Here is a 230,686-nt window from a genome sequence, read left to right as displayed (position 1 = left end):
GGTACGTCCCTCCGGCAGAATCTCGGTGCGGTCGCCGATGACAGCCTCGTACTCAAACCGGTCAGGCATTTGCAGTGCGATGCCGGCGACGAAGTTTTGCCTGATACGGCTTCTGAGTTCGCCGGCGTTGTTCATGGTCAGCACCAGATAGATGCCGTAGCTGGCCGCCTCCCGGGAAAGCTGGGCCAGAGTGTCTTCGTATTGTTCATAGCTTTCAGTAAATGCCACATAGTTGTCGATCAGCAGCAGAATGGCCGGGCAGTCATCATGCTGCGCCACATATTCGCGGAAGGAGCCGATCCCCTGTCCGGAGAATTCGCTTTTGCGCCGGGACAGCGTCTTTTGCAGCAGTTCAAAGGTTTCGGCAATTTTTTCGTCATCTCCCTCAAACATCACGCCGCCCACATGCGGCAGGCTGCCGAACACCGCCATGGTGCGGCTGGAGAAGTCTGCCACATATATATTGATTTCCCGGGGGGAATAACGGGTTATGGCACTGTACATAAGTGTTTGCAGCAGCGTCGTCTTGCCGGAACCGCCTGCGCCGCAAATTAAAAGATGGCCGTCGGTCATGAAATCCACCGCGCACGGGTACTGGTTCTGGCCCTCAGGGTTATCAACAAGGCCGATTGGCAGCAGCACGGAAAAGCCTTCCGGCCGGGCAATCGCGTCCAGTTCCTCCAGATATACGGTTTTCGGCAGCGGCGGCATCCAGATTTGCTTGATAGCGGGAATACCATTTTCCGCCGCAATTTGGGCCGCATGCTTCACCACGGCGTCCAGTTGGGTAACCTTTTGAATGTTATCGGATTTTTTTTGTTTTTTCTGCTTGGGTACGCCGCTTTTACCGATAAGGTTAATCAGTTCCACTTTGGCGTTTTTGTCGTCGGCGAATGGCACCTGCGGCTCATAGGCCGCACCCGACCAGCCGGACTGGAATTCCTCGAAGATTTCGTCGTTGCCTACCTGGAAATAGCCGCGGCCGGTGCCGGTGATAAAGGCGGCGTCAGGACGTTTGAGCATCTCGTTGGAGTCCTGCTTGTCAGCCACGCGCAGGCACAGGCGAAAGCGGGTATTGGACCAGATCTCGTCATCCACCACACCGCTGGGCTTCTGGGTGGCAAGAATCAGGTTGACACCCAGGGAACGGCCGACACGGGCAGCGGAAACCAGCGCCCGCACAAATTCCGGCTGTTCCTTTTTGAGCTCGGCGAACTCGTCTGCAATAATTAACAGATGCGGCATGGGCTCGGCTGCTGCGCCGGAGCGGTACAGCTCGATGTAGGCGTCAATATGCTTGACTTTGTATTCGTTGAAAATGCGCTGGCGGGACTTGATCTCCGCATTGATGGAAAGCAGCGCGCGGTTGGTGGCGTTGCCGCCGAGATTGGTAATGACACCGGAAAGATGGGGCAGCCCCAAAAAGCTCTGGGCCATGCCGCCGCCCTTGTAGTCAATCAGAATGAACGCCACCTCATGCGGATGGTAGTTGACCACCAGGGAAAGTATATAGCTTTGCAGCGTCTCGGATTTACCGGAGCCGGTGGTGCCGGCCACCAGCCCGTGCGGGCCGTGGTATTTCTCATGAATATCCAGATAAAGCGGCTGATTGCCGGATTTGTAGCCGATCATTGAGCGCATGCTCTCATAGGTGCGGTTCTCCAGCCACTTGTGCAGCATGTCCAGTTCCTCCACCCCGGCCGTTTTATACATATCCAGAAAAGACAACACATCGGGAATGGCGGTGGACACGTTAAGCTCCCGCACCTGATAGCCTGAAAGACGGCGGGCAAACTCTTCGGTCAGTTCCAGGGGCATGCTGTCATAGACAATGTTTTCCCGCTGGGGAAACAAACCGGTTGTGGAGTAAAAGCCGCGGTTTTCCGGATCGTCCTGCACAATGGCGGTGCAGCCGCTGGGCAGCTTGTCGATGGCGTCCACCAGATAGATAACCGACAGGCCCAGTTCCGGCTGAGGGTTCATCAGGTATTTGGCAATAGGTTCATCCTCCACCAGCGACCAGTCGGCCACCATCACCACATAATGCGGCAGCACCTTGGTGCCGTCTTCCTCACCGGACTCCCGTTCCAGACGCTCCCGGATGACGGTGGAGAGATAGTACATTACGTCGCCCACGGTATTTTTGTCATTGGCAATCAGGCGCAGCTTGCCGTCAGGTGTCCAGACATGGGGCAGCCAGCGGGTGTAATGCCAGTTGTCGGCTTCCCGCATGGGATAGACATAGCACAGGCGCACATCGGTGTAGGGATGTAGTCCGGCAACCTGCGTACTGATCAGGTTGCCCAGCGCCAAAGCCCGCTCCCGGTCCCGGCTGACAACCCCCACCATCCGGTTTTGGTAAGCGGAAAGCTCTACAGGCACGCCTTTCAGCGTGGACATGGCCTGCCGGATCTCCTCCACCTTGTCATTGAGAGGATCGTGCGCCATCATCATCTGTTCCTTGGGCACCACAATCCGGTTGGGGGAAGGAATATCACCCAATCCGAAACGGATTGCCAGGAAATCCTCATGGTTGCTGCTCTTCTCCCACAGGCGGGGACTGCCTTCCAGCGCAAAGGCGGCTACATCCCCGGCAGACGGGAACATCCTGAGCAGAGCCGCGCGGTTGTATTCAATTTTTTGCAGGATTTGCTGGGCCATCTTGGCAATATAGGCACTGTAGCTATGCACACGGGTGGCTTCGGTTTCCAGTTCCTCTTTGTTTTGGTGGCGGATATTGAGCATGGCCCACATGCCGCCAATCAGCGCCGCGCCGACAGACATCACCAGACCGCCTGTGGCGGAAGCCCCGCTGCCGCTCATCATCATTACGCCGGCAATCATCGGGACCATCATGGTGAGCGACGGACCGATAACAAAAATAACCGGCTGCTTTTTCTGCTGGTTTTTCGGCGGGCATTTCTCGATGGTAAATGTCTCGTCGTCCAGTTTTTCCAGCTTGCGGGGCGTGCGCAGAAAATAGGCCTCGCCGCTTTCCGGCGAGTGTTCCTCCGCCTCCTGTCCGGCAGCCTCGATGCGGATAAGCTTGAGCTTGCGCTCATTAACAGTGCAGGCCTGCTTCGGGTTGTTGACGGCCAGCACATTGCCCAGATAAACAAGTTTGAGGCCAATAATATAAATAATGTCGCCGTATTTGAGGCTATGCTCCCCGGTAAGCATGCGGCCGTTGACAAAGGTGCCGTTGACGCTTCCCAGATCTCTTACCACCGCTTTGCCGTCCGCAAAAACAATCTCCGCGTGGTTGGGCGAGCAAAACCGGTTGCTGTAAATAATAAGGTTGCCCTCTCCGCTGCCAATCCCGGCCTTAAGCGCTACGGCGGGATCATGGAAATACTTGCCGAACCGGGTGTTGCCGTCGTCCACTTCCTCCACGGTGACGGAAAATACCGCTTCACTGCCGCCGAGTTCGCAGTTGAGGAGCAAACCGGGCACCAGCACTACGGTTTGAACTGGCTGTTCATTATGGATAATAGTGAACTGGCGGCTGCCGCTCAGCTGCCAGGTATCGTCCCACACCGCCAGCGGCAGGGTAATGTCCTCCTGCCAGCCGCTGATATGGGGCCGGATATCCACCGGCACCGTTTTATTGTTTACCAGGGGCAGATAAATTTCCTGAAAGCCGTTGGAAAATACAACTGTCAGTAACAGGTGCATGCCGGATTCCCCTTCCTGACCGGATTATTTTACAGTAGTCTTTTCATCCCAGATTCTTTCCACGATCGGCAGGTATTTTACCGCCAGGTCTTCTCTGCATTCAAAGGCGTACTCATACAAATAGGACTGCTTTTGCGATTTTTTGTGCCAGACTCCTGTCCACCAATACAAATACATCGCCTCGCCTTTGTCATTTTTATAAGTAGCGGCGGTCAAATACCGCCAGACATTGGCGCTGGGACTCTGATCCTTCTGACTCAGGATGACAGGTTCGGACACTGTGTTAAGATAAGCCGCGACTTTCGCCTTGTTATTGGCCTCCAGCGTCGGGATGGCTATATCCTTGGTCGCCAGGTACTTCGCCGTGGGCGTGTTGGCTAAGGAAATAATCAGTTGCCCGTGAAGGGGATCCCCGGCGCCCAAAACCAGCTCGTTTTTCGTGGCTGACTGGACGGTAAAGATGCTGGACGGATAATGGAAAACCCGGCCGAAGTCGCTTACCGTCGTTTGGGCGTCAAAGGGCGCATTTGTATTTACGGTGACGCTCCCGGCAACGGCAGGCTTGCCCTGGTCCGCTTCATTGTCTTTGTTGCTGCCCCCGCCGCCCCAGGTCAGAAACACGACAAGCAGCAGCAAGGCAACCGCGCCGCCGATGATCTTCAGCAGCTTGGGATTGCCGGTTATTTTTCCCATGGAGTCCGGCCCGATATTGGGTCTGGGAATACTGATTTTCGGCACCTGCGGCAGACCTGTGCCTTTGCTGTCTTGCTCGGCCGGCGGCGCCCCTAAAATAGCGTCAGGGTTGGCGGCGGCTTCCGCCTTTTTGGCGCGCGCCTCCACGGCAACCCTTTTGGCCTCCTCTTCCGCCTGGCGTTTGCGTTCGGCCACCTCGGCCTCCAAACGGCGCACCTCCTCTTCGGCGGCTTTACGCTTGGCTTCCTCCTCAGCGGCTTTGCGCTGCACCTCCTGCTCGGCAAGCTGTTTCTTACGGGCGCTCACAAACAGAGCCGACGTGTCATCACCGGACGCCGCACCCGGATTTTTGTTTTCCTCATTACTCATTACCGTATTCCTCCTTAGTGCCTGTGCCGCTGCCGGCAAGGCAAAGCTGTCTATGAATGAAAATCACAGGTTACCGGAAAATCCTCTATACAAATTATACCGGGGCTTTTTCGACAATTTCAGTACCCAATGGGTAATTTTCACGAAAAAACACTGCTATCCATTCTGAAAAAATAAACGCGGCTGAGACACTTTTATCAGCCGGCCGCGCTGCTATGCTTCCAGCGCATATAGCCGCCTCTTACCTCGTAGCTGTCAACAGGCCAGATGATGTCCGCATTTCTGATTCTGAACCGGTGATTGGCTTCGCCATAAGGCTCAAGCATTTTTTCAAAGTCCCGGAAGGTTCCCTTTACCGTGCCGGTATAGCCCGAATCGTCAGTAATGGTGGCCGTAAGGTTAAATTCATAGACATAGTTGATATACCGGCCTGTGTTGTTGCGGAAATACCCGTCAATGATCAGTATATTTTCGGGCGTGTTATCCTCAGTCACTTCATAGTACAAATTAGTGGTATGCCACTCAACCGGGGCGGCCTCCGCCTGAACCGGCAGCAGGCACACCAGGCCGAATAGCACCGCGGCGCAAACCAGCAGCCAGCTGTTGCTTTTTTTCATTGTCCGTCCTCCTCATCTTTTTTGCTAACATGCGGTTGGGTTTTCAGATATATGGTATCGACGAAGTCAAGCATCGCCTTAATGTCGCCGGTCACGCGCCGGCGCTGTTCGGAAAGCGTGGCATCGCCGCCGGCGGCTTCAAACGCATCGCCGCAGTTCAGCGCCACATAGAGCTTATCCTCGCGGAAAGAAAGATACAGCGGACAGCCCAGTTTGTCTGAGGCCAGCAAAATGCTTTCCAGAACAGGCGGGGTCAGGATGCGCAAGGCCGCCGTCGGACTGGGGGCGCTGACGTAAAACCGCCGGTTGAAGGCGTCCAGTTCGGTTTGAATCGCCTCGGTGCTCTTCATCCTGCCGCCGTGCCGGTCATAGACAGTAACCGGTTCATTGGAGATGGCGTCATAGTCAAAGATCACCAGCCGTCCGCGAAACACGCTGACATATACTGTCCGTGTCTGTAATTCGCCGTCGTCATCCCGGTAAGTCTCCTCCCGCTCCTCCTGCAAATGAATATCCGATTGAATAAAGTGACGCCCATGGTAGTCTGCCGCCAAATAATCGTTGCCATAGTAAATGTCATAGTGAGGAAACAGTGCCGCCGCTTTGACCAGGGCTTCATCCAGCTTTGCTTCCGGCTGAAAATCCAGATTGTCCAGAACCGATTCCAGCTCTCCGGTCACAATCAGTTCTTTAAACATACGCTTGTAGCGCAGCTTGACAGATGTCTTCGCCAGCCAAAAGCCGAGGAGCACAAGTCCTGCCAGAAGCATGAAGCCGTAGAAGCCCGCCTCGCCGAAATCGCCGTATAAGTCCTCCAGGAAGACAAAGCCCAGGCTAAACAGGATAATCGCCGTAATTGGAAAGAGCAGGTCCAGGGCCTGCGATTTCAGCCGCAGCTTTTCCAGTTCCAGCAGTTGCGGGGAACCGGTGGCGATGGTTTCCCGGAAGCTTTGCCGCTGTTTTACGCTGCTTAGCATCCCGCCGACGAGTAGGCCGATCAGCGAGGCGACCCCCAGCATGATTGCCAGAATCGGGCCAAACGCTACAATAAAGAGGATAAGCGCGAAAATCAGGCCGATGATGCCGTCTTCCATTACCATAGAGGCAAAATTGCCCCAAAAGGCTGTGGCAATGATCAGAGCAACAGCGGCAAAAGCCATCCGCAGCCACTTGACCCAGGAGTGCGGGCTATTAAAGCCTAATATTTTTTTGATCCAATTCATATGGTTCCTCCATCCTCCCGCTAGACCGGCAGCACGGTAATCAGATAACCGCCCAACACCAGGCTCAACAGGTTGGCAATCAAAACGAAAGCCACGCGGCGAAGGCGGCGGTGCTCTTTGATCAGCACCAGCGCACCTGCGGTTTCCGCAACAAACACCCAGAATTCCATAATAATAAGCTTGAACATCAGATAAACAGCCAGTGGCAAGCCTCCGTTAAGAGCGATGTTCAGCAGCCCCTGTGTCAGCAGATTCATCGCCAGGAAAACGCGCCAGCTTCTCTTTTCGCGGAAGCCGAACAGGTAGAAAACCAGGCCTTCGATAACCAGCGTAAATATTACCCGCAGGCCCACCAGCAGGATTGACCGGGAAAGCAGTTTTCCCCCGGCTATGGTTTGCGCGGCAAAATCCAGTGTGATGACTCCAGGGTAGCTGTTCAGATACTGCACTCCCACTGTTTGCTCATACCTGACGCCGTTTCCCGAAACCTGCAGCGTAAATTCGCCGCTTGTGCCAATATCCCGGTGGTAAAACACATAATAGGTTTCCCACGCGACCCGGCTTTTGGACACTTCCGCCAAGCCTGCCGCCGTAACGAGAGAGACTTCAGCATCCGCCGGCGCGTTGGTCATAATGACCACCAGCGCGGGCGGTTCCGCCGCATTGGTACAGGCAATCGCCGGCACCAGGCAAATAACCGCCAATACAAGTACCAGCACTCTGTATCGGTTTTGTTTCAATGACTGTCCCTCCATGTAAACCGCATTCATTTCCCACCTTACGCCCTAACTATACACCTGAAGGCGATAACCAAAATAGACCCGAAAAGTATCCTATTTTTGCAGGAAAATAAAAAAACGCCCCTGGGAGGGACGCTGAAAGATTTAGTATACGGTTGATAAAAAGTTCGCAGTGTATTCCGGTTAGCAAAAAAATCGTTTGACTTCGCTGCGTTTACTGATGTCCAGCCGGTCAAACAGCCTGGATACCACTTTTTTTATATAGGAAGGCGAGTAGTTCAGCAGCCGGCTGATTTCGTCATTGGTATATCCCTGCGCCACCAGCGCGGCAACGGTAAACTCAGTTTTTGTCAGCAATTGTTTCATGGCAAGCATTTTATCGGCCTGCAAACCGCCGCTGCCCAGGTGCTGTTCCTTAAAGAGCTCCAGCTGCCGGCGTTTTTCGGCATTGTCCAGGTGCAGAGCGATACGCGCCAGCAATACTTCCTTCACCACAGGCTTCCTGATGTAGTCGACGGCGCCCAGTTGCAGGCCATAAGCCTCGCTGCCGGCATCGGTAAGGCCGGTCAGATACACGACCGGCACTTCCCGTCCGGCGTTTAAAGCCCGCAGCTTCAGCAAGGTCGCAAAACCATCCATGTCCGGCATATCGATATCCAGCAGAATCAGATCCGGGCTGCCGCCCTTTTCCAGAAAGCGCACAGCCTGGGGTCCCGATTTGGCAAGACTCACTTCGTAATACTCCTTTAACAGTTCCTCCATGACCTTCAGCAGTATAATGTCGTCGTCCACCACGAAGAGCTTACCTTTCTGGTGCATAGCTTGCAGCCTCCCTCTCTCTTGCCTGACAAAATTGCTCAAATAGCATCTCCGCGTCCTCGAAGCTAAGATTTTCCACAGCAGTGAGCGCCTGCTTAAGCAACCTCCTGCAATCCGGATCCTGCTCCAGCGTGAGCAGCAGCGTCAGCGCCTGCCGGCTTTCCGTAAAATGATAGTCGGCAATGCCGGTCTGCGCCAGGACAGTCAGTGCTGCAAAATTCATAGAAGGCAGCAGGAATGAGGGCGACTCACCGGCAGCCACAGCTTTGGTCTGCGCCAGAAACTCAGCAAGTCCCTGGCGGGTCGCGGTCAGTTCATGACAAAACAGCGGCAATGCGGTTCGTACATATCCGGCTTCTCCGGCAGAGCATTTTTGTTCAAGCCGCCGGGCCAGAGCAAAAAGTTCCCCGGCACCAATGAGGCGGGCCAGAGTTTTAAGCGAATGGTACAAATGGGAAAGCGCCGTAAGATCATGCTGCGCGGCAAGCCGGGTCAGCAGTTCTGTAGTCTGCCGGGTATGGTCGAGAAATATCCCGGCAACGGTTATGTACTGGGACAAGCTCTGACTGAGAAACTGGAGCCCGTTTTCCAGCGAGATATCATATTTCCCCAACTGCTGCCGGAATTGCGCCGCCGCATCCGGGCAGGCATTCCCCACGCTTACGGTGGTACGCGTCACCAGTTCTTCCGGCAAATAGGACAGCAGGCTCTGTTCCAGCCGGGTCCAGGAAACGGGTTTGGAGAGATAGTCGGCAAACCCTGCGGTTAAGAGTTTCTGGCGCGTCCCGGCGGTAACATCGGCCGTCAGGGCAATGACAGGAGTGTGACAGTTCATTTGCCGCAGCCTGTGCAGGGTTTCGATACCATCCAGCTCCGGCATCATATAATCCAGCACAATAACATGGTAAGAGCTTTGGCCGGCCTGTTCAAGGCATTGCCGGCCGCTCAGCACGGTGTCGATTTGCAGCAAAGTCCGGGCCAGCAGGGATTTTATCACACCCAAATTCCCTTCATTGTCATCCACAACCAGGATTCGTCCCTGCGGGGCGAAAAAGCTCTGTTCGGCCAGCGGCGCGACCGACCGGTGAGTGCAGTCAGCCAGCCCGTCGGCATAACGCTGGGGAATTTCGGCCGTAAAGGTGCTGCCGCTGCCATATTCGCTTTGCACCAGCAGCCGGCCGCCCATCAGGTTTACCAGATTCCTGACAATGGCGAGCCCCAGCCCGGCACCTTCAATTTTGAGATTCCGGACGGCTTCGCTGCGGGTAAAGGCTTCAAAGACGGAGTCAAGACTTTCCGGCCGGATGCCTATTCCCGTGTCAGACACCGCCACGGAAAGCAGCATGCCGGCCCCGCCGGGCATTTCCCTGGCAGTAAGGGCAAGCCTGACTGAACCGGCTTCAGTATATTTTACGGCATTGCTCAAAAGATTGGTGGCAATCTGACGAATATGCAGGGTATCCCCCCAAAACATAGCCGGCAGCCCCGAAACCTCAGCGGAAAAGGACAGCCCTTTCTTTGCCGATTGTTCCCGGCCAAATTGAATCAGGCGCTGCACCAGATCATCTGTATAGTAAGCCTCCTCCAAGAGTTCCATTTTGCCGGACTCGATTTTGGAAACATCCAGAATATCGTTAATGAGCGACAGGAGCATTTGGCCGGCATCCTGCGAGCGGGCGATATAACCGGCAACCGCCGGAGAAGGTTGTTCCCGCAAAATCATCTCGTTCATGCCCAGCATGATATTGATAGGCGTACGGATCTCGTGGCTCATGCTGGCCAGAAACATATTTTTTGCCTGATTGGCCCGGATAGCCTCCTCCCGGGCCTGCTCCAGCTGCCGCTGCTGGCTGTTATACATGCGGAAGTTCAGGTGCATGGTAATACCCAAAACAATACTGACAGCCAGAAAACATACAATAACATCGGCCAGAATCTTTTCCTCAGTTTCAAACCAGCTAACCTGCTCAGGCACGTAATATCCATAAAGGCACAGCCCGGTATAAAACAACAGTTCCAAAACACTGACGACCAGCATTTGCCGGCCTTCCAGCATAAATACGGTAAATACCGTGGCAAAAATGAAGAACGAAGGAAGACCGCCCCGGTAGCCGCCGCCGGAAAAAAACAAAAAAGCAAAGCCGATAAAAAAAATGAAGACAATGGTGATCAGGTAACACCGCTGGTACTGCCCGCTGGTGTAGGAATAGTAAAGCAGTCCAAAGGAAAGTACGGCAATAAACAAGTTAAGTATGACCATGGGGAAACCGCCGACAACCAGCAGTGAAAATCCGGCCTGCAGCAGGCTGTTGACAGTACCGGCCATGGCCAGCAGATTAAACAGACGGACACGAAACTCCAACTCGGGCCGGAAAAACTGCTTTACTATATTTTGCAGCCAAAGTTTCATACAGGACCTCCAAATGTCACGGCCAAATGCTGACAGTTAAAAGCAAAGCACCAGCTTGACTTACCTGCATATATATTCCCGCTAATCCATTAAATTCCTTTACAGATCATGGAACCGCGGAAACACAGAAAAAAGAGAACGGCAGAGAAGAACCAGGCGTACACCTGGTAAACTGCTGCGAATAAAGAGTTGACTTATTTGATAAATTTGTTTTCTTCTAATTCCCGGAAGGCAAGCTGCAACTCTTCCCGGGTATTCATAACGATTGGGCCGCCCCAGGCAATGGACTCCCGCAGCGGCTCCCCGGCCATCAGGAAAAACCGAATTCCCTGATCAGCGGCTTTTACGAGGAAGGTCCCTGTTTCATCAAATAATACGGCATGCTTTGCCGGGATTACCTGCTCGCTGCCAAAGGTTCCGGCTCCCTGAAAAATATAAATAAACAAAGTCGTATTGCCCGCAATCTCCAGTGACCACTCAGTCCCGGCACACACTGCTACGTCCAGCAGCAGTGGCTTGCGATAGTCCCCGGCCATAGCCCCGGCTTTACCGCCGTACACGCCGGCAAGAATATGGATCCGCCGTTCTCCCTCATCAACTACCGGGATATCCTCTTTGCGTATTCCATTATATTTAGGGGACACCATTTTGTCTTTTGCCGGTAGATTGAGCCAGAGCTGGAGTCCAAACATCCGCTCACTGGGTTTTGGCATTTCCTGATGGAGTATTCCGGAGCCGGCAGTCATCCACTGACATTCTCCTGCTAAAATCCTGCCTGTATTTCCCAGGCTGTCGCCGTGCTCAATATCACCCTGAATGAGATAGGTAATCGTCTCAATCCCGCGGTGCGGATGCCAGGGAAACCCTTTGACATAGTCCTCGGGGTCCACCGAATCAAAAGCATCCAGCATGAGAAAAGGATCAAAATCCTGCGTGTCGTCGCGGCCAATTACCCGCACCAGCTTGACGCCGGCTCCGTCCACCGTATGTTTTCCAGTAACAATTTTACGGATAGTCCTCAGCTTGTTCATCGTCAACCTCCTTATCATTTAAAAGCAATAATCGTCTTTACCTGCAATTCTGCCTGTTCCGGTATTCCTCTTCGCATTTGGGGCAGGAGGCCGTTTCAAATACAAAACAGCTTGTAAATAATTAACTTCTATAAAAACTTTTTTTCTCCTCCAAAGTATGACTGTGGAAGCTATGGGAAGCGGCACCCTATGCACCAAGACAAACTCGGGTGGTGTTGAAGCTGCAAGACTGCAAAAACAGAAAGAAAACAGACAGGGCTGTCGCAATAAGACAGCCCCGTCTGTTTAATACCTGGCAAATAGCTGTACGCCGTAGATTGTTCCATCCGAAGCAGTATATAAGCCCAGTCCGACATGTGTATATTGGGAGTTTAAAATATTGGTGCGATGCCCCGGACTGTTCATCCAGGCCGCCTGCATTGCGGCAATGCTGCTATTGTAGGCTATATTCTCTGCTGCTGACCGGTAAGTAATACCGTCTTCTTTCATTCGGTCAAAGGGAGACTGCCCCTTGCGGTTGGTATGGCTGAAATACTTGTTCTGCGCCATGTCTTTGGCATGTTTTCGCGCTACCTGTGACAACTTGGCATCAGCACTCAGGCGCGGCAGGCCCTGTTTTTCCCTGTCCCGGTTTAAGAGGTCAATGCCTAAGCGTTCATCGCCGGTAATAGCGGCAGGAGCTGCCTGCCATACCAGCCTGACAGTGCCATCGGTGCCAATATTGACCCGTGAAAAAAACTCCTTTCGCCGTTTATCGCCTGGCGGGCACTGTTCGCCGTCATAATATTTGAACTTACTTTTTATTACCATCCGCTCCATTGCGCCCTCACCGCTGCCGCTCCAGGCCGAACTGTAGATATAGGCATGCTTTACCTTTGTCGAATCAAGGAAAGTAAAATTTTTGACCGTCTTTGGCCCTACGTTGTACCAACCGATGCATACCCATTTGTTCAGCTTGTCGTCATGCTTTAAGATCGCAAAAGATTTGGTTGCGTTATACTTATTGTCAATAGTAACCTTGAAGGCCTCTGCCGTAAGCGGAATGGCAGCCAAAAGCAACGCGGCCAGCAGTAAGGCAGCCACCCTTTTATACAACGCAGGTACATCTTTATCCATGCTCTATCCTCCCACCCTTCTCACATTCTCTCAATGTAAGCGGAGCAATTGCCCGCCTGAACGGAGGGAATGCCGGCCTGGCTTCATGTCGCCACTGTATCACGGCTCAATTACCAGCGTATGGTACAGCATTTTGTACAGCAGGATAATGCCGTCACTGATACCCGGCATTTTGACGCAAATTACCTGGAAATGCCTGCCGTAAATATTGGCATAGTACAGTTCGCCGCCGCGTATCGCCTGGCCGTCAATTGTCCCGGTAAAGGGGCGGCGGTAAAACTCGTAGCCGTTCATTCTGATTGTATCGGTTTGATAAGCCCACTCAATTTGACTGTTGCTAAACGGTTCCTGAAGCAGCACCTTGGCTTCCAGGGCTTCGCGAACTGCAGAGTTATCCAAGTCCTGCACCTCCCTGCCCAGCTGATTTACCAGCACAAACCATTTCCTGGCGGTGACCTTAACGCCGTCAGCGGTATCCTTGGCGGCTGCTCCTACCGGCAGGAGCAGGGAAAAGCCCTGCGGTGACTTATAGGGAGTCGCATCCGGGAACGGGAATTCCGACAAATCCTCGTATTCGTTCCTCATAGCCTCTTCTGTCAGCAGCTTCTGCTCCCGCACCAGCTGGCGCTTACCCTGTTCATCCAGACGGTATTCTCTGGCTATCAGCCGATCTTCGTCCGGGTCATAGCTGCGCTCAATGATTTGCACCGGCCAAAGCCTGCCGTCTTTCCACACATAGGTTGCTTCCTCACTGTCGGCGGCACTGATATGGGTAAAGGAATACACTGTCTTTACATCAGGGTTAAATGCCGGTGAAGCAAGCCGGCTCAATTCCTCCTGCAAAACAAAATTCCCGCTTTTTGGGTCCCACAGCCAGCAGCTGTAATAGGCGTTGGCACTGCCCTGTGACGACGCAATTTTTAAATCCAGATAGCCGTCAAAGTTCATATCCTCGGCAACCACCCGCTCACTGTCCGCAAGCTCCGGCAATATTGCGGCATTATACGGGATTTCCTGCAAGAGCGACTGTGTCTTGCCTTCCTGATAAACGGCAATCCTGTCTGCACTGATAACAATACTCACCGTAGGCGCGCCTTTACCGATGGCAACAGGCGGAAAAGCTCCTTCCTCAGAGGCCTGCACAGGCGGCAGGTTTACACCAAACGGCCATACCAGTGTTAACATTAGTATCATGACCAACCTTCGCATAAGAGCCACTCCTTTTTGGGGAAAACTGAAAATATTTTACTGCTCCATTTTCCCTGTTTTCTACTACTATATACCGGAAAAGGCTCAGGCACTAGACTCGAAAAGTTACCTTTTTTGTCTGACAGAAAAAGACTGCTGTATTGCTTTTCCGTGCAACACAGCAGTCTAACTTTCCTTATAGTAATATTAAGTCCGTTTAATGAGCATGGGTTTTTTCTCAAACTTATGAATGGCGTCAACAAACCGTACCGTACCGGTGGAAGCACGCATCACCAGCGAATGCGTACGCGCCCCGCCGCCAAAATAACGCACCCCGTTAAGCAGGTCGCCCTGGGTAATGGCTGTTGCCGCAAAAATGACTTCATCGCCCTTAACCAGGTCGTCAAGGGTAAACACTTTATTGATATCCGTGATGCCCATTTCTTTGGCCCGTACAATATCGTTATCACTTTCCGCCCACAATTTTGCCTGCATATCGCCGCCCAGACATTTAATGGCAGCAGCCGCCAGCACACCTTCCGGCGCCCCGCCGATACCCAGCAGCATATGGATGCCGGTTCCCTCAATTGCAGCGTTAACGGCCGGCGATACATCCCCATCGGTAATCAGCTTAATCCTGGCCCCGGCATCACGCGCTTCCTGAATGATGGCGGCATGGCGCGGGCGGTCAAGAATGACGACAGTCACATCTTCGATCTTACGCGAAAGGGCCGTAGCAACTGCTGCCAGATTGTCCTTAACCGGCGCATTAATATCAATTTTCCCTCTGGCCAGCGGCCCGACAGCAATCTTGTCCATATACATATCAGGCGCGTGCAGGAGACAGCCACGCGGCGCTATGGCCAAAACAGCAATAGCTCCCGGCAGGCCTTTGGCTACCAAAGTGGTGCCTTCCAGCGGATCAACGGCAATATCCACTTCCCGTCCGCCATGTCCTACCTCTTCACCAATAAATAGCATCGGCGCTTCGTCCATTTCACCTTCGCCAATAACCACGCGACCGCTGATGCTTACTGTGTCAAACGCAGCCCGCATAGCATCTACGGCAGCCTGGTCGGCGGCAATTTTATCACCCCGCCCCATCCAGCGGCCGCAGGCAACAGCTGCCGCTTCGGTAACCCGTACAAACTCCAATGCTAATTCACGTTCCATAATACTACATCTCCTTATTTCTTTGCTTGTTCCCAGTCTTCCAGGAAACGCTTAATCCCGGCATCGGTCAACGGGTGGTTTAAGAGCGCCACTAACACCTTGGCGGGTATTGTCGCGATATGCGCCCCGGCCAGCGCGGCTTGCGTGACATGCAGGGGATGCCGGATGCTGGCAGCAATAATTTCGGTCTCAATGTCATGAATGGCAAAAATATCTGCTGTATCCTTTATCAGGGCAATGCCGTCCTGGCTAATATCGTCAAGGCGCCCAACGAACGGGCTGACAAAAGCGGCCCCTGCCCGGGCGGCCAAAAGTGCCTGATTGGCCGAAAAAACCAGGGTAACATTGGTTTTTATCCCCTCGGCTGCCAAAGCACTTACTGTTTTCAAACCATCTACCGTTACCGGAACCTTAATGACCACATTATCACCAAGCTTGGCCAAATCACGCGCTTCCGGCAGCATTTCTGCAAATACTGTGCTGATTACCTCAGCACTTACCGGACCTGGGGTAAGTGAGGCAATTTCTTGAATTACCGCTTTAATGTCCTGTTTTTCTTTGGCAATCAGTGACGGATTGGTAGTTACACCTGCTACAACACCCATGGGCAAAATTTCTTTGATTTCAGCAAGATTCGCTGTATCCAGGAAAAATTTCACAGGTACCTCACTCGCCTTTCCCTCAATATTCTTTATCTGCAACCTGTTAAAGCTGGTTGCAAACGTCGTGTACTTGCAACTCCATTATTTTATCCAACAAATTAAGACTCCCGTCTCTACAGGCGGCGTCAGTTCAGGTGGAGTAGACTCTCTACCTGAGCCCCCGATGTTTCAGCTGTGCTGAAACGAGTTCACTTACGGCTGGTTCGCCGGAGTGGAGCCAGCTCAATAATTTTTAGCGCCGATATGGCTGCCAAATCTTGTTCGTCCTTGGCCGAAATCCGCAATCTTCCCTCACATTGGCCACAGGATATTTCAACGGCATCAACCAGCACATCCACATCAACATCGGTATTGCCACAAGAGCAGTATACCCCTCCCTGCTCGGCAATATCATGAATTCTATTTAAAATCTCCAGTAAAATCTGCGAATTTTCTATCCCTTGTTCCGATTGGCCGTCCAGCTCGCAGGCCAGGCTGGCTACCTCTTGTTTATGTCTGGCAATGGTCGCGGCAATGGCTTCAGGACTGCCGGCAAAACCTAGTTCAAGATTAGCCTGGGCACAATATATTTTGCTTGCTTGCGGCTGCCTGAACAGCTTACTGTCAAGAAAAATCAAGTGGTTGGTTTCGCATACTACACAAGGAATATCTAACAGATACTGACGGCGGCCCGCGCTGGCAATAGACCCTTGTATTTGGCCGCAGCTGCAGACAAGCTGGTACTCAGCATTATTGATAGCAAACCGGGAGACATTATGCAATTCAATTTTGCCGCACCGCGAACAATACAGCGCTAATGTAGAAACAGCGCTAATGACCAATGGATATCCCCCCTTGCTTCATCTATTTCGCCGCCAGTATTAAAAATCCTGCCTGCCATTACCAAGTTGCCGTATCGGTAAGTAACGCACAGTCTAAGTGTCCATTAATCAATAAGGAACCCGGGACAAACCGTCCCGGGCCTTTCTGGATCTTAACCTATGAGCAGACGACGCTCGGTAGTAAAACTGCTGCTGTCAATATTGGCCTCTATGATTTGGCATAGAGACATAATATCAAATGGTTTGGTAATGTAGTCCCGCATGCCCGCTTCCCGGGCTTCATTAACCATATCCAGCTCGCCGTAAGCTGTCATCATAATCACCTGGTCACCCTGCCCCTGGCGCTTAAGCTCTTTCAGCGCCTCGATTCCATCCATACCCGGCATTTTCATATCCATCAAAATAACCGCCGGCTTGACATCGATGGCAACTTGTATCCCCTCATAGCCGTTGGCGGCTGTAAGTACGTTATACCCTTCATCCTGGAGAACCTCAGTAAGCAATCTCCGGATTCCAGGTTGGTCGTCAATCACCAGGATTGTCGCTTGGGAATTGCTCATGTCCTGCACCTTGCTTTCTCCGTAGTATTCGAGAATAACTCCTTTACCTTTTCCTTATATAACCATATTCGCAATTAATTGAAAATTTCCTGCTGATTTCTGGAAGAAAATAGAAATTTAATTAACTTTTTCTATTTGCCGTAAATAATTTTAAATATAACCAAGATTATGCTAAAATTTGTAATAGCAAATAGTTACATCGAGGTATACATTATGGCAGCAAAAATTTCCTTGCGCAATATTTTCAAATTACTGTACAACCATAAGGCGGCTCTATTGTTCACCGCCATACTGGCAGCCTATTTAGCCCCTTTTGTCCTTTTGCGGCAAAATGCTCATTTTACCATTAATGACAATCTTGACTGGATTACCGCTTGGATTGTACTGGCCAAAAGCGGTAAAGTTTTTGACCTGACAGGAACCGTTAATCAAATGCTGGGAGAACTGCCCCGCAGTTGTCTGCCAAGCGGATTTAATGTAATAACCTGGCTGTATATGATTCTGCCCCCCTTTCGCGCTTACCTGATTAATCTTTTACTGGTACATAGCATTGCTTTTTTCGGCATGTATCTGCTGCTGAAACAGTATGTCATCACCGACAAACAGCAGGCTTGGCTGGCCTGGGCAGGCGCCGCAGCATTTGCCACCATCCCCTTTTATACCGTCTATGGCCTGTCGATCGCCGGACAGCCCTTACTATTCTATGCCATGCTAAATGCCTTTTATGCTAAAAAAATGGCAGTTAATGTAATAATCATTACTATCTTTGCCCTGTACTCGTCATTGCCGCTTGCCGGTGTGTTTATTTTGGCAGTCCTTGGCCTGGCGGCTGTTTATGATTATTGGCGCCACCGGATAAAACGCCCGCATTTTTGGGGAGCCATTGCGCTGTTGGCCTGCTCCTATGTCGTAACAGAAATTTGGCTGATTTATAATGCTTTTTTCAGTGAAGGTTTCCTTTCCAGCCGGGAGGAAATTAACCGGATTCTCTTAGGCCAGGCCCGTAATTGGGACGGCGTGCAGGCCCTTATTGTCGAAAATCTGGTCAATGGTCAATATCACGCCGTCAGCCTGCACAAATATATTCTGCTGCTGGCTGTGCCGCTGGCTCTTGTCAGCGGCTGGCGGCAACCGCGCGAATGTAAGCGGCTGTTGTTGCTATTGGCGCTGGCGTTCTCCCTGTCTGTCTTTTATGGGTTGCGGTACTCCGAGTGGTTTATGTCAGCCGTGTCCGGCATCAGCTTTCTTAATACGTTTCAAATCCAGCGTTTCCATTGGCTGCACCCTTTCTTATGGTATACTATTTTTGCCTTATGCCTATCAATCATTGCCAACATCCGCTATATCGGCAGACTGGCTGCCACCCTGCTGATCATCTTGCAGCTGGGGTATTTGTTTGGCAATCATATTGAATACCATTTGGCTCTAAAAAAACAAACAGACGTCTCGGTGCTGGAGAACGCCTGGCTGTACGAAAATATAAGTTATGGCGAGTTTTTTGCCGACAGCCTGTTTAAGCAGGTTGACGACTATATCGGCCGGCCAAAATCAGAGTATCGGATAGCCAGCATCGGCATCTATCCTGCCATTACCCAGTATAACGGCTTCTATACTCTTGACGGTCGTCTTAACATTTACCCGCTGGAATATAAGCATGCCTTCCGCCGGATCATGGCCCAGGAGCTGGCTAAGAACCCGTTTTGGCAACGGTATTTTGACTATTGGGGGATAACCTGTTATATCTTCCCGGCCGAGCTTGAATACTATCAGGTACGCAGAGCCTATAACCTCAAGCTCAACCAGTTGGAACTTGACACCCAGGCTTTCAAAAACTTAGGCGGCGAATATATTTTATCCGCCGCCGAAATAACAAATTATCAGGAAAATGGCCTTGAATTTTTACAACAGTTTAATGACGGTTGGTCAATCTGGGAAGTTTACCTGTACCGGGTACGCTAGGTACACTAAGCAAGCTAGCCCAGCAACGGCAGGTGCATTAAGCTGGAACCGACAAAAATCACCCCGGCCACAACCGCACCGATAATCGCCAGCATGGGCGCCAATAACACCAGTACCGCCCGTGTGCCTGACAAGCCATGGGCGCCGCGAATGGCAGCGACATTCAGCATCAGGGTCCAAAGAACCACCAGCAGGCCAATACTGCCGAACGCCATGCCACGCAGGCCGCTCGGCAGCAGGGCGGCAATCACCCACAGCGGCGTCACCGCCACCCGTGGCAAATGGGAAAATCCCAGCGCAGCAAACAAGCCTACCGCCGTTCCCCGGCCACCTGCCAATTCGGCGACAAAGTTAAGTACTGCGGCGCTCAGCACCCAGCAAAACAAACTGCCGAAAAAATGCAAGACAAACATAATACCTAAAGCCGGCGCGCCTGGCGTGACAGTTATCCCGGCATAGACCGCCCACACCGGAACAAGCATGCCAATGCCAAACATGGCCAGTGCTTGCCCGGTTAATTTTTTTTCGGCAATATATTGCATTGCCACCGTGGGTTTGAACAGCACATCATAAACGGTTTCAAGAAAACTGCTCATTATTCGCCGCCCCCCTTAATAGCCCTGGGGTGTGGCCGCACGATCGGCCGTGGAGAGCATTTCCGTAAAATAGGTAAGCAAAAGCTGCCCGGAGTTAATGGTGCTCTGTGCCCCCAGCAGCATTTCCAGCGCATTCATTTTGCCATATTCAACAATTTCCGGCTTGCCGGCAATCCCCACCATAGCTGCCGTTCCATCGATGGCATCATACATATTGCCCAGTTCGTCGACAAGACCCAGTTCTTTGGCCTGCCGCCCGGTATAGATACGCCCGTCAGCCAATTGGCGCACCCTGTCCGGCTCCAGCCCGCGGCCTTCGGCAATCACCTCAACAAACTGATTGTACATATCGTCGACCATGACTTGAATAATGGCCCGTTCCTCAGCGGTGAGCGGCCGGTCGGGTGATAAGATATCTTTATGCGGGCCGCTCTTAATTTTTTCCTGCCTGACGCCAATTTTTTGGTAGAGTTCTTCCCAATTGGAATAAGGCATGTATACACCAAGACTGCCGGTAATGGTAGCGGGGTTGGCATATATTTTGTCCGTACAGGCGGCCAGCCAGTAACCGCCCGATGCCGCCATGTCACCCATCGAGGTAACCACCGGTTTGCCGGCAGCACGCAGTTTTTTGAGTTCCTCTCCCACTTCCTGCGAAGCCGGCACAGTGCCGCCAGGGCTGTTGATCCTAAGCACTACGGCTTTCACCGCAGCATCATCGCGGGCTGAATGCAGCTGCCGGATGAGAGCATCTGTGCCGCCGCTTTCCGTAAACAGACCGACCTGCCCCCGACCGCCGGCAATCATGCCATCAACATAGATTATGGCAATTTTATCCGCAGCAGTCAGCTTGCTATCCTTGACCTTGGGCGCAATAAACAGCGAGACTACCATCGACAGGCCAATAATAAAAGCCAAAAAGAGGACAACCGAGCGTTTGAACATACGTTTACCTCCTTTAAACGAAAACTGTTGGAAATCTTCCAACAGTTTCTACACATTATTCGACGACTAAGCTTCAGCTGGGGGTAAACCCCGTCTGAAGCAAGTCTTCCTTTATAGTTTACCCTGTTTATACTGCAGCGATGCCTTAACAAAATCTCTAAACAGCGGATGCGGATTTGTCGGGCGGGATTTGAATTCCGGGTGAAACTGCGTGCCGACAAACCACGGATGATCTTTTACTTCAACAATCTCAACAAGGCGTCCGTTGGGTAAAGTACCGGCAATAACCAGTCCGGCTGCTGCCAATTGTTCACGGTAGGCATTGTTAAATTCAAAACGGTGGCGGTGACGCTCATAAACAATTTCATCTTGATAGGCCTGATAAGTCAGAGTGCCTTCCGTAACTTTGCAGGGGTACACCCCCAGGCGCATGGTACCGCCCTTGTCCTCGACGGCTGCCTGCTCGGCCATAAGGTCAATAACCGGGTACGGAGTATCGGCATTAAATTCGGTGCTATGCGCCTCTTTCAGGCCGCAAACATTACGGGCATACTCAATAACAGCCGACTGCATGCCCAGGCACAGACCCAAAAAGGGTATTTTATTCTCACGGGCATAACGAATGGCTTTTATTTTGCCTTCGATACCACGGTCGCCAAAGCCGCCTGGCACCAAAATACCTTCAACATCACCCAGGTAGGCGGCAAGATCGGTTTCATCGGCTTCAATGTCTTCGGCATGAACCCATTTGATTTCAATGGCGGTATTGCTGCTGATGCCGCCGTGGCGCAGGGCTTCCGATACGCTCATATACGCATCCTGCAGGGCGACATATTTACCAACAATAGCAATACGCACACTTTCTGAAGGGTTCATGATCTTGTCCACCATGTGCCGCCACTCAGCCATGTCGGCGCCGTTATCCACAAGATTGAGTTTTTCCATGGCAATACGGTCCAGCCCCTCATTTTCCAGCATGAGCGGGACTTGATAAATACTGGCGGCATTTTTGTTCTGGATGACGGCATCGCCGTCAATATCGCAGAACAGCGCCAGTTTTTCTTTCATTTCCGGCGAAATTTCATGCTCGGTACGGCACACAATAACATCAGGATGGATACCGATACTTCTCAGTTCTTTTACACTATGCTGGGTAGGCTTGGTTTTAAGCTCACCGGCAGCCGAAATATACGGTACCAGCGTAACATGAATATAGAGTACACCGCCCCGGCCTACTTCCTTCTTGACCTGACGGATGGCCTCTAAAAACGGCAGGCTTTCAATATCGCCGACAGTGCCGCCAATTTCGGTAATAACAATATCGGCATTGTCTTCTTTGCCTACCCGGTAGATGCGTTCTTTAATCTCATTGGTAATATGGGGGATTACCTGCACCGTGCTTCCCAGGTAATCGCCTTTGCGTTCCTTATTAATGACAGACCAATAAATTTTTCCTGCGGTAACATTAGAGCTTTTGCTCAGATTAATATCAATAAACCGTTCATAATGACCCAGGTCAAGGTCGGTCTCGCCACCGTCCTCGGTGACAAATACCTCGCCATGCTGATAAGGGCTCATGGTACCGGGGTCAAAGTTGATGTATGGATCAAACTTTTGGATGGTTACTTTAAGACCGCGGCTTTTTAACAGACGCCCCAGCGACGCTGCCGTAATGCCCTTGCCTAGCGAAGATACCACACCGCCGGTAACAAAAATATATTTAGTCATAAAACTATCCTCCTACAAACTATCCCATGGTGGTTATCGAAAAACTATGATCCAGCTCACAGTATGATTGCTAAACTAATTATGCCAACCATTTGCAGCTTTTATCCGATGAGCGGACTGGTCTATCTTATTTATAGTCTTCGCCCTCAAGCTCGTCTTCATCTTCCTCAAGCTCGTCTTCGTCTTCCAGCAAAGCGGCAGGCTCAGTATGAGCAGCGCCATCCTCGGGTTCAAAATCCTGCTGAATGGCTGCCAGCAGCTTTTCCCGCCTTACACCAATATCATTTGTCCTGGCAGTCGCCGATTCCTCAACTTCCCGCAGGCTGATGCGCTGCGGTGACCATTCGTTGAGACCCCACATACTCTTACCGGTGTGAACAAACCGGCTGTCAAGATTAATCCGGGTGTGTATATCGGCAATCACATAGGCCGGTGGCCGGGTGGCTCCGCCCTTGGCAGCCACAACCCGGTCAATTAACTCACGGTAATGTAACGGATGGCCTGTTGTCTTTAGAATCTGATAAGCTAAAACGATTTCGTCAACACTTTTTGATGTATTATTTTCCATAATATTAACCTCCGCACTTAAACAATCCGCGTTTTATATTCAACGTGCAGAAGTAAATTCCTCCCGGCTGTCCAAAAACATTGCGTATACAGCCTTATCACATTTTTTCCGGAGCATCCACTCCCAGGATATTGAGCGCTTGCCGAATGGTTGACCGCACGGCTGTTACCAAAGCCAGGCGGGCAGCCTGCAGTGCAGGGTCGACACCGATAATACGGCACTGATTATAAAACGTATGGAACAAACCGGCCAATTCATGCGCATACCGGGCAATGCGGTGCGGTGCACGCTCGCGGGCGGCAGCTGTCACTTCTGCGGGAAATTGCGCCATTTTTTTGATGAGGTCAATCTCGGCCTGTTCTGTCAACAGTTCCAGTTTAACCTGGCTGAAGTCGCCCGGCACAGACAGGCCGGCTTCAAGCACCTGGCGGAAAATACTGGCAATCCGGGCATGGGCATACTGGATATAATAAACCGGATTTTCGTTAGACTTCGATTTAGCCAAATCAAGATCAAAATCAAGCTGGCTGTCAATGGACCGCATAATAAAGAAAAATCTCGCAGCATCCCGGCCCACTTCTTCGATAAGTTCGCCTAAGGTTACACCCTGGCCTGTCCTCTTGGACATTTTGACCAGTTCACCATTTTGATACAGGCTGACCATTTGCAAAATAAGTACTTCCAGATGGTCAGGATTATATTCCATAGCGGCAATGGCCGCCTTCACCCGGCTAATATAGCCGTGATGATCGGCCCCCCAAATATTGATTACCCGGTTAAAGCCACGGGCAAATTTGTCACGGTGGTAGGCAATATCGGCAGCCAGATAGGTCGGTACACCATTGTCGCGGATAACCACCCGGTCTTTGTCGTCACCATAAACCGTTGATTTAAGCCATAAAGCTCCATCCTTTTCGTAGATACTGCCATTATTCTTCAGCTGCTCACAGGTGGCAGCCACCGAGCCGCTGTTGTGCAAAGTGCGTTCACTGAACCACACATCAAAGGTGACACCGAATTGTTCCAGATCTTCTTTGAGAGCGGCCAGCTTTTCGACAAGGGCGACTTCTTTAAATTCAGCCAGGCGGTCGGCCTCGGACATAGTGAGATATCTATCGCCATGGCGGTCGATAATGCGCCGGGCGGTATCGATAATATCCCGTCCATGATAGCCGTCTTCCGGGAACTGAACCGTTTGACCCAGCAGCTCCAGATATCTGGCATTAACAGAAGCCGCCAGGTTATCAATCTGGTTACCGGCATCATTGATGTAAAACTCGGCTTCTACCTGATAACCGGCTGCCTTAAGCAGATTAACCAGCGCACTGCCGAACGCCGCCCCCCGGCCATGACCCACATGCAAGGGGCCGGTGGGATTGGCACTGACAAATTCTACCTGAATCCGCTCGGCCTGTCCGGCATCGGTTTGGCCGAAGCTGTCTCCGACAGCCAGGATGGCAGCCAGCTCCTGGTAAATCACATCCGACTTTAAGTAAAAGTTAATAAATCCCGGCCCGGCAATTACAGCCTTATCCAGCCACGGCTCATTCAGCCGGTCAACAATGGCCTGGGCAATGCTCCGTGGATTGCTCCTGGCCGCTTTGGCCGATTGCATGGCAAAATTGGTGGCATAATCACCAAATTCTTTTTGCGGCGGCACTTCCAAGGAAATTTCGGGCAGCTCACCGGCAGTAAACACACCATCGGCCATCGCCCTCGCAGCCGCTTGTCCAATTGCGGCAATCAGTTGTTCTTTAATGTCCATTCTTTCTATCCCCCTGTACAGTGACATGCAAAGTATTAGCGCTTTGCCACTGTCCGCTGATTTCAAGCTCGTACTCAATATGCACTCCGGTCACACAGCCGCCGTCATTGGCTCGGGCTACTGTCAGCCGGGTTGTCCGAACAGTTATATTCATGGTTCCGAAAGGTGTCGTATAGCTGGAGGATGAGCGTTCACCGGTGCGGAATTCCTGGCGCTGTTCTACAGAGCCCTGCCGTACCAGGATAACATGATCGCTGTATATTTTTAACAGCGTCGTGGCACCCTCCATCCCGCTGATCTCGGTTTCCTGATAAGTAATGTAGTCAACACCGTTTTTCGCATACCTTTTCCCATGGGTAAACAATTCAATTGTATTCTCTTCCCCTTGCGCGTCCCGCTGTGAACCGATCACAGTAAGCAGCACCTGGTCAACAGCAGTATTACCACATAACGGCTTAATCAGACTCAACCCTTTCATAGAACCTTAACTTTATTATTATAGCGTAGTCGAAAGCGATTGCCAATATTCGTTGCGGAAAAGACGAAAAAATTTTAGACTTGTCAGCTATGGGGAAACTAACAAGTCTAATGGCTTTATTTAAAGGATTCTACCAGCTTATTCGTTGAAGCTTGCACATTTTCAACCATATGGATAATTTCCTGCATAGCCCGGGCCTGTTCGGCCGAAACAGCCGCCGACTGGTTGATGCCCTGGATGACGGCCGAGATGGAGGTTTGAATTTCGCCCAGAATCGTGTTGATGTTTTCTGTGGCCTCAGCACTGGATTGGGCTAATTTCTGCATTTCCTGAGCTACTACCGCAAAGCCCCGCCCGTGAGTTCCGGCACGGGCAGCTTCGATGGAGGCATTCAGGCTTAAAAGTTTGGTTTGCGTGGCAATACTGCGGCTCATGTCAATAATTTTGTTGGTCTCTTTGACCTTGGTTACCGCTTCATCAGAAATTTTGGCTACTTTCTCGGTTGTGGCCGCCATTTCTTCCGCGGAGGCCGACATTTCCTCAATAGCAGCCGCCGCCTGCTGAACATTTTCCGACACGGTGCCGGCTACCAGCCGTACCTGGCCGGCATCTTCCATGGCCTTTAGCCTGGCACTAAACAAAGCGGTTACTACCTTGGCAATAGGCTGGGTATATTCCAGTTTACCGGCAATCCCGAAAGTTCCTAAACGTACACCGTCAACGGCTACCGGATAGTTCTGCCCCTCTTTAAGGTTAGGGTTTTTCGCAACATCCTCCGGTCCGACAAATACGGCGTCCACCTCGCCGCGCAAAATTCTTTGCGCACCGCTATGGGTGATTCCCAGTCTGGTTCCGGCCGAATCCCCGATAATCACGGCATTACTGTCACAGACAATGGTGTGATAACCTGTCTGATTATACACAAACCTGGTTAGTTCGTCTGCCAGCTCTTTGGTAATTTTATAATCTGCCAATTGCGTTCTCCCTCCATTATCAACAAATAATGCTGCCTGTAGTATTCAACGCAACTGCCTATTCCCCCTGCCGCTACGCACTGGAAAATAAATCGCGCCGCCTGTCCGTGCGTACCAGACAAGCGGCGCCGTCCCCGGGAGGTAGCCGCCATACTACCTCGCGTAATTAATGTATGCAGAATAAAAAATTAAATTCATCGTTCTTTGGCAATTCTCATAAAGTTTTTTTTAAAAACGTTATCCTCACTGCCATAATTTTTTTACCTCAGCTCCAGGATAGTAGTGCCTGATAATGTCTTGTGCCTGTTTACCTTCCTTCGCAAAGGTATAAGCCCCCCATTGGCATAAACCGACGCCGTTGCCCCAGCCCAAACCGGTAAAGACGAAATTGCCGCCTTCGTAATTCATCCCGGTAACCAGGGTGGATTTAAGCCGGTCATAGCCGACAGCCCGGCGAAAATCAGAGCCGTACATCTTTTTGTCACCGGCGCCAATGTAGAGAATGCGGCCTGAAGGTCCCTTTTCCAGAATGCGGATATCTGCCGGATTGCCGCGATAGCCAATGGCAGACGCCACTTGGGAAGCCGGAATTTTTACTGTCCAGGATTGTATGTTTTTAGGAGCATATTTGAAGCAATTATCGGCAACAGGTTGAAAATAAGGTGTATCATGGGGAATTTCTTTCGGAAAGCTTTCTTCTCTGGTGGCACTGATCTGTCCATTGCAAGAGCTGTAAATGGCATTGACCAGACCGCCGGCATATAGCAGCACCTCGCCGCGTGTCCGCGCTACGGCCTGCCGTACACTGTCATTAACTTTGTGCGGCGCAAAGGCTTGCAACTCTTCTTTGGAAGTGCTGACATCAGCATTGTGCAGCCTTTTTATGGTACCTGCCTCCATAGCGCTGATGGTCAGTGTCCGCGAGGCAATAGCCTGGGCGGCCAAGGCTTCCATCGGCCAATCGGGCTGCATCTCCTGGGCAATAACCCCTTCGATATACTTTTCCAGTTTCATGGTCTCAATTGTGCCTTTTTCCGCAATATATACCCGGACTGTCGGTTCTTTGGGGTATTTAGAGGCCTCAAAGGGCGGCACACCGGGTATAGGTTTTGGTGCAGCCGGCGCCTTTTCGGCAGGTGCCGGCGGAGTTGGTGCCGGTGCGGGTTTTTGGGCGGGAGGCTTGAGTAGTGTATACGCTCCCGCGACAAATAGTAATAAAACTCCTGCGACTAATGCGGTATTAATTTTTTTGTTTTTCATGCGCTCCCACCTCATTGTTAGTATGTCAGAATAACCACAGCTTATACGTCAGTCAGGCAATGCCAATACATCGACCGTTAGCCGGGAAGCTTCCGTCCCGACAAAGGCGCGGATAATAATTGGCCGGCGGGTAGTGTTGACAAAGCGGAAATCCTTGTCGGTGTAGGTTGTGGCATCCTTACCCGGCGGTACATAATTGACCAGCTGGGAATGCGGGTGCCGTTCAGTGACCTTAAGCTTTGCGGCTAAAACAGCATTATACAGAGTGGAGGATACCTGGCACATGCCGCCGCCCAGGCTCTGCTCCTTCCGGCCGTTGTCAGCAAATACCGTAGCCGGTTGAAATCCCCGTTCGGCAGTAGGCTCCCCGGTTGCCGCATTGAAGGAAAACTCCTCGCCGGCTGCAATGATTTGATTATTAATTAATTTGCCTGTCAGACGAAGATTGACCAAACGGCCGGCACTTTTGTCCAGAACCGGGGTGGTATAAGTACCCAGCTGCTGACTGTTGGCCAGCACCGCTGCCGTGATATCAGGCAAAAACGGCTGATACACCGGCGTAACCTTGCTGCCGGCCGGTGCGGCCAGCAAGGCCTGTAAGGTATCGGCCACATTAAGCCGCTGCCCCGGACGCTCGGGAAAAATTTCGCCACTGACTGCATCAAACCCGGCGTTGACCGCAGGCACATCTTTAGCTTTAGCCAGGGTGGTGAGTACCTTGCCGGCGGCTTCAGCCGACATGCCGCCCACCTGCTGCCCTTCTATCGTCACCTGATCGGCTACCAAAGGGGCCTGTGGCTTAGGCGCCGGGGCATTCAACCCGCAACCGGCGTTAACTGCCAGGCTGCCGGCCAGCAATAGCCAAAGCATAATTTTTTTTTTAATCAGAATTCACCTCCTGCCGGTAATGTGAATACCTTGGAGTAGCATATTTTGCTGATAAGGAGGAAATGGTATGCAAACCTGTGCCGAATGGATCATGCAAGCCACCGGCATTACCTGCCACTCGGATAAGGTACGCCCAGGCTATATTTTTGTGGCAATTGTCGGCCGCATCACCGATGGCAATGCCTTTGCCGCAGCAGCGGCTGCCCGGGGGGCACTGGTTATTGTGAGCGATTCACCCGCCCGGCTGCCGTCACTGACACTTCCCGTAATTACTGTCCCGGATGCCAGATTGGCACTTGCCCGGCTGGCATCCCTTTTTTACGGTAACCCGTCAGATAAATTACACTTGGTAGGCATAACCGGCTCTAACGGCAAAACTACCATCGCCTGTATGCTGGAACATATCTTCACCCAGGCAGGCCTTACCACAGGTCTCATTGGCACTATCCGGGTCAACACCGGGACAAACTCTTTTCCCAGCACGCTGACAACCCCCGACGCAGTCAGTGTTCAGCATTACCTGGCACAAATGCTTAAAAACAAAGTGACCCATGCAGCGATGGAAGTATCGGCCCAGGGGATCGATATGCACCGGGTGGCCAATGTCCGCTTTTCAGCAGGTATATTGACCAACCTGTGTGCTGACCATCTGGACTTTCATGGCAGTTTTGCCAGCTATCTTGAAGCCAAAGCCAAGTTTTTGGACTTGCTTGGCACTGCTACGCCGCTCATCGTCAACATCGCTGATCCTTACTGCCAAGCCATTGCCGGCCGTTTTTCCGGCAAACTAATTACGGCTGCCATCGACAGCCCTGCCGACATTACGGCCAGCATTACCCACCTGACCACTTATGGCAGCGCCTTCACAGTAACGGTAAACAGGCCTCTTGAGGCCGGTAACGGTCAAATGCTCCCTGCCGGCCGTTATCCTATGACCCTGGCTCTGCCTGGACGGCATAATGTCGAAAATGCTTTGCTGGCCGGTATTGCAGCCCTGGTCCACGGCTTAGCACCTGAGACAATTGGGGCAGCGCTGGCTGGTTTCCGGAGTGTTGAACGGCGGATGAATATTTTCCACTTAGAGGGGCTTACGATTGTAGATGATACCGCCCTCAACCCCGGCAGTATTGATGCCGTGTTTGCCGCACTGGCCTCTTTTCGTTATAACCGCCTGATTGTTGTCAATGCCATTCGCGGTCAGCGCGGCACCGCCATTAATGCGGCTAATGCGGCCGCACTAACCGGCCAGCGCCGTAAACTGCCTTTTGAATTAATTATTACAGCCAGTAATGAACAGGTTGGACCGGCAGATAGCGTTACCGCTGAAGAAAAGCTGGCCTTCCTGACAACCCTGAATACCCTTAAGACCGATTATACATACACCGGCTCCCTGTCCGGCGCCATCAGACTGGCACTAAGGCATGCCCTGCCCGGCGACCTGCTGCTGTTAATCGGAGCTCAGGGCATGGATGCCGGGAGGCAGGTATTGTCGTCTTTGGCCAAAACACCGGAAAACCCTTGCCGGGACCAAGGTCATTACCCCCGCCCGGCATGGAGTGCGGCTGCCGAATAAGGCTATTTTCCCTTGGTTTTCGGCTTTGGTTCTTTGTCCGCATAGCCGGAGAACATGGCTTGCAGCCTGGCCGGGTCTTCGGTTAAGGCCAGCATTATATGCAGCGGCATGGTGGCCAAAAAAAACATGGTTATCAGATAGTAAAAAATCCGAATGCCTGTAAGGCCGCCAAACGGTCTGCTGAGCCAGGACTCCTGCCCGGGAAAAAAGAAAGGCAGTGCGGCCAGACCGGCAAGGAGAATCAGCAAACCCCAGACAGTAAATAATGCCTTTTGGCCGGGATTATAACGGCCGTAATTGGGGTGGTTTTCGGTGATAAACAGCGCGTAGCGAAAAAAGCTGCGCAGATTGGGAAAGTCCCGCGGCATAAACAGTACTTCCGTGTACCTGCCGGTAAACAGGTAATAACAGCTTTGTCCAAACAAATTCAGCATAAGAATAATCCCGGCAAGCGTATGGGTCTTGCGCACTACGCCATACTTCAGGCCGGACCAGGGCTCATGCAGGTATAGGCCGGTTATTACCAAATACATTACGGCCAAAACCATAATCCAGTGAAAAATCCGCACAGGCAGCGGCTGCAGCAATAGTTTCATAAAAATAAAATCCCCCAAATGGGGGATTTTCATGTTACATCTTTAAATGAACTTTAGGAATATTTTTTCCGTAAAAAATTTCGGCCATTTCTTTTTTCAGGCGCTGCTTGATTTTCTTTTTCTCGCCGGCCTGCAATTCTTTTTTGGCGGTACCGAATAAATAGTTATCCAAATCAAATTCTTTCAGGAGCATCTTGGTGTGAAAAATGTTTTCCTGATATACATTCACATCAATCATCTGGTACATATCGCGATTGTCGCCGGAAATATAGTTTTGAATCGAGTTGATCTTATGGTCGATAAAAAACTTTTTACCGTTAACATCCCGGGTAAAACCACGCACCCGGTAATCCATAACGGCGATGTCCGGGCGAAAGGTATTAATGAGGAAGTTCAGGGCCTTAAGTGGTGAAATATGACCACAGGTCGATACGTCAATGTCGGCACGAAAAGTACTGATACCTTCGTCCGGATGGCTCTCCGGATAGGTATGAACGGTAATATGGCTTTTGTCCAAATGGCAGACCACCGCATCAGGCATGGGTTCATTGAGCTCGCACTCCCCGCATTCCTCACTGGTAAAAATGGCCCCCGGCTGGTGGACAGCTTCCTCTGAAATCAGCATGGTGACACTGGCCCCTTGCGGGTCATAGTCCTGTTTGGCAATATTTAAGATGTTGGCACCAATCATATTAGCTACTTCGGTGAGAATATTGGTCAAACGCTCGGCACTGTATTCTTCATCAATATACTCGATGTAGGAATGGCGGTGCTGGGGAGTTTTCGCATAGCAGATGTCGTACATATTAAAGCTCAGTGATTTGGTGAGATTATTAAACCCATAGAGTTTTAGTTTTTTAATTGATTTAATTTCCATCTTGCCTGTCCTTCTCCTCACAGCTAAAAAATATAGGCTTTACCTTGAAAGAATTATACCACACCAAGACAAAAAGTATAAGTTTTTAGGCTTTTTTAAAATACTATATTGAATTTCTCAGTCATTTTCACCGGATAATAGGATTCTTTGGCCTTGCGCAAGCCTTCGATGCCCATATCTTCTTCCCGGTTAATAAAGCTAAGGTGCTGCCAGGCAGTTGCACAGAACTTCTGGTTGATAACCGGATAAACACCGCGAATGTCGGGGTTTGCCTTTTCCACATGGATAACCGCAGTATCACTGTTAAGCTGCTCGCCAAAGGTAAAAGCCTCGACTTTACCGCTGATAAGCAGCAGGCCGCCGGTCAGCTTAAGCTCATCCCAATGGGTAAGCACCTCAATAACAGCATCCCGCTCACCGCGCAAATGAGCATCCTCGTCACAGCCTTTTTTCTTACACCATTCCATTTCACTCTCAATACATTTGGGCGCCCATTCTGCAGTCAGAGGAAAGTACTGGTAATTACTGTAATTGCGGTAAAAACTATTGATATGATTTTTCTTGCCATGGTATTTGCGGCCTTTTAATTCAATCAAATCCTTGCTATTATAAACATAGTCAAAATTGTCGCGTTCACTGGTAAGCGTAAACTGGCCGGGCCGCCATTTCTCAATAATGTCGACCATAAACTTTTCGACGCCCCGCAGGACAAAGGGCCGGCTCTCTGCCGCACAGTAGGCAGCCATTTTTTCCAGCACAGCTTCCACGCCCTGGTCAGGACCTATTGGCTGAAGCATAAACCGGTGATTGTCATATTCAGCTTGAAGAATCAGGTACCCGTCCTGCTCTGCCCACCTAATCGAATAGATATTGCGCCACATAAATAAATTAGTAAAATTAAAATGAGCATTCTCATAACGGCGCTGCGTAAAGCATTTATCAAAAAAAGGCTTTTGCGCCAAAGTGATCTTCTGGAAGTTAATACGAATTCCCCCTATTTATGATCAACCTGATCTGTTTTGTCAACATAGGCTGAGTAATTGTTAACGCATTTTATTATATTCCAGTCACTGCTTCCACGCAACATATATAGTATCCACGAAGAAAGCCGTCAACATGCTGCGATATATTCCCCAGGTAAAAAATATAGCAGACACAGGCAAGTACTATACTTAAAAAGAGGTGAAGATATGAGTAAACGCGCGCCCACCTTGCTGTCCGGCGATTGCCCTTATCTGGCGAAACGCCATACCATTATTGCGATTTACCGGGAGACCCGTATTCCCGGCGAGGCGGTACCCCATTATCAGGTGGCTGAAATCGAATGTGATTTCAGCGATGAGTGCGGCCTGGAGAAATGCCCGCTGGGGGAAAACGCCCCCAAGCATCCTCCCGGCATAGGCTTAGGCTAATACGCCGTAAGCCATAGATATAAGGACAGTTCTTACTGCTGCAGCTTGTCTGCCAGTCAAGAACCGTCCTTGTTTTGTTTGCAGCGCGTACTATAGGGTGCCGTCATCCACAAGCCGAGTTTCAGTGCTTTATAACTTTTGGATAAACTCCAGGCGTTCTCCGTCAGGGCCGCTGAAAAACATCAGCTTTTTATTGCCCGATATTTTGGGCTGATCGAGCAGCAGCCTGACCTGCTGCTGCCGCAATTTAGCAAGCTCGGCCTCCAGGTCGTTGACCAGGAAGGCAATATGATCAATAATCCCCGGACCACGGTCACTGACAGCATCCTCTTTGTACTGAATAAGCTCGATGGTCTGCTGGCCTGCCTTAATAAACTCCAGGCGAATACGCTCATCCTGGTAGCTTTCTTCCCGGGTGCAGCCTAATACCGTTGTATAGAATTCCAGTGATTTGTCGGCATCTTTGACGACTACGCCAATATGAGCAATATTATACATAAACCACTACTCCTCCTCTAACCGTTCCGGCCATGTAAAGATAAACTTCGCCCCTTGTCCTGCCACCGATAGTAGCTCAATCCGGCCCCCCTGGTTCTCAACAATCTTTTTAACCAAAGCCAAGCCGATGCCGGTACTTTTCAAAGTAGTGCACGGCTGCAGGGTCTGAAACATTTCAAAAATTTTGCGGTGATATTCCGGAGCAATGCCAGGCCCGTTATCAGCCACACTAAAGGCAAAGCCGCCGTCTGTCCTGGCAACAGTTACCAGTATCTGGCCATCCGGCCGGTTGTGATGATTAACGGCATTACCGATAAGATTGGCAAACACCTGCTTGAGCCGAATCCGTTCGGTCTTGATTACCGGCATATCCGGTCCGATCAAAATGTGAAAGCCGTCAGGCAGCGCTACCTCTTCGATCACTTCGGCCAGCAAGTGCTGAACGTTAACCGGCTTAACCTCTGTCTTCACCCTGCCGATGCGGGAATATTCCAGGATATCTTCGATCAAATTAGCCATGCGCTGTACCCGTCCGCGCAAAAGCTCCAGCTTGTGCCGGATATCGGCATCCAAGGTACCGGCAAGGTCTTCCGCAATCCATTGTGACAAATTGTCGATGGCTCGCAGCGGCGCCTTAAGATCATGGGAAACAACATAGGCAAACTGATCCAATTCCCGGTTGCTCCGTTCCAGCGTCTGCGCATATTTGGTCAATTCAGCTTCGCGCCGGCGCACGGCCTCGGTCATCGCATGAAAATGTTCTGACAGAGCAGTAAACTCGGTATATTCATAAGCCTTAAGCGGCAAATTGTAATTGCCTGAAGCTACCTGCCTGGCTTCGGCAGTGAATTCATTGAGCGGTTTAAAGATTTTTTTCAAATTGGCCATGGCAATAATGCCTGCCAGCACCAGAGCCAAAGCAGCGCCAATGACAAAGATGTTCCGGGTTCTGTGCACCGGTGCAAAGGCAACCTCGGTCTGCTGGATTACAATCAGCGGCCAGCCGGTCGGCTTCACCATTCCTGCCGTAAGGAGGTATTCCTGCTGTCCGTATTTGACATGGATTGTACCGTCCTCACAGGCTAATGCATCATGAATAATCTCCCGGTCACCAATATTGCTGCGCTGGTATACCTGACTCTGGTCAGAGTGTCCAATAAAAGTGCCCTCATGATCAAGAATGGCCGCCCAGCTGCCCTTGGTATTGGTATCATTTTTGGCCACAATTTCATTTAATTTGCTTAGATTGACATAGCCCACAAGCATGCCGTCAGCCATCGGCCTAGTCACCGTCAGAGTCGGCTGGCCTGTATGCTGGGAGATAAAGGTAGCCGACCAATACGTGGAATCAGCTTGCTGGGTAATCTGAAAAAACGGTTGTCTTGACATATCCAGGGTTGCATAACTGGCATGATAAGGTGCAACCATCACAGACTGTCCTTTGGCATTGAGCACATACACAGTCTCAAAATAGCTGTGACTGGCGACCAGGGTATCCAGATAATATTGCCTTTGACGGTTATCAAGCCCGCCTGTCTCCAGCATAAGCGCCGCTTCCTGCATTACCATGCCGGCTGTTGCCAGAAAATCCTCCGTACTGGCAATCAAACTGCGCGCCAAATGGATATTATGCCGGACTACCTGCTCTCCCATACTTCTGGACAGAAGTGTAACGGTAATAATACTAATTACCAGAATAGGCAGAGCAACCGCGATTATGAAGTTAAAGGTCATAACACCTTTGAGACTGCCTGTAATTTTGCTCATATGCCACCGACTCACTTTTTGTCCAATGTGACAAACTGACCATTTGTTACAATTACTAACCGGCAGACACGGCTGGCATCGCCGGCAGCATTAATCAGGTAGTCATCCCATAATCCCGTGAATTGCTGCTGACCGATAATGGCTTGTTTAACAGCAAGCGCCTGATCATTGCCCGCCTTATTTATTCCTGTTAATACCAGCTGCGCCGCTTCATAGCTATGAGCAGCGGCATAGTTGGGCCAGCTGCCAAACCGCTCCCGGTATTTGTGGGCAAACCGGACATAAGCCGGGTTATGATTGTCAGGACTATAGGTACTGCTAAATACAATCCCTTCCACAGCCTGACCGCCATGATGAATAAAATCATTGGTCATAGCCCAGCTGCTGGAAAATATGGGTACGTCAGGCTGCCTTTTTCTCAACCATTGGCTCATTACTGCGGCATCGACCGCACCGGCTACCAGGAGAATCCCCTCCGGCCGGTAGCCTGCCGCCGTTTGCGCTAAACTCTCGTACTCGACACCGCTGCCTGAAGCAAAAGGCAGTGTCGCAACAACCTTACCGCCAAAGCTTTCAAAATAAGCGGTAAACACCTCTGCCCAGTTCCGGGCATATTCGGGATTGGAGCTGTCACCGATGATAACCAGCCGCTTAAGCCCCAGTTCCTGTACGGCATAGGCCGCCTGCACCTGGGCCATAAGCTTAAGGGGTGACATAATGGTAATCAGCATGTCATCATTGCCTCTCAGGCTATCTGCCGTAGCGGTAGGCGTAACAATAAGCGCCTTGCCGCCGGCGCTGACCGGCAGGGAAGCCACTGCCGCAGCACTGGTCATATGCCCGATAAGAATGCGTACACCGGCATCAATCAGCTCTTCATCAACAGCCCGGACAACGGCAGGATCGTTTTTATCATCTCTGACAATAAGCTCAACCGGCCTGCCGTGAATACCGCCGGCCTTGTTAATTTCCTCGATAGCCAAAGTAACCCCATTGCGTCCGGCAACACCAAGATCAGAATACCGGCCGGTCAACCCGCCGACAAAGCCGATCTTATACGTCTGCTGGCCAAAACAGCCTGATACTGCCGGAATGATGAGCAACAACAGTACACAAACAACCAACTGGCAGCGTTTCGCAGTCGACACATTCTCCCTCCGTCCGACAATTATTGTAAATAATAATTAGTCAACAGTAAGAAGTTTTCCTGCTTATTTTCTCTTTATTTAAAATATCGCACACCGGCGTAAAATAATTGCTGGTCTTTATTGCCCGGTATATTGGCCGCAACATGCCGGCCGATACGTTCGGAGTGCCCCATTTTCCCCAGTACCCGCCCATCCGGACTGGTAATGGCTTCGATAGCGTGAAACGAACCGTTAGGATTAAACCGGACATCATAGGTGGGCTGTCCCGCAAAATCGACATACTGGGTGGCAATCTGGCCGCCCCTGGCTAGCTGCTCAATCTCCTCAGCGGTGGCGTAAAAGCGCCCCTCCCCATGGGAAGCCGGAATGGTAAACACTTCACCGGCCTCAACACAGCTCAGCCAGGGTGACAGGGTGGAAACCACCTTGGTATTGACCATACACGAAATATGGCGGCCTATTTTATTAAAAGTCAGGGTCGGACTAGTTTCGGTCAGATTGCGGATTTCGCCATAAGGAACCAGTCCGAGCTTGATTAATGCCTGGAAGCCGTTGCAGATGCCCAGCATCAGGCCGTCACGGTGCTGCAGCAGCTCGGTAACAGCCTCTTTTACCCGGGGATTGCGGAACATGGTGGCAATAAATTTGCCGGAACCGTCAGGCTCGTCGCCGGCGCTGAAGCCGCCTGGCAGCATAACAATCTGCGCAGCGGCAATTTCCCGGGCCAAAGCCGTGATAGATTCTTCAATATGGGCAGAGGTCAAATTGCGGATTACCAGGGTTTGAGCAACCGCTCCGGCTTGTTCAAAGGCCTTGGCGGTATCATATTCGCAGTTTGTGCCGGGAAATACCGGAATAAGCACCCGGGGTCTGGCCACACTGACCGCCGGCCGGCGGCTGTTGCGCCTGGTATAGGCGGTAAAGGCCTGCGGTTGTCCGCCAATCGGACCCGGACAGGTAGGAAAGACGGTTTCCAGCGGTGCCTGCCAAGCCTCCAGGGCTTCTTCCACAGTAAGCTCCAGGTCGTTCCAGCTAATAACCGGCCGCGAGGTTGTCCGGCCAACAAGCTCATAAGGAATACCGCCAAGCGCTTGTTCAAGCTCTGTCTCAGCCGGTAATTCAAGGATGAACGAACCATACTCGGGAGCAAACAGCATGTCTGGTTTGACCGCAGCCATAAGGTCAACACCGATGCGGTTGCCAAAGGACATCTTGGTGACCGCTTCGGCCAGACCGCCGATTTTAACGGTGTGAGCTGCCAAAACCCGGTCTGCCTGGATAAGCTGATGCACCCGGTCATAGGCCAGGGTCAAAGCGGCAAAGTCAGGCAATTCGTCCTGCCCGCGCTGCGAGCGGATAAGTACCACCTGGCTGCCGGCCTGTTTAAACTCCTGGGAGATTACCTTGCCGGTATCAACCGTTGTTACCGCAAAGGCCACCAGGGTTGGCGGCACCGTAAGCTCGTTGAAGGAACCGGACATACTATCCTTGCCGCCAATGGCCGGAATGCCCAGTTGCTGCTGGGCGTAAAAGGCGCCTAATAACGCACTGAAGGGCTTGCCCCATTTCACCTGATCCTTGCCCAGCTTTTCGAAATACTCCTGCAGGGTCAGGCGAATGTTACGGAAATTGCCGCCTACGGCCACCACCTTGGCTGCCGCTTCCACAATTGCGTAAACAGCTCCATGGAAGGGGCTCCAGGTCGACAAGCCGGGATTGAACCCGTAGGTCATAATAGTGCCGGTTGTCGTGTCGCCTGACAGCACCGGCAGTTTGGCAACCATACCTTCACTGGGAGTATCCTGATATTTGCCGCCGAACGGCATCAGCACCGTGCCGGCGCCAATACTGCTGTCAAAGCGTTCGACAAGTCCTTTTTGACTTGCCACATTAATATTCTGCAACATGCTCAGCCAGGCCGCTTTGCCGGCTGCGGCAGCGCCAATCGCCGGCTGGCCGGCAAAATAACTTTCGGGCGCCGGCGCCGTCACCCGTACGGCAGTATGTTGTTTCACACCATTGGTATTCAAGAACTCGCGGCTGAGGCTCACGATCGGCTTGCCGCGCCACAGCATCGTCAGGCGCTGATCGTCAGACACTTTTGCCACAAGCGTAGCTTCCAGATTTTCCCGATCGGCATAATCGATGAACCTTTGGGCATCGGCCGCGGCAACAACTACCGCCATCCGCTCCTGTGATTCGGAAATAGCCAGCTCGGTGCCATCAAGACCTTCGTATTTTTTGGGAACAGCATCTAAGGTAATAATTACACCATCTGTCAATTCGCCAATGGCTACCGAAACGCCGCCGGCGCCAAAATCGTTGCAGCGTTTAATCATGGTGCTGACTGCCGGCTGGCGAAACAGCCGCTGAATTTTCCGTTCTGTCGGCGGATTGCCTTTTTGTACCTCGGCACCGCAATTCTCCAGCGATTCTTCCGTATGGGCCTTAGAGGAGCCTGTCGCACCACCGCAGCCGTCGCGTCCGGTCCGTCCGCCGACCAAAATAACAACATCCCCGGCCGCCGGCACTGTCCTGATGACATTCTCTTTCGGTGCGGCCGCCATAACAGCGCCAATCTCCAGGCGTTTGGCAATATAGCCGGGATCATAGATTTCAGCCACCTGGCCTGTTGCCAGGCCAATTTGGTTGCCGTATGAGCTGTAACCGGCCGCGGCGCCGGTAGTAATCCTGCGCTGCGGTAATTTGCCAGGCAAGGTGGAAGCCAGCGGGACACGGGGGTCACCGCTGCCGGTAACACGCATGGCCTGATACACATAAGAACGGCCTGACAGCGGGTCACGGATGCAGCCGCCCAGACAGGTAGCCGCTCCGCCAAAGGGTTCGATTTCTGTCGGGTGGTTATGGGTTTCATTTTTAAACATCACCAGCCAGTCCTCGGTCCTGCCGTCAACATCGGCTTGTACCACAATGCTGCAGGCGTTAATTTCCTCGGATTCGTCCAAATCGGCAAGCTGCCCCTGCTTCTTTAGCTCTTTCATGGCAGTGGTGGCAATATCCATAAGATTGATATCACGCCCGGCAGCCTTGTCACCATATATATATTGCCGGGCTTGCCGGTACCCCTGCCAGGCGGCAGCCACCGGACGGCTGAACCGCCCGTCTTCAATTTCCACCGCTTCAATCCTGGTGTGGAAGGTGGTATGCCGGCAATGATCAGACCAATAGGTATCAATAACTTTTATTTCCGTAATCGTTGGCTCACGCTTTTCCGTATCGCGGAAATAAGCCTGACAGAAAGCCAAATCCTCCAGACTCATCGCCAGACCCCGCTCTGCTAAAAACCGGACCAGTTCCGCCTGTGACAACCCAATAAACCCGTTGAGTACCGCAACATCGGGCGGAGTCTCGGTTGGCAGCCCCAGGGTTGCCGGTTTCTCCAGCAGCGCTTCCCGGGCTTCGATGGGGTTAATACAGTAATCCTTGATTTTAGCAAGCTCAGCGTCGGAAAGTTCCCCTTCCAATACCAGTATTTTGGCAGTACGAATGTCGGGACGTTCCTTTTGCGTGAGAATTTGCACCGACTGGGCGGCCCAATCGGCACGCTGGTCGTATTGACCTGGCAAATATTCCATAGCCAACACCCTGACCCCGGCAGGAACAGGCATTTCTTCCCGGTAGAGAAAATCCACCGGCGGTTCGGAGAATATGGTATAAAGTGACGACTCAAATTCAGAGTCGCTTATCCCGCTGATATCATAGCGATGCAGAATACGCACTCCGGTCAAACCGGTTATCCCCAGATGGTGTTTCAAATCAGAGTAGACGCCTTCCGCTTCTACGGCAAAACCCGGTTTCTTTTCAACAAATATACGGCGAACGGTGCTCAAAACACATACCTCCTTATTATTACAGTCAGGAGCAGTACCTGCCCCCTGTCCCTGAAATATCATGAAAAACACGGCAAGATATTATTACTATTATAATTGAGTTGATAAATGAATAGCAAGGTGATAAGCAAGAATTGCCGGCTGCGGTCCTTACAACCGTCAGCGCCGCCCTGTACCGGCACCTTTTGTTTTATAAGACCTCAGTGGCTCACAGAACTTATGTGTTCTGTCAGATTAAAAGAAAAGCAGCCCTGTGCTTGCGCCTTGAGCTGCCATCGTAAAAGCCTATATATTCATATTATTGCTACATAAATAGTTTTAGTATTTTATACATCAGAGCACTGGTGACGGCACTAAAAGGAATGGTCAATACCCAGGCAAATAACATTTGCTGAGCCACACCCCAGCGCACAGCGGAAATCCGTTTGGAAGAACCCACACCCATAATTGAGCCTGATACCACATGGGTAGTGCTGACAGGCAGGTGAAGATTGGTAGCCGCAAAAATAACAAGTGATGAATTCAAATCAGCAGCAAAGCCGCTAATAGGCTCAAGCTTAAAAATTTTCCCGCCCATAGTTTTGATGATTTTCCAGCCGCCGGCTGCCGTACCTAAAGCCATTGCCGTGGCACAGGACAGTTTTACCCAAAAGGGCACTTCCAGTGTCGCTATCTGCCCTGAGCTTAACAGCGCCAGGGTAATAATGCCCATAGCCTTTTGCGCATCATTAGAACCATGCGAAAACGACATCATGCTGGCAGACAACAACTGCATCTTCTTAAAGCCTGAATTTAACTTACCCGGCTCCTGTCTGCCAAACATCCACAGCAGGGCAATCATAATGATATAGCCGCCAGCCATGGCAATGAGCGGTGACAGTACCAGGGACAGGAAAATCCTCTCAACCCCGATAAGGTTAATGGCCTCAAAACCTGCGCCGACAACCACGGCTCCCAAAACGCCGCCGACAAGCGCGTGCGAGGAACTGCTGGGAATACCCAGCCACCAGGTAATCAGATTCCAGACAATAGCACCAATCAACGCCGATATGATCACAGGCTGACTGACTAAGGATGCCGATTTAACAAGATCGCCGCCAATGGTCTTCGCCACACCTGTGCTGTAGAGTGCCCCGGCAAAGTTTAGCACCGCCGCCAGCATAACGGCATACTGTGGTTCCAAAGCGCGGGTAGATACCGAAGTGGCAATGGCATTGGCAGTATCATGAAAACCATTGATGTAATCAAATGCCAGCGCAAAAAATACCACAACATAGAGCAACGTCAGATCAGGCATATTTTACGATGACTCCCTTTAGCAAATTCGCAATATCCTCACTGATATCCAAGGTTTCTTCCAAATGCAGCAAAATTTCTTTCCATTTAATAATTTCAATCGGATCCTTGCATTCTCTGAACAATTTGGCCATTTCCTGACGGTACAGCCTGTCACCCATAGCTTCATACTCAATAATCCGGGCACAGCGCTCTTCCAGCTTCTCTTTTTGTTTTTTTATCTCAGGTAAATGGGTAAACGCCTTGTCAATCTGTTTGACACTTTTGCCTACAAGCACAGCAAGTTCCCTGGCTCCATCGGATGCGGTACCGGCATTATATAACTCCATACGTTCAATGGTACCTTGAATACAGTCAATGACATCATCAAGCTTGTGAGCAATACTGTAGATGTCTTCACGGTCAAGCGGCGTAATAAAGGTTTTGTGTAATAAACCGACAATTTTGGCCGTATTGACGTCAGCTTTTTTTTCCAGCTCGTCAATCCGAACCATTAATTCGGATAAGTCACCATCCCGGTTTATCGCTTCTTGTAACACATCGGCCGCATCCCGGATTAGTTGCGTGTTTTCTAATAAATAGCCATAAAACTTTTCTTCACGGGGCTTTAAGCCAAATCCCATAATAGCCTCCTTAAAAATTGTCGAATTCAAACTGATTATAGCACATAACCGCGCCTTTTGTTAACTAACTGTAAAAAAATGTTAAGATTCGGTTAATTTAGCACTTACTGCTATGACTTAGCAACGAGGACAATACCACTGATAATTAATACCAAACCACCCAGCCGGAGAGGACTGATCGATTCCTGAAACAGAAAATAAGAGGCGGCAAACACCAGTACATAGCCCAGGCTAATCAGCGGATAAGCGTAGCTTAGCTCGACAGTGCGCAAGGCATAAATCCAGAACAGGGTACTTAGGCCATAGAGAAACAGACCACCGATAATCGGCCAGGCAGCTATGATTTTTTCCGTAATCGAACCTGTTTCAGGAATATGGGTGGCGCCGTATTTAAAGGCAATCTGCCCAACAGCCCCCAGCAGGACTGAGAATAAGATTATATAGATTTCTTTCATGCGATCGTCTCCTGCCGTCAATAGGCTCTGACCCATATAGGTGGGCCAGAGCCTCCATCTGCTACTATAATTCCCTTTGCCGAAGGGTATTCCTGCTAACAGTATTACTATTATTTATTATATTGTGTCACAAATAGCACAAAAAGTTACCGGATTTGTGAAATTAATATAGTGCTGAAACAGGGTCACTTGACGTAATGCGAATTGTATTTTATTGTTAAAGTAATGACAAAGCATCGCCGGGAAACTCCGTTTCCTGCCATAAGGAGGCCACCCGTCTTGCCCCAGCCAACCGCCCGACTGGCCGAAATAGATTTACTGCGTGGAATCGCTATCCTGCTAATGATCATTTTTCATATCGTGTTTGACCTGGCCTATTTTTACCACTGGCCGGTTGATTATCTGAATGGGTTTTGGTATTACCAGGGCAAAGCTGCGGCAGTACTGTTTATGCTGGTATCGGGAATAAGCTGTACGCTTAGCCGTAATTCACTGCAGCGCGGACTCAAAGTACTGGGCACCGGCCTGATTATTACGGCAGTCACCTACCTTCTCCAGCCGGCAGAATATATCCGGTTTGGCATTTTGCATCTGCTGGGCAGCGCCATGCTGCTGGCCCCCTGGCTGAAACAGTATAGCGCCCTGACACTGGCAGTGGCCGGAACAGTCTGCATCATAGCAGGAAAACTAGCCATTACCCTGACACCGCCGCTGCCCTGGTTTATCCCTTTGGGCATCACGCCTCCCGGCTTTGCCTCGCTTGATTATTACCCCATATTCCCCTGGCTGGGCATAGTCCTCTATGGCCTGGCAGCAGGCAAACTCTTATATCCGGCAAAACAGCCGCTGTGGCCTGGGGCCGCTTTGTACCGCCCGGCCGGCTGGCTAGGCTGGCTCGGGCGCCATTCTTTGCCGGTTTACCTTGTACATCAGCCGCTGATCTTAGCAGGCTTGTATCTCCTGTATAAACTGTGAGTCTAAATATAAAACCGCCCTCTGCCTGCCGGCATGGGGCGGTTCTAGCTATATTGACATGTTATTTCGAAGACATAAGCATTTCATCAATGGCGGCTGCGGCTTTTTTGCCTGCGCCCATGGCCAGAATGACTGTGGCTGCGCCGGTAACGGCATCACCGCCGGCGTAAACACGTTCGCGGCTGGTTAAACCGGTTTCCTCATCGGCGACAATGCATTGCCATTTATTGATTTCCAGTCCCTGGGTAGTCGAGGAAATGAGCGGATTAGGCGAAGTGCCGAGAGACATGATGACCGTATCCACTTCCATAACAAACTCGGAGTCAGCTACAACCACCGGTTTTCTCCGGCCACCGGCATCCGGTTCACCCAGTTCCATTTTAACGCACTTCAGACCGGTCACCCAGCCTTTTTCATCCACCAGAATCTCTGTCGGATTGGTCAGCACATCAAAAATTACCCCTTCTTCTTTGGCATGATGCACTTCCTCAACCCGGGCAGGCAGTTCGGCTTCCGACCGGCGATAAACAATATGAGTTTCCGCACCCAGGCGGGCGGCTGTTCTGGCGGCATCCATAGCTACGTTGCCACCGCCAACTACAGCGACTTTTTTACCCACCTTGATGGGTGTTGAATAGTCTTCTTTAAAAGCCTTCATCAGATTGTTACGGGTTAAAAACTCATTGGCAGAGAATACGCCGTTGGCGTTTTCACCGGCAATTCCCATAAACTTCGGCAAGCCGGCGCCTGACCCAATAAATACGGCATCAAAGCCTTCTTCATTCAATAGTTCATCAATGGTGACTGTTTTACCAATAACCACGTTAGTCTCAATCGCAACACCCAGTTTTTTGAGGTTCTCGATCTCGGCTTTAACCACGGTTTCTTTCGGCAGCCGGAATTCCGGGATACCATAAACCAATACGCCGCCTGGTTCGTGCAGCGCTTCAAAGATGGTGACTTCATAGCCTTTAAGGGCCAAGTCGCCGGCACAGGTCAGTCCGGCAGGACCACTGCCGATTACGGCTACTTTCTTGCCGTTTTTCGGTGCCGCTTCCGCCGCCGTTATCTGATTTTCCCGGGCCCAGTCGGCCACAAACCGCTCCAGTTTGCCAATGGCCACAGCTTCACCCTTAATTCCCAGAATACACTTGCCCTCACACTGGGTTTCCTGCGGACATACGCGGCCGCAGACAGCAGGCAGAGCACTGGCCTGGGCAATCACTTTGGCAGCTTCGGCAATTTCGCCTTTTTTAACATGGCTGACAAATTCCGGAATATTTATTGCTACAGGGCAATCGCCAACACATTTGGCGTTTTTGCAATTCAGGCAGCGGTTGGCTTCCGCAACGGCTTCCTCCAGCGAATAGCCCAGGCATACTTCATCAAAATTGGTAACACGTTGTTTGGGACATTGTTCACGTACTGGTACTCTAGCTGCTTTGCTCATTAGTTATGCCCTCCACAACAACCGCCGGTGTGGCTGCCTTTTTCCATTGCCAGCATCTCCCGGCCTTCTTCAGTTTTGTACATAGCCTGGCGACGCATAGCTTCGTCAAAGTCGACCAAATGGCCGTCAAATTCCGGGCCGTCAACACAGGCAAATTTGATTTCGTCACCTACCGAAACACGGCAGGCGCCACACATACCGGTGCCGTCAACCATAATCGGATTCAAGCTGATAGTTGTCTTGATAGCATACTCCTTGGTCAGCTTGGCTACAAACTTCATCATAATCATTGGACCAATGGCAATAACATGGTCATACCGGGTGCCATTGTCAATAAGCTCTTTTAACACATCGGTAACCAGGCCTTTCCGGCTGTAAGATCCATCATCGGTGGTAACATATACCCTGGCGCTCAGAGCTTTCAGCTCTTCTTCCAAAATGACCATTTCCTTGTTGCGCGCCCCGATGATTACGTCAACCTGAACCCCCTGCTGCTGCAGCCATTTTACCTGCGGATAAACCGGGGCGGTTCCCACACCACCGGCAACAAAAATAATTTTCTGCTGTTTTAAGGCCTCAATTTCCTCAGAAATAAACTCAGAGGCCTCACCCAGCGGTCCGGCAAAATCGGTAAAATAATCACCAGCCTGGTAATCAGCCATTTCCAGGGTTGATTTACCTAATGTCTGGAATACAATTGTAACCGTTCCCTTAACAGTATCATAATCGCAAATGGTAAGCGGAATCCTCTCACCTTTCTCGTCCGTCTTTACAATAATAAACTGGCCTGGTTTGGCTGATTTAGCCACCCGGGGTGCTTCCACATCCATCAAGTAAATCTGTGGTGCCAACTGCCGTTTTTCGACTATTTTATACATCTAATCATCCTCCCCTGCTGCGATATTATGTTGACAATACAAGACAAGATTATAGCATAAGCCGCCAGTTTTGGAAATAGGGAAAAGCCGTAGTTTACATACTACGGCTCTTACAGCCTATATCCTGGTGATTTCGTATCGATTAGCAGTACCGCCTGCCTTGGCGTCAGTCGTTTGCCGAAAGGAAAATCCGGGATTAAGCGTATTGACAAAAGTGGTAAGCCATTCGTTATAAAGTTTTTTCATGGTTTGGCCATCCGCCCCGGCCCGCTTCCAATTGGGTTCCTGCAGGCAAACCGCACTTTCCCACACCATCTTGTCAGCGGCGTTTTCAATAATAGCATCTGCCTGATCGCAAGGCATACCATTTAGATAATAATCATTTATGGCTTTGTAAATACCAGGGGCGGTAGCCGTCTCGTACTTACCCTGGGCGGCGGCGTGCCGGGCGCAATGCGCGCCATGTTCGCCAAACGCCTTGCGCGCTACATCAATGGCCGCGTCACCGCAGTTATCAACCAGCGCCTGGACAAAAGCAGCCTCCCGGCTTTCTGCAATATTAATCTGCCGCTGCAGCCAGCCATGAATATTGCTTTGATCAATATACTCCTGCAGGTCGGCATCTGGCAGTGGTTCCCCATAGCTTTGCCAGGCCTGGGAACGGGCCTCCTCGGCGGTGGCGCCGCACAGGCTGTCGGCTTCGGCAAAAATTCTTTGTTCCCGTTCAATGACATGGCGAATTTTGTTATACAACCAGTAATGGATGGGTGCTAAAAAAGCGCTCATTGTTGTTATCCTCCTTTATTTGTTGGCCGGAACGACTTTATTTAAGGCGGCCAGCAACTCTTTCAGGTTAAGACCGTGAATTTCCGCAGCCTGGGTAACAGGTTCACCGGCTGAAGACGGGCAACCTAAGCATCCCATGCCGAAAGAGCGGAATACCGGGACGGTTTGCGGATAAACCCGGATAATATCGCTGATGACACTGTCGGCGGTAATGGCATCGCCAAATACCAGGCTGCCTTCGGTAAGCCCGCCCGGCAGGGGCACAATCTTTTCTCCTGCCTCGGTTTGTGGTACCTTCGGCTCGACAACCGCACTTTTTTCACCATAGAACTCTGCCAGAATATCGGTCTTGAATTTTTCCCAGCCGATGCGGTCAATAAATTGTCCGATACGCTCAATATCGGCATGTTTTTGATAATAGCGCATAACTATCTCAATAATCCGCAGGGTGTCGTCATAATTGAGTCCTTCAATAAGCTTATCGGCCAGCCGGGGATGCGCCCCGGCGCTGCCGCCGACGTAGATATCCCAGCCTGCATCGGTGCCAATGACACCGACATCCTTGACATAAGACTCCGCACAGGAGTTAGGGCAGGCCGACACCCCCAATTTAATCCGGCTGGGCATTTCTTTTTTGATATACCGTTTATCAAGTTCCAGGCCGAGTTTAATACTGTCTTGTTTACCCCGCTTGCAGAAAGCATTGCCTGGGCAAATCTTAACACTGCGCACGCAGTTGGCAAAACCCAGGGCCGGCTGCATACCAAGATCTTCCCAGATAGCTTCAATATCTTCGGCCTTTAATCCGGTAATCATAATGCGCTGGGCCGAGGTCAACTTCATGATTCCGCCATATTTTTTCGAAACATCCACATACTTTTGCATGACTTCCGGCTTGATAAAACCGCCGGGTAAATGGGGAGTTATCGCATAGGTTCGTTTTCCTTCCCTGATTTTCTGTAAGTTTGCTCCTTTGGGCAGCATGGCTGCCACCTCCTTTATTTTTTCATAATATGTTTCACCAGGGGTGCCGCCCAAACTCCCGCTTATAGAAACTGAGAGTATTAAGCAGGTTAGTCTCAGGAATTAGTGACTGCCCGGTTCACCGTTATGCTGGGCTTTTTCATAGATGGTATCCATAAATTTAATCAATGGGCTAAGTTTGACAATAGTGTGAGCACCTTTCATCCACACTTGCTGCCGAAACACTTCAATAACTTCTTCCCGGGTAGCTCCATGATTCAGGGCTTTTAACAGTTCCAGCTTGGCGCGGACATCATCATCGCCGTAAACGGCGGTAGCCAGTGCCATCAAGTAACGGTACTTCAGGGGAATAACACCCTCGCCCCAAATAATGTGATGGTATTCGCTAATGATTTTTTGCATATCTTCGCCCAAATCGCCTGCACCCATACTGCAGGGAGGCACAAAACCAAATTGTTTTTTAAATTCGGCAATCATTTGTTGTTTATTAAAATCAGCCATGCTTATTATCTCCTTCCGGCTCTATCTCCTGAATCAATTATATTACAGGTTTTCTTTCCATTTCGCTGCCAAATGTCACAGGACGGTGTGATTCTCGTCACAGAACCTGACTAAATCTCTGCACATAGTTTGCCGTTATCAGGCCAAAACTAAACTTCGAAAAAAATCCAAGGAGGACAAAGTCATGAATGTGCTGCAGTTCTGTGAAAACAACCTGAAAAACGAAGGTATGGAAGAGCTTGTGGAAAAATGCCGGGCCGGATTTAAAACGGCTGAGATATCGATAGAACCCTGTTTGGGCGAATGCGGCGATTGTGCCGAAATGTATATTGCCAAGGTCAATGATCATCTGGTCACCGGCGACATTACGCATGATCTCTTTGAAGAAATCAAAAATCTGCTGGGCTGAAAAAGGTAAAAGACCGGACGCTAATCCTGTTAAGGAAATCGTCCGGTCTTTCTGCATAAAACGGCAGTGGTTAGTTGCTTACATCCATGGACTGAGCCGGTTTGGCGGACAATTTTAACAGCCATTTGGCAGACTCAGTAATCAGGAAGGGGATAACAGCCACGGCCAGCAGAAAGCCCCATTCGTGCAGGCCTGGCTCAATGGTTTTAAATATCAGATGCAAGGGGCCGTAAACCGACACTAGCAGCAGGCCAAAGGAAAGCGCAACGCCGCCGTTTAAAAATTTGTTGCTGAAAAAGCCCAGTGAGAATGCGGAATAGTATTCGGAACGGGCCGCATAGGCGCAGGTAATCTGGGTGGTAATTAGGGTAATAAAGGCAAAGGTCCGGGCCACTGTGAGGTCACCGCCATAGCTTGCCAAAGCGTACTGGAAGGACACTAACACCGTGACGGCAATAGCCAGGCTCTGCACCACAATCAGGGTTTTCAGCTTGCCGCCAAGCAGCGGCTCAGCCGGGTCACGCGGCTTAAGGCGCATTACATTGGGTTCTTTCTTTTCAACCCCCAGGGCCAAAGCCGGGAAGGCATCTGTTACCAGGTTAACCCATAACAACTGAATGGGTAACAACGGGAGCGGCCAGCCGAAAAGAATGGCAAAGAAGATGACCAGGACTTCGGAAGCATTGCAGGAGAGCAGGAAGTAGATAAACTTTTTAATATTGGTATAAATAACCCGGCCTTCTTCCACAGCCGCAACAATGGTGGCAAAGTTATCGTCAGATATTACCATATCGGCGGTTTCTTTGGTAACATCGGTGCCGGTTATGCCCATAGCCACCCCGATGTCGGCCTTTTTCAAGGCAGGCGCATCATTCACACCGTCGCCGGTCATGGCGACAATATGTTTGTTCTGGCGGAGCGCTTCGACAATAGCAACCTTATGCTCCGGGGATACCCGGGCAAATACGCCGGTCGTCTCCCCGGCCTGTTTTAAAGCCTCCGGGGACATGGCGTCAAGGTCTTTGCCGGTAAGCACCTGGGCTGAGCCTGTTACAATGCCGAGTTCTTTGGCAATGGCAAAGGCAGTATCGGGATGGTCGCCGGTAATCATCACCGGCCGGATACCGGCGCCTTTGCACAGTTCAACCGCTGCCCTGACTTCCAGCCGGGGTGGATCAATCATGCCCAACAGTCCGATAAATACCAGCTGGGTTTCAATGTCGGCCGGATTAGTCATATCCGGCTTGCTGTCAAAGTCGCGGTAGGCTACAGCCAGTACCCGCAGGGCGCTGGAAGCCATTTCTTTATTAGCCGCCTGGATGACGGCCTTTTCTGCCTCGGTCAAGGGGCGGACCGAACCGCCGGTGGCAATGGCCGTGCAACGGCTTAACAGGACATCGGGAGCGCCTTTGGTAAAGGTGCGCAGTTGTCTGTCAAATCGATGCAGGGTGGTCATCATCTTCCGGCCGGAATCAAAGGGAATTTCCTGCAGCCGGGGAAATTGCCCCGCCAGCTGAGATTGAGTATAGCCGCCCTTGTAGCCGGCCACCACCAAGGCCCCTTCTGTGGGGTCACCGATAATCGACCAGGTTTTATTATCGGCAGCGGCTTTTAACTGGGCGTCATTGCACAGGACAGCACTGCGCAAAAGCAAGTCAAGCTCGGTTTCGGCCGCTGCCTCTACCGGCAGTTCCTGATGGGTAAATTGGCCTGCAGGATTGTAGCCTTCGCCGCTTACCGCATACATCCTGCCAGGAGTGAAAACTTTAACCACCGTCATTTGATTTTGGGTAAGTGTTCCGGTTTTATCAGAACAAATTACCGAGATACTGCCCAAAGTCTCCACGGCGTGAAGCTTTTTCATAATGGAATTTTTTCTGGCCATCCGCTGCATCCCCAGCGCCAGCACAATGGTCACCACTGTGGGCAAGCCTTCGGGAATGGCGGCAACGGCCAGACTGATAGAGGTCATCAGCATCATCTGCACTTCATCAAAGGTTAACGCACCGTCCTGATAACCTTTCCACAGCCCCATGGCAAAAATAATGGCGCAAACGGCCAGACAGATAACGCCAAGTCCCTTGCCAAACTCGGCCAGCTTTTTTTGCAGCGGGGTGCTGTCTTCGGTGACAGTCTGCAGCATGGCGGCAATTTTGCCAATCTCGGTATTCATGGCCGTACCGACGGCGACGGCCTTACCGCGGCCGTAAGTTACGACAGTACTCATGAAACCTAAGTTATGGCGCTCTGCCAGGGGCGCTTCTGCTGCAACCACAGCACATTCCTTCTCAACCGGCACCGATTCACCGGTTAAAGAGGCCTCCTGGGCCTTCAGGTTAAACGACTCCAGTATCCGCACATCAGCGGGAATATAATCGCCGGCATCCAGGAGAATGATGTCGCCGGGGACCAGTTCCCGGGACGGAATGGTACTAATCCCGCCATCGCGAACAACCTTCGAGGTCGGAGCACTCATCTTCTTTAAGGCTTCCAGGGCCTTTTCGGCTTTGGCCTCCTGAAATACCCCCAGGGCGGCATTGAGCACTACGATGGCGATAATAACCAGCGAATCGGCCACTTCGCCAACGGCCAGCGAAATGACGCTGGCCACCAGGAGAATTAACACCAGAAAATCCTTAAACTGATTGAGAAACTTTTTCCACAGGGGCTCCCGGGCTTTTTCCCGCAATTCATTGTAGCCATATTGCGCCAGACGATTGGCCACTTCGGCTGAGGACAGACCGCGCTCCAGGTCTGAATTAAGTGCAGTTAAAACCTCGGTTGAGGTCAACTGGTGCCACTGCTTTTCCATGAAAGTAAGCCTCCTTGTTATTTAAGTGATCATGCAGGCAATCAAAATGGCAAACCACCGTTCATCTTGCTAAGCTTAGTGAAAACCCGGAAAAAATAGATCACGGTCACCGGCATGATCAGCCATTCTACCAGGCATAAAGCGCCAGCCAGCAAGCCCAGACATATTTCGAAAAAATGTCCGTTTTTTTGTTTCAGATAAAATCCGGTCACAATGGTGGCATAAGCCCACAAATAGGTTGCCCAGCGGATAATTGCGTCAGATGGTTGGATACCCAGATAATTCGGAACTGTATTGGCAATTACCTGGGCTAAAATGGCAATCATAATACACAGCAAGCCAAAATAGCCGGTTATTTTTTGCCAGTCCAAGTATATCCCCCCAGATCGCCTTTTGTTCATAGGCTTTTTGATCTGTCCAGATTGCAAACAGCCGGTCCATAAGCCCTCCTTTCCGGTTGTTCTCTACATAAAAATTAAAAAGACCTTACCTTTTAATAAAAAAAGGCAAGGTCTTACCAACAGCAGTATACTGCCAACAAAGCCGGGGCCCACGCACCGCGCACTGACGACTTTGCTGTAAAGGTTACTCCCCTTGAGGCAATATTTAATTATACTTTTATTATAATTAGTGTTCCAATATCTGTCAATAGTTTGCATCATCTGTAATTTTTAGTATTTTTTTACATTTAATTAGAACTGCATGGTTCCGGTCTCCAGGAAACGGCAGTGCCAGGACAGCGCCTCGGCTAACAAGTGCGGCGTATGGGCTCCGCCGGTAGCTTTCTCTGCCCGTTCAAGATAGTCAAGCAACCGGGGACGGTAACGCGGGTGGGCACAATTGCCGATGATTTTCCGGGCCCGCTCTTTGGGGCTGAGACCGCGTATGTCGGCCACCCCCTGTTCGGTAATGAATACATCAACATCGTGCTCAGTGTGGTCAATATGGGAGCACATGGGCACAATACAGGATATTGCCCCGTCCTTGGCTACCGAGCTGCTGAAAAAGCAGGTCAGATAACCGTTGCGGGCAAAGTCACCGGAACCGCCGATGCCGTTCATAATTTTACTGCCCATGACATGAGTGGAGTTGACATGCCCATAGATGTCAAATTCAATAGCGGTATTCATGGCAATAATCCCCAACCGGCGCGCGATTTCCGGATGGTTGGAAATCTCCTGCGGCCGCAAAACCAGCTTGTCTTTGTATCTGTCAAGATTGGCATAAAACCGCTGTAACCCCTGCGGTGACGGGGTAAGCGCCGTACCGGAGGCAAAGGTGAGTTTGCCGGCATCAATTAAATCCAGCATACCGTCCTGGATTACCTCGGTGTACACCGTCAGGTTGGAAAAATCCGAGTCCACCAGTCCGGTGATAACGGCATTGGCAACAGAGCCGACCCCCGATTGCAACGGCAGAAGGTTTGCAGGCATTCTCCCGGCCTTAATTTCCGCCTGCAGAAACTTGATAAGATGCCCGGTCATGGCTTTGGCATCGGCATCAACGGCAGCCAGGGGCCGAACGTCGTCAGGAATGTCACTTACGACAATGCCGGCGATTTTCTCGATTGAGCAGGGAATATACGGCACACCAATCCTATCGGCTACATTAACCAGCGGCAATACGGCCTGTACGGGCGGTAGGCCGGGTGTGACAATATCATGCATTCCTTCCAGTGCCAGCGGCTGCGCCACATTAAGTTCGACAATGACTGTATCGGCCAACTGCACGAAAGCGGCGGCATTGCCCACCGAGGTGGTGGGAACGATATGTCCGGCTTCGGTAATGGCACAGGCTTCCACAATAGCAACATCCACCTTGCCGCCAAGAAAACCGGCACGGGCCATTGGCGCCACATGACTCAAATGCAGGTCGGTATACTGCATGCGCCCGCTATTAATGGCCTGCCTGGTAACAGCATTAGTCTGATAGGGCAGCCTTTTGGCGATTCCGCCTACTTCCGCCAAAGCCGCGTCCAGTTCTTTACCGACCGAGGCGCCGGTCCACAGGTTGACTGTAAATTTTTCCTGCCGGATTCTTTCGGCCAAAGCCAGCGGCACCGCCTTGGGATAGCCGGAAGGGGTAAAACCGCTTGTGCCGATATTCATGCCGGCCTTAATCAAAGACGCGGCCTCCTCTGCAGAAATAATTTTTTCCTGCAATGTTGTATTTCGGATTCTTGCTGATAAATTGTTCATAAGTTAAACCTCCTCTTACTGCACTACCCCCAGCCACTGCCAGTAGGTTACGACCATAACACTCATAAAGGCAGCGGCCAGAATACTCATTACCGCACCGGTCTTAATAATATCGCCTGAGGTCACATGGCCTGTACCAATCGCAATGGCGTTCGGCATGTTGCTTACCGGCAGCAGATACTGATGCTGCATATTCATGCCCAGAATGAGCGCGAACGGCAATGGATTGGCACCGATGGTCGCCGCGTGGGCAATAACAATCGGCGTGAGGGCAGTGGTTTTCGGACCGCCGCCGGTGAAGAATATCTGCAGCGCGGTTGCAATCCAGATCAGGACAATCATTTGCATGGCATGCGCCATCGGAGCGATTGGTCCAAGCATAGTACCTGCCAGCCATTTAGCGGCCCCGGAAGTCACAAGCGCCGTTCCCATAGACAAACCGGCCCCGTAAAGAACAAAAATATTCCAAGGAACTTTCTTTTGCGCTTCTTTCCAGTCCATAATCCCCGAACCGGGCCACAAGAGCAAGACAACCGACACCATTCCCACCAGCACAACATTTATTTTATGAACCGAGTCGGTGGCCCACAAGGCCAGGGTGAGCAAAAATACTACCAGCGTATACTTTTCCTGGGAGGTAAGTGTCCCTAAGGCGGCAAGCTCCCTGCGCACATAATCCTGGCCTTGTCCCAGGCTCTTAATTTCAGGAGCCCACATTTTTTGCAGCAGGAATACTGATACTCCTGCCAGCAGAAAAGCAGGCGGAGCGCCGATTTTAAACCACTCCGCCCAGGAAATGGTTTGTTGGGTAGCGACCTCAATCAAACCAACGGTAATGGGGTTGCCGACATGGGCGGTAAGAATGCCGATACTCATCATAGTACCGCTCATAGCCACAATAAACAGCAGCGCTTTAACAATATTGCTTTCCCCCTGTTTGGCACCGAATGCCTGGCCAATGCCGACAATGATCGGCAGCATTAGCAGTGTCCGGGCGGTGATCGAAGGCACCAGGAAACTTGTGACCAGCATGACCAAGGCTACCGCCCAATACACCTTTACAGCTGATCCCTTGGCAGAATTAACCAGCAACAAGGCAATCCTTTTCGACAGCCCGGATTTTTCCATACACCCGGCCATAATAAAGCCGATGACAATTAACCAGACTGCGGTATTGGCATACCCGCTAAAGGCTTCTCCCAGTTTGGTGGCACCCAGCGCCGCCAGCAAAAATACAATAACAAGCCCGCTAATCGCATCGTCCAGTGCCTGAGAAACCCACACGATAATAGCAAAAACAGCCACACCAATTGACTTTTTCCCTGCCAAGCTAAGCCCCTTTACCTCGGGCGTCAGCCAGACGATCCCGAACAGGCAGGCAAAAGCAGCTAGGAGACACAACCATTTCTGTTTACTCATACTTCCCCTCCGCAATAGTTTAAATATTTTGAAACCTGGCTTAATTCTAAATACTAATAGCCGGGGAAGCTATGTTATCTCGACCAACAACAAAAAATCACTTACCAGCGGACAATAACAAGCACAAAAAAACCGCCTCACAGGCGGTTACAGTTCTATATACTCCCGCAGCCTGGCAGCATACGCCCGGCCTACCGGAACTTCCTGACTTTTGCCTGCCGCATTTTTCTTCAATATCAGAATATATCCTTTATTGAACCAGGTGGCAATTTCTTTAATCTGATTGACGTTCACGATATAATTCCGGTGACAGCGGAAAAAACACTCTGCCGGCAACTTGCCTTCGTATTCCTGCAGTGTCAGCTTGGTTCGATAAATCTCTCCATCCAAAGTTTTAATGTATACAAGCCTATCTTTGGCATAAATCAGCTCAATTTTGTCACTATCGATAATCTCCATCCGGTCTCCCTTTTCGAGTGAAAATTTACGGATACCGCCTGGCTTTGACAAATCTTTATTATCGCTCTCCTTTGGTTTTACGCTGGTTCCGGCCAGCATTTTCTCGAACTTTTCCATGACCCGCCGGATATCTGCCTCATCATATGGTTTAAGAATGTAGTCCATCGCATTTACCGAAAAGGCTTTTAACGCATATTCATCATAGGCAGTGGCAAAAACCACTGCCGGCGGCTCTTCAGCGGCAATAAGCCGTTTCGCTACCGCCAGCCCGGTCATTCCCGGCATCTGAATATCTAAAAAGGCAATATCAGGCTTATGAGTTTTCACTAACTGCAACGCAGTCTCACCATCATGCACCACGCCTACTATCTGCAAATCGGAATATAGCTCCAGCAACAAAGCCCGGAGTTCCTGGGCCATTAATTTTTCATCATCGGCAATAACAACTTTTACGCCCTTCATCCGCGTCATCTGACGCCACCTCCCGCCAGGGCAAACGAATGGACACGCAGGTGCCTTCGTTTTCTCCGCTTTTTATCGAAATACCGAATTCATGGCCAAACAGCCGCTGAATACGGGCATGAACATTATTAATCCCAATCCCGATCCCTGCCGAAATCTGGGACATAGGCTGTGCCTCCAGCAAGTGCGCGGGGGACTTACCCGCAATACCAACGCCGTTGTCCCGCACCGAAATGTAAACAATATTATCCTCCCTGCGTACACGGATTTCAATAATACCGCCCTCTTTTTTAGGCGAAATCCCATGTTTTACGGCATTTTCCACAAGCACTTGCACGGCAAAAACAGGCACTGCCTGATCGTAAGATTCCGGATCAATGACTTTAATAATTTGGATACGGTCACCAAACCGGGCTTGTTCCAGGCGGATATAGCTGTCCACAAAATCCATTTCTTCCGCGATGGTATTCATTTCTCTGCCCGGACGGATATGCCGTCTGATAATGTCGGACAAGTCCTTAATTAATGCCCGGGCTTGCTCCGGGTCTGTCCTTATGATAGCTCTGATCGTGCCTAAGGTGTTGAACATGAAATGGGGGTGAATTTGGGCGCGAAGGGAATTATACTCAGCTTGTGCTAACAGCATAGTTTTGGCTTCCAGTTCACCATGCAACAACTGCAGACTCAAAAAATTGGCAATCCCCTGCACTAATTCAGCCTCATAAGGCAAAATAATGCCGGCACCTGTTTTATATACCTTAATACTCCCCTGGAAACGGTTATTAACAAGCAAGGGGGCATCAATTACCGCCGTAAGGGGACAGGAGCAGACGGGGCAGCCAATACTTGTCCTGTCATTGGTGATAACAGTATGCCGGTGTTGCCTGGCCAGTTTGGTAGCTTGCGTTATAAAAGGCTGTCCAATAATATGGTGATCCGCACCTTCGCCGATAAAAGCCAGCACTTTTTCCGTGTCAGTAACGGCTACCGCATTGGCTTCTATTTCCGAGTGAATGATCTCTGCCACCTGCTGGGCTGACGTTATAGTTAAACCGCTCCACAAAACTCCATTGGCCTTGTGGATGACCTGCATGGCTTGCTGTGCTGCCTTGGCCTGAACTTTTTCCTGCTCCTGGTATACGTCGCGCACAATATATACAAATAGCATGACCCCGAGACAATTAGCAACAGTCGTCGGAATGGCAATAACCCGTTCTAATTCCCACGCAGCTTCAGACGAGCTTGAAAAGGCTAGTATCATGACCTTGAGGATAATTTCAGCGCCAAAGGACACGGCCAAGGCTGTTTTCACCCCGATATTCCGGACACCGTACCGGGCATAAACCAGTCCGCTCAGATAGCCTACGATAACGTTGGTTATAACAGCCGGAATCATGGTAAAGCCCCCCATAAAATACCGGGGGATAGCACCAATAATCCCTGCGCCCAGCCCCACCATCGGGCCACCCAGAAGCCCGCCCGCTACAGCGCCGACAATACGGGTATTGGCTATGGCTCCCAGGACGGGGATGCTAAGATAATTCCCCAGTGCTGAAAAGAAGCCGAAAATGCAAATTAAAACCAGCTTATCCCGCAGCCGGTACTGCGACTGGCTGAGTGCCCGGCGAAAAGGCGGCAGTTGGGTAGTTAAATAGGCAGCTACCCCCAGCACGGCAATATTTTTTATTACGTCCATTAAGCCAATGTCCATGCCATTCACTCCATACGCCAGGCTTTACTGTTATTGTAGCATAATGTATTAATAAATTACCCTAAAATATATGGCAACCTCTGACAAACAATCTTCAGAGGTTGCCATATACTGTTACACAGCCTGATAACCGGTTTGGAGCGCCAGCCTGTTCATTTCCTCAGTTCCTTTGGGCACACGGGCCAGCACGGCCTGTTCCAGAGCGGTCAGGCCGACGGTATCGGTGAGTTTGGCAATGGTCCCGAGGGCAACGATGTTGGCGAACAGTTCACGGCCGCACTTATCTTTTGCCAGTTGGGTAATGGGAACGGCATGCACCTGTTTGTAGTGTGCCGGCACATCCCGGACAAAGGTGCTGTCAATAATGAGCAGGCCGTCTTCCTTGAGGTCCGGACCATATTTATTGAGTGCTTCCTGGGTCATGGCCAGAAGCAGGTCAGGAGTCGCAACTTTAGGATAATGGATGCGTGCATCACTGATAATGACCTCCGATTTGCTGGAGCCGCCGCGGGCTTCCGGCCCGTAGGACTGGGACTGTATGGCCTCTTTGCCGTCGGCAATGGCGGCTTCGGCCAGAATGATGCCGGCCAGGATCAATCCCTGCCCGCCTGAGCCGCTTAATCTGACTTCCATCATGCTAAGAACGCCCTCCCATCGCTTGTTTGATGATTTTGCCGTATTCGGCCGTATATTCAGGCGCAGTTTTCTGATGCAGCAGACCTATGGGAATTTTCCCGGCCAGCTGCTCCGGTGTAAGCTTGCCCATGGCTTCGACCGGCACGGTATTGTCCCGCTGCCAGGCCAGCAGTGCGGCCGGTTTTCCCAGCTTGTTCTGCCTGCCGAACGAGATGGGACAGCCGGTCATGGCTTCCACCACGGCAAAGCCTTCGTGCTGGATGGCTTTGGCTACCAGTTCGGCAAGCTGCTTGGCATGGTAGGTGGTTGACCTGGCAACAAAGGTGGCACCGGCCCCTTTGGCCAGCTCAGCTAAATCAAAAGCGCGGTCAACATTGCCGTAAGGGGCGGTGGTGGCTTTGGCCAGATGGGGCGTCAGCGGCGAGTACTGCCCGCCGGTCATACCATAGATATTGTTGTTAAAGACAATGACAGTAAGATCAATGTTGCGTCTGGCAGCATGAATGAAATGATTGCCGCCAATAGCGGTAGCATCGCCATCACCGGTAATAACCAGCACCTTGTGCCCCGGCTTGGTCAGCTTAATCCCGGTAGCAAACGGCAGCGCCCGGCCATGGGCCGTATGCAGGGTGTCAAAATGCAGATAGCCGGGAGCCCGTGACGAGCAGCCAATTCCCGACACAATGGTGGTTTTATCCTGATCAAGCCCCAGCTTGTCAATAGCCCGGACAATGGCGGCCGTTACAATGCCATTGCCACAGCCGGGACACCACATATGCGGCAGTTTGGGGCGAAAGTATTTTTCCAGTAATTGTTCCATCTTGTTCCCTCCCTATTTGACGTTTGCTTCGGCAATGGCTGCCAGCATTTCGGCAGGTGCAATCGGATCATTATTCCATTTGGCCAGCGATATCACCCGGGCCTGTCCGGCAACAATCCGCTCCACTTCATCGACATACTGCCCGTAGTTGAGTTCGGCCACAATAATGGTTTTGACCTGCTTCGCCAGGGCGGCAAGCTGTTTTTCCGGCGACGGCCAGATGGTAATGGGCCGGAACAAGCCTGCCCTGATTCCCTGTTCACGCGCCATTTCAATGGCGGCATAGGCCGTACGGGCCGTACCGCCGAAGGCAATAACGGCAACCTCGGCATCGTCCAGCTGCTGTTCTTCAAAGGTAACAATATCATCAATATGATCGGTAATTTTGGTATGCAGCCTGGCAATCAATTCATGCGAAGTACTGTTGGCACCGCTGGGAAAGCCGGTATAATCATGGGCCAGCCCGGTTACATGAAACCGGTAGCCGTCACCATAGGCCGGCATGGGGGGAACACCATCTGCTTCCGGCTTATAAGGAAGAAACTCGCCCGGCGGCAAAGCGGGCTTTTTCCGGCTAATAAGCTTCAGGCTGTCCGGCTCGGGCAGCTCGATTTTTTCCCGCATATGACCGATGATTTCGTCCAGCAGCAGCACTACCGGCGTGCGATATTTCTCAGCCAGATTAAAGGCCTCCACCGTCAGGCTGAAACATTCCGGGACACTGGCAGGGCTGAGGGCAATAACTCCCCTGTCGCCATGGGAACCCCAGCGGGCCTGCATGATATCGGCCTGGGCCGGCGAGGTCGGCTGGCCGGTGCTGGGGCCAACCCGCTGTACATTGACGATAACACAGGGTACTTCGGCCATAGAGGCATAGCCAATTAACTCCTGTTTCAGGGAAAAACCGGGACCGCTGGTGGCTGTCAGGGATTTCACACCTGTCAGTGAGGCGCCGATGGTGGCGGCCATGCCGGCAATCTCGTCCTCCATTTGGATAAAGGTACCGCCCACCTGCGGCAGGCGCCTGGCCAACAGCTCGGCCACCTCGGTAGACGGTGTTATCGGATAGCCGGCGAAAAACCTGGCACCGGCGGCAAGCGCGCCTTCTGCACAAGCATGATTTCCCTGCATCAGTACTGCTTTTGCCATAAATACATTCCTCCGTTCGTCATCTTCCTATTTATCCGATGGCTAACTCGCTCTAAGACTCCCGTCTCTTTCGGCGGGAGTAAGCGCGACTAAGCCCCTGGATAATTCCGACTAGGATTCAGTTGGGGTTAACCCCCCACCTGAATCAAGTCTCTATTTATCTGCAGTTACATAAATGGCATAATCCGGGCATCTGAGCTCGCATTGTCCGCAGGCCACACAGTTGTCGGCAGCAGCCACCTCAATCTTGCCCATTTCATCAAGCTGCAGTACTTTTTTCGGGCAGAACTCAACACAGATGCCACAGCCCTTGCAGTACCGGGTCACGATTTTTAGCATTTCTTCTTCCTCCCCATAAAGTAGACTTGGCTTCAGGTGGAGGTTTAACTCCACCTGAAGGTTAACCGCCCAACTTCCAGGGGCTTAGCCGCTCGCCTGTGCCCGCCGGGGTATAACCCCCCATTGGTAGAAGCAGGAGCCTTAGAGCGGGTTAGCCTCAGGATACATTTACTGCCGGCAGGCACTTAGGCATTAAACAATTTACCAGGATTCAGCAGTCCCTGTTCATCCATTACCTGTTTAATCTTCTGCCCGGCGGCGAAACCGGTTTCGCCTGTCTCCCATTTGAGAAACGGCGCTTTCATATAGCCGATGCCATGTTCGCCGGACAGCGTGCCGCCAAGGTCCAACGCAGCTTTAAACAATTCCTCCACCGCTTGCTCGACCCGTTCCATCTCTTCATGGTCGTGCTTATTGCTCAAAATATTGGGATGGAGATTGCCGTCACCGGCATGGCCAAAAATAACCATCTTTAAATTATATTTTTGGGCAATCTCCCGCAGCCGGCGAACCATGGCCGGAATCTGGCTGCGCGGCACGGTGGCGTCTTCGGAGATTTTAGTCGGGTTGATCTTGCCGCAGGCCGGAGAAATAGCGCGGCGGGCCTGCCACAGTTTGTCAATGTCCTCAGGCGTCGAGGCTGCCTGGATCTCGGTGGCGCCGCACTGTTTGCACACCTTCATGACATGTCCGGCCTGTTTGGCAATGGCGGCCGCGCTGCCGTCCACTTCTATCAGGAGAATGGCCTCGGCATTAACCGGCAGGCCAACCTTAAGGTAATCCTCCACCGCCCGGATGGTCAGGTTATCCATAATTTCCAGGGTGGTCGGAATAGTGCCGGAGGCAATCATTTCACTGACCGTGTTGGCAGCATCATCCAGGCTGTTAAAAATAGCCAGCAGGGTTTGTTTGGCGCTGGGTTTATCGACAAGCTTCAGGTAGATTTTAGTAACAATACCCAGCGTCCCCTCCGAGCCGACCAGCAGCATAGTCCAGTCCGGCCCGGCCATATCGCCGTCAAATTTGTTGCCCAGTTCGACAACACTGCCGTCAGGCAGCACGACCTCCAGCCCCAGCACATAATCCCTGGTAATGCCGTATTTGACCCCACGGGGGCCGCCGGCGCATTCGGCGATATTGCCGCCCATGGTGGAGGTCTTGGCGCTGGCCGGATCAGGCGGATAGAACAAGCCGGCCTGGTTTACGGCATTGACAAAGGCTTCGGTAATCACCCCGGTTTCCACCACCGCCACCCGGTTGGCTTTATCAATTTCTATAATCCGGTTAAGCCGGGTAAGCACCAGGGCGATACCGCCCTGCACCGGTACCGAGCCGCCGGACAGACCGGTGGCCGCGCCTCTGGCTGTTACCGGCACATTGTACTGCCTTGCCAGTTTGACGATAGCTACAATCTCCTCCACACTGCCGGGCTTAACCACCACATCGGGGGGGAAATCCCGGAAGGTGGCGTCAAAGGAATAACAGATGCGGTCTTCCAGCTGCTCCATAACATATTGGGCGCCAACCAGCCGTTTTAACTCAGCAAGCATTTGCTGCTCCATGTTTCCTCCCCCTCCTAGTCCAGGCCGTACGCCTGGGCAATAATTTCGGCCGTGTGTAATACCCGCATGCTGCTGCCGCGCTGTCCCAGTCCGTCGGTAATATGCATCCGGCAGGCCGAACAACCGGTGGCCAGAATACCGGCACCCGTCTTTTCCGCATTATCCAGTTTCCAGTCATTGATGGTCCGGGCAATATCATAATAGGCCATGCTGAAGGTGCCGCCGGCACCGCAGCATTTGGCGGCATCCTTCATTTCGGCGTATTCCACGCCGGGAATGGCCTTTAACAGCTGACGCGGCTCTTTGGTAACACCCATGCCGCGGACTAAATGGCAGGGGTCGTGATAGGTAATTTTAGCCTTTACTTCCCGCAAATCCTGTTTGAGCCCCACTTCGGCCACGAACTGGGTAATATCCTTTACTTTGGCGGCCAGCGCTTCCCAGGCTGTTTTCACGGCCGGATCTTCGATAATAGCGCCGTATTCGTGTTTTAAGGCGGCTCCGCACGAAGCGCAGCCGGTGATAATGGCGTCATAGTTGCCGGCTGCCAGCACTTTAACATTTTCCTCAGCCAGATACCGCCCCACCTGATAGTCGCCGGAGGTAAAGGCCGGTGTCCCGCAGCAGCTCTGCCTGGCCGGAATAACCACTTCCACATCGTGGGCTTTGAGGATTTTGACAATGGCTTCCCCTGATTCCGGATAAACATAATTGAGCATGCAGCCGGTATAAAATGCCACTCTGGCCTTGGGGGAAGCTACCTTGCTGGTTTCCGGCAGGCGGCTTCTTAAGGGCGTGGAAGCTAACGGCGGGATGATGCGCCGCTGACTAAGCCCGGCGCCAGGCAGGGGAAAGCGCGCCAGCTTGCCTCTGCCGCCAGGAGCGTCTTTGAAGACAATGCTCTGGAAGGCGGCACCCATTTTGAGCCCCAGATCAAACAGCTTACGATAAGTCAGGCCGGTAAAGGCCAGCTTCTTGGCTATTGGCAGGCCGTTTTTCACGGCCAGGGCGCGTCTGGCACTTAAAAACAGTTCATCGGTTCTGACACCTGAGGGACAGCCGGGAGCACAGGCTTTGCACAGCAAGCACTTGGACATCCTGGCTTGCAGCTCAGGGGTCAGTGCCAGCTTGCCTTCGCTGACAGCTTCCAGCAGCTTTACTTTGCCTCTGGCTGTGGTATTTTCATTGTCGGAGACTTGAAATACCGGGCAAACCGACCGGCAGGTGCCACAGCGAATACATTTGACCAGTTGTTGCTGCCACTTAGCATAATGCTGCTCCATTTATTTCACCTCCTGTAAGGTCGGTCGATTTAAAATCTGTTTGGGGTCAAAAGCGGCTTTGGCCCGCTGCTCAAGCTCTGCCAGGGGGCCGCTCCGGCATTTTCCCGTCAGGCGGTCATACTTGCCGGCAAGAACGCCGCCTGCCCGTATCAGGGCTGCGGCAAGTTCCTCAATAAAGGCGTGCTCCGGCTGCACTCCGGCAAAAACAAGGTTAAGTTTGCCTTCGGCCACCTGGCCGAACAGGCCGGCTTTAACCCCGCGGCGCCCGGCTAATTCGTAAAACAGGCTGATGAATTCCGCCTGGCGGGTAAAAGCCATTTTATATTCATCGGTCAGTACATACTTATCGGCACACCGGTAAAGAGCGCTCCAGCGGCTTGCCGTTTGCCCGCGACCTTCATTGCGCTCCCGGATTGTGCCGCCATGCTTCTGGATGAGAACAGCGGCATTCTGACATTGCTCACCGGACTCTTCCTGCAGACCGTCAAACTCCAGCAAGACAAGCTGGCCCTGCGGCGGCTCCTGAAAAAAGTCTTGCACATTCCTGTCCACCCATAACAGATACGCCGGCACCACACCGTTCTCTTTCAAATCCCGGGCAAAAGCCAGCACCTCATCCACCTCATTAAAGGCGACGGCAAGCCCGGTACGTGTTTCCGGTAAGGGCAGCAGCTTTAACAGAAACTTAACCGTAATACCATAATCGGTATAAGGCGCGTTAAAAAAACGGGTAAAATCATAGCCGGTTACATTCTTAACGGTTTTCCCGCCTGTTGTTAATAGTTCGCCGTCAGGCAGGACAATTTCCGAGCCCATCAGAAAATGCTTGGCACTCCCGTATTTAAGGCTGGACAGGTTGGAACAGCCTTCATAAAACAACCGGCCCATTGTTTTGTCCTGATAAAAGGGAGTGTCGGCCGGGATAAAGCGCAGGCCCTGCTCAGCCAGCCTGGCGGCCAGGATGCCGAGGGTAACGCCGGGACCGACGACGGCGACAAGGTTGGCGGCGTCAATTTCGAAAATTTGATTCAGGTTGGACAAATCAAGCATTACTCCCTCAGACTGGCCTGAGCGGTAAGTATATATCGGACTGCCGGCAGCGGCGGCAGTCCGCACCAGGTGCTGCAACTCCTCGACCGATTGAGGGGACACGGATTGGCTCACGTAAAGACCTCCTTTAAAGGCATTTCTATCACTATACTAGCTGCTGCGTAAACACCACAACAGCAAATTACGACCAAATGCAGGAATTGACTGACGAACCTATGGAATCTGCCCACAAAGTGCGCTTGGAATAGTCGGAAATTTCTTTATTCGTGAGGATGCTAAAAAAACACTCATACTGAGTGTTTTTTTAGCATCCGGATACACCTTCACAATACTTTGCCGGGTTTTCCCAGCCCCAGCAGCCGCTATAGTTTTACAAACCGGACCCGCAGAATGCCTTCGACCCCGCCAAGGAATTCCAAAGTTTCTTTGGAAACTTCCGAATCAACGGTCAGCACCATCATGGCCTGCTGCTCGGTGAACTTACGCCCAAGCTGCATGGTGGCAATATTGACCTTGCCAACCCCCAGTAAGGTTCCCATTTGTCCGACAACACCGGGTTTATCCATGTTTTCCGCGATCAGCATATAAGGAGCAGGATGAACATCAAATTCATAGCCATTAATTTCAACAATCCGCAGCTCCCCTTTGCCAAAGGTAGTGCCGCTGATGGTAAACTCCCGGCCTTTTGATTTAACCTTGACGGTAATCAAGGTCAGGTAATTTTCCACTATAGATTCTTTGCTTTCGGTTACGGTAACACCCCTGCTTTTAGCAATAACATTGGCATTCACATAATTTATCCGCTCTTTAAGAACCGGCTCAAACAAGCCCTTCAATATAGCCAGTGAAATGACCGAGGTTTCCATGGCCGCAACCTCGCCTCTGTAAATAATCTCTACCTTATCTACAGCTTCCTTTTCCAGCTGGTAATACATCTTGCCCAGGGTTTCACCCAGCTTTAGATAGGCTTTGACGGTATCCAGCTCCTGCGCCGGCAGGGTAGGCAGATTGACGGCGTTTGGCACCATTTCTCCCCTTAGCGCGGCAATCACTTCTTGAGCCACGGTTATACCGACATTATCCTGGGCCTCAACCGTATCGGCACCCGCGTGAGGCGTTATAATCACATTGTCTACATCCAACAGCGGCGAAGTAGGCTCAGGTTCCCCTTCCGGCACATCAACCCCGGCCCGTTTGACGATATTGGCTTTCATGGCCTCAATCAGCGCAGCCTCGTTCACAATACCGGCCCGGGCACAATTGATGACAGTCATGCCTTTTTTCGCAGCTTTAAACTGGTCTTTGCCAATCATCCCATAGGTTTCTTCAGTCTTAGGGGTATGCACGGTAAGAATATCGCACTTGCTCATCAAATCTTCCAGCTTTTCTTGTTTCTCCACACCCAGATTCTTGAACCGGCTGTCGCTGATATAGGGATCATAGGCAATAATGTTCATCCCAAATGATTTCAACCGGGTTGCCACCAGCGACCCGATCCGTCCCAAACCCACAATACCTACTGTTTTCCCCTGAAGCTCCATGCCTTTAAGGCCGGAACGATCCCAAACGCGTTCCTGGAGACGGTTATGAAGCTGCGGAATATTGCGGCAGGTAGCAAACAACAGGCCAATACTCAGTTCGGCTGCCGATACGATGTTGGATTCCGGGGTGTTGACAACAATAATCCCGCGTTTGGTGGCACCATTCATTTCAATATTGTCGACACCATTGCCGGCGCGTCCTACCACCTTTAACCGGGTGGCTTTTTGATATAATTCTTCATTGACTTTGGTGTTGCTTCTGACAATCAGTGCATCATACTCACCGATAATTGCCAATAGTTCTTCGCGCGAAAGATTGGTTTTTATATCAACACTCGCGCCTTCTTGCGTAAGTTTTTCAACCCCTTTTTGTGCAATCTGTTCCGAAATAAGTATTTTCATAATTCTACCTCCATTTTATCTTAATCGTTGAGTCAGGAATCCTGCCGCCACAGGCGGCATCAGCTCAGGCAGGGCAGACTTTCCGCCTGAACCGCTGATGTTTGGCTCTGCTGAAATGAGTTCACTGGTATTTATTTAGTCTTTACGGACACCGGCGCGAAGCCTTCGGCAAAAGTGGGAAGCCATGTGCCCTTACCCTGATAGAAAGGTATATGTTCCATCAGGATAAAAAAAAACTCACCCCACTACAATTGGGGCGAGTTTTCACCCGCGTTGCCACCCAGCTTAGACCGAAAATACTACATGTACCGGCAAATAAAAAAGTTCTCCATCCCCTTAGGGACGAGAACTATTCCCGCGTTGCCACCCATGTTGCCTTCCGGCCAACTTTAACCGCTGTATTGGGCGGATCCCATACTGATTCTTCACCAGCCACTCCCAGGCGGAACCTGCCTGTTTGGTGTACCGGCTCGCACCAACCGCCGGTTCTCTGAACACCTTGCATTCGGCTTCCTGTTCATCATGGTAACTATGAACTTATATCGATTATACTGTGTGCACCGGTATAAGTCAAGTGTCTTTTATAAAAGTTGCAGCTTTATATGTCTGCGCATTTATCTGCAAGAAGTTGTGCCAACATTACATTTCCTGATAGCGGCTCAGGCGCTGTTCGTCCAGGATAATAATTTGCTGTTCGGCTAAATCAATAACCTTATCCTTTTTCATCGAGCTGAGAACCCGGCTGACGGTTTCCCGGGTTGTCCCCACCAAATTGGCTAAATCCTGGCGGGTCATATCAATGTCAATCCGAATTCCTCCGGTTACCTCCCGGCCATACTGCTGGGCCAGCCGGCCAAGGATTTGCGCTGTGCGGGCAAACGTATCCGATAACGCGAGGGTCTTAATTTTCATTTGCGCATGCAGCAGCTTTTTATTCATGACTCTGATAATATGCAATGCAATACGTGGGTTGTCGACTACCACGTTTTCCAGTTCCACATTTTTTATAATTCCAATGACCGAGTCTTCCAAGGCCACCGATGTAGCCGGATAGGGTCCACGGTTAAAAAGCAGCACTTCGGCAAACACTTCGCCGGGCCCCAAAATATTGATAATATGCTCTCTACCATCCTGAGCCATTTTAACGATTTTTACTTTACCGCTTTTAACATAATGGAAACCTTCGCCAGGCTCACCCTCCATAAATATAATCATATTTTTTTTGTAACGGCGTTCAACCGTGACATTGTCGATGGCTGCCAGATCAACCGGAGCCAACTCCTCAAAAATAGGTAGGTGTTTTAAATACTCTAATTCCACCATGTACATCGCTCCTCTCCTGGAGACTGTCATACCGGAACGCTGAGACAATCCCGCCCTTTTCTATTTTACCATAAAGTGCAAGACTTACGCCAGCGTATGTGGACATGGTGAGCCCCGGAAACTATTATGTAAGATAAGAAAAATACTTTCAACACGACTGAGGCGCGGGCGACCGTTAGGCATAAGCGGAGGTTAAGCGGTCGCAGCGTTGTCTGACGGGCGCCCGCGCCGGGCCTTGTATGGCACGCCAAACTTATCCAGTTAGGAAAAAAACAAGTGCCGCAAAACGCTTTTTTAAGAAGCATTTTGCGGCACTCTGGTTTTACACTTGCTTAGAATAAACCTACAATCTTACCATCATTATCAATATCCATCTTAACGGCAGAGGGCTCCTTGGGAAGTCCTGGCATAGTCATGATTTCACCGGTTATGGCTACCAGGAAGCCTGCGCCGGCTGCTACCCGCACTTCGCGAACGGTAATGCTAAATCCTGTTGGACGGCCTGCTTTATTCATATCATCGCTGAGAGAATACTGGGTCTTGGCCATACAAATCGGCGTCTTATCAAAACCCAAAGCCGTAAGTTCCTGAATCGTTTTCTCCGCAGCAGGCGTATAGTTTACGCCGTCTGCTCCATAAATTTTAGTGGCAATTGCTGAAATTTTATCTTTAATTGGCGCTGTTTCATCATAGGCAAAGGTAAATTCGTTAGGCCGTTCGCAGGCAGCCAGTACCTTTTCCGCCAACACCTGCCCGCCCAGGCTGCCCTTGGCCCATACTTCGGATAAGGCCACTTCGGCACCCAGCTTATTGCACTGTTCTTCCACAAAACTTAACTCTTGGGCGGTGTCGGTCGGGAACGCGTTGATGGCTACCACAGCCGGCAGGCCAAATTGCTGGATATTCTCAATATGTTTGGTCAGGTTGGCAAGGCCCTTTTCCAGAGCTCCCATATTTTCACCGGCCAGTTCATTCTTAGGAACGCCGCCATGCATTTTCAGGGCACGAACAGTGGCTACGATAACCACAACACTTGGCTTAAAGCCGGCAAAACGGCATTTGATGTCAATAAACTTCTCTGCTCCAAGATCGGCGCCGAAACCGGCTTCGGTTACACAGTAATCTGCCAGCTTGAGGGCATACTTGGTAGCCGACACACTGTTACAACCATGCGCGATATTGGCAAACGGGCCGCCATGAACGAAAGCCGGCGTATTTTCCAGTGTTTGTACAAGGTTGGGTTTGATGGCATCTTTGAACAGCAAGGCTAAGGCTCCGGTTACTTTTAGGTCTTCGGGAGTAACAGGCTTGCCCGCATAGGTATAGGCAACAATAATCCGGCCAATTCTCTCTTTCATATCATCCAGATCTTTGGCTAAGCAAAGAATGGCCATCATTTCCGAGGCAACCGTTATATCAAAGCCGGTTTCTCTTGGCACACCGTTAGCCTTGCCGCCAAGCCCGCATACAACATTGCGCAAAGCCCGCTCATTAAGGTCAAGTACCCGGCGCCAGGTAATACGCCGCGGATCGATGCCAAGGGCGTTTCCATGATGCAGGTGGTTATCAATAATGGCAGCCAGCAGGTTATGGGCTGTAGTAATGGCGTGAAAATCGCCGGTAAAGTGAAGATTGATATCTTCCATTGGCACTACCTGTGAGTAACCACCGCCGGCGGCACCGCCTTTCACCCCGAAACAGGGTCCTAGGGACGGTTCACGCAGAGCGATGACAACCTTTTTGCCTTTTCGCCGCAGGGAGTCGCCAAGTCCAACGGTTGTTGTTGTTTTTCCTTCACCGGCAGGAGTCGGATTTATCGCCGAAACCAGAATCAGTTTGCCATCCGGCCTGTTTTTGATCCGCTCCCAGGTCTTAAGAGCAACTTTTGCTTTGTAGTTACCGTAGAGTTCCAATTCTTCGGCGGGAATCTCTAATTCCCGGGCTACCTCAACAATAGGATTCATTTGTGCGGCTTGCGCAATCTCGACATCACTTTTCATAAATGCTCCCCCTGCCATAATTCATATTTTTTTGTGAAGACTGTAATTCCTGGTTGACTTTGCTTAACCTTAGACAACTCTCTTTTATTGTAGGGCAATACTCATTACGTTCGCATAAAAAATTCCAGCCAGGTATAACAAAAACATTACAAATAATAAAGAAAACACGGCTTGCGCCGAGCCTCTGGCGACAGCGGAAGCCGATGTTGCCCTTATCCTGCCTTTAAGAAAGTTATACTTTCTGTTAGGACAAAAAACACCATCTGTCATCGATGGTGTTCCTCGGCCTCCCTGCTGGCAATCATATATCCCACTCCGGGATAGGTAACAATACATTCTTCGCTGCAGGCACTGTTTCTAATTTTTTGACGTATACGGGCAATGGCCACCCGCAAATATTCTACATCATCACGATATTCGCTTCCCCACACCTCGCAAAGCAATTGTTCATGCGTAAGTACCTTGCCGGCATTGACCATTAATAGCGAAAACAAGTTATATTCCGTTTCCGTCAGTTTCAGCTCCCGGTCTTTTATCCATACCCGGCGCTGAGCCTGTTTTATGATTATATCACCGTTTTTTAGCTCACTGGCTGCGCCCTGGCCGGGTAGTTTGCCGGCAAAACGTCGCAGAACAGCGTTGACTCTGGCGAATAATTCGTCCAGTGAAAACGGCTTGGTAAGATAATCGTCTGCTCCCATATTAAGGCCTTGCACCTTATCATTGGAATTGCCTCGCGCTGTCAGAATAATTACCGGAACGTCGGAAAACTTTCGCAGCCGTTTTAACAGTTCAAACCCATCCATACCGGGCATCATAATGTCCATCAAGACCAGTTCCGGGTCCAAAGCGTCAAAATTAGCCAGAGCCTCAGTTCCGTTTTGAAAGGTGTAAACCTCATACCCTAACGACTTAAGGTTTGCTGCAATAAAGCGCAATATTTTGGGCTCGTCATCAACAATAAATATCCTATATTTTTTCATACTCTGCACCCGCGCTCCTGTATTTAGGAATTGAAATCGTAAAGATGCTGCCGATACCTTCGCTGCTTTGGACCTTAATCATACCATTATGTGCTTCGATAATTCCCTTGCAAATTGTCAAGCCTAAGCCGGTTCCGCCTAAACGCCGCTCCCGCTCGTTATCCACACAATAAAAACGGTCAAAAATTTTCCCCAGATGCCGTTCGTTGATGCCGATCCCATTATCAGCGACACTGATGTGGACATATGCTTCATCACTGTGTGCACTAATTTCAATATGGGGACTGTCATCGTTATAACGAATGGCGTTAGTAAAAAGGTTCAGCAAAACCTGGCCCAGGCGCACTCTGTCACCATAGATAAACGGCAAGCTATCATCTACGATAGATTCAATTTTTGCATTGCTGGCAAAATGCTTGGGAAGCTTTCGGATAGCGCTGGTAATAATAGCATGGGGCTGGACAGGTTCTTTGTCCAAACTGATAGCTTTGGCTTCAATCCTGGAGATGTCAAGCCAGTCATTCACCAGCTCCTGGACATGCTCAATATCTTCATGAATTCCTGTCAGCATCTCCCGTTTAAAGTCTTCCTCCCAGTCGGCGTCCTCGCGTAACAGCGTTTCGACACTTCCCCTGATACTGGTAATGGGTGTTTTAAATTCATGCGAAACCATGGAAATTAAATCATTCTTCAGCTTATCAACCTCATGTTCCTTGGTAATATCCCGCCAGACCATGCCTTTGCCGACTTCATCATTCCCATTGCCTGTAACCGGAAAAACTGTAAGCAGAATATACTGATGGCCGGCACCGTGCTTAAGTTTCAAATTAAAAACACCGTATCCCCGCTTGGCTTGATCAATTACTTCCCAATTAGCATCGATAAGGCGATGGGCAATTATCGCAAACAAATAATCCTCCGACATACCAATGATCTCAGAACAGGGAAGAGCAAGCAGTTCGGACATCCGGCCGTTCGCATACACTACCTGGCGACCGTTAATCAGGGTAATAGCATCATACATACTCTCCAGTACGGCCTTTAAGACAGCATGATTTTGCTCCAGTGTTCGCGACAATATTTCATTCTGAAAAATGATACCTGCCGAACGTGACAAGGTCTCCACAAAATCCCGGTCTTGCTGGCTGAGCTGTGAGTGAGGAATTATGAAGCAACCGAAGATGTTATTGCCTGAGCGTATTGGCTGAATAGTATATCTGTAAGAAATTATGTACCAGGGCTTATCATTAATTTCAATATCATTAATACCGCGAATATCTTCTCCTGACCCGATTAACGATAATACAGGTTTTCTCAGATACAATTTAACATGAACTCCGGATATCTCAGAAAATTGCCTTAGACACTCTTTAATAATACTCGCTCCCCCCGGATGGGGTGAAATCGGAGTGATTAACTGATTGAGAATGGCTAATTCCTGATTGGTTCTTAGCAAACTGTTAGTTCGTTCTGCTATCCGCTGCTCTAACTCGGCATTTAATGCGGACAGTTCTTGCCGGCTTTCACTATGTTTCTTAGCCATTAATTGAAAATGTTCGGCCATCAATTCGAATTCACGCGGGGCAAATCTGGGAAATATGGCAGCCTGCGTCGCATCGTCCTGGCTAATTAATGCTTGAATAAAGGCTAGCAGACTCTTAATTGTTGAATGTATTCGTCTGGCGTGAAAATAACCAAGCAAGGAAGTAAGCAGTAAAGTAATAGCAATATTTAAAACCACTGATTGAAACGGAGTTTCATAAGTCCCCAGTGATTGTAAAATTCCAAGAATCAGAAACGTAATGATTGGAATAACTAAGAAGGCAATCCAAAGATGCGAAGTGATTGATAAATGTTTCATAAAAATTCCCCGCTATTACTTCCTGTTATAATAAATACCTGCATCGTACCAGACAACAGAAATATGATATTATCCGGCTGCCTACTACTACTTTCACAATTACTCACATCCAACTTTATCAACATAATTAAAGTCAGTTTCATAAATTTTACTCTCGTAATCTTTCCTTGTCAACCAGAATTTTCAGATATTATCATTAAAAAAAACTGCTGGCATAATCCCTGCAACCGTCAATGTTACTGAGGCGTGGGCGGCCATTATGCATAAGCGGAGGTTAAGCACCGGCAGCCAGCGTTGTATGATGGCCGCCCGCACCGGGGCCCTTATGGTGACGCGCAAACCTTATATATATGCTGTTAAAAACAAAAAAACCAGCCCGAAAGCTGGTTTTTTCTTACTCATTACTAAACCCTATTCGCCCGGATGGATAGCCTCTACCGGACAGACAGCGGCACAGGCACCGCAATCAATACAAAGACCGGGATCAATATCATACTGAGTATTCCCTTCCGATATTGCCTCTACCGGACATACCGAAGCACAGGCACCGCATTTGATACATTCAGAGTTAATATTATATGCCACGTTTCTTCCCTCCTTTTTCTGGTAAGCCAGCCTTACCATAAATATACTCCTAAATACCCGGCTGCGTCTGTGATAAAAATCATAGTCTTTATCGGAGACTTATAGAATAGTATTTGCACTTTTGCGGCTTTTAGGAGACTGTTATTAAGGAAATTATTGTGATTTGCGATATAATCATAGTACACTTTCATCCATACCTATATAGATAAAGGAGAACAATTATGTACAAGATTTACCGACTAGTATTAACTATACTTCTATCCGCAGTTTTGTCAATACCCGTACATGCATCTACCATTATCAACGGCGAGTATAGCTCATTGCCGCCAGGCCCTGACGATGATGTCAAGGAAATCCACTATGTTGATGACAACTATGAACGCCTGACCGATTATGCCAACGGCTATTCCCTGCTTGTCCCCCATAATCTGACGGTTGACGCCTCACTCTCACCGGTAGTTACGGTGCTGACAAACGACTCTCTGCGCATTGAAATTTTTTATGATAACTTGTCCGGTACGCCGGCTACTGCCAGCGACTATATGAGTTACAGCAACCGGTTTATCAGCAACACCCATAGCCATACCCGGCTGTATGAGGCTACCTACCGGCAAAACGACTTTACTGTTCACCGGTTGCACTGGACGCGCCCCAAGCTCATGCATGCACCTAATGACAAAAACTATTATGCCAGTATCGAGCTGGCGAAAAATAGTAAAGAAGTCTATACTGTTTTTATCAAATCTGCCACACCTATTGAAAATGCCGGGAAAATTGCCGGCAGCTTTACCCTGGTCCCTCGCCAGGGTGCACCGCAGATTGCACTGCCGCTGCGCCGGGCACATACACCACTTAATGCTGAAACCCGCGCCTTTTATGACAAGTATTTTAGTCCGGCAAGCCCGCAGCGTTGGGGGATCTTTGAGCCAGGCGCCCCCCAGACCTTTGAAAAGCTGGATATTTTGGAAGAACAACTTAACTATACCTTCCCCATCCTGGTACGGTACCAGTCACTTGATGAAAATTTGCCCATTCTCGGCCTGAATTCCGCGTACAAGCACGGGAGAACCGTCGAGTTGACACTTCAGACCAGCCATGACTTTGTCGATAGTTCGGACGCGATTTATGACATTCTCGCCGGAAAATATGATGACTATTTCCAGCTGTATGCCCGGCAGTTAACAGCCTTCGGCCACCCGGTCCTGTTCCGGCTCAATAATGAAATGAACGGTGACTGGTGCTCCTATTCGGCCTTTTACTATAGTAAGGACGCCGAGTTGTATAAAGCCATGTGGCGGCACATCCGCCGCATATTTGATGAAAATGGTGTTGACAATGTGCTCTGGGTATGGAATCCGCATGACTTATCCTTCCCCGACTTTAAGTGGAATCATTACCTGATGTATTATCCGGGAGATGAATATGTCGATATTATCGGCCTGACAGGCTACAATACCGGTACTTATTTTGCCGGAGAAAAATGGCGGGAATTTGACCAAATCTACCCGGAAATTTATAACGAATATGACAGGCATTTTGCCAAACCGTTTATGATTACCGAATTTGGGTCCAATTCGGTGGGCGGCGACAAGGCGGCCTGGATGAAAACCATGTTTGCACAAATAGGCCTGTTACCCAAAATCAAGGTGGCAATCTGGTGGAATGGCATTGACTGGGATGCTTCCGGCCAGCCTGGACGCATTTATATTTTGGACGAAACTGAGGAAACAACCGCAGCCTTCCGGCAAGGACTGCAGCAGTTCAAGCCGGATTAGCAGCTATGACCGTCCGCGGTTGCGTTTCATTGACCACATGATGAATCGCCGGGCTTCCACCCGGTTCACGGCTTTATGGCTTTCCATATCGCGTTCGGCTCTCTCCCAGACATTCCGCAGATCTCCATCCGCGTCAGCGGCAGCCGCCCCCAGGGTTATGCTTAACGGAACTTCCGGATTGCGCAGGTTATGAAGATCAACATGGTACTTAACATCTTTTTTGATATCTTCAGCCATATCCGGCGAAGCAGCCGGCAGCAGGACAATAAATTTATCCCCGTCAAAACGGGCTGCCATACACTCCGCCCCCGCCACGGTCTTAACAATATCGGCAGTGGCAGTGATGATCGCATCACCGGCTGCTCTGCCTAAAAAATCATTAATGACTTTCATGCCATTGATGCTTAAAGCCAGCATTATGCTATCCGGCTGCCCTGTACGGGCAGCTATTATTTTTTCAAATTCCTGCCGGGAGTACAAACCGGTCAGCGAATCAACGGCAGGCAGCCTGGGGGTATTCTTTTTGCCGATAAGCGGCTGCAGCCGATGAAGCGGCTGGGAAACGGGTGTCACTGCCGGTTTATTGTCCGGCAGGGTGGTCACCGCCGGGGCTTGCTGCCCGAATGTTTTTGGTTTATAGGCTTTAGCGGCCAGCGCCCGGTCAATTACGGCTGCCGGTGTTATATCTGCTGCAGTTACAGCAGCCGGTTTGCTGCCGGCCGCAGACTCGCTTGCGGTATCTTTTGCCGAACGCTTGCTGGCCAGTGCCAGTTCCTGCTGCAATATGGCTATTAATTCATTTTGTGTAGTCTCAAACTCCTCTGCCGCCGCCTCCTCCGGGCTTTGCATGCCAACCGTCTGCTCACGGCCAGATTCAAACACCTGCCGTTCTATAGCATCTTCCGGGAAAGCGGCAGCGCGTGCCTGCCAGCGGCGCAAAAACCAGCCCAGCAGCAATAGCGGAATTACTCCAATTAGGTATAAGCTGCCCAGCCAGAAAAACCACCGGCTGAGCGGCGCCTTACCGCCAGGTATGTCCGGAACAAGACCGGCCGCCCTTGCCGCTATGGTTTCCTGCCGAATAACACCATATACAATACCAGTTACCTCTCCGTTCACGGTAACAGGCGCCGCCACTATAGTAACATTCCCGTTCTGCAGCCAGTCGGTCCCCGGGACTTCCCCCTGGTATTCCCGTCCGGCAGCCGCTTCGATAAAATAATTGCTGCCGGCGATATCCCTGCCGGTACGGCCGCCGGTATCTACCTGAACTGTACCGCCAGATTCGGCATACCCCAGTGCCAACAAGCCTGTCTCCGCCGTAATAAAAGAAGCAAGCTCGTCAGCGGCATTTGGGGTTCCGGCAGTAACAGCCGGCAATTTGCTTATACCCCGAATATAGGCGGCCTGGTTTGACAGCCAGGCTGTGGCTGCTACTGCCCGCAGCCGGGCAAGCTCTTCCGCCCGTACCCGGACCATGCTGTCCGCCTGCTGACGCTCAACATAGACCACTCCGGCGATAAAAATAAGCGGCAGCAACACTGCTGCAACCACCAAAAAATTCACATACCTGCCAATCTGATGTAAGTTTCTCATACCATCCTCCTGCCTGTTAACCTATGCTTTATCTGGCCGCCAATTGATTTTTGCCGCAGAAAACAACACTGCAACCTTATTTCCTGTAATATTTCACATGTATTGCAAATTTCCTGCCGTTAACCTCCGGCCCTTATCCGGCATAGAATATATAACAGTACTAGGAGGTGAATACATTGGCTCTTTTCCGTGCCTATAAAAAATCACCTAAAAATAAGGTTTTAGCAGAAACTACGACTGCCGAAACTGCCGACACATGTCCCTGTCACCCGGATTTACTACTTTTGCGGGATGCCGCCGCCGATGAGCGGAACGCTATCGCCTTTTATCTTGAGGCTGCGCGAGGTTCTTGTCTATGCCAGCTGTTTCTGGATATCGCTGCAGACGAAATGCAACACTTTGCCGAACTGATGCAAATGGTTTCCTGTCTGGACCCCGTACAGGCTGAAATATTCAGCGACATAGGTCTTGATGCACTGGTAGCGGAACGCCCGCTGTTTAGACCTAAAAACAAGAATAAGAAAGTCGACGATCCCCAAGGTATCCTGCCTGACCGCAAAGATATGGTAACAGTGAACTTTTTGACCAGGGCTGTAGTCGACGAATTACAGGCCATCAATAAGTATCAGCGTTACATGCAGGCCGCCGAAAAACCTTCCGTAGCACGCCTATTCTGTCACATAATGAATGAAGAAAAAGAACATCTTGCCCAGTTTACTGCCGAGTTGTTCAAACTAACCAATGAACCGTTGCCGTCCGAACACGTGTAGTCCAAAGGCAACATGGCAAACAGAGAGGATAGGTCCTGTAAACCTATCCTCTCTGTTTGCCGCCGCGTTGTCCAGGCTGTTTCCCCGGCTGCTCGGCCTTTACCTTGGCAGGAATGGCTGTGAGCAGAACCTGGTTTCCCTGACAAGAAACTTTTACTTGATAATCAACAGTACCTGCCTTATACATAGTAAGCTTGAGTTCCAGCAAAGCCTTCCCCACAGCCTCTTTTAGTTCCGGCGTAAAATAAGCGCTGTTAATATCGTCTGCCGGCTCCTTCCGGGCAGAGGCAACAGGCCGCCGGACAGGCTGCTCTTCCTCTAACTCAGTCTCAAAGGTTGGCTCTTCCTGCCAGCCTTTAAACATTTCAGCATCACTCAGATTTTTTTTGATTTTGCTCAAAATAATTACCTCCTGGAAAACATACCACTAAATTCTGCAACCACCCCGGCTAATACCGCAATGACCTCCGGGCGGTAATGCTCTCTGAGCGTCCGGGCAATTTCTACCTGGAACGCGTTGTAATTTTTCCCATAGCCCGAATACCGCCGTCCTTCGCCCCAACGATGTGCGGCCAGCGACTGATTGCCCACCCAATGTTTATCAAAAACCACTTTCGTTCCCGGCAAAACAGTCTTCATTCTGGCTTTCAGGGTTTCACCAAACCATTTTCTGACCCCCACAGAACAGGTTTTGCCATAGATGGTTCCCACCTCAATACTTAGCGGGCCATGGAGCTGGTCTTTCATCCCGTGAATGCCAACATGCAGATATGGACTTGCCAGGTTTCTGTCGCCCGGTGCCAACAGTCCCGAATGATAAAGAAACTGGCTGATAACATCCCGGTATTCCCACACAGCTTCATCGTTGCCCTGGCCTGGCGGCCGGTTAAGGTCGGCAATAGTACGGGAAACGGTGCCGATAATACCGGCACAGCCTGTTTTTGCCATAATACCGGTCACAATCTCATCAGTAAAGCGGTCGGCTCTCGGCGAAGCGGCATGCACGGCATCAACATGGCAGCAGCGGCTGCCAAAAGCATATTTAATATAATTGCCGTTTTTCAATAATCCTGCCCTCCTGCAAGGTTTCTCCCAGCGCAAGGATATTTTTTGTTATGCGGCAACCGGATATTCTTCTAATTCTTTACCAATAACAGCAAATCCTGCAAAAAAAAAAAGCCGGAATTCCAGCTGCCACTGAATTCCGGCTATGAATTATACCGTACCAGACAAACGCATCAGAGTTTGATCGACATTGGGATCAAGACTGCCTAATTCGTTGAATTCTCCTGGATGCAAGTCTTCCTTGCCGGGTTTAATTTCCACATTTTCACGCTTTTTTTCCACCAGTAACACCACCCTCTTAGTTACATAGTTACACTTTATACTATATACACACGTTTTTAATACATGATACAACTACATTTGTTTAATGTCAAGATATAAATTGAGAAACCGGCGTTAAAAAATTGCCTCAATATATAAAAAACGTTTTGTGCAGTAACACAAAACGTTTTTTATATATTGTTTCCCGTTATTCCTCTCATGAAATTAGATTTCCAGCTTTAATACAGCTTATGTTTATTCACATATTTATCGATCAGCTCTATTCTGCCTTCACTCCCGGTGTTCTTTTCACTGGCAGCCAATATAATCAAATCAGCAATCCACAACGGTGCTATATAGGAATTGCAAAAGCCCATAGTCTGCACGTAAGCTGTCAATACTATGTCGGCATAAAAAGCTACAGGGCATGTTATTTTATCTGTAATAACTATAATCTCAGCTTTTTTTCTCTGGGCAATTTCAACCAGCGAAAGAGCCATCTCTGTGTACCGGGGAAATGTGAATAATACAATACAGTCTTTCTCCGTAATATCTGCAATCCTATGTACCGCAGCAACATCTGCATGGAAAATCCCTTGACAATTAGGCAAAAAACAGCCTAGCTTATTTTCCATAAAATGCGCAACCGATGCCGTCCCGCCAAAACCAACAATATATTTATTCCTGCTCTTAATAAGAACATTTGTAATGGTTTCAATAACACCCATATCTATCTTATCATAGGTCTTATTCAGATTTTCCAGCGTGGTCATCAGCAATTCTCCGGCCATATTACTGATATGCCCTCTTTCAATCGCTTTTTTATGCCGTTGCAACGGCGAACCGGATTCAGATATTTGCTGAACTATATTCTCTTTCATGTGTTTCTGGAAATCAGCATACCCATTAAACCCAAGTGTTCTCACAAACCGTATTATGGATGTGTCGCTTACCCCTATATCAAGCGCTAAATCTGTCGCTGTCTTAAAACAAAATTGATTTTTATGCTCTAAAAAATAACTCGCAATTTTTTCTTCTGTTTTTGTTAATGAGGTTCCTTTGATTTTACTTTCGATGTAATCCACTACCATCCCCCTAACCTATACCAATTTTAGACTATCACAAAGATATCAATTGTGCAACAATTGTACCTCCATAACAAACAAAAGCCTCGCATCCTTTGGCTATGATAACACAGCCAAAAGATACAAGGCTTTGTACTCAATCTTTAAAACACCGTATACCAAAATCCGTTGATCAGCTCAACAGGGCAATAGCGGCTTCAATCCGGTTAAGCCCCTCTGCCAGATTCTCCATTGAATTCGCATAAGAAAACCGCAATTTGTGCTTAGTGTTGAACGCTTCCCCCGGTACTACCGCAATATGAGCTCTCTCCAGCAAAAAGGCTGCAAGCTCCATAGAGCTGTCAATCGTTTTTCCGGCATATGACCGGCCCAGCAGTCCGGAAATATCCGGCAGTAAATAAAAGGCTCCCTTAACCGGGTCACAGGCAAAACCATTTAGTTCATTAAGCCGCTTCTGCATAAAATGCCGTCGTTTATCATATTCCTCCCGCATGTTATACAGGTCGTCCTGCGGCCCGGTTATTGCCGCAAGCGCCGCTTTTTGCGAAACAGAGCAGGCTCCTGAAGTCATCTGGCTTTGAAATGCTTCGATTGCTTTGGCAATCGGTTTGGCAGCGGCAGAATAACCAATCCGCCAACCCGGCATGGCATATGCTTTGGACACCCCGTTGACAATTACACACCGGTCTTGCACCTCAGGCGAGATCGACCCAATACAAAAATGTTTTTCCCCATCAAAAACAAGTTTTTCATAAATCTCATCTGAAATTATATAAAAATCGTGTTTCACTGCCATAGCGGCAAGCTGCCGCAGGCTCTCCTCACTGTATACCGCTCCGGACGGGTTGTTGGGTGTATTGATGATGATCGCCTTAGTGCGTGGCGTTACAGCTGACTCAATGGCCTCAAGATCAAGCGCAAAACCATTTTTTTCATCGACCTTGACTAACACCGATACGGCTCCGGTCAACTTAACCATCTCAGTATAACTTACCCAGCAAGGCACCGGAATAATTACTTCATCCCCCTCGCCGCACAATGCGTACAGGGCATTAACCACTGCCTGCTTTGCCCCGTTGCTCACGCAGATCTGCTTGGGTTCATAGTTTACTCCATTATCAACCTGCAGTTTATATGCCACTGCCTCTTTCAGATCCAAAAAGCCGCTGGCAGGCGGGTATTTGGTAAAATTCTGATTAATGGCGTCAAAAGCCGCTTTTTTTATATAATCCGGTGTGGGAAAATCCGGTTCACCAATGTTAAAGGAAATGATGTCTGTCCCTTGCCGCTTAAGCTCAGCTATTTTTCCGGTTAATGCCACCGTAGGAGAAATTTGAACTTCACGCGCCCGTTTGGAAATCATATTAAACCCTCCCATACTTTTGCGTATTGGTATTCTTGGTTTGCCGCATCCGGCAGGGCAAGCTGCTGCCTTTACCGATAGTAATCATCAATAATCTCGCAGTTCAGCGCTTTTAGAGTTTTATCCACCCAGCTTTTGTCCCGGGGAAGGCCATCCCTGATTCCCTGAAGTATCGCCTGCTCTTTAACCAGCTTTTCCTTAGCCCTTGCCTGTATCGACACAGCATCGGCCGGATTGATGATTACAATACCGTCCGCATCCCCGACCACAATATCCCCGGGGTTGACAACCACCCCGCCAATACATACCGGCACATTGATTTCACCGGGACCGTCCTTGTACGGCCCCCTGGGCGTAACCCCCGCCGCATATACAGGCATATTCAATTCTTGCAATGCCTTGGCATCACGCACCGCCCCATCGACAACCACACCGGCCAGGCCTTTCTTGTCGGCTGTCAGCATCATAATTTCACCGGTTATCGCATTGGCCATATCTCCCTGGGCATCAACCAGGATAACATCTCCAGGCTGGGCCAGTTCTAACGCCTTATGAAGCAGCAAATTGTCGGCAACTCTTACTTTCACGGTAAAGGCCGTCCCCAGCAAAGGGCGGGAGTTAAAAGGCTTAATCCGCGCATCCACACAACTGAAGCGATTCATTTCATCAGCAATATTGGCCACCGGTACACCGCTAAAACCTTCCAGCAGCTCTCTGTCGGGACGGTTAATTTTTAAAAAGATTCTGCAGCCTGCGTTTGACATAATTACCTCCTCTTCGCCTTTGAACTGCCCACAGTTAGGCTTCTTCTTCCCTCATATATTCTTCATTTGACCAAATGCCTTCACTTTTGCCAATCAGAATCGCGCCGGCAATATCGCCAACTACATTCAGCGGGGTATGGGCCATATCAATCATCCGGTATATACCGGCAAGCATACCGGCAATTTCATACGGCAGCCCCATCAGGTTCAACATAATAGCGCTCATCACAATCCCGCCACCGGGAATTCCCGGCGCAGCAACAGACAACATGGTCGAAATCAGCACCGTTACAACCATTTGTTCGATAGACAACGTAAGTCCATAAAAGTCAGCGGCAAAAACAATGAGAATCGCCTTATACATAGCGGCTCCCGTGGAATTGACCGTACCGCCCAGCGGCAGGCAAAAGTCAACAAGCCATTGCGGCAGTTTATACTTTTTCGTAGCGGTTTCCATCGCCAAAGGCAGGGTAGCCGCACTACTGCAGGTTGATGCAGCCATAACGAACACCGCGCCAATATCTTTGAATGCTTTAAAGATATTGATCCGCGCATACAACATCAACGGCAGGATAAAAACCAGGACCGCAATAATCAGCGCCGCAAGATAATCGGCAAGAATATATTTCATCATCGCCCCAAAGACTGAAACCCCGTAAACTGCCACCGCATTAGCCATCAGTGCAAATACACCAATGGGCGAGTACAGCATAATAATGTCGATGATGTAAAAGCTGACTCTTGCGCCTTGCTCTAATAAGTCTTTAACCGCCGAAGCCCTGTTGCCGAGGCCTACGAGAGCAACCCCCACAAAAATGCCCAGTACCAAAACCTGCACAATATCGCCTTTAGCCAGCGCCCCCACAAAATTTGAGGGTATCATCATCATTAAAAAGTCGCCGATACTTGGTGTTTTAACCGCCTGGGTGAAGGCCTCCGTTGTCGCCATCGTAACACCCATTCCCGGACGGACCAGATAGCCTACGCCCAATCCAATAACACAGGCCACAAAAGTCATGCCAACATAAACCACCAGCATCTTAGTGCCTACCCGCTTTAGTTTCTTCATGTCACCCATACCGGCAATACCGGTGGTAATCGTACAAAAAATTACCGGTACAATAATCATTCTGATCAGTGTAATAAAAATATCTCCCAACGGCTTAATGGACTTCGAAAAAGCGGGATACAGCAAGCCGACTACAATACTAAGAATAAAGGCTATAACTATCTGGGCAGGAATCCCCTTTTTCCCCGTCAAAACGATCTTCATGAATACAACCCCTTCCTAAAATTTGTAATAAGACTGATACGCCAAAAGCTTCTGCCTACCGCAACTGCCGTTAACCCGATCCATACCTCCTTGCTGCATCCAATTTTCTGCTTAACCCGATAACTTTCTGCAAATTCATATTATCATTCTATCGGATAATAGTCAACAATTTATATTTTTGTTGAATTAAATTCAACAAAAATATAAATTGTTGACCTTCTTCCTTCCGTATCGCGTTAATACCCTTCACTAAGGCCTGGCTTCCATACGGCCTTCAAGCTTGCTGAACAACAGCAGAGAAACCAGAAAAAAGAGTATTGATGTAAGCCAGAATATGGCTGTTATCCCAAATACCAGTGATAGCAAACCGGCTGAAACAGGGCCAATAACATTTCCCATGAGAGCAACCCCGTTGGTCATCCCAAAGGCAGCCCCCCGTTTGGATTCGGGAATGAGAAAAGCAATAATGGTATTGGAACTTGGCACCATGGCTCCGATGCATAAACCGTTGATACCTCTCAAAACAGCCAACATAATAATATCCTGTGCCGCCAGCTGGCCAATAAACGTAATACCACCCAGCAAAGAGGCGGTTATAAGAATTTGCTTATGAGAAAAATGCTTGCTGAGAAACCCCATACTGGCAGAAGCAATCGCACTGGTTACTCCGACAATCGCAATAATAGAACCGGAAATACTCGCAAGATTGTTTGGGGTTGATAGGATTGTTTGGATAAATAAAGGTAAAATTGGACCAATACTATGTATTGCAAATTGCGTAAGGAATTGCACCAAAAGCATCAGCCTTAAATCACTTACTGACCACACAGAAGCAAAGGTTGCTTTGAGGGAAGGCTTGTCGACAGCCGGAACAGGCGAATGTTTTTCGGTGATTGCCCAATGAGTGACCCCCAGTGCCACTATACAAAGTATGCCAAATGCAATAAACGGCTGGCGATAACCGAAGCGGTCGGCAATGAAGCCGCCAAGCATTGGCCCCATAGCCCCGCCGATGATAAGAGATGTTTGCAGCATTCCCACTGTCGCGGCTATTTTTTCCTTTGGTATCATACTCACCGCTAATGCGGTAGAAGCTGCGACAAACCCGCCGCAAAGCCCCTGTAGTATCCGTAAAAACAGCAGTTGATACACATTAGAGACAAAAGCCATCGCAAAGATAATTAACGCAAACAGGAACAAGACTCTTTCTACCATCAACTGCCGGCCCTTGCGGTCAGCCATCGCACCCCAGTAGGGATTGGAAATAGCAGCGCAAAAAGCGGCAGAACCCACAAGAACCCCAGACCACATTGCCGCTTCCGAAGCTTCCGTTATGCCGAGCTGCGCTACATATAACGGTAAAAAAGAAATAACACCAGTGATCGCACTCATACCAATGAACTGAACCGACCAAAGAACGGAGAGGCCTTTTTTCCATTCATCAAGTACCACTTGCTACCTTCTTTCAACAATTGCCCGGTTGCTTGTTTTAATTGTATTAAATACTATAATATTTAAATAAATTTGTATTAAATACTACAATTGCAATTTTAGAATACTACCTCATTTGCCAAATGTCAAGAATATGACCTGAAAATTCAAAAACATTGCCAATTCATAAATTAAGATACTATAATAGATAACAAAGATATTGGCAGGAGTTAGGATGGTATGATGAAACTAAACATATTGCAAAAAATCCAAAGCAGCACTAATGATTTAACCAAAGCACAGCTTCAGGTTTCTGAATATATTCAAAATAATCTTGTCGAAGCATCTTTTCAAACCCTTGATCAAATAGCCGCAAGTATTGGCACCAGCACCACTACGGTTATGCGTTTTGCTTTCAGTCTAGGCTTTAGCGGCTATTCCGAATTGCAAAAAGAACTGCAAAACTATATCCGGAGAAAGTTATCCCCGGAATCCAGGCTCGAAAAGAACCTGGAAATGGCTAACGAAACTTCTCTGATAACAAAATGTGCTGAAAAACAGATAGATAATATTAAAAATACTCAGGAAATGCTAACCGAAGAAGTAATTCAAGAATCAATACGACTTATTAAAAAAGCTAAAAGTATTTATTTCTTGGGTGCAAGAACTTCCTTTACTATTGCCTTCTTTTTGTACCAATCCTTAGCCCAACAGCTGGATAATTGTGAACTGCTTCCCCCTGCAGGGCAAGACATTGATCAAATTTTAAATATTACCACCGATGATTTGATGATTGTAATTAGCCTGCCACGTTATGCCAACTCCACAATAGAAATGGTAAAGGCCATCCGAAAATTAAGAAAGCCATCAATAATAACAATTACTGATGGCTTTGCCGCACCGTTAGTACCGTACTCGGATATTATATTACCTTGCGAATATGACAGCTTATCCTATCACAATTCGATGACGGCACCGCTATATATTGCCGATCTTTTAATAACAGAATTATCGCAAACAGCAAGGTCAAAGGTGACTAAAAGGTTAGCAGACACCGAAGAGCTTGCAAAATTGCTTAATTACCACTATTAATTCAAAATGGTAAAACGTTTTGTGCAATAACACAAAACGTTTTTTTGCTATAACCACTATATTATTTCCGTAAAACTCCCCAGCTTGACAGCCGGCAAATTGTCGGTAATGGCTTGGAGGAAAGGTCTTATGCCGCCAGGCTGACCGCCTGCGGGCATGGCTGCCAAAAAGGCATCAGGATCAAAATTAAGATTGCGGAGCTGGATCATGTCTACACCGGTTTCTGCCAGGAATTCCAGCCACGCAGCCTGTTCCTCCCGGCGGTCGTTAAGCCCGGGAAACAGCAGCATATTGAGTGAGACATATACGCCCTGCCGTTTGGCGTAGGCAATGGAGCTTTTAACATCATCAAGACTGTACTGTGTTTGATAATAAGCCTGATAGGTAGCCGGCAAAGCGCTGATAATACTTACCCGCATACTATTTAAACCGGCATCTGCAATGGTTTTGATCCCCTGGGTGAAGCCGGCGTTGGTATTAATGTTAATCTGGCCGCGTGCCGTTTTGCTCCGGATACGCGTAATACTGTCGGCAATAGCCTCAGCTGCCAGCGAGGGCTCACCTTCACACCCCTGGCCAAAACTGATAATGGGATCAGGCGCATGGGTCAGGTGGTACAAGCCGATGGCAGCGATTTCTGCCGGCTTGGGAGCAAACGTGATTCTGCTCTGCGGTGCCGGGCAGCATTCTGACGGCTGGAGCGAAATACAGCCCAGACAATTGGCGTTACAGGCCGGTGAAACAGGAATACCGGCTTCCCACCGCCGGTAAAAAAGGTTCTGCGCGGTACAGCAGTGCCAGACCAGCGAACAATTAGCCAAATGCTCTACCAGACGGTTATTGGGCAAATCCCGTTTGACCTGCGCTACCCGTTTCTTTAAGCCGGGGGTGTTATAGCGGTAAGGATGCCATTTGGCGTTATCTGCTGTTTTGTGTGCGGCCACATAAATCTCATCATTAACCAGTGCGGCTGCCGTATAGCCATATAAGGGCAGCTGCGGTGCATTCGGACGGTTTGTATAAGCAGGCAGCAAGGTGCGGGTATAGCCGACAGGCAGCATAGCGGCCACCGCCAGGCGTCCCTTTAGCTTGCGGACAGCGCCGTCTGCCATGCAGAGCGCATCCCGTCCCGGCAGAAACATCATTTGCGCCCCTTCCGGCAGCGGAATCATGTCTTCCGGCCGCAAGGCCAGACAGGTTTCTCCCAGACGCCCCGCCGCCGGACAACCGGGAGCATCAAATATTTCTCCGTTTTTATCCGCGTAAAGTGTTGTAAGCATGATTTTGTTACCCTTTATTAAATGTATTCATGGCCTTGGAAAAGCCTTCTTTGATAATGCATTCGACAGCATCAGCGGTCTGTCCCAGAGCCTCTCTGATAACAGGCGCTTCCTCCGGCGAAAACCGTCCCAGCACATAGTTTGCTGTCTCCCAGCCCTGCGGCGGCCGCCCAATGCCAATTCTCACCCGGGAAAAGTCATCTTTGCCTGACTCATACAGGAGTGATTCTATCCCGCGATGTCCGCCTGAACCGCCCTTCAGTCTGAGGCGCAGCCGTCCGACAGGTAAATCCAGGTCATCATAGATAACAATAATATCTTCATAGGCAACTTTATAGAAAGCAGCCAGCGGTACTATCGCACGGCCGCTTAAATTCATAAAGGTTTGCGGTTTTACTAATAAAACCGTTTCCTCGCCCCGGTATTCGGCCACCTGCGCGTTATAACGCTCACGCCAGGCGGTGACCGTCCACCGCTCTGCCAGTTTATCTACCGCCATGAAGCCGATATTGTGGCGGGTGGCGCTGTATTCCTGTCCGGGATTACCCAGACCTACAACAATTTTCATTTATTCCTCCGACATGTTGAGAATTTCATCAACCGTAACAAACCGGTAGCCCTCGGCCGCCAGCCTGTCAATAATGATCCGGGTCGCCGCTATCGTCTGGGAACGCGGCAGCTTGGCAGCAACCCCGTCACCATCATGCAGCAGGACGACTGAGCCGTTTTTTATCTTGCCTAACGTCCGCTCGGCAATTACCTCAGCTCCCGGATTAACCCAATCGCGGCTGGCAACCGACCATTCGACTACCTTTAGCTTATATTCGGCCATAATGTCCATGACAACAGCATCCCGGAAGCCATGCGGCGGGCGCATGACATGGGGCGCATAACCAATAACATCGGCAATCACCTGATTGGTTTTTTCAATCTCGCTAATGATAGCCTGACGGTCGGCTTTCAGCAAATCAACATGATTATATGTATGGTTGCCTACCTGGTGTCCTTCGGCGACAATCCGCCGCAACAGCTCAGGATGTTTTGCGACATTTTGGCCGACAACAAAGAAGGTGGCCGGTACCTGCTTTTCCTTTAATAAATCAAGCAGCTGACCGGTATAGGGCGGATATGGCCCGTCATCAAAAGTAAGCGCCACCAGCTTTTGGCTTGTCCTGATTTCGGAATATACCGGCCCGTAAAAGTGATTTCTAGGCATTACGGCATTCAAAGTCAAAACAAAACCGATAATAATGCCAAGCACTGCTATACTCAGACCAAGGCGAACCGGTCGTTTGATGATGCGAAAGTAATCCAGTACCAAACCGATGGTCACTACCACGGTCAATAATCCCAGCATGCTGATTAGCCGGACATTGGTGTCAAACATAGCATACTACCCTCGTTTCAGGAAAAATCTTTGAACATGATAAGCCACGGACCCTGAGAGTCATAGGTCGTCCCGCCGGAATAATATCCCAGCTTTTCATAAACTCTGATGGCCGAATGATTGTCCGGTCTTACCTCCAGGCGCACCCTTCTCGCCTGCTGCTGGCGAAAATAGGCATCAGCCTCAACCATAAGAGCGCTGGCAATCCCCCGCCCCCGTGCATCAGCGGCCACCGCAACGGATAAAATGCGGGCATTGGCGGCTTTGCCGGGAGTAGCGGCAGAGCGCAGAAAGGCCAGTTTATTGAGAATAATTATTTTGACCGGATGCAGGCCAAAACCATATTGGCCTGTCAGCCAGCGCCAGGCCCATTTAATCAGATGTCCGCCGGTAATGGCCTGACGCCACAGGCGCTTTAAGCGTACAGGGGCAAAACAATAACCAATAAGCCGTCCGGTCTCATCCTTGGCAATCAGCGCCGCCTCCGGCTCAGCGGCATAAACCAGGCTGAAGACATCTTCCATCGCCTGCGGTTTAGGCAAGCGGCCACCGCAATGGTGCAGCACACTGCTTAAAAAGCTCTCAGTAAATAAGCGGGCAATGGCCGCAATATCAGCCGGCTGAGCCCGGGTAATCCAATAGCTGCTCATATAGATGTTTATTTACAAATAGGGCGCGATATTCGCGCCCTATTGCATTGCCTCCCTTATAGCCTTAGTTGTCAAACAACTTGCTAACCGATAGTTCGCCAAAAATACGAATAATGGCTTCCCCTAACAGCGGCGCAACCGACAATACCTTGATCTTGGGATGCAGTTTGGCTTCCGGCATGGGGATAGTATTAGTAACAATAAGTTCAGTAATATTAGATTTCGCAATACGCTCTACTGCCGGATCGCTTAAGACGGCGTGGGTACAGCAGGCATATACCGTTTTGGCACCCATTCTGGTTAAGGCATTGGCCCCTTCGGTCAGTGAACCGGCTGTATCGACAATATCATCAACAATAACAGCGGTTTTCCCTTCGACATTGCCGATAAGGTTCATCACTTCGGCAACCCCCGGAGCCGGCCGGCGTTTTTCAATAATGGCTATCGGAGCGTGCATCCTGTCGGCAAATTGCCGCGCTCTCGATACACCGCCTAAGTCCGGCGACACTACAACCAAATCTTCCAGGTTCAGGGACATGATATATTCGGCCAGCGTAGGCACACCCGGCAGGTTATCCACCGGAATATCAAAGAAACCCTGAATCTGCCCGGCATGGAGGTCCATGGTGACAACCCGGGTAGCGCCGGCTGTCGTTAAGAGGTTGGCCATAAGCTTCGCTGAAATAGGCTCACGGCCACGCGTTTTCCTATCCTGACGGGCATAAGCATAGTAAGGAATAACTGCCGTAATATTTCTGGCCGAAGCCCGCTTAACGGCATCAATCATAATCAGTAATTCCATCATATTGTCATTTACCGGGTAGTTTGTCGGCTGAACGATGAATACATCGGTGCCGCGCACGCTCTCGTCAATCATAACCTGAATTTCGCCGTTATTAAACCGGCCGACAAAAGCATCTCCCACTGTCAAACCAAGATAAGCGGCAATCTCCTGAGCCAACACCGGATTGGCGTTGCCGCTGAATATCCGCAATCGTTTTTTATCCATTTTTTTAATTACCTCCGCTGTTTTTCCGCCCAACCCTCAATATTATTTTGACGGGCGCGTGCTACTCCCAGAGAACCGGGGGGAACATTTTTGGTAATGGTGGAGCCTGCCGCCACATAGGCACCCTGCCCAACAGTAACCGGTGCCACCAGGTTCGTATTGCAGCCAATAAAGGCGTCATCTTCAATAGTAGTGCGATGTTTGTTTTTGCCATCATAATTGACCGTGATAGTGCCTGAGCCGATATTGACGCCGGCCCCCATATCGGTGTCGCCAATATAACTGAGATGGGGAATCTTGCTGCTTTCACCGACAAGCGTATTTTTCACTTCCACAAAATTTCCGATTTTAACTCCGTCTTTTAGTTCGGTGTGCGGCCTGAGATGGACATAAGGACCGACGGTTACATGATTGCCAACCGTGCAGTCATGCGCATAAGTGAAGTGAAGAATACTGTCATCACCGACAATGGTATCGGCAAGACGGCTGCTTGGTCCGATGACGGAATTGGCACCAATCCGGCTGCAGCCCTCAATCCAGGTAAACGGATAAATAATGGTATCAGGCCCGATTTCTACCTGAGAATCAATAAAAGTGCTGTTCGGGTCCATAATGGTAACACCATTTTCCATCAGTGTTTCCAGCTTGCGCCGCCTGATTATACCTTCGGCTTCTGCCAGGTGAACCCGGGAATTAATCCCCATAGTCTCACGGTGGTCGGCAGCACTCACTGCCCATACTTTCTGCCCCTGGCTGTTTAAAATAGCAATAACATCTGTCAGATAATACTCGCCCTGAGCATTATTGCAGGTCAAACCCTCCAGCGCCTTAAGCAGCAGTTTTGCCTCAAAACAATAGATGCCGGTATTGATTTCTTTCACTGCCAGTTCGGCCGGGCCGGCATCTTTGTGCTCGACAATTTTAACAACCTGTCCGGCAGTATCCCGGATAACCCGTCCATACCCTGCCGGTTCAGGCATGATAGCCGTCAGCACGGTTGCTGCCGCCTGAGCCTGAGTATGCTCTGCATAGAGTGTGCGCAGGAGTTCTCCGGTCAGCAGCGGCGTATCGCCACACAGCACCATAACTGTGCCATTAAAACAGACAAGTTCGTTTCGGGCCTGCATAACGGCATGACCCGTTCCCAGTTGTTCAGACTGGACTGCAAATTCCGCCTGTCCCTGCAGTGCATCCACTACACTTTGCGCGCCAAAACCTACGATAACGACGTTTTTGGTTGCGCCGGCGAAGGTTGCCGCATCCAGCACATGCTGAACCATGGGTTTGCCGCCTACCTGGTGCAAAACCTTGGGCAAGGCCGATTTCATCCGTGTGCCTTTCCCGGCTGCCAGAATGACGGCCAACAGTTGTGACATCCATATACCTCCATTCACGGCCTGGTCTAACAAAAGTAAGCCAGGCCAATTGAAACCAAACAACTATAACGCTTCGACACAAACAGCTAAATTCCTTTAAATAATCTCTACCGTATACCCTTCATGGCGCAGCGAGGCCATAATATGCTCGGTATGGAGAACATCCCGGGTTTCCAGGCCAATTTCCACAACGGCCTGCCCCAAAGGCACATGCCGTTCTACCCGGTCATGGGATACATACAGTACATTAGCCTGCAGCCGGGCAATATTGCTTAAGAGACGCTGCAGGCTGCCCGGCCTGTCGACAACAACGGTCTGCAGCCGCACGCGGCGTCCGGCTTTAACTAAGCCGCGCTCGATAATGCGGGAGATAAAGTTGACGTCAACATTACCACCGGAAATAACACTGACAATTTTTCCTTTAGCCGGAATTTTATCATTCAGGACAGCGGCAAGACTGATGGCTCCCGCTCCTTCGACCATCAGTTTAGCCCGTTCCAACAGCATCAAAATGGTATTGGCAATGGCTTCGTCATCAATGACGACAATATCATCCACATATGTATCTATCAAACCAAAGGTTACATCTCCCGGAATCTTTACCGCAATACCGTCAGCAAACGTTTCGGCATCTTTGGTGGTCTTGATGGCATGCGCCTTTTTCGACATATACATAGCCGGCGCACCTTGCGCCTGTACGCCATATACCTTTACGTGAGGCGCCATTTCTTTTACCGCCACAGCGATACCGGCAATCATGCCGCCGCCGCCGACAGGCACGACAACGGCGTCAACATCTTCCAGGTCCTGCAGGATTTCAAGGCCGATAGTCCCCTGCCCGGCAATAACCGCCGGATCGTTGAAGGCATGAATGAAAGTCTGACCATTTTCGGCCTGCAGTTCAACCGCCCGGCTGTAAGCTTCATCATAAACTCCTCCGGCCAGTACAACTTCGGCCCCATACCCCCGGGTAGCCGTAATTTTGGCTAAAGGCGCAATCTCAGGCATAACAATAGTAGCCTTAATCCCTGCCCGCTTGGCACCATAGGCAACGCCCTGGGCATGGTTGCCGGCCGAGGCGGCAATGACCCCCCGCGCCTTTTCCGCCGGCGTTAAGTTGTTAATTTTATTATAAGCACCCCGGATTTTAAACGACCCGGTCTTTTGCAAATTTTCCAGTTTTAAAAAAATTTCATTGCCAGTCAGTTCACTAAAGGTATTGCTTCTGTCAAGGGTAGTGTGGTGAATAACACCGGCTAACGCCTCCCGGGCTTTCTCAATGTCAGTCAGTGTTACCTTGTTTCTGTTTTCGGACACACGTTCTTCCTCCTTATTGAAATACTGATGAGCCTCAAGCAGTAGGAGGCTTCACCAGTATTAACCGGTTGTTAACACCGGTCTGATATCTGTTACTTTAGTATGTTCATCAATATCATGTAAAATAAGCAGCGCCAGGTAGTCCTCCACCAATTTGTGTTCAGGCTCGGCAGTGGCGACCAGCACACCAATGCCTGTCACTTCAGCCCCCACTTCCTGCGCCAGGTCAACCATGCCCTTGGCAGTGCCGCCGGCCTTCATAAAATCATCAATAACCAGCACTCTGGCACCGGCCGGCAACGCCCGCTTAGGCAGCGACATGGTTTGAATCCGTTTGGATGAACCGGTTACATAGTTAATGCTGACCGACGAGCCTTCCGTCACCCTGCTGCCGCGCCTGACAGTAATAAGCGGCAAATCAAAGGCGCGGGCCACCATAAAAGCAAGCGGAATTCCCTTGGTTTCCACCGTTAAGATATAATCAGGAGACAAGTGAGCCAGCCGTTCCATGAATATTTCTCCCGCTTTGACCATGAGATGCGGCGTAAACAGCAAGTCTGACATATATAAAAATCCACCGGGAATAATCCGGTCAGGTTCAGCCAGCCGGCAGGCCAGCTCATGCAACAGCTTGTCAGCCTCATCTGCCGGCACAGTAGGAACAAACCGGACGCCACCGGCGGCTCCGGCTACCGTCTCAACCGTACCTAAGCCAAAATGCCCCATAGTTTCTTTGATGGTAGTAATATCTTCACAGATGGTGGATTTAGCAAAGCCAAATAGCTCGCTAAAATAACTGAGTGAAAATAAATGCTGCGGTCTGTCTGCCAGAATCTTGGTCAAAGCAGCTACCCGTTCCATTTTCCGTACTTTTTCCATACTAATATCCTCCACAGTCAAGGAAATACCGAATATTTTCTCCTGAATATATTTTTTTATTCCCATTCTCTATAGAGAGTGCAATTCCTGCCATAGACAAAAATTTTGTAACAGGTAAGAAGGCCGCCCGCGCCGGGCCTTGTATTGGCACACAAACTGTCAGGAAAATAAAAAACGCGGAATATCCGCGTTTCTCAGCAGCCTTGGGAAAAGCAATTCCTGACTAACTCTAAGTCACTAGGCTTATCTACATCAATTCCCAGTTCTGCATACTGTGATCTGATAACGGCGCCTTGGATTCCCAAAATTTCACCAGCTCGTTTTTCAACCTGATTAAGCTTCAGTATCCCTAAAACAAACTTCACAACAAAAGTCCAGCCTAACTGGCAGCACAATTTAAACGGATTTTTCCGGTTGGCGAAAATACGCTCGGCAACCTCCATACAATGGGGAACAATCCGGGGATTAACGAGAAAAATATTGCCGCCGGTAAATGTCCCTTCCCGCAGGCGCGCATAGGTTCGCTGATTTCCAGGAAAACGGCGTTCATGATCACTGCGGGCAACGATGGGATAATACAGATCGGCTTGTACACCGGCACACTGGGCTAAGAAATCCTCAATGGCTGCCGGCGTGATGAGTGGAATATCAGCAGTCACAACTAACGTCAGGCGTTCATGTTCTAATGCCTTCATTCCCAAGCTAATCGTATCCATGATTGTACGACCGCCAGCCACAATAACCGTCTGTTCAGGAAACGAACATTTGGCTAATTCCTCTGGCGGGCCGGCGACAAAAATCCGGGAAATCTGTGGACAGGCCGCAAGTGCCCTGGCGACGAATTCCACCATCGGTTTACCGGAAATGTCAATCATGGCTTCATACGGCTGAGAGGTATAGTGGACTAACGGCTCATTGTTTTCGCCACCAGCCAGGATTATGGCATCGTACATTCATTTACACTCCTTTGAGAGGTTACGCGCGACGACGTTCGTTCAAATCTTGCAGCAAGGTTTGTTCAGAATTTTCCATGTGTTCACGGGCAATTTGCTGAGCCAGGTCGGTATTGCGGCTGGCAATAGCCTCCACCAAACGCCGGTGTTCATCCACTGTATTCTGGATACGTCCCGGATATTGCATAGAAATCGAACGGAAACGGGTAATTTGTTCTCTAAGATTATTAATAATACCTACCAAACGGTCGTTACGGCTGGCTCTGTACAAAAGGTCGTGAAACTGGCCATCGGCTTCAACAATTTTATCGGCATCACCTTGCACACTTAAATCGCCGATTTCCACCAGCAGCCGCTCCATCTGTTCCAGTTCCTCCTCGGTGATCCGCTCTACAGCCAGCCCGGCGGCCAGTACATCAAGCGCGGTACGTATCTCAAACACTTCGTTAATATCTTTTATCGTTAAGTCAGCCACATACGTGCCGCGCCGGGGAATCATAACCACAAACCCCTCTAACTCCAGTTTGCGAATGGCTTCCCGGACCGGCGTCCGGCTGACACCCAATTCTTCGGCCAGTTGAATTTCCATCAACCGTTCGCCAGGCTCCAATATGCCGGTGGCGATAGCCTCACGCAATGTTTCAGCCACTACTTCCCGGAGCGGTTTATAACTGTCTAATTTAATAGGTACTAATCGCCTCTCCACTTTCATTCCACCTTTAAACTGTTTCTGCCACAAATACCTCAGGCACCCCTTCATCCCTCAGGCGCCCGGCAATAGCCTCCGCCTGATCCCGGCAGCCGACAATGCCAAATACCGTCGGACCACTGCCGGACATAAGAGCCGCCATAGCCCCGTAAGCAAGCATATGGTCTTTAATCCGGGCAATTTCGGGATATGCCGGGATGGTTACACTTTCCAGCACATTGGCCACATTAGCGGCCACCCCGGCAAGATTACCTTCGGCAAGATACTTGCTCATAGCCGCAATGTCCGGCCTGCGCCCGGCCTGTTCTACTTTAAACTGCCGGTACACCCAGGCAGTAGGCACTTCAATAGCCGGTTTCGCCAGCACAACATAACAAGCTGGCAGCGCCGGCAACGGTGCTAATAGCTCGCCGCGTCCGGTAGCCAGCTTTGTACCATTATATAAGCAAAAAGGCACATCAGACCCGAGCTTTGCCGCTAGCTTGCCAAGCTCGTCAAGACTAAGATCAAGCCCCCATAATTCATTAAGCCCTTTCAGCACGGCAGCCGCATCGGCACTGCCGCCGGCCAAACCCGCAGCCAGCGGAATCTGCTTGTCCAGTTCAATATGGACGCCCTGTCCGGGCTCAGCATATTCCTGCAGCAGAGCGGCGGCCCTATATGCCAGATTACTGGCATCTCCCGGCAAGCCCAGGATATTGACATTGAGCGTAATATCCCCGGTCTGACTGGTCAACGTGACAGTATCGGCAAGATTGACGGCCTGCATAATCATCGCCACTTCATGATAACCATCCGGCCGTTTATAAAGGACATCCAATGCCAAATTAATTTTGGCGTAAGCCTGTACTGTTAGCATACCCAAAACCTTATCCATTAAGCTGCTTTAACACAATGGTTTCTTGCGAAGTCAATATTTGATCAATTTCCAGTAAAATAAGGAGACGCTCCTCCAGCTTGCCAACCCCTTGAATATATTTGGCGTCAAGGATAAATGAAGGGGGAGGGGGTTCTACATTAGCTGCCGGCATGCGCACTACTTCGGCAACGGCATCAACAATAACGCCGACAGTCTGTCCATTTACTTCCACAATAATAATCCGGCTATCATCGTTATAGTCGGACACCTCAAGCCCAAAGCGTTTCCTCAAATCCACTACCGGGATAATCCGTCCGCGTAAGTTAATAATTCCTTCCATAAATACCGGCGTTTGCGGTAATTTCGTGATAGGAACCAGACGGTTTATTTCTTGCACTTTGGTAATTGGCAAACCGTATTCCTCTTTTGCTAAGCGAAAAATTACCAGCTGCAATTCCTGTTCGGCTGTTACATGATTTGTTTCCATCCGGAACACCTCCACAGACAATATATACTACTATATTCTACCTGTTCCGGTTTTTGCCTGCAACCAGCCTTTTTGTTTTTACATTTTTTTCTTAATTATCCTTCCACACTTATACCGGCAACCACCAGTTCCTCACACTTAGCGGTCGGCCTGCCGGCTGTTGGGGTCTCGCGAAACTTGGCGACGGTTTGGATAACACTGTCATAGTCTTCGTAAAACACTGCAATCAAATCCCCGGCCTCGCCTTCAGCCAAAGCGGCAGTTACCGCTGCCACTTCATCGGCAATAATGGTTATCCGCTCCGGTGCAAGGCCTGCTTCCAGCAAACCGCGCCGGACTAAAGCTGCCGTTTCGCCAGGCTGCCGGCCGCGCAAGTCCTTATCTTCCTTGACAAAAACAGTGTCAAATCCCTTTCCGGCCATCCGCCCCAGACTGATAATTACGTCATCCCGCCTGTCACCTGGTGCGGCAATGACGCCAATCAGCCGCCGGGCATTCAGACGGCAGAGCGTATTTACCAGCGCCTGGCAGCCGGCAGGGTTGTGTGCATAATCAACACAAACCTTACAATCTCCGACATCCATCAGCATCAGCCGGCCAGGATTTTCGCGGAAGCTCCGCAAGCTGCTGCTAATCTCAGCCAGCGAAAGTCCTTGTGCCCTGCAGGCAGCCACGGCAATTACCGCATTTTGAATATTGTGATGGGCAAGGCCGCCAAGTGTGAGCGGGACATCCACGACAGCAATGACCGCCTGCTCCCGGTTGCCGTCAGCCAAGTAAATCTTGCCATTTTTGACAAAACACGCTTTGCCGCCTTCCCCTAAATGCCGGCGGACAATAATATTGTCCGACTGGGTGCTAAAATAAATAATCTCCGCCTTTGCCCGTGATTTGAGCGCCGCCACCCGGCAGTCATCGGCATTTAGCAGCACAGCGCCCTCCGGGCGTACTGTTTCAATTACCAGTGATTTTATATAAGCCAAATCCTCCAGGTCTTCAATACCGTCCTGGCCGATATGGTCTTCGGTAATATTGGTAATTATGCCGATATCGGCATAATCGTATCCCAGGCCTCCTCTGATAATACCGCCGCGTGCCACCTCCAGCACGGCCACCTGGACAGCAGGATCGGCTAATACCATGGCCGCACTGGCAGGGCCGCTGGTATCGCCCCGCAAAATACAGTTTTCATCGACATAGATGCCGTCAGAACTGGTCATACCGGTTTTGTAGCCTGCCTGCCGGAAAGTATGGGCAATCAGTCTGGTTACCGTTGTTTTTCCATTTGTCCCGGTAATAGCTATAATGGGTATCCGTCCGTCGGTACCGGCGGGAAACAGATAGTCGACAATGGCCGCACCCACATCACGGGCCATTCCCTGGCTTGGATACAGATGCATACGGAGGCCGGGCGCAGCATTGATTTCGATGATGGCCCCATTGCCGCCGGACAGCGGCTCAGAAATGTCGGGAACAACAAGATCAACACCGGCTATATCCAGCCCTATGAGCCGCACCGCCCGCTCTACCTGCCGCACCGTCTCCGGGTGAATACAATCCGTAACATCGGCAGCAGTTGCCCCTGTGCTTAGATTCGCGTTATCACGGATATAGACAACACGCCCGGCATCAGGTACAGAAGCCGCTGTCAGGTGTTGCCTTGCTAAGGTGAGAATAGCCGCAGCATCCAGTTCCAGCCTGGTCAACGGCCGGCTATGACCAAAGCCGCGGGCCGGATCTAAGTTAACCACATCGATAAGCTCAGCAATGGTATGCTGTCCGTCACCCACAACATGGGCCGGTATACGCTCGGCGCCTGCAACCAGTTTACCATTGATAACACATAACCGGTACTGGCGGCCGGTTATATATTCCTCCACCAATATCCGTTCATCATATTCCGCAGCCAGCCTATAAGCGCGTTTCAACGCAGCGCTGGTAACAATCTGCAAGGTAACCCCCTTGCCATGATTACCACCGACCGGCTTAATAACAACCGGTGTGCCCATAGCCGCAAACGCAGCCAGCGCTTCCTCCAGGCTTAAGGCCAGACAGCCTCGCGGCACCGGAACGGCATGCTGCCGGAGTAAGGTATTGGTAAGAAATTTATCTCCGGCCAAATCAACAGCCACCGAGCTGGTCTTGCTGCTGACAGTGGCCCAAACCCGCTCTTGCCGGCAGCCATAGCCGAGAATAAGCAAATTAGTCTCAGCCTCCGGACGCAAAACAGGAATACCGCGCCGCCGCGCCGCATCATAAATGGCCTGGGTACTGGGCCCAAGCTTAGCCTCTTCACCTACTTTTCTCAGCGAAGCAACCAATGCCTCCACATCAAAAGCCTGTCCGGCAAGCACTGCTGTAAGCAGCCGGTATGCACCCTCGGCGACGGCCAGCCCGACCTGCCCCGATTTGCAGCCAAACACAATATTATAGACGCCCTGGCGCCCGGAGCCCCGGGTCTTGCCAAAGCCGGAGGCATATTCCTCACCTGCCAGCGACTGGATTTCCAGTGCCACATGTTCAAAAATATGCGCTAAGTAAGTGCCTTCCCGTAAACGCTCAGCAAAACCTCCCGGATAGCCCCGCGAACAGGAATGCTGGCACAAGCCTGGCAGCAATGCCAATAAACGGCCAACAAAACCTGTAATCGCATTGCTGGCAATATTTTCATAGATGCCAATATCAAGAATTGCTTTAATAACCGGACGATAACTATAAAGGTTAGGTCCGACGATAAAGCGGGCAGATAATAACTGCATGATAAATCCCCCTAAGTTAATTGCTGGAATCAAGCTGTATCGGCAGCCTTGTCGTTAAATCAAAACCATAGCCTGCAGGCAATATGTGCAGTAAAACATTGGAAATAGCCACAGGTTGATCCCGGTTAGACTCGGAAATATTGGAGTAAATAATATTTTTGCCATCAATTATGGTCACTGTTTGTGAGCCGATTACCCGGCAAAGCCGGTCAGGCCCTACAACCAGAGCGGTATCTTCGTCAATGCCAATTCCTAAGACATGCGGATTTTGCGCTACAGCCGCCAGCAAGCGGTTAATGCGCCCACGCTGGGCAAAGTGCTGATCCACTACCCCTTCACTTAAAAAACCCATACCATGAGCCATGCTTAGTGAAGATTTCTTCGGCGTATCGTTGGAATTACCGCCAACGATCATAGTCTCACTCATTACGGCCGCACCGGCACTTGTCCCGGCAATAACCGCCCCCTGTCTAAAGGCAGCACGAAGAGCGGCGTCTACTGCCGACCCACCTAAAATACTGGTTAGCCGCAGTTGGTCACCGCCTGTAAAAAATATGCCGGTGGCACTTTTGATACTTTCAGCCTGTTCTCTCTGATTTGCCGTTTCCCTGTTGGCAACAGCCATACTGGTAACCGAGACGGCACCCAGGGAAGAAAATAGTTCTTTATACTCATTGCCCACGGCCCGCGGTTCATCAGTTGCGGTGGCAATGATCACAATACGGCTGTCCCGCCCACCGGCCATATCGATAAAGTGCTGCAAAATCAAACACTTGCCTGTTTTATCTTCATGACCGCCGATAATCAGCAGACTACCTGCCGGACTGTTGTTATTCGACTCTGCTTGTTCACTCATATAGTCATAATTCTCCCGTTTTTACCTTTACTCCTATTTTTACCAAAATTGCCTATCCTTTATACAAAATATTGCACTAACCAAATATGCGGCCTCTGAATATAATGTAGCAAGAATTCGGGAGAAAACGGAGGTCTGAAATATATGAATGTCAGAATGATCTATTTGCCCCAATCGCTAAGCAGAATTAAACTTGCCGAAAGCCAGGATTACATTACTTACTGCCAAAATCAGCCTGCCAGCATTACCGATGTAACACCCGCTCCCCGTACAGACAGAGCCAAGCACCTAATCCCCAGGGCTAATATTCTTATAGTGAGATCACAGCGCCAGCTTACTTTGTTTGACGGCAACAGTCCTTTCCGGCAATACCCTGTAGCTATCGGCAAGCCTGCGACCCCCACACCGCTTGGCAATTATGCCGTTGCCACTAAAATCACGAACCCGGGCGGCGTGCTGGGAACCCGCTGGATGGGCCTTAATTACGATGCCTACGGTGTTCATGGAACTAACGCTCCCTGGCTGATTGGCAAAATGGTCTCCAACGGCTGTGTCCGGATGCACAATTCTCATGTCGAGGAACTATTTACCCTGGTAAATATCGGTACCCCTATTTATATCAGGGATTAAATCCACTAGCCGATCAGTCACCCAGCCGACCTTTTCACACCGGGCGGTAATAAACTCAAGCAATGCTTGCCGTTCCACTTTGTCCGGCAGCCACTCCTCCGGAATACTCTCGACAAACTGCGCCAATTCTCCTGGCGAAATCTCCTTGATGGCTTGAGTGTATGCATAAAAGTCCTTTGGTCTAAGATAGTACTTTAACAGCACCCCGTAAGACCGGCGGCGATTGAGGGTTATACCGTCAGTCATCCCCCGGAGCATTTCAATATTCCACTTGCCCCGGCGGAACAAGTGGGAATTATCAATGGCATACAGCTTATACCCGGCCTGTTCTTTCCGGATTAACAGATTTTTGCGATTTTCTGTCCGGTCAGGATTATGAAACAAGTGGTCAAACAGCATGACTCCGGCCATTTGTTCTTTATTTATAGCCCGGTGCAAAGTATATTTGCTTACATACCCGACTCCCTTTAGATACTCACAGCCGAAATGCCGGCCTGCCTGCACACCTGCCGTTACCAGGCGCCTGCTTTTATTAAGAACGTCAGCAGAAATATCAATCATTCCTCCTGCCGGAAAACACAGCTTGAGCCATCGTCCAAACTGAGCAGCCAACAGCTCATTTACCAGTACTTTGGAGCCAAGCCGGTTAGCCGAGAGTTTAACCACACAAATCTTGCTTTCACCATCAATGGTCTCGGCCCGGAACAGTTGGGGCGAAGTAGCTCCCAGCCCAACCGGGCCAAGATATTTTATTGCCCGAAACATCCATCCAACTCCTCTCTGATTACAAAGAAAATACGGCTTGCGCCGAGCCTTGGCGACAGCGCAAACCGCTGTTGCCCTTATCCTGCCTTTAAAAAAGTTATACTTTTTGTTAGGACAAGGAAAACAAGGCCCAGGGATTTGGTTCATCCCTGGGCCATTATTTTAGTTTGTGACCTGAGCCTCCCTACCCGCCCCGGATAAGCCGGAGTTAAACCAGCAGCTTATCCGTCCGGGCAAGGGCGACTAAACTTCAGCTGAGGGTACTCCTCCTCTGAAGCTAAGTCTGCTTTATCAACCTGTCAGAATTAAAAAGAATTGCCGGTTACAAGCCAGCTGGCAATCCAGCCGGTAGTATTACCATCAGGCAGCACCACTCTGTACCAGCCAAAAGCCTGCTCTTTAACGGTTAACATTGCTCCCCGGTTTACTTTAGCCACAATCGGGAAATTGGTGCCGGGACCTGTTCTAATATTGACGGTGTTGCCTGTAACCGTCACAGTACCGCTGGCTGTTGTTGGTGTTCCGGCGGTTGGCGTCATGGGTCCTGTTACAATTACATTCTGTTCGCCAAAGCCTTCTATGTGACCGCCGCCAGTCTCGGAAGCCGACACACTCTCGTCAGAAAACTGGCTGGCACTGACTTTGTCTGAGCTGGAGGTGCTGGCGGTATTGCTTTCGAACACACCGATTTCATCAACAGGGCTTAAAGCAAATACATCCATCTCGGTGGTAGTAACCACCCGGGTCCATATTTTAAGTACAATAGTGATATGCACTTTGCGCCGGTCATGATGGCAGTGGAAGTCATAGTCCACAAATTCTACCGTAACATCGGCCGTAGCCTTCATATCCGGCTCAGCGCCCGCTACTTCAATATCCCGGGTAAACCGGATATGTCTTTTTTCAAAAGCATGGACCGGCTGATCCGGCAGGTCGGCTACATACATTACTTTTACTTCCAGTTCACCGCGTACGACTACCTTATCCGGAATTACATCGATCTTAGTAATTTCCACCTCTTTAACATACACGTCAACCACTTGTTCAATATCAGGCTTTTGCGCCGGAACAAACATATCCAGTTCAACCACACGCTGCGCCATCTCGGCACCCAGGACTTGCTCAACCTCTATGGTTTCCAGACTTGGTTCAGGGCAGCCGCATAATAATTCGGCACTTTCCGTAGTTGTCACGCCAGCAACTTTTTTTGTGTTGCTCGACAAGGTGTCTGTCGAGGCTGAAGCAACTCTTGTGTTGTCGTCCATTATTCCCCCCCCTTTTTTAGCAATCCCTAACCTCTTATCCTTTAGGCTTGGTAGGCAATGTTCCTGTTCCGATATTTACTTCCCGGTCGGTCATAACTTTGGCGGTTACTTTAAGAATTACCGATACATCAAACTCCCGGCAATTGCGGTGGTGGTGATGCCCGTGATGATGATCATCGCAATCATCATGGTCATGGTCGTGACAACCGTGGTCGTGGTCATGGTCGTGGCAATCATCGTCATCATCGTCATCGTCATCATCGCAGTCAATGGGATCGAAATTTTTGTACTTATATGCACGGTGGTGATCATCCACATCATAGTCGACAAATTCTACTACTACGCTGGCTTCTGCGTCCATACCCCTGCGGGCGCCGGGAATATCAATGTCAAGCGTCCATTTATAGTGCTTAATTTCCACCGCGTGTACAGGCTGGTCAGGTAAGGCGGCTACATAAATGGCCTTTATTTCAAATTCACCGCGAACAATAACCTTGTCGGTAATAACGTCGACACTGTTAACTTCCACTTCTTTCACAAACACATCGACAATTTGCTCAATAGCCGGTTTTCTTTCAGGAACGACCACATGAATATCTAAGGCTTTCTGTTTTTCCTTTTCTCCAATGATTTGCCGTACAATAATAGTGCCTGTTTGCACACCTAGGGTACACGCATCATTAATGGCTCTATCGGCTCTATCGTCCATGCAGATTCCCCCCTTTGTATATTCTAGTTATATATATGCCTGCTCTAATTTTTATGTGACAAAAAATCAAAAAATGGCAGATGACAACAACCCTCCCCCAAACTTTTCCCGGCACAGGCAAACCATAAAGCAGACTTAGCTTCAGGTAGGGTTTTAACCCCATCTGAAGCTGAGTCGCCCTTATCCAGGGACTTAGTCGCTCGCCTGTGCCCGTAGGGGTAGACTCCCACCTGGAGAGGCGGGAGTCTTAGAGCGGAGTTAGTCATCGGATAAAGCTGCAGCCAGGATGGACCGCGGCAAAACAGCACCGCAAAATAGGATTTAAAAAACAACATAACATTTTTCGGGTATTCTTCATAGTATATAGCAGATGCGCTTTCCCTTTGCGGGCGGACATCAATCATCTAAAATTAAGGAGGTAATTCTTTTAATGAAGTCTTATAAGAAAAATCCTTATTGGAAGTGCGATGACGATTATCCTAAATACGGCTGTGATAAACCAGACATGGACGACTGCGCAGACATGGATATGTCCTGTTGTGTTCCACCGAAAATGAAATGCCAGCCAGTAAAAGAGTGTGTAAAAACTTTTAAATGCTACTATAAACTATACAGAATCTGTACCTACCGGTTATGCAAAATCTGCCCTTCCTGCGGCCACGAGTTCGACTATCACCAACACCGCGGTGCCTGCCCTAAATGCATGTAGTAAAAAGCAAAAACCCGCGCAATATAGTGCGGGTTTTTGCTTTTTACTCAATATAAAAGACCGGCTTCACGGTAACCAGAGCTGTTTATAATCACCGGGTCAATGAAAAAACAACATGTTTAGAAATTTGCCGCGCGCTAAAACTATAATTTAGGGAACACTATTGTTAGGAGGTGATTTATATGAGCAATATTTATGACAATAACCTTAAATCAAAACATGGCCCCCATGGTCAAATGCAAAGCCATCAGGGTCCGTACGGCGGCAAAGAAACCGACAGCTTATCCAACGCAAACGCGGCTAAAGTTCTACCTCCCACCAACGAGAGTAAAGCGCGACCCAAACAATAGCGATAGTTACCGTAAACCAAAGAGGCCGTCTACTACTGACGGCCTCTTGGTTTTTTCAATTCTTTATACCTTTCCCAATAAGAATCGGTATGTTGTTCAATATATAAAACATCATCAGCCGATAACCCGTATATGTGGTATACAACCTGATTCATCTCATGATAAGCGGCAGTAAAATCAGACAACCAGGTGGGGTTATCCTGTTCCTGCAGCGAACACAGCCGGCTAACCAGCTGTGCCAGCGTTCTCCCCAGCCCGGCCAGCAGACCGGCACGCTCCCGGTCAATGCAGAGTGGCAGTTTTTCTACTGTCTCAATATCGACCTGGGCCATAGACCGCCCTTTTTCTAAAGTCACAATATGATAATAAAAATTCATTAACCTGGAATTGAGAATACATGACAAGTAGTCTAAACAGATGCCCGGGTCCAGCACTGTCAGTGAATGAATATTGTTCAAATGGTATAAACCCGAGTTATCCACAGCAGCAATCAGGCTGTCGCCGGTCTGCCGGAGGAAAATCTTCGGTCCGGCTATCACCGCGGCATCCCAACCGCCTTTATTAAGCTTGGCGGGAGTAACATCAAGCCAGTCCCCCTGATAAACAATGCCAAACGGCAATACCTGTGAAGAGGATATTACCCCCTGCTTCCAGGAGTCACCCTGCCTGTTTTTACTCTTAATTGCCGCCTGAACCGTCAAGGAGCGCATACCTGTCCTGATTTTGGTCAAATCACCGAAGCGGTTTGGCGCTTGCTCAATGGTATCAATAATGCCTTTATCTTTTGCGTTAAAAAACAGCCGGAACCGATTGTACGCCTGATGGTCAAAATAATTCTGGGGATATTGATGTGTCACGGTTACCTTGCCTGAATCGTTTAACTTGTTAACCGCAAGCACATCAGAATGTGCCTGCTGCCGCCTGGGCCCCTTAGACAAGACAGTAATAACCGGAATACCCACCTGAACACCGCTGAACACCTTGCTGCCGGCCAGTGTCAATTCATGTATTCTGCAAGTATCCAGTATATATTGCCGTATTTTTGAATAATAGCGGCCCAAAAGATAACTGTCCGGGGTAATAAACCCCAGATACCCTCCAGGGTTTAACGCTAAGATGCTTCGCTCCAGAAACAACGCGTAATAGCTTAATTTGTACTGGGCCGAACGGGGATAATTAGCCCGCAGGTAATCGGACTGAACAACCGTCATTTTACCTACCCGGTTTAACCCGAAACTTACATATGGAGGATTGCCAACAATGAAATCATAGCCACAAGACCAAAAATCAGCCAACCGGCGCTGCTGCCCGGCATCCATAGGAATATCTGTCGGAATCTTATTGCTGTCTTCCCATTTAATCAGGCTGTCTCCTAGCAGCAGATTGGGTACTGGCTGATATAAAGGCCGCTCCCGGCACTTGTCCAACAACCGGCCGTGCGCAATAGCTATGGCCTGCGCGTCAATATCGGCCCCGTATAAGCAATGCCTGACAAGGTGGTAATGCAGGTTTTCCCGGCACCAGTAGGCTGCCCCGTCAATAGCGACCTCGGTCTGACCGTCATGGACCATATACTTCCGGTCAGCATAATATTGCCGCAGCAGCGGCAGCATTTCGCCAAATTTATGCAGCAGCAAATCATAGGCAGCAATCAAAAAATTGCCTGTGCCGCAAGCCGGATCAAGCACCTTAGGCACCGGATTGGTTACAACATCATGGTTTGCCAGCGTCTGCTGCAAAATATAATCTACAATATACTCAGGTGTATAAAATACTCCGGCAGCCTTGCGGGCCGCCCGGCGGGCGCGACGTTCAGCTTGCGTTGACACCTCAGTTACCTCCGAGTATGAAGTATAAAAATCCCTCTACTGTGTATTTCGCCAAATAGTAATTATTTCCTACCAAAATTCTTCTTTTATATAAGAAAAACCGCTAAAGCCTCCCCCACATCCAAAATTCCCTATGAAATAGAACGTTTTCCTTGTTATATAGGAAGCTTAGGCATACCCACCCGGAATTGCCTCTGGTCTCAAGCCCCCCACCATCCACACCGGTTATCGAAGCCGTAATGGCAGCACATACATCGACAGCCTTGTACCCTCAAAATAGACTTAAAGACGGGGAAAGGTATGCCCAACTTCATTGTAATGTAGTAATTCACTTACGGTAACAAATGTATAACCACGCTCATGAAGACCATCTATTATAGTGCCAAGTGCATGTGGCGTTGGGATTGGATACTGTCCATCATGCATTAAAATAATACTTCCAGGTTTTACTTCATTGAAAACTGCATCTATGATTTTCTTTTCAGGCGGGCATGCCCAGTCTCTTGTATCTATTGACCATAGTATCACCTGATACCCCCGTTGCTTGGCTATCCTAAGCACCCGTTCATTGAAAGCGCCTCCGGGAGGTCTGAATAAAGTCGGCTTCTCAGTGATTGGAAGAATCACTGCTTCTGCTTTTTCAAATTCTTCTTCAATTTTTTTATCGCTTAACTTTGGTAACGACGGATGGTTATAAGCATGAACTCCAATTTCATGACCGTCAGCCACCTCTTGAGCAAGAATTGTCGGACTATTCTCAACGTTTGTTCCTAAAACGAAGAAGGTAGCCTTTACTTTTTTGTCTTTTAATATTGCAAGAATTTCCGGAGTCACCCTTTTATGTGGTCCATCATCTATTGTCAATGCAACTACTTTCTGATTAGTAGGCACTTTAGAAATTGTTTTGCTATCGTTTGCCAACTCTTTATCTATTACCACAAACATTGCAGCCATTATTACCACCGTGCATAGCATTGAGTGGAATTTTCTCACAGGCATCCCCCTTCCAGAATACATTTATCAGAATAGGTATGAACGCGTTTCGTAATTGCCTCACCATAACCGAATACAGACATGACACTACCATTAATATAAAAGCAGCACAATCAGTAAGATATGAAATTTAGCGATGTAAAACGCCTTTATTGTAATCAACTCACTATGCCAAATATATGCAGGATGTATTTAAAAATTCCTCTTCATTTAGCATTTTCCGTATTGTACACAACAAGAGTATTTTTTTGCATAATTGTAGGATCTAGAATTTTGACGTTAATATAAAGATTACTATTTGAGCAGTTCCTTTTTTATGTCGTAAGTCATAAGATATTATGTAGCATCCAAAAAAACCAAGGAGATGATTACTTGAAATGAAAAATGATGGTACTACTGAATCTAAATTAGACGAAAGCTCACGCCATAGTCATTGGCATATTAGTAATCCGTGCGATTCCTGTAATTCCTGTGATCCATGCAACAAACATTGCCCAAGCAAGGTATGTCCATGCCCATGTCCTACCGGTGCTACCGGCGCGACTGGTGCGACTGGTGCTACTGGCGCTACTGGCGCTACTGGCGCTACTGGCGCTACTGGTGCTACTGGTGCTACTGGTGCTACTGGCGCTACTGGCGCTACTGGCGCTACTGGTGCTACTGGTGCTACTGGTGCTACTGGCGCTACTGGCGCTACTGGCGCTACTGGTGCTACCGGTGCTACCGGTGCTACTGGTGCTACTGGCGCTACTGGTGCTACTGGTGCTACTGGTGCTACTGGTGCTACTGGTGCTACCGGTGCTACTGGTGCTACTGGCGCTACCGGTGCTACTGGCGCTACTGGTGCTACTGGCGCTACTGGTGCTACTGGCGCTACTGGTGCTACTGGTGCTACTGGTGCTACTGGCGCTACCGGTGCTACTGGTGCTACTGGTGCTACTGGTGCTACTGGCGCTACTGGTGCTACTGGTGCTACTGGCGCTACTGGCGCTACTGGTGCTACTGGTGCTACTGGCGCTACTGGCGCTACCGGTGCGACTGGCGCTACTGGCGCTACCGGTGCTACTGGTGCTACCGGTGCTACCGGCGCTACCGGTGCTACCGGCGCTACCGGTGCTACCGGTGCTACCGGTGCTACTGGTGCTACTGGTGCTACTGGTGCTACTGGCGCTACTGGCGCGACTGGCGCTACTGGTGCTACTGGTGCGACTGGCGCAACTGGCGCGACCGGCGCGACTGGCGCGACTGGCGCTACCGGCGCTACTGGTGCTACTGGTGCTACTGGTGCTACTGGCGCGACTGGCGCGACTGGTGCGACTGGCACGACTGGTGCTACTGGCGCTACTGGCGCTACTGGCGCTACTGGTGCTACCGGCGCTACCGGCACGACTGGCCCGGGAGGAAGTACAATTTATTTAGGCACAGACCAGTCAGTTGGTGATTTGGATTTTTTAGGCCTGGGAACTTCATCTGCGTCGTTTATCCGCAACACGTTAGTAATACCGCAGGACACAACCATCACTGGCTTAACTTTCAGTATCCGTGATAACGCTCTCGGCACAGGAGTTGTTGCTTTGGCAGAAATATTCCGCAGCGTAGATTGTGGCGATACTTTTGCAGGTACAGGTATAATAGTTGGTGTAACTGGCCCGAATCCACCGAATTGTTGTTCATCAGTATCCGCCAGCCTTGCCGTTGATCAATGCGATCTGATATCAGTAAGAGTTACCACTGGTGGTGGTGCATTTGCCAGTGGCGTAGCCGCCACCATACTTTTCTCTGTTCCTTAAAAAAAGCAGGTCTGGTTTAAGTTAAGTCTTAAAATATCCAACATTGCTTCCCTCTTAGAATAAATAAAAGACCTGGCATAATGGCCAGGCAAAGTGGAGATTGTATCAAAAAGCCAGGTTCTTCGGAATCTGGCTTTTGTATTTTAGGCAAAATTTCAGGGCTGGCTCTACTTTGAGCCAGCCCCTTTTTCTTTATTTTATGGGAGTCTTAGGCATACCCAGCCGGAATTTACCTCTGGTCTCAAGACCGCCCACGCCATCCACGCCGGTCACCGAAGCCGTAATGGCATCACTCACGTCAACGGTTTTATTAATCGGAGTAAAGGCTACCTTTTCGGCAATGAATACCGGATCATAAGCATGAATGAAAATTCGATTAGGCGAGCTGGCAAAATTTGCGCCGGAGGATAAAATAGCCTCAAAATGCGACTGGCAAGCCCCGGCAAATATCACTAAATCATCGCGGGAGGGTTCAAATATCCGGGCCTTTTTTACTGCTGCGACAAAATGTTTGGAATTTCGGTAATTATTAATATCGTTTATATCTTTTTTACCATTCCCGGCCAAGGCATCATGTCCGGTAAGTACAAGAATATCAGGCCGGACTTCCGCTAACAAATCAATGACGGTATCCGCCTGTTTGGTTTCCTCCACCCAGTGTCCCACAGCCTGGATGTTAAGCTGGCTGTATGTTTTTAAACACATCTTGAGATACTCTTCATCACCGTCAAGATGCAGAACTCGTCCGGGTAAATCAAAAAAACTGAACTTTTTGGTAGCCTCCGAACGCCGTAGATCAGCCTGTTCCCGTTCCCGGCTGCGGCGTACCATAACCCGCCGCAATGTATCATTATGCATACTTTCCATACGAACAATTTCATTACGCAAATGCTCAGCTTCAATGCGCTGCAAGTCATCTATCGGCGAGTCAGCCATTAACCTGAGGTGCAGGCCTTTTAGAACACAGTGAGTTTGCGCAGCATCGTCAACAAACATATCTGCGACCTTGAAGACAATGTCGCCGCCATGAGACTTCCTGACAACTAGGTCGCCTACTTGAATGTCCACTCACATTCCCTCCCTTAGCTGGTAGCCCGCCAAGCCCAAATCCACAGTGTTCTTGCTGCGATATTTCCCGCCCAGCTTCGTTGGCCCGCGCGGGCATAAGGGCAACATCGGTTTCTGCTGTCGCTATCGCTCGGCACAAACCGTGTTTACTTTATCGTCGCCTTACATATGTCCGATATGCGCGGCTCCTCCGCCTTGCTGGACGAAAAATCTCGCGCAATTCATCCTATGGCTTTAGACTTGCGGGCTACTTACCTATTCCATCTTATGTATGGCTTAGCTAAAGTGCCACAAAAATACCGGCTGAGGCGGGTGGCAAACGCCTTATCCCCACTATATACTATAGTGAGCCCCATGAGGCCGCTTTCTCTGCAGACCAGTCATACTAAGACTCCAAATTCCGCAGGAGTTTTGGCACGACTAAATCTTTCTTTATCTTCATACCAGCTTACACGCATTCTTACTCCGAGGTGATGGATGTGATTTGCGTGGTCGTTCCGGCCAAAAATGAGGGGGGGCGCATCACTACTGTATTGCAAAATTTGGGAACATTGCCGATTGATCATATCATTCTAGTGGCTAACGGTTCCAAGGACAGCACAATGCGCGAGGCCTTAGCCATGCGTCTCCCCAAACTGCAAATTATCTATTTTCATGAATGTCTGGGAATTGACACTCCCCGCGCCATTGGCGCTAAAGTGGCTTTGTCACTGGGCAGCGACGTCGTCGCTTTTGTTGACGGCGACATGGTAGGCACTTTTAACGAGAATTTGATGGAGCTGATCGACGGTGTATTGCTTAAACACTTAGACATGGCACTCACTAATTGTTATCCTTCCCCGCCGCGTCATATTGAGCGACATAACCCGACTTTTCAGTGGCGGCTTAATCTTAATAAAGAATTAGGGCTTGATAAAAAAATCAACCTGGCCAGCCCGGCCCATGGTCCGCATGCGGTATCCCGCCGCCTGCTGGAAACCATTCCGTTGCGCGAGCTGGCTATTCCTCCAGTTACTATGGCTCTTGCCCGCACGCATAAACTGAAAATAGATGTGGCTACCACCATTCCCCACTACCGTCTGGGTTCATCGGTGAAAAATCAAATTCATACCAACAAAATCATTGATACCATTGTCGGCGACTGCCTTGAAGCCATTGCTGCATTCCATGACCAAAACCGCAACCGCCAATGGCAAACCAAAACCTACTTGGGTTATCATGTTGACCGGCGTTTTGATTTGCTGGACCTGTTTTTGAACGAAAAGCCCTGCTCAAAATGAGCAGGGCTTTCTCTATAACCGACAGAATATATAGTTTCACACGCCGCAAGGCCCGGCGGATACAGCCGTCATACAACGCTGCGCCGCCGGCGCTATCTAATCCAAATAGTAAGGTGACGCAAGGTACTGGTATAACGACCGTCCCCGCCTCAGAGCACCTATATTGCCTGAGCCTCCAACAGGCCTGTCCAGGCATTGGCGATAGCTGCAAATTCATCAAGCGACAGCTGCTCCCCGCGCCGTGTACCGTCAATACCAGCCTGAGCAAGCACCTTTTCCACCGCTGCTTTATCCAGCCCGTTAGCCTTCAGCCCGTTGGCCAGCGTTTTCCGGCGCTGGGCAAAGGCAGCCTTAACTACCCGGAAAAACATCTTCTCACTGGCAACCTGCACCGGCGGCACGGTGCGCACAGTGCACCGGATAACGGCTGATTCCACTGCCGGAGCCGGAATAAAGGCTTTTGGCGGCACAATAAACATAATTTCCGGTTCGGTATAGTACTGAACAGCAACCGACAACGCTCCGTAGTCCTTACCACCAGGCTTTGCCACCATGCGCTGCGCCACTTCTTTTTGCACCATGGTTACCAGCAATTCGACAGGTAACCGTTCTTCCAAAAATTTCATAATAATAGGGGTCGTAATATAATATGGCAGATTGGCGACAAGCTTGTACTTTTCTTTGTTTATTTCCCGGGAAATGTCAATTTTTAAAATATCCCCATGGATGACTTTGACATTATCATACCCCTCCAGGGTCTTGGCAAGCACATCCAGCAAACGCCGGTCCAGTTCCACCGCGGTTACCTCGGCTCCTGCTTCGGCTAACCCCTGGGTTAGGGTGCCAATTCCCGGACCGACTTCCAGCACGGTATCACCGGCTTTAACCTGGGCGGCCGCTACAATGCCGTCAACAACATTCCCGTCAATGAGGAAATTCTGTCCGAGTTTTTTAGACATATGAATGCCAAAAGTCTTCACGATATGTAAGGTTACTTCTTTTTGGGCAATACGCGGCTTAATTGCCATAGTTAGGTTCCTCCACAGCACTGTCTTGCCGAGTCTTTGCAGCCAAGAAGTTCAGTGCTTCATTAAATTCGCTGCGGGTAACGCCATAGTGATTTAAGCGGTATAAAAAGCCTTTGGCATTGGCATACCCGATGCCCAGCTTTTCCCCCGCAACCGCCCGGCGAACGGCAGCATCAGGCACCCCGCTTAAGCCGGAAGTCATAATATCCTGCCAGCTAAATTCATTTGAGGGCTGCCATTCATGCAGCCGTACTTTGCCCAGCGCATCCCGGATAGCTGCCGGCGACGCCTGTTCAATACCAATATCATTGTTGGCGTCAGCCTGCTCCCGTGGCACAAAAGCATGCCTGGCTTCGGGAAACCGTTCGGCCAGATATTTTCGAATCCGTTCGCCGGCACTGTCCGGATCAGTCAAAATGATAATTCCCCGCTTTTTATAGGCATCATCAATCCGGCTAATAGTGCGTGGCAACAGGTTAAAGCCCTCGGTAGCAATGCATTCGGCATCAACAGCCCGCTTAACAGCGGCAATATCCTGTTTACCTTCCACCACAATTACTTCTTTAATCATCTCGCACTCCATTTTTCCTGTAAATAACAATATGAATATATTACCACAGTTTGCGTCTTTTTATCTATAAACAACCTGCCAAAGTTTTGCCCGCATACCCCTGCCAGCATTTATAATCAAAGTATTATGACGTGAAGCGTAAGTCAAACGCCAGTGGTGGAGCGTTGTCAATGCACCACCCGCCTGCCAGCTTCTGTAACGAGGAGTATATAGGCCGTTATAAATTGAGCACACTCCAGTGTCCGGCACCATCGAGAGTTAATTTCTTTTTATGGTAGCTGTTAAGCGTTCCCCGGTGGCCGACGCTGATCATCGCCGTACCCTGCAAGCGTTCCTTAAGCAGAGTATATAATGCCCGTTCGGTGGGCTCGTCAAGAGCCGAGGTCGCCTCATCCATAAACAGCCACTTCGGCTTATGAATCAGTGCCCGCACAAAGGCAATCCGCTGCTGTTCACCCAAAGACAATACATGCGACCAGTCTTCCACCCTGTCCAGCTGCTCTTTCAAAAAGTCCAGCTTACACAGTGACATGGCAGCACAAATATTTTCATCAGTAACCGGCTCTTTAGGCCCAGGGTAAAGTAATACTTCCCGCAGTGTACCAAGCGGCAGGTAGGATTTTTGCGGTAAAAACAGAAAATCTTTTGTTGCCGGCAAAGTGATATTCCCCTTTGCATAGGGCCATAAGCCGGATAATGTCCTGAGCAGCGTGCTTTTACCGCTGCCTGAAGGGCCGGCTACCAATAACGAATCCCCGGCTGACAGTGACAGCTTGAGTCCGGACAGAATTCGCCGCCCATCAGGCAGGTCAATCTGCAGCTCACTCACATCCAGTCCCGGTGCAGATCCTATCCGGATAAAATCGTTGCCATGAGACAAACCACTCACTTCACGCATATTGCCAACAAAACCGGTAAGCCGGTCAACCACGGCCTTCCACTCGGCCATAGTGGCATAACTTGTAACTAAAAAGGATAAAGAATCATGCACTTTGTCAAAAGCCTGCGCGGTCTGCAGTAAACCGCCAAGCGAAATTTCTTTGGCAAAGTAACGTGGCAAAGCCGCCACCAGGGGAAAGATAATGGCAATTTGTCCATAACCGGAGGCAAACCAGGTTAAACTCTTCTGTCGCTGCATAATCTGCCAGTAATTACTAAACACCTTGCTAAATCTTGCAATAAATCCCTGTTCTTCACGCCTTTCACCGCCATAGAAGGCAATGCTTTCACTATTTTCCCTCAGCCGTACCAAACTAAAGCGGAAGTCAGCCTCATAGCGCTGCTGATCAAAATTAAGCCCGATCAGCGGCTTGCCGATTTTATGGGACAGCCAAGTACCTATTACCGCATATACAAGAGCCACCCACACCATATAGCCATAAACAGTAATTGGGTGATTGCCAATCGGAATGACCATTGTACCGGACAGTTGCCAAAGAATAGCGATAAAGGCTGCCAGGGTTGCAACCGCATTAAGCAGACCCACCGATAACTGCAGGGTATAACTAGTGAAAAGCCTTAGGTCTTCACTAATACGCTGGTCCGGATTGTCGGTGTAATTGTCAGTCAGTTGCAGCCGGTAATACATCTGGTCTTTAAGCCACGCAGTAAGGTATTTCTGCGTCAGCCAGCGCCGCCATTTGATCTCAAGCATCTGCCTAAGATAAAGCTTATAGACGGCTACAATAATGTAAAATGCAGCCAACAGGCAAAACTCGCCCATAGCACTAAAAACTTCTGTTTTATCATAATTCTGCAGTGCGCTGTAAAACCGGTTAAACCACTTATTAATCAGCACTAAAATATAAACAAAGGCCAGGTTAAGGGTCACAATTACGGCAAGCAGCCCCCGCGCCTGCCACTTTTCCTCCGAATGCCAGTAGTCCCGGGTCAAATTCCAGGTATCTTGCAGAAATTTACGGTTTACGCCAGGCAAGCGCCTCATTCCCTTCGTCCATTGGATTTTGGTCTTCTAAGAATTCGCTGCACCATAGCCCCACTCCTGCCTGCATCCCCGTCACTCTGAACAAACGTAAAGCAATCTCTCGGTACCAGGCAGCACCACCCCGCCCTGCAGGCAGAATTACAGGGATTTTTTAGCCGCAAAGGACACAACGAAAACAAAGGGTTAATAAGAATTAACCCCCTGTCCCCTTTTACCTTGTTCTCTTTCTATACTTACAGCAAAACAGGGCGCAAGGCCCTGTTTTGTTACTCAGCTAAAATATAGACTTTGACTACCCGGCGGCCAAACTGCCAGGCCTCACTGGAACTTTCCATACATAAGTCGATTTTGTCACCCACGATGGCACCGCCAACATCGGCCGCCAGTCCCATGCCATAGCCGGGAACATATACGCGGGTACCCAGCGGAATAACATCCGGGTCAACAGCAACAATGCCGCGCCGGGCAGCAATCCCGGTGGCGGTCAACCCCTGGGGCGAACCGTCGGTCGGCAGATAGGCAGTGGCTTCCATATGGCGGACATTCCGGAAATGCATAGTGCCGCGGGAAGTGTCTACCGTATCGCGAGTACCTACCCGGATAATTTGCGGTTTTGAACTTACAGCCACAATCTCTGACAGCACATCGGCGGAAACCTTGGCGCCATCTTCAAACCTGACGCGTACAGTGGCTTTCTTGATGCCATTCTCACCAGGCTGTGCGATTTCCTCCACACCTTTTTCCAGTGTGGGATCAGGCTGACGGACAACCTGGTACAGGTCAGGAACTTCCTGTTCTTCGATTTTCTCAGTTAGGACAACCGCCCGGATGTTCATGCCGGCAACCGGCCTGGCATCCTCCCCGGGGGTTAACTTGATTTTGTCCTCAGGTACTCCCACCTGGCTGGCAACCTCACGCACAGTGGGCTTACCGGTAAGTAAAGTAAAGGTTTTTCCCTGAAAGTTAACGGTTACCGGTACTGCACGAAAGACCTCAATTACAGTTCCTGTTTCTACGCCGGTGGTTGAGAGACGGATTTCGTCCTCAGGACCAAGCGCAATTCCAGCTTTCTGTAGAATTTTATGCGGATTTTTGTACATAGTTTTTACAGTATAAAATTGACCATCTGCAAGAATCTGGACTTTTTTTTGTGCCCAAACAAATCCGGTTGCCAGCAATGATGCCAGTAGCAATGCGACAATCAATGCTACTTTTTTCTGTCCGTACTTTGCCAGTACGGCCTTTTCATCACGCATGAATACCCCCCTTTCAATGAGCTCAATAATTATACCACAACATGGTTATTTAGTCAAATTCTTCTTTGCGCTAACCATAATTATCTATTCATTATTGGGAGTATTACCATTTATTGTAAATTTTATACAGAACTAAATAAAATACGGCAAATATTATTTATTGTAAAATATTCGCCGTATTTCCAATTTATTCCTGCTCATATTAATTTTTTATTTCACCATGTTATGCATCAATCCCGAACAAGCGCTTGGTGTTAGCTGTCGCCGCCGCTGCCAATGCTGCCGGTTCCATCCCCCGGACCTGCGCCACCTCTGCCGCAGTAAAGCGGACATGTGCCGGCTCATTGCGGCGGCCGCGGTACGGCTGGGGCGTCAGATAAGGGCAGTCGGTTTCCACCAGCAGCCGTTCCAGCGGAATCCTGGCTGCGACTTCTTTGAGTTTGCCGTCTTTGGCATAGGTTACCGGCCCGGCAAAGGAAACATAAAAACCCAGCTTGATCACTTCTGTCGCCATTTCCAGGCTGCCGGAAAAGCAGTGCAGTACGCCACTCATTCCTTTGGCCTCTTTTTTAATCATTGCCAGCACATCGCCATGCGCATCCCGGTCATGAATGATGATAGGCTTTTTAAGCTGGCGGGCCACATCAATCTGGCGGCGGAAAACCTGCTGCTGAACCTCGCGCGGCGATAAGTCATAATAATAGTCAAGGCCAATCTCACCAATGGCCACTACTTTAGGTGCAAGGCACCAGTCGGCCAGTTGTTCATAGTCACCGGCTTTAGCCTCTTTGGCATCATGGGGGTGGATGCCGACAGCGGCATAAACCAGTTCATGTTTCCCGGCAAGGGCGACTGAGCGGGCCGAAGACTCCATACAGGCACCGGCGTTCAGGATACCGACAAGTCCGGCTGCCGCCGCCCGCTGAATCACTTGCTCACGGTCATCGTCAAACCGTTTATCATCAAGATGGGCATGTGAGTCAAACAACATCTTACTTCACCTTGCTGCCTGGCGGCATGTCGGCGGTAACCAGTTGCAGCTTCTCGTCACAGGATGCCGCGAGCACCATGCCGCGGGATTCTATCCCCCGGATTTTGGCAGGTTTTAGGTTAACTACCATAACAACATTTTGCCCCACCAGCTGCTCGGGTTCATAATGCTTGGCAATACCGGAGATAATAGTACGCTGCTCGGTTCCCAGATCCACTGTCAGCAGCAGCAGCTTATCGGCCTTCTTCACCTTCTCGGCAGCCAATACTTTGGCTACTCTTAAATCCACTTTAGCAAATTCATCAATGGTAATCTCCGGCGTACCCGGCTCGGCTGCCGCTTGCGGCGCAGGCACAGCTGCCGTTTCGGCCGGCTGGCCCGCAGCCTGAACTGCCGGCTGCTCTTCAATCCGCGGAAAGATCGGCTCAGGCTTGGCAACAACGGTGCCCAGCGGCAAACGTCCCCAGCTTTTAGCATCTCCTAAGGTTACGCCGGCAAAATCGCTGGTTAGGCCAAGCTGCCGCCAAATTTTCGGAGCAGTAAGCGGCATAAACGGCGAAATTAAAATAGCAACAATTCTCAGCACCTCTGCCAGATTGTACAGCACGGTATTCAGCCGGCCTTTTTTGGCCGGATCTTTGGCCAAAGCCCACGGCCCGGTTTCATCAATATATTTATTGGTACGCCCAATGAGCGCCCACACTTCCTTCAGTGCGGCATTAATATCCTGTTGTTCCATATGTTTTTCATACTGAGCGGCAGTAGCCCGGGCCAGCGCAATAAGCTCCTGGTCAATAGGCGCCTCTTCTCCCGGCGCTTCCACAATACCGCCGTTAAAACGGCCGATCATGCTCAGACTGCGATGCAGGAGATTGCCCAAATCATTGGCTAAATCCGCGTTAATCCGGTTGATCAGCGCATCGCGCGAGAAATTGCCGTCAAGCCCCAGTGTAATTTCACGCAAAAGGAAATAACGGATGGTATCGGCGCCAAATTCATCAATCAAAGCAAGCGGATCAATTACATTGCCCTTGGACTTCGACATTTTATCCCCTTCTACCACCAGCCAGCCATGGCCATACACCATTTTCGGCAGGGGAGCACCCATGGCCATGAGAATAATCGGCCAGATGATGCTGTGGAACCGGACAATTTCCTTTCCTACCAGATGGATATCGGCAGGCCAGTATTTATCGAACTTTTCCCGGTCATTGAGATAACCGGCGGCAGTTATGTAATTGGTCAGTGCGTCAAACCACACATAGACGACATGCTTGGTATCAAAGGGAACAGGAATGCCCCAGTCAAAGGTTGTCCGGGAAACACACAAATCTTCCAGACCGCCTTTGATGAAGTTAATCATCTCATTGCGGCGGGAGGTCGGCTGAATAAATTCCGGGTTTTCTTCAATATATTGCAGCAGACGTTCCTGATATTTCGCCATCCGGAAAAAATAACTTTCCTCTTTTACAATTTCGACAGCACGGCCACAATCGGGGCATTTGCCGTCACTGAGCTGGCGTTCCATCCAGAAAGTCTCACAAGGCGTGCAATACCAGCCTTCATATTCGGCTTTATAAATATCGCCCTGGTCATAAATCTTTTGAAAAACAGCCTGTACCAACTCGTGATGACGACGCTCGGTGGTGCGAATAAAATCGTCATGAGAAATGTTTAATTTCTCCCACAAATGCTGGAAAGAGGCTACAATATTGTCAACATAAGCCTGGGGTGTAGTATTATTTTCCTCAGCCTTCCGCTGAATCTTCTGGCCATGTTCGTCCGAACCTGTCAGAAAAAATACGTCGAAACCTGCCAACCTTTTGTACCGGGCGATGGCATCAGCAACCGTCGTACAGTAAGCATGGCCAATATGCAGCCGGTCACTGGGATAATATATGGGGGTGGTAATATAAAAGGGTTTTTTCGACATAATGTCCTCCTTCAGACAACGCGTTTGTTGTATTTTACCAATTATAGATAGTAAGAATATAATTGTCAATAGTTGTATTTTTCGACATAAAGTAGTATTATATGACAGGGATAACAATTATATACAAAGTTAGTGCGATATTTTTTCAAAAATTTTATCATTTGTAAAAAATTGGGTTGACATGCTTTGTAATATTTGGTATTATTTAGTTAAGCGAGTTTTGTCGAATCTTGTTGACGGTTTCCAATTGAGTAGCGATTGTTTTAAACACAAAATATTGTAATTTGAAGGGAGAAAATGCAAAATGAAATCAACTGGTATTGTACGTAAAGTGGACGAGCTGGGTAGGGTGGTTATTCCTATCGAATTGCGCCGCACTCTTGATATCGAAGAAAAAGACGCTCTCGAAATTTATGTTGACAGCGACCGTATCATTCTCCGGAAATATGAACCGGCGTGCGTATTCTGCGGCAACGCTGCCGATGTAACCAATTTCAAAAACAAAAATGTCTGCAAAGACTGCCTGGATGCCATGGGCCAGCGGGCTGTATAACAGTCTCCTATAATACATCACTGTCCAGAACAGCCTGGTATACCTGACGTTTCGGTAAGCCTTTTTGCGACGCCACCTCACGGATGGCGTCTTTTTTATTTATCCCCCGTTCAATTAGCATCTGTACGGCTTGTATCACATCAAGACCAGCAAAGCTATCCGCCTCTGCCGCCACCACCTCATCGTCAGAAATCCCCGCCACAATCAATGTAAATTCCCCGCGTGGCTGATGTTCATTAAAATGTAAGCTAATGCTCCCCAGAGTACCCCGGACGAATTCTTCGAATTTCTTAGTCAGTTCTCTGGCGGCAACCGCCTGGCGATCGCCTAAGGCGGACTTAATTTCTTCTAGTGTGGCCTTCAGCCGGTGCGGCGATTCATAAAACACCAAAGTATACGGATGCCTGGCCAGCTTAGCAAGCAGTTCCCGCCGGTGCTTATTGGTCTTAGGCAAAAAGCCGACAAAGGTAAACAACGTAGTATCAAGCCCTGAGGCGATAAGAGCCGTTAACGCCGCGTTGGGCCCGGGCAGCGGTACAACCGGGATATTCTGCTCAATCGCCAAACGCACCAGATCAACGCCGGGATCAGAGATACCCGGCATACCGGCATCGCTGACCAGGGCAATGGTTTCTCCCTGCAGCAGGCGCCTCACAATCTCCGGTCCGCGTTCGGCCTTATTGTGTTCATGATAACTAATGAGCGGCACATGGATATCAAAATGGTTGAGCAGCTTGATCGTGTGCCTGGTATCTTCGGCGGCAACGGCTGCGGCTTCTTTTAATACCCGAACGGCCCGGAAGCTCATATCTTCCAGATTGCCGAGCGGTGTCGGGCATAGGTATAATGTACCTGGCTGATTCACAGCATTCACCTGTCCTGCCTGTTAAAATAGAGCTTCATAATATCTTCACTATAGTTCCCGTCAGCAGCATATACAATCAACGGCGGCAATACATCCAGCCCGGGCTTGGCGCCACGCACACCCTCGATCAGTACCATATTGGGCTTTTTATCCATTGCCGGATATACAAGCTGCAAGCGTTTGGGCTCAATACCGGCCTGGCACATCGCCAGCGAAATCTCGGCCAGCCGCTCAGGCAGATGCACCATGGCAAACCGTCCGCGGTACTTTACAAGATATTTGGCGGCAGCAACTACCTCGGCCAGATTTGCCGTCACTTCATGACGGGCCATGGCTACCCGGTCATTGGGACTTATGTAACCGCCCCCTACAGGACGGTAGGGAGGATTGGAAACAACCAGTTCACAGCCGCCACCGGGAAAAAAGTCCTTAATCCGGCGCAAGTCCCCCTGGATAATAGACAGCCTGTCCTCAAGCTGATTGAGACAGGCTGACCTTTGCGCCATATCGGCCATAACCGGATTTAGTTCCAGGCCGGTAACGGCTGCCGCCCCTCGCGCCAAGAGCAGCAAACCAATAACCCCTGTTCCTGCCCCCAGATCAACCGCCGTCCCGCCAGAGCGCAAGCTGGCAAAATGAGCCAGCAGTACAGCATCCAGGGAAAAACAGAACTGGTCAGGATGTTGAATCAATTTTAGATCATTAATAATAAGCTCATCCACCCGTTCACCGGGTTTCAGTTCAACCTCACTGGCCATTACTCTTTTTCCACTACCTCATCCCAGGGGATGATCAGGGTTTTACCTTCTGCCAGGCTAATCGTTGCTGTCCGTTTTTGTTGATTAATAGTAATTACCTTGCCTTCGCCCTCAACAGTAATCACCTCTTTGCCGACTGTCGGCGGCACAACCTTTTTGACGCAGCAGCCGGTATAGCAGTCATTCTCGTACTTCAGGCAGCACATCAATCGGCCGCAGATACCGGAAATCTTGGTGGGATTGAGCGATAAGTTCTGGTCTTTGGCCATGCGAATGGACACAGGCTCAAAATCTCCCAGAAAAGTGGCGCAGCACAACGAGCGGCCGCAGCAGCCAATACCATTCATTAACTTGGCTTCATCTCTTACGCCGATTTGCCGCAGTTCAATCCGGGTCCTGAACACACTGGCCAAATCCTTTACCAGCTCGCGAAAGTCGATACGCCCTTCAGCGGTAAAATAGAAAATAATCTTATTTACATCAAAAGTGTATTCTACATCAACCAGGTTCATGGGCAACCCATGGGCCTGAATTTTTTGTTCACAAATTTTAAAGGCTTCTTTTTCCTTTTTCCGGTTATCCTTAACCTTTTCCTGATCCTCAGGCGTAGCCTTGCGCAGCACCGGTTTCAGCGGAGCAACAATTTGATCGTCTGCCACTTCACGCGCGCCGATAACCACATCACCAAATTCAAGACCTCTTGCGGTTTCGACAATGGCATGCTCGCCGGCATGAATGTCAATACCGCCCGGATCAAAATAGTATATTTTACCCGCCTTTTTAAAGCGGACCCCAACTACTGTCAACATGATTTTCTCCTTTTTCCGGTAAATCTTTTAATTTTATGAGTAATTCTTCTAATGCCAGGCGGGTATTCGCATTGCTCCCAATGGCACGGATTGTATTCTTAACTACGGTCATAGCCGCTACGCATCGCCCTTCAGGCCAAGCCGCTGCCCAGCCGTCCAGTTGAGGTCTAAGGTCAATATTATACAGCAGCCGCGCGTTATGCCCACCGGCCACCAGCAGTACATCCCGGAGCAGATATAGAAAATATTCCAGTACAGTTATAATAGCCTTTGTTTCCAGACTGTCAAGCTTGGCCGTCTGCTCCCAGACAGCCATCATATCACGACTTTCGAGGCTGGCAAACAGGCCTGCCGCCATATCCCGCTGTGCCAAGCCGTCCGGAGCCAGCAGAGTGAGTGCTTTCCCCATCCGCCCGCCGCTCAGCCGGGCCGCTACCGCAGCCGCCTCCAGGCTGTAACCCTGGTGCACCAGAGCTTGCTCAAGGAGTGCTGCAGGCAACGGATAAAACTTAAGGTTGCGGCAACGGGACAGAATGGTCGGCAAAAGCGGTTTCGCCGTGCCTGCCACCAGGATAAAAACAAAGCCGGCCGGCGGCTCCTCCAGCAGCTTGAGCAAACTATTGGCGGCCTGAACTGTCATAAACTCGGCATCCTCGATCAGACAGAGCCTGCCCGGACTGACAGCCGGAGCCAGGGACGCAAAATGCTGCAATGCCCGGATCTGGTCAATTTTAATTGTCGCCCCCTCAGGCGCAACCAGGGTAAAGTCAGGATGCGCCTCTCTGCCGTACAGCACACAGGAGGAACAGTGCCCACACGGTTTTATGCCGCCGGCATTGCATAAAATTCCGGCAGCCATTATGCGGGCGGTCAACCCCTTACCGATACCTGACGGCCCGGTAAAGAGCAAGGCATGCGGTATCGCACCGCTGACCAGCATGGCTTTGAGTACCTGTACAGCGTCCTGGTGGCCAATGACTGCATCCCAATGCATAACCATCAGGTATACAGGTCAACCAACATACCGCGCACTGCGTCATGCTTGGCCATGATTGATAACTGCCGGTCCTGGCCTGCGCGTACGTCTTCTGCCATTTCCGCCAGTTTTTCATCAATCTGCCTGATGGTTGTAAACATCTTCTGGCGGCCATGACGATCCCAGCCGGTACGGGATTCCAGACTGTACATCCGGGCTACGGCTTCACCGATAAACTTCCGCACATTTTCCCGGTATGACTTAAGTTCACTATATGTTGGCATCTGTGATAACCGGCTGCCGCTTTCATCAATATCGGCCAGTAATGCTTGCAGACGCTCGGTTGACTGCTTTTCCTGCGTTTTTCGCAGGTCGGAGGCAAAATAGCCGCCTGCTTTTTCCGACTTGACGTTCTGCTCGCGGTCGCTCAACACCGGTTGGTTGCTCACACCAAAGGTATTTACTTTCATACTCATCTAATTTAATCCTCCTGCCCCGAAACTATACGGCAGATTACCTTCTTCTTATCCCTTAAATTATATATGGTTTCAATAAAATAATCAAATATTTGCCAAATATCCACCAAAAACAAAAGCAGGGCCTGATTAAGCCCTGCCGATCATCCTGTGAAGTTCCTGATAAATTTCCTCATGAATCTGTTCAATAGTTTTTATTTGGCCGCTATCGGTACAGTCCACCCTGTGCCAGCCAAAGGTTGCGGCAATATCACAGGCATTGGCAAAACAATAGGACAAGTAGTCACTGTCTTGTTCATGAATATCTTTGACATTGCCTGCTTTATTTTCCCGTCCGCGCATAAGTTCCCGGCTGACCGCCGGCGGCATTGCCAGAAAAAAAACCTTATCAGGAACCGGCAAACCGCATTTGGTAAATTCAAAATCCCCTAACCATTCCAGATAACGTTCTTTCTCAGCCTTGTCTTTGATTTTGGCTGCCTGATGAATCATATTGGAAGTAGTATAACGGTCGGCAATAACGATCCCGCCGTTTAGATAAAACTCCTCCCATTCCTTTTTATAAGACGCAATCCGGTCAACCGCGTAAAAGGCCGAGGCCGCATAGGCATTGACATCCTCAGGCCGCTCTCCGAATTCCCCATTCAAATACATTTTGACCAGAGCCGACGACTGGCTTTGGTAATTGGGATAGTCCACCTTACGCACAGTAAAGCCTTCTGCCGCAAGACGGGCAGCCATCTTCCCGGACTGAGTGGCCTTGCCGCTGCCGTCAGTACCTTCAATAACAATTAATTTGCCGCGCATAGTTCCTCCGTCAATCCACCACTTTAATGGTTTTAAGTAAATAGTCTTCCGGCCCTGAGATATGCAGCCCGGCCTGCTGCAGCACATGACAGTAATCAATAATCTCCTGGCTAATCTTTTCCCCCGGACAAAGCAAGGGGATTCCCGGGGGGTAGAAGGTGACTATTTCGGCACAGGTCATGCCTGCCGCATCCCGGAACGGCACCATGCAGGTATTGCCAAACAGCGCATCCCGGGGTGAGATGACTTGTTCCGGTGACGCCGGATGCTTACCTGCGGCATAAATGGAATTAATGGCCGAAAAATCGCGTGTCCCATGGTGAGTAGCCGCCATATCCCGGAGGGCAGCCACCAGTGCCTCCACTTCGCGTTCGGTATCGCCAAGCGTAATGAGAAACAAAATGTTATATACATCAGATAACTCTACCTGAACTTTATATTTATGGCGCAAAATCCGCTCGGCTTCCGCCCCTTTTAAGCCCAGGCCTTTGACGGTGACAGTAACCTTAGTCCAATCCATGCTGTACACACCGGGATTGCCCAGTTTTTCCTCACCAAAGCAATACAGTCCGGGAATTTTGTTTATCTCCTGCCGGGCCTGGTTAGCCAAATCGACAGCCCGTTCAATCAGTTCACGCCCTTGTGTGGCCATCTGCATTCTGGCGACATCCAGGGAGGCCAGCAGAATATAATTAGGACTGGTTGACTGAACTAACTGCAGCATGGCCTTAAGGCGCGGCACCCTGATCCGGCCTTCGCGGCAATGCACTAAAGAGCATTGGGTCAGGGCCCCGATAATTTTATGAGTGCTTTGGGCCACAATATCGGCACCGGCATCAAGGGCCTGAACCGGCAGCCTGTCCGAAAACTTAAGATGCGGTCCATGCGCCTCGTCAACAACCACCGGAATACCATGGCCATGCACAATATCAACTATTTTTTTCAGATCGGTAGCCACACCGTAATAGGTGGGATTAATAATAAGCACACCCTTGGCGTCAGGATGCTCTGCCAATGCCTGAGATACCGCCTCCGGGGTAACCCCCATAGCCAGCCCCAGCTCGTTATCCACCTCAGGCTGCATGAATACCGGAATAGCACCACTTAAAATAATGCCGCCAATGATGGAGCGATGGGAATTGCGCGGTACAATAATCTTGTCACCAGGTCCGGCAATGGTAAGAATCATCGCATAAATCCCGCCGGTAGTGCCATTAACCACAAAGAAGCTATGATCTGCCCCGTAAAGGTCGGCTGCCAAATCCTGTGCCGCCTTGATGGGACCATGCGGCTCATGTAAATCATCGAGTTCAGTCATAAGCGCTAAATCAAGAGCCAGGGTTTTCTGCGGCACCAGGTCAGCCAAAGCCTGATGCATGCCTTTGCCCATTTTGTGTCCCGGTGTATGAAAAGGAATTACTTTATCATTTACATAAGTATTCATAGCTGCCAGCAAAGGCACTTTCCGTTGGTCAAGCACACCGCCACCGCCTTTTCTTTCTTCCTCTATTATACCCTTGCAGGTTGTAAATATTTTAGCATACACCCCTTACCCGGTACAAGCTGCCAAGACAAAGCAGCACTCAAGGCAAAAAAAATTGCCGGGTGCAAACAGGGAAAGCAAAAGCCGCCGGTCAATTGCCGGCGGCCTTGTAACACTAATTAAAGCTATATCTCATTAATACAGCTTAGCAAATTCCTTGCCGAACTGTATAGCGCCCTCGGTAGTTTGCGCATCCGGATTCCACAAGCCTTTGAAACCGTCATTTACAACCGCAAACCCGGCCGAAGCCAGCATCTCATTAATAATCTTAACCGATTCGCCGCTCCAGCCATAGGCGCCAAAAGCAGCGGCTTTCTTATTTTTGAAGGCCAAGCCTTTAATTTCTTCCATAATCCCGGCAATGGAGGACAGAACGCCTTTGTTGACAGTGGGCGACCCTACCAGAATGGCTTTGGATTTGAATACTTCGGTAATGATGTCATTCTTATCCCGGCGGGCGGTATTAAACAGCTTGATGTTTACTGACGGATCGCCGGCTTTTATGCCTGCGGCAATAGCCTCAGCCATTTTGCGGGTACCATCCCACATGGTATCGTACAGAATAGTGATCTGATTTTCTTGATAATCTTTAGCCCATTCGGTATACTTGGTAACAATTTGCAGCGGATTATCGCGCCAAAGCACGCCATGACTTGGACAAATCATAGCCACCGGCAGATTAAAACCGACAACCTCCTGAATTTTGCGGTCAACTAAGCGGCTAAAGGGCGTAAGAATATTGGCATAGTATTTGATACACTCTTTATACAGTTCATCCTGGTCAACAAGGTCGTTAAACATATATTCAGAAGCATAATGCTGACCAAAGGCATCGTTACTGAATAAAATATTGTCGCCTGTAAGATAGCACATCATCGTGTCCGGCCAATGCAGCATCGGCGCTTCGACAAAGATAAATTCCTTGGAACCGATATTGAGCTTGTCCCCGGTTTTGACCACCTGAAAATTCCAATCCTGGTGATACTGGCCTTTTAACGACTTAACGGCGTTGGCAGTACAATAAATCGGGGTATTGGGAATCAATTTCATTAACTGGGGTAATGCGCCGCTATGGTCAACCTCACCATGGTTTACAATAATGTAATCAATCTTATCCAGGTCTATTTCCTGCTGAAGATTTGCCACAAATTCCTGGGCAAAAGGCAGCCATACCGTATCAATGAGGACATTTTTTCCATCGCGAATCAAATAAGAATTATAGGTAGAACCCTTGTGCGTAGAGTATTCCTCGCCATGGAATTTTTTCAATTCCCAATCTACCTTACCAACCCAGGTTACATTATCTGTAATTTTAAAACGCATAGTTACTACCTCCCCTAATATTCTGTGATAATAATATTATACCACTTTTCTCCATAACTGCCGTGACGATAATCACAAAAACGCAATTTTCCGCTTAACCGCCACAACCCACAAATGGCTGAGATGCCTTGTTATAATTGCCCAAGATAAAATAAATATTCCCCAAACCTTCGACAAATACGCCCCCCTAGCCTGCTACAATTCCAAAACAAAGTAAAGAAAAGAAGCACTGCCTTGTTAGCTACAAAGACATGCTTCTTTTTCTTATCAGGCAGGTTATACAGACTTGCTCAAATTATTCTGCACAAGAGAAGGGAACGATGGTAACAGGGCAAGGCGCGGCATTGACCACACCATAGCTGACACTGCCAAGCACTCCGCCAACCAGAGGATTCATTCCCCGTGAACCCATGATGATCATCCGCACACCGGTAAGTGCGCATCCCGGTTCACCACTGGTATCCGGCAAGGCTTCCAGACAAATCTGCTCTTTAGCATCGCCAACTCTTAACTTTAATTCATATTCTACCTGAGCAGCTTCTAATATTTCTTTTGCTGCAGGCACGACCTCCGCAAAAAGCTGCTCCTGATATTCACGAATAGTGTTATTAGAAAAAAACATTTTGGAATGGACGGTCCGAAACGTCGGTTGAACATTTAATACTACAATTTTTTCCTGCAGCAGTTTTCCCAAACTAATCGCCAGTCGCAATGCTTCGATTGAATTCTTTGATCCATCAAACGGAACTAGAATATTTTTTTTCATGGCCATCCCCCTTATGATCGTTTCTAAGATAATTAATTCGCCATAAATTTATTATGTCCTCTATTTTCGTGTCCATAAAATCCAATAAAGCTTTGCTTAAACCGTCCCGGTTAAGGGCCGAGCGGTACGGTAACAAAAACCCGGGTGCCTTTGCCAACCTCTGATTTTATGGTAAGCTCACCACGCAACAGGTTAATACGCTCCCGCATACCCATCAGACCAAAGCTTTCATTGCCCACCGATTCGACGGTATCAAAGCCCCTACCGTCATCTTCGACAACCGCCGAAACCACACTTGGCCGAAAATCAATACGAACCCAGATGTTGGAGGCTTTCGCATGTTTTTCGACATTACTAAGTGCCTCCTGGATAATCCGAAATAAACCTATCTCAATATGAGGTTCCAGTCTTTTCTCAGTGCCAAGCACCTTCACCTCGGAAAAAACAGCACTCCGCTCTTTAATGGTTTCCAACACCTTCCGGATGGTAGGAACCAGTCCCAAATCATCCAGTGTCATGGGCCTAAGGTCAAAAATTATTTTTCTCGTCTCTTTCAAGGCTATCCGCACCTGCTCGCGCAAATCCCCTAATTCATGTTTGGCTCTGGCAACATCAGACTCCATGAGACGTTCACATACCTCGGCCCGGAAGACGATATTGGCCATAGCCTGCGCCGGACCGTCATGAATTTCCCGGGATACGCGCCGCCGTTCTTCTTCCTGGGCTTTAATGATTTTGGCGCCGAAATTCTGTCTGGCCTGCAACGATTCAATCTGGGTTACAACATCACCCATCTGGCTGCCCCAATACCCCAATACGGCTCCCACCTGCGAGGCTAATTCCTCGGCTTTTTCCACCGTGCTCTTCAAGGTCTTCAGCCTAAGCTCCAGCTCATCCCGCTGGCGTCGCAGATTTTGCTCCTGCAGCCTGGCCATAGCCAGTTCAAGCTGAACATTGCTGGTATCCTCATAGGCAGCCTTGATATCGTCTTCCGTGTATTGGCGGAAATTCCGGCTGACCTCCATCAGCCGGTAGCGTGACCTGCGTTCTTTCTTTTCCAGTTCATCCACTCTAAAGATTATGTCTGCCGTTTCCTGTTTAACACGTTCGACATCCAGACGAACCTTTTCCATCTCGACCCGGGCAGCGTCATATATGTCAAATATCTGTGCCTTGCTTCTTTCTACTGCAGCGATGGTGTTTTTTACAATTTTATCAAGGGCCTTTGCGTCAATATTTATCATTCTGTCACCACTCTTGCTTTACAAATACTAGGGGCAAGTCACCATACTCAGTACAATCCCTGCTGAAGCAACATACACCAAAAAAGAGGGCGAAGCTTCCCCCCTCTTTTATTTACTGTATTTGGTCACTATATATGCCTGATAACCGTGTCTGCCATGGTAAACAATCACAGGATTTCTATAATATAATTTTACATTTTTTGCAGCAGGTAAGTCAAGAGTGACTGCCGGCAGCATAATCGCCAGGCCGAAGCGCCGCCGGGTACCACGATTTTAACCCCGCCCCGCTCACAACCAGCGCTTTTTGCGGAAAAAACAAACCATCAGCAAGCCCATTGCCAGCATAACCGATAGAATCAGGAAATAACCGTATTCCCACCGGAGTTCGGGCATATATTCAAAATTCATACCATATACTCCGGCAATAAAGGTAAGCGGAATGAAAATGGTCGAGATAATTGTCAGCATTTTCATGACCTCACTCATTCTGTTGCTAATGGTTGATAAATAAATATCCAGCATGCCTGACAACATATCCCGGTAAATCTCAACCGTCTCAATTACCTGAATTACATGGTCATAGACATCCCGCAAATAAATAAAGGTTGCTTCCTGAATGTGGGAAGCCCGCCCCCGCTCCAGGGCGCTGACTAATTCCCGCACAGGCCATACCGCTTTGCGCATAAACAGCAGGTCATGTTTAAGCGCATGCAGTTCATGTAATAACTCAGGCCGCGGCTGAACGGCAATTTCATCTTCGAGAATTTCAATTTTTTCTCCTAAATGTTCAAGCAGCAAAAAATAATGGTCAACCACACAGTCAAGCAAAGCATAGAACAAATAATCTGCTCCCAGCCGGCAAATCTTACCCCGCTGGTTCTTAATCCGCTCAGAGACGTTGGATAACACATCCTTATCGCCAGGCAGACTTTCCATGAAAGAAATTACATAATTAGGCCCTAAAATAAAACTGACCTGCTCATCCTTATAATCTGCTTCCCAGGCTGTTATTGCCAGCGATTTCACGATTACACACAAATACTCGCCATAATCGCCAAGCTTAGGGCGTTGATTGGTATGCAAAATATCCTCCAGCACCAGCGGATGAATGGCAAACTGGCGGCCAATGCCCTCGACGGCATGAGAGGTAAGACCCTGTACATGGATCCAGGTTACACCGGGCCTTTCCACCAGTTGCGCCAAATCAGCTATCGCAACATCATTTATTTCGGTAACCGCATCACTGTTATAATTCAGCACAGTAATATGCGCTTTATCGGTACGGGTATCACCAAAATACAGTAAGGTCCCTGGCGGTAAGCCAACCTTGGAAGCCAAATTTTTCGCTAGTCTCGCCATAATCCACCCCATACAAAAAAAAATACGGCTTGCGCCGAGCCTTTGGCGACGGCAAAAGTCGCTGCTGGCCCGGTTCTTTAAGAAGATTATACTTTCTATTGGTACAAAAATAAGCCAGAAAACATATTCATCTTCTCTGACTTATTCACTCTTGCTAGCTACAGCCCTGCTGGTAACTATATATATTTTTTATTTTAAGAGATTATACTTCTGCAATTTTTGATAAAACCCTGATCTATGAATGCCAAGCAGCCTTGCCGCCTTACTCTTATTCCCCTCCGCTGCAGTCAGCGCCCTCATTATTGCCTGTTTTTCGGCATCATCTTTTATGTCGGCTAACTCATGGGCCCCATCTCCATCCTCGTCTTTGGCCGTAGTTCTGTTTAGCTTCTTAAGCATAGACGGCAGATGTTCAGGCGCAATCATGGTCTCATCATCCATCAAATTAATGACCCGCTCAAGCACATTTTCCAATTCGCGGACATTTCCCGGCCAGTTATATTGCATTAATAAAGCCATGGCCTCCGGGGTTACGCCTTCCACCCAATGCTCAATCTGGTTGCGAATTTTCTTAAGCAGCATCTGACACAATAAGGGAATATCCTCAGTTCGTTCTCTAAGGGGCGGAATTTGAAGGGTAAATATATTCAAACGGTAATACAGATCCTGACGGAATTGGTTCTGCTCGATCATTGCTTCCAGATCACGGTTGGTGGCAGCAATAACACGAATATCCAATTTTATCGTCTTGGTTGCGCCCAAACGTTCCAATTCCCGTTCCTGCAGCACCCGCAGGAGTTTGACCTGCATAGCCAGCGGCATTTCACCAATTTCGTCCAGGAAGATTGTCCCGCCGTTAGCCAGTTCAAATTTACCGGGTTTTCCGCCTTTACGCGCACCGGTAAAGGCACCTTCTTCATAGCCGAATAATTCGGCCTCCAGTAGATTTTCCGGCAAAGCTGCACAATTGACCTTAATAAACGGCCCTTGCCGCCGCCGGCTCGCGTTATGTACTGCATGAGCAAACAATTCCTTGCCTGTACCGCTTTCTCCTAAGATCAGGACAGTGGATGTACCTTTAGCAGCTTTGCCGGCCACATCCCGCAGCCATTTCATCTGCTGGCTGTTGCCAATAATACTCTCAAACGTAAACTTGCCGCCATACGCCTTAAACAACTCTTCTTTATAATACTCCAGCTCAGATTCCAGTTTATGGAGCTTCCCGGCCAAAGATTTCAGTTCTCTTATATCTTTAAATACCACATTACCGACAGCACCGATAATTTCGCCATCTTTAACAATGGGAATTCTGGTAACAATACAAGTATTATCTTTAATTTTCTGGATATCTGTAACTTCGGCTTTACCTTCCTGAGCCACAAGATGCATTCTGGTATTTTCAATAACATCAGCCACATGCTTGCCCACCACCGCTTTAGGGTCAACAGCCAGAAATTCGCTATAGGCTTTATTCAGCATGGTAATATGCCCCGTCTTATCGACGACCACAATACCTTCATGCATACTTTCCATAATGGATTCCAGAGTACTCTTAAGCCTTTTTATATCTTCAAGCTGAGTCACTACTTCGTTAAATTCGGTAATATCCTGAAAAATCCCAACCGCACCGACAAGCATGCCATCTTTAATAATCGGGGTACGGTTGGTCAGCACTTCACATTTTCCAATAAATTGACGTTGATTGACCTCTGGCAGACCAGTTTCCATGACACGGATGAGACCTGTATTAGGAATTACGTCATCTACCATTTGACCAATGACATTTTTGGCTTCCAGCCCGCTAATCGTCTCGGCGGCAGTATTAAAAAATGTCACAATACCATGGTGATTAACTACGACTACCCCATTGCAGACAGAATCAAGCACAGCCTGCATCTCCGCCATATCGGTCGACAAGAATGCTTTCGGCCGACGACCCTCTTCCTGTTTTTGCATTCCGAGACCTCCTGTTTCTACAATGTGTCTATCAAGGACAATTATAGAGCGCTATCCTGTTAGTGTCTATAGCAAAGTCTCCTCAGCAAGGATTTTGTCAGAAACTAAAGCAGACTTAGCTTCAGGTGTGGTTTTAATCCCAGCTGAAGGTTAGTCGCCCAACTTCCAGGGACTTGGCCGCTCGCCTGTGCCCGCAGGGCATAACTCCCGCTTGCAGAAGCCGGGAGCCTTAGAGCAGGTTAGCCTCAGGATAAATTATGCAAAAGTGATAACGAAGAATGCAGACATTCCTCGTTATCACCTGTTGGGGACAATAGCGGTTGATCACGTGCTACAGCTATCTCACAGTACTACTGTTATAGGGTACAAGCTCCGTCGACACTCAGTACTGTTCCATTGATAAATTTGGCATCATCTGAGGCTAAAAAGGCAAAAGCGGCGGCAATTTCCTCCGGTTCACCCAAGCGTCCGGCAGGCACCTTTACTAATATTTTGTCCTGCAGCACCTGCTCCGGAATCTTCTTGACCATGTCGGTGCCAATAAAGCCTGGTGCCACACAATTAAAACGCAGGCCGTTTTTCGCCATTTCTTTTGCCCACGATTTAGTCATGCCAATAACGCCCCATTTGGTGGCCGCATAGTTCGTTTGGCCCAGGTTACCATATATACCTACAACCGAAGAAGCAGTAAGCACCACTCCCGCTTGCCGCTCAAGCATATATGGCAGTACTGCCGAAGTGCAATTGAACACACCTGTCAAATTTACATCTATTACAGCATCCCATACTTCTTTGGTCATCTTTTTCATCATTGCGTCTTTAGTAATGCCCGCATTGTTAATCAGTATGTCTATTTTACCAAATGCCTCTATGGTTTTGGCTGTCATAGTCCTGACACTTTCCGGATCAGTAACATTAACCTGAACATAGATGGCTTGCGCACCCTTTTCAGTCACTTCTTTAACCGTAGCTGTGCCGTCGGCAAAATCGGCGACAACAACATTTGCACCCTCTTCGGCAAACCGCAGTGCGGTCGCTTTGCCAATCCCGCTGGCAGCTCCGGTAATAATTACAACTTTGTCTTCTAAACCTCTCATTAGAAATACCTCCTTCTAAAAATAGACCCTCCAGGACACAATAGTGTTCGAGCTTCCAGCTACATTGTACTGCATAAAACATGCCAACACTCAGAAGCGGGAAAGCAGAACGAAACCAATCGGCCTGAGCAGCTGTATCAATTCCTCCCACAGCCCAATCTTTTGGTTGAAAATAATTATAGTGGGAATAACTATACTCATACTTGACAAGTCACTGCCGGCAAACGACGACGGCACAAAACTGCGCACTGCCTGTCTTACTTCATATACACATTGTCTATTATTATAAACACCCACTCCTCCCTACAAATAGACACGCACTCCCCTTACCCTGCTAATTTATACAGAAAATACTTACTTTACTCTTAATTTCAACATTTCTTCCTATTGGCACAATACTTGCTTATAAAATAATCGAACACATATCACCAGGAGAGGAGGCTCGCTCGCAGCTTCAACAGCATGAGCATAGAGAAAACACATTCTAAATTTTTTAGGAGGTTAATTAAATGGAAGTAATAGGCATTCTCCTCAGTTTATTTCTCCTTATGTTCTTTGCATACCGTGGTTTTTCCGTAATCTTGTTTGCGCCGGTTTTTGCATTACTGGCAGCTTCACTGTCAGGCCTGGCCCTTATGCCGGCCTATACTGAATTATTTATGGCCAAAGCAGTTACCTACATTAAATCGTTTTTCCCGGTCTTCTTACTTGGGGCCGTTTTTGGGAAACTGATGGAAGACACCGGTTTAGCCAAAGGCATTGCCCACGCTATTATTAAAAGTCTGGGTAAAGAACGCGCCATTCTTTCCATTGTTTTGGCAGGCTGCGTGCTTACCTATGGCGGTGTAAGCCTGTTTGTTGTCGTATTTGCTATCTATCCTTTTGCATCAGCCTTATTTAAGGAAGCCGATATCCCCAAAAGATTGCTGCCTGCCACAATAGCCCTCGGTGCCTTTACTGCAACTATGGACAGTATTCCCGGCACACCCCAAATCCAGAATCTTATTCCTACCAACTTTTTCGGCACCAATATTTATGCCGCTCCCATTCTTGGTCTTATCGGCGGTGTAGCCATCTTAGGGTTTGGTATTGCCTGGCTGGAGTATCGCCGTAAAAAAGCCGCTGCCGCAGGTGAAGGCTACGGTAATCATACCCTGAATGAACCGGAAATTAAAGAAGATACCAAGCTTCCTTCCTGGCAGCTGGCTGTTCTGCCACTGTTAACCGTACTTGTAGTTAACTTTATTATGACCAATATGTTCACCTGGAATCCAGCCATGCTTGAGCCTTTTAAAGCTATGAATCTGCCAATGACTGCTCCTGCTGTTAAAAATGTTATCAGCATCTGGTCTCTAATTATCGCCCTGGTTTCCGGTATTGGCTTGACCATTGTCTTAGGCTACAGAAACCTCGGTTCAAGCAGCATGCTGGCAAAATCGCTCAACGCCGGTGCCATCGGCTCGCTCCTGGCCATCATGAATACAGCTTCTGAAGTAGGCTATGGCAATGTTATTGCCTCGCTCTCAGGCTTCAAATCCATCTCCAGTGCATTGATGAGCATTAAAGTGGGCGGTTCGCCGCTGGTATCGGAAGCCGTGACAGTCAATGTCCTCGCCGGCGTTACCGGCTCTGCCTCTGGTGGTATGTCTATCGCTTTAGACTTAATGGCCAAAGACTGGCTGGCATGGGCAAATTCCATCGGTATGTCACCGGAAATACTGCACCGGGTTGCCTCTATGGCTTCAGGCGGTATGGATACTCTGCCCCATAACGGTGCTGTAATTACCCTGCTTGCCGTATGCGGTCTGACTCATAAGGATTCTTACGGTGATATCTTTGTCCTGACCTGTCTCAAAACCCTGATGGTGTTTGTTGTCATTATGCTGCACTCCATGACCGGACTGCTGTAAGTTTTCCTGCGTTAAACTAAAAACCTGTGTTGTTTCGCAACACAGGTTTTTAATTGACCAGGGCATGTCCCCCTGTTTGCACCACAGCCAACCGGCATCAGAAACAACGAGAGAGGAACCGCTTATGGAAGTTTCGATTATTGAGCAATTTATTAAGCTAACTCCGTATTTGGCGGATTTAGCCACAGGTGATATCGGCATAAGTCTGACCAGCAAAGACAGGTATCTGTTTTATCAGCCTGGTAAAACATTGGATTTGCAAGTGGAAGTCGGCTCAGAGCTAAAGCCGGGCAGTGCGGTGTACCGTGCGGTACATGAACGCCGGCGTGTCATGATCAAGGGTGATAAAGCGTTATTCGGCCAGCCCTATATTGCGATTGCTGTCCCGCTGTTCAATGATAATCATGAAGTGATTGGCGCCGCCTGCTTCCAGGAAACAGTAGTCCGGCAGGAATCGTTGAAAGAAATGGCAGCCCAGCTAGCAACAGCCATCAGCGTTCTTGCCACAACAACCCAGAATATTTCAGCCCAAACGCAGGAACTGTCAGCCGTAAGCCAGACACTGACAAAAGTCTCACTGGAGTCTGCAGCCAGAACAAACGAAAGCGACCAGGTATTGCGCTTAATCCACAACATCGCGGCACAAACAAATTTACTTGGCTTAAATGCGGCGATCGAGGCCGCACGGGTGGGAGAGCAGGGACGGGGCTTCGGAGTTGTGGCTGAGGAAATTCGCAAACTGGCTGCCGGCAGTGCTGATTCTATCAAGAAAATTGATACCATCATAAAAACCATTCAGACAGACAGTCATAATTCCAACTCGCAAATTGAACAGATGCACCAGGTATTATTACAGGTAGCTGAAGCTACCACCAGCATCGCCAGCACAGCGCAGCAACTCAGCAGCATGGCACAGCAACTGGATAACATCGCAGACAGCCTGTTCCTGGACAAATAGCGACCATCCGGACGTAATAGACTGACGTACAGAAAACTAGACATGTGTTTATGCTTGTAAACACATAACTCTGTCGCCGATCTTCCCTTTACCCCGGAAAAGGCATGCCAGTATAAGCTTTATTTAGCTTTAAAGATAAATGGCACGTTTTTTGCATTAATCATAATTGACATACTTTTTAAGAAGGAGAGTGGCATAATGGCCAAAGTAATTAGCGCCCAAGCAGCCGCAAAATTGGTAAAGGACGGAGTTACCGTAGCTACTACCGGTTTTGTCGGCAATGCTCACGCAGAAGCATTGACCGGCGCTCTGGAAGAACGCTTCGTCGAAGAAGGTGCCCCGAAAGCTCTGACACTGATTTACTGCGCCGGACAAGGCGACGGCAAAGACCGTGGATTGAATCACTTCGGCAGGGAAGGTATGGTGAAACGGGCTGTCGGCGGACACTGGAACCTTGCACCCAAACTGGGTAAGCTTGCTGTCGAAAATAAAATAGAAGCCTATAACCTGCCACAAGGCACTCTGACCCATTGGTTCCGTAGCATAGCAGGGCGCAAGCCTGGCGTAATAACCAAGGTGGGCCTAAATACCTTTGTCGACCCCAGGGTTGAAGGCGGCAAGATCAATGATGTTACCACCGAAGACATAGTGGAAGTCATTGAACTTGGCGGCGAAGAATGGCTTTGGTATAAGCCTTTCCCGGTTGATGTTGCCTTAATCCGGGGTACAAGTGCCGATGAACGCGGCAATATTTCCCTTGAGCGCGAAGCCGGCGTTTCGGAGGCATTGGCTGTTGCCCAGGCAACCAAAAGCTCCGGCGGTATTGTTATCGCCCAGGTAGAACGGCTTGTAGCCAATGGCAGCATTCCTCCCATGCAGGTAAAAATACCGGGAATCAGTGTTGACTATATTGTTGTCACCGATAACCTCTCGCAGCATATGCAAACCTTCGCCGAGCAGTATAATCCCGCCTATTCCGGCGAAATCCGCGTGCCGCTGTCAGCCATTGCGCCCCTGCCGCTGAATGAACGCAAGATTATTTCCCGCCGTGCCGCTATGGAGCTAATTCCTGATGCCAAGGTAAACCTCGGTATCGGCATCCCTGAAGGAGTAGCCGTAGTGGCTAATGAGGAAGGTATCGGCGATACCCTGACACTGACGGTAGAAGCAGGTCCGGTAGGCGGCGTTCCGGCCGGCGGGCTGAGCTTTGGCGCCGCCATCAACGCCGAAGCCATTATAAGCCAGCCTGAACAGTTTGACTTCTACGACGGCGGCGGTCTGGACCTTGCATTTTTAGGGCTGGCCGAAACCGACAAGCACGGCAATATCAATGTCAGCAAATTCAAAGGCCGCGTGGCCGGCTGCGGTGGCTTCATCAATATTACCCAAAATGCCAAACGTGTTTTCTTCTGTGGCACCTTTACCGCCGGCGGCCTGAAAATCGAGGTGGCTGACGGCAAACTTGTCATCCGCAATGAAGGCAGCGCCAAAAAATTCCTGGAGCATGTTGAGCAGATTACCTTCAGCGGCCATTATGCCCAGAAAGTAAAGCAACCGGTCATGTTCATCACCGAACGGGCTGTATTTGAACTGACCGCCGATGGAATGATGCTTACCGAAATTGCCCCCGGCGTAGATTTAGAAAAAGACATTCTTGCCCACATGGACTTCAAGCCCATTATCTCTCCTGAATTAAAGACCATGGATGAGCGCATCTTCCGCGCCGAACCCATGGGCCTAAGCAAGTAGTAATTCATACAAACAAAGCATAAGGATGGTGCAATTATGAAAGAAGTAGTTATCGTCAGTGCAGTGCGTACTGCCATAGGTAATTTCAACGGTTCGCTGGCCTCAGTTGCCGCAACAGACCTCGGGGCCCTAACCATTAAAGCGGCTGTCGAAAAAGCCGGTATCAATAAAGAAACCATTGACGAAGTCATTTTTGGCAATGTACTGCAGGCAGGCCTGGGACAAAATCCAGCCCGGCAGGCAGCCATAAAAGCCGGCCTTCCTTATGAAACCCCGTCCTACACTATCAACAAAGTATGCGGCTCCGGGCTAAAAACCGTGAATCTGGCAGCCCAGGCCATTATGACCGATGATGCCGATATTGTTGTGGCCGGCGGTATGGAAAATATGACCCAGGCTCCTTATCTCTTAGACAACAAGGCCCGCTGGGGACTTAGAATGGGAAATGGCAAACTCACCGATGTTATGATTCATGACGGCCTCTGGTGCGCTTTTAATGATTACCATATGGGAATCACTGCCGAAAATGTTGCCGCCAAATTTAACATTACCCGTGAAGAACAAGACCAGTTAGCCTTTGAATCCCAGGCAAAGGCTTTGAAAGCCATTGAAGCAGGCGCTTTTAAAGAAGAAATTTTCCCGGTTGTCATCAAGAGCAAAAAAGGTGATACCACCTTTGATACCGATGAATATCCCAAAGCCGGCACAACCGCGCAGTCGTTATGCGGCTTAAAACCTGCTTTTAAAAAAGACGGCACGATTACTGCAGGCAATGCTTCAGGCATTAATGACGGCGCTGCCGCGCTTGTCATGATGTCTGCTGACAAGGCTAAAGAGCTTGGCCTCAAGCCGCTGGCCCGCATCCGTTCCTTTGCTTCAGGCGGTGTTGATCCTGCCATCATGGGTATGGGCCCGGTACCGGCAGCACGCAAAGCACTGCAAAAAGCCGGCCTGACGATTGCCGACATTGATTTAATTGAAGCCAATGAGGCTTTTGCCGCCCAGTTCCTGGCAGTCGGCAAAGAGCTCGGCTTTGACAAAGAAAAAGTCAATGTCAACGGCGGCGCAATTGCCCTCGGACATCCGATCGGTGCCAGCGGCGCCCGCATCCTGGTTACCTTATTGCATTCCATGCAAGCCAGAAAAGCCAATTTGGGTCTGGCCACCCTGTGCATTGGCGGCGGTCAGGGCGTTGCTACCATTGTAGAACGCCTGTAATAAAGAAAACACGGCTTGCGCCGAGCCTGTAGCGACAGCAAAAGCCGATGTTGCCTTGCCCTAACAGAAAGCTATACTTTCTGTTAGAATTAAAATAGGTTAGCTGCCACCTCCCATTCCACCAGAACGGGAGGTGGTATATTACATATTCTTTAAAAATAAGGAGGTCTAATTATGTTATTTGAACTTACCGAAGACCAGAAAATGACACAAAAACTTGTGCGTGAATTTGCCGAGAAGCAGGTAGCGCCCAGTGTTGCCGAACGGGATGAGCACAGTGAATTTTCCCGCGAGCTGTTTGACGCCATGGGTGAAATGGGTCTCACGGGAATTTGCTTTCCGGAGCAATACGGCGGCGCTGACGGCGATGTATTGAGTTACATCCTGGCGGTAGAAGAACTGTCCAAAGTAGATGACGGCATTGGCATCACCTTATCGGCAACCGTTTCCCTGTGCGCCTGGCCGATTTTTGCCTTTGGCACCGAGGAGCAAAAACAAAAGTACCTGACTCCGCTGCTCGAAGGTTCAAAAATGGGAGCCTTTGGTTTGACTGAACCCAACGCCGGTACTGACGCGGCTTCCCAGCAGACAGTTGCCGTCCTGGAAGGCGACCATTATGTCATTAATGGCAGCAAAATATTTATCACCAATGCCGGTGAAGCCGAAACCTATGTTATCTTTGCCATAACAGACAAAAGCAAAGGGGTAAAAGGCATCTCTGCCTTCATTATCGAAAAAGACATGCCTGGTTTTACCTTTGGTAAAAAAGAGCACAAAATGGGCATCAATACTTCCATTACCATGGAACTGGTGTTCCAGGAGCTTAAAGTGCCTAAAGAAAACCTGTTAGGTAAAGAAGGCGACGGCTTCAAAATTGCGATGGCCACCCTTGACGGCGGCCGTATCGGGGTAGCAGCCCAAGCTCTTGGTATTGCACAAGCGGCTCTTGACCATGCAGTGAAATATTCCAAAGAACGGGTGCAGTTCGGCAAGCCAATTGCCAGCAATCAGGCCATTGCCTTTATGCTGGCCGACATGGCTACCAAAGTGGATGCAGCCCGTCTGTTGGTATACCGTGCCGCCTATTTGAAAGATAAGGGCCTGCCGTATTCCAAAGAAGCTGCCATGGCCAAACTCTATGCCTCCGATGCCGCAATGGCCGTTACCACCGATGCCGTGCAAATTTTCGGCGGCTATGGCTACAGCCGCGAATATCCCGTTGAGCGCCTCATGCGCAATGCCAAGATTACCCAAATATACGAAGGAACAAACCAGGTACAACGCATGGTTATCTCCGGAGCCCTTTTACGCTAAAGATACCTTGAGCGGTATAAATAAGACACGGCTTGTGCCAACATAACGGGCAGCACAAGCCGCTGCCCTTATATACCTGGAATAGCATGTTCATAAAACAGGAGGCAATTTAGTTATGGAAATAGTAGTTTGTGTCAAGCAGGTGCCTGACACTACCGAAGTAAAAATCGACCCTGTGACCAATACCCTGATCCGTCAAGGAGTTCCCAGCATTGTCAATCCTTTTGACAAAAACGCCGTAGAAGCAGCCTTACAGCTTAAAGATACACATGGCGGCAAGGTAACTGTCATTTCCATGGGGCCGCCCCAGGCCAAGGACGCGCTGAAAGAATGTCTGGCCATGGGAGCTGATGAAGCCATTCTCTTAAGCGACCGGGCTTTCGGCGGTGCCGATACCCTGGCTACCAGCCACACCCTGGCTGCCGGCATTAAAAAGCTGGGCAAGGTGGACATTATTCTCTGCGGCAAACAGGCCATCGACGGAGATACCGCGCAGGTTGGCCCGGAAATTGCCGAACACCTTGATATCCCGCAGGTAACCTATGTCTCTAAAATCGAGGCCGAGGGCGGCAAGCTCAAAGTAGAGCGGGAACAGGAAGAAGGTTATGAAATCATTGAGGTCTCTACCCCGGTTATGCTGACTGTGGTAAAATCTATAAACATTCCCCGGAACCCGACAGTCAAAGGCACCATGAAAGCCAACCGCAAAGAGATTCCTGTCTGGACGGTAAACGAGGTTACAGTCGAAGCCGAAAAAATCGGTCTCAAAGGCTCACCTACACAAGTGCGCCGGATCTTTACCCCCACGCAGCGTACCCAGGGTGAGATTATTCAGGCAGACACAGCCCGCGAAGCGGCTGCACTGCTGCTACAAAAATTATCTGATGCCAAGATTGTCTAGGGGGTAGTAAATAATGGCTGTAAAAGTAATTGCTGAACAATGCATCGGCTGCAGTGCCTGTGTGGGTACCTGCCCGTTCGGTGCAATCATAATGGAAAACGACAAGGCGGTAATCACCGAAGCTTGTACTGCCTGCGGCGCCTGCGTGGACGTATGTCCGGTGGGAGCCATTGTACGGGAAGTTGAAGAAAAGACGGTTGCCATTGATAAAAGTAAGTACAAAGGGGTTTGGGTATATATCGAGCAAGTCGACGGACGTATCCGTAACGTAAGTCACGAGCTCTTAGGCGAAGGCCGCAAGCTGGCTAACGCCATGAACCAGGAATTAGCGGCTGTATTGATCGGCCAGGACGTAGCCGGCTTAACCAAAGAAGTCATTGCCAGCGGCGCTGATAAAGTCTATTTGGTGGAAGCACCTGAGCTTAAACACTATTCTACCGATGGCTACACCATCACCCTGACTGATTTAATTAATACCTATCGTCCTTCTGTAATTCTCATGGGTGCAACCAATGACGGCCGTGATCTTGGCCCCCGGGTTGCCTGCCGCGTCGGTACCGGGCTTACGGCAGACTGCACCAATTTGGACATTGACGAAGCCACAGGCTTGGTTGCCTGGACGCGCCCGGCATTTGGCGGTAATATCATGGCCACCATTCTGTGCCCTGACCACCGCCCGCAAATGGGCACTGTCCGCCCCAAAGTCTTTAAACGTCCGGAACAAGACTTTGCCCGCTCCGGAGAAATTATTAAGGTGGCCAGCAAGGTAAAACCGGAAGACATTCGCACCAAGCTGCTTGACGTAGTGCCAGTGGGTACCGCGTGCTGTAATCTGGAAGAAGCTGAATTCATTGTTTCGGGCGGCCGCGGCATGTGCAAACCCGAAAACTTCTCGCTCATCGAAGAACTGGCCAGTGCCCTGGGCGGCGCAGTGGGTGCTTCCCGGGCGGCTGTTGACGCCGGCTGGATACCGGCGCTAAACCAGGTTGGCCAGACAGGCAAAACCGTTGGTCCGAAAGTCTATATTGCCTGCGGCATTTCCGGCGCAATCCAGCATTTAGCAGGTATGTCCTCCTCCGATATCGTAATTGCTATCAACAAAGACCCTGACGCTCCCATCTTCAAAATGGCCGACTATGGTATTGTCGGTGATGTCCTGGAGGTAATTCCGGCACTGATTGCGGAAATTAAAAAGAGCAGAGGCGCGAACTAATAGCGGTCAAAAGTAAACCTTCACCGGAAACAAGTCTTATTTTAACAAAAAGGAGTGTTTTTTATGGTGCAAGACGTAAAATTTGCCGACATCCAGGTCGGTGACAAGGCCAGTATGGCCAAGACAGTCTCTGAGTATGACGTATATACCTTTGCCGGTCTCAGCGGCGACTTTAACCCTGTACACATCAACGCTGAATTTGCTAAAAACACAATGTTCAAAGGACGTATCGCTCACGGCATGTTATCGGCCGGCTTTATCTCGGCCCTGCTTGGCACAACCCTGCCTGGCGCCAATACCATTTACCTTGCCCAGGAACTGGCCTTCAAAGCCCCGGTAAAAATTGGTGATACCGTTACCGCCACAGTAGAGGTTATTGAAAAAATCGAAGCCAAGAACCGGTTAATCTTCAAAACCACAGTCATCAATCAGGAAGGCACTTTAGTTATCGACGGCAAAGCCACCGTAATGAAAAAAGGCTAATTAGCCGGGAATAGGCGTTGTGCATCGACAACGCCTATTCTTATAAGCAGTTAGCAAGAAAAATGGGAGGGTTATATCTCATGGAAATTAATAAAGTATTAATTATCGGTGCCGGTCAAATGGGCAGCGGCATTGCGCAAGTTATGGCCCAGGGCGGTCTTACTGTTATTTTGCAGGATATCAAACCGGAGTTTGTGCAAAAAGGCCTGCAAAGCATTGAAAAAAACCTCACAAAGGCTGTTGAAAAAGGCAAACTTGACGCTGACAGCAAAACAGCCATTATGAGTAGAATTTCCGGTGCAACCCAGCTTGACGCCACAACCTGCCAAGTGGATTTGGTGGTCGAAGCTGCCGTGGAAAATATGAATATCAAGCGGGAGATTTTTCAGACACTGGATACCCTGTGCCCTGCCCATACCATCCTGGCCTCCAACACCTCTTCCCTCCCGCTTACCGAAGTAGCTGCCACCACCAAACGGGCCGACCGGGTAATCGGTATGCACTTTTTTAATCCGGCACCTGTTATGAAGCTGGTAGAGGTAATCCGCGGCCTGGCAACAAGCCAGGAAACCTTTAAGCGTATTGAGGCGCTGAGCGTCAGACTGGGTAAAACGCCGGTCAATGTCGCTGATTTCCCTGGTTTTGTCGGCAACCGGATTATGATTCCGATGATCAATGAAGCCATTTATACCCTGATGGAAGGCGTGGCCAGTGCGGAGGATATTGACACAGTGGCCAAATTAGGCTTCAATCACCCCATGGGGCCGCTGGCGCTGTCTGATCTGATTGGTAATGACACCGTACTATATATCATGCAAGTCTTGTATGACGGCTATGGCGATCCCAAATATCGCCCTTGCCCACTGCTGAAGAAGATGGTTCAAGCCGGGTATCTTGGCCGTAAAAGCGGCAAAGGGTTCTTTGACTATACCAAGTAACTGCGAAAAAATACCGGTCAGGCACTGCCTTGTCCGGTATTGTGCCGCAACGATGTGATATGTAAGCAAAAAGAGGCTATGGACACCTTTGCTAAGGTAATCCACAGCCTCTTTGTTTTAGTACAAACACTACTTACACGGCAGCCGCCAGTTCAAGCTTGGCTTTAATCTCTTCATAGACTTCTTCCCACACAACAATTTGCGTTTTGGCAAAGCCGTTAAAGACGGTCGCCGAAGCCGAAGTATACGCGCCGCAGTTAGGCACCAGAATTAAGTCGCCAATTTCCAGCGGCACAGTGGGTTTGTCCCTAAACATAATATCCAGGGAATCGCAACTCGGTCCGGCAAAGGTTGCCGGAATTTTTTTGCCGGTCTTAAAGGTTTCAAGCTCAAAATCCCAGTGGTCAAAAATAACGCCGGAAAAGGTGCCGTACAAACCGTCATCCAGAAAATACCACTGTTGGTTGTTGCGTTCCTTGGTGCCGATAACCTGGGTAATAAGGTTAACCGCAGTACCGCAAATATAGCGGCCAGGTTCGGACCAAATTTCAGTCTCAGGAAAATACTGTCTGACAGCTTTATAAATTTCCGCAGCCATGACGGCAACATCCGGTTCCTCGGTCAGGGTCGGGATAGGAAAACCGCCGCCAATATCAAGAATTCTAAGATTCATGCCCCGCTCGGCAGCAGCGCTAAACAGCTCCCGGCAAGTTTTGAGCGCCTCAAGGTATGCCGCATTATCTGTTGATTGGCTGCCAACATGAAAGCATAAACCGGCAACATCCAGCCCGGCGGCCTGGGCCTTGGTCAAAAGCGCCAGCGCTTCATCAGCATGGGCACCAAACTTTTTGTTAAGGTCAACAAGCGCATGCGGATTGTCCACCCGTATCCGCAGCAGCACCGTAGCTCCCGGTTCGGCGGCCGCCATCTTGCCAATTTCACTTTCACAATCAAAGGTAAATTTATTCACCCCGACAGCATGCGCTACCTTCAGGCCGCTTGCCGTTTTCATAGGATTGGCATACACCATACGCGCCGAATCAATGCCCATGCGATTGAGCATTTGCATTTCGCCGTCAGAGGCTACATCAAAATAACCGCCAAGCTCATGAATCTTCCGGACAATACGCTCATCCGGATTGGCTTTGACAGCGTAATATATTTTAACACCCGGCATATTCTCTGCCAACAGATTGTAATTAAGTTCAATTTGTTCTAAAGACAGCACCAAAAGCGGTGTGCTGTAGGTATCGGCCAGCGCCTTCACAGCATTCTGGGATAACCTAAAATATTTCACTTATCATCGCTCCTTTACGCGCAAAAATTTTTGAAAATTACTATATGATTGTAACATAACTGACCCAAAGTGCAAGTACATTTTCTAAAAAAAATAAAACCCGCATACCTCTATAGGATATGCGGAAAATTACATAGTAAGCCTGGGATTTATTATGCAGTTTTGCGCCATTTTTCCAGCAGGATATTGCGGGGACTTACACCGCTGTTTAATAGCCTGGCAGCATAGGTTTTACCCTTGTTTATCTTTTCCATAACCGCGAGTGACGGTCTGGGGTCGCCATAAATGCACCACATGCCCCGGCAGCTCAAACATTCCTGTCCTTTCCCCATAAAACCCAGTACATCCTTGAGCGGTATACCCAGCAGAAGCCCGATTTCATGCGGACACCCGCCCTGATACCGTTGCTTTAAGCATTCTATGTTTTCATATAGGGGACAATCGGCTTTGTAGCCAAACTCCTCCAGAAACTGGCAATGTTCAGTTTGTTTTAAACACCCTTCCAAACTTTCCGGGTGATAAAACAATACCGTAAGGCTGTTGCCCTTCTCCCTGACAATCGTCCAGTCGATAGTAGCCTCACGCAGGAAGGCGGCGCCGAATTTACGCCAAAAGGTTTGCCGGGAAAATCTACGACAGTCGACAAAGGTAAGCAGTGTCGCCGGTTTTTCTCCCAAAATGGTGGGTGCTAATTCAATAATCAACCAGCGGAAAAAGTCAGCAGGAGTATTTTGATTCTCCAGCTTTACAAAAGTCTTACCTGTTTTCATCCACATTATATCGCTGCCCCTTCCAGATATTGTTTTCCCTTATAGCATTCCATGCAAATTTAGTTTAAGTATATTGATTATCATTATCATTTACATTGTTAGTATAGCCTTATTTTTCCCTGTTGTCAATTGCCATTCATAAACCTTTATAAAACAGGGGGACAAGGGCGGTGTTGTATGAATAAATAAACACCGTCCCTGTCCCCCTGTTGTTTGTATCCGCCCTTACGTTGTTGGCGGTTTGGCAGTTGCAAATATATTATTAAGCAGCATTTTTATCAGAGTCTGTGGTACAGAAGCTTGCAAAAGTACTGTTTTGCCGTCAACGCTGGTGCTGATGGTAATCGGCGGACTCAGCAGCGTTTCGAACATGCCCGTGCCGTTACCGCTGACTGCATCCACGATTCTACCTGATGATATGGCTACAAGGCTGAGGTTTGTTCCGGTCAGCCGCTCTGTAACTTGGCTGAGCCGCGGATCATTCGCCAGTGTGCGCCGGTTTTCAAGGCTGCGATGGTAAGACCTAAGATCGGCTCTGCCTGGCCTATTCCCAGCACTAGGGTTTGCTGATTATAAGGAAGAAGGTAGAGAGATACGGTTTCCGATCCAAAAAATTGCTTGAGATTGTCCTCAACTTGCACCGACTTGCGTCTGCCATCATGGGTTTTGCTTTTGTCTTTATCACGGAAAGTCAGATCAATCCGGCTGACTTTCAGACCGGCGATATCGACTTTGGCGCTTTTTTCTGCGACCTTCCAGGGAATGTCTTTATCCCGAGCGACAACCATTGCTTTGATGGCACGGCTGAGTTCAAAACTTACCTGCTGCGCATCAGTTGTTTCAAAAATATAGATACCCTGCAGTACTTCGGTAGCCAGCTTAGTCGCCGGGTCAGCAGGTGACTTGGCAGCAGCGGCATACCAAGCAAAACGCTGGTCGCTAAGAAGCAATTTCAACTTGTTAGATTGGGTAATCCATTCATCGCTGCCAGCAGAAAAACGCAGCAGCATAGGAAGATCATGCTGATTTTACGCATCATCATCACTCACAATCATCATAACTCCTATTAACAATCGTGCTTATATCCAGTCCTTGAGACTTTCCCAATTATTATTTATCCTAGAATTTACCTTCGCTGCGACATGTTCCGAAATATCAGAATATGTCTTTGTCTTTTTATAATATCTCATTGCTTCTTCCTTATTCCCCAAAAGTTCGTAACACTGAGCAAGATTAAAGTAGCTTTCAGATAATTTTCCTTTTAATTCTATTTGTTGTTGAAAGTCTTGAATCGCTTCGGTATATTGACCAAGAAGCGCATAGGCATTACCACGTCCAGCGTAAGAATGCGCATCCTTAGGAGCAAGTTCGATTGCCTTATTGGCATCATGTAAGGCTGCTTGTCCGTCTTTTTTCTTTACATATGCATAGAGCCGTTCAGTATAGTAAAAAGCCTCCTTAGGCTTTAACTCTATCGCTTTGGTAATCTCTACTATCGCTTTATCATATTCACCCATCTCTGAATAGGTATAGGCAATATCCGCTAGATATTGAGTTTGCTTGGAATCCAGCTTATTTGCATTATGAAAAGCTTCAATTGCTTTATCATATTCTTTATTTTTCTGTTTAGCCGTTCCTATTTCACCCCAATCATATGCCGTCGGCGGATCAAACCTTAGAGAGTTTAGCATTTCCTGAAAAATTGGTAATGCATCATCATATTCATTCTTCTTCGCCGCGCTAATGACATGGCAAATTTGATTATTATACCAGAATGTAGCCAGCAATGTTCTCGTTTTAGTGCCATCCCTACGAGTAACGGCTAGGGTATTGATTATTGCAGGTTGCCCTGCTACTTTGCTTAGTTTGGCTGGTTCTACAACAGTAGCCCGTGTACCTTGTATCATCGCATCAGCAAACTGCGTTAACCACAGATAATCATCTACTAATGTCCGTGCACCAGGATATGGTGGAAAAAAATAGATGGTGAATACCTTATCTTTCTTCTCGTTATTAAAAAACGCAAACTGTGTTACTTGACTTTCTATTTTCCATTTTTCGGGAACATCAATAGAAAAACCCTGTTTTTTATCCTCGAATACTTGGGCGTTCCCGATAGGAGCAACCAGACATAGGCTGATAGTTAGCAACAATAAAAGCTTCCTTAGCATTGTGCATCCCTCCGTATTTTATATAATCTATGAATGAGCCTCTCGTGCTTCCCACTAGTAAGAACTCTGATAATACCTTAATTCCCGGTCTAGCATCTCTTGATTCCAAAAGACACCTATATCACTGAATTGCGGCGCAATAAGCATTTTTCCGGTAGTATCCATATATCCCCATTTACTCTTCAACTTTACTCCTGCTAACACAGTAAAGTTGATTTCCTATTGCCCTTTTTTACTAAAAAAAGCATATTTTATTAATATATAGTAAATCCTATGCGGATTTTGTCATTATATGTAATACCCGTAACCCAAAAGCAGCTTAACCTTTCTACGGCATACCCTCTATCAGAAAAAAGTATTGAGCTTATGGTAAATGCAGGATAGAATATACTTATACTGCCAAGCTAACACTAACATATGAAAGGAAGTGTAACCTGTATGAAACCAGTATCACTGGCTTATGGAAAAAACGGCTTGAAAATTATGGTACCCGACCGCGCAGTAATAATCGAACCCCGCCATTTACCTGGACTTGCTGATGAAAGAACGGCCGTACAAGAGGCTCTCCGCAAGCCGCTGGGGACACCGCCTCTCAAAGATATGGTTACCGAGAAAGATACTGTTGCCATTGTTATTTCCGATATGACCCGCCCTACCCCGAATGACAAGCTGGTTCCCTGGCTTTTGGACGAACTTGCCCATGTGCCTAAAGAAAACTTTGTCATTATTAACGGTCTTGGCAGCCATCGGGCCAACACGGAAGCCGAGCTTATTCAAATGCTGGGCCAGGAAGTCGTTGATACCGTGCGAATTATCAACCACAATGCTTTTGACCCTGAAGAACTTGTATTGGTAGGTAAAAACAGCTATGGCTCTGATGTTTATCTCAACAAAGTCTATGTAAACTCTACCTTCAAAATTGTAACCGGCTTTATTGAGCCGCATTTCTTTGCCGGATTTTCCGGCGGCCCCAAAGGCATTAACCCCGGGATTGCCGGTATTACAACAATTCAAGGCTTCCATAACGCCCAAATGATCGGCAACCCGCAAAGCACCTGGGGCGTAATTGAAGGCAATGTGGTCCAGGATGCAGCCACCCAAAACTGCCTGATGGCTAAACCGGACTTCATGCTGAATGTCACTCTTAACGGCAACAAAGAAATCACCAGCGCCTTTGCCGGTGATGTAATTACAGCCCATCGCGCCGGCTGCGCCTTTGTTAAGGAACACGCCATGTACCCGGTTGACCAGCCGTTTGACCTGGTTATTACCACCAACTCAGGCTATCCGCTGGACCAAAATCTGTACCAAACAGTCAAAGGTATGAGCGCAGCCGCCCAGATTGTCAAACAAGGCGGAGCTATCCTTTCCTGCTCCGAATGCTCAGACGGCGTACCTGACCATGGTAACTTCGCCAAAATCCTTAAATCAAAAGCTACCCCTGAGGAACTGTTGGCGATGATTAATGACCCCAGCTACTCCGTATTTGATCAGTGGCAGGTGCAGGTGCTGGCAATGATTCTCCTGAAAGCCGAATGCTACCTGTACTCAGAACTTGATGAACAAACAGTGCGTGATGCCAAAATCATTCCGGTAGCCAAACCCTGTGATGCCATCACGACAGTGTTAAATAATAAACCCGGTGCCAGTGTTGCCGTATTGCCACTGGGACCGCTGACCATCCCGTATGTGAAATAGCCGGCTATCCCGGACCGCAAACCAATTTGTTGCCCGAAATACCGTGGAGGAGGAAATATTATGACAAACCTTACCTACGAACAATTCTCAGGCCAAGCCGCCGAGCTTATTCCCAAGAACGCCTTTATGACCACCGCCCATGGCGGCAAAACCAATACTATGACCATCGGCTGGGGCAGTGTCGGCATTATGTGGCGAAAACCGGTATTTACTGCTTTGGTACGCCAATCCCGCTTTACCAAAGAGCTTGTTGAGCAAAGCGGTGAGTTTACCATTACCCTGCCGCTGAGCGAAATGAAAGAAGCTCTGGCACTATGCGGCACCAAATCCGGCCGCGACATGGATAAAATTGCGGCTGCCAAGCTTACTCTGGCTGACAGCCAGGCCATCGCCACTCCGATTATTGCCACTCCCGGCTTGCAGCTGGAGTGCAAGGTAGTCTTCAAACAGACTATGCAGCCGGAAAATCTCGCTGCTGCCGAGCAGGCCTCGTGCTATGCCGATGGCGATTACCATACCCTGTACTTTGCTGAAATAGTGGCGGCTTACAGAACCGAGTAAAAACTTGTTTTTCAGTCTTTTCTTGACTATGCTTAAACGACAGGATTTTGGTCACACATTTTTACAGACAAAAAGGAAGGTCGCAGGCCGTACAGCCTGCGACCTTCCTTTTTGTCTCGCTTCCATGAAAAGGACCGCTGTAAAAACGGCCCCCAACAATTAAAATACCCGCTTAAGCTGCACCGTCCCGGTTACACCTTCCCGTTTCCCCGCATATCCCTGGAGGCCGAGTTCAAGGGTGTTGCTGCTCGCCGGGCGGCTTTTGAAGCTCATGCCAAGCTCAATAATGCCTGTGCCGCCCTTCAAGCTCGGCGCTTCCAGGTCTAAACCATAGACACTGCCCTTAGCTTTGCCGTCAAATTCGTATTCATACGCCAGTCCCACATAGCTGGCTCTTTTGCCGTCAGGCTTTTCCTGGCTCAGCCGCACCCCACCCCGCAGACGACTTGAGTCAACACCGGCGAAGCTGAACGGCTCGCCTGCCACTCTTACATCGCCGGCGTTTTGGTGTGTCCAGAAATATTTAGCGTAGTAATCAAGCGTCTTGTTACCCTCGGTTTTAAGCTTCCCGATGCCGATGTGTGCGCCATAATAGCCGGAGTTAGTGGTGTAAGAGGCGTTGTTTAAGTCGCCGCTGCCAAAAGTCGTCCGGCTTTTTCCGCCCCGCACCGAGCCTTCCAGATAGCGTCCGTCCGGCGCGTCGTGCCGGAGGAGCGCCCCTAAGCCATAGTAGCTGGTATCACCGTCGCCACGGACGCTGGGCATATTGGCAAAGCTGTTGTAGGTATCATAATTGCCCCAGCCTGCCTCCAGAAAAAGTCCTCTGACCAGCGAACCGTTCTCTATATCGCGTTTGGTAACAAAGCCGGCCATGAGGAAGGTGCCGTCCACATCGGCATGCGAACCTGTTTTATAGCGGGATGAACCGCTGGAGACCGCGCCGAAAGAAGCAATATCTCCATTGGCCGCCTTGGCTTTTGCCATAGCATCAGCCATTCCCGTTCCGCCGGCAAGGTCAGCGCCCTGGTTCACAAACGCCATATTGGCGGCATACCCTTCGGCTAGCGCCTTAGTCTGGGGATTCACACCGGCGGATTTTACGGTTGCGGTCAGAGCTGCACCCGCAACCTCAAGGCTGAAGTCATAAAGTATCGAAATACCTGACCGGACATTGGTCGCAGTGTAGCTGTCAGGAGCATTTTGCGTCGAGCTGATCAACGTAATGGTATTGCCGGGAGCCAGGAGAGTGCCGCTTTCCATGCCGGTAATGGCGACATGAGTGCCTGACAAGTCTGTTTGGCTGGTAACGGTGAGAACGGTGCCGCCATTCTGGAGAGAGGCAGGAAGGATGAAGTTGTAGTTTTGGAAGCTGTTCACTTCATGCAGCGTTCCCTGGAAACCATTGAGGTTCAGGATATTGCCGGTAGATGTTGTTCCAGGATTGCCAGTTGTCCAGCCGCCAAAAATCGAAGAAGTGGCTGCCAGTCGTATATTGCCGCCAAGGGTTACCGTATTGTTGTTGGCCGAACCCATAGTACTCATACCGCCATAAACTTCGTAAAGAATTTCACCGCCGGTGATGTTGACTGTATTGCCGGAAGCATTGCCGGTATTCATTGTCTTGCCGCCATAGATGGAACCTGTCTTACCACCGCTAAACAGCACTTCGTTGTTTTCAGCGTTGCCTGTTGAACTAAATCCTCCAACATACTGGTTCGTTTCGCCGCCACTCATGATGCCTTTGTTGCCTGTGGCATTGGCATTAACCGAAACTCCGCCGGTTACGCTGGAAACGCTGCCGCCGCTCATGGTTACGAGGTTATTCTCGGCATTGCCGAAATTACTGTGTGCGCCTACAAGCTGTCCGGTACTGAAATTAACTGTGTCGTCATGGATAATGCCACCAGACATGTGTGCTTCGTTGCCGGAAACTAGACCGGTTTCACTCCAGCCTGCTCTGGCCGTACTACCCATTATCTCGCCACCACTAATAAACAGCTTGTTGCCTGTCACTGGGCCGTTGTCAGATTCCCCCACGTCGATATGATTAACTATAGCGGAACCACTGATGCTTACTGTGTTGCCGGACGAAACACCATCTTTACTATAACCGCCGATAACCCAGCCATTAGATATAGTGCCTAAGCCATCGCCCACCGTGCCGCCGGAAATAATAACACTGTTACCTGTGGCGTCACCGGCAGCATTAGCCGAGCCACCGCGGACTTGTGTTTTAACAGTGCCTCCTGAGATTGTTATTTTGTTATTGGTGGCATTGCCATTAAGGCTTATGCCGCTAATCGCCATTCCCTGAATTGTACCGCCGGAAATAGTTATAGTATTGCCTGCCGCTCCCAAGCCATTCGCGACAGCAGCATCATAACCGCCATAGAAGTTGTTGGTTACATTGCCATTCAAAAAATTCACGGTATTGCCTGTGACTGCCGTGCTGTTTGAGAGACCACCGAAGACCCGGTACGGGTCTGTACCGCTTAAAAAATCTACGGTAACATTGTTGCCGAATGCATTGGCAGGAATCAGACTTGGGTTGCTTGCGCCGCCGATGGGCGCAGTATTTAAGTCCGCCACATCGCCGCTGTATGTAATATCTGCGGCACCGGCGACTGCTGACGTACCAAGCACACATAAGCAGATGGCAAACATGGCTGTGTTTTTGACCACCATGCGCTGTAAAATAACCCGGTACTTGGATACTAACATGCTTATCGCATTATCTGACAGTTTTAACAAAATAATTCCCCCTTTGTTACTTGTCAACCATTCCCGTGAAGTAGTGCGAATAATTCATGCTTTCAGCGTGCCGTACAACCAGTGTTAGCTGTTTTCCGGGATAATCGATTTAACTAGCAACCCTTTATTTACCTAACTATATACCAGGTAAAACTAACAAAAATAGACCCGAAAAGTATCCTATTACTCACATCAGCGTTTTGTATCCGGCAACACCTCCTTGATTTTAGTATAGTGTTTTGCTCTTACCAAACTCTTTCCCTTAATCGCGACTTTCTGAAAGATCAATACTTATTTACAGATTATCTTGATTTTTTATTGATTTTTGAGAAATCCGCTATATAATCAAAGCTGGAGGTGCTTTGCGTGAGATATGAAATCGGTCCAAGAATCCGCAAATATAGAGAAGCCCAAAACCTGAGCCAAAAAGAGCTGGCCAAGCTGATTGGCGTCAGCAACAGCAGGATATCAAATTGGGAACAGGGCATTAATCGCCCTGATGTGGACATACTTGCGTCCATATGTGAAGCGTTGAAGGTTTCTCCATCCGAATTGCTTGATATTCGTCTAAAGCCGGAAGATATGAATGAGCATGAAAGGAAAGTCATCATGGCGTATCGCACCAAGGTTAATTTGCGGCAAGCAGTTGATATTCTGCTTGGTATTGATAACGATGGCGTCAACTGACAATACCCGTGTATTATTGTTGGGGAGGATTAAGAATGAAAGTAATACCCATATATTATGTAGATGCGTTTACCAAGGAATGTTTTACAGGAAATCCGGCGGCAGTATGTGTCTTAACAGAGAGCATTGAAGATAAATACATGCAGCTAATTGCCAAAGAAACAAATTTATCTGAGACAGCCTTTGTTCAACCGCTTGCAGGCCAGGCGGTACATCAGGCAAACAGGTATTCACTACGGTGGTTTACGCCAAAATGTGAAGTGGATCTATGCGGCCATGCAACCATTGCAACATCAAAAATACTGTTTAACCGCCTGGGGATTAACGGGGAACAAATTATTTATGAAACCAAAAGCGGCAGACTCACTGCGCGCAAGACCGATCAGGGAATCAGTCTGGATTTTCCCATAGATGATTTTTCTCCTGTTGCTGTGCCGGCAGCTATTATCGAGGCAATGGGTATCGAAAGCTATGAAAATGCTATAATCGGCAACAACACTAAGAAACTGGTTATCTGTGTAAAGACAAAAAGTGATGTACTAAAACTGACGCCAGACTTTGAAAAAATGAAGAACATAGAATTTGCCATGACGGTAAAAGGCGTTGGTGTTACCTGCAGCGGCGATGAAGACTATGATTGTATATCCAGATACTTTAATCCCTGGGCAGGAATTAATGAAGACCCGGTTACAGGTTCGGTTCATACGGTGCTGGCAGCCTACTGGAGTAAGCTGCTGAAGAAAAGTGAACTCAGGGCCTACCAGGCTTCCGACAGAGGCGGCGAGATGGTACTCAGAATATTGACAGGAAACAGAGTGGAGCTAATTGGCCAGGCCGTAGTTGTATTAAAGGGTGAATTGTACATATAAAGAAGTCCGGCCATTTTACCCCTGACCCATATCAGTGTTTACTTTTTCATGATAATATTAGATAATGAGGAATACTAAAATATAAATGATATGAATACATATAAAGCAATGAAGAAAGGCGTGGATTGTGTGGGATGTGGCTGTGTGCTTCAGGGGAATAAAGTGTGTCTCAGGACAGTATGGGAATCAGACCTGGAGTTAATTTATCGATTAATGACCGATGTATCGGAAAAAGGTGAATACTGGCTGATGGATATTCCGGCTGAACCGGCTTTTCGCCGGGGTTTTGTGGAACGCGGCTTTTGGCATGATAGTTTTGGCCGGATGGTCATTCAAAATAACGCAGGTAATATGGTCGGTGAAATTATTTATTTTAGAAATGCCGATTACCGGGCCGGTTATGAACTCGGTTATCAAATCTTCAAGCGTGAAGACCGGGGCAAAGGGTATATGTCAGAAGCCTTGGCACTGTTCTCGGCTTTCTTGTTTGAATCAAAGCCCATTCCCCGTCTGCAAGTGACTGTGGTAGCCGGCAATGAAGCCAGCCGCAGTGTAGCCGAACGTTGTGGCTACCGTTATGAAGGAACACTGCGCCAGGCAGCTTTTTTGGCAGGTAAGTATGTTGATCTGGAAATACTGGGACTGCTCAGGGAGGATTGCCCGCCCCTGTCGGTGTAGCTGCATACCCGGACGGCAGGTAAAGAGCTGACCGAATAAAATTGCCGCCAGGTGAAATACTACCCGTAAAAGGGGTGGTTTGCATGAATGCGTCACGCGCCGAACAAATTCTCAAGTCGCCGGATACGATTGGCGTAAAGTACCGGAATAACTATGTCTGGATCGAAAATGTTGATAAAGGCCGGAATACGGCTTATGTAACTTATCTTGAGAAACACAATACCGTGCATGTGGATATTGACCAGTTGGAAGAAACCGGACCTATGCCCCAGCACTAAGCAATGCAACAACAAAAGCGGGATTGCCATACCGGCGTTTCGCAATAACCCCAGGAGGGAATTAGAGACCTTCCTGAGGTTATTGCAAGCGCAGCGGGTGGCAATCCTGTTTTATTTTGCACTTTAAAAAACAAGCCCTGTATAATTAGCAGGATTATACAGGGTGTTGTAGTATATATTGCTCAGGACTATAGCGCGGGAAACCCGCCATATGGGCGGATTTTCGCTTTAAAGGCAGGCGAGCTATTTTGATCGACAGGCAGTTAGGCCGGGAAGCAGGAAAAAAGCGCCGCCTGTTAGCCGCAGTAATTGGTTTGGGTGCCGGTGGCGGGCTGCTGGCAATTACTCAGGCCTATTATCTCACCCAGGTGATTGACAGGCTGTTTCTGAGTAAACAGGAACTGGCGTCTGTAGCCGGTCTGTTATGGCTTTTAACCGCCATAATACTGGTGCGCGCCATTGTTACGTATCTGGAAGGTGTGTTGTCCTTTAAGCTGGCGGCAACCATTAAGACCGGCCTGCGGCAGCGGTTGGTGAGCCATTTGCTGGGCCTTGGGCCGGTGACGCTGGCACAGCAGCCGGCCGGCGAACTTATTAATATTGCCGGTGAAGGCGTAGAGCAGCTGGAAGCCTATTTTGCCAAGTATTTGCCCCAGTTGGTTAAAGCCGCGTGTATTCCGGTGTGCATCCTGCTGGTGGTGTGGCCGCTGGATCTGACCTCAGCCCTGCTTTTGCTGGTGACAGCACCCATGATACCTGTATTTATGCTGCTTATTGGCAAGCTGGCAGAAAAGCAGAATCGCAGGCAGTGGGAGACATTAAACAGTTTGAGCGCTCATTTCCTGGATGTTCTGTCCGGCCTGATGACACTCAAGCTGTTTGGCCGCAGCATTGAACAGGCAAGCATCATTGCCCGGGTAAGTAAAGAGTTTCGCGATGCTACCCTGAATGTGCTTAAAGTGGCGTTTTTGTCAGCGCTGGCACTGGAACTGGTGGCTACTATCAGTACAGCACTGGTGGCGGTAACGGTGGGGCTCCGGCTGCTCTACGGTGAGATCGAATTCTCCCAGGCTTTCTTTGTACTGCTGTTAGCACCTGAATATTATCTGCCGCTTCGGCTGCTGGGAACTCAGTTTCACGCCGGAATGGCGGGAAAGGCAGCGGCAGCAGATATTTTCCGGCTGCTGCGCTTAAGCGGCAGCCAGGCGGCAGGCGGGTCGGCTCCTTTGCCAAGACAGCAGCAGATTGCGCTTGCCTTTCGGGATGTATATGCCGAGTATCAACCGGGCGGTCGGCAGGCTTTGCGCGGGATATCGTTTAGCCTGGACGCCGGACAGCATTTGGCGATAGTCGGCCCGAGCGGTGCCGGGAAAAGTACGGTGGCTGCCCTGTTGCTTAATTTTATCACGCCTGCCGCGGGAGACATCGTGGTAAATGGGAAGTTGCTCCAGGGGCTCAGTTCAGACGATTGGCTGCGCCAGGTTGCTTTTGTGCCGCAGCGTCCGCATTTATTTCAGGGATCTGTTGCCGATAATATCCGCCTTGCCCAGCCTGACGCAGCGCTTGCTGAGATTATCAGGGCGGCCAAAGCAGCCGGCGCACATGATTTTATTGAGCGGCTGCCTGCCGGGTATGACACGTTGATCGGCGAAGGCGGTCAAGGCCTCAGCGGCGGCGAATGTCAGCGGCTGGCTATTGCCAGAGCCTTATTGCAGGACGCACCGCTGGTTATTTTGGATGAGGCGGCACGCGGGCTGGATGTTCACTCACAGGCGGTGCTGGATAAGGCCCTGGCAAGGCTGCTGGCAGGACGCACCGCCATAATTATTGCCCACAGGCTAAGTACGGTGCGCCAAGCCGACAAAGTTATTGTGCTGGCAGACGGCCAAATCAGCGAGACCGGTACCCATGCCGAGCTATTAGCCCGACCGGGGCTGTACTGGCAGCTGGTAGGGGCTTCTAAGGGAGGGTATGATGTATAAAATCTTAGCCGGCAGTCATCGTACCTTGTTACTGGCTGCTGCGGCCTGTCTGATCGGCAGTTTTACGGTATATGCCAATGTCGGCTTGCTGGCGGCCTCGGCTTGGCTGATTTCGGCAGCCGCCCTTCACCCGTCGGTGGCAGAATTATCGGTGGCGATTGTCGGGGTGCGCTTTTTTGGCCTGGCCAGAGCTATATGCCGATATGGGGAACGGTATACCAGCCATGACGCTACCTTTCGTCTGCTGGCCGACATCCGGGTGTGGCTCTACACCAGGCTGGAACCGCTGGCACCGGCTAATTTGCCAGGGGTTGCCAAAGGTGATCTTTTTAGCCGCCTGGTAGCCGATGTTGAGACTTTGCAGTTTTTCTATTTGCGGGCGGCATTTCCGGTGGCCATTGCCGTGGTGGTGGCCGTCACGACAGTGGGGTTGTTGGCGTGGCTGGCTCCCTGGCTGGCTTGGCCGGTAGCCGGGGCATTTTTGCTGACAGGCTGTGTTTTGCCAATAGGCATTAGCCGGCTGGGACGTGAGGCCGGCCAAGGGGTTGTAGAGGCCAGAGCCAAACTGAACGGCAGTCTGGCTGACAGCCTGGAAGGACTTACTGAATTAGCGGCTTTGGGCCGGTCGGAGAGACAGGCCGCTTGCATTGCTGCAGCCAATGCAGAGCTGACGGCCTGCCAGGAGCGGGCCAATGTGGTGGCTTCCCTGAGCGATGCCTTAGGAACCCTGGGAATGAACCTGACCGTCATTGCCGTGATCATCCTGGCTGGGCCGCTGGTAGCCGCCGGCCAGTTGGAGGGAGTTTATCTGGCAGTGGTGGCACTGGCGGTACAGGCCAGTTTTGAGGCAATTTTACCCTTGCCGGCGGTTGCCTACTATTTGCAGGAAAGCAACGCGGCTTTTGCCCGAATTGCCGCCATCACCGGCCAACAACCGGCTGTTAACGCTGCGGGAATACCGGCTGTACCTTCAGGACCGCTGGAGTTTTCGGTGAATCGGCTGTCTTTTTCCTACTCGCCTGATTCACCGCCGGTGTTATCCAATATAACCTTCAGCCTGCCTCCGGGTAAACGCCTGGCAATTGTAGGCGCAAGCGGTGCCGGCAAAAGTACGCTGGCCGGACTGCTATTACGGTTCTGGGACTATGACCGGGGATCCCTGCTGCTAAACGGCAGGGATATCAGGGGCTATGAACCGGCAGCCATACGCCGGGCGGTAAGTGTTGTCAGTCAGGATACCTATTTGTTTAACGCTACCATCAGAGATAATATTCTAATAGCCAAACCGGATGCCGCACCGGCCGAATTAAACCAGGCGGTAGCAGGTGCCATGCTGACAGATTTTATTGAACGGCTGCCGCGGGGGCTGGACACCCTGACAGGCCAAAACGGACTGGCGGTCTCCGGCGGGGAACGCCAGCGCATTGCCTTGGCCCGGGCACTGTTAAAACCTGCTCCGGTATGGCTGCTCGATGAACCGACAGCCGGGCTGGACGCCCAGGCCGAAGCGGTTGTCATGAGCCATATTTTGCGCTCTGCAGGCACTCGCTCCCTGGTATTGATAACCCACCGGCTGGTAGGGCTGGAAACCATGGATGAAATCCTGGTCTTAGCTGACGGACAAATTGCGGAACAAGGAGCTTTTGCCGATTTGTTGAAAAAGAAGGGGCTGTTTTACCAGATGTGGGCCCTGCAGGGAGATTTATTAAATATTTCTTGAGAGCCTGGCCCTATTATGGTAAGGTATATATTGGAGGCGATGATATGGCAGAGCCGACCTATTCGGTAGAAAAAAAGTGTCCTGTTTGTGAACAAACATTCAGTGTTACCCGGACGCGCGGCCGGCAGGTAATGGACAAGCAGGATAGTGATTTTTGCGCGCATTTTAAAGATATAAATCCTTATTATTATACGATTTGGGTATGCTCTAACTGCGGCTATGCAGCTGCCGACAGTTACTTTGAGGATTTATTTGTGGCAGCCAAAGACAAGATTGCTAAGTTTTTGGCAACACGCAAAGTCAATGTAAACTATAGCGGGGAACGCACGCGTGACCAGGCGATAGCAACCTATAAGCTGGCGATTTTTTTCGCCGACATGATCGCAGCTCCGGCGAGCCGGCTGGCAGAATTATATCTTCGGCTTGCCTGGTTGTATCGTGAGGGCGAAAACCAGGAAGAAGAAAAAACCGCCCTGCTTAAGGCCTGTGAATATTATGAGCAGGCTTTGATGCGGGAGCGGCTGCCGATCGGCTCCCTGAGCGAGGCGGCGGTTTCCTATTTGATTGGTGAGCTGGCCCGACGGAGCGGGCAAAATGAAAAGGCACTATTATATCTGAGTAAGGTTGTTGGCAATCCTGCAACGAAACTGGAACCGCGGGTTTTAAGCCTGGCCAGAGACGCCTGGCATGAGGCCAGAGACGCCCGGGACCAGGCGGCAGCAGCCGTCACTGATGGCGATTAGCGCCACAGTTTGTTCTAGCAGTAAAAAGGCGTGTCGCTTTTGCGACACGCCTTTTACTGTTCCTCAGCTTTCGGCCACAGGCTGCTTTGCCAGAACAGCAGCAGGTTCCTGAATAAACATGGTAAGGATAAAGCCGGCTATGGGCAGAACCGCCAGCAGATTAAATACCCACGGCAATCCCAAGGTATCGGCAACATGACCAAGCGCCAGAACACCCATAGCCCCTAACCCGATACTGAATCCCAGTGTCAGACCGGAAGCCATAGCAATATTATTGGGCATCATTTTCTGCGCCAGTACCAGACTGCTGGTAAAAGTCATGGCCAGCAAAATACTGACAAGGGCCAGAATAATAAACGCCCCAAAGCCATCCACTACTTTAAAAAGATACAAAAGCGGAGCAACCGGCAAAATAGAATATAGCATAACCCTTTTACTGCCGCAACGGTCACTCAACGGCCCGCCTATTAACGTACCCGCCGCGCCGGCAGCCAGATAAACCGTCAATAAGGATGCGGCATAAGCAGGACTGCCATGCAGGAAGGTGGTGTAATACAATGGTACAAAAGCGCTGAGCCCGGAATTTACAGTGGCCCGCATAAGCACCGTCCCGAGCAGTGCCACCAGCGGCAAATTCATACTGATTGCAATTTTAGCCTTACCAGAGCCGCTCGGTTTACGCTGCGGCAAACTGGCGAACACTTTCATGTTCCAAAGCAGCAAGGCGGCAATTATAATGTTGGGCACCGCGAAAATATAAAGAATATCAGGGCTGCCGACTAGCAAGGTTCCCAAAAATAACGAGCCAAGCGCAAAACCGGCATTGCCACCGACTGAAAATAAACTGGCACCCTTGCCCTTAGCTTCGCCACTCAGCAAATTGATTACTTTTGCTCCGTCCGGATGAAAAATTGCGGCACCTAATCCACTGATGGCTGTACACAACAGGACCAGTGAATAAGTGGGAACCAGTAAAGAAAACAACATCCCGACTCCACTTATAAAACACCCCAAAGGCATCCACCACGGCCGTGATTTTCGATCACTCAGATAACCGAATATCGGCTGGCTGACAGATGATGTCAGGTTTTGCAGTAACACAATGGCTGTTAATTCAGCGTAGCTTAGGCCAAATTTTACTTTAAAATAAGGCAAAGCTACAAACAAGGCGCCTGCCGCCAAGTCAGTCACGGCGTGGGCGCACGTAATCAGCCACAGGGAAGATGGAATACTTTTTACAGACCGCAGCAATATATCACTCCTCATATACTATTTGACAAACTGGATTTACCAGGATAATATTGATTGAACAGCTCTTATTTGTTCATATTATAGTAGATAATCCGGAACATTTCATGGATAATATTAAGCAACTTTAGCACGATATTGATATTATTAGTAAAGGGAGGAATCTTGATGATTATTGCCGGCAACGGTCAGATGATCCATCATAATATAAAAAGCGACTTCCCGATTAACATCGGACGGAGAGAGTCTGTTGAGCCAGGTCCTATGTTAAAAAAGCATTGGCATGAAGAATTAATGATCTTTTATATAGAAAAGGGAAATGCCGTTATTCACTGCAATTCTGAGCCTATCCCTGTAAGTGAGGGAAACCTTGTCATTATCAATTGTAATGACATCCATTATGTAGAAAACTGCTGTGACCATCTTGTCGAAACCTATATTCTCATCGATTTTAACTTCCTCCGCAGTCAGCAGGAGGATATCTGCCAAACCGCATACCTCACCCCATTGATACAAAACCGCATTCGTTTCCAGAATAAAATTGAAAATGACGGCGAGCTGCTCAGCCAGTTCCTTGATGTAATTAACGAATATGAACAGAAACAACCCGGTTATGAGCTATGGATTAAATCCTGCCTTTACCGTATTCTCGCTTTGCTGCTGCGGCGTTATACCATACCGGTTACTGATGAAATCAAAAACCGGCAGCACCACCAGTTACTGCCGGTAATAAAATATGTCGATAAGCATTTTAACCAAAAAATCACCCTTAAGAGTCTTGCCGCTATGGCTAATATTTGCCCCCATCACCTATGCCGTCTGTTTAAAAGCATTACCGGCATGCCGCCCATTGCCTATGTTAATTATTTACGTATCAATGCAGCTATGAAATTACTGCAGCAACATGATTTACCTGTCGGAGAAGTTGCCCTGACCGTCGGCTTTAGTGACAGCAACTATTTCAGCCGCCTGTTCAAAAAATATAAAAATATCTCACCCGCAAAGGTGCCAAAAGAACCGGCCGGCGCAAAAACCGGCTGATTGTGAGCACATCATCCTGGTTCATGCTATCTGTCTCCTTTTATAAAGCAGACTTAGCTTCAGGTGGGGTTTTAACCCCATCTGAAGGTTAGTCGCCCTTATCCAGGGACTTAGTCGCTCTTACTCCCACCTGGAGAGGTGGGAGTCTTAGAGCGAGTTAGTCATCGGATAAATACAAAATGATCCGGCTTTGAATATTCGTCAGAATATGCATAGCCCTGCCGATCAAAGTCTTTGATCTCCTCAGATTCTGTAATCTGACGCTCTGCCAGAAAACGCACCATCTCTCCCCTCGCCATTTTGCACAGGGTACCCTTTTCGATCAGCCTTTCCTCTTTCCATTCGGCAAAGCTGCAGGTCAGAAGGTGAACTTTTTCCGGCAGATAGGAAGAAATAATTTTGCTGTACTCTTTGGAAGCCAGATTAATCAGCAAATCGGTTTCGCCGGCGAGCTGCCGGGCAAGCTTGTCCCCCCAGAACTCATACAGATTGCGGTAACCGTCACCCGCAAGTCCGGCCTGCATTTCCAGGCGGTAAGGCGTCACACCGTCAAAAGGCAGCAGCAATCCATAAAAGCCGGAAAGAATGCGCAAATGCGCCTTAATATAGTCCAAATGCTGGTATTCAAAAATACCGGGAGCCATGTACCGGTACTGGATGCCCTCGTAAGCAAGAAGCGCCGGCGTAAGGCTTTGCCGCAAATCCATGCACTGCAGCCGCTCAAAATTCAGTCTGGCAAGAGAATCACTGCATCCCCAGAGTTTCTTCAACTGCTCATAGGCCATACTCTTCAGACACTTTAGCAGCAGCTCAGCCTCATCGAGAAATTGCGGCAGGCTCTCGTGCGGCAGACTGTCGGTTTCCATATTCATCTTTTTCGCCGGAGATATAATAATTCGCATGTTTTTATCCATTTCAAGCTATTTCATTTGGATTATCATTAGCTTATTAGATAATCCTTATTGTCCAATTCCCAAACCCAAACTGGTACTGAATAAATGCATGAATGATTGAGACCCTCCGAATTATTCGGAGGGTTCTATTTCTTCCATGCCTTCAGGGCCACTTATGATCAGCGCCCAGTTTCTCTTATTGTGTAAAATACGATGGATCTCAATAATCGACCCGCGCCAGACCCATAGGGCTGAATAGTTTGCGTGCACGGAAAACCGTAAGTATCCTTGCTCAGCTAAAAAAGGGTACGCTCTAGGCGGCAAACAGATATTGGGACTATTCGCTAAAACATTGTTTATCCTGGCCTTTACGTCTGCGACAAATTTTCTGGCATTCGCAGAACTGTCTTGCGCTATATACATAGCTGCATCCCGAAGGTCTTTCCGAGCCGTAGGCACGATTTTAACCTGATACTTTCCGCTCTGTTTGCCTGTCGTCATCTTCCCGCTCCCTTAATTCAGCGTCTAATTCGTCCAAGACATCATTAACATCCCGACTTTCGCCTCTGCGGCTCTCGCCTGCCGCTTGAATAAGAGATTTATATAATTCATTTTCTTCTTTAATTTTTTCGAGTTCAGACATTAGAATTTCATAGTTTGTGTGACCAAGGACAACCAGCCTACCAGTGCCTTTTTTCGTGATATATACCGGTAAGCTTTCGGTAATACAAAAATGTTCAATTTCGTCCATCTTTTTTGCCAAATCCGTCATAGGACGAATGATAGCTTTCATATTGTTTCACCTCTTTATGTTAGAACTCTACTTATATCATACCCAAACATCAATATAAAATCAATTTATAATCATTCTATAATCATTAAACTTTGCAAAAACCGATGTGTTTTTGATAGTATCAAAATATCGGTTATAGTGGGCACTGAATCGGAAGTCAGTGTCTCCCGGCTTTATATCAGGGTTTAGGCTGCCAGCTATGCCAATATTAATAACAACATCTGGCGCATACTTCATTAGCATTGACTGGGTACAAATAGCAGCATGTACTTTTCCGACACCACATTTCCCCACTACAATATCGTAGCCATCCAATTTACCTCTATGAAAGGCAGCACCACCGATGATTGTATTACTCACTTCCGTCATATTTTTGGTTAGTTCAACAATTTCAACTTCCATCGCGCCGATAATTCCGATTAACATAGCTTCTCCTTTTTAAACAGGTAATTATCACAGCCTAATAACAGCCGCAAGGACCCCGGTTTTGCCATGTTCGGCCCGGTAAGAATAAAATAGCGGTGTATTGCAGGCTGTACAAACATTACTCAACACAATATTTCGTTTATCTACCCCAATATCCTCAAGCTGCCGGCAGTTGGCCTGCCCCAGGTCAAGCCGCCAATTACTGCCGTGTGGGATCGCGACATCCTCCCACCAGCTAAACGCTTCCCGGTAACAGGCAATGACAGGCTCATCGACCTCATAGCAGCATTGGCCGATTGACGGGCCTATGCCGACAAGGCAATCACCCGGTTCTGTACCAAAATGCTGTTGCATTGCCAGTACGGTTTTGGCGGCAAGACTTGCCGCCGTTCCCCGCCAACCGGCATGACACGCCCCGATGGCCCGGCGCTTCGGGTCAACAAATAATAGCGGCACACAGTCGGCGAAAAAAATCATTAAGGCAACACCCGCTGCATTGGTAACCAGTGCGTCTGTGCCTGGCAGACCGTCACAGTTCAATGCGCCTCTGCCCATATCCCTTTCGGTAACCACAGCCACAGTGTCACCATGTACTTGCTGACCACTTACAACAGTACCGGCAGCTATCCCCAATGCCTGGAAGAACCGTTCACGATTGGCTGCAACTTTCTTAACATCATCGCCGGATCGCAAGCCCATATTTAAAGAATAAAAAGGGGCTTCACTAAGCCCCCCGATTCTGGTTGCCAACCCATGGCAGATTCCAATATTGTTAAAGTGGGCAAAAGTACCATACCATACGTTATTTGCTGCACATTGTATGGAAAAACTCATTTTCAATCTCCTATATCACTTGGTTTTCTAAAAATACATTTACCTCACAACTATATTTCATTGGCCATGGCATTCAATTGCTCAACCATGCTCGTTACTTCCTGAACGCTGGCGGTAACTTCCTCGATGGCGGCTGCCTGCTGTTCAACGGTAACCGAAGTGGCTTGTCCCATGGTTACCGTTTTATTAACTGATTCCTGGATGATGGTGGTAAATTCCTTTATTCTTCCTACAGTTTCTTTAGAATCACCGGAAAGCTTCCTGATTTCTTGCGCCACGACGCCAAAACCAAGGCCGGCCGTTCCTGCCCGTGCCGCTTCAATGGCTGCGTTCAGGCCCAATAAACGGGTTTCATCAGCTATATCTTTGATAAAGTCCATGACTTCATTGATTTTTCCTGATACAACATTTACATTTTGGATTTCGTCGTTAAGGGTATTTTGGTTGGTGCTAACATCACCGGCAGACGCTGCTAATTCTTCCATGGTTGCCGATATTTGCAGCACACTGTCATTAATTAATTCGGCCATATGCTTTAGCCGGTTTTGCTGATACCAGGTTTTAGAAAGCGTATTGGCAACCAGGTACAAAACATTTGCTGCCGCCTCTATGCTTTTTCGGGGCACCTGCTTAATCTCCCGAAGTGCGGCCAGGTATTGATCCGGGTCGACGCCAATTTCCTGGGCCACTTTGCGATAATAGGCTTCATCCGGCGCTGCAATCAATACCTGCCCACCGAGAATGGAACCGATTTGCTGTCCTCCCAGCATAATCGGTACGCCAAAATCAACCAGCCCGGCGTGACAGTCATAGATAGCCGGTTTCCCGGTTCGGGCTGACTCCTCACCGCCTTTGCGGTCGCATTCCATACAGCGGGCAAGCCCGGTTTTGGAACCCCGGGTATATTCCATGCAAAATTTGGTAAAACGGCTGGGCTGAGTAACCGGATTTCCGTCCCTGTCCACGGTAATACTGGCGACTCCTATGGCTTCGGCAAAAGCATCCTGAAATTTTTGCAAAAAATCAACATCAATTATATCCCGTAATTGAACGGCGCTCATATCTGCTACTTCCCGAACCTGACTTGCTGCTCTCGGCTTCATAGTTATCCCTACCTTTCGCTTCATTCCAAGTACAAAACGAAATGCTTTTTGTACTTATGCGGGGATATCGGCACTACAAATCATGCTATGTTCTTCAAGCACGATAATCCAGAGCTCCACCTTTTCTGAATATTTATATTATTATTGTTTTACCCAATAAAACCTGTGTAAAATCTAATGAACATATGTGACTTTCTTGCGTATTTGCTCAGGTAATTTGTCTATTGCGCGCCCATCACAGCTAAATTAACACTCATTTGCCCTGACATGCCATTGTTCAACCATGCTTGTTATGTCCTGAGCCTGGCTGCTTGCGGCTTCATAGCATTATTTAAAGCCTGTAGTTACTATATTGCCGGCCAAATCAACAGTAAATTCCAGAGTATGCCCCTGAGAGCTATGCCTGTCAGGGTGATTTTTCAGTCTGTCAGTAAGATATATCAGTTCCTGGTTGGCAGAACCTAACAGATAGTCTTGTGAAGGCAGATCTTTCTTATACGGCCCTGCCACCAGTACATCGGCAGCCGCCAGCAGGCGGTTCCAGTCAGGGTTATTGGCTGCCGTAAGGTCGGCATAGGTATAGCCGGTAAAGATAACAACCGTGAGCCCGGCTGCCTGCAATTGTTCGGCCAGTCCCGCCAAAGCCGCGGCTTGCGCGAAAGGCTCGCCGCCAGAAAAGGTAACGCCGTCTATTTCCCTGACAGCAAGAATACGGGCAGCCAATTCCGCCGCCGGCAGCCATTCATTGTCCCGGAACTCCAGCATGTCCTGATTAAAGCAGTCTTCGCAGCGGCGGGGGCAGCCCTGCACCCAGACTACCGCACGCAGGCCGGGACCATTGGCGCGTGATTTCGCCAAAAAGGCGGCCATATTAATCAGGCCGCCATCTTCTTGCCTTTGGCTGTTCATCGCTGGTTATTCCTTACCTTGAAGGTATCTGCCGGCTGCTCATAATACTCGGAGTTCATCTCACGCACCTTGACTTCTCCCAAGGCATCCTCAATGGGTTTAGTGATATCCAGGCATTTACCGCCTTTGGCCCCGGCTACCTTGATATTGACTTTGCCGTTGGCGTCAATAGTGATTTCCAGTTCTTCCTTTTCCATAGAAACTCCTTCCTTTCCCTTAGTGCTGGCCTTAGTCCTGGTCTTCTATTTCCAAAAGCACCTGAGCGGAACCTGTTTCCCCGGCAACCTCGCCCGGATAGGAGGCCGACTGGGCGCGTCCCTCGTGCAGCCATTGCCTGAGGTACTGGATATTTTCCCGTTGGGAAACCGACAGCGGCACTTGGCGTTTTAGCGAAATAACCACATCCTCGGTGGTGATTTCACGCATATTATCGCTGAAAGCTAAGTACATGGCATCAATAATGGCCTGTTCAATCTCGGCGCCAACATAGCCGTCCGATTCTTTCACCAGGCGTTTGAGGTCAAAATCACGCGGATTACGATTACGCCGTTTAAGATGGGTGGCAAAAATCTCGCGGCGTTCGGCCATATGCGGCAAATCGAGGAAGAATATCTCATCAAACCGGCCTTTGCGCATTAACTCAGGGGGTAATGCCGCAATGTTATTGGCAGTAGCCACTACAAAGCAAGGCGCTTTTTTATCCTGCATCCAGGTTAACAGGGTGGCAAATACCCGCTGGCTGGTACCGGCGTCACCGGCGCCAAAAGCAAAGGCTTTTTCAATCTCATCGACCCACAGGATGCAGGGGGCAATGGTCTCGGCAATATTGAGCGCCCGGCGGGTGCGGTCTTCCGACTCACCGACATAAGAGCCAAACAGCGCGCCGACATCCAGCCGGAGCAGCGGCAATTGCCACAGACTGCTGATCATTTTGGCGGTTAAGCTCTTACCGGTGCCGGGAATACCTACCATGGCAATTCCCTTAGGCGCCGGCAAACCGTATTCACGGGCATCTTTGGTAAAGGCCATTTCCCTGAGCCGCAGCCAGTCTTTCAACACTCCCAGGCCGCCGACACTTTCAGCCGTCTCGCTGGTATTCAAAAATTCCAGGGCTTCGCTTTGGCGCACAAGCTGGGCTTTATCTTCGGTAATCAGGGAAATACTGCGGTCATCCAAGCAGCCGCAGGTAACAATGGCCTTCGAGAATACGCGGCGGGCCTGGCCTGCCGTCATCCCCATAGCGGCCTGCACCACCTTTTCGCGGCCGGTATCTGTCAGATTGATTTTGACATTGGCCCCTTTCAGCAGTCCGTCAAGTACGCCGTCAAGCTCTTCCCCGGTGGGACGTTTCAGATGCATAACCACGGCTTCATCCTGCAGCTCGTCGGGAATTTGCCCAGTGGGAGTGGTAATGACAAGGGAGGTCCGGGTCTGGGTCAGACGCTGCACAACGCTTCTGAGCTTACGCCTGACCGGCGGATTGGTCCAAAAGTCATGAAAATCCTTGCAGACAAAAATTGTCCCGGTATTCTCCATCCCTTCCTTTTCCATCAAATCCAGCGCCACCAGCGGATCCCGGCACTTTAAATCAAGGGAGGTACGCCCGGTAAGCACCGTAAAGGCATCGGCAACGTCCCAGGACAGGCAGGTGCGGTTTTTTTGCTCGCACACAGCCTTAACATGCTCGATGGCGCGCTGCTCTTCAGGTGTCACGATGACAATGAGTGTAACCCGCGCTCTGATATAGGTATCGAATTGTTCGGCAAAATTATCCATAGTGTTAACCTCCTCTACACCCATCTTCTCACCGTCAGGCGTATTTCCCCGCCGGCGTCCCGCTGCTGTTCCACAACATTAAAGCCCTGGCGGCGTACCTGCTCCATGACGGTGGTCAGCGCATATTGCTGCTGAACCTTGGTGGTGAACTCCTGTTCATTGGTCCCCTGCACGCCAAACCAGTCGGTCACAAAGCTGTACGTGCCGTCAGGACCCAGCACAAAACCAATATCATATCCCTGCTGCATGCGGACAGCAATATCAACCGGGGTTTCCTGCCGGCGATAGCCTGTAATCAGGGTATTTTCCTCAACCTCATAGCCTAATTCCCGTAAGGCACTCAGCAGGATCTCTTTATTTTTTATCTTGGTTGCCACCTGAGTAAAATGCGACATCACACGCTCCTCCTTTACACTAACTTAGCGACTACCGCCCTGTCTGCAAGCAGTTCGCCGCTGCCGGCCGCTGTCGCTGTTACCAGTAACTGCCCGGCACTATCCAGGCTGACGCTGACTGTCAGCACTGCCTGCCCTTTAGCGGCCGGCAGCCGGGTTGTCAAAATCAGCGGATTGTCCTCATTAATACACTGCCCGCCATCTTCCAGGCGGTAGATAAATAACGCAAACTCCTGCTGCCCGTCATAGCTGGCCTTAACCGTAAATTCACCGACCGCGCCGGTACTCGGATAAAACATGCCTGCTCCCACAAGCTCACGGTACTGGTAACCTGCTGCCGCTAAAAAACGCAAACCATAGCTATGGCGGATATAGCCGCAGGCATCCTCCCCGGCGGCCAGAGCTGCGCCGCCGCAAGCGGCAGCAGCCAGCGGCTGCTTATCATATACCGGAATCCCGGTAAAAAGGCTGTGCAGTGCTGCCACAATCGCCGGGGTTACACTACTGCCTGTTACCACTGCCCCTGCCAGGCTGCCGACCGGATACCCCAGCCGCTCAGCCTCCCGTAACACCTGCTGTACAATAGCTGTCAACTGCATCGGTTCACCGCCCGGCTCCTCGCCGGTCAGCCATTCGGCACAGCGGCTCAGCACCCGCAGGTGCCGCTTACTGGTATCATCCTGGGAAAAAGAACCGCTGCCGCCTGAATAAGGGTAGCAGCCGCCCGGCCCTGACATCAAACACCTGGCATCTGCCATGTTTTCCTTGCCTGCAGGAATAGTCACCCGGACAATGACAGCCTCCACCATATCGGCGTTTACCGTAATAACAACATATACTGCCTCAGGCTTAAGCGGCATACCTGCCCCCCTGGCGGCCGCCCATGGTTGTTCTACCAATTCCAAACGGCTAAAGCCCGCCTGGCGGACGGCATTTTCCAGCCAGCGCCGGTAACGCTGCCAAATCTTTTCCGATTGGCACGCCGCTGCCGGCATCGTAAACATAATAGCCGCTTCACCGGCTAATCCCAGAGCCTGACCGGCACGGCTGATAAACGAAGCTAAGTAGTCTCCGGCGATCTCCTGTCCGCTCAGCCGCCGTCTGCCGGCCAGGCTATACACCGTTTTGCCGGTAATTACGTCGGCCTGTAAGTTACTAAATAGTTTCCGCTCAACAGCCACGCCGCTCAGTCCCTCTGCCGCCTCTTGCCCGACCAGCAATACCTCACCGGCCTCGGCTGCTCCATAGCTGATTAAAGACGGAGCCGCGTACACCCTTTTCGCCTGACCAACGGCATTTCCCGGTATCGGGCGGGTCACGCCGGGAATATATAAAACCTCCGCCTGCCGGACATCCTGCCGCCAATAGGCTGCCACCGTATAGCAATTGCCAAAATCAATAGTCAGGCCTCCAGCCATTGGCATCACCCCTTACCACACTCACGCTAAAGTAATATCATAACGAAATTTAGCCGCCAGCACAGCCTCGAAAAAGGCGGTTGCCTGCCTGGCCTCCGGCGGGCATTCAGGCGCCGCCAGCAGCACCAGCGCCTGTTGCCAGTCCGCATGAGTTGCCAGCGCCAGCGGCTTGGTAAAACGCAGCTGCTGCAGGGCGATACTGCCCCCAGGTCCGGCCACAGCGGCCACAGCCGCATCACGGCTGACTGCCAGCAGCCTGCCCGAACAGCCAGCGCTCCATAAGAGCTTACTGCCCTCAACTGTCCAGACCTTAATCATATCATCCGCACCATGAGTAATCAGCAGCCGCCCGTCGCCGCTGAACAGCATGGCCTTAACCGGCCCGGCATGGGCTGCCCAGGACCGATTCCCCCCCTTGCCGCCGGCCAGCGTATAGATACGGATTTTGCCGTCCCGTCCGCCGCCGGCCGCTTTGCTTTGCTCCAGATTCAGGGTACCGGCAGCAAACAGGCTGCCGGGATACTGTCCCCGGTTGTTCATGTACGCTCCGTCCCAGGTCCAAACCCGTGCCGGCAGCACACCGCCGGGACATGCCAGCGCCAACAGCCGGCCGCCGTTATCGGCTGTTATGGCAGTAACCAAGCCAGGCTGACCGCTGACACTGCTCACCCATTTAATATCAGGCATGTGCCAGACATGCACCTTGGCCTCCCGGCCGGCAGTCACCAGATAACGGCCATCCGGGGTAAAGGTTATTGCCGTAATACCGTCAGTATGCAGGTCTACCGTACGCCACAGGCTGCCGCTGGCCACCTGCCACAGGCGCAGCCGCCCGTCGCTGCCGCCGCCGGCCACAATCCGCCCATTTGGATGGATGGCAACACATTCAATGACCGCTTGCACCTCCTGCGTCTCCAGCATAACCGGCTGCCTTCCGGCCGGCACAAACAGCTCCCGGCCGGCCGGCGGGCAGTTGGCACAAATTTTTTCCCAGCCTGTATACTCCCAGTTCTTCGGCACCCAGCCGGCACTGTCCAAAGCCAGCACAATCTCGGCAGCCCAGCCGGCCGGCGCCCGATACGTCAAACGGTACAGCTCCTGCCAGCGTTCCTGACTGACCAGCATATCCAGCATGGCTGCCCAGTCGTCATCGGTAAGCTCTTCATACTCATCCCGGCTGCCGCCTTCCAATAACAGCCCGGCCAGCAGCAAACTGTGACCGCTGCGGCGGGCAGCTGCCAAAAACAGCTGCCGCTCGGCAGGAGTGGCCTGATTATAGCCTTTGGTCAGCAAAGGCCTGGTCTCTTGCCAGTCAAGTGCATAATAGTTCTCCCACTGTCCGGTAATGCAATAATAGAGAGCGGCTTTACTGGCTGTGGCCGGAGCGTAACGGGCAATGGCCGCCCAATGTTTCAGCCGCTCGTTTTCTCCGGCAAGCACCATTTCGCATACCGCATTAATGGCCTGCCGGTCAGTCAGGGTCAGCAACAGACGCCTGGCCCGCCCGGCAATGCTTCTATCGGCATCATCCACTGCCGCCAGCAACTCCGGGATCAGTGCCGGGCCTTCTGCCAGCATCCGTCTGTCGGCACCGGTCTTGAGCACAGTTAAAAGTCTTAATCCCAGTGGCTGTGATGCCAGATAACCGGCATCCAGAATGATTTGCTCCAGGTGCGGGTTGCGGGACTCGGCCCACAGCCCGCATAAGGTATCAATAGCACTGCCGTCAGTTAAGCGCGTAAGGGCTTCCCGGGCATTAGCCGCCAGTTCATCCTTGCCTGCCAGCGCTTCCACCAGGTGACCAATTACCTCCGGCCCCATTTCAGCCGGGAGGTGGGGCTGGCCGTCACGCAGAGCTGCCAGTACCTTTTCCCGTATAACAGCTTCAGCCTCCGCCTGAGCCGCTGCGGCATCGTCAGCCGCAGCTTCTGACAAGTCATTCTCCTGTTCCGGCTGGATTTTCGCCATAATTCCCCAGACGATTTCCCGGATATTCTGACGCTCCCCGCCGGCCAGCTGCTCCTTAATCACAGCTTCTGCCAAGCTTTCAAGCTCGGTTATATAACCACCGGGATAAATCCAGGATAACTGCCATAAATACTCTTTATCCTCGTCCTGTAACGCCATAGCCCCTCACCACCCGTACCTAGTATCTTACGCCACCTACATTTTAAGTTCCGCAAGGTACTGTCGCTTAGTCGCTGAATCAATACTCCAGGTCTTTAGCCGTAACCCGCTTGCGGAAGGTCCAGTATACCCAGCCTTGGTAGACAAGCACGACAGGTACCAGTGCCAGCGCCGCCACTGTCATGATCTGCAAGGTATACTGCGACGATGACGCATTGGTGATTGTCAGGCTCCAGGCCGGATTGAGACTGGATACCATAAGCCGGGGAAACAGGCCCCAGAAAAAAGCTACTGTCGTGAAGGCAATCGTCAGACTGCTTAAAGTAAAGCCCAGGCCATAGCGTTTGGCATACACGGCGGCATAGGCGCCGACAAACAAGACAACTGCCCCCCAGAGAGTTATGCCTGCGCCGGTACTGGCAAATAAATCGGTATTGGTATAGGTCATACCAACAAGCATCAGGCAGAATACGGCTGCCGGCACCCCGGCCTTAACAGCAGCCTTCCGGGCGCGTTCCACCATCTCGCCGGTGGTTTTGAGTGTCAGATACATAGCGCCATGGAAGATAAAGACCAGCAGGAAGGCCAGACCGCCAACCAGCGTATAGGGACTAAGCAAATCGAAGAAAGTACCGACATACTGCATATTCGCGTTGATGGGAACACCTTTGATTAAATTGGCAACAGCAACGCCCCAGAGCAAGGCAGGTATCGCGCTGCCGAAAAAAATCAGCCAGTCCCAGGTTGTGCGCCAGGCAGGATTTTCATCCTTACTGCGAAATTCAAAGGCCACACCACGCACAATGAGGGCCATCAGCATGAGGAACAAGGCCAGGTAAAAACCGCTGAACATGGTGGCATACACGTGTGGAAAGGCGGCAAACATGGCTCCGCCGGCGGTAATCATCCATACCTCGTTGCCATCCCAAACCGGGCCGATAGTGTTAATCAGCACCCGGCGTTCGGTATCGTTTTTCCCCAAAACAGGAAGCAGTATCCCTACGCCATAGTCAAACCCTTCCAGGAAAAAGAAGCCAATAAACAGCACCGTAACCAGAACAAACCACAGTACACTTAACTCCACAATGTCGCCCCCTTTGCTGCCGGTTTAGTCGGAGTAACCGGAGTATCCACCGGACCTTGCCGCACAAACTTCTGCACAAGATATATGGCGGCAATGGCCAGCAAAGCGTACACCACGGTAAAGCCAATCAGCGAAATCCAGATGCTGCCTGCGCCAACTGACGGCGATACCGCCTCTTCCACCCGCTGCAAGCCAACCACAATCCAGGGTTGACGCCCGCCTTCGGTGACAAACCAGCCTGTCGAATTGGCGATATACGGCAGCGGCAAACTCCATAACACTGCTTTCAGTACACAGGGTTTGGCCTCCAGTTGGCCGCGCCACCACAGAAAACCGGCTGCCAGCACAATCAGCATCATCGCACTGCCTGCGGCCACCATAATGCGGAAGCTCCAAAATACCGGGGTTACTGCCGGCACATAGTTGCCGGGGCCATACTTGGCAATATACTCTTTTTCAATATCATTAATCCCCCTGATCGGAGTGTTGGGATCATTATTAGCCATAAGCGACAGCATGGCCGGAATCTTGATTTCAAATGAATTGGTTTTGTTCTCCTCATCAATCAGGGCGGCTACGGCAAAAGGCGCCGGATTGGCCGTTTCCCACAAGGCTTCGGCGGCAGCCAGCTTCATGGGCTGCGCCTTGGCAATAAACTGTGTCTGGGCATGACCGCTGCCCATTAAGAGGAACAAACTGATTGTCGTCCAGACAAGCCCCAGTTTAAAGGATGCCCGGAAAAAATCCACATGGGTTTTCCGGATCAGGTGATAGGCACTGATGGCAAGTACGAAGAAGCCGGCAGTGACCAAACCTGATAAGACAGTATGCGGAAACTGGTAGAAAACATAGGGATTAGTAATAAGTGCGATAAAGTCGGTCATTTCTGCGCGGCCGTTTCGCAGGGCATACCCCACAGGATTCTGCATAAAAGAGTTGGCAACCAGAATCCAAAAGGCCGAAAGATTGGTAGCCAGTGCCACAATCCAGATACTGGCAGCATGCAGCACTTTGGGTATACGGTCCCAGCCGAAAATCCATAACCCCAAGAAAATGGATTCCAGATAAAAGGCGGTAAGCGCCTCCAGCGCCAGCGGCGCACCAAAGATATCGCCCATAAACCGGGAATACTCAGACCAGTTCATCCCGAAATGAAATTCCTGAACAATACCTGTGACCACACCCATGGCAAAATTAATAAGAAATAGTTTGCCCCAAAACTTGGTTTGCTGCTTATACATTTCATTACCGGTGCGGACATAGATAGTTTCCAGAATGGCGATAATCAGCGACAGTCCGATCGTCAGCGGCACAAACAGAAAATGATAGACTGTCGTTATCCCGAATTGCCAGCGGGATAAAAGTAATTCTTCCATACTCCTACCTCCTACTTAATTTTAGCTTCAGCAGCTAATGCTGCAAAAGTCACACTTGATAAATCGGCTGCCAGCCGTTCCTGAATGCCTGCCAGCGCATGATGCACCGGGCACTCCTGCCCGCAGCTTTTATTGCAGGCATTGCGTTCGGCCAGACAGCGGTGTATACCGAGCGGCCCTTCCATAGCGGTAATAACATCATATAATGTGATATTGTCCGGCGATTTTGCCAGGGCAAACCCGCCCTCTACCCCGCGATACGATTTCACCAGCCCGGCCGCTGCCAGCATGCGTACAATCTTCTGGAGAAACCGGTAGGGTATATTCTGGCGCTCGGCAATAATTACACCGCTTTCCACCGTCCCTGACGGCAGCCCCGCAAGATATAATACTACCCGGAATGCATAATCTGTGGCCTGATTAAGCTGCACAGCATCACCTCTTTCTAGTTGTCATAATTAATCAATACTGAATTGGTATAGTATTGATTTCATTGTACTGCCATTGCCCAATTTTTGTCAATATATATTCGTAAAAAAAATACATTCCCAAGGGATAATTTTTATCCCCCAGGAATGTCATTGTATCGCCTTTTTTACAATCTAAACTTCTGCACTGCTGTCTGTAAATTTTCCGCCAGTTGGGCGAGCGCCTGGCTGGAAGCGGCAATTTCTTCCATTGAGGCTGAGGTTTCTTCTGTTGCCGCCGAAATTGTTTGTGTTTGCCCGGCGGTATCTTTACTGATTTTATCAATATCCCGTACAGCTGTTACAATTTGTTGACTGGCTGCCGACATTTGCTGGATGGAAGCTGAGATTTCCCCGATTTGCTCTGAAACAGCGCCAATAAGATCAACAATCTCCTTAAATGCTTTGCCGGCAGTATTGACGACTTCACCGCCGATTTTTGCCTCCCGCGAACCTTCATTAATAGCCACAACCGAGTTTTCCGTCTCAGTCTGGATTTCTCCAATCAGGGCGGCAATCTGTTTGGCCGCTTCCTGGGACTGTTCAGCCAGCTTGCGCACCTCTTCGGCCACTACGGCAAAGCCCCGGCCTTGCTCCCCGGCACGGGCCGCCTCAATTGCGGCGTTTAGCGCCAACAGGTTTGTCTGCCCGGCAATCCCTGAGATAGTATTGACAATTTGTCCAATTTCCGTGGAGCGTTCACCTAGCTTTGTCACTACCTGCGCCGAACCGGCCACCGTCTTTTCAATGCTGGCCATTTGGGTGATTGCGGCATCCACAGCCGTATCCCCCTGCCGGGCTGTGGTCGCCGCCCTATCCGCCATCCGGGCCACATCATTGGCATTTACCGCCACCTGCTGAATACCGGCAGACATTTGTTCCACAACCGAAGCCGCCGTAACAACGGCGCTCACTTGTCTTTCCGCCCCTGTGGCCACGTCATTGACGGTTGAGGCTACCTGCTCAGTTGCCTGGGCCGACTGTTCGGCACTGGCAGTCAGTTCCTCGGAAGAGGCCGCCACCTGCTCAGTGGTTGCAGCAATTTGCCGAATTAATTGTTTCAGATTGGCCTTCATGGTAACAAAGGCCCGTGCTACCTGACCAATTTCATCTGCAGAATCAATAATAACATCTTCATGGGTCAGATTACCCTGTGCAATTTCACCGGAGGCAACCGTTATCCGTTTCAGCGGATTGGCAATGCTTCGGCTGAGTAAGATCCCAATAGCAACCGCGATACAGGCTACCAGAATGTTAATAATCAATATCAGCATCTGGCTTTCTTTAGCCGTTTCTGACTGAGTTTGCGCTTCCGCCCGGACAATTACTTCGATTTCTTGTACCAATTCCTCGGCCGCACCCATTGCCGCCTTATAAGGCCCACCTGCTGCCTGCATATGCAGTGCAACTTGTTCGAGGTTGTTTGCCTGTTTAGCCGCTATCGATTTTTGGGCAATTGCCTCATAGGCAGTCTTGTCGGCCTTCATCTGCTGGAGAAGTTCCTTCCCTCTTCCGGTTTGTATCATTTGTTGTAAAACAGTCAGCTTTTCTTCAGAGCTTTTCCGATATTCCTCAAAAACCGGTAAATCTGACACATCACCGGTGAAATTGAACCTTCTCATAGCTACCGCCTCATTGGCTAAATCGGCAGCAAACCCTTGGGTCATACGCATTTTTTCCAAGTTATTGTTCATGGTTTGTTCATAAGATTCCTCGATTTCGCCGATTTTGAAATAACTAAAAATACTCATGATTGCTACCAGACCAACAACAAGCAAGAAGCCTCCCGTAATTTTTTTACCAATCGTGATATTCATTTGATTTCCCTCGCCTTTCTGGACATAATTTCGTTGCATTTGTGAATGATGCAACAATCATGCCAGTCTTAAAGGACAGCAGGGTTACGCTTGCCGCGAACACAGATATTATCTTACTTTTTTCAACAAAACTTTTCTCTTTTCGTCAATTGCATCCTATGCATTTTCGACAATAATTGCATAGTCATACCGGCAATACTATGCAATTATTGTTTGGAACTTGCTTCGTTATCGGCTTGCCTGCCGCGCATCTGCTCTAAACGGTAACAAAAAGCTCTAAGCGACATATCCAGATACTTAGCCGCGGCCGTCTGATTGCCGTGGTGAGCATCCAGAACTGCTTGAACAATAAGATCATTATATGCTTTTATTGACAGTCCTGACTCCGGCAAAGGCAGGATAATGCGCCTTTCGCCAGTGGCGACAGCTGCCCTGCCGCCGGCAGGCACTAAGGTTCCTTTAACAACCTTTTCGAGGTGGCATGGCTGTAGTTCTTCCTCGTTATACATAAAAACGGCCCACTCTATGGCATTGCGCAGCTCCCGCACATTTCCCGGCCAATTATATGTTTGCAGGAGCTGCTGCGCCCCGTTATTAATGCCGCTAAAACGTTTTTTCCTGGCTTGGGAAAACTCCCGTAAAAACATTGCCGCCAGCGGCACGATATCTTCCTGCCGCTCTCTTAATGGCGGAATAACCAGATGGCCTATTTTCAGGCGGTAATACAGGTCACTGCGAAATGACCCCTCTTGCATTTTTTTATCCAAATCAACGTTAGTAGCACAAATAATCCGTACATTTGCCTTTATTTTTTGCAAACCACCCAGCCGGTAGTATTCTTTGGTCTCAACGACCCGGAGCAGTTTAGCCTGGATTTCCGTCGGCATCTCGGCTACCTCGTCCAAAAGCAGCGTACCGCCGGCCGCAGCATCCAGCTTGCCTTTTTTTCCTTGTCCTAAGCTGCCGCTAAAAGCGCCGCCTTCATAACCGAACAACTCGCTTTCAAATAAATTGTGCGGAATGGCTGCACAATTCAATTCAACCAGCGGAGCTGCCGCCGAATCAAGCTCCGAACCATAATGGATGAGACGGGCAATCACTTCTTTGCCTGTACCTGTTTCTCCCTGCAGCAGTACTGGAATTGTTCTGTCTTCATTATACCGTAGCGCCATGGCCTTTATTGCCTGCATTTGGGGAGAAAAAAAGCCGACCTTACCCATTACCGTCTCTGCCACCAGCTTGCGCATCTGGGTTAACTCCTGTACTGTATGCATTGTCGCTGATTTAAGCCGGGCATCAAAATTCTTAGTTAGCTCCCGGTTTTCCCGCAACAAAGCCTGGTGTTCCGCTACCCGCTGAATAACTGTCGCCAGCTCTTCAGCATCCACAGGTTTCAGCAAATAATCATAGGCTCCTGCCCGCAGTGCCGCCACTGCGGTTTTCATATCCCCATAGCCGGTAAATAATACAACATCGGTGCGCCAACTGTCAGGCTGTCCGTTAATGGCGTTTGCCAGCTCCAATCCCGACATGCCAGGCATCTGAATATCTGAGATTATCAGCGGATAATCTCCTACCCTCCATTTAGCCAGTGCCTCCCGGGCATTATCACACTCGGTCACCTTATGTCCTTGTTCCTGCAAAAACCACATTACCGCCTCCCGGCTATGCCGGTCGTCTTCGACTAGCAATATCTCCATAACCTTGCCTCCTACACTGCTTCAGTTCTGCTGCCAGGCAGAGTAATCAAAAAAGCGGCTCCCTCATTTTCCTTGGAAACAACGGTAATGGTTCCCTGGCAGGAGGTAACAATAGCCTGCACAATCGGCAATCCTAAACCAAGATTGTCCCCGCCCTGTTTACTCGAGAAAAAGGGTTCAAACAGCCTGCTTCGGTTAGCGGCAGGGATACCCGGCCCAGTGTCTGAGATTTTTAAATTTACTGTGTTTTGGTCCGCCCAGGTCTGAATAAGCAGCCGTTTGTCCCGGCATTCTGCCGAATCCATGGCCTGCATGGCGTTAGATGCCAGATTGACAATAAGCTCTTCCAGTGCCGTGGGTATCGCATAAACTAACAGCATATGTTCAGCCAATTCTGTTTGAATCTGGATTCCATGTGCTGTTAATTGGCTGCCAATAATTCTAAGCGATTGTTCCACCGCAGCATTAAGATTGCAATAAGCCGCCTGACTGGCATCCTGCCGGATAAAACTGCGCATGTGCATAATAATCCGGTTTATGCGATCAGCCTGATTTGATATTTCTTCGACATTACGCATAAGATCGCTAACCGGCCGTTCTTTGCCCTTATTGTACGCATACACCATACCGCTGGCTATCATTTTTATGGAGTTAAGCGGTTGATTAATTTCATGCGCAAGACCGGCAGCCATGGTGCCAAGCGAAGAGAGTTTCTCAGCTTGCGCTCGTAGCGCATTTGCCCTTTCCATCGCAGCGGCAGCCAGCTTTTGTTCAGTTATATCTTCCTTTATGGCAATGAAATTTACAATTTCCCCCTGATTGTTGCGAACAGGCGTAATTGTCATGACTTCTTCGTATAAACTGCCGTCCTGCCGGGAATGGGCTGACTCACCCCGCCATACCTCTGCCGCCGTCTGTAATTGTTGCCAAAACTGGCGGTAGAAGCTCTCATCCGGATAGCCTGATAAAGGCATGAGGTTCCGGCCGTAAGCCTGGTCCTCAGCATAGCCGGTCAGGACGCTAAAGGCCGAATTAACCCAGACAATATTGCCATCCCTGTCGGTAATGACAATGGCATTGGCAGCAGCCTCCAATCCGGCAATCAGCAGCCTGCGATGCTGGCGGCTGGCAGCCGCACTGACGGCTATTGCCAGTTGACCGGCAAAACGCTGCAGCCGGGCCACAATCCGTTCATTCCAATAATGGGGGATATTGCTTATAAGATACAGCGCACCGGCAGTGCTCCCCTTCAAGTTGAGAGGCAGCGCAATCTCAGACTGAATAGCGTCCTTGTCCGCACCCGACTCGGCAATGAGTGTTTCTTGCCAGGTTGATAACCGCTCTTTGTGCTGAACCACTTGCAGCTCACCGGTTCTGATAGCCAACCGGCTTAACCGGCCTTTTTCGCTGCATCTCAGCCTGCCGGATTCCACCTTTGCCAGTCTGCCGGCAACAGCACTGATTTTGCCTGTGCCATCATCAGTTTTCAGCGATACGCGGGCAAATGATATCGAGAAAACAGCCGCCAATTGCTCACAGGTATAGCTTAATATATCTTCAATGCTTGCTTCTTCCAGCACTTTAGCTGAAATTTGCGTTAACAGCCGCTCACAGGCTTCATCCTGTCGCTGCTCCGTGATATCACGGATAATAACCAGTATTTCATCTTTTTCGCTTACTGCCAAACGGGATTCATACTCTTTCTTAACATTATTTTTCGCAAGTTGATACTTCACGGTCAACGGTTCACCGGTAGTTAACATCTTTTCACCGGCGTCCAGGAATTTTTTCCATACCTCTGCCGGCAGCACATCCACTATGTTTTTGTTTAATATTTCCGCTTTCGGCATGTATAAATCTTCCGGTTTTTTTACTTCGACATCCAGAATCTTACCGGCCCGGCTTACCCGGAACAGCTTGTCCGGGACGGCCGCAAGCAAAGTAGCCATACGCTCTTCACTTTGCCGCAGCGCCTGTTCTGTATTTCGGTGTTCCTGCATTTCCAATTCCAATAGTTTGTTTTTCAGCAAGAGTTCCCGGGTTTTTTGGTCAACGGCCTGTAACAGCCAGGCTTGCCGCCGTATTAAACCATTAATCAAGAGGAGCAGCAGGCTAAGCGTACTGATGCCTAAACCCCAGATAAGTCCGCGTATATAGATACTAGGGCGCGGCACCCGGCTCCAGCCTGTTTTTACCTGCCACTGTACATCGGCAACAGTAAGCGTAAATTCCCGCACAGGCGAGTTGTCCGCCAAATGATTAGCCATGTAAAACGGATCGCTGTCCGGCACACCGACTTCAACATGATACATGCACTCATTGTGCTCAAGCGCCGGATCAACTTTTTTTACAGCCTTATGCAAAACCGTAATTGGCGCAACGGTCACCCAAACCATGCCGCGAAAGTTGTCGCCGACAAAAAGCGGCGCCCTATATTCTAAAACATCGCCGCCTGCCTGTTTTACAATAGGCAGCCTGTTTACCGTTATAATCTGTTCCCGCTCGGCCTTAAGCGTAGCAGTAAGAAAATACGGAGATCGGCTTATATCGGTCAGATCTTCACCAATCCGGCTCAGGCCCGACCCTTCCGGATACAGATAGCGTATGATATAATTTGCGTCAGAATAGGACAATTCAATGATTTCAGGATAAAAAGGTAACAACCGCCTGGCAAAGCGTTCAAACGTCTCCTTATCAGGTATTGCCTCACCGGTCAGCATGAATCTTCTTACAGCCTCTATAGCATGCGTGTGCTGGTTTACTTCAGACTGTAATGTGCGCTCCAGGCGTTCGGTGAAATTATCCAGTATCCAGGCATAGCGCCTGGTTTCCTGGTCACAATAAATCCAGTCAAGGCTATATATACAGAGCAGACCAACCGACAAAACCAGCATCAGCCAATGTTTTCCCACTATCTTGCACCAACCTCATTATCTCACGATTTATCAGGATCTTACTTCTTTATCCTAACAGAAAGTATAACTTTCTTAAGAACAGGATAAGGGCAACATCGGCTGCCGCTGTCACCAAAGGCTCGGCACAAGCCGTGTTTTCTTTATAGCAATTTTAGTCAAACCTGTAAAGAATCCTTTCGTGAAAATATGCTCTATTTGCAACTGACAAGGGCTGCCGCGCATAAGTTTTTTTGTACCTGTGCACGGCAGCCCCCGTATTACTCAGATTTTCTTGATCTAAATTAGTGAGTCAAGACTCCTGCCTATAAACGGCGTTAGTTCTGGCGGGGTAGACTCCCCACACGAATCCCCGATGGTTCAACTGCGCTGCAACGAGTTTACTCTTATGGCTTCAACAACTTGTTATGCTGCAAAAAAATCATGTCCTAACAGTTTTTTTACAAAATATAGAGCTGACATTCCGGCTATATTATTCAACTGTAGCAAAAATCGTGCCAAAATGTAAATCTGCCGCAAAAGCCTGTTTAGCTGGAAATAAGGTACATTCCCAAATACAAATAATCAACAAAAGTTGCATGCCTATGCAATTTTTGTTGATTATTTTTTCACTATTGCCGGTCAATTGTCAAACTGCTCCACTCCCGCAAACAACTGCTGACTTCGGGGGTGAGCATACCGGGCTCCAGCCGCCAGCCCCAATTGCCGTCCGCTGTTCCCGGAGTGTTCATCCGCGCTGCGTGGCCCAGGCCAAGTACATCCTGCAGCGGCAGTATCACTGTCTTAGCCTGGCTGAGATAAGTCAGGCGGATAAGCTGCCTGCATACACCGGCATCACTTAAGTCACTGTCCAGGCCCAGCCGGTTGAGGTGGCGAAGCACCCGGCGCTTAAGCTCCGGCTCAGTGCTGCCAATCCGCCCAAACCAGCCCAGCAGCGTATCATTATCATGTGTGCCGGTATAAGCGATGGTGTCGGCACCGGTATTATAGGGGAAATCAGGCGCTGACAGGCCATCACCAAAACTAAACTGCAATACTTTCATGCCCGGATAGCCAAGCCGGTGTTTAAGCCTGTTAACCTCCGGAGTAATAATACCCAAATCTTCAGCCACCAGCGGCAGCCTGCCCAGATATTTTTCCAATATGGCAAAAAACCCGGCTCCCGGCCCGGCTATCCACTGCCCGTTGACCGCCGTCGGCTCGCCGGCCGGAATTTCCCAATACGCCTCAAGACCCCGGAAATGATCAATACGGATGACATCGACCAGCGTAAGCAGGACTTCCAGACGGCGGCGCCACCAATGGTAGTCATCCAGCGCCATTTGCTCCCAGTTATAAAGTGGATTGCCCCAGAGCTGCCCGGTATCGCTGAAATAGTCAGGCGGTACACCGGCCACCTTGGTCGGATTGCCGGCTGCATCAAGAGAAAACAAGTGGGGATTAGCCCACACATCGGCACTGTCATGGGCAACAAACAGCGGCAAATCACCGAACAGGCGAATGCCCCGGCTGTTGGCATACTGCTTTAACTCCTGCCATTGCTGCCAGAAAACAAATTGCAGGAAGGTTTGATACTCAATTTCTTCGGCAAGCAGTTGACGGTAGTGGCTGACGACCTCAGGCCGGCGCTGGCTGACAGCCGGCGGCCATTGGTTCCAGGGCAGGCCCTGAAAATGCCGCTTAAGTGCCATAAACAGCGTGTAGTCTGGCAGCCAGTCAGCCGCCGCCGCCACAAAATCGGCATAGGCGTCTGTCGGTTCCTGCTGCCGAAAGCGGTCAAAAGCCTGCCGGAAAATCTGCTCCTTCCACAGTTTGACCTGGGGGAAATCGACACAGGCAGGATCTTGCCGGGAAAATTCGTTGTTATGCTGTAGTTCGGCCTCTGTCAGCCAACCGGCATCTCTCAGCCTTTCCGGCGAGATAAGCAGCGGATTGCCGGCAAATGCCGACAGGCACTGATAGGGCGAATCACCAAAGCCTACCGGGTTGAGCGGCAGAAACTGCCATAGCTGCTGGTTGCCGGCAACAAGAAAATCAACAAACCGGCAGGCTTCCGGCCCCAGATCGCCAATACCGAAGGGGGAAGGCAGCGAGGTCGGGTGCAGCAGAATGCCATGGGTACGTTCCGGTCCGGCGGGCGGCGTTTCGTCCCGGGCCAGCAGCAGCCGGCCTGACAGCGGCGGCAGCGTCAGTTCCAGCCGGCCTGTGTCAGGCAGCGCAATCGTATCACCGGTCAAAGCATCCACAACATAGGCCTGACCGGCAAACCAAACCGCCGTATCAATGCTTATCGCAGCCGCCTTATGACAGCTGCGGTTAAACACAATAACCGCCGTATTATCTGCCGCCAGATCCCCGAAGATATCCTGACCGCTGCGGATACTGCGCACATAACCATACACATCGTCTGCGGCACATAAGAGCAGCCATTCACCTGTCCGCAAAACCTGATGGCTGCGGCGCAGGCCAACTAATTTTTTGTACCATGCCAGCAATTCTTTATCTTCCCGGCCCCACGGATAGGGGCGGCGGTTTAACGGGTCACTGTAACCCTCAACCCCAACCTCATCACCATAGTAAATGCAGGGAGTGCCGGGAAAAGTCATTTGCCATAAAACAACCAGCTTCAGCCGTGCCAGCCCCAGCTCCCGCTGCGCCGGCGTCAGACGGTGTTTAAAAGCGTTTAGTTTACTGTGCGCCGCTTCGGGCGGCGCTTCGGCAAGCAAGGTGAGAATACGCGGCACATCATGGCTGCCGATAATATTCATATTGGCATAAAAGTTTTCTTTCGGGTAGTTTTCATATAAATTGAATAACCGGCGGTGTACCGCCTGCGCGTCCCGCCAGCCTAACATAAAGTCAAGGACAAGTTTGCGGAAGGGATAATTCATAACCGAGTCAAGCTCGGTGCCGTCAAAATACTGACGCAAATGGCCGTAAGACACCTTGCGTGAAGCGTCTTCCCATACCTCGCCAATCAGGACGGCCTCCGGGTCCTGCTCTTTGAGCGTCTTATAAAATTTGCGCAAAAAGGATTCCGGCAGTTCATCGGCCACATCCAGCCGCCAGCCTTTTACACCGGCTTCAAGCCAATATTTAAGTACACTGTCCGGGCCATCAATGATGAAGTGTTGATAAGAAGGATCCTCTTCATTGACATTCGGCATTGTGCCGATCCCCCACCAGGATTCGAATGTATCAGGATGGTCGATAAATTTATACCACGAATAGTAGGGAGAAGCTTTAGACTGGTAAGCGCCAAGTGTGTCATAGCTGCCTTCCTGATTGAAGTACAGGCTATCACTGCCGGTATGGCTGAACACACCGTCTAAAATAACGGCAATGCCATGCTCACCAGCCTTGGCACAAACTTTAGCAAACAGGTTGTTGTCGCCAAACATGGGGTCAATGGTCAGGTAGTCGGCGGTATCGTATTTGTGATTGGAAGGAGAAGCAAATACCGGGTTAAAATAAATGGCGGTTACTCCCAGTTCTGCCAGATAAGGCAGCTTGGCCATAACCCCGGCCAGATTGCCGCCGAAAAAGTCGTAGGCTAAGATTGCACCTGTCTCCATATCCCGGGTATACACCGGCGTATCCTGCCAGTCGGCATGCAGCAGGCTGCCTGGCCGCGGATTAAGAATTTTCCCTTCAGGCAACCCATTATAAAACCGGTCAACAAAGATTTGGTATACTACCGCATGTTTAAACCAGGCCGGTGTAACCGCTTCCGGCAGGTAGGTGCTGATCTGGTATGAGGGCGGCGGATAGCTGAGAAGCTGTCCCACACCGCCCAGCTCGGCTGCGTTGTTGCCATAATAGAAAGTTTGTTCTCCCCGCCTGATAATAAAGTAGTACCAAATAACACCCGGATTGCCCGGAGCGGTAAAGCTGGCTTCATACAGACGCCGTCCCTGCTCCTCCCGGACAAGCTGCATGTCAAGGAGAATTTCTCCGGCACCTTCCTGCCATAACCGTAAATCAGCGGTTTCTGCGGGCAGTTCACCCTGCCGCTTGGTATTGACAGTCAGCAAACGTAATGTTATTTCTGTATAACAAGCAGCAGCCCCAAAGGGGCTGCGAAAGTCCTTATTATGGGAATCATGAAAAATCGGGCACTGGTTCATGCCGGTCCACCTCCGGTATTAGAATTCCCTGATTACAACCGGCTTAATCTGCCAAATGCCAATAGCATATTCGGAAATTGTGCGGTCGCTGGCAAATCTGCCCGAAAAGGCAATATTATTTATGGACATCGTCTGCCAACGGCTCTGATCGCGATACAGATTGCCGACCTTTTCCTGGGCTGCCGCATAACCGGCAAAATCCTTTAAGACAAAGTACTCATCATTGGTACGCATGAGAGAATGATGAATACTGTCAAACTCATCGGCACTAACAGGGAAAAAGCCGTTAATTAGCTGGTCAACCGCTTGCTTCAGGCGCGGGTTGCTGTTATATACGTCCAGCACATTGTAGCCGCCATATTTATAATAGTTCAGGACTTCGTCGGCGGTTAACCCGAAAATAACTATATTATCGTCGCCAACTTCATCATGAATCTCAATATTGGCACCATCCAGCGTACCGATAGTAACCGCACCGTTCATCATAAACTTCATATTACCGGTGCCGGAGGCCTCGCGGCTGGCTGTTGATATCTGCTCACTGACATCGGCGGCCGGAATAATAAGTTCAGCCAGCGATACACTGTAGTTTTCCATAAAGACAACCTTAATTCTACCGCCAATATCCGGGTCATTGTTAATGACCTGGGCCAGGGTGTTAATAAACTTGATAATGCGTTTGGCCAGATAATACCCGGCTGCCGACTTACCGGCGAAAATAAAGGTGCGCGGCTCAATATCCAGACTGGGATCCGCCTTGAGGCGGTTATATAAGTCTAAAATATGGAGCGCATTTAATGTCTGGCGTTTATACGCATGAATCCGCTTTACATGCACATCAAAAATAGACTGAGTGTCAACCGTTATATTCATTTTAGCTTTAATATACTGAGCCAGCCGTTCCTTATTGGCTTGTTTAACGGCTTTAACGCTTGCCTGGAAGGCCGCGTCGGTACCATAACGGTGCAGATTTGCCAGTTCAGTGGGATGATCCAGCCAGCCTTGGCCGATGGTTTCGCTAATAAGATCAGCCAGTGCGGGATTGGCTTTAGCCAGCCAGCGGCGGTGGGTAACCCCATTGGTTTTATTATTAAAGCGATGGGGGTAGAATTTATGAAAATTAGCCATAACTTCTTGTTTCAGTATATTGCTGTGCACTTCAGCCACACCGTTGACACTGTGACTGCCGACAACCGCCAAATGCGCCATATGCACATAACCTTCACTGATGATGGCCATATCCCGGATTTTATCCCAATCACCGGGGTATTGCTCCCACAGGGCGGCACAAAACCGCTCATTAATTTCGCGAATAAGCGTATACATGCGCGGCAGCAGGCGTCCTACCAGTTCAACCGGCCATTTCTCCAGCGCTTCAGGCAAAATCGTATGATTGGTGTAGGAAATGGTTTTGCAGGTGGCATTCCAGGCCTCAGCCCAGCCTAACCCCTCTTCATCCAGCAGAATGCGCATTAACTCCGGTACGGCCAGCGCCGGGTGGGTGTCATTGATATGGATGGCAATTTTTTCGTGAATTTTGGCCAGATCGGCCGGCGTTCCGCCATGGGTGCGCTTATACCGCCGGACAATGCTCTGCAAACCGGCAGAAACGAAGAAATATTGCTGTTTGAGCCTGAGCACCTTGCCTTCCGGATAATTGTCGTCAGGGTACAGGATCTGCGAGGTGGCTTCCATGGAATACTTCTGTTCCACCGCTTTTAAAAAGTCGCCTTTGCTGAAAGAGGAAAAATCAAAATGGTTGGTCTCGGCACTCCACAGCCGCAAGGTATTGACGGTATTGCGGTTAGCGCCGACAACCGGTATATCATAAGGCACAGCCAGTACCGGTTCATAATTTTCATGAATGGCAACAAGCCTTCCTGCCCGTTCCTCCATCCGGACAGTACCGCCGAATTTAACAGTTACCGCCCGGCTGGCCTTGCGCATTTCCCAGACATAGCCGTCACGCAGCCAGTTATCCGGCAATTCCATTTGATACCCATCGACAATCTTTTGTTCAAACATGCCATGCCGGTAACGGATGCCGTTGCCGTGGCCAGGCAGCTGCAGTGAAGCCATAGAATCAAGAAAACAGGCGGCAAGGCGCCCCAGGCCACCGTTTCCCAAACCGGCGTCTGCTTCCACAGCCTCCAATTCTGCCAAATCAATGCCTAATTCAGCCAAACCTTCCCGGCATAGGTCGGTCAGCCCCAGATTGAAAAGATTACTGCCAAGCAGCCGCCCCAGCAAAAATTCCATAGAAAAATAGTACACCTGCTTATCTTTACTGACACGATATTGCATATTGGATTTATACCAGCGTTTGTTGATAATCTCCCGTATCAAAGTGCTGAGGGCTGCATATTTATCGGTAAGCGTGGCATCATCCAGATGTTCTCCGAACAGGGTTTCCAGGCGTTCGATAAAAGCTGCTTTAAATTCTTCTTTAGTTCTGAACATATTATTTATCCTCCCCCGTCCGTTTGCTAGCCGGCAATCAAACTCTCATACATCCGGCAATACTCGCCGGCCGAATGACTCCAGCTGTTGTCAGAGCGCATAGCATTCTTAACCAGCTTACTCCACTCGGTCCGGTCCTGGTATAAGAGCACAGCTTCTTTAATAGTACCCAGCATTTCATGAGCATTATAATTAATAAAAGTAAAACCATTGCCTTCACCGGTTTCCGGCTGGAAGCGGATAACAGTATCCTTAAGGCCGCCGATTTCCCGGACAATAGGAATACTGCCATACCGGAGCGCGATCAGCTGCCCGATACCGCAAGGCTCAAACCGGGACGGCATAAGAAACATGTCAGAACCGGCATAAATCTTATGGGCCAAATCGTCAGAAAAAGTAATCTTGGCCGATACTTTATCCGGGCGGCAGCCTGCCGCATAGGCAAACAGGTTTTCAAAGCGCCTTTCACCGGTTCCCAGCACCACCAGCTGTACATCAAGGTCCAGCAATTCTGCCATGACATGAGCAATCAGATCCAGCCCCTTGGAATCCACCAGCCGGGAAACCATGCCAATAAGCGGAATGTGTTTGCCTACAGACAAACCCAGTTCGGCCTGGAGTTTGATTTTGTTGTCAAGACGTTTGGTGGTTCCCCGCCAGGTATAATTGGTATAGATGAAACTATCCCCGGCCGGATTATAAGTTTCATAGTCAATGCCGTTTACAATCCCGCAAATATCAGCCCGGCGTTTGGCCAAGATACCCTCCAGTTTTTCCCCGAAATAAGGATATTGCATCTCCTCGGCATACGATTTGCTGACAGTGGTTATCTGATCGCTAAACGCCAGACCTCCTTTCAAAAAGTTGACCTGCCCGTAGAACTCCAGACCATCGGCGGTAAACGCACTGGTCGGCAAACCTAACAGGTCTACCAAAATATCACTGGGGAAAATCCCCTGATACATTAGATTATGAATGGTGAATACCGTTTTGACACCCGCATATTCATTTCTGTCAATATATTGGAGTTTAAGCATAGCCGCCAGCGGCCCGGTCTGCCAGTCATGGCAGTGAATGATTTCAGGCATAAAGTCCAGTCGCGGCAACGCCTCAAGCACCGCCCGGCAAAAATAGGCAAACCGCTCGGCCTCGTCATAATAGCCATACAGGCCCTCGCGCTTAAAATAATATTCATTGTCGATGAAATACCAGGTAACCCCCTGAAAGTCAAGCTCATACAGTCCCGCATACTGCCTGCGCCAGCCGACAGATACGGTAAAGGTGGCCCGCTTAACCATCCGGGAGACAAATTCGTCCGGAATACAACTATACTTAGGCATAATTACCCGAATATCGCCGCCTTGCGCGGTAAGCGCTTTTGGCAGCGAGCCAATCACATCACCTAAACCGCCGGTTTTGGCAAACGGTGCAGCCTCAGATGCCACAAATAAAACTTTTCGCATATTAAATCACCGTTCCCTTCGTAATGACAATGGGGTGGTTTAATTCCCCCTTAAGCCGTTTGCCTGCTGTAATTTTGACATCTTTGTCACAAATGACATTCTCGATAATTGCTCCCGGTCCGACCTCCCCGTTTTGCATAATAATGCTGTTGGTAATCCGGGCGTCTTTATGAATCTTAGCACCACGGAACAAAATACTGTTTTCCACCTTCCCGGCGATTACCGAACCATTGGCGACAAGCGAACTTCTAACCTGAGCGTCCTGCTGGTATTTGGCGGGGGCCGCATCCTTAACCTTCGTGTAAATGGAGCCGTTGGAAAAAAAGAGTTCCTGCCATACCGCGGGAGTTAACAGCGCCATACTGTGACTAAAATAATCCTGCACCGAATTAATCTGGGCCAAATAACCCTGAAAAGGAAATCCATAAATTCTGAGATTCTCCAGGTTTTTAAGAAAACAATCGCGTGCCAGATTCGTCCCGCCCCGCGCCACACTGGCATCAATTAAATCAACAAACAAGCTGCGCTCCATCAGGTACATGGCCAGCGATAATTTGTTACTACGGGCGCTGACCGGACAAATCTCCATATCCACAATCCGGCCGTCGGACGTGGTTTCCAGCAGGGTGGCGCCGGTCATCTGCCGGACATCGGTGTCACTGTATTCTTTGTATAATATGGTTATATCGGCGTTTTTTTCCTGGTGAAAACGAAACGCGGCCTCATAATTAATATTACAAACTGCCCGGCTGCCTGAAAGCAGAACATAGCGCTGCCGGCTGCTTCTAATATAATCAAGATTATTGAAAAAATCCACCAGGTCTTTGGGAAATGCCCCCTGCACGTTGTCGGTCTGCAACGAAGGCAGGATAAACAGGCCATCCCGCTTCCGGGCCAGATCCCACTCCTTGCCTGAACGGATATGGTCCATAAGCGAACGCGAATTGCCGGCAGATAAAATGCCCACATTGGTTATGCCGGAATTGATAAAATTTGACAGCACAAAATCAATCAAGCGATACCGGCCACCAAACGGAATCGCGGCCAGCGGCCGGTTTTTGGTTATCTCCCGGAGCAGGTCATGACTCTCATGCAAATTGATCAAACCCATTACATTCTTCAATAGACTTCCTCCCTTCATAACCATGCTGCTTTGCGCCGGAAGCTTACGAACGGGCAAGCAGGGCATTGCGCTTAATCTTAGTCTCGCTGGTAATTGTCAGGTTATCGCCAATTAAGGTTATCCCGGAAAACCAGCGGGTTGCCTCCTGCTCAGTTATTTCATCTGTGCCAATCTGAGCGCCGGCTTCAATGACTGATTTGCGGCCGATAATGGCTTTATTAATAACGGCATTGGCACCAATAGTCGTGTAAGGCATAATAATAGAATCCTTTACCCTGGCACCTGCCCCCACATACACGCCGGGAAACAATACGGAATTTTCCACCTGGCCGTGTATTTGGCAGCCTTCCGTGATCATCGAACAAATAATCTGCGCCGTATCTGCCACAAAATGCGGCGGCTGCGCAGGGCTGACAGAATAAATCCGCCAGCTGGGATCATACAAATTGAGCGTCGGTTCATCACTGAGCAAATCCATGTTGGCTTCCCAAAAACTTTCGACTGTGCCAACATCCTTCCAGTAGCCGCTGAAGCGGTAAGCATACAGGCGCTCACCACCGGCCAGCATCCTGGGGATGACATTTTTACCAAAGTCATGGCTGGAGCTGGTATCGGCAGCATCGGCCGCCAGATAGGCTCTGAGTGCCGGCCAGCTAAATACGTATATTCCCATGGAAGCCAGGTTGTTTTTTGGATTCTTGGGTTTTTCCTCAAATTCCACAATACAATCCTCGGCTGCCGTATTCATAATGCCAAACCGGCCGGCTTCCTCCCACGGCACCTCAATAACAGCAATGGTAACATCAGCCTGCTTGGTTTTATGATAATCAAGCATCAGCGAATAATCCATTTTATAAATGTGATCGCCTGACAGGATCAGCACATATTCCGGGTTAAACATTTCGATAAAATTAAAGTTCTGATAAATGGCATCTGCCGTGCCTTTGTACCATTCGCCGCTTTTTTCCCGGACATATGGCGGCAGTACATACACTCCGCCGTTGCGGCGGTCGAGGTCCCAGGCACTTCCAATACCAATATAGGAATGAAGGGCTAATGGCTGGTACTGGGTCAGCACGCCGACAGTATCAATGCCGGAGTTATAACAATTGCTCAGCGGGAAATCAATGATGCGATACTTGCCGCCAAACGGTACAGCCGGCTTGGCCAGCTTTTTGGTCAGCGCCCCCAGTCTGCTTCCCTGACCGCCGGCTAAAATCATGGCAACACATTCCTTGCTTCGCATAGTGCTCCACTCTCCCCTATGTAGTCCTTTTTAATCTGCAACAACACCGGTATCTTCAAGGTCTCCCCCAGTTGCTTCCGGACAACTGGCGCCAACCGGTTTTAAATACACAGCCGCCAAGGGTGGCAGCGTAATAAGAAGAGAGTTAGGCTGACCATGCCAGGCAACGGTCTCCGGAATAAGCTCTCCCGGATTTTCCTGGCCTGACCCGCCATATACCGGCCTGTCGCTGTTGAGTACTTCGACATAATGCCGGGCAGCCGGTACACCCAGCCGGAACTCCTGCCGGACAACCGGCGTAAAATTCAGCACAGCGATAATAAACTCACCGGCTTCTTTCCCTTGCCGTTTAAACACCAGGACACTCTGCTCGCTGTTGTGACAATCAATCCAGGAAAAGCCCTGCCAATCCTGCTCGTTTTGCCACAAAGCCGGATGTTCCAGATAAAAGTGATTCAGCGCTTTAACATAGTCCAGCAGTTTACCGTGCATTTCGTAATCAAGTAAATGCCAGTCCAAACTGTCCTGGTAATTCCATTCAATGAATTGACCAAACTCCCCGCCCATAAACAACAGCTTTTTGCCGGGATGGGCCATCATATAGGCGTAAAAGGCCCGGAGATTGGCAAACTTCTGCCAGTAATCACCCGGCATTTTATCCAGCAGCGATTTCTTGCCATGTACTACCTCATCATGGGATAAAGGCAGGACAAAGTTTTCGGAAAAAGCATACATGAAAGAAAAAGTCACCAGATTATGATGATGCTGACGATGAAGCGGATCCAGCGCCATATAGCGCAGCATATCGTTCATCCAGCCCATATTCCATTTAAAATTAAACCCTAAACCACCCAAATAAGTCGGTTGAGTAACCAGCGGCCAGGCTGTCGAGTCCTCGGCAATCACCAGCGCCGCCGGATAATTGGCAAAAACAGCTTCATTAAGCTGCTGCAAAAAGCTGACGGCTTCCAAATTTTCCGTCCCGCCCTGGCAGTTAGGTTCCCAATCGCCCTGATCACGGCCATAATTGAGGTACAGCATGTTGGCCACCGCGTCAATCCGCAGGCCGTCAATATGGTAGACCTCCAGCCAAAATAGCGCATTTGAAATTAAAAAGCTCACCACTTCCGGCCGGCTAAGGTCAAAATTGGCCGTACCCCAGCCGCGATTCTCGCGCCGCCAGTCACTGTATTCGTAGAGGGTTGTACCGTCAAAGCAGGCCAGTCCATGAGCATCTTTGCAAAAATGTCCGGGAACCCAGTCCAGAATGACCCCGATTCCCTGCCGATGGCAGCAATCAACAAAATACATAAAGTCTTCCGGCTCGCCGTAACGGCTGGTAACAGCATAATAACCGGTGGCCTGATAGCCCCACGAACCGTCAAACGGATGCTCGGCAACAGGCAGCAACTCAATATGGGTATAGCCCATACTGGCGGCATACTGCGGCAGTTCCAGCGCCAGCTCCCGGTAGGACAGCTTTTGGCGGTCACTGCCCCGCTTCCATGAACCCAAATCCACTTCATAGATATTCATCGGCTGGTTATAAGGACTCTTTTTGGCTTTGGCCTCACGCCAAGCGTCATCCTGCCAGCAATAGCCTTCCAGGCTGACCAGTTTTGAGGCTGTATTCGGCCTGACTTCGGCAGCAAAAGCATATGGGTCGGCCTTATGCAGCACTTCCCCGCTACCGGTAACAATCTCGTATTTATACAAATCCCCCGCTGCAGCCCCGGAAACAAACAACGCCCACACACCGCAGTCACGTGCCTTTACCATGGCATGACCGCTGCCGTCCCAGTTGTTAAAACTGCCGATAACCCTGACTGCTCTGGCACGAGGCGCCCATACGGCAAACCAGGCGCCAGCCACCCCGCCGGCTGTGGCTAGATGCGCTCCCAGCATAGTATAACTGCGGGTATTGCGGCCCTCATGGAATAAATACTTATCATAATCGGTAAGCCACGCCATAGTCATCACTACCCACCCCCTGCTGTTGTTAGTAGTCTGTTCTAAATCTACTATATTACTTCTACCTGGGCAGAGAAAATACCTGTTATGTCATGCTAATTTTTCCATAATTTTCATTATTACTAAATCAGCCTGCCCGCTCAATTTTCGCCAAAATTTCCGCTGTTATGAACTGGCGGTTGCCCATAACCGGAATGACGCCGTTCCCGGCATGAGCTGCCATTCCCGGACTCACTACGGCATTGGCCGTAATGATAGCGCCAGCCAGCGTGGTGTCGCGTTCGATCCGGGCATACTGCATAATAATACTGTCCTTAATTTTAGCCCCCGGGCCAATATATACACCGGGAAAAACAATAGAATTCTCCACCTCTCCCAAAACAGTGACTCCCCCGGCAATTGCCGAATTGCTCACTTTAGCTCCCGGCCCGTGATACTGGGGCGGCAAACTTACCTGCGGCGAATATACAGGCCAGTCCGGATCATCCAGCACCAGTTTCGGGGCCAGCCCCAATATATCCATATTGGTCTGCCAATAGCTGCTGATTGTGTCCACATCCTGCCAATATCCGGCAAACTTATAGGCATATATGCGCTTGCCGGCAGCCAACAAAGCAGGGATTATGTCTTTGCCAAAATCATGGGTGGATGTAAAACTGGCAGCATCTCTTTCCAAATACTGTTTTAACACTTTCCAGGAAAAAATATACACTCCCATGGAAACCTGATTACCCCTGGTCTGGCGGAGTTTCTCACCCAAACCTGTTATTTGTCCGTCAACACCTATATCTATGAGGCCAAACCGGCCGGTTTCCTCCCGGGGCACCTCAAGCACCCCCAGAGTCACATCAGCCTGACAGGCTTTGTGCAGGCTGAGCATGTCGGCATAATTCATCTTATAAATATGGTCGCCTGACAGCACCACCACATACTCGGGCCCAAAATGTTCGATAAATTCAACATTCTGATAGACAGCATCTGCCGTTCCTTTATACCATTCACCACCCTGCTCCCGGAAAAAAGGCGGCAGAATATGCACCCCGCCGTCTCTTCTATCAAGATCCCAGGCACTGCCATTGCCGACATAACTATGTAACAGCAGCGGCTGATACTGGGTCAGTATCCCCACAGTATCCAGGCCGGAATTCCGGCAATTGCTTAAAGTAAAATCAATAATGCGATACTGACCGCCAAACGGCACGGCAGGTTTGGCTACTTCTTGCGTTAATGCTCCCAGACAACTGCCTTGTGCCAGTATCATGGCAATCCATTCCTTATTTTCCAAAAAATCTCCCCTCCCTGAAAGTTAGCCATCCGACAGACATGATTACCATATGCAGGGGCAGGGAAATATAGAACCAGCATTTATCCGACTAGAATTGAGACAGAATTAAAATCCCACCTGAATCAAGTCTCCATTTATATCCGGCGATTTTTTCGGACACAATAAGGGCGGAGGGATGTAAATGAATGAAATTGTATGTATGGGCTGTCATAATTATTTGCCGGACAATTTGACCGCCTGCCCGGGCTGCGGGGGTGAGCTTATTTTCACGGGTGACAACAAAAATGTAATCGACCACCTGCAGCCCAACTGTCTAATCCACCGCTACGAAGGTTCCGACCTGTTAGAGCCGGCCGTTATCCTCAAAGAGACCAAAGCCAACTGCAAGGTGGCGACCAAACTCAAAGAATATGCAAAGCCGTTGACCATATCCAAAAATAAGGTGTATTCGTTTGACCAAAAAACCCTGGGCGCTATTCAAGCCCTGCGAAACGAACGTACCGCGACCATGCACCGGTATGATCAACTCATTCATACCCACTGGCAGAACTTGAAACAATACGAGCCGTAGTACCTAATGTTAAGTACCGCAAGGTACTGGCCGGTCTGGCTGCCTCATAATATTGCAGCAGCTCGCTCACCGTCACAAATTGATAATCCTGGCTGCGCAGGTTATCAATAACTATGCCTATGGCCTGCGGCGTAGGCAGCGGATATTGTCCGTCATGCATAAGGATGATACTGCCTGGCCGGACATTGTCCATAATAGTTTTAACCACTTGTTCAACAGGTAATTGGCGCCAGTCGCCACTATCAACAGACCACAATACTGTCGTGTAACCCCGCTCACGGGCCATTGCCACAATGCGGTCATTGTACCCGCCGCCTGGCGGGCGAAAGAGTGTCGGCTTAGGTGCGCCAATACCGGTAAGGATGGCCTCAGACCGTTCAAGCTCTGCCGCCGCCGCCGTTAGCGACATCCGGTTGAGAAATTGATGGCTGTAAGCATGAGAAGCAATTTCGTGCCCGTCAGCCAGGGTCTGGGCTGTAATGCCAGGATGAACCTGGGCATTGGCTCCCAAAACAAAAAAAGTGGCCTTTACTTGTTTGTCCCGCAGAACTTTCAGCACTTCCGGCGTGGCCTGAGGATGCGGACCATCATCAATAGTAAGTGCCACTACTTTGTGGGTAGTGGACACTTTACGGATAACCTGATATTTGTCATCAACTGCCAGCATGGTTTCGTATATCAGGCCGCATACTAAGCCGACAGCCAACACGGCTATACTGAAAAAACTCCGTTTGCGCAAATTACGCAATACAATCCCCCCTATGCAGTACTCCTTTTTGGATACTACGCCGACCGGGGGCCAGATATGACAATAAGATAGCTAACACTAAGGGGGTATCCCATGACCCGCATTGTCTTACGTTGTACCGCCTTACTTACGTTTTTCCTATGGCTGGCTGCCGGCACTGCCGGAGCTGCGCCGCCAACCCTGTCGGCTCAGGCGGCTGTTCTAATGGATGCCAAGACAGGGCAAGTGCTTTATGACCGAAACATGAATAAAAAGCTGGCTCCGGCCAGCACCACCAAAATCATGACAGCCATTATCGCCATTGAGAGCGGCCGTTTGGACGAAACAACCCGGGTAAGTATCCATGCCGCCTCCACCCCCGGTTCTTCGCTCAATCTCTATCCCGGACAAAGCATCACACTCCGTGAACTGCTTACCGGGCTATTGCTCCGGTCCGGCAACGACGCGGCGGTAGCTATTGCCGAACACCTGGCAGGCTCGGTGGATGCCTTTGTGGCAATCATGAACCAGAAAGCCGGCAGCATCGGTGCACTGCACACACATTTCCGCAATCCGCACGGTCTTAGCGCCCCTAACCATGCATCCACAGCTTTTGATTTGGCCTGGATTACCCGCTATGCGTTGAATAACCCCACATTTGCCGAAATTGTCGGCACCAAGGAAACAAATATTGAATGGCTTGACCGCAAAGGCAAAAGCCATGACCGCAATCTCCGCAATACCAACAAACTGCTCTGGATGCTGGAAGATGCTGACGGCGTAAAAACCGGTACCACCAACGCGGCCGGTCCCTGCCTGGTTTCAAGCGCTACCCGCAACAACCAAAAGCTCATTGCCGTTGTCCTGCATGATCACTCGCGCTGGTTTGATTCGATGATGCTGCTAAAGCACGGTTTTGATACCTACGACCTGTATGAATATGCCGAGCAGGGGGCGGTATTTGCCTCACTGCCGGTAGACAACGGCATAACAGGCATGGTAGATGCCCTGGTAGCCGCCCCTGCCGCCCTGGTAGTCAATGCTGCCGATTATTCCGCAGTGACGGTCGAAGTGGATTTGCCGGAAAAAATAAAAGCCCCGGTATACCAGGGCCAAAAAATCGGCGAAATCATTTTCTATGTGCAGGATAAAGCCGTAAAAACAGTTGATCTTGTTGCCGGCAACGCGGTGGAAGAACGCACCGTAAGCAAGGTCCTGCTCAGACACTGGCTGGATACCGTGCGCCGCCTGTCCAACTGGGGATTATTATAGCGGCCGCCCCTGCCGGGCGATTACAACTAAAAAGGCTTGCGGTAAAAGAACGGCAAATAGTGGCTGAACCCGATATCGCGGAAATTGAGTATCGCCTCCGTACCGCCGACAAACAGTACCCCGCCCGGTTTCAAAGCAGCGAAAAAACGGCGGTACAGACTGTCTTTGGCTGCCTCAGTAAAGTAAATAACAACATTGCGGCACAAAATCAGGTCAAAGCCGGTTTCAAACTTATCAACCAGCAAATTATGACGCCCAAACTCCACCTTTGCCCGAATATCGTCATTGATTGTGGCCTTGCCGTCTGCCTGCTTAAAATATTTAGCAAGTCTGGCAGACGGTATATTTTTGAGTTCATTGGCTGTATAGGTTCCCTGTTTAGCCTTGGCCAGCATCTCGATATCGAGATCTGTGGCCAAAATACGGTGTCTCACCTGTGGTGTCAGCTCATTAAGCATAATAGCTAACGAATAAGGCTCGGCGCCAATGGAACAGCCGGCACTCCAAATATTGAGCTTAGCACTCTGTTTCAGGAGGTCTGGAATAACTCTTTTCTCCAGTTCGTCAAATTTCTCCGGCGTCCGGAAAAATTCAGTCACATTAATGGTAAGAAAATCGACGAAATCCTTATACAGCTTTTGGTCGGTCTCCAGCTTACCAAAAAAATCGACATAACTGCCGGCTCCGTGGCGGCTCATCATATTGCCAATACGGCGCTGCATTTGCGCCGGCTTGTAATCATTAAGGTTAATACCTGACTTTGTATGAACCTTCTGCTTAAACAACTCCCAATCCTTGTCACTCATGGCAAAGAAACCCCCTGTTTTATTTTAAGCATACTTTTGATACTAATGGTTGAAAATTCGACACAATACCGGTATTTTCCTACTTACATTCCCTTTATGGATAGTAATTTTCCACCAGTCAACCCTGAAAATGAAGTAAGTCCTGGTACAGGAAACGCTATACCAGGACTTACTTCATTTTCGTTGCATCAGACTAAGGCTGCTTCCGTACATTGCCGCAGCAGCAAAATCCGGCTTACCTGTTGATATATATGCGGGGAACCCGCTCCCCGACCATACAGACAAGCTCGTAAGTAATTGTCCCTAACACCTCTGCCACCTTATCGGTTGTCAGTTCAGGCACCCCAAATAAAATGGCGGTATCGCCGTTCTTGACCTCAGCAATACCGGTAACATCGGCCATGCACTGATCCATGCAGATCCTGCCGACCAAGGGGGCATAACCGCCGTTGATCAAGACCTCCGTCCTGCCGGATAGTTCTCTGCGCCAACCGTCGGCATACCCGATAGGCAAGGTGGCAATTTTGCGTTCTGTCTCAGCAATGTATGTCCGTCCATAACTGATGCCGGCTCCAGCCGCCACCGTTTTTATATGGGCTACCTGGGCTTTGAGGCACATAGCCGGCTTCAGTCTGATATTTTTATTTACTTCAGGAGATGGCCATAGTCCATAAAGAATAATTCCAGGCCTGACCATATCCAGATGTGTTTGGGGCAATTCCAGGGTGGCGGCACTATTGGCCATATGCCGCAGGGGAACATGGATGCCTTTAGCTTTTATCCGCTGCAGTGCTTCTTCAAATCTGGCATATTGAAATTCGGCATAGCTCTTGTCCGCTTCATCAGCGGTAGCAAAATGCGAAAAAACTCCCTCAATTTCTACACCAGCCATGTTGGCTACCGCGGCGGCAAACTCACCTGCCTCTTCCGGCAAAATGCCAATTCGCCCCATGCCTGTATCAATTTTGATATGCAATTTCACCTGTTTGCCGGTTTGCGCTCCGGCAGCCGCCAACGCGCGAACCATATCCAGGGAATATACCGTCTGCGCTATATCATACTTTGCCACCACCAGGGCCTGCTCCGGCGGAGTATAGCCCAATACCTGAACAGGCACCACAATACCGGCTCGCCGCAGCTCAATCGCCTCACTGACAATCGCCACCGCCAGCCGGTCGGCACCGGCTGTCAGCAAAGCCTGCGAAACGGCTACTGCACCGTGACCGTAAGCGTCGGCCTTAACCACAGCGCAAAACTTGACGCCAGGCCTTAGCCCTTTTTTTATTTCTCTAACATTGTGTTTAATGGCAGATAAGTCAATCTCTGCCCAAACCGGACGTTCAAACATGAGTAAGACCCCTATCATTTACTTTATATTGCGAGACCGCCGCCAATAGAGAAAGGCCAATCCCAGCAGCCATAACGGGCCAACCAGGAGAGCCATCGAAGTATCGGCATCCTGGCCCATAATGACAATCACCAGTGCCAGCATCGCCAAGCAAAAGATACCGGAAAAAGGATACCACGGCATCGGGAACCCTAGCCTGGCTGTTTGTGCCGGGGATAAACTCCGCCTAAACTTTATCTGGACGATAATGATAATAGCCCAAACCCATAAGCAGGCGAAGGTGCCGACACTGGTTACATAGGTGAATACTTTAGCCGGAATGAAATAATTGAGAACAACACCCACCAGCAGGCAGGCCGACGAAAGCAGCACCCCGTACACAGGAACGTGGCTGCTGTTTAATCTTCCCAGAAAGGCCGGGGCCTCTTTCTGCATAGCCAGAGTATACAGCATCCGGCCGGTGCTGAAAACACCACTGTTACAGGAAGAAAGCGCCGCCGATAATACGACAAGGTTCATTATCGCAGCAGCGTTGCCAATCCCCAGCTTTTCAAACACCGATACAAACGGACTGCCAACACTGCCAATCTCTGTCCAGGGGTAGATAGACATAATCACATAGAGCGAGCCAACATAGAACAATACAATACGCCAAAACACCTTGTCAATAGCGGCAGGCAGCGTCTTGCTGGGGTCCTTGGCCTCACCGGCCGTGATACCGATGACTTCAATCCCCACATAAGAAAATAGTACCATAGACAGAGCCATGAGTACACCGCTGGCGCCTTGCGGAAAAAAACCGCCATGCTGCCAGAGATGCGATATCCCAATCGGGACTCCGCCATTGCCGATGCCAAAGATAATCATGCCTAAGCCGCCAATAATTAACAGCACAATGGCAACCACCTTAATTAAGGCAAACCAAAACTCAACTTCGCCATATACCTCTACGGCAATGAGATTAACGGCCGTCATAATAAGCACTGCCACTAAGGCCGGTATCCACTGCGGCAGTTCCGGCATCCAGAAATTCACATACATACCCACTGCCGTAATCTCGGCCATACCGGTAACAATCCACATAAACCAATACATCCAGCCGGTTACATAACCGGCCAGCGGCCCGATGAAGATATGAGCATAGGCACTGAACGAACCTGCTACCGGATAGGCAACCGCCACCTCTCCCAATGCCCGCAGCAGGCAAAAAACCACAACCCCGCCGAGCAGATACGAAACCAATAGCGACGGCCCGGCCGCCTGGATGGCGGTGGCTGAGCCTAAAAACAAGCCAACCCCGATGGAACCACCCAGCGCAATAAGCTGAATATGCCGCTCCTTAAGACCGCGCCTCAGTTCACGCGGCTCCTCCCGTTTATGCACCATGGACTCCCTCCGCCACTAGCAATATACTAACAGTAATCATCACCTATTAGTAATTTATAGCTATAGCGTCGGGATTAGACCTCAGATTTTCGTTACTGCCGACAAAAGGCTACTTAGCTCGCTGCTGCAAGGCGCAGCTCAACTCGTATTCGACAATAAGCCGGTCAAGATAAGCACTAAGTTCTCCTACTTCCCGGTCTGCGAAATTACCACATTTTTGTTCTACTAAATGATGCAGCCGGACACGAACCTCTTCAATCTCCCGCTGCTTTTCCGCCAGGTTTTCCACAATACTCCTCCTACTCATAAATCCCCTCTGCGGACTAACCGTACCCGGTCTTTCAGCCATTCTGTCCAAAGCACCAGGCCCTCCCCGGTTTTGCAGGAGGCCTTGATTAAAGCAGCGGCTGCATTTAAGCCGTTAATGTCACTGACCGCACAGTCTATGGCAAAATCAGTGTAGGGCAGCAAATCAATCTTATTAATGATGATGGCCTCAGACTGGCGGAAAACAAGCGGATATTTCAGCGGCTTATCTTCTCCTTCAGTAACGCTGAGTACTACCACCTTAGCATGCTCCCCCACGGCAAATTCAGCCGGGCAAACCAAGTTACCGACATTCTCCACAATTAAGATATCCACTGCCGACAAATCCAATTGTTCAACGGCTTTCTTAACCATACCGGCATCCAGGTGACAACCGCCCCGGGTATTGATTTGAATAACCGGCGCTCCATACGCGGCAATTCGGTCAGCATCTTTGGAGGTATACAAGTCACCTTCGATAACGGCAATTTTATATTCATTGCGGAGCAAGCGTACTGTTTGCTCCACAAGTGAGGTTTTCCCACAGCCGGGAGAACCTAACAAATTAACGACGAAGATTCCCTGCCGGGTCAACAGGGTATTTAGCTCTGCTGCAACTTCATCATTCTTTCCCAGAATATCGCTCATAACAGTAATTTCCAAGGGCTATTCTACCTCCACACTCTCCACTTTTAATTCACGGCCTGACACGATCTCAACAGCGTAAGAATTGCAGCTTCCACATACAAACCGGTACTTGTCCACACGGCTTTCATGTCCACAGTCCCGGCAGCGTCCTGTCAGCGGAACCATGCAAATGGATAACTGAGCGCCGTCGGCCACCGTACCTGCAGCCAGCGCGCTAAACCCAAATTCCAACGCTTCAGGTACAATACCGGTAAGCTCACCGGCCAGCACCTTTACGCCTGTCACTTTGGCAGCACCATGGCTGACTGCCGTTTTTACCGCAATATCCAAAATACCTTCCGCAATTGCCATCTCATGCATGTGTTGTCTCCACCTAACTCAGCCCCTGCATATATTAACAACAGTATTCTCCATACCTTTGTAAATTCCTTCCATGCAAAATCCGACATTTTACTTTAGCCGGCACAAGCCCAGCGCCAGCAGGCGTCAATTGGTTTTTTTTTACTTAATTGACATAATATTTATAGGATAATGAGCATTGTTCGCGCAGATACTAGGACTAGAAAAATTTCAGGAGGTGCTTTATTAATGGCTAGAAGCAGAAAACCTGTTAACCCTGGTGCCGAAAATGCTCTTGATAGGATGAAAATGGAAGTGGCTAACGAACTGGGTATCACCGAACGCGTACGCAGCCAAGGATGGTCTACTATGACTTCCGCTGACTGCGGCCGGGTTGGCGGCCACATGGTTCGCCGCATGATCGAGCAATATGAATCCACTATGGGTGGACAAACAGCAACTGCCTCGACCACCGGTTCAACTACTGCTACCAGCGGCACTATGACTTCCCAATTTGATATTAACAGCAAGTAATACCTCACGAAAAGGCGGCCTAAAAGCCGCCTTTTCACTTTTTTCAGTTTGTGTTAGGTTATCCACCCGGCAGCAATGTATTCCTCTTCTATCGGGGTTCAAAATAGACGATAATCTCAGTTCCTGGCTTAACAGGTGTATTGGCAGTCACACTTTGTTTTATTGCCACGCCGGTACCGACAGGCACAAAAGTAAGCTCCAGACTGTGCAGCAGGTCAGCGGCCTCACGGATAGTTTTGCCGGCAAGCACAGGCATCAGCACCTGCCCCGGCGGCACTACCGGCGGTGGTCCGGGATCAGGAACCGGCGCGGCATAAGGCTGAACGGCAGCCGGTTTTACCGGCGGCAGCACCTGATTGGTATCATTGGGACGTACATTCAAATAACGCATAACCTGGGTCATAATATCATTAAATACCGGCGCTGCAATTTGTCCGCCATAATAAATGCCTGCCGGATCATCAAGCACAATCAGCGCTGCCACCTGAGGGTCCTCCACCGGTCCAAACCCGGCGAAAGAGGCAATATAACGTCCTTCCAGATAGCCTTGCCCGCCTGGTTTTAATTTTTCCGCCGTACCGGTTTTTCCGGCAAAACGATACCCCTGCACCGCAGCCCGCTTAGCGCCGCCCTCGCTCACCACTTTCTCTAACATCATCGTCAGGGTACGGGCGGTTTCCGAACTGACAGCCTGTCTGACCACAACGGGGTCAAAGGACTCTGCCAGGGTGCCGTCTTCATGACGGTATTCTTTTATAATCCGGGGTTGCAGCAGTACCCCGTCATTAGCAATGGCGGCGATGGCGGCAGTAAGCTGCAGCGGGGTAACAGCAATACTCTGTCCAATAGACATGGTGGCGATATCGCTGTCACGCATCTCCTTCGGGTCAAACAAGATGCCTGCCTCTTCACCGGGTAATTCAATGCCGGTAGTGTTGCCAAAGCCAAACGCCCGCACATAGTTTGTCAATTTAGCCGCCCCAACCCGCATACCGACTTCGACAAAACCGGTATTGATCGAGTCTTTAATAATATCCATAAATGTAATTTCACCGTAACTGTCGCCGCTCCAGTTTTTGATCCGCCGCCCCGATATTTCTACATAGCCTTTATCAATAAATTTTTCATCAGGGCGCACCTTGCCTTCTTCCAGCGCCGCGGCTGCAATAACGGCTTTAAAGGTTGAACCAGGCTCATACACAACAGACACTGCCCGGTTTTTCCATTCTTCCGGGCTATATTGTCCAAATTGATTCGGATTATAGTTGGGCCGGTTGGCCATAGCCAGAATTTCTCCGGTTTTCGGGTTCATAATGATGACGGTCGCTGCTTTTGCTTCCGTCTGTTCCATAGCCTTGTCCAAAGCCCGTTCCACTATATACTGAATGGTGCTGTCAATAGTCAGATAGACCGATTGGCCCTGTTTCTTGGGAATAAATGAAAATATTGAAGAAAAGATGGGCGTCCCATAACTGTCAGTATCAATAGCCTGCTTAAGCTCCCGCCCTTTAATTCTCTTATCCAGCGCCATCTCCAGGCCTTCAAGTCCCACATCATCGGTGCCGACAAACCCCAAAACCTGTGCCGCTAAGCCATCGTTGGGATAATAACGTTTACTTTCCTCAATAAACCCAAGACCGGTAAGCTGATGTTCCTTGATAAGCGCAATGACGGCAGCAGCCTGTTCCGGCTCAAGTGTGCGTCTAAGCCAGACAAAGCTGGCACCGGCTATGAGACGATTCTTAATATTATCTGCCTTCATGCCAATAATGGGCGCCAGCAGCTCGGCCAGCATATCCGCGTCTTTTATCTCCCGCGGATTGGCATACAGCGACTTGCTCATACTGCTTACAGCCAATTCCCGCCCGGTACGGTCATAAATAGTACCACGCGGTGACTGGATAATTCTGTTTTCTCTCAGCTGGTCCTGCACCCTGGCACTAAGCCGCTCCCCTTCCCCCAACTGAATCCAGGCAATCCGGGCTGTCAAACCGGTAAGCGCCAGTATTGTCAGCATCAAGAACCAGGCCAGTCTTTTCTGAATAGCTCCCGGCATTACTTTCATCCTATGTCAATCCTTCCTGAAATCCCAAGTTAATAAAAAAATATGGCTAATGAACTGCTTACAACCGCCAACATTACTGAGTCACGATACATAAGCGGAGATTAAGCGCCAGCGGCGCAGCGCTGTATGACGGCGAAATATTATTATTTATTCTCCATACAGGGGGAATTACCTGCAAAAAAAAACACCGCCTGAAAGCGGTGTTGGATTATCTTACATAATTAGTATTCCTGATGACTTACCGGGCTATCTTAGTCGACGGCTTTCTCTTTTTGGTTTTTCTTCTTCCAAAGACCCAAAGCCACAACCCCAATAGTGATAACTGCCGGCACCAGCCAGCCGGGAATCATACCGTGAATGATCGGACCAACCTTATCATCGGCCAGCATCATTTCACCGGCTGTCCAGGCAATAAGAGCAGCACCTGCATAAACGACAATAGGGTATTTATCCATAATTTTAATAATAATCTGACTGCCGAAAATAATCAGCGGGATGCTGAGAGCAAGACCTACTCCGAGCAGCAGGTAATCTCCTTTAGCAATCGCGGCAATGGCCAGAGTATTATCAAGGCTCATAACCAAATCCGCAATAATAATGGTCTTGATCGCGGCCCAGAAGGAAGTCCCTGCTTCCACATTCTCCTCACCGCTGTCTTCCACAAGTAATTTGGCTGCAATCCACACAAGAAGTAAACCGCCGACGAATTGGACATAAGGAATTTGTAAAAGTATAACTGCAACAAGTGTCAAAACAATCCGCAGACCTATCGCCCCGGCGCTACCCCACAGGATGGCCTGTTTTTGCTGCTTTGCAGGCAAATTTCGACTGGCCATGGCAATAACCACCGCATTGTCGCCGCTAAGCACAATGTTAACCATCATGATTCCAGCTAGCGCTACTAAAAACTCCATTTCTCTGCACTCCTTTTCCTCAGGTGATTGTTCTAAACGCCAATCCGTTTTATAATGAACCGGCATTTTCTCCTGATAGCTGATTTTAATACCAGATATCAAGGGCATTAACATTTTCATTATACTTATCCACGACAAAATATACAAGTTATCCGACACAATATTACAATAATTGCTTTTTGCCATGCTTAGGTATCATCAGGCAGCACTATTTTCGGAAAACGCACTGCTGTTAACAAGTGGCCAAACCCCAACCACCGGTAAGCCTGTCCACCTGCTAATATATGTAATAATGCGAAATCACCCGGTAATCGTAGCCGTTAAGGCAAAACTCCGGCTGCAGGCGGCATTAGTTCAGGCAGAGCAGACTCGCCACCGGAACTGACAATGCTGCCGTTCTGCTGAAACGAGTTCACTTCTGCCTGTTATTAACACTAGCTACTAATACTATCCCGCTTTTGCAGGCAGGAGTTATATCCCTACAGGCACAGGCGTGCGACTAAGTCCCTGGATAATCCCGGCTAAGCTTCAGATAGAACCCCTTCTGAAGCAAGTCTCCATTTATCCCAAAGTCTCTTTTATAATCCGCAGCGCATTACCCCAACAGATTTTCTCAACCTCATCCTGCTTAAAACCGCTTTTTGTCAGAGCATTTACCAGTTTATTCACTTCCCCGGCATGAGCAATCTCCAGCTCCGGGCTAATGCCGTCAAAGTCCGAACCTATCGCGATAACCTCAATGCCGCCCACTTTACGTATATGCTCAATATGCAGCACCATGTCATCAACCCGGCTGACAGGGGCTTCGCCCAAAAAGGCTTTTTCGAAATTCAAGCCCATAATCCCACCCTTATCGGCCAGGAGTTTGATCATATCATCGGTTAAGTTACGGGGATGCGCTGCCAGGGTACGGGCATTAGAATGAGAAGCAACAAAGGGTTTGGCCGATAAGGCGGCCACCTCGTAGAAACCCTTGTCAGACAAATGGGAGACATCCACAAGCATGCCCAGCCGGTTCATTTCAGCGACAACGTCTTGCCCAAACGGCGTAAGCCCTTGTTCACGGCACTCCGGCAGGGAATTAGGATAACCGATTTCATTGGGATAATTCCAGGTCAGCGTAATCAGCCGCACACCCAAACGGTAAAACTTCTCAATATTGCCCAGTTCCCCCTTGAGAGCACCGCCTTCCTCGATAGTAAGAAAAGCAGAAATCTTGCCCTCAGAACGGTTTTGCAGCAACTCGGCATAATTCCCAGCCAGCGCAATATCCTGTTGGTTCTGTGCCAGCTCGTAATGAAACCGGTCTGCCATGGCAAGAGCCCGTGCCAGTGGATCACTGGTCTTTGCTTTATTTACAAATAGCGCAAAAAATTGGGCCTGCGCCCGACTTTCCCTGAGTTTTTCAATATCCACACTAAACGGATTGCTATAGAGACCAAAATGGTCGCCTGCTTCCATCAGCCGCAAAATAGTATCACAGTGCAAATCAATACAATTCACCCGGCGCCCTCCTCTATTCCCGGCACACTGCCTGACGTATAGCATTAATGCGTTATTGATATGTATTCATCAACACTCAATTCCATGCTTTGCTGTGTCAAAACCGCCTGCTATCCCCGGCCCTAATAATTGCATTCCCCGCGTGCTTGCTGTACCTGAGCCTCGGCAGCCAATTGCAGATTGAAGCTGTCGAACTCGGCACCGGTCATTATTCCGGCCTCTTCCAGCACCAGCTTAAGTTCTTCCGGGCTGAGAGAGCGCCAAGCCTGATATTGCTGACTATCAATTAAAAAATTGCCGACAAGATAGGCTAACATCTGTCCTGCCAGTACGCTGTCCGTATCACTCACCCCCAAACCGGCGGCAGTATCGGCCTCTGGGATAACCGGACAGCCTGGAACTGTCCGGCGCGGTCGAAGCAGCACAGCGGCGGCGATAGCAATGATTATGACCATGATTGTACCAATCAAATACAACATCCTTGTTCCTCCCTGCTAGGTCTACGATGCACCTAATTCGGCACAAGTGCCTGTAAACCCTTGTGTTCTTACTGCGCTGAACATTACTCATTCTGTAACTAAGAGCAGCAGAAATAATTTTTAATATTCTGTCTCACAGTTTTTTTATCCATACAGGAAAAATCGAAAGATTATGGAAATATATATATATAGTAAATAATTAATATTCTGATTGTATACAGGAAGGGGGAAAAGAGATGTATCCGATGGGAAATGTTACAAGAAACACAATTGCTATGGTTTTAGCGGGAGGTAAAGGAGAACGTCTAAGCCCTGTTACATTAAACAGACCCAAACCCTGCGTTTCTTTTGGCGGAAAATACAAAATCATCGATTTTGTATTAAGCAACCTGTTTAACTCAGGTATTAAGAAAGCCTATATTCTGACACAATATCGAGCCCATGCATTGAATAAGCACATTAAGAATTCGTGGGCCAAATGGGCCGGCCTGGAAGAGTTTTATGACACACTATCGCCTGAGACCAGCAGTGCAGGCGAAGAGTGGTTTAAAGGTACTGCCGACGCCATCTATCAGTTTATGAGATTTATTGAATCCAGCAATGCTGAGTATGTGGCAATATTTGGCGGCGATCATATTTATAAAATGGACATCAGTCAAATGATAGCCTACCATATCGTAAACAAAGCAGATATCACCCTGGCAGCGCTTGAAGTTCCTGCTGAGGAAGCTAAACGGTTCGGGATCTTTTCCGTAGACGAGGATTTTAGAGTGACGGCGTTCACGGAAAAGCCGGATAATCCCGCCACAATTCCGGAAAGAGACACCTGCTTTGCCTCCATGGGCAATTACATTTTTTCAGTAAAAATTCTGCTTGAGATACTGAAAGAAGGCAAGAAAAAACATGCCGATCTGGATTTCGGCAAGCATGTCATTCCAATGATGCTCGAAAGAGGCGACAGGGTCTTTGCTTATAATTTCATCGACAATTTAGTTCCCGGAATGAGACAGGAGGAAAAGGGATACTGGAAAGATGTCGGGACAATTGACTCCTATTATGAGGCGAATATGGATCTCATCAATGTAGTTCCTCAGTTGAATCTCTATAATTATAAATGGCCGATACTTACGAATCAGAGTAATCTTCCTCCGGCGAAAACGGTTTTTGATGAGGAGGGCCGGTGCGGCCAAAATCTTAACTCCTATGTATGCGGCGGCTGCATAACCAGTGGCAGCACAGTGCGAAGATCCATCATCGGGCCGCGCTGCAAAATTAATAGCTATAGCCTGATAGAGGATTCCATTCTATTCGAAAATGTCGAAATCGGCAGACATGTAAAGATAAAAAAAGCAATTATCGATGAAAATATAAAGATTCCCGATGGAACGGAAATTGGTTATGATCACGAAGCAGATAGACGTAGAGGGTATGTTATCTCAGATTCAGGAATTGTTGTAGTAACAAAATAAGTTCTACTATCCGCAAGCCTGTAAATTATTTCAAATTTACAGGCTTGCGGATTTTTACGGTTACTGTGAACGTACAGCCTGGCATAATTTCGTTCTTCCATTGAAACAGCCTAGAAGCTAATCACAATTCACTTTAACAATAATCTGTGCATAGTATACAGTGAGGAGCGGCCCTCAGAAATTGAGCAAAGGAGCGTAAAAATGAGAGCTAAGGATTGGGTTAAATTTGGTGAAGTTACAATTCTGGTTAACATCCCGGGGCTTCCGTTCACAACCAATACCGGCTTCACGCTACTAACACTGACCGGAACAATACTCACAGAGTTTCCGCGCAAGCATGATTGTGCACCGCCTGTCGTCATACCGGATAAGATTGAAGTCACCGGCAAGGTTACAGAAGAAGAAGAATTTCTTATTGTGCGGGTTTCGGACGCAGTACTCCCCAATGGATTCCCTCTCCCAATAAGTGATCTTACCACCGATGTAGCCATCAATACCAATTATATCATAATGATACTGCCGGTAATTGTTGTTTGCTAACCCCCCGCTTGACCACTTATTATAGTTAGCGTTTTTTTTAATAAGCAACGGTTTCCGTTGCTTATACATATATACGGCCATAAGAGCTGCCGACACAACAGGACGGTGAAGCCATTTCAGTAAAGCGACGGTAGTGCCGGCTGACGGGCGTCGGTGCCGGGTCTTGTGTTTGTCACGCAAAACTTATATCTTCTGTTAGACAGACAAAAACGGCTATTAACCAATTGGTTAATAGCCGTCACTTTCATATGGCGGAGTGGGTGGGATTTGAACCCACGCAGGCCTCACGACCTCTAACGATTTAGCAAACCGTCCTCTTCAGCCACTTGAGTACCACTCCGTATCTCGTACTTAACAGTTTGATTATAGCAAAAGCCTAATGCTAAGTCAATTATATAGATGTTCCTCACTACCGCTCGGAACTAAGCGATTCGCACAAGTTTTCGCGTCGCTCACGCTCCTAAAAACCCGGCTCTCTGTTTATGGCGGAGGGGGTGGGATTCGAACCCACGGTCCCTTGCGGGATCACTGGTTTTCAAGACCAGCTCCATAAACCACTCGGACACCCCTCCGCGTCCGGCACAGTTAGTATTATAGCAAACGCCGCAAGGGATTGTCAACAAAACCGCTGCCGGTAATTTTTATCCATTGTGCGTGGGCGCATTTTTTAAAAGCAAGTAATAGAATAGTACATATAACTTCCTATTAAGTATCATTCTATAAGGAGTCTAATAAAGTTTTGCCAGGCGGCTGTAAGCGCCGGCGGCAAGCAAACATTGCCGGCAAAAATTACTGCCAACACGCCTGGCAGAAAAATCTTTATGATTCCATACAAAAAGGTTGACTATTAACGTAAACAGAATTATATTCTTTATAGAGCTATTTAAAGATAATCAATAATAATACAAAGGCAGGTGAAGATAAATGGAGGTAGACCGACCTGGAGGGGCAGTTTTGCACAAATTAATAAAAATTAGGGGAATATTCCATTTTTCTCGCCTGACTTATCTGCATATCGGTTTTATTAAGATTCCGGCTGTTTGATATTTCAGGCTTAAAATTGTATTCCCCTCACTATCTTGGAAGGGGGAGCAATCATGCTTAAAATATTTCGCAGCAACTGTACACACCTATATGAACTAACTCTCCAAACACTGGAAAAAGGCGCCTGGTTTAATCTTATTAACCCCACTCCCGCGGAACTGGAACAAGTAGCTGCCGCCACCGGCAGCCCGCTTGATTTTCTTAAAGCAGCCTTGGACGAAGAAGAACGTTCCCGTATTGAACTTGACGAAAACCATATGCTGGTCATCACCAATATTCCGATTATGCGTGGTCATGACAGTTATGACGCACTGCCGCTCGGAATTGTCCTGACTACCGAATATATTATTACCATCTGCCTGGAGGCCAATGAAGTATTGGCTGATTTCAACCCTGATAATCCCCGGGCCTTCAGCACCTTCAAAAAGACCCGGTTTCTCTTTCAGCTTTTGTACAAATCAGCGACCTTGTATCTAAAATACCTGAAGCAGATTAACCGCCGTACAGACGAAATAGAACGCTATCTGCGCCGTTCTATGAAAAACGAAGAAATCTTTCAGCTGTTAGAACTGCAAAAAGGTTTAACCTACTTCGCCGCCTCACTCCGTTCCAACGGCATTGTCCTGGAACGGCTGCTCCGGCTCCGCTCTACCAGTCAGCATCTTATCAAAATTTATGAAGAAGACGAAGACCTGCTGGAGGATGTTATCATTGAAAATAAGCAGGCCATTGAAATGGTTGAAATGTATAGCCGTATCTTAAGCGGCATGATGGATACCTTCACTTCAATTATCTCCAATAACCTTAACCGCGTTATGAAATTCCTGGCTTCGATGACCATTATTCTGGCCATTCCGACGATGGTTGCCAGCTTTATGGGAATGAACGTCGATGTTCCGTTGGGTGAAATACCTGGCAGCTTTGTAACCACACTGGTATTTGCTTTTGGCGTTACCGCATTCAGCGCCTTTGGCCTATGGCGCAAAGGCATGTTCTAAAAATAATAACATACTACGCAAAAAACCCGGGAATACTTTCCGGGTTTTTGCTTGTTTAGCGCCGGACTACCTCTTCGAAGCAGGAAACCAGTGCCATTGAGCGAAATAGTATACAAAAATGGAAACACCGCCCAATGCATGCAATTATTTGCAATATGAATTTCTCAAGGAGGATACACATGTTCAAGAAATCATTGTTCTATTTTACCATCTGCACACTGCTGCTCACCGCGTTGCCGCTGACGGCAGGCGCGACTACTGCCAGCACTCAAAACGTATTGCCAGCCTCTGTTGACCAGGTAGGTGCCTATGGCTCTATCAATTGGGAGCAAGGTGTGGTCGAGGCGATTGGTGCCGGAATACCGTCCCGTATGGCTAAATCTCCGGCACAAGCCCGTCTTATGGCCAGACGGGCGGCTATTGTTAATGCGCAGCGCAATCTCCTGGAAACCATCGAAGGTATCAAAGTTACTGCCGAAACCACTGTGCAGAACCTCGAAACTACCAGCGACACAGTTAGGACACGAATAACCGGTATTGTCAAAGGCGCTAAAATCGCCGATGAACAACTGCTGGCCGATGGCTCCTACCAAATAACCCTGCGTATTGATCTGTTTGGCCGAGGCGGCTTGACGGAAATTATTACCGATGCCATCAAACCGGCTGCCCCTGCGCCGCTGCCTATGCCCTCAGCGGCCTACACACCGGTAGTACTCCCGGTATATACCGGCCTGGTAGTTGACGTAACCGGCCTGCCAGTAACCCGGGCTCTGTCACCGGTCATTTACGATGACACCGGCCGCATCATTTACAGCTATGACAATCTCATTCCCGAGTATGCCGTGTCCCATGGTATGCTGGACTATTTGTGCACTCCGGAAGACCGCCGGTCGCTTGAGCTTGGACAGTCCCGCGCCGGCACCGCGCCGCTTGTAGTTAAAGCCGCAGGCCTTCGCGACAATAATATCAATATCATCATCAGCCAAGCCGCTGCCGACAAAATCCTGGCTGCAAACGCCCAGGACAACTTCCTGCCAAAAGCCATGGTCTGTGTAAAGCAGTAAGGCCTGGGGCTGATGCAGTGACCAAGTAAAATTAAATCAAAGTATCGCGTTTTTAATTAATGCGCCGCAGAAGAGACAAAGCAAAGAATCAGGCTCCAATTATGCAGCCTGATTCTTATTTTACTGCACCAGTGACACGAAACATGTCCCTGTAAGATATATAGTACAGAAGGATTATCCATTTAGGAGCAAAAAACTCCGAACAATCAGTTTTGTGTAACTAGTAACTATTTAACCTGACTTAACATATTATGTAATATACTTATTATTTTTGGGAGGAATTACAATGGACATCTTCTGTCAGGACGTAAAACCATTTGCTCCCCTCAATATATGTGAAGTTAGGTTTTGGCTCCGCATAATGAAGGAACATTCTCTGTTCATTAAACTTGGCCTGCCCTGCGACCAAACAGATTTAATCAGCGAAGCACAGGAATTCTATGATATCTTTGAAAAACTTGAAAATATGGCAGAGCGAATTAATTGTGACAGTAGCTTTGAACGGTTTATTAATCGAGTTATAATTGCCGTAAAAAACATCTTTTGTTTCAAAAGACATCTTCTGCATCTGCTGATAGAATGCAAAATCCGCGGCGGTGGCAACTATCCCTTACTCATTGACCATGTATCACGCGAAGCTATGTACTTTCTAAAGATACTGGAGAAAATCCACTGTGAGGAAATGGAATATCCTGTCGATGCTATCGTCAGTGAAAACGTCTTCTGGTTAAGGATTATGGCTGACCATCTCAAATTCATCCGCGGCTTGCTTGACCCATCCGAACGTGAGGTTTGGAGTACATCAAACATGCTTAGTGACAAATTCGACCAGCTCCAGTTGCACGCCCGGGATTTTGACAGCATGTTGTGGCATTTTTGTCCCACCAATGATTTTGTGCGTTTTGAAAAAGCAGTAACCAATTCCACTACAGAATTGAGAAACTTCAAAGCAACCGCTGAGGAATTAATCCAGCAATGTGCGGTTTTATCACTAATCCCACCTTTGCTGGCAGACCATGTCCGCCGTGAAGCTGAGCACTTCCTTGAAATTCTTGCAATGATTCAAAGTGATATAACTGATTGCCGGCCTCCTGAAATAGTTGGCTGTGATTACGAGTATCGCAAAAAGTAACAGGACATGGGACAAGGGGACAGGTCCCTTGTCCCTAAAAAATTCCCAAAACCCTTTGCCTTTGCAGCTTAAGCAATTTTCTTTTGAAATTTTACAATACTGATAGACAATGCAACCAGGATGTAGACAATAAGGGCAAACACCTGCGACCATAAGAAATTGATACCGATTCCTTTGAGCACAATGCCGCGCAGAATTTCCAGGTAAAAGGTCAGCGGCAGCAGATGGCCCAACTGGTAGAAGAGCTGAGGCATGGCTTCCCGGGGAAACATGAAGCCTGACAGAAGTACACTGGGAAGAAATACGAAAAAGGACATCTGCATGGCCTGCATTTGGGTCTTCGTTACAGTCGAAATGAGGACCCCCAGTGATAGAGAGGCAATGATAAAGAGCGTAGTAAGACCGTATAACAGACCAATACTGCCCCTCATCGGCACATCAAATACTAGTGCGCCAACCACCAGCGCCAGTGTTGCCTGGACATACCCGACAAATATATAGGGGATAATTTTGCCAAGCATTAATTCGTGCGACTTCATGGGCGTTACAATAAGCTGCTCCAACGTGCCCCGTTCACGCTCGCGGACAATAGCCATGGAAGTAATCATGACCATTGTCATGGTCAACACAATCCCCAGTATCCCAGGCACCATGTAAAACGGTGAAATAAAATCAGGATTGTACCAGGGGCGGATACGGATATCGACAGGCGGGGCGACTGGCTTGCCGCTGGCCCCCTGCATTCGCTCAATAAGCAGTTCCTGCGAGCGAAGCTGGCCAATTAACTGGGCAGACGAAATGGCCGATGAGGCTGCCATCGAATCTGAAGCATCAACAATGACCTGTACTGATGCACTGCGCCCATGCTTGATATTTTCGGTGTAATCGGGAGGGATGATGATGCCGACTTTCGCTTTGCCGCTTTCAACCGCCGCTGTTACTTCCTGATAATCTTTGGCAACATATTTTATAGTAAAATACTCACTGGCCTGAAATGACGCCAATAAGTCACGCCCCTCCTGCTGCAGCGACTGGTCAAATACGATTGTCGACAGATGCTTTACGTCGGTATTAATGGCAAACCCGAATACAAGCAGTTGCACAATAGGCAGTCCTACCATCATGGCGAAAGTCAGCCGGTCACGCCGCATCTGAATAAACTCTTTTATGAGCAAGGCTCTAAGCCGAATCATACTATCAGCTCCTTGCGTTTGGATTTTACATAATAAACAAAAACGTCTTCCAGCGACGGGGTAATCACGTTATATTCATAATCTTTATAGTCAGACAGCCGCTCTTCACGAATAAGAGCATGTACGCTGGTCCCATAAGGATATAAGTCCAGAACATCTCTTTGGCGCTCCGCCAGCTCGGCGAATAGCCCCATGGGGTCTGGCGTCGGAATTTCCAGCAGTATGCCTGGCAGATTCTGCTTTAGTCTGGCCGGAGTATCATCGGCGATCAGGCTCCCTTCGTAAATAAAGCCGATGGCATCACAGTGTTCAGCCTCATCCATAAAGTGAGTAGTCACCATAACAGTTGTCCCCTGCTGTGACAGGTAATAAATAATATCCCAAAACATACGGCGGGATTTAGGATCAACACCACCGGTAGGTTCATCCAGGAATAGAATAGACGGCTTATGAAGAATAGAACAGCCCAGCGCCAAGCGCTGTTTCCAGCCGCCGGAAAGGTTTGCCGTCATCTCCTGCCGCCGGTCTTTTAGCCCAGCCATGGTGAGCATGTTCTCGATTCGTTCTTTCCGCTCAGCCGCTGACAAATTGTAAAGTCCGGCATAGAATTCCAGGTTTTCAAGAACGGTTAAATCATCATACAGACTGAATTTTTGCGACATATAGCCGATTTGTTCTTTTATTGACTCTCCCTGTGTTGCCAAATCAAGACCCAGGATGTGGCCGTTGCCGCTTGTCGGCGTCAGGATGCCGCATAGCATGCGGATGGTTGTTGATTTTCCCGAGCCGTTAGGCCCCAAAAATCCATAAATGCTGCCTTGCGGAATTTTTAAACTGACTTGATTTACGGCGGTAAAATTGCCGAACATCCGGGTGAGATTTTCCGTTGCTACGGCATACATCATGACGCTCCTCCCTCGGCAAGGTGAACAAAAATATCTTCCAAAGATGGCGAAATTTCCTGTAATGAAAAACGGGTAATGCCGGCAGCCTGCAAAGCAGCTTCTACTTTTGGCCTGACCTCCGGACTTTCGGCAACCAAATGATACCTGTCGCCAAAAGCATTAACATCTATGAGCGGACAATCGGCCAGGATATGTTTTAGCTGTTTACCTTCGGCTTTAAGTTCAAATAACCGGAAAGGATAATCGGCCTTCAGGCGCGCGGGAGTACCTAAAGCCACAATCCGGCCCTGACTCATGAAGGCCACCTCAGAGCACAATTCGGCTTCATCCATATAGGGAGTGGAAACAAAGATGGTCATGCCTTCTTTATTAAGCCGGTATAGCATTTGCCAAAACTCCCGCCGGGAAACAGGATCAACACCGGTGGTAGGTTCATCCAGAAAAAAAACCTTAGGCCGGTGCATTAGCCCGGCAGCCAGCGCCAGTTTTTGTTTCATGCCGCCTGAAAGGTTATCTGCCAGGCGATCCTTAAACGGCAGCAGGTTGGTAAAGGCCAAAATATTTGTACCTAACTCTTCTACCCGTTCTTTATCCGCCCCATATAACGCACCCATTACCTGAATATTTTCCATAACAGTAAGATCGCCATAGAGACTAAACTTTTGCGGTACATAGCCAATTTGCTCTTTGACCTTCTCGGCGTCCAGACTTCCCAGCAGTTTTATTTCTCCTGACGTTTGAGCCATAATCCCGGTAATCATACGAATAGTAGTCGTCTTGCCGGCACCGTCCGGCCCTACTAATCCGAAAATGGTCCCCGCCTTGACCCCCAGACTGAGATTATCCACTGCCGTCAGTGTACCAAATTGCTTTGTCACATTTGTAAGACTAATCATTTTAACACCACATCGGCCGGCATGCCTGGCTTTAAGACTCCCTCAGAATTATCCACTTTTACTTTTACGGCAAATACCAAATTAGCCCGTTCACTCTGAGTAATGCTCTGGCGTGGCGTAAACTCGGCATTTTGACTGATTTCTTTAATTTCACCCCGGAATATCTGTCCGGGGAAAGAATCCACCTTGACGCCAGCTTCCTGGCCAACAGCAATTTGCCCTAATTGTGTGGACGATATATATACCTTTACCCAGCAGTCATTCATATCCCCTACTGTAAAAATCGCAGCCCCGGGGTTGACATATTCACCATCCTCAAAATTTTTCGTCAGAATAAGTCCGCTGATCGGGCTGACTACGGCTATATCTGCCAAAAGCACCTTGCTTGCTGCCAGTACTGCCTTACTGCGTTCCACCTCCAGCCGCTGGGCTTCAATCGCCTCTGGCCGGCTGCCCTCATCTCCCAGACTTAACCGCTGATTTGCTGCCGTCATGGCACTATATGCTACCTCCATATTGGAGCGGGCGGCCTCCAGTTGCTGTGTCGAAATAGCACCAGTGGCATGTAGGCTTTGATAGCGTGCATAATCATTTTTGGTTTTGTCATAGACTGAGCGGGCTGAATCCGCCATTGCACTCAATTCCTGCCGTTCCTGACTACGCAGCCCGTTCTCCAGATCTTTAAGCTGTGCCGTCGCTTTGGCCAATGCGGCTTCATCTCTGACAACCTGCGCTGCCAAATCAGCGCGCGTAATTGTGGCAATCTTTTGCCCGGCGATTACCGTATCGCCTGCTTTTAGCTGAAGCTCTGCCAGATAACCGTTCACCTTAGGCATAATATCGGCTCTGGTAACTTCAATTGTGCCTGTTGCGGTAATACCTTTTTCTACCGGTCTTAGATACTTATAACCTGCCGCCCCTGCTGCGATAACAGCAACCAGAATACCTGCCAGCAGCTTTTTATTGACCATCGTAATTTTTCACCCCATTCAAAAAGATGTCTACCGCTTGCATTACATACTGTTCATCCTGTGCAGAGCTATCTGAAACAAAATGCCGGAAAATAGGCCGGGAAATAAAGTAAAAGTTTATAATGCCTGCTAAGGACAAGGCTGCCGTCTTTACGTCCATATCTTTGCGGAATTCACCACAGGCAATCCCTTCATTAAGTGTATCGGTCAAAAACCGGTAGGCACGTTCAATATATTTGCGGATAACCGGTTCAAAAAACCGGGATGGATTTAGGATTTCTCCCATCATAAACTTAGTGAGAAAAGGCACTCTTCCATGTACAACAGCCACATTGCGGGCATAGCTGATAATCTTTTCGGTGGGAGAGGCATCTTCCCTCGCTGCCGAGTCCAATAACGCACCGATCGGCGAAAACTGATTTTCCAAAACGGCTGCATACAATCCTTCTTTGCTGCCAAAATGGTAGGAAATTAGGGCACTGTTGGCTCCGGCCTCTTGCGAAAGCTCCCGAATAGATACGCCTGCCAAACCCTTCAGGGCAAACAATTTTTCACCGGCCTCAATTAACTTTTCTTTAGTGTTCTTTTCCACAAATGTACTCCTCTCTCGCTTAGCTCTAATAAAGCCATATCAGTTTTAATTAATCGATTGATTAAATTGTAATTTATTAGAATCTCCTTGTCAAGCTAATCCTGCTGCTTCGGTATTAAATAATGTGGGACAAGTGACCTGTCCCCTCGTCCCATTATCCCATAAAAAACAAAAATCAGGCTGCTAGTTATGCAGCCTGATTTTTGTTTTTTATGAACCGGTTCTCTTACCCCAAAGACTCTACCTTGATTGCACGCCCCAGGGCAAAAGCATACAGGTATTGCTCCTTTACCGGCTTTCCGAGAATGCGCTCAACCGCGTGGGCGTACATACTCAGTTGAACAGCATATTTTGCGGCAAGTTCGTCCGCCGAGGCTGCCTTGTCGGTCTTATAGTCCAGCAGCACCAACCCGTCTTCTTCAGCAAACAGACAATCAATAACCCCCTGCACAAAAATTTGTTCTCCGCAGCCTGTAAGCTCAGCATAAAACTTTTCGGCCGGCAGCATCAGGCTAAACGGCATTTCCCGCCATACCTGACAAGCCTTGCTGAGCCGCTGCCCCAAACCGGAGGCAAAGAAATCGGCAATCAGTTGAGAGTCCACCGCCGCAGCCTGTCCTGGCAGCAAGATTTGCCGCAGCTCCAGCGAGCTAGCCTGGCCGGCAATGGCTTCAGGGGAAAATTCCCCTGTAAGGTCAATATGCTGCATGACCGTATGGATCATAATACCATACTCTACCGGTGTCATGCCGGTGGCAGCCTGGAGAAAACGGGGACGGGCGTGTATGGCAGGCAATTCAAAGAGAGGTTTAGCCTCTTCGGTTGCCACAAGTTCCAGCCGGCGTTTAATCTCCGACACAGCCAGCTTGGCCGGCCTCTCAACCGCCGCCGCACAGCTATATTCCCAATGCAAAATATCGTCCACCCACTTAGTATCTGTGCCAGCGGCCACCGGCTCCAAACGGCGGACCGCTTCCAGCAATGCATCGTCAGCCTGTTCGGACTGATTAAGCGGCGTGATGGCGTCCGCAGAATAGATGTTAACCTTCCATGCCGAAGAATGTGCCGCCAATTCCGGTGCCGGCAGACTTTCGCACCCGCCATACTCTCTGATAACTGTGCCGTCGGCATGGCGCGCCACTGCCATACCAACCCAGTCCAGATAGCTTTTAGCCTTAATTACCTGACTGGCTGGCAGCTTTTCTGCCGGTTGTCCCACTGAGCGGCACCAACCGGCGCATTTTTGCGCCAGTTTTTTCGCCGAACCCACAAGGATAAGCTTTTCCCGGGCTCGGGTCAGCGCCACATACAAAATGCGTAATTCTTCGGCTTTGGTTTCAAGCTCCAGCTTATGCTGAATTCCCCAACGCGCCGGGGTCGGATAGCGAAAACGCAGCTCCGGCAGAGTGACATAGGGACCTACCCCCAGTTCTTTATGACATAACACCAGCCCGGCAGCATCCTGCATATTGAAACTCTTGCCGATATCTGCCGTTATTACCACCGGAAACTCAAGCCCCTTACTCTTATGGATGCTCATGACTCTGACAACATCCTCGCTCTCGCCCAGCGCCCGCGCTACCGACAGGTCGGAATCCTTAGCCTTAAGCCGCTCAATAAACCGTAAAAAGCGGAAAAGACCGCGGAAATTGGTGGTCTCATACTGGCGGGCCCGGTCGAACAGCGCCCGCAGGTTTGCCTGCCGCAATACGCCGCCCGGCATGCCGCCAACATAATCATAATAGCCGGTATCATGGTAAATCCGCCAGATAAGTTCGGCCACGCCCTTGCGCCGCGCCAGACTGCGCCAGGCATGAAGCTGTTCTAAAAAAAGCACCGTCCGGCGGGAGGCCACCGGTGTCCGGCCATAAGCCTGCACCGCTTCCCAAAGGCTGCCTTGCTCCCGGCATAACCGCAACTGGGCCAGTTCGTCGCCGGTAAGCCCCACCAGCGGCGACCGGAGTACCGCCGCCAGCGGGATATCCTGGTGCGGGTTATCAATCACCGCCAACAGTGCCAGCATGACGGTAATTTCAGTTTCGGCAAAATAGCCGGAGGCCAGTTCGGCATAACAAGGAATGCCGTTTTGCCGCAGCATATCCTGCAAAGCCTGGGCCTTGCCCTGGACCGAACGGAGTAAAATCACAATATCGCGATACCGTAAGGGCCGATAGCCGCCCTCCTGTTTATCATATACCTGATACCCGCCGTTCATAAGCTCATAAATGCGCCGGGCAATAATGACGGCTTCCTGCTCAAAGGCACTCAGTTCTTCTTCCATCTCGGTACCGGTTAGAGAATTATCCCGGCTTTCCTGCTCCGCACCTTGTGCTTCCGTAGCCTCACTGCCCTCTGTTTCATCCTCGATGGCATCGGCTTTATCCCGGTCAATTATCAGGAGCTCTACCGGGCCGTCCAGACTTCCCAGCGCCACCGCCGGGTAATCAGGCCCCGGATTGAGCTGTTCATCCCGGCCATAATCCAGTTCTGCGGTGCGCTTGGTCATCAGCTGGCCAAACAAAAAATTAGCCGCATAGAGCACCCCCGCCCGGCTGCGAAAATTCTGGCTCAAATCAATACGCTTACAACCGGCCAGCGCACCTGAGCGGTAGTTATGGTACTTATCCATAAACAAGGCCGGCTCGGCCAGCCGGAAACGGTAAATACTTTGCTTAACATCGCCCACCATAAACAGGTTGGGCTGCGCCTCATTGGCAGCAAGTCTGATGATTTCTTCCTGCACCCGGTTGGTATCCTGATACTCATCCACCATAATTTCGCTGAATTTCGCTTTCAAACCGACCGCCACCGCCGACGGCCTGGAGTCGGCCGGGGTAGCTGCTGCATCCCGCAGCACCGCCAGACAGAAATGCTCCAAATCGTTAAAATCAACTACCCCTTTAGCCTGCTTGGCCTGTAGATAGCCTGCGGCAAACGCCTTGACAAGTTTGACTAAGGCCATAACCAGCGGCTGCGCCTGACGCAAATCCTGGACAAGTTCCTGACCGCTGCGTTCAAAATAGGCCGCCCGAGCATCAGTAATACGTTTTTTGGCTTTATTACGCTGTCCCTGGAAATAGTCTTTGACTGCTTTAGGCACTTCCTTGCCTACTGCTGCAATCCGGGGAAAACTTGCCTCCGCCAGCGCCGCAGACAAGGCTGCCCAGGAGGTGCGGGCAGCTGCCAGCAGCTGATCAATAATCCGGATATCCTCGGCGAAGGTCTCCCCATAGGGTGCCGGATTCCCCGGTCTCTGGGCCTCCTCCAGCAGCGCGGTCAGCCCCTGCCTGGCATCTTCCCAGTCTAAAATAATTTTGTCCCGTACCAAATCAGACCAGGGGGTACTATCAAAATCAGCCTCCGGCGCTATCGCAAAAACGCCGGGCAAGCTGTCCAGCCAGTCTTCAGGCCAGGGATGGCTCCGGGAGAATTCATACAGTTTAAGCACCAGTCCGGCCAGCGAATCATCGCCGGCCTCGTCACCATAATGCTCAATCAGGGTCAGAAAATCCGGGTCGGCCTGCGTATAGCCCTCTTCAAACACCGCTTCCAGTACATCACTCTTAATAAGTGTTATTTCCGTATCATTGGCAATCCGGAAATTGGGCTCAATTGGTAATAGGTAAAAATACTGCCGTACCAGGCTTTGGCAAAAAGCATGCAAGGTGGAAATATTGGCAGCATTCAGCAGCACTAGTTGCCGCTGTACATGCCGCCTAAGGTCAGGGTCTGTCAATTCCGGCTTATTCAGCACCGCATTCAGCGCCTCACCAATACGGCTGCGCATTTCATTGGCAGCAGCATTGGTAAAGGTCACCACCAGCAGGCTGTCAACACTTAGCCGCTCAGCCGGATCAACAATCCGGCTGATGATGCGCTCCACCAGCACCCATGTCTTGCCTGACCCGGCAGCGGCGGCAACTAGCAGATTATGATTGCGGGTCTCGATGGCCGCCTGTTGTTCTGGTGAACATTGCATTACTCTGTGCCTCCTTTGCGCCGGCGCAGCTCATTAAGTATTTCCTGATCCACCAGCCTGGGTAACACCAAATAGTCGTTTTCCGGCAAGTTGCGGTCAAACTGGCATACCGGGCGAAAATCGCAATAGCCGCACGGGGTGGCTTTATCCAGGCGATACGGCCTGATAGCGGTTTCCCCTGCTAAAATAGCGGCAGCTACTGCCAGTAACTCCTGCTCCACATGGATCAATAACAGTTCGAACTCTTCACCGGTTTTAAGCTTGTCCATACAGCTTTCATAAAAACCTTTTTTGCCAAGCGCGATCTTGAAAAACTCCGACCAGCCGTCCAGCGTTTGCTCCAGCATACCGGCAATAGTGGTGTCAGCCAGCAGCCAGCCCGGCATTTTGAGTCTGGCATTGATATCTTTCTCAATTTGTTCCGGTGTCCTTAGGGTCGCGGCCGACACAACGGGATTTTTCAAAAAGTAATACAGCACACCGGCCGGCAGACAGGCATCCTCACCCTGCCGGGCGTTCATTGCCACCAGCAAATAGGTAAGCAGCTGCAACTTAAGGCCATAGTATACTTCAGTCAGACTGAGCCAGGCTCCGCCTGATTTGTAATCAATCACCAGTACATATTGCCGCCCGTCGTACTCGCCGATATCCAGGCGGTCAATCTGTCCGGCCACTTCCACCTTGGCTTCAGGCAATGCCAGCGTTAACGGCGGCAAGGCATTCTGCCCCCGCCCGAACGCCTGCTCAAAAGCCATTGGCCTGAACTGACTGACCTTCGCCCAGGCGGCCAGGCGGCTTACCGCCTTCACAGCCCGCCGTGTCAGCCGTGTTACCAGATGCTCATGCTGTTTGCTGCTTAACAGGATTTCATTCTGCAGCTTGGGCGCCAGTTCGGTTACAATACCGGTACACAAATCACCAATCTGATTCTGTGTTATGTCACCCCAGCTTTGGCCGGTTTCAGCCAGCCGGTCACCAAACTGTTTGAGCACAGCATGTAAAAACTGCCCCAGATCCGGGGACTGCAACTGATACAAGGCCCGCTCCTTAAGCGCCAGGCCATATTGGGCAAAATGCTTGAACGGACAGGCACGAAAAGCTTCAAACCGGGTTACGCTGCCGCGCAGCACACCATTTTTCGCATACAGCCTGCCAGGCAAACCGGGCTCAAGCCGTCCAAGCTGATTATGATGAAACAGTCCGGCAAGCTTTATTGTTAATTGGTCACGCCAATTGTCTGCAGTCAGCGCCCAATTATAAACATCCCACCATGCCGGGCTCATCTGTCCGGTCTCCCGGTACAGCCGGAGGGCTCCTGCCAGCGCCGCCAAAGCACGCTCCGGCCTGGCCAGGTATCCGGCTTCCCGCCCGGGCGGCGGCTCAACCGGCAGGGCCAGCGGCGTGCTGCCGGTAATTTCCTTGAGGCGTCTGACAATCGGGGAGGGTGTCAACGCTTTGCCCTCAGCATCTGCGAGGGGATAACTCACCCAGAGGAACCGGCTGGCCCGGGTCAGGGCCGTATATACCAAAAACTGTTCGGCAAAGACATCGTCCACCGCGCCGCCGCTAAGTTCAAGCCCCAGCTTTTTTAGCAGCGCCCGGTCACTGTCGCTTAATAAACCCTCTTCCCGGCGGCGGCGCGGTAATACACCGTCACTGGCGCCAGGCACAAAGGCCGCTTTTATCTTCAGCCGCCGGGTGCGTTCCAAGGCGGCAATTGTCACATAATCAAGCCCTGGCGGAATCAGACTGAGTTTGGTGCCTTCCAACCCCTCACTGACAATGGCGGCAAACTCCTCCAGCGTCAGCGGCTGGTCGGCAAAGGTATCGACAATCTGGTCCAGCAGCTCTATGAGCTTAGGCCACATTTGTTGATGTTCCCGGGCTTGCTCCAGATCCCCGGCTTCCTCGGCGGCAGTCGCCCAGGCCGTAAGCCTGTCTGCCACTTGCAGGCCGGTTAAAAAATCATAGACAGCCTGCACCAGCTTGAGCGGCGGCAGACCCTCCCGCAGCGCCGGCGTTAATCTGCCGGACAGATTCACCAGCTGCTCCGTACCCTGGCGGCGGATGGAATCAATCTTGGCCAAATACGCCTGGTCACCCGGACCGGGTTCATCGCCGGCCCATTCGTCCTCGGCCAGCGAGTAGCGGCGGCGGAAAGGCCAGGGCTCCGGATTTGTCCAGCGCGAACCGCGAATACCAAATTCCAGACAATAGTTTTCCAAAAGATCCACTTCATCCCGCGTTACCGGCACCAAATCGGTTTTGAGGCAGCGAAATACCGGCTCATAGCTCCACTTTTCCAGCACAATATCCAGCGCGGAGCGCACCAGCTCTGCCAGCGGGTGATGAACTGCCGGACGGGTGTTGTCTCGGAAAAACGGGATGGCGTAGTCGGCCAGTACGGTGGCCATCAGTTCGGCATAGCTATCCATGTCCCGGATAAGAACGGCCATATCCCGCCAGCGCAGGCCCTCCTCCCGGCTCAGCCTGATCATTTCGCAGGCAATGGCCTCGGCTTCGGTCCGGCGGTTGGCTGCTTCTGCCAGGATAAAACTATTGTCAACAGCCGGCGCATCCTGGCTTTTCCCGCCAAAAAACTGTTGTTCAAGCACCGCCAGCACCGGCCGCCGGAAACGGTGGGGTACAGGCAGCTCCCGGCAGACAATCTCAGCCTTTAGCCCTGTCGCCAACTGCTTGATTTTACGGTAGGTTTCCCACTGGCGGTAAAACAGCGCTTCTTCCCGGGCGTGAAGCGAAGTATCAGGCTGTTCCAGGCAAAGGGTAACTGTCGTAGCTGCTGCAGTTTGCAAGATGGCGGTAAGTACCGCATATTCCTGCGGCGTAAACCAGGCAAAGCCATCCACCCATACCTCGGCTTGCTGCAACAGACTCGATTCCGGTATCTTTTCGGCCAGCAAGCCAAGATAATCTTCCGGGTCCGTATACCGTCCGGCCAGGAAATCCTCAAAGCCCTGGTACAAGAGCGCCAAATCGTGAACTTTTCCTGCCAGCGCCTGACTGCCCTGGCAGGCTTCGTCACCGGCCAGTTCATGCAGCTTGTCCGGGCCAATGCCATAGGTTTTAAACTCTTTGACAAGACCTTCAACAGTGGCAGCAAAACTCTTTTCCGCAGCTGCCCGGGCCAGCAGTTTAAAGTTCGCCTTATTTTCCATAAGCAGACGGCTAAAAACCATCCGCTTGCCCAATTCGGAAATATGCGGCCTGGCAGCCCCCCCGGTCTCATGCAGCACCCGGTGAGCCAAGCGGCGGAAACCCACGACATGGGCTCTGACAAAGCCGTCAGACGGACAAGCCGTGGCCAGGGCCCGTTCGACCTCATAGGTGGCCTGTTCCGGCACAATAAAAATAAGCGGCCGGCCGTCAGGCAATTCGGCCAGCCGTGCACTTATTTCATTAATACATTGCCAGGTCTTGCCGTAGCCGGCCCGGCCTAAAATAAAAGTGAGTTTCACACGCCTGCTCCTCCTCATATTGCTATATAATTCACTGCCATAAGCCGCTTTTTGGTTGAATTACACTGCCAAAATTGTAAATTTACATACCCCTGTGCATATGTTTAAGAATTTCCGCCATTTGCCCGGCGGTTACCGGCACCGGGTTTGCTCTGGTAGAGCCTTTAAGGCAATTTTCCACAAGCCCGGCAAAGTCCTCCTCCAAAGCAGCGCAGGTAATACCGGCCTCTGCCAGACTGGCAGGAATAGCAAGCTGCCGGTTAAGCTCCTTGACTGCTGCGATAAAAGCGCTGCCGCCCTGGCGCCCGATACTTTGTGCCAGTTCAGCCAACCGTCCGTCCACTACAGGGTCTTGCGCGTTATATGCCAGCACATAAGGCAGCGCAATGGCATTGAGCAAGCCGTGCCCAAGATTGAATTTGCCGCCCAGAGCATGGGAAATACCGTGAGCCATACCCAAGCCGGTATTATCAAAGGCCAGTCCGGCCATGCACTGATAATGGTGTACTTTTTCCCGGCTCTCAATGGTTCTTTCCTGATAAGATACCGGCAGCCAGGCAAACAAACCGGCTGTCGCTCCGTTGGCCAATACTGCGCTGACATCGTCTGCATTCCGGTTAATGTAGCATTCTACTGCATGAGTAAGTGCATCCATACCCGTCTCGGCCACGACATTGTCCGGCATTGTCATGGTAATATCGGCATCAAGAATCGCCAGATCAGGAATAAAGGCCGGCGTTTTCAAGCCAATTTTCAGCTCTAACTCCCGGAAAGTAATGACGGCAGCTCGCGTTACCTCCGTCCCGGTGCCGGAAGTCGAAGGAATGGCAACAAACTGCAGCTGCTTGCGCGCCTGCGGCAATTCAGCCGTCTGAGCACAAGCAAAGTCCAGTTCCGGATAATCATAAAATAACGCCATAACCTTGGCAGCATCAATCGGCGAGCCGCCGCCTACAGCCACCAGCACATCGGGCCGGAAATTCCGCATACTGGCAAGTCCGTCCAGAACAGCCTGGGTATCCGGATTTTTGCCGATCCCGCCGTATACACAGGTGACGCAGCCGGCTGCCTGTAAGATGGCCTCCAGTTTTGCAATGATACCGCTTGTCTGCATAGCGCTGCCGCCGGTAACGATGAAGGCCCGGCCGGCCTGTATATTACCGAGCTCCGCGATGGAGCCTCGGCCGGTAATAATGGCCCGGCCGCCTAGTATAAGTTTTTTCATCCGCAATCATCTCCTTACTTATAGGTATTGGACAAAAACAGGATTTTTACCTGCCGGCCAGATAAAGAAAAAGCCGCACCAGCAAGGCAGCTGATACGGCTTTCATAAGCTCACTATTGCGGCTGTTTACCAAACCATTTTTCATAGATTTTGGCATACTCGCCATTTTGTTTTAACTCATCCAGAGCTTTGTTGATTTTTCCGGCCAGTTCTGTATTCTTTTTAGTCACAGCAATACCATATTCTTCGGCGTCCAGTATTTCCCCAACCAGCTTGGCATCTTTATCGCCGCCTTTAGTCAGAAAATATTGGTTTACCGGCAGGTCATTCACAACAGCGTCAGCGCCGCCGGCCTTAAGTTCAAGGTACGCTTCGGAGGCACTATTGAACTCACGCACTTTGGCATCTTTAATTTTCCTGGCTTGTGCGGCACCGGTGGTACCAATTTGTACGGCAATCCGTTTGCCCTCCAGGTCTTTGAAGGTCTTAACAGTATCATTGTCGGCTTTCACAACCATGGACAAGCCGGCTTGGTAGTAAGGCTTAGAAAAATTGACTTTCTTAGCACGTTCATCGGTAATCGTCATAGCTGACGCAATCACGTCAATCTGACCGCCTTCCAGTGCGGGAATCAGGCCGTCAAATGCGGTGTTTACAATTTGCACCTCTACCCCCATCTGCTTACCAATGGCTTTCATCATGTCAACGTCAAAGCCAACATACTCTTTACTCTTTTCATCCTGGAATTCAAATGGCGGGAAAGTAGCCTCGGCACCTACTTTAAGAACTTTGGCACCGGCAGGCTGAGCTGGCTGGTTGCTGCCGCAGCCGGCCAAACCGATAGCTAGCACAAACATAACCAGACTAGCAAAGACAATCCACTTTTTAGACATACTATGTACCCCTCTCGTATGCATAATCCTTTATCATTATACCTAGTTTTTTCTTGGACGCCAACTTTCACTACTGCTCGATTTGAAGAGAAAATCAAGCGCTTGCTTGAGCAAGCGCTTGTCTTATCCCTTTTTCTAACATTTTACCTGATGACTAACCTGCTCTAAGACTCCCATCTTCTACAAGTGGGAGTTATACCCCTACGGGCACAGGCGAGCGGCTAAGTCTACTTTATCAATCCCAGCAATTCCTGATAATACACCAATTGGTCCTGAAATAATATGCGGGTCAGCCCGCTTGGCGACGGAACCACAAAGTCAGCAACACCCTCCACCGAGCATACGGGCTGCAGCCCGCAGCCAATGCCCGGCTGCCTGATAAACTCCCGGTATACTCCTATGCCGGCAAAACAGGCAACCTGCGGCTTGTATTGCCGGAGCTTGTCTTTGAGGATTTCCCGCCCGGCCTGATATTCCGCTTTAGTGATCTCAGCCGCTGCCCGGCTGGGGCGAGCTACAATATTGGTAATCCCATAACCCCAGGTAAGCAGCCTGTGGTCTTCTTCCGGTTTGAGCAGCTGCGGCGTCAACCCTGATGCCGCCAGCAGCTTCCAAAACCTATTGGAATGTCCGGCAAAATGATGACCCGTTGCCGCCGACCTGAGTCCGGGATTGAAGCCGATGAACAAAATTTTGAGATTATGCGCAATAATATCCGGTACTTCCTTCATGTATGTCCTCCGTTTTGTAACCAAACAGCCTTATGGCTCTCCGGTAAAGCCTTGCCGGCTACACTCTGGCGGTTTCCCGCTGCAATGTAAAAACACTGATTTCGGCCGGGCAGCCAATCCTCAGCGGCAGCCAGTGTCCAGTGCCGGTACTGACATAGCCATAGGATTCTCCCTGCCGGAACATGCCGCGCATATATTTATATTGGATGGGCAGCAACGACTTGC

Annotated in this window: 203 protein-coding genes and 2 tRNA genes (2 of these 205 cut by a window edge); 41 read left to right on the top strand and 164 right to left on the bottom strand. The window is 49.8% G+C overall.

The window, feature by feature from the left end; translation table 11 throughout:
* From essC to SPSPH_RS01325, 14 genes are all read right to left on the bottom strand, one after another.
* Nucleotides 1-3,675, bottom strand: the 5' portion of a protein-coding gene (gene essC, locus SPSPH_RS01390; RefSeq protein WP_075752514.1) for a type VII secretion protein EssC. Its footprint begins 936 nt before the window's first position; the window shows 3,675 of its 4,611 coding nt (coding positions 1-3,675); the start codon lies at nt 3,673-3,675; its stop codon lies off the left edge, out of view.
* 24 nt (nt 3,676-3,699) lie between these two features.
* The gene (locus tag SPSPH_RS01385) at nt 3,700-4,737 is read right to left on the bottom strand and encodes a hypothetical protein (protein WP_075752512.1); all 1,038 of its coding nucleotides are present in this window, start codon (nt 4,735-4,737) and stop codon (nt 3,700-3,702) included.
* A gap of 197 nt (nt 4,738-4,934) precedes the next feature.
* Nucleotides 4,935-5,354: a hypothetical protein gene (locus SPSPH_RS01380; protein ID WP_075752510.1), complete on the bottom strand. Its 420-nt coding sequence runs from the start codon at nt 5,352-5,354 to the stop codon at nt 4,935-4,937.
* Nucleotides 5,351-6,577, bottom strand: a complete 1,227-nt coding sequence (locus SPSPH_RS01375; protein ID WP_075752508.1) for a DUF3137 domain-containing protein — start codon at nt 6,575-6,577, stop codon at nt 5,351-5,353. Before SPSPH_RS01375 ends, SPSPH_RS01380 begins: the two co-directional genes overlap by 4 nt.
* 20 nt (nt 6,578-6,597) lie before the next feature.
* Nucleotides 6,598-7,317, bottom strand: a complete 720-nt coding sequence (locus tag SPSPH_RS01370) for a hypothetical protein (RefSeq protein WP_083945346.1) — start codon at nt 7,315-7,317, stop codon at nt 6,598-6,600.
* Nucleotides 7,318-7,500: 183 nt separating this feature from the next.
* Nucleotides 7,501-8,136, bottom strand: a complete 636-nt coding sequence (locus tag SPSPH_RS01365; protein ID WP_075752506.1) for a response regulator transcription factor — start codon at nt 8,134-8,136, stop codon at nt 7,501-7,503.
* Complete coding sequence (locus SPSPH_RS01360; protein WP_075752504.1) at nt 8,120-10,546, bottom strand: ATP-binding protein; 2,427 nt, start codon at nt 10,544-10,546, stop codon at nt 8,120-8,122. The genes SPSPH_RS01365 and SPSPH_RS01360 overlap by 17 nt, the downstream gene beginning before the upstream one ends.
* A 194-nt stretch (nt 10,547-10,740) precedes the next feature.
* Nucleotides 10,741-11,577: a pirin family protein gene (locus SPSPH_RS01355; protein ID WP_075752502.1), complete on the bottom strand. Its 837-nt coding sequence runs from the start codon at nt 11,575-11,577 to the stop codon at nt 10,741-10,743.
* Nucleotides 11,578-11,862: 285 nt separating this feature from the next.
* On the bottom strand, nt 11,863-12,693 hold the full coding sequence (locus SPSPH_RS01350; protein WP_075752500.1) for a CAP domain-containing protein: 831 nt from the start codon (nt 12,691-12,693) through the stop codon (nt 11,863-11,865).
* 99 nt (nt 12,694-12,792) lie between these two features.
* Entirely contained in the window at nt 12,793-13,902 is a 1,110-nt protein-coding gene (locus SPSPH_RS01345) for an XAC2610-related protein (RefSeq protein WP_143558945.1), read from the bottom strand.
* Between the two features lie 186 nt (nt 13,903-14,088).
* On the bottom strand, nt 14,089-15,054 hold the full coding sequence (gene glpX / locus SPSPH_RS01340) for a class II fructose-bisphosphatase (protein WP_075752496.1): 966 nt from the start codon (nt 15,052-15,054) through the stop codon (nt 14,089-14,091).
* A 14-nt stretch (nt 15,055-15,068) separates the two neighbouring features.
* Nucleotides 15,069-15,713 (bottom strand): fructose-6-phosphate aldolase, encoded by a 645-nt coding sequence (fsa, locus tag SPSPH_RS01335; protein ID WP_075752494.1) that lies wholly within the window; start codon nt 15,711-15,713, stop codon nt 15,069-15,071.
* Nucleotides 15,714-15,904: 191 nt separating this feature from the next.
* Nucleotides 15,905-16,537 carry a hypothetical protein gene (locus SPSPH_RS01330; protein ID WP_075752492.1) on the bottom strand — a complete coding sequence of 211 codons (633 nt, stop codon included), beginning with the start codon at nt 16,535-16,537 and terminating at the stop codon, nt 15,905-15,907.
* Nucleotides 16,538-16,689: 152 nt separating this feature from the next.
* Nucleotides 16,690-17,097 (bottom strand): response regulator, encoded by a 408-nt coding sequence (locus SPSPH_RS01325; RefSeq protein WP_075755890.1) that lies wholly within the window; start codon nt 17,095-17,097, stop codon nt 16,690-16,692.
* 213 nt (nt 17,098-17,310) lie between these two features.
* On the opposite strand from SPSPH_RS01325, the gene SPSPH_RS01320 reads away from it, so the two are divergent.
* Nucleotides 17,311-19,056, top strand: a complete 1,746-nt coding sequence (locus tag SPSPH_RS01320) for a DUF6044 family protein (protein WP_075752490.1) — start codon at nt 17,311-17,313, stop codon at nt 19,054-19,056.
* Nucleotides 19,057-19,070: 14 nt separating this feature from the next.
* On the opposite strand, the gene SPSPH_RS01315 is transcribed toward SPSPH_RS01320, so the two are convergent.
* The 9 genes from SPSPH_RS01315 to SPSPH_RS01275 all read right to left on the bottom strand — a co-directional run bounded on the left by SPSPH_RS01315 (nt 19,071) and on the right by SPSPH_RS01275 (nt 28,240).
* Complete coding sequence (locus SPSPH_RS01315; RefSeq protein ID WP_083945345.1) at nt 19,071-19,652, bottom strand: Yip1 family protein; 582 nt, start codon at nt 19,650-19,652, stop codon at nt 19,071-19,073.
* A gap of 15 nt (nt 19,653-19,667) precedes the next feature.
* Entirely contained in the window at nt 19,668-20,597 is a 930-nt protein-coding gene (sppA, locus tag SPSPH_RS01310; protein WP_075752486.1) for a signal peptide peptidase SppA, read from the bottom strand.
* Between the two features lie 111 nt (nt 20,598-20,708).
* Nucleotides 20,709-22,325, bottom strand: a complete 1,617-nt coding sequence (locus SPSPH_RS01305) for a CTP synthase (RefSeq protein ID WP_075752484.1) — start codon at nt 22,323-22,325, stop codon at nt 20,709-20,711.
* A 127-nt stretch (nt 22,326-22,452) separates the two neighbouring features.
* Nucleotides 22,453-22,893: a DNA-directed RNA polymerase subunit delta gene (gene rpoE, locus SPSPH_RS01300; RefSeq protein WP_075752482.1), complete on the bottom strand. Its 441-nt coding sequence runs from the start codon at nt 22,891-22,893 to the stop codon at nt 22,453-22,455.
* A 97-nt stretch (nt 22,894-22,990) separates the two neighbouring features.
* Nucleotides 22,991-24,658, bottom strand: a complete 1,668-nt coding sequence (argS, locus tag SPSPH_RS01295) for an arginine--tRNA ligase (RefSeq protein ID WP_075752480.1) — start codon at nt 24,656-24,658, stop codon at nt 22,991-22,993.
* On the bottom strand, nt 24,648-25,136 hold the full coding sequence (locus SPSPH_RS01290; RefSeq protein ID WP_075752478.1) for a DUF1934 domain-containing protein: 489 nt from the start codon (nt 25,134-25,136) through the stop codon (nt 24,648-24,650). The genes argS and SPSPH_RS01290 overlap by 11 nt, the downstream gene beginning before the upstream one ends.
* A 116-nt stretch (nt 25,137-25,252) precedes the next feature.
* Complete coding sequence (locus SPSPH_RS01285; RefSeq protein WP_075752475.1) at nt 25,253-26,110, bottom strand: methyl-accepting chemotaxis protein; 858 nt, start codon at nt 26,108-26,110, stop codon at nt 25,253-25,255.
* 243 nt (nt 26,111-26,353) lie between these two features.
* Nucleotides 26,354-27,370 (bottom strand): SpoIID/LytB domain-containing protein, encoded by a 1,017-nt coding sequence (locus tag SPSPH_RS01280; RefSeq protein WP_075752473.1) that lies wholly within the window; start codon nt 27,368-27,370, stop codon nt 26,354-26,356.
* 48 nt (nt 27,371-27,418) lie between these two features.
* A complete protein-coding gene (locus SPSPH_RS01275) occupies nt 27,419-28,240 on the bottom strand; it encodes a VanW family protein (protein ID WP_075752471.1) in 822 nt (273 codons plus the stop codon).
* 85 nt (nt 28,241-28,325) lie between these two features.
* On the opposite strand from SPSPH_RS01275, the gene SPSPH_RS01270 reads away from it, so the two are divergent.
* Nucleotides 28,326-29,831: a Mur ligase family protein gene (locus tag SPSPH_RS01270; protein WP_075752469.1), complete on the top strand. Its 1,506-nt coding sequence runs from the start codon at nt 28,326-28,328 to the stop codon at nt 29,829-29,831.
* Nucleotides 29,832-29,833: 2 nt separating this feature from the next.
* On the opposite strand, the gene SPSPH_RS01265 is transcribed toward SPSPH_RS01270, so the two are convergent.
* From SPSPH_RS01265 to SPSPH_RS01255, 3 genes are all read right to left on the bottom strand, one after another.
* Nucleotides 29,834-30,427, bottom strand: a complete 594-nt coding sequence (locus tag SPSPH_RS01265; protein WP_075752467.1) for a cytochrome b/b6 domain-containing protein — start codon at nt 30,425-30,427, stop codon at nt 29,834-29,836.
* A gap of 34 nt (nt 30,428-30,461) precedes the next feature.
* Nucleotides 30,462-31,304, bottom strand: a complete 843-nt coding sequence (gene speD / locus SPSPH_RS01260) for an adenosylmethionine decarboxylase (protein WP_075752465.1) — start codon at nt 31,302-31,304, stop codon at nt 30,462-30,464.
* A gap of 95 nt (nt 31,305-31,399) precedes the next feature.
* Nucleotides 31,400-32,266, bottom strand: a complete 867-nt coding sequence (locus SPSPH_RS01255; protein ID WP_233138622.1) for a DUF2156 domain-containing protein — start codon at nt 32,264-32,266, stop codon at nt 31,400-31,402.
* Between the two features lie 228 nt (nt 32,267-32,494).
* Between SPSPH_RS01255 and SPSPH_RS01250 the strand changes: the two genes are divergently transcribed.
* On the top strand, nt 32,495-32,716 hold the full coding sequence (locus SPSPH_RS01250) for a hypothetical protein (RefSeq protein ID WP_075752461.1): 222 nt from the start codon (nt 32,495-32,497) through the stop codon (nt 32,714-32,716).
* Between the two features lie 129 nt (nt 32,717-32,845).
* On the opposite strand, the gene SPSPH_RS01245 is transcribed toward SPSPH_RS01250, so the two are convergent.
* The 7 genes from SPSPH_RS01245 to SPSPH_RS01215 form a co-directional block, all read right to left on the bottom strand.
* Nucleotides 32,846-33,214 (bottom strand): VOC family protein, encoded by a 369-nt coding sequence (locus tag SPSPH_RS01245; RefSeq protein ID WP_075752459.1) that lies wholly within the window; start codon nt 33,212-33,214, stop codon nt 32,846-32,848.
* A 6-nt stretch (nt 33,215-33,220) separates the two neighbouring features.
* Nucleotides 33,221-34,981, bottom strand: a complete 1,761-nt coding sequence (locus SPSPH_RS01240; protein WP_075752456.1) for a HAMP domain-containing histidine kinase — start codon at nt 34,979-34,981, stop codon at nt 33,221-33,223.
* An 11-nt stretch (nt 34,982-34,992) separates the two neighbouring features.
* Complete coding sequence (locus SPSPH_RS01235) at nt 34,993-36,129, bottom strand: ABC transporter substrate-binding protein (RefSeq protein WP_075752454.1); 1,137 nt, start codon at nt 36,127-36,129, stop codon at nt 34,993-34,995.
* 74 nt (nt 36,130-36,203) lie between these two features.
* Nucleotides 36,204-39,980, bottom strand: coding sequence for a phosphoribosylformylglycinamidine synthase (locus tag SPSPH_RS01230; RefSeq protein ID WP_075752452.1), 3,777 nt, complete (start codon nt 39,978-39,980; stop codon nt 36,204-36,206).
* A 304-nt stretch (nt 39,981-40,284) separates the two neighbouring features.
* On the bottom strand, nt 40,285-41,277 hold the full coding sequence (locus tag SPSPH_RS01225; RefSeq protein WP_075752450.1) for an inorganic phosphate transporter: 993 nt from the start codon (nt 41,275-41,277) through the stop codon (nt 40,285-40,287).
* Entirely contained in the window at nt 41,270-41,899 is a 630-nt protein-coding gene (locus SPSPH_RS01220; protein ID WP_075752448.1) for a DUF47 domain-containing protein, read from the bottom strand. Before SPSPH_RS01220 ends, SPSPH_RS01225 begins: the two co-directional genes overlap by 8 nt.
* A gap of 110 nt (nt 41,900-42,009) precedes the next feature.
* Entirely contained in the window at nt 42,010-42,354 is a 345-nt protein-coding gene (locus SPSPH_RS01215) for an SMR family transporter (RefSeq protein WP_075752446.1), read from the bottom strand.
* A gap of 279 nt (nt 42,355-42,633) precedes the next feature.
* Between SPSPH_RS01215 and SPSPH_RS01210 the strand changes: the two genes are divergently transcribed.
* On the top strand, nt 42,634-43,329 hold the full coding sequence (locus SPSPH_RS01210; protein WP_198930877.1) for a heparan-alpha-glucosaminide N-acetyltransferase: 696 nt from the start codon (nt 42,634-42,636) through the stop codon (nt 43,327-43,329).
* 61 nt (nt 43,330-43,390) lie between these two features.
* Here SPSPH_RS01210 and gltA read toward each other — a convergent pair whose 3' ends face one another.
* From gltA to SPSPH_RS01185, 5 genes are all read right to left on the bottom strand, one after another.
* Nucleotides 43,391-44,779, bottom strand: a complete 1,389-nt coding sequence (gene gltA / locus SPSPH_RS01205; protein ID WP_075752444.1) for an NADPH-dependent glutamate synthase — start codon at nt 44,777-44,779, stop codon at nt 43,391-43,393.
* Nucleotides 44,779-45,657, bottom strand: coding sequence for a sulfide/dihydroorotate dehydrogenase-like FAD/NAD-binding protein (locus SPSPH_RS01200; protein ID WP_075752442.1), 879 nt, complete (start codon nt 45,655-45,657; stop codon nt 44,779-44,781). The genes gltA and SPSPH_RS01200 overlap by 1 nt, the downstream gene beginning before the upstream one ends.
* A 117-nt stretch (nt 45,658-45,774) precedes the next feature.
* Nucleotides 45,775-46,443, bottom strand: a complete 669-nt coding sequence (locus SPSPH_RS01195; RefSeq protein WP_075752440.1) for a hypothetical protein — start codon at nt 46,441-46,443, stop codon at nt 45,775-45,777.
* 15 nt (nt 46,444-46,458) lie between these two features.
* Nucleotides 46,459-47,427, bottom strand: coding sequence for a DUF1858 domain-containing protein (locus SPSPH_RS01190; RefSeq protein WP_075752438.1), 969 nt, complete (start codon nt 47,425-47,427; stop codon nt 46,459-46,461).
* A 102-nt stretch (nt 47,428-47,529) separates the two neighbouring features.
* Complete coding sequence (locus SPSPH_RS01185; protein WP_075752436.1) at nt 47,530-47,928, bottom strand: carboxymuconolactone decarboxylase family protein; 399 nt, start codon at nt 47,926-47,928, stop codon at nt 47,530-47,532.
* A 184-nt stretch (nt 47,929-48,112) separates the two neighbouring features.
* On the opposite strand from SPSPH_RS01185, the gene SPSPH_RS01180 reads away from it, so the two are divergent.
* On the top strand, nt 48,113-48,337 hold the full coding sequence (locus SPSPH_RS01180) for a DUF1450 domain-containing protein (protein WP_075752434.1): 225 nt from the start codon (nt 48,113-48,115) through the stop codon (nt 48,335-48,337).
* Nucleotides 48,338-48,407: 70 nt separating this feature from the next.
* On the opposite strand, the gene SPSPH_RS01175 is transcribed toward SPSPH_RS01180, so the two are convergent.
* The 20 genes from SPSPH_RS01175 to SPSPH_RS01080 form a co-directional block, all read right to left on the bottom strand.
* Nucleotides 48,408-51,149, bottom strand: a complete 2,742-nt coding sequence (locus tag SPSPH_RS01175; RefSeq protein WP_075752432.1) for a cation-translocating P-type ATPase — start codon at nt 51,147-51,149, stop codon at nt 48,408-48,410.
* A 41-nt stretch (nt 51,150-51,190) separates the two neighbouring features.
* Nucleotides 51,191-51,520: a hypothetical protein gene (locus SPSPH_RS01170; protein WP_075752430.1), complete on the bottom strand. Its 330-nt coding sequence runs from the start codon at nt 51,518-51,520 to the stop codon at nt 51,191-51,193.
* Nucleotides 51,521-51,841: 321 nt separating this feature from the next.
* Nucleotides 51,842-53,347, bottom strand: a complete 1,506-nt coding sequence (locus tag SPSPH_RS01165; protein ID WP_075752428.1) for an acetyl-CoA hydrolase/transferase family protein — start codon at nt 53,345-53,347, stop codon at nt 51,842-51,844.
* Between the two features lie 15 nt (nt 53,348-53,362).
* Nucleotides 53,363-54,766, bottom strand: coding sequence for an SLC13 family permease (locus SPSPH_RS01160; protein ID WP_075752426.1), 1,404 nt, complete (start codon nt 54,764-54,766; stop codon nt 53,363-53,365).
* Nucleotides 54,767-54,913: 147 nt separating this feature from the next.
* Nucleotides 54,914-55,696, bottom strand: a complete 783-nt coding sequence (locus SPSPH_RS01155; RefSeq protein WP_075752424.1) for a LytR/AlgR family response regulator transcription factor — start codon at nt 55,694-55,696, stop codon at nt 54,914-54,916.
* Nucleotides 55,656-57,398, bottom strand: coding sequence for a LytS/YhcK type 5TM receptor domain-containing protein (locus SPSPH_RS01150; RefSeq protein WP_075752422.1), 1,743 nt, complete (start codon nt 57,396-57,398; stop codon nt 55,656-55,658). Before SPSPH_RS01150 ends, SPSPH_RS01155 begins: the two co-directional genes overlap by 41 nt.
* Nucleotides 57,399-57,512: 114 nt before the next feature.
* Nucleotides 57,513-58,034, bottom strand: a complete 522-nt coding sequence (locus SPSPH_RS01145; protein ID WP_075752420.1) for a 2-oxoacid:acceptor oxidoreductase family protein — start codon at nt 58,032-58,034, stop codon at nt 57,513-57,515.
* Nucleotide 58,035: 1 nt separating this feature from the next.
* On the bottom strand, nt 58,036-58,854 hold the full coding sequence (locus tag SPSPH_RS01140) for a 2-oxoacid:ferredoxin oxidoreductase subunit beta (protein WP_075752418.1): 819 nt from the start codon (nt 58,852-58,854) through the stop codon (nt 58,036-58,038).
* A gap of 12 nt (nt 58,855-58,866) precedes the next feature.
* Nucleotides 58,867-60,003, bottom strand: coding sequence for a 2-oxoacid:acceptor oxidoreductase subunit alpha (locus SPSPH_RS01135; protein WP_075752416.1), 1,137 nt, complete (start codon nt 60,001-60,003; stop codon nt 58,867-58,869).
* A 153-nt stretch (nt 60,004-60,156) separates the two neighbouring features.
* Nucleotides 60,157-60,342, bottom strand: a complete 186-nt coding sequence (locus SPSPH_RS01130; RefSeq protein WP_075752414.1) for a 4Fe-4S dicluster domain-containing protein — start codon at nt 60,340-60,342, stop codon at nt 60,157-60,159.
* Between the two features lie 185 nt (nt 60,343-60,527).
* Nucleotides 60,528-61,904 (bottom strand): FAD-binding oxidoreductase, encoded by a 1,377-nt coding sequence (locus SPSPH_RS01125; protein ID WP_075752412.1) that lies wholly within the window; start codon nt 61,902-61,904, stop codon nt 60,528-60,530.
* A 14-nt stretch (nt 61,905-61,918) separates the two neighbouring features.
* Nucleotides 61,919-63,187, bottom strand: a complete 1,269-nt coding sequence (locus tag SPSPH_RS01120; RefSeq protein ID WP_075752410.1) for a (Fe-S)-binding protein — start codon at nt 63,185-63,187, stop codon at nt 61,919-61,921.
* A complete protein-coding gene (locus tag SPSPH_RS01115) occupies nt 63,188-64,351 on the bottom strand; it encodes an FAD-binding oxidoreductase (protein ID WP_075752408.1) in 1,164 nt (387 codons plus the stop codon).
* Between the two features lie 248 nt (nt 64,352-64,599).
* On the bottom strand, nt 64,600-66,180 hold the full coding sequence (gene serA / locus SPSPH_RS01110; RefSeq protein ID WP_075752406.1) for a phosphoglycerate dehydrogenase: 1,581 nt from the start codon (nt 66,178-66,180) through the stop codon (nt 64,600-64,602).
* Nucleotides 66,181-66,529: 349 nt separating this feature from the next.
* A complete protein-coding gene (locus SPSPH_RS01105) occupies nt 66,530-66,685 on the bottom strand; it encodes a hypothetical protein (RefSeq protein WP_158027033.1) in 156 nt (51 codons plus the stop codon).
* A gap of 134 nt (nt 66,686-66,819) precedes the next feature.
* Nucleotides 66,820-67,503 (bottom strand): Crp/Fnr family transcriptional regulator, encoded by a 684-nt coding sequence (locus SPSPH_RS01100; RefSeq protein WP_109298164.1) that lies wholly within the window; start codon nt 67,501-67,503, stop codon nt 66,820-66,822.
* A 332-nt stretch (nt 67,504-67,835) separates the two neighbouring features.
* Complete coding sequence (locus SPSPH_RS01095) at nt 67,836-69,503, bottom strand: formate--tetrahydrofolate ligase (RefSeq protein WP_075752402.1); 1,668 nt, start codon at nt 69,501-69,503, stop codon at nt 67,836-67,838.
* 266 nt (nt 69,504-69,769) lie between these two features.
* The gene (locus SPSPH_RS01090) at nt 69,770-70,486 is read right to left on the bottom strand and encodes a response regulator transcription factor (RefSeq protein ID WP_075752398.1); all 717 of its coding nucleotides are present in this window, start codon (nt 70,484-70,486) and stop codon (nt 69,770-69,772) included.
* On the bottom strand, nt 70,473-72,347 hold the full coding sequence (locus SPSPH_RS01085; protein WP_075752396.1) for a sensor histidine kinase: 1,875 nt from the start codon (nt 72,345-72,347) through the stop codon (nt 70,473-70,475). Before SPSPH_RS01085 ends, SPSPH_RS01090 begins: the two co-directional genes overlap by 14 nt.
* A 411-nt stretch (nt 72,348-72,758) precedes the next feature.
* A complete protein-coding gene (locus SPSPH_RS01080; protein WP_075755888.1) occupies nt 72,759-72,932 on the bottom strand; it encodes a DUF362 domain-containing protein in 174 nt (57 codons plus the stop codon).
* Between the two features lie 221 nt (nt 72,933-73,153).
* On the opposite strand from SPSPH_RS01080, the gene SPSPH_RS01075 reads away from it, so the two are divergent.
* Nucleotides 73,154-74,707, top strand: coding sequence for a glycoside hydrolase family 26 protein (locus SPSPH_RS01075; protein ID WP_075752394.1), 1,554 nt, complete (start codon nt 73,154-73,156; stop codon nt 74,705-74,707).
* Nucleotides 74,708-74,710: 3 nt separating this feature from the next.
* Here SPSPH_RS01075 and SPSPH_RS01070 read toward each other — a convergent pair whose 3' ends face one another.
* On the bottom strand, nt 74,711-76,303 hold the full coding sequence (locus tag SPSPH_RS01070) for a diguanylate cyclase domain-containing protein (RefSeq protein ID WP_075752392.1): 1,593 nt from the start codon (nt 76,301-76,303) through the stop codon (nt 74,711-74,713).
* A gap of 176 nt (nt 76,304-76,479) precedes the next feature.
* On the opposite strand from SPSPH_RS01070, the gene SPSPH_RS01065 reads away from it, so the two are divergent.
* Nucleotides 76,480-77,073, top strand: a complete 594-nt coding sequence (locus tag SPSPH_RS01065) for a ferritin family protein (protein ID WP_075752390.1) — start codon at nt 76,480-76,482, stop codon at nt 77,071-77,073.
* A gap of 43 nt (nt 77,074-77,116) precedes the next feature.
* Here SPSPH_RS01065 and SPSPH_RS01060 read toward each other — a convergent pair whose 3' ends face one another.
* The 8 genes from SPSPH_RS01060 to SPSPH_RS01025 all read right to left on the bottom strand — a co-directional run bounded on the left by SPSPH_RS01060 (nt 77,117) and on the right by SPSPH_RS01025 (nt 84,336).
* The gene (locus SPSPH_RS01060; protein WP_075752388.1) at nt 77,117-77,473 is read right to left on the bottom strand and encodes a hypothetical protein; all 357 of its coding nucleotides are present in this window, start codon (nt 77,471-77,473) and stop codon (nt 77,117-77,119) included.
* Between the two features lie 5 nt (nt 77,474-77,478).
* Entirely contained in the window at nt 77,479-78,138 is a 660-nt protein-coding gene (locus SPSPH_RS01055) for a hypothetical protein (RefSeq protein WP_075752386.1), read from the bottom strand.
* A gap of 150 nt (nt 78,139-78,288) precedes the next feature.
* Nucleotides 78,289-78,420, bottom strand: coding sequence for a hypothetical protein (locus SPSPH_RS01050; RefSeq protein WP_255430421.1), 132 nt, complete (start codon nt 78,418-78,420; stop codon nt 78,289-78,291).
* Between the two features lie 218 nt (nt 78,421-78,638).
* On the bottom strand, nt 78,639-79,484 hold the full coding sequence (locus SPSPH_RS01045) for a MurR/RpiR family transcriptional regulator (RefSeq protein WP_075752384.1): 846 nt from the start codon (nt 79,482-79,484) through the stop codon (nt 78,639-78,641).
* A 172-nt stretch (nt 79,485-79,656) separates the two neighbouring features.
* The gene (locus SPSPH_RS01040) at nt 79,657-80,847 is read right to left on the bottom strand and encodes a pyridoxal phosphate-dependent aminotransferase (RefSeq protein WP_075752382.1); all 1,191 of its coding nucleotides are present in this window, start codon (nt 80,845-80,847) and stop codon (nt 79,657-79,659) included.
* A 71-nt stretch (nt 80,848-80,918) separates the two neighbouring features.
* Entirely contained in the window at nt 80,919-81,611 is a 693-nt protein-coding gene (locus SPSPH_RS01035; protein WP_075752380.1) for an RraA family protein, read from the bottom strand.
* Between the two features lie 34 nt (nt 81,612-81,645).
* Nucleotides 81,646-82,884 carry a dicarboxylate/amino acid:cation symporter gene (locus SPSPH_RS01030; RefSeq protein WP_075752378.1) on the bottom strand — a complete coding sequence of 413 codons (1,239 nt, stop codon included), beginning with the start codon at nt 82,882-82,884 and terminating at the stop codon, nt 81,646-81,648.
* Between the two features lie 249 nt (nt 82,885-83,133).
* On the bottom strand, nt 83,134-84,336 hold the full coding sequence (locus tag SPSPH_RS01025; RefSeq protein ID WP_075752376.1) for an MFS transporter: 1,203 nt from the start codon (nt 84,334-84,336) through the stop codon (nt 83,134-83,136).
* 219 nt (nt 84,337-84,555) lie between these two features.
* Here SPSPH_RS01025 and SPSPH_RS01020 point away from each other — a divergent pair, with 219 nt between their 5' ends.
* Nucleotides 84,556-85,407: a MurR/RpiR family transcriptional regulator gene (locus SPSPH_RS01020; protein WP_075752374.1), complete on the top strand. Its 852-nt coding sequence runs from the start codon at nt 84,556-84,558 to the stop codon at nt 85,405-85,407.
* 56 nt (nt 85,408-85,463) lie between these two features.
* Here the strand turns inward: SPSPH_RS01020 and SPSPH_RS01015 are convergent, their stop codons facing one another.
* The 14 genes from SPSPH_RS01015 to SPSPH_RS00950 all read right to left on the bottom strand — a co-directional run bounded on the left by SPSPH_RS01015 (nt 85,464) and on the right by SPSPH_RS00950 (nt 99,928).
* Complete coding sequence (locus SPSPH_RS01015) at nt 85,464-86,687, bottom strand: radical SAM protein (RefSeq protein WP_075752372.1); 1,224 nt, start codon at nt 86,685-86,687, stop codon at nt 85,464-85,466.
* 7 nt (nt 86,688-86,694) lie between these two features.
* Nucleotides 86,695-87,255: an aminoacyl-tRNA hydrolase gene (gene pth / locus SPSPH_RS01010; protein ID WP_075752370.1), complete on the bottom strand. Its 561-nt coding sequence runs from the start codon at nt 87,253-87,255 to the stop codon at nt 86,695-86,697.
* Nucleotides 87,256-88,074 (bottom strand): polysaccharide deacetylase family protein, encoded by an 819-nt coding sequence (locus tag SPSPH_RS01005; RefSeq protein WP_075752368.1) that lies wholly within the window; start codon nt 88,072-88,074, stop codon nt 87,256-87,258.
* A 17-nt stretch (nt 88,075-88,091) separates the two neighbouring features.
* Complete coding sequence (locus tag SPSPH_RS01000; protein ID WP_075752366.1) at nt 88,092-88,724, bottom strand: GNAT family N-acetyltransferase; 633 nt, start codon at nt 88,722-88,724, stop codon at nt 88,092-88,094.
* 64 nt (nt 88,725-88,788) lie between these two features.
* Nucleotides 88,789-89,733, bottom strand: coding sequence for a ribose-phosphate diphosphokinase (locus tag SPSPH_RS00995; RefSeq protein WP_075755887.1), 945 nt, complete (start codon nt 89,731-89,733; stop codon nt 88,789-88,791).
* Nucleotides 89,734-89,741: 8 nt separating this feature from the next.
* Nucleotides 89,742-91,109, bottom strand: coding sequence for a bifunctional UDP-N-acetylglucosamine diphosphorylase/glucosamine-1-phosphate N-acetyltransferase GlmU (glmU, locus tag SPSPH_RS00990; RefSeq protein WP_075752364.1), 1,368 nt, complete (start codon nt 91,107-91,109; stop codon nt 89,742-89,744).
* A gap of 96 nt (nt 91,110-91,205) precedes the next feature.
* Entirely contained in the window at nt 91,206-92,426 is a 1,221-nt protein-coding gene (ilvA, locus tag SPSPH_RS00985; protein ID WP_075752362.1) for a threonine ammonia-lyase, read from the bottom strand.
* Nucleotides 92,427-92,486: 60 nt separating this feature from the next.
* Complete coding sequence (purR, locus tag SPSPH_RS00980) at nt 92,487-93,305, bottom strand: pur operon repressor (RefSeq protein WP_075752360.1); 819 nt, start codon at nt 93,303-93,305, stop codon at nt 92,487-92,489.
* Between the two features lie 194 nt (nt 93,306-93,499).
* Nucleotides 93,500-94,258 carry an NTP transferase domain-containing protein gene (locus SPSPH_RS00975; protein ID WP_075752358.1) on the bottom strand — a complete coding sequence of 253 codons (759 nt, stop codon included), beginning with the start codon at nt 94,256-94,258 and terminating at the stop codon, nt 93,500-93,502.
* Nucleotides 94,259-94,280: 22 nt separating this feature from the next.
* On the bottom strand, nt 94,281-94,964 hold the full coding sequence (locus SPSPH_RS00970) for a GntR family transcriptional regulator (RefSeq protein ID WP_075752356.1): 684 nt from the start codon (nt 94,962-94,964) through the stop codon (nt 94,281-94,283).
* Between the two features lie 13 nt (nt 94,965-94,977).
* Entirely contained in the window at nt 94,978-95,826 is an 849-nt protein-coding gene (gene ispE / locus SPSPH_RS00965) for a 4-(cytidine 5'-diphospho)-2-C-methyl-D-erythritol kinase (RefSeq protein ID WP_075755886.1), read from the bottom strand.
* Between the two features lie 10 nt (nt 95,827-95,836).
* Complete coding sequence (locus SPSPH_RS00960) at nt 95,837-96,313, bottom strand: chemotaxis protein CheW (RefSeq protein WP_075752354.1); 477 nt, start codon at nt 96,311-96,313, stop codon at nt 95,837-95,839.
* 95 nt (nt 96,314-96,408) lie between these two features.
* Nucleotides 96,409-99,072 carry a cyanophycin synthetase gene (gene cphA, locus SPSPH_RS00955; protein WP_075752352.1) on the bottom strand — a complete coding sequence of 888 codons (2,664 nt, stop codon included), beginning with the start codon at nt 99,070-99,072 and terminating at the stop codon, nt 96,409-96,411.
* Nucleotides 99,073-99,088: 16 nt separating this feature from the next.
* Nucleotides 99,089-99,928 (bottom strand): cyanophycinase, encoded by an 840-nt coding sequence (locus SPSPH_RS00950; RefSeq protein ID WP_075752350.1) that lies wholly within the window; start codon nt 99,926-99,928, stop codon nt 99,089-99,091.
* Nucleotides 99,929-100,072: 144 nt separating this feature from the next.
* On the opposite strand from SPSPH_RS00950, the gene SPSPH_RS00945 reads away from it, so the two are divergent.
* Complete coding sequence (locus SPSPH_RS00945) at nt 100,073-100,558, top strand: L,D-transpeptidase (protein WP_083945339.1); 486 nt, start codon at nt 100,073-100,075, stop codon at nt 100,556-100,558.
* Here SPSPH_RS00945 and SPSPH_RS00940 read toward each other — a convergent pair.
* The 3 genes from SPSPH_RS00940 to SPSPH_RS00930 all read right to left on the bottom strand — a co-directional run bounded on the left by SPSPH_RS00940 (nt 100,511) and on the right by SPSPH_RS00930 (nt 103,297).
* Entirely contained in the window at nt 100,511-101,323 is an 813-nt protein-coding gene (locus SPSPH_RS00940; RefSeq protein ID WP_075752348.1) for a HipA family kinase, read from the bottom strand. The genes SPSPH_RS00945 and SPSPH_RS00940 overlap by 48 nt on opposite strands.
* Before the next feature lie 305 nt (nt 101,324-101,628).
* Complete coding sequence (locus tag SPSPH_RS00935; RefSeq protein WP_109298158.1) at nt 101,629-102,588, bottom strand: SPOCS domain-containing protein; 960 nt, start codon at nt 102,586-102,588, stop codon at nt 101,629-101,631.
* A 34-nt stretch (nt 102,589-102,622) separates the two neighbouring features.
* The gene (locus SPSPH_RS00930; RefSeq protein WP_075752346.1) at nt 102,623-103,297 is read right to left on the bottom strand and encodes a DUF3794 domain-containing protein; all 675 of its coding nucleotides are present in this window, start codon (nt 103,295-103,297) and stop codon (nt 102,623-102,625) included.
* 891 nt (nt 103,298-104,188) lie between these two features.
* Between SPSPH_RS00930 and SPSPH_RS00925 the strand changes: the two genes are divergently transcribed.
* Nucleotides 104,189-104,356, top strand: coding sequence for a hypothetical protein (locus SPSPH_RS00925; protein WP_158027032.1), 168 nt, complete (start codon nt 104,189-104,191; stop codon nt 104,354-104,356).
* 32 nt (nt 104,357-104,388) lie between these two features.
* Here the strand turns inward: SPSPH_RS00925 and SPSPH_RS00920 are convergent, their stop codons facing one another.
* Together SPSPH_RS00920 and SPSPH_RS00915 are read right to left on the bottom strand one after the other, a co-directional pair.
* Nucleotides 104,389-106,185 carry an Eco57I restriction-modification methylase domain-containing protein gene (locus SPSPH_RS00920; RefSeq protein ID WP_075752342.1) on the bottom strand — a complete coding sequence of 599 codons (1,797 nt, stop codon included), beginning with the start codon at nt 106,183-106,185 and terminating at the stop codon, nt 104,389-104,391.
* Nucleotides 106,186-106,467: 282 nt separating this feature from the next.
* Nucleotides 106,468-107,184: a polysaccharide deacetylase family protein gene (locus SPSPH_RS00915; protein ID WP_075752340.1), complete on the bottom strand. Its 717-nt coding sequence runs from the start codon at nt 107,182-107,184 to the stop codon at nt 106,468-106,470.
* 465 nt (nt 107,185-107,649) lie between these two features.
* Here SPSPH_RS00915 and SPSPH_RS00910 point away from each other — a divergent pair, with 465 nt between their 5' ends.
* Both SPSPH_RS00910 and SPSPH_RS00905 read left to right on the top strand, forming a co-directional pair.
* The gene (locus SPSPH_RS00910; protein ID WP_338736660.1) at nt 107,650-108,597 is read left to right on the top strand and encodes a hypothetical protein; all 948 of its coding nucleotides are present in this window, start codon (nt 107,650-107,652) and stop codon (nt 108,595-108,597) included.
* Nucleotides 108,598-108,752: 155 nt separating this feature from the next.
* The gene (locus SPSPH_RS00905) at nt 108,753-108,968 is read left to right on the top strand and encodes a hypothetical protein (RefSeq protein ID WP_219930486.1); all 216 of its coding nucleotides are present in this window, start codon (nt 108,753-108,755) and stop codon (nt 108,966-108,968) included.
* A 192-nt stretch (nt 108,969-109,160) separates the two neighbouring features.
* On the opposite strand, the gene yabG is transcribed toward SPSPH_RS00905, so the two are convergent.
* Nucleotides 109,161-110,036, bottom strand: coding sequence for a sporulation peptidase YabG (yabG, locus tag SPSPH_RS00900; protein ID WP_083945338.1), 876 nt, complete (start codon nt 110,034-110,036; stop codon nt 109,161-109,163).
* A 479-nt stretch (nt 110,037-110,515) separates the two neighbouring features.
* Here yabG and SPSPH_RS00895 point away from each other — a divergent pair, with 479 nt between their 5' ends.
* Nucleotides 110,516-111,316, top strand: a complete 801-nt coding sequence (locus tag SPSPH_RS00895; protein WP_075752338.1) for a glycosyltransferase family 2 protein — start codon at nt 110,516-110,518, stop codon at nt 111,314-111,316.
* 158 nt (nt 111,317-111,474) lie between these two features.
* On the opposite strand, the gene rsmA is transcribed toward SPSPH_RS00895, so the two are convergent.
* The 6 genes from rsmA to metG form a co-directional block, all read right to left on the bottom strand.
* A complete protein-coding gene (rsmA, locus tag SPSPH_RS00890) occupies nt 111,475-112,344 on the bottom strand; it encodes a 16S rRNA (adenine(1518)-N(6)/adenine(1519)-N(6))-dimethyltransferase RsmA (protein ID WP_075752336.1) in 870 nt (289 codons plus the stop codon).
* Entirely contained in the window at nt 112,334-112,915 is a 582-nt protein-coding gene (rnmV, locus tag SPSPH_RS00885) for a ribonuclease M5 (RefSeq protein WP_075752334.1), read from the bottom strand. Before rnmV ends, rsmA begins: the two co-directional genes overlap by 11 nt.
* Before the next feature lie 217 nt (nt 112,916-113,132).
* The gene (locus tag SPSPH_RS00880) at nt 113,133-114,860 is read right to left on the bottom strand and encodes an ABC transporter ATP-binding protein/permease (RefSeq protein WP_075752332.1); all 1,728 of its coding nucleotides are present in this window, start codon (nt 114,858-114,860) and stop codon (nt 113,133-113,135) included.
* A gap of 266 nt (nt 114,861-115,126) precedes the next feature.
* A complete protein-coding gene (locus SPSPH_RS00875; protein ID WP_075752330.1) occupies nt 115,127-116,116 on the bottom strand; it encodes a 3D domain-containing protein in 990 nt (329 codons plus the stop codon).
* Nucleotides 116,117-116,339: 223 nt separating this feature from the next.
* The gene (locus tag SPSPH_RS00870; protein ID WP_075752328.1) at nt 116,340-117,107 is read right to left on the bottom strand and encodes a TatD family hydrolase; all 768 of its coding nucleotides are present in this window, start codon (nt 117,105-117,107) and stop codon (nt 116,340-116,342) included.
* Between the two features lies 1 nt (nt 117,108).
* Nucleotides 117,109-119,040, bottom strand: coding sequence for a methionine--tRNA ligase (gene metG / locus SPSPH_RS00865; RefSeq protein WP_075752326.1), 1,932 nt, complete (start codon nt 119,038-119,040; stop codon nt 117,109-117,111).
* Between the two features lie 304 nt (nt 119,041-119,344).
* Here metG and SPSPH_RS00860 point away from each other — a divergent pair, with 304 nt between their 5' ends.
* Entirely contained in the window at nt 119,345-119,593 is a 249-nt protein-coding gene (locus tag SPSPH_RS00860; protein WP_075752324.1) for an AbrB/MazE/SpoVT family DNA-binding domain-containing protein, read from the top strand.
* Between the two features lie 7 nt (nt 119,594-119,600).
* Here the strand turns inward: SPSPH_RS00860 and rsmI are convergent, their stop codons facing one another.
* From rsmI to SPSPH_RS00790, 14 genes are all read right to left on the bottom strand, one after another.
* A complete protein-coding gene (gene rsmI, locus SPSPH_RS00855; protein WP_083945492.1) occupies nt 119,601-120,401 on the bottom strand; it encodes a 16S rRNA (cytidine(1402)-2'-O)-methyltransferase in 801 nt (266 codons plus the stop codon).
* 62 nt (nt 120,402-120,463) lie between these two features.
* Nucleotides 120,464-121,216, bottom strand: coding sequence for a tRNA1(Val) (adenine(37)-N6)-methyltransferase (locus tag SPSPH_RS00850; protein ID WP_075752320.1), 753 nt, complete (start codon nt 121,214-121,216; stop codon nt 120,464-120,466).
* On the bottom strand, nt 121,216-122,025 hold the full coding sequence (locus tag SPSPH_RS00845; RefSeq protein WP_075752318.1) for a PSP1 domain-containing protein: 810 nt from the start codon (nt 122,023-122,025) through the stop codon (nt 121,216-121,218). Before SPSPH_RS00845 ends, SPSPH_RS00850 begins: the two co-directional genes overlap by 1 nt.
* A complete protein-coding gene (gene holB / locus SPSPH_RS00840) occupies nt 121,997-123,025 on the bottom strand; it encodes a DNA polymerase III subunit delta' (protein ID WP_083945336.1) in 1,029 nt (342 codons plus the stop codon). Before holB ends, SPSPH_RS00845 begins: the two co-directional genes overlap by 29 nt.
* Nucleotides 123,025-123,471, bottom strand: a complete 447-nt coding sequence (locus tag SPSPH_RS00835) for a YaaR family protein (protein WP_083945491.1) — start codon at nt 123,469-123,471, stop codon at nt 123,025-123,027. Before SPSPH_RS00835 ends, holB begins: the two co-directional genes overlap by 1 nt.
* 135 nt (nt 123,472-123,606) lie before the next feature.
* Nucleotides 123,607-124,284 carry a dTMP kinase gene (locus tag SPSPH_RS00830; protein ID WP_075752313.1) on the bottom strand — a complete coding sequence of 226 codons (678 nt, stop codon included), beginning with the start codon at nt 124,282-124,284 and terminating at the stop codon, nt 123,607-123,609.
* A 10-nt stretch (nt 124,285-124,294) separates the two neighbouring features.
* Complete coding sequence (locus tag SPSPH_RS00825) at nt 124,295-125,728, bottom strand: aminotransferase class I/II-fold pyridoxal phosphate-dependent enzyme (RefSeq protein WP_075755881.1); 1,434 nt, start codon at nt 125,726-125,728, stop codon at nt 124,295-124,297.
* A gap of 234 nt (nt 125,729-125,962) precedes the next feature.
* The gene (locus tag SPSPH_RS00820; RefSeq protein ID WP_075752311.1) at nt 125,963-127,150 is read right to left on the bottom strand and encodes an anaerobic nitric oxide reductase flavorubredoxin; all 1,188 of its coding nucleotides are present in this window, start codon (nt 127,148-127,150) and stop codon (nt 125,963-125,965) included.
* 295 nt (nt 127,151-127,445) lie between these two features.
* The gene (locus SPSPH_RS00815; RefSeq protein ID WP_075752309.1) at nt 127,446-127,916 is read right to left on the bottom strand and encodes a universal stress protein; all 471 of its coding nucleotides are present in this window, start codon (nt 127,914-127,916) and stop codon (nt 127,446-127,448) included.
* Between the two features lie 110 nt (nt 127,917-128,026).
* A complete protein-coding gene (locus tag SPSPH_RS00810; protein WP_075752307.1) occupies nt 128,027-129,160 on the bottom strand; it encodes a sensor histidine kinase in 1,134 nt (377 codons plus the stop codon).
* Nucleotides 129,161-129,448: 288 nt separating this feature from the next.
* The gene (gene corA, locus SPSPH_RS00805) at nt 129,449-130,519 is read right to left on the bottom strand and encodes a magnesium/cobalt transporter CorA (protein WP_075752305.1); all 1,071 of its coding nucleotides are present in this window, start codon (nt 130,517-130,519) and stop codon (nt 129,449-129,451) included.
* Between the two features lie 189 nt (nt 130,520-130,708).
* Entirely contained in the window at nt 130,709-132,475 is a 1,767-nt protein-coding gene (locus SPSPH_RS00800; RefSeq protein WP_083945335.1) for a sigma-54 interaction domain-containing protein, read from the bottom strand.
* Nucleotides 132,476-132,831: 356 nt separating this feature from the next.
* Nucleotides 132,832-133,572, bottom strand: a complete 741-nt coding sequence (locus tag SPSPH_RS00795) for a beta-ketoacyl-ACP reductase (RefSeq protein WP_075752303.1) — start codon at nt 133,570-133,572, stop codon at nt 132,832-132,834.
* A 90-nt stretch (nt 133,573-133,662) separates the two neighbouring features.
* Nucleotides 133,663-133,869 carry a hypothetical protein gene (locus SPSPH_RS00790; protein WP_075752301.1) on the bottom strand — a complete coding sequence of 69 codons (207 nt, stop codon included), beginning with the start codon at nt 133,867-133,869 and terminating at the stop codon, nt 133,663-133,665.
* A gap of 212 nt (nt 133,870-134,081) precedes the next feature.
* Here SPSPH_RS00790 and SPSPH_RS00785 point away from each other — a divergent pair, with 212 nt between their 5' ends.
* The 9 genes from SPSPH_RS00785 to SPSPH_RS00745 all read left to right on the top strand — a co-directional run bounded on the left by SPSPH_RS00785 (nt 134,082) and on the right by SPSPH_RS00745 (nt 144,256).
* On the top strand, nt 134,082-135,482 hold the full coding sequence (locus SPSPH_RS00785; RefSeq protein ID WP_075752299.1) for a GntP family permease: 1,401 nt from the start codon (nt 134,082-134,084) through the stop codon (nt 135,480-135,482).
* Between the two features lie 124 nt (nt 135,483-135,606).
* A complete protein-coding gene (locus tag SPSPH_RS00780; protein ID WP_075752297.1) occupies nt 135,607-136,440 on the top strand; it encodes a methyl-accepting chemotaxis protein in 834 nt (277 codons plus the stop codon).
* Between the two features lie 198 nt (nt 136,441-136,638).
* Entirely contained in the window at nt 136,639-138,189 is a 1,551-nt protein-coding gene (locus tag SPSPH_RS00775) for an acyl CoA:acetate/3-ketoacid CoA transferase (RefSeq protein ID WP_075752295.1), read from the top strand.
* Between the two features lie 36 nt (nt 138,190-138,225).
* Nucleotides 138,226-139,407 carry an acetyl-CoA C-acetyltransferase gene (locus SPSPH_RS00770; protein ID WP_075752293.1) on the top strand — a complete coding sequence of 394 codons (1,182 nt, stop codon included), beginning with the start codon at nt 138,226-138,228 and terminating at the stop codon, nt 139,405-139,407.
* A gap of 174 nt (nt 139,408-139,581) precedes the next feature.
* The gene (locus tag SPSPH_RS00765; RefSeq protein WP_075752291.1) at nt 139,582-140,721 is read left to right on the top strand and encodes an acyl-CoA dehydrogenase; all 1,140 of its coding nucleotides are present in this window, start codon (nt 139,582-139,584) and stop codon (nt 140,719-140,721) included.
* A 115-nt stretch (nt 140,722-140,836) separates the two neighbouring features.
* On the top strand, nt 140,837-141,622 hold the full coding sequence (locus tag SPSPH_RS00760; protein ID WP_075752289.1) for an electron transfer flavoprotein subunit beta/FixA family protein: 786 nt from the start codon (nt 140,837-140,839) through the stop codon (nt 141,620-141,622).
* A 13-nt stretch (nt 141,623-141,635) separates the two neighbouring features.
* Complete coding sequence (locus SPSPH_RS00755; protein ID WP_075752287.1) at nt 141,636-142,835, top strand: electron transfer flavoprotein subunit alpha; 1,200 nt, start codon at nt 141,636-141,638, stop codon at nt 142,833-142,835.
* A gap of 63 nt (nt 142,836-142,898) precedes the next feature.
* Nucleotides 142,899-143,318 (top strand): MaoC family dehydratase, encoded by a 420-nt coding sequence (locus SPSPH_RS00750; protein ID WP_075752285.1) that lies wholly within the window; start codon nt 142,899-142,901, stop codon nt 143,316-143,318.
* 80 nt (nt 143,319-143,398) lie between these two features.
* The gene (locus SPSPH_RS00745; protein WP_075752283.1) at nt 143,399-144,256 is read left to right on the top strand and encodes a 3-hydroxybutyryl-CoA dehydrogenase; all 858 of its coding nucleotides are present in this window, start codon (nt 143,399-143,401) and stop codon (nt 144,254-144,256) included.
* A 133-nt stretch (nt 144,257-144,389) separates the two neighbouring features.
* Here the strand turns inward: SPSPH_RS00745 and SPSPH_RS00740 are convergent, their stop codons facing one another.
* From SPSPH_RS00740 to SPSPH_RS23485, 6 genes are all read right to left on the bottom strand, one after another.
* Complete coding sequence (locus tag SPSPH_RS00740; protein ID WP_075752281.1) at nt 144,390-145,553, bottom strand: type III PLP-dependent enzyme; 1,164 nt, start codon at nt 145,551-145,553, stop codon at nt 144,390-144,392.
* A 152-nt stretch (nt 145,554-145,705) separates the two neighbouring features.
* Nucleotides 145,706-146,329 carry a DUF3793 family protein gene (locus SPSPH_RS00735; protein ID WP_075752279.1) on the bottom strand — a complete coding sequence of 208 codons (624 nt, stop codon included), beginning with the start codon at nt 146,327-146,329 and terminating at the stop codon, nt 145,706-145,708.
* Nucleotides 146,330-146,548: 219 nt separating this feature from the next.
* Nucleotides 146,549-146,725, bottom strand: a complete 177-nt coding sequence (locus SPSPH_RS00730) for a hypothetical protein (protein ID WP_158027031.1) — start codon at nt 146,723-146,725, stop codon at nt 146,549-146,551.
* A 44-nt stretch (nt 146,726-146,769) separates the two neighbouring features.
* Nucleotides 146,770-147,333, bottom strand: coding sequence for a hypothetical protein (locus SPSPH_RS00725; protein WP_075752277.1), 564 nt, complete (start codon nt 147,331-147,333; stop codon nt 146,770-146,772).
* Nucleotides 147,334-147,402: 69 nt separating this feature from the next.
* Nucleotides 147,403-148,494, bottom strand: a complete 1,092-nt coding sequence (locus SPSPH_RS00720) for a tetratricopeptide repeat protein (RefSeq protein ID WP_075752275.1) — start codon at nt 148,492-148,494, stop codon at nt 147,403-147,405.
* 54 nt (nt 148,495-148,548) lie between these two features.
* A complete protein-coding gene (locus SPSPH_RS23485) occupies nt 148,549-148,698 on the bottom strand; it encodes a WG repeat-containing protein (RefSeq protein WP_422396961.1) in 150 nt (49 codons plus the stop codon).
* Nucleotides 148,699-148,932: 234 nt separating this feature from the next.
* Here SPSPH_RS23485 and larA point away from each other — a divergent pair, with 234 nt between their 5' ends.
* Both larA and SPSPH_RS00710 read left to right on the top strand, forming a co-directional pair.
* Nucleotides 148,933-150,192 (top strand): nickel-dependent lactate racemase, encoded by a 1,260-nt coding sequence (gene larA, locus SPSPH_RS00715; protein ID WP_075752273.1) that lies wholly within the window; start codon nt 148,933-148,935, stop codon nt 150,190-150,192.
* 60 nt (nt 150,193-150,252) lie between these two features.
* Nucleotides 150,253-150,753, top strand: coding sequence for a flavin reductase family protein (locus SPSPH_RS00710; protein ID WP_083945333.1), 501 nt, complete (start codon nt 150,253-150,255; stop codon nt 150,751-150,753).
* Nucleotides 150,754-150,912: 159 nt separating this feature from the next.
* Here SPSPH_RS00710 and SPSPH_RS00705 read toward each other — a convergent pair whose 3' ends face one another.
* On the bottom strand, nt 150,913-153,504 hold the full coding sequence (locus tag SPSPH_RS00705) for an autotransporter outer membrane beta-barrel domain-containing protein (protein ID WP_075752268.1): 2,592 nt from the start codon (nt 153,502-153,504) through the stop codon (nt 150,913-150,915).
* Nucleotides 153,505-153,870: 366 nt separating this feature from the next.
* Between SPSPH_RS00705 and SPSPH_RS00700 the strand changes: the two genes are divergently transcribed.
* The 7 genes from SPSPH_RS00700 to SPSPH_RS00670 all read left to right on the top strand — a co-directional run bounded on the left by SPSPH_RS00700 (nt 153,871) and on the right by SPSPH_RS00670 (nt 160,461).
* Nucleotides 153,871-154,191, top strand: coding sequence for a helix-turn-helix domain-containing protein (locus tag SPSPH_RS00700; protein WP_075752266.1), 321 nt, complete (start codon nt 153,871-153,873; stop codon nt 154,189-154,191).
* 35 nt (nt 154,192-154,226) lie between these two features.
* Complete coding sequence (locus SPSPH_RS00695) at nt 154,227-155,060, top strand: PhzF family phenazine biosynthesis protein (protein ID WP_075752264.1); 834 nt, start codon at nt 154,227-154,229, stop codon at nt 155,058-155,060.
* A 162-nt stretch (nt 155,061-155,222) separates the two neighbouring features.
* Entirely contained in the window at nt 155,223-155,738 is a 516-nt protein-coding gene (locus SPSPH_RS00690; protein ID WP_233138619.1) for a GNAT family N-acetyltransferase, read from the top strand.
* 83 nt (nt 155,739-155,821) lie between these two features.
* The gene (locus SPSPH_RS00685; RefSeq protein WP_075752262.1) at nt 155,822-156,016 is read left to right on the top strand and encodes an H-type small acid-soluble spore protein; all 195 of its coding nucleotides are present in this window, start codon (nt 155,822-155,824) and stop codon (nt 156,014-156,016) included.
* A 248-nt stretch (nt 156,017-156,264) separates the two neighbouring features.
* Entirely contained in the window at nt 156,265-157,998 is a 1,734-nt protein-coding gene (gene cydD, locus SPSPH_RS00680; protein ID WP_075752260.1) for a thiol reductant ABC exporter subunit CydD, read from the top strand.
* Nucleotides 157,988-159,718: a thiol reductant ABC exporter subunit CydC gene (cydC, locus tag SPSPH_RS00675; protein ID WP_075752258.1), complete on the top strand. Its 1,731-nt coding sequence runs from the start codon at nt 157,988-157,990 to the stop codon at nt 159,716-159,718. The genes cydD and cydC overlap by 11 nt, the downstream gene beginning before the upstream one ends.
* A 44-nt stretch (nt 159,719-159,762) precedes the next feature.
* On the top strand, nt 159,763-160,461 hold the full coding sequence (locus SPSPH_RS00670) for a DUF2225 domain-containing protein (protein ID WP_075752256.1): 699 nt from the start codon (nt 159,763-159,765) through the stop codon (nt 160,459-160,461).
* Between the two features lie 63 nt (nt 160,462-160,524).
* On the opposite strand, the gene SPSPH_RS00665 is transcribed toward SPSPH_RS00670, so the two are convergent.
* On the bottom strand, nt 160,525-161,712 hold the full coding sequence (locus SPSPH_RS00665; protein WP_233138618.1) for an MFS transporter: 1,188 nt from the start codon (nt 161,710-161,712) through the stop codon (nt 160,525-160,527).
* 165 nt (nt 161,713-161,877) lie between these two features.
* Here SPSPH_RS00665 and SPSPH_RS00660 point away from each other — a divergent pair, with 165 nt between their 5' ends.
* The gene (locus SPSPH_RS00660) at nt 161,878-162,750 is read left to right on the top strand and encodes a helix-turn-helix transcriptional regulator (protein WP_083945331.1); all 873 of its coding nucleotides are present in this window, start codon (nt 161,878-161,880) and stop codon (nt 162,748-162,750) included.
* Nucleotides 162,751-162,911: 161 nt separating this feature from the next.
* On the opposite strand, the gene yaaA is transcribed toward SPSPH_RS00660, so the two are convergent.
* The 25 genes from yaaA to SPSPH_RS00540 all read right to left on the bottom strand — a co-directional run bounded on the left by yaaA (nt 162,912) and on the right by SPSPH_RS00540 (nt 196,455).
* The gene (gene yaaA / locus SPSPH_RS00655; protein ID WP_075755877.1) at nt 162,912-163,652 is read right to left on the bottom strand and encodes a peroxide stress protein YaaA; all 741 of its coding nucleotides are present in this window, start codon (nt 163,650-163,652) and stop codon (nt 162,912-162,914) included.
* A gap of 123 nt (nt 163,653-163,775) precedes the next feature.
* A complete protein-coding gene (locus SPSPH_RS23480; protein WP_416341275.1) occupies nt 163,776-164,066 on the bottom strand; it encodes a type II toxin-antitoxin system RelE/ParE family toxin in 291 nt (96 codons plus the stop codon).
* 40 nt (nt 164,067-164,106) lie between these two features.
* Nucleotides 164,107-164,436 (bottom strand): hypothetical protein, encoded by a 330-nt coding sequence (locus tag SPSPH_RS00650; protein WP_075752249.1) that lies wholly within the window; start codon nt 164,434-164,436, stop codon nt 164,107-164,109.
* 60 nt (nt 164,437-164,496) lie between these two features.
* A complete protein-coding gene (locus SPSPH_RS00645) occupies nt 164,497-164,862 on the bottom strand; it encodes a 5'-methylthioadenosine/S-adenosylhomocysteine nucleosidase (RefSeq protein WP_075752247.1) in 366 nt (121 codons plus the stop codon).
* A gap of 27 nt (nt 164,863-164,889) precedes the next feature.
* Nucleotides 164,890-165,696 (bottom strand): peptidoglycan editing factor PgeF, encoded by an 807-nt coding sequence (pgeF, locus tag SPSPH_RS00640; protein WP_075752245.1) that lies wholly within the window; start codon nt 165,694-165,696, stop codon nt 164,890-164,892.
* Nucleotides 165,697-165,746: 50 nt separating this feature from the next.
* Entirely contained in the window at nt 165,747-166,799 is a 1,053-nt protein-coding gene (locus SPSPH_RS00635; protein ID WP_075752243.1) for a PocR ligand-binding domain-containing protein, read from the bottom strand.
* Nucleotides 166,800-167,126: 327 nt separating this feature from the next.
* Nucleotides 167,127-167,708 (bottom strand): 4Fe-4S single cluster domain-containing protein, encoded by a 582-nt coding sequence (locus SPSPH_RS00630; protein ID WP_075752241.1) that lies wholly within the window; start codon nt 167,706-167,708, stop codon nt 167,127-167,129.
* Entirely contained in the window at nt 167,705-167,905 is a 201-nt protein-coding gene (locus tag SPSPH_RS00625) for a DUF2997 domain-containing protein (protein WP_075752239.1), read from the bottom strand. The genes SPSPH_RS00630 and SPSPH_RS00625 overlap by 4 nt, the downstream gene beginning before the upstream one ends.
* A gap of 31 nt (nt 167,906-167,936) precedes the next feature.
* On the bottom strand, nt 167,937-169,484 hold the full coding sequence (locus tag SPSPH_RS00620; protein WP_075752237.1) for an AAA family ATPase: 1,548 nt from the start codon (nt 169,482-169,484) through the stop codon (nt 167,937-167,939).
* Between the two features lie 14 nt (nt 169,485-169,498).
* Nucleotides 169,499-169,879 carry a DUF1257 domain-containing protein gene (locus SPSPH_RS00615; protein ID WP_075752235.1) on the bottom strand — a complete coding sequence of 127 codons (381 nt, stop codon included), beginning with the start codon at nt 169,877-169,879 and terminating at the stop codon, nt 169,499-169,501.
* A 14-nt stretch (nt 169,880-169,893) separates the two neighbouring features.
* Nucleotides 169,894-171,297 carry a hypothetical protein gene (locus tag SPSPH_RS00610; RefSeq protein WP_075752232.1) on the bottom strand — a complete coding sequence of 468 codons (1,404 nt, stop codon included), beginning with the start codon at nt 171,295-171,297 and terminating at the stop codon, nt 169,894-169,896.
* A gap of 21 nt (nt 171,298-171,318) precedes the next feature.
* Entirely contained in the window at nt 171,319-173,424 is a 2,106-nt protein-coding gene (locus SPSPH_RS00605) for a WD40 repeat domain-containing protein (protein WP_075752230.1), read from the bottom strand.
* A gap of 79 nt (nt 173,425-173,503) precedes the next feature.
* Entirely contained in the window at nt 173,504-174,508 is a 1,005-nt protein-coding gene (gene cydB, locus SPSPH_RS00600) for a cytochrome d ubiquinol oxidase subunit II (RefSeq protein WP_075752228.1), read from the bottom strand.
* Nucleotides 174,499-175,884, bottom strand: coding sequence for a cytochrome ubiquinol oxidase subunit I (locus tag SPSPH_RS00595; RefSeq protein ID WP_075752226.1), 1,386 nt, complete (start codon nt 175,882-175,884; stop codon nt 174,499-174,501). Before SPSPH_RS00595 ends, cydB begins: the two co-directional genes overlap by 10 nt.
* A gap of 11 nt (nt 175,885-175,895) precedes the next feature.
* Nucleotides 175,896-176,315: an RrF2 family transcriptional regulator gene (locus tag SPSPH_RS00590; protein WP_075752224.1), complete on the bottom strand. Its 420-nt coding sequence runs from the start codon at nt 176,313-176,315 to the stop codon at nt 175,896-175,898.
* A gap of 164 nt (nt 176,316-176,479) precedes the next feature.
* A complete protein-coding gene (locus tag SPSPH_RS00585; RefSeq protein ID WP_075752222.1) occupies nt 176,480-178,168 on the bottom strand; it encodes a methyl-accepting chemotaxis protein in 1,689 nt (562 codons plus the stop codon).
* Between the two features lie 206 nt (nt 178,169-178,374).
* Nucleotides 178,375-179,868: a sigma-54-dependent transcriptional regulator gene (locus SPSPH_RS00580; protein ID WP_075752220.1), complete on the bottom strand. Its 1,494-nt coding sequence runs from the start codon at nt 179,866-179,868 to the stop codon at nt 178,375-178,377.
* Between the two features lie 11 nt (nt 179,869-179,879).
* A complete protein-coding gene (locus SPSPH_RS00575) occupies nt 179,880-182,780 on the bottom strand; it encodes a GAF domain-containing sensor histidine kinase (protein ID WP_075752218.1) in 2,901 nt (966 codons plus the stop codon).
* 611 nt (nt 182,781-183,391) lie between these two features.
* On the bottom strand, nt 183,392-186,907 hold the full coding sequence (locus SPSPH_RS00570; protein ID WP_075752216.1) for a bifunctional glycogen debranching protein GlgX/4-alpha-glucanotransferase: 3,516 nt from the start codon (nt 186,905-186,907) through the stop codon (nt 183,392-183,394).
* Nucleotides 186,908-186,925: 18 nt separating this feature from the next.
* Nucleotides 186,926-189,367, bottom strand: coding sequence for a glycogen/starch/alpha-glucan phosphorylase (locus SPSPH_RS00565; RefSeq protein ID WP_075752214.1), 2,442 nt, complete (start codon nt 189,365-189,367; stop codon nt 186,926-186,928).
* Nucleotides 189,368-189,393: 26 nt separating this feature from the next.
* On the bottom strand, nt 189,394-190,830 hold the full coding sequence (gene glgA, locus SPSPH_RS00560) for a glycogen synthase GlgA (RefSeq protein WP_075752212.1): 1,437 nt from the start codon (nt 190,828-190,830) through the stop codon (nt 189,394-189,396).
* A gap of 1 nt (nt 190,831) precedes the next feature.
* The gene (gene glgD, locus SPSPH_RS00555) at nt 190,832-191,953 is read right to left on the bottom strand and encodes a glucose-1-phosphate adenylyltransferase subunit GlgD (protein WP_075752210.1); all 1,122 of its coding nucleotides are present in this window, start codon (nt 191,951-191,953) and stop codon (nt 190,832-190,834) included.
* Between the two features lie 43 nt (nt 191,954-191,996).
* Nucleotides 191,997-193,199 carry a glucose-1-phosphate adenylyltransferase gene (locus SPSPH_RS00550; RefSeq protein WP_075752208.1) on the bottom strand — a complete coding sequence of 401 codons (1,203 nt, stop codon included), beginning with the start codon at nt 193,197-193,199 and terminating at the stop codon, nt 191,997-191,999.
* A gap of 30 nt (nt 193,200-193,229) precedes the next feature.
* Nucleotides 193,230-195,176 carry a 1,4-alpha-glucan branching protein GlgB gene (gene glgB, locus SPSPH_RS00545; RefSeq protein WP_075752206.1) on the bottom strand — a complete coding sequence of 649 codons (1,947 nt, stop codon included), beginning with the start codon at nt 195,174-195,176 and terminating at the stop codon, nt 193,230-193,232.
* Between the two features lie 121 nt (nt 195,177-195,297).
* Nucleotides 195,298-196,455 carry a glucose-1-phosphate adenylyltransferase gene (locus tag SPSPH_RS00540; RefSeq protein WP_109298172.1) on the bottom strand — a complete coding sequence of 386 codons (1,158 nt, stop codon included), beginning with the start codon at nt 196,453-196,455 and terminating at the stop codon, nt 195,298-195,300.
* A gap of 181 nt (nt 196,456-196,636) precedes the next feature.
* Here SPSPH_RS00540 and SPSPH_RS00535 point away from each other — a divergent pair, with 181 nt between their 5' ends.
* Entirely contained in the window at nt 196,637-197,026 is a 390-nt protein-coding gene (locus SPSPH_RS00535) for a hypothetical protein (protein ID WP_075752204.1), read from the top strand.
* Here the strand turns inward: SPSPH_RS00535 and SPSPH_RS00530 are convergent.
* Nucleotides 196,983-197,774, bottom strand: coding sequence for a polysaccharide deacetylase family protein (locus SPSPH_RS00530; protein ID WP_075752202.1), 792 nt, complete (start codon nt 197,772-197,774; stop codon nt 196,983-196,985). The two genes, SPSPH_RS00535 and SPSPH_RS00530, sit on opposite strands and share 44 nt — an antisense overlap.
* A gap of 93 nt (nt 197,775-197,867) precedes the next feature.
* On the opposite strand from SPSPH_RS00530, the gene SPSPH_RS00525 reads away from it, so the two are divergent.
* Nucleotides 197,868-199,025 carry a D-alanyl-D-alanine carboxypeptidase family protein gene (locus tag SPSPH_RS00525; protein WP_075752200.1) on the top strand — a complete coding sequence of 386 codons (1,158 nt, stop codon included), beginning with the start codon at nt 197,868-197,870 and terminating at the stop codon, nt 199,023-199,025.
* A gap of 26 nt (nt 199,026-199,051) precedes the next feature.
* On the opposite strand, the gene SPSPH_RS00520 is transcribed toward SPSPH_RS00525, so the two are convergent.
* From SPSPH_RS00520 to hypA, 6 genes are all read right to left on the bottom strand, one after another.
* Nucleotides 199,052-199,831, bottom strand: a complete 780-nt coding sequence (locus tag SPSPH_RS00520; RefSeq protein ID WP_075752198.1) for a CheR family methyltransferase — start codon at nt 199,829-199,831, stop codon at nt 199,052-199,054.
* A gap of 235 nt (nt 199,832-200,066) precedes the next feature.
* The gene (alr, locus tag SPSPH_RS00515) at nt 200,067-201,179 is read right to left on the bottom strand and encodes an alanine racemase (protein ID WP_075752196.1); all 1,113 of its coding nucleotides are present in this window, start codon (nt 201,177-201,179) and stop codon (nt 200,067-200,069) included.
* Nucleotides 201,180-201,197: 18 nt separating this feature from the next.
* Nucleotides 201,198-202,565 carry an amino acid permease gene (locus SPSPH_RS00510; RefSeq protein WP_075752194.1) on the bottom strand — a complete coding sequence of 456 codons (1,368 nt, stop codon included), beginning with the start codon at nt 202,563-202,565 and terminating at the stop codon, nt 201,198-201,200.
* A 109-nt stretch (nt 202,566-202,674) separates the two neighbouring features.
* Nucleotides 202,675-202,854, bottom strand: coding sequence for an aspartyl-phosphate phosphatase Spo0E family protein (locus tag SPSPH_RS00505; protein ID WP_075752192.1), 180 nt, complete (start codon nt 202,852-202,854; stop codon nt 202,675-202,677).
* 14 nt (nt 202,855-202,868) lie between these two features.
* Nucleotides 202,869-203,534 carry a hydrogenase nickel incorporation protein HypB gene (hypB, locus tag SPSPH_RS00500; protein WP_075752190.1) on the bottom strand — a complete coding sequence of 222 codons (666 nt, stop codon included), beginning with the start codon at nt 203,532-203,534 and terminating at the stop codon, nt 202,869-202,871.
* A gap of 3 nt (nt 203,535-203,537) precedes the next feature.
* Nucleotides 203,538-203,879, bottom strand: coding sequence for a hydrogenase maturation nickel metallochaperone HypA (gene hypA, locus SPSPH_RS00495; protein ID WP_075752188.1), 342 nt, complete (start codon nt 203,877-203,879; stop codon nt 203,538-203,540).
* Nucleotides 203,880-204,107: 228 nt separating this feature from the next.
* Between hypA and SPSPH_RS00490 the strand changes: the two genes are divergently transcribed.
* Nucleotides 204,108-204,392: an alpha/beta-type small acid-soluble spore protein gene (locus SPSPH_RS00490; RefSeq protein WP_075752186.1), complete on the top strand. Its 285-nt coding sequence runs from the start codon at nt 204,108-204,110 to the stop codon at nt 204,390-204,392.
* A gap of 88 nt (nt 204,393-204,480) precedes the next feature.
* Here SPSPH_RS00490 and SPSPH_RS00485 read toward each other — a convergent pair whose 3' ends face one another.
* The 4 genes from SPSPH_RS00485 to SPSPH_RS00470 all read right to left on the bottom strand — a co-directional run bounded on the left by SPSPH_RS00485 (nt 204,481) and on the right by SPSPH_RS00470 (nt 209,353).
* Entirely contained in the window at nt 204,481-206,457 is a 1,977-nt protein-coding gene (locus SPSPH_RS00485) for a penicillin-binding protein (RefSeq protein ID WP_075752184.1), read from the bottom strand.
* Nucleotides 206,458-206,708: 251 nt separating this feature from the next.
* Nucleotides 206,709-207,371 carry a TerC family protein gene (locus SPSPH_RS00480; RefSeq protein ID WP_075755875.1) on the bottom strand — a complete coding sequence of 221 codons (663 nt, stop codon included), beginning with the start codon at nt 207,369-207,371 and terminating at the stop codon, nt 206,709-206,711.
* Nucleotides 207,372-207,932: 561 nt separating this feature from the next.
* Nucleotides 207,933-208,874, bottom strand: coding sequence for a dipeptidase (locus SPSPH_RS00475; protein WP_109298173.1), 942 nt, complete (start codon nt 208,872-208,874; stop codon nt 207,933-207,935).
* Between the two features lie 122 nt (nt 208,875-208,996).
* Nucleotides 208,997-209,353: a hypothetical protein gene (locus SPSPH_RS00470; RefSeq protein ID WP_075752180.1), complete on the bottom strand. Its 357-nt coding sequence runs from the start codon at nt 209,351-209,353 to the stop codon at nt 208,997-208,999.
* Between the two features lie 236 nt (nt 209,354-209,589).
* Between SPSPH_RS00470 and glgC the strand changes: the two genes are divergently transcribed.
* Nucleotides 209,590-210,822: a glucose-1-phosphate adenylyltransferase gene (glgC, locus tag SPSPH_RS00465; protein WP_075752178.1), complete on the top strand. Its 1,233-nt coding sequence runs from the start codon at nt 209,590-209,592 to the stop codon at nt 210,820-210,822.
* A 201-nt stretch (nt 210,823-211,023) separates the two neighbouring features.
* Nucleotides 211,024-211,362, top strand: a complete 339-nt coding sequence (locus SPSPH_RS00460) for a hypothetical protein (protein WP_075752176.1) — start codon at nt 211,024-211,026, stop codon at nt 211,360-211,362.
* Nucleotides 211,363-211,611: 249 nt separating this feature from the next.
* Here the strand turns inward: SPSPH_RS00460 and SPSPH_RS00455 are convergent.
* Both SPSPH_RS00455 and SPSPH_RS00450 read right to left on the bottom strand, forming a co-directional pair.
* Nucleotides 211,612-211,702 (bottom strand) — tRNA-Ser (locus tag SPSPH_RS00455).
* A gap of 143 nt (nt 211,703-211,845) precedes the next feature.
* Nucleotides 211,846-211,934 (bottom strand) — tRNA-Ser (locus SPSPH_RS00450).
* Between the two features lie 525 nt (nt 211,935-212,459).
* Between SPSPH_RS00450 and SPSPH_RS00445 the strand changes: the two genes are divergently transcribed.
* The 3 genes from SPSPH_RS00445 (at nt 212,460) to SPSPH_RS00435 (ending at nt 215,600) form a co-directional block, all read left to right on the top strand.
* Nucleotides 212,460-213,404, top strand: coding sequence for a magnesium transporter CorA family protein (locus SPSPH_RS00445; protein ID WP_075752174.1), 945 nt, complete (start codon nt 212,460-212,462; stop codon nt 213,402-213,404).
* A gap of 179 nt (nt 213,405-213,583) precedes the next feature.
* Complete coding sequence (locus SPSPH_RS00440) at nt 213,584-214,468, top strand: LPP20 family lipoprotein (protein ID WP_075752172.1); 885 nt, start codon at nt 213,584-213,586, stop codon at nt 214,466-214,468.
* Between the two features lie 286 nt (nt 214,469-214,754).
* Nucleotides 214,755-215,600, top strand: a complete 846-nt coding sequence (locus SPSPH_RS00435; RefSeq protein ID WP_075752170.1) for a DUF2935 domain-containing protein — start codon at nt 214,755-214,757, stop codon at nt 215,598-215,600.
* A 68-nt stretch (nt 215,601-215,668) separates the two neighbouring features.
* On the opposite strand, the gene SPSPH_RS00430 is transcribed toward SPSPH_RS00435, so the two are convergent.
* The 11 genes from SPSPH_RS00430 to SPSPH_RS00380 all read right to left on the bottom strand — a co-directional run.
* A complete protein-coding gene (locus SPSPH_RS00430; protein ID WP_075752168.1) occupies nt 215,669-216,793 on the bottom strand; it encodes an ABC transporter permease in 1,125 nt (374 codons plus the stop codon).
* The gene (locus tag SPSPH_RS00425; RefSeq protein ID WP_223226327.1) at nt 216,790-217,698 is read right to left on the bottom strand and encodes an ABC transporter ATP-binding protein; all 909 of its coding nucleotides are present in this window, start codon (nt 217,696-217,698) and stop codon (nt 216,790-216,792) included. The genes SPSPH_RS00430 and SPSPH_RS00425 overlap by 4 nt, the downstream gene beginning before the upstream one ends.
* Nucleotides 217,695-218,594 carry an ABC transporter ATP-binding protein gene (locus tag SPSPH_RS00420; RefSeq protein ID WP_075752166.1) on the bottom strand — a complete coding sequence of 300 codons (900 nt, stop codon included), beginning with the start codon at nt 218,592-218,594 and terminating at the stop codon, nt 217,695-217,697. Before SPSPH_RS00420 ends, SPSPH_RS00425 begins: the two co-directional genes overlap by 4 nt.
* A complete protein-coding gene (locus SPSPH_RS00415; RefSeq protein WP_075752164.1) occupies nt 218,591-219,565 on the bottom strand; it encodes an HlyD family secretion protein in 975 nt (324 codons plus the stop codon). The genes SPSPH_RS00420 and SPSPH_RS00415 overlap by 4 nt, the downstream gene beginning before the upstream one ends.
* Nucleotides 219,555-220,157, bottom strand: a complete 603-nt coding sequence (locus SPSPH_RS00410) for a TetR/AcrR family transcriptional regulator (protein WP_075752162.1) — start codon at nt 220,155-220,157, stop codon at nt 219,555-219,557. The genes SPSPH_RS00415 and SPSPH_RS00410 overlap by 11 nt, the downstream gene beginning before the upstream one ends.
* 226 nt (nt 220,158-220,383) lie before the next feature.
* Nucleotides 220,384-224,136 (bottom strand): helicase-exonuclease AddAB subunit AddA, encoded by a 3,753-nt coding sequence (addA, locus tag SPSPH_RS00405; protein WP_075752160.1) that lies wholly within the window; start codon nt 224,134-224,136, stop codon nt 220,384-220,386.
* Complete coding sequence (gene addB / locus SPSPH_RS00400; RefSeq protein WP_075752158.1) at nt 224,136-227,612, bottom strand: helicase-exonuclease AddAB subunit AddB; 3,477 nt, start codon at nt 227,610-227,612, stop codon at nt 224,136-224,138. Before addB ends, addA begins: the two co-directional genes overlap by 1 nt.
* Before the next feature lie 82 nt (nt 227,613-227,694).
* The gene (locus tag SPSPH_RS00395; RefSeq protein WP_075752156.1) at nt 227,695-228,837 is read right to left on the bottom strand and encodes an iron-containing alcohol dehydrogenase; all 1,143 of its coding nucleotides are present in this window, start codon (nt 228,835-228,837) and stop codon (nt 227,695-227,697) included.
* Between the two features lie 113 nt (nt 228,838-228,950).
* On the bottom strand, nt 228,951-229,730 hold the full coding sequence (locus tag SPSPH_RS00390; RefSeq protein WP_075752154.1) for a basic amino acid ABC transporter substrate-binding protein: 780 nt from the start codon (nt 229,728-229,730) through the stop codon (nt 228,951-228,953).
* Between the two features lie 227 nt (nt 229,731-229,957).
* Entirely contained in the window at nt 229,958-230,461 is a 504-nt protein-coding gene (locus tag SPSPH_RS00385; protein ID WP_075752152.1) for a mismatch-specific DNA-glycosylase, read from the bottom strand.
* A 58-nt stretch (nt 230,462-230,519) separates the two neighbouring features.
* Nucleotides 230,520-230,686: the 3' portion of a metallophosphoesterase gene (locus SPSPH_RS00380; RefSeq protein ID WP_158027030.1), read on the bottom strand. It continues 922 nt past the right edge of the window; only the last 167 of its 1,089 coding nucleotides appear in the window; its start codon lies off the right edge, out of view — the gene reads right to left on this strand; its stop codon occupies nt 230,520-230,522.

The sequence above is a fragment of the Sporomusa sphaeroides DSM 2875 genome (genome assembly GCF_001941975.2).
Taxonomy (GTDB): domain Bacteria; phylum Bacillota; class Negativicutes; order Sporomusales; family Sporomusaceae; genus Sporomusa; species Sporomusa sphaeroides.
This window is presented reverse-complemented; position numbering and strand designations above follow the sequence as displayed.

What these genes read in the sequence shown, in the direction of transcription:
- rsmI (WP_083945492.1), bottom strand. Translation starts at nt 120,401, where the DNA reads ATGAGCTTCCGGGCCGTTCGGGTATTAAAAGAAGCCGCAGCCGTTGCC.
- SPSPH_RS00480 (WP_075755875.1), bottom strand. Translation starts at nt 207,371, where the DNA reads ATGGAGTTTTTAGTAGCGCTAGCTGGAATCATGATGGTTAACATTGTG.
- SPSPH_RS01175 (WP_075752432.1), bottom strand. Translation starts at nt 51,149, where the DNA reads ATGGAAAAGCAGTGGCACCAGTTGACCTCAACCGAGGTTTTAACTGCA.
- SPSPH_RS00745 (WP_075752283.1), top strand. Translation starts at nt 143,399, where the DNA reads ATGGAAATTAATAAAGTATTAATTATCGGTGCCGGTCAAATGGGCAGC.
- SPSPH_RS00520 (WP_075752198.1), bottom strand. Translation starts at nt 199,831, where the DNA reads ATGAGTGACAAGGATTGGGAGTTGTTTAAGCAGAAGGTTCATACAAAG.
- SPSPH_RS01090 (WP_075752398.1), bottom strand. Translation starts at nt 70,486, where the DNA reads ATGAAAAAATATAGGATATTTATTGTTGATGACGAGCCCAAAATATTG.
- pgeF (WP_075752245.1), bottom strand. Translation starts at nt 165,696, where the DNA reads ATGAGTTTTTCCATACAATGTGCAGCAAATAACGTATGGTATGGTACT.
- SPSPH_RS00780 (WP_075752297.1), top strand. Translation starts at nt 135,607, where the DNA reads ATGGAAGTTTCGATTATTGAGCAATTTATTAAGCTAACTCCGTATTTG.
- SPSPH_RS01215 (WP_075752446.1), bottom strand. Translation starts at nt 42,354, where the DNA reads ATGAAAGAAATCTATATAATCTTATTCTCAGTCCTGCTGGGGGCTGTT.
- SPSPH_RS00830 (WP_075752313.1), bottom strand. Translation starts at nt 124,284, where the DNA reads ATGCGCGGCAAATTAATTGTTATTGAAGGTACTGACGGCAGCGGCAAG.
- SPSPH_RS00435 (WP_075752170.1), top strand. Translation starts at nt 214,755, where the DNA reads ATGGACATCTTCTGTCAGGACGTAAAACCATTTGCTCCCCTCAATATA.
- SPSPH_RS00870 (WP_075752328.1), bottom strand. Translation starts at nt 117,107, where the DNA reads ATGTTGTTTGACTCACATGCCCATCTTGATGATAAACGGTTTGACGAT.
- glgC (WP_075752178.1), top strand. Translation starts at nt 209,590, where the DNA reads ATGTATCCGATGGGAAATGTTACAAGAAACACAATTGCTATGGTTTTA.
- SPSPH_RS00420 (WP_075752166.1), bottom strand. Translation starts at nt 218,594, where the DNA reads ATGATTAGTCTTACAAATGTGACAAAGCAATTTGGTACACTGACGGCA.
- sppA (WP_075752486.1), bottom strand. Translation starts at nt 20,597, where the DNA reads ATGTTCAAACGCTCGGTTGTCCTCTTTTTGGCTTTTATTATTGGCCTG.
- alr (WP_075752196.1), bottom strand. Translation starts at nt 201,179, where the DNA reads ATGTTTGAACGTCCGGTTTGGGCAGAGATTGACTTATCTGCCATTAAA.
- SPSPH_RS01035 (WP_075752380.1), bottom strand. Translation starts at nt 81,611, where the DNA reads ATGTCAAACGCAGGCTGCAGAATCTTTTTAAAAATTAACCGTCCCGAC.
- SPSPH_RS00930 (WP_075752346.1), bottom strand. Translation starts at nt 103,297, where the DNA reads ATGGACGATAGAGCCGATAGAGCCATTAATGATGCGTGTACCCTAGGT.
- SPSPH_RS00445 (WP_075752174.1), top strand. Translation starts at nt 212,460, where the DNA reads ATGCTTAAAATATTTCGCAGCAACTGTACACACCTATATGAACTAACT.
- SPSPH_RS01145 (WP_075752420.1), bottom strand. Translation starts at nt 58,034, where the DNA reads ATGATGGAAGTCAGATTAAGCGGCTCAGGCGGGCAGGGATTGATCCTG.
- SPSPH_RS01270 (WP_075752469.1), top strand. Translation starts at nt 28,326, where the DNA reads ATGCAAACCTGTGCCGAATGGATCATGCAAGCCACCGGCATTACCTGC.
- gltA (WP_075752444.1), bottom strand. Translation starts at nt 44,779, where the DNA reads ATGAGCAAAGCAGCTAGAGTACCAGTACGTGAACAATGTCCCAAACAA.
- SPSPH_RS00490 (WP_075752186.1), top strand. Translation starts at nt 204,108, where the DNA reads ATGGCTAGAAGCAGAAAACCTGTTAACCCTGGTGCCGAAAATGCTCTT.
- SPSPH_RS00485 (WP_075752184.1), bottom strand. Translation starts at nt 206,457, where the DNA reads ATGAAAGTAATGCCGGGAGCTATTCAGAAAAGACTGGCCTGGTTCTTG.
- SPSPH_RS01365 (WP_075752506.1), bottom strand. Translation starts at nt 8,136, where the DNA reads ATGCACCAGAAAGGTAAGCTCTTCGTGGTGGACGACGACATTATACTG.
- SPSPH_RS00570 (WP_075752216.1), bottom strand. Translation starts at nt 186,907, where the DNA reads ATGAACCAGTGCCCGATTTTTCATGATTCCCATAATAAGGACTTTCGC.
- glmU (WP_075752364.1), bottom strand. Translation starts at nt 91,109, where the DNA reads ATGTCACAACTGTTGGCCGTCATTCTGGCAGCCGGGAAAGGCACACGG.
- SPSPH_RS01040 (WP_075752382.1), bottom strand. Translation starts at nt 80,847, where the DNA reads ATGATTTCCAAACGGGCGCGTGAAGTTCAAATTTCTCCTACGGTGGCA.
- SPSPH_RS01265 (WP_075752467.1), bottom strand. Translation starts at nt 30,427, where the DNA reads ATGAAACTATTGCTGCAGCCGCTGCCTGTGCGGATTTTTCACTGGATT.
- rpoE (WP_075752482.1), bottom strand. Translation starts at nt 22,893, where the DNA reads ATGGAAAATAATACATCAAAAAGTGTTGACGAAATCGTTTTAGCTTAT.
- SPSPH_RS01195 (WP_075752440.1), bottom strand. Translation starts at nt 46,443, where the DNA reads ATGAGCGCTTTTTTAGCACCCATCCATTACTGGTTGTATAACAAAATT.
- SPSPH_RS01125 (WP_075752412.1), bottom strand. Translation starts at nt 61,904, where the DNA reads ATGGAGCAGCAAATGCTTGCTGAGTTAAAACGGCTGGTTGGCGCCCAA.
- glgB (WP_075752206.1), bottom strand. Translation starts at nt 195,176, where the DNA reads ATGACTATGGCGTGGCTTACCGATTATGATAAGTATTTATTCCATGAG.
- glgA (WP_075752212.1), bottom strand. Translation starts at nt 190,830, where the DNA reads ATGCGAAAAGTTTTATTTGTGGCATCTGAGGCTGCACCGTTTGCCAAA.
- SPSPH_RS01385 (WP_075752512.1), bottom strand. Translation starts at nt 4,737, where the DNA reads ATGAGTAATGAGGAAAACAAAAATCCGGGTGCGGCGTCCGGTGATGAC.
- SPSPH_RS00395 (WP_075752156.1), bottom strand. Translation starts at nt 228,837, where the DNA reads ATGAAAAAACTTATACTAGGCGGCCGGGCCATTATTACCGGCCGAGGC.
- SPSPH_RS00800 (WP_083945335.1), bottom strand. Translation starts at nt 132,475, where the DNA reads ATGCAAAAACAGGAAGAGGGTCGTCGGCCGAAAGCATTCTTGTCGACC.
- SPSPH_RS00765 (WP_075752291.1), top strand. Translation starts at nt 139,582, where the DNA reads ATGTTATTTGAACTTACCGAAGACCAGAAAATGACACAAAAACTTGTG.
- SPSPH_RS00460 (WP_075752176.1), top strand. Translation starts at nt 211,024, where the DNA reads ATGAGAGCTAAGGATTGGGTTAAATTTGGTGAAGTTACAATTCTGGTT.
- SPSPH_RS00630 (WP_075752241.1), bottom strand. Translation starts at nt 167,708, where the DNA reads ATGAACAGCCAAAGGCAAGAAGATGGCGGCCTGATTAATATGGCCGCC.
- SPSPH_RS00620 (WP_075752237.1), bottom strand. Translation starts at nt 169,484, where the DNA reads ATGGATAATTTTGCCGAACAATTCGATACCTATATCAGAGCGCGGGTT.
- SPSPH_RS00860 (WP_075752324.1), top strand. Translation starts at nt 119,345, where the DNA reads ATGAAATCAACTGGTATTGTACGTAAAGTGGACGAGCTGGGTAGGGTG.
- SPSPH_RS00415 (WP_075752164.1), bottom strand. Translation starts at nt 219,565, where the DNA reads ATGGTCAATAAAAAGCTGCTGGCAGGTATTCTGGTTGCTGTTATCGCA.
- SPSPH_RS00390 (WP_075752154.1), bottom strand. Translation starts at nt 229,730, where the DNA reads ATGTCTAAAAAGTGGATTGTCTTTGCTAGTCTGGTTATGTTTGTGCTA.
- SPSPH_RS00725 (WP_075752277.1), bottom strand. Translation starts at nt 147,333, where the DNA reads ATGCTGCTGCGTTTTTCTGCTGGCAGCGATGAATGGATTACCCAATCT.
- SPSPH_RS00810 (WP_075752307.1), bottom strand. Translation starts at nt 129,160, where the DNA reads ATGATAAATATTGACGCAAAGGCCCTTGATAAAATTGTAAAAAACACC.
- SPSPH_RS01070 (WP_075752392.1), bottom strand. Translation starts at nt 76,303, where the DNA reads ATGAGAAACTTACATCAGATTGGCAGGTATGTGAATTTTTTGGTGGTT.
- SPSPH_RS00735 (WP_075752279.1), bottom strand. Translation starts at nt 146,329, where the DNA reads ATGTGGATGAAAACAGGTAAGACTTTTGTAAAGCTGGAGAATCAAAAT.
- SPSPH_RS00610 (WP_075752232.1), bottom strand. Translation starts at nt 171,297, where the DNA reads ATGGCTGGAGGCCTGACTATTGATTTTGGCAATTGCTATACGGTGGCA.
- SPSPH_RS01160 (WP_075752426.1), bottom strand. Translation starts at nt 54,766, where the DNA reads ATGAGTAAACAGAAATGGTTGTGTCTCCTAGCTGCTTTTGCCTGCCTG.
- SPSPH_RS01165 (WP_075752428.1), bottom strand. Translation starts at nt 53,347, where the DNA reads ATGAACAATTTATCAGCAAGAATCCGAAATACAACATTGCAGGAAAAA.
- SPSPH_RS00880 (WP_075752332.1), bottom strand. Translation starts at nt 114,860, where the DNA reads ATGAGGCGCTTGCCTGGCGTAAACCGTAAATTTCTGCAAGATACCTGG.
- SPSPH_RS01240 (WP_075752456.1), bottom strand. Translation starts at nt 34,981, where the DNA reads ATGAGCAAAATTACAGGCAGTCTCAAAGGTGTTATGACCTTTAACTTC.
- SPSPH_RS01095 (WP_075752402.1), bottom strand. Translation starts at nt 69,503, where the DNA reads ATGAAAAGTGATGTCGAGATTGCGCAAGCCGCACAAATGAATCCTATT.
- SPSPH_RS00940 (WP_075752348.1), bottom strand. Translation starts at nt 101,323, where the DNA reads ATGTTTCGGGCAATAAAATATCTTGGCCCGGTTGGGCTGGGAGCTACT.
- SPSPH_RS01005 (WP_075752368.1), bottom strand. Translation starts at nt 88,074, where the DNA reads ATGTTTGACACCAATGTCCGGCTAATCAGCATGCTGGGATTATTGACC.
- SPSPH_RS00525 (WP_075752200.1), top strand. Translation starts at nt 197,868, where the DNA reads ATGACCCGCATTGTCTTACGTTGTACCGCCTTACTTACGTTTTTCCTA.
- SPSPH_RS00795 (WP_075752303.1), bottom strand. Translation starts at nt 133,572, where the DNA reads ATGAGAGGTTTAGAAGACAAAGTTGTAATTATTACCGGAGCTGCCAGC.
- SPSPH_RS01290 (WP_075752478.1), bottom strand. Translation starts at nt 25,136, where the DNA reads ATGAAAGGGTTGAGTCTGATTAAGCCGTTATGTGGTAATACTGCTGTT.
- SPSPH_RS01305 (WP_075752484.1), bottom strand. Translation starts at nt 22,325, where the DNA reads ATGACTAAATATATTTTTGTTACCGGCGGTGTGGTATCTTCGCTAGGC.
- larA (WP_075752273.1), top strand. Translation starts at nt 148,933, where the DNA reads ATGAAACCAGTATCACTGGCTTATGGAAAAAACGGCTTGAAAATTATG.
- SPSPH_RS01275 (WP_075752471.1), bottom strand. Translation starts at nt 28,240, where the DNA reads ATGCTTTGGCTATTGCTGGCCGGCAGCCTGGCAGTTAACGCCGGTTGC.
- SPSPH_RS00615 (WP_075752235.1), bottom strand. Translation starts at nt 169,879, where the DNA reads ATGTCGCATTTTACTCAGGTGGCAACCAAGATAAAAAATAAAGAGATC.
- glpX (WP_075752496.1), bottom strand. Translation starts at nt 15,054, where the DNA reads ATGGAACGTGAATTAGCATTGGAGTTTGTACGGGTTACCGAAGCGGCA.
- SPSPH_RS01355 (WP_075752502.1), bottom strand. Translation starts at nt 11,577, where the DNA reads ATGAACAAGCTGAGGACTATCCGTAAAATTGTTACTGGAAAACATACG.
- SPSPH_RS01020 (WP_075752374.1), top strand. Translation starts at nt 84,556, where the DNA reads ATGATGAAACTAAACATATTGCAAAAAATCCAAAGCAGCACTAATGAT.
- SPSPH_RS00820 (WP_075752311.1), bottom strand. Translation starts at nt 127,150, where the DNA reads ATGCGTTTTAAAATTACAGATAATGTAACCTGGGTTGGTAAGGTAGAT.
- SPSPH_RS00815 (WP_075752309.1), bottom strand. Translation starts at nt 127,916, where the DNA reads ATGAAAAAAAATATTCTAGTTCCGTTTGATGGATCAAAGAATTCAATC.
- SPSPH_RS00915 (WP_075752340.1), bottom strand. Translation starts at nt 107,184, where the DNA reads ATGCCTGTGAGAAAATTCCACTCAATGCTATGCACGGTGGTAATAATG.
- SPSPH_RS00660 (WP_083945331.1), top strand. Translation starts at nt 161,878, where the DNA reads ATGATTATTGCCGGCAACGGTCAGATGATCCATCATAATATAAAAAGC.
- holB (WP_083945336.1), bottom strand. Translation starts at nt 123,025, where the DNA reads ATGGTTATGCATTGGGATGCAGTCATTGGCCACCAGGACGCTGTACAG.
- SPSPH_RS01345 (WP_143558945.1), bottom strand. Translation starts at nt 13,902, where the DNA reads ATGCGAAGGTTGGTCATGATACTAATGTTAACACTGGTATGGCCGTTT.
- SPSPH_RS01015 (WP_075752372.1), bottom strand. Translation starts at nt 86,687, where the DNA reads ATGCTTACAACACTTTACGCGGATAAAAACGGAGAAATATTTGATGCT.
- purR (WP_075752360.1), bottom strand. Translation starts at nt 93,305, where the DNA reads ATGGAAAAAGTACGGAAAATGGAACGGGTAGCTGCTTTGACCAAGATT.
- addA (WP_075752160.1), bottom strand. Translation starts at nt 224,136, where the DNA reads ATGCAATGTTCACCAGAACAACAGGCGGCCATCGAGACCCGCAATCAT.
- SPSPH_RS00710 (WP_083945333.1), top strand. Translation starts at nt 150,253, where the DNA reads ATGACAAACCTTACCTACGAACAATTCTCAGGCCAAGCCGCCGAGCTT.
- SPSPH_RS01150 (WP_075752422.1), bottom strand. Translation starts at nt 57,398, where the DNA reads ATGGACATTGGCTTAATGGACGTAATAAAAAATATTGCCGTGCTGGGG.
- SPSPH_RS00760 (WP_075752289.1), top strand. Translation starts at nt 140,837, where the DNA reads ATGGAAATAGTAGTTTGTGTCAAGCAGGTGCCTGACACTACCGAAGTA.
- speD (WP_075752465.1), bottom strand. Translation starts at nt 31,304, where the DNA reads ATGGAAATTAAATCAATTAAAAAACTAAAACTCTATGGGTTTAATAAT.
- SPSPH_RS01180 (WP_075752434.1), top strand. Translation starts at nt 48,113, where the DNA reads ATGAATGTGCTGCAGTTCTGTGAAAACAACCTGAAAAACGAAGGTATG.
- SPSPH_RS00950 (WP_075752350.1), bottom strand. Translation starts at nt 99,928, where the DNA reads ATGAGTGAACAAGCAGAGTCGAATAACAACAGTCCGGCAGGTAGTCTG.
- cphA (WP_075752352.1), bottom strand. Translation starts at nt 99,072, where the DNA reads ATGCAGTTATTATCTGCCCGCTTTATCGTCGGACCTAACCTTTATAGT.
- SPSPH_RS00585 (WP_075752222.1), bottom strand. Translation starts at nt 178,168, where the DNA reads ATGAATATCACGATTGGTAAAAAAATTACGGGAGGCTTCTTGCTTGTT.
- SPSPH_RS00425 (WP_223226327.1), bottom strand. Translation starts at nt 217,698, where the DNA reads ATGATGTATGCCGTAGCAACGGAAAATCTCACCCGGATGTTCGGCAAT.
- SPSPH_RS01140 (WP_075752418.1), bottom strand. Translation starts at nt 58,854, where the DNA reads ATGGAACAATTACTGGAAAAATACTTTCGCCCCAAACTGCCGCATATG.
- SPSPH_RS00685 (WP_075752262.1), top strand. Translation starts at nt 155,822, where the DNA reads ATGAATGCGTCACGCGCCGAACAAATTCTCAAGTCGCCGGATACGATT.
- SPSPH_RS00535 (WP_075752204.1), top strand. Translation starts at nt 196,637, where the DNA reads ATGAATGAAATTGTATGTATGGGCTGTCATAATTATTTGCCGGACAAT.
- rnmV (WP_075752334.1), bottom strand. Translation starts at nt 112,915, where the DNA reads ATGATTAAAGAAGTAATTGTGGTGGAAGGTAAACAGGATATTGCCGCT.
- SPSPH_RS00510 (WP_075752194.1), bottom strand. Translation starts at nt 202,565, where the DNA reads ATGGTGCATAAACGGGAGGAGCCGCGTGAACTGAGGCGCGGTCTTAAG.
- SPSPH_RS01085 (WP_075752396.1), bottom strand. Translation starts at nt 72,347, where the DNA reads ATGAAACATTTATCAATCACTTCGCATCTTTGGATTGCCTTCTTAGTT.
- SPSPH_RS01135 (WP_075752416.1), bottom strand. Translation starts at nt 60,003, where the DNA reads ATGGCAAAAGCAGTACTGATGCAGGGAAATCATGCTTGTGCAGAAGGC.
- cydC (WP_075752258.1), top strand. Translation starts at nt 157,988, where the DNA reads ATGATGTATAAAATCTTAGCCGGCAGTCATCGTACCTTGTTACTGGCT.
- SPSPH_RS01315 (WP_083945345.1), bottom strand. Translation starts at nt 19,652, where the DNA reads ATGAGCAGTTTTCTTGAAACCGTTTATGATGTGCTGTTCAAACCCACG.
- SPSPH_RS01245 (WP_075752459.1), bottom strand. Translation starts at nt 33,214, where the DNA reads ATGTATAATATTGCTCATATTGGCGTAGTCGTCAAAGATGCCGACAAA.
- SPSPH_RS01320 (WP_075752490.1), top strand. Translation starts at nt 17,311, where the DNA reads ATGGCAGCAAAAATTTCCTTGCGCAATATTTTCAAATTACTGTACAAC.
- SPSPH_RS01185 (WP_075752436.1), bottom strand. Translation starts at nt 47,928, where the DNA reads ATGGCTGATTTTAATAAACAACAAATGATTGCCGAATTTAAAAAACAA.
- SPSPH_RS00755 (WP_075752287.1), top strand. Translation starts at nt 141,636, where the DNA reads ATGGCTGTAAAAGTAATTGCTGAACAATGCATCGGCTGCAGTGCCTGT.
- SPSPH_RS23480 (WP_416341275.1), bottom strand. Translation starts at nt 164,066, where the DNA reads ATGTATATAGCGCAAGACAGTTCTGCGAATGCCAGAAAATTTGTCGCA.
- SPSPH_RS01190 (WP_075752438.1), bottom strand. Translation starts at nt 47,427, where the DNA reads ATGCTGCCCAAAGGAGCAAACTTACAGAAAATCAGGGAAGGAAAACGA.
- SPSPH_RS01220 (WP_075752448.1), bottom strand. Translation starts at nt 41,899, where the DNA reads ATGGGATTTGGCTTAAAGCCCCGTGAAGAAAAGTTTTATGGCTATTTA.
- argS (WP_075752480.1), bottom strand. Translation starts at nt 24,658, where the DNA reads ATGGACATTAAAGAACAACTGATTGCCGCAATTGGACAAGCGGCTGCG.
- serA (WP_075752406.1), bottom strand. Translation starts at nt 66,180, where the DNA reads ATGAAAATACTTATTTCGGAACAGATTGCACAAAAAGGGGTTGAAAAA.
- SPSPH_RS00670 (WP_075752256.1), top strand. Translation starts at nt 159,763, where the DNA reads ATGGCAGAGCCGACCTATTCGGTAGAAAAAAAGTGTCCTGTTTGTGAA.
- SPSPH_RS00645 (WP_075752247.1), bottom strand. Translation starts at nt 164,862, where the DNA reads ATGTTAATCGGAATTATCGGCGCGATGGAAGTTGAAATTGTTGAACTA.
- SPSPH_RS00850 (WP_075752320.1), bottom strand. Translation starts at nt 121,216, where the DNA reads ATGGCCAGTGAGGTTGAACTGAAACCCGGTGAACGGGTGGATGAGCTT.
- SPSPH_RS00625 (WP_075752239.1), bottom strand. Translation starts at nt 167,905, where the DNA reads ATGGAAAAGGAAGAACTGGAAATCACTATTGACGCCAACGGCAAAGTC.
- SPSPH_RS01375 (WP_075752508.1), bottom strand. Translation starts at nt 6,577, where the DNA reads ATGAATTGGATCAAAAAAATATTAGGCTTTAATAGCCCGCACTCCTGG.
- SPSPH_RS01280 (WP_075752473.1), bottom strand. Translation starts at nt 27,370, where the DNA reads ATGAAAAACAAAAAAATTAATACCGCATTAGTCGCAGGAGTTTTATTA.
- metG (WP_075752326.1), bottom strand. Translation starts at nt 119,040, where the DNA reads ATGTCGAAAAAACCCTTTTATATTACCACCCCCATATATTATCCCAGT.
- SPSPH_RS00785 (WP_075752299.1), top strand. Translation starts at nt 134,082, where the DNA reads ATGGAAGTAATAGGCATTCTCCTCAGTTTATTTCTCCTTATGTTCTTT.
- SPSPH_RS00695 (WP_075752264.1), top strand. Translation starts at nt 154,227, where the DNA reads ATGAAAGTAATACCCATATATTATGTAGATGCGTTTACCAAGGAATGT.
- SPSPH_RS01250 (WP_075752461.1), top strand. Translation starts at nt 32,495, where the DNA reads ATGAGTAAACGCGCGCCCACCTTGCTGTCCGGCGATTGCCCTTATCTG.
- SPSPH_RS00945 (WP_083945339.1), top strand. Translation starts at nt 100,073, where the DNA reads ATGAATGTCAGAATGATCTATTTGCCCCAATCGCTAAGCAGAATTAAA.
- SPSPH_RS00565 (WP_075752214.1), bottom strand. Translation starts at nt 189,367, where the DNA reads ATGTTCAGAACTAAAGAAGAATTTAAAGCAGCTTTTATCGAACGCCTG.
- SPSPH_RS00595 (WP_075752226.1), bottom strand. Translation starts at nt 175,884, where the DNA reads ATGGAAGAATTACTTTTATCCCGCTGGCAATTCGGGATAACGACAGTC.
- SPSPH_RS01200 (WP_075752442.1), bottom strand. Translation starts at nt 45,657, where the DNA reads ATGTATAAAATAGTCGAAAAACGGCAGTTGGCACCACAGATTTACTTG.
- SPSPH_RS01000 (WP_075752366.1), bottom strand. Translation starts at nt 88,724, where the DNA reads ATGAGCAGCTATTGGATTACCCGGGCTCAGCCGGCTGATATTGCGGCC.
- SPSPH_RS00825 (WP_075755881.1), bottom strand. Translation starts at nt 125,728, where the DNA reads ATGAATACTTATGTAAATGATAAAGTAATTCCTTTTCATACACCGGGA.
- SPSPH_RS01030 (WP_075752378.1), bottom strand. Translation starts at nt 82,884, where the DNA reads ATGAAGATCGTTTTGACGGGGAAAAAGGGGATTCCTGCCCAGATAGTT.
- SPSPH_RS00935 (WP_109298158.1), bottom strand. Translation starts at nt 102,588, where the DNA reads ATGGACGACAACACAAGAGTTGCTTCAGCCTCGACAGACACCTTGTCG.
- SPSPH_RS01130 (WP_075752414.1), bottom strand. Translation starts at nt 60,342, where the DNA reads ATGCTAAAAATCGTGACCCGGTACTGCAAGGGCTGTGGCATCTGTGTT.
- rsmA (WP_075752336.1), bottom strand. Translation starts at nt 112,344, where the DNA reads ATGGCAATTAAGCCGCGTATTGCCCAAAAAGAAGTAACCTTACATATC.
- SPSPH_RS00995 (WP_075755887.1), bottom strand. Translation starts at nt 89,733, where the DNA reads ATGGATAAAAAACGATTGCGGATATTCAGCGGCAACGCCAATCCGGTG.
- SPSPH_RS00430 (WP_075752168.1), bottom strand. Translation starts at nt 216,793, where the DNA reads ATGATTCGGCTTAGAGCCTTGCTCATAAAAGAGTTTATTCAGATGCGG.
- SPSPH_RS00470 (WP_075752180.1), bottom strand. Translation starts at nt 209,353, where the DNA reads ATGTTGTATTTGATTGGTACAATCATGGTCATAATCATTGCTATCGCC.
- hypA (WP_075752188.1), bottom strand. Translation starts at nt 203,879, where the DNA reads ATGCATGAGATGGCAATTGCGGAAGGTATTTTGGATATTGCGGTAAAA.
- SPSPH_RS01155 (WP_075752424.1), bottom strand. Translation starts at nt 55,696, where the DNA reads ATGACGCGGATGAAGGGCGTAAAAGTTGTTATTGCCGATGATGAAAAA.
- SPSPH_RS00550 (WP_075752208.1), bottom strand. Translation starts at nt 193,199, where the DNA reads ATGCGAAGCAAGGAATGTGTTGCCATGATTTTAGCCGGCGGTCAGGGA.
- SPSPH_RS01105 (WP_158027033.1), bottom strand. Translation starts at nt 66,685, where the DNA reads ATGCAAGGTGTTCAGAGAACCGGCGGTTGGTGCGAGCCGGTACACCAA.
- SPSPH_RS01350 (WP_075752500.1), bottom strand. Translation starts at nt 12,693, where the DNA reads ATGGATAAAGATGTACCTGCGTTGTATAAAAGGGTGGCTGCCTTACTG.
- SPSPH_RS01380 (WP_075752510.1), bottom strand. Translation starts at nt 5,354, where the DNA reads ATGAAAAAAAGCAACAGCTGGCTGCTGGTTTGCGCCGCGGTGCTATTC.
- SPSPH_RS01100 (WP_109298164.1), bottom strand. Translation starts at nt 67,503, where the DNA reads ATGGTGGAATTAGAGTATTTAAAACACCTACCTATTTTTGAGGAGTTG.
- SPSPH_RS01120 (WP_075752410.1), bottom strand. Translation starts at nt 63,187, where the DNA reads ATGGAGCAGCATTATGCTAAGTGGCAGCAACAACTGGTCAAATGTATT.
- SPSPH_RS01075 (WP_075752394.1), top strand. Translation starts at nt 73,154, where the DNA reads ATGTACAAGATTTACCGACTAGTATTAACTATACTTCTATCCGCAGTT.
- SPSPH_RS00720 (WP_075752275.1), bottom strand. Translation starts at nt 148,494, where the DNA reads ATGCTAAGGAAGCTTTTATTGTTGCTAACTATCAGCCTATGTCTGGTT.
- SPSPH_RS00875 (WP_075752330.1), bottom strand. Translation starts at nt 116,116, where the DNA reads ATGCGTGATGAAAAGGCCGTACTGGCAAAGTACGGACAGAAAAAAGTA.
- SPSPH_RS01360 (WP_075752504.1), bottom strand. Translation starts at nt 10,546, where the DNA reads ATGAAACTTTGGCTGCAAAATATAGTAAAGCAGTTTTTCCGGCCCGAG.
- SPSPH_RS00835 (WP_083945491.1), bottom strand. Translation starts at nt 123,471, where the DNA reads ATGAAAGTAAATACCTTTGGTGTGAGCAACCAACCGGTGTTGAGCGAC.
- SPSPH_RS00975 (WP_075752358.1), bottom strand. Translation starts at nt 94,258, where the DNA reads ATGTACGATGCCATAATCCTGGCTGGTGGCGAAAACAATGAGCCGTTA.
- SPSPH_RS00650 (WP_075752249.1), bottom strand. Translation starts at nt 164,436, where the DNA reads ATGAAAGCTATCATTCGTCCTATGACGGATTTGGCAAAAAAGATGGAC.
- SPSPH_RS00750 (WP_075752285.1), top strand. Translation starts at nt 142,899, where the DNA reads ATGGTGCAAGACGTAAAATTTGCCGACATCCAGGTCGGTGACAAGGCC.
- SPSPH_RS00770 (WP_075752293.1), top strand. Translation starts at nt 138,226, where the DNA reads ATGAAAGAAGTAGTTATCGTCAGTGCAGTGCGTACTGCCATAGGTAAT.
- ispE (WP_075755886.1), bottom strand. Translation starts at nt 95,826, where the DNA reads ATGCTAACAGTACAGGCTTACGCCAAAATTAATTTGGCATTGGATGTC.
- SPSPH_RS01325 (WP_075755890.1), bottom strand. Translation starts at nt 17,097, where the DNA reads ATGAGCAATTCCCAAGCGACAATCCTGGTGATTGACGACCAACCTGGA.
- SPSPH_RS00580 (WP_075752220.1), bottom strand. Translation starts at nt 179,868, where the DNA reads ATGGAGATATTGCTAGTCGAAGACGACCGGCATAGCCGGGAGGCGGTA.
- SPSPH_RS00635 (WP_075752243.1), bottom strand. Translation starts at nt 166,799, where the DNA reads ATGAAGCCGAGAGCAGCAAGTCAGGTTCGGGAAGTAGCAGATATGAGC.
- corA (WP_075752305.1), bottom strand. Translation starts at nt 130,519, where the DNA reads ATGGCGAGACTAGCGAAAAATTTGGCTTCCAAGGTTGGCTTACCGCCA.
- SPSPH_RS00440 (WP_075752172.1), top strand. Translation starts at nt 213,584, where the DNA reads ATGTTCAAGAAATCATTGTTCTATTTTACCATCTGCACACTGCTGCTC.
- SPSPH_RS00960 (WP_075752354.1), bottom strand. Translation starts at nt 96,313, where the DNA reads ATGGAAACAAATCATGTAACAGCCGAACAGGAATTGCAGCTGGTAATT.
- SPSPH_RS01225 (WP_075752450.1), bottom strand. Translation starts at nt 41,277, where the DNA reads ATGCCTGATCTGACGTTGCTCTATGTTGTGGTATTTTTTGCGCTGGCA.
- yaaA (WP_075755877.1), bottom strand. Translation starts at nt 163,652, where the DNA reads ATGCGAATTATTATATCTCCGGCGAAAAAGATGAATATGGAAACCGAC.
- SPSPH_RS00845 (WP_075752318.1), bottom strand. Translation starts at nt 122,025, where the DNA reads ATGTTGACAGTAGTTGGGGTCCGCTTTAAAAAGGCGGGTAAAATATAC.
- pth (WP_075752370.1), bottom strand. Translation starts at nt 87,255, where the DNA reads ATGAAAATTGTTGTAGGTCTGGGTAATCCCGGACAGGAATACAGCGCC.
- SPSPH_RS00385 (WP_075752152.1), bottom strand. Translation starts at nt 230,461, where the DNA reads ATGAAGGAAGTACCGGATATTATTGCGCATAATCTCAAAATTTTGTTC.
- SPSPH_RS00775 (WP_075752295.1), top strand. Translation starts at nt 136,639, where the DNA reads ATGGCCAAAGTAATTAGCGCCCAAGCAGCCGCAAAATTGGTAAAGGAC.
- SPSPH_RS00925 (WP_158027032.1), top strand. Translation starts at nt 104,189, where the DNA reads ATGAGCAATATTTATGACAATAACCTTAAATCAAAACATGGCCCCCAT.
- SPSPH_RS00605 (WP_075752230.1), bottom strand. Translation starts at nt 173,424, where the DNA reads ATGGCGTTACAGGACGAGGATAAAGAGTATTTATGGCAGTTATCCTGG.